Here is a 230686-nt window from a genome sequence, read left to right on the forward strand (position 1 = left end):
AAGCGCATTATCGGATACTGAAAAAAAAGAGATCATCAAACTGTTTTTACCCCAGGCAAAAAGGCTGGCATTCTACAGAGGAAGCGTTGTTACTCCCCATTCGCTTATTTTTTTTAGTGTTTTGTTAATTTTTACACACAATATATTGTGTTATAATACTCTTGCTCAGAAAAATTATGTCATATTTGGAATGCAAAATCATAATTTTTATATGCAAAAAACAAACCATATAAGAATTAAAAACTAAAATTATTCAGGATTGTCTTTTTTTAGGCAAATAATGACTCCCCATGATTATAAATTGGCTTTTCTGATTTCAAAATAAGCGAATGGGGAGTTGTTAATGAACCTTAAATCCGGTTTGTCTTTTACTCGATGATCCAGTTTTTTTGAGGGAAGAACAGGTAATCAGTATTGAAAAATGCAAAGGCTGGTCAAGTCGATGCTATAATACCAATTTTCCAAACTGATATCTCACTCATCGGTTGGCCAGCCTTCAATGAGCAGAGTAAAATAAATGTTATTTGAATACAATAGTTCAATTGCAGTATAACACCTCATTTATGAAAATAAGGAATGAGGCGGATGTGTTAATAAATAAGCTGTTGCCGTTTGTTGAAAAGTATACTGATTCACTGAATACTGAATTAACACAGTCATCCCCAGGAATGACCTTAAGCAAATCACAAAAATTCTGGCTGGGTTTCTGCATCACTGGAATCATCTTGACCAGCAGCATCAATTGGGCTGCTTTTTCACGTATCAGTGTGGGATTGTATAAAACTACAGCTCTTTCCTGGATGTTTCGCCATTCTAAAATTGCTTGGGAGCATCTGTTTCATCTCAGCCTTAAAATTATTTTCAAAGTATATTGCATTACCAAAGGTGTTATCAGTATTGATGATTCCGATAAAAAGCGCAGTAAATGCACAACAACAATTTTTGGAGTCCACAAAATAAAAGACAAATCAACGGGTGGTTTTTGCATGGGGCAAGGCTTAGTATTTTTGGTGTTGATAACACCAAAACTCAGCTTTCCAATTGGCTACGCCTTTCATATTCCTGATCCAAAAATCAGCGAATGGACCAAGGAGGATAAAAAATTAAAAAAGGCTGGCGTGCCAAAATCAGAACGCCCAAAAAAACCGGTGCGCTCAGAAGAATATCCTACCATTCCAATGATTGCCAAGGCTCTTTTAAAAATATTTGTAGAGAAACACCCGGAAATAAAAATAGAAGCGATTGTTGCAGATGCCTTATATGGGAATGCTGAGTTCATGGATGAAGCGTCTAAAATTGCAGGAAACGCCCAAGTTATCAGCCAAATAAGGTACAATCAAAATATTTTACTCAAGAGCGATAAAAAATCAGTTGAAACATATTTTAAAAATATTCAACCAATTCAAAAGACCATACATGTACGTGGAGGTAAAGAGGTTGTTGTACTCATTAAAAGTGCCAGAATACATGTGTGTGCTCATAAGAAAAAAAGATTTGTCATTGCAATAAAATACATTGGAGAAAAGGACTATCGGTATCTTGCCGCTTCGGATCTGACCTGGCGATATCCTGATATCATAGACGCATTTACACTCAGATGGTTAGTAGAGGTTTTTATTCAAGACCATAAGACGAATGAAGGCTGGGGAAATTTGACCAAACAACCTGATGAAGACGGGTCTTACAGAAGTTTGACCCTGAGTCTGTTGGTTGATCATTGTCTCCTGCTTCATCCTGACCAGGTGGCCTCGATAAATAACAAACTGCACGCAAGAACTGTTGGCAGCCTATGTGACACCGTCAAAGTTGACTGCATCTTATCCTTTGTCGAACAAATCATTCATAGTGATGACCCAGAATCCCATTTCAAGCAGATCTCGGTATTTTTAAAAGAGCATTTTGTAAAGGCAAACGATTCTCAAAAGCACATGAATCTAAATTCTTGGGGGAATTATCAATCCGCCCCATCATTAAAATACAAAGCATTCTGTTAGCATGGGGATAATAACTGCCAGCGAGGTCTCATGTCAATTTTTAAAAACTGGATCATCGAGTTTTAGGAACGGGTCTTAAATAATTTGCCCATTCTGCTATATCCGGGAGCGCGGGCGTATCGCCCGCATCTTTGCAATACTTTTGGATATGCGGGCGATACGCCCACGCTCCCAGTTTAATTTGCAACCAGCTAAAAAGCCAAAAGGCAAAACTTTAACTCTTGAGCAGAAAGTTGTAAATCGCGGTATTTCAAAAATAAGAATCAGAATAGAGCATGTTATAAGCGGCATCAAAAGGTACAGAATTATTAAAGACCAATGCCCAAAATAACTCAAAGGCTTTGCTGATCTGGTTATGGTTATTGCCTGTGGATTGAACAACTTGAGGCTGAGATTCCGCCCTTGGAAAGAAGTCTCGATCCAAGATATGTAAAATCAATATATTGTCTATTGTCAAATATCAATTAAAACGCAATAATAAAGCGCCTCAAAGTCATAGAAAAAAACAACGTTTAATCGCTCAAGATTTAAATATCAAAGTGTCGCTGTAATGTTAAACGAAAGCAAAAAATAAGAAACCCCATCGCGAAAAATAGGAGACCCCATGCTGAATAAACTGAACGATTTATCTTTACGGACAAAACTTTTCATCGGATTTGGATTATCCTGCGTTTTATTTATCATCGCCGGGATAGTGGTGAACACTTTCAACAACAAAACCATTGACGAATTGACCACTACAGAAATAGAGATACTGCCTCATATGATCAACTTCAGTGAAATCAGAAGAGATGTCGAACAGATACAGTCTTGGTTGACGGACATTTCCGCTACCCGGGCCGTTCCGGGATACGATGACGGCTTTGCTGAGGCCCGGACCTATTATGAGGATGCCGTGAAACGCCTTGATTTTGCCATTACCGAGCATGAAAAATATGGAGAAACAAAAATAGTCTCTTTTCTTGTGACCATGAAAAAAAGCCTGGATGATTATTATGAAATGGGCAAAAAAATGGCTCAGGCATATATTGACGGAGGACCTGAGGCAGGCAACCCCATGATGGAAAAATTCGACCCGTTTGCAGCCAAATTGTCTTCAATGAATGAAAAACTGGTGACCGAGCATGTGGATGATCTGGTGCAAGCATTTAAAGCCCTGAAGGAAGAAACCCGGACAACCTCAAAGATGCTCTGGTTTGCTATCTTGACGGTTGTCATCCTTTCCGTTCTCACGACCCTGATTATCGCAAACCCCATTGTATCGACTTTAGTCAAAATTGTGGGCAAGATCAAGGACATAGCATCAGGCGAAGGGGATTTGACCAGACGTCTTGACGTCATGTCAAAGGATGAATTCGGCAGGTTGGCAAAGTGGTTTAATGTGTTTATGGAAAAACTTCAGAAAATAATTTTGCAGATATCCGGCAACAGCGAAACCATCCGGGAATTTTCCAAGTTGGGGATCGTATCAAACAAGCAGATCAATAAACGGATGGATAAAATGTTGGACAGCTTTGGTATAATTTCAGCATCCTGTTTAAAGACGAACGAAAATATGAACTCTGTTGCCGCAGCAATGGAGCAGGCTTCCAGCAGTGTTGACACTGTGGCGTCGGGCGCAGAGCAAATGAGCAGTTCTGTTGATGAAATTGCAAAGAATACGGCAAAAGCAAGAGAAACCACCGACGAAACCGTAAGGCTTGCCACTGCCATCTCCAAGGAAATTGACGAACTTGGGCGTGCCGCCATAGAGATAGACCAGGTCACGACAACGATTACAGATATCTCCGCCCAAACCAATCTACTTGCCCTCAATGCAACCATTGAAGCGGCAAGGGCGGGGGAGGCCGGCAAGGGATTCGCTGTGGTGGCTTCTGAAATAAAAGGACTGGCCCAACAAACTGCAGAGGCTACATTGGAAATTCGCAAGAAGATTGAGGGAGTTCAAAAAGCAACAAATGTTACGGTGACAGGGATAAACGAAGTGGTATCGGTTATCGGAGATTCAAGTGACGTGGTAAATTCCATTGCCTCAGCAGTGGAAGAACAGTCTGCGGCAACCCGGGAAATCGCATCAAGCGCCGCTCAAACGGCTTCGAGTATCCAGGATATTAGTCATGACCCCCAGTGAAACTGGGGGCTTGATTGTTAACCGCTCAAAGCGGTCTTTTAAAAGCGCCTAAAGGCGCGGTTTAATCAAACAAGTTCATCTGTTCGCAACGTTGATCCTCTTTTTCTTGATGCCGGATATATGCTCGAACAATTTGTTCGTCGATTCCTACTGTTGATGCAAAATAACCTCTGGCCCAAAATTTTTCACCATTATAGTTCCTTTTTTTACCACAAAACTGACGTGCTATCTGAATAGCACTTTTCCCCTTGATGAACCCAACTACCTGAGCCACGGCAAATTTGGGTGGAATGGAGATCAGCATATGAACATGGTCTGTCATCAAATGTCCTTCTTCGATCTCGCATTCTTTTTGTTTTGCCAAACCATGTAGTATTGACCCCAGTTCCCGACGTAATTGCCCGTAAATAACTTTCTTCCGATATTTTGGAATCCAAACCACATGATACTTGCAATACCACTTTGAATGCTTTAAACTTTTATAATCTTTCATACAACCTTCCTTTAATAGCTTTGAGCGGCTAACTTAAGGAAGGTTGTTTATTTTCAACTCCCGGAACTGTCAAACTTTTCGAGTCCTCCACCGGAGGTGGAGGTTTACCCAATAGAATTATAATGTGGCTGAGTCCACCACCATGATCAAAACTATTACCACGGCCGTGGATAAGGAACTTAAATCCGTTGCCGAGGTCTCTTTTTATGCAGTTGAGGCAGAGATCAACGCCGAAGGAATGAATGAATTGTCAGAGTCCCTGGAGGCCCTGTCACATCAATTTCATATCGGGGACAAAAAATTCCACATCGGCGAAGTAAAACTGGCTCACCTTGCATGGAGTACAAATTTGGAAGCTGTCATCCGTGGGGTAAAGGACATGAAGCCTGAAGACGTAACGCTCCACACTGAATGTGAACTTGGGAAATGGTATTTCGGTGAAGGAAAGACCTACTCATCACTCGATGTTTACCAGGAGATGGGAATCTGGCATGAAAAAATCCATAACATAGCAAAAGAGGTCGTGACCTTGTGTGCCAATGGTGAAAAAGAAAAAGCCCTCCCCCTTTTGGAAGATTTTAAAGAGGCAAGAGTAAAATTATTCGCGACTATAGATTCTATTTATGTGGATTAAGGTGGGGGGGCAGGTGGCGATGAATCAATATCCGGTTAATTCAATATAGCCCAGTCCCTGGATTTTATCTCCTTTGAAACGAGCGGCCCCTTCCCAGTATGTAAATGAATGGGTGTGCTCCTGATTGGGGACCAGGGGCGTGGCATATAGCTCGATTCCCTTTTCAGGAAGGGTGATCAGCCACTTATGGGGATATTTTTTTTTCGTAACCTGACTTTCCCATTTGTTTAGCGGACGAATGGTGAAATCCTGTTCTTCAAGGATTTCATAACTGCCGTCCGGAAAAAAGAGACTACCGAATCCATACCCGTTTGCTTCCCCGTTCTTGTTCCGAATCCGGCAAACCATAAGATCCCGGCCGTCATCCAGATGAGCAGAAAACCAGTCCCAACCGGAAACATCTTTGCTCATGGCTGACGTACTCCATTCATGATCAAGCCATGTAAACCCTTCGATCTCAAAGGGTTGGGTTCCAATCGTGATCACTCCCCGGGTTTTGATACGGGGGATGGAATAATAATAAGAGCTATTGGAAAGATTCGGCCCTTTTCGGCTCAATCCCTGATTTCCCTGGAAAATGGGTTGAGAAAAATGACTGAAGAAGAGATCAAGCGCCACCGGACTTTCAGAAGCGGATAACCGCATGGTATCACCTGTCTGGATTACTTTCCAATCATCAACCCAGACCTTAAACGGAACGGCTTGACTTCCGGCGATACCGATGCTTTCACGATTCATCCGCTGCATGGAATAAAATTTGGCATTGCTGACATCTGTTAAACCCAGATGAGCGAAATAAAGCTGTCGGGTCCGCCATTTTGATCCTTTTTTTAACGGTTTACAGGAAAGCGCCCGCCGAAAAAAAGTGAGCTGAAAACCAAACAGCTGGTGGTTTTGGGTTCTCAAATTTCCTGTATAGTACCACCACTCGGTCTGAAACGCTTCATGGGCGCCGCTGTCTTCCGGAAGCCTTATGTTTGCCGGTTTTTGTGCAATACTGTAGCATCCTAAATCCGAACCGGATGACAGGGCCTGGGCAATGTTGATCCGCTCAGGAGATTCCGAACTGTCGCATCCGGTTAGCAAGACTGCTGCCAGTCCGCTTAAAAAGATAAGAAAAAAATGGTATGTTTTGCATCTGTTCATCTTTACTATTCCATGTGCAGCGCACGGCTGATATTGGTTTTACCGGCTTGAAAGGCCGGAATAATTCCGGCAATGACAGCAGCGCCAACAGAAAGAAGCAGGGCCTGCAATAAAATACCCATTGACAGGACCATGTCATAGCTCCACCCAAAGGATCGCTGGTTGATGATATCAATCAGAACCCAGGCAAGGAATACACCAAGGGGCAGGGCCAGTACACCGGAAACAAAACCGTTTATTCCGCATTCCATAATCATCAGTCGTCTCACCTGATCAGACTTTGCACCGCATGCCCGTAATATTCCCAACTCTTTTTTTCGTTCGATCAACAGAGCCATAACGGAATTCAGGATACCGGTAAAGGCAACAATTGCCGTCAGGATCTGAAGTGCCGTTGTTATCACAAACGTCTTGTCAAAAACGGAAAGGATACTTTGTTTAATGCTCAAGCCGGAGACCACTTTAACCATTTTGGTTTCAGGAATCATTTTTTTTATCATATGAATCGTTGGTTCGATCTCATCCGTTGAATTTAAGAAAACCTGAATGGATGTGATATCGTCAAGTCCCCAGTATTTTTTCATTACATTCCGGCTGACAACTGCCCGGCCGCCACCCATGAAAAAATCCCTGAACACACCAACGACCTTGAATCGAACAGGTCCTTGAATTGTTTCCAGCGTAACATGGTTTCCATTTTCCGGATTAAATGAATGTTTCCGGGCGAATATTTCAGAGACCAGTATCCATCCCTGTTCAAGAAAGGGTTCCATCTTATCGGGCCGCTGTGCGGTCCATGTCCATTGCTTTTCGGAAAGATCCTTAATGTATGAGAATATATGGACTTCACCGGCGACCACGGAATAAATCCGGTGAATGTTATAGGCAGACAGATCCTTTACCTGGGGCAATTTGTGTATCTGGTCCAAAAGATCGAAATCAAGCCTCCTGTCCAGCTCATCTGTGGAAGAGACATGGATATCTGCCCCTATATGCCCGTCTACCCATGTTTCAATAGATGCCCTGAAGCTTTTGGTCATGATTTCTATTCCAATAAATACTGAGACCACCACCATCAGAGAGGCAATTAATACGCTGGTGCGGCTCAAGGATCTGACAATATTCCTGGCAGCCATTTTAAACAGGACTTTTCCGTATTTTTTCACCAGACCGGAACTGGCCCAGGAAATTAGAAGAACAAGCCCAGGGGCCAGGAACGAACTGCCCAGAAAGAGAATAAAAACCCCGATAAAATCATATGCCGGCGGCAGGGCGACTACTTTAAAAATCATAACCGCACAGGATATGAGTAACAAGCCTGTAAACATGAAGACGGGAATCTTATTTTGAATAGCGCGTTCAGACGCAGACCGCTGCATCAGGGTGATGGGAATGGCACGGGATGCCTTTAAAGCAGGAAAGATTGAAGCCAGGAACGAGGCTGTGATACCCGCCAGAACGCCTTTCAAAATGGTCATCGAACTGATATGGGCCTGGCTGACAGTGAGAACAAAATACATATCGGAAACCGTGCTGCAGACAGCATTAACTGCTCCTTTGCCAAATCCGACGCCAAGAAGGGCCCCAAGAATGGATCCGATAAGGGAAAACAAGAACACCTCCAGGATCACCATTAGAAATATCTGCCGGCCACTTGCGCCAAGGGCTTTCAGGGTTCCGTTGATGTGTCGTCGTCGGGCAACGGAAAAAGAGACGGTGTTATAAATCAAAAAGATCCCCATAAACAATGCCAGCATTGAAAATGCTGTCAAGCTGGTTTCAAATGACCGGGACAACCCGCGGACCACCTGGTTCTGTTTATTTGTTTCGACCAGAAAAACCCCTTTGGGAAGAATCTGCCGGACTTTATCAATGTCATCCTTATGCAGTAAGAGATCAATTCGAGTAATATTGTCACCCAATTCCAGGAGTTCCTGAGCTGTTGCAATATCAGTTAAAATAACACCGTCGGCCGGATTTCTGCTATTTACATCTCCGGTATCAATAAATCCGGCAACAATGGCTTTGATCTCTTTATTTCCGAATCTAAGATAGATGGGACGATTTAATTTCACATTGAACTGCCGGGCATTACGACGGGAAATAAGAACACCAGGTCTGCCGGAAGACAGGTCCATGGGCCTGGAATTAGTCCCTTTTATGGTTTCAAATGACCGGAAGTAAATTTCAGAGAAGGGATCAATTCCCATCAGGGTAAAGGTTTTATTTCCCAGCTGATCTGTTTTTACATGTCTTGTTATCACGGGTGCACTGGCTTTGATACCTAATTGGGTGCGCAATTGTGTAAAAAGGTGCTGGGGAATCGTAAAATTACTTCCCACGATCTGGTGGGTACTGCGGGAAGTCAGGGCTGATGTGGAGAGTTCAAAGGATTTGGTAATGCTCGTTTTTGATATGTCTATGGCGATCACCCCTGCTACACCAATGGCTATGCCGATGGTCATGAGAGCGGTCCTTAAAGGATGGCGAAGGCTTAAACGAAAGCATATTTTGAACAAAACGCTTGTCATTATAATACATTCAACCCGGATGCCTGTGGAACCAGCAACTGATCTTTGACTGCATAAACGTGATCTGCAAACCCCATGGCTTCAGGGCTGTGGGTGACCATAATCAAGGTTTTATTATGAATTTTAACAAGATCAGTGATCATTTCAAGGACAGCAAGTCCTGTTTCGCTGTCCAGATTTCCGGTGGGTTCGTCTGCCAGGATTATATCCGGGTCATTGGCCAGTGAGCGGACAATGGCTACCCGCTGTTGTTCACCGCCTGAAAGGGTATCCGGGAAATCATTTTTTCTATCGGCAAGACCTACGGTTTCAAGCAACGCCATGACTCTGGGTAAAAATATATCTTTGGGTGTATTGTCCAGTTCAGCAACAAGGGTAATGTTTTCAAGGACGGAAAGAACCGGTATCAGGTTGAAAAATTGATAAATAAAACCGATTCGGCGACGTCTGAATAGGGTTCTTTCCGAATCGTCAAAATCGGTGATACAAAGATCTCCGACATGTATCGTGCCGCTGTCCGGCAGATCTATACCGCTGATCAGGTTGAGCAGAGAACTTTTTCCAACGCCGCTCTTACCGACTATCACGGAAATTTTCCCGGCAACCAGAGTAGCGCTCATATCTTTAAAAATAACCCGTTTTGTTTTGCTGTCATCGTATGATTTATCGATATGGGATAGTTTAAGGTTCACCCTTTGATTCCCTATATGTTTTAATGCATTACATTTGCCGATGGATCGTTGTTGACCAAGTCTGTGGATGAATGGGGTGGGGATTGACAGGTCTCACAGATATGGCTGCTTCGCTGGCCGACAATGATGCGTTTAATTTTATTCCGGCATCTTGGGCAGGGCCGGTTTGTGCGTCGGAATACATTTAATTGAAGCTGGTTGCGCCCCTGTTTGTGGTCTGCTGAAATAAAATTGGTTTTACTGCCGCCCAAAGATGTTCCATTGTTTTGGATACCTTTGCGCAACACCTTTCGAATCGCCCGGTGGAGCATTTTGATTTCATGGTCGGCCAGGGTTGATGAGATGCGCAAGGGATGAATTTTGGATGCCCACAGGGCCTCATCCACATAAATGTTGCCCAAACCGGCAATAAAGGTTTGATCCAATAAAAGCGGCTTCAGGCAGCGGTCACGAGACAGCAGCGCCTTTTGAAATTGCCTGGCAGTAAATTTGGGGGACAGGGGCTCTGGCCCCAATCTGTCAAGAATTGCGGCAGGACGCTTCGTGAGGTGCATGCGGCCGAATTTGCGGGTGTCATGAAAATGCAGACAGCGGTTGTCGCTAAGGTATAACACAACCTGTACATGTTTTGATATGGGTTCAGCATTGCTTGTCACCAGCATTCTCCCTGTCATACGCAAGTGAATCAACAAACTAAAAGGAGAGTCAAAATCGAAAATTATGTATTTTCCCCGTCGCCAGATAGAAGTGACCGCTAGCCCTTTTATGCGACGGGTAAATGATTCCGGCGTTTGATCCGATATGGTTTTGGACCAATTCACCTTTACACCGACAATATGTCTGCCGATAATTCCAGCATGACCAAGGGTGTCAACCACGGTCTGAACTTCCGGTAATTCGGGCATGCTATGATCTGCCTCCTGTAAAACCAGATAAAATTCGCAACGATGACGTCCCCCGGGACCAACCGAACACTCAAGAGGATGAACCGGATCCATTTTCCATGAATCCGCTGGATTTATCCTGGACGAGAATCCCTTTGCTTTTCAAATCAGCCAATATGTTTTTAAGCTGCATTTTTGAGCAATCATTAATATTATAAACATTTTGAACGTTATCTTTGAACAATAATACCAGGTGATCATTTTCATTCAGGTACGCCATGTGAAGATACTCTTTTGAAAGCCAAGGTTTCATACTTTCCAAAAAGTCTGTGAGCATGCATGTTTTCATTGTTCCTCCCTCACTTTTTATGGTTAGCCGCTTTTGTTTGCGTAAAATCCATCTAATTAAAGATATGGCAGGGCAGCTCTAAATCAATCTGCAACATCGACAAACTTGATTCCATTATTTTCATACTATTGTTATTTTGTATTTCTCCTCGTTTTTAAGCTCAATCTATAATATTAACAAATCCAGGTGTTTCCTCAATTTCATACAAAAAAAATCAGCAAATATTATGTAATATGATCCTGTCCCTGAGCTATGATTATTTCTCAAGAATGGAATTAACGACTTTGAGCATCTCTTTTCTCAGCCATTTGTGTGGTTCGTCCTCCTGATAGGATTGATGCCAGATCATATTCATTTTTCCCGACGCAAATTGAAAAGGCAGTGAAGAAAAGGCAAAATCAGTCATCTCAGTAAGTTCCATCAAGGATGGCAGAGTTGCAAGCATATCTGTTCCTTTTAAATAAGTTGCAATACTGGAAAAATTGGGGGCAAAAATTTCAACTCTGCGACGTTGTCCCTGGGTACTCAAATAATCATCCACCCCGCCCTTAAAATTCTGTAGAAATGAGAGCCCTATATGTCCAGAATCTAAATAATCCTTCATATCTTTTGGTGCATCCCTCACAGATGGGTCATAAAAAACTACAGTATGCATGGAGAAAAGTACTCGTTGCATTATATCTGGTACGTCGGGACTAAATCCAACAATGGCCAGATCGCATTTCTTGTCACGCAGTAGTTCAGCCGAGGGCAAATGAGGTGAGATAACTTTAAGAGTGAAACGTTTCAATTTTTTTTTAACCTGTTTATAAAAAAGGGGCAGAAGCAAACTGTTCTGAAAATCGTTAGCAGCTATAACCAGGTCTATTTCGCTTTCAGCGGGTGAAAATAAGGAAATTTGTACAAGGCCTTTGAGTTCACCAAGAATCCGCTCTACCTTTTCAGCCATCTGTTCTGCATACACTGTCGGGGATATTGTTCTTCCTGCCCGGATAAAAAGGGGGTCTCCTAAAATCTCTCGTAGTTTCTCCACCGTATGGCTAACAGCAGATTGAGTAATACCGAGTTTGTCTGCAGCACCTGTGATCGTGCCGACTTCTATTACGGTGAGAAACACACGCAGGCTTTTTCCATCCAGAGACAACCAATCAATTTTATTCATATATAATATGAAAACATATCTATTGTTTAGATGCAATAAAATTCGCATAATTGGATCAAAACGAACTGATATTTAATTTTTAAAAAAGAGGAGAATAAAAAATGATTTTAAAGGAAATATATTCAGCCTTGGCAAATATCAATGTAACAGACTGATAATTAATTGTAAAAGGAGCGTCAATTAAAATGAATAAAACAATAAATATCAACATGAATAAATGCGACGGGGATGGCATTTGTTTAACCAATTGTCCAAACCAAGTTTTTGAACTTAGAGAAATAACAACAGATGAGTATGATTCCCTTAACTTCCTGGGGAAATTCAAAACAAAGATCAAAGGACGTGTGAAATCCTTTGCGGTTAATTTCGAAAATTGTGTGGAATGCGGTCTGTGCATTGAAAAATGCCATGAACGAGCGATTCAATTCATTTAATTCTCCCCAAACAAATTATTTATGAACAAGGGCCATGACCCTAAAAGGAAAAACAATGAAAACTAAATTAAGTACACTATCAATAATAGCAGCACTCCTTATTTCAGTAAGTACGGCTTATGCACAAAAGGATGTAAACCAAAGCCCAAAAGTTTATCAAGTTGAAACAAGGTTGGGTAACTATACACGTCCTACAACATTTACCCCGACAAAAGCAGTACCTGTCAACGGGGCTATTTCTGAAAATGTTGCCGCGACTACTCAAAATATACTCAACAAAGAGGCTCCTTTTCTTAAAAAAGGGCTGGTAAAACTTATTGGTGAAGAACAATTCAGTGCATGGGAGCTTGTCAGTGACGAAGGTGGCTCAGCGCATCACCAAACTGCTCCAAATCCTTTGACCTATTATGCAGTTGGTGCTTCTTCAAGTTTATTGACGCAAGTTGAAAGATTTATACAAATTTTGGATTTAGACGTTGAAGATGTAAAAGTGGAATCAAAAATCTTTTTCAGATGGTCTGATCCGATGAGCGGTCAATGGTCTGGTTATACTGATAGCGTTATCTCTAATATTCTCATCAAAAGTAGTGAATCGCCTGAAAAAATAAAAATGTTAAAAGAAAAAGCGCTTAAAGCTTGGGCAGTTGGTGAGGGATTAGCAAAGAAAACGACAATTGATGTAGGGATTCTCATCAATGCGGATGATTGGGGTGGATTACATGCTCGTCCTGGTAAAGTAGAATCCCCAATCTCTGTCGATAATGGCCGCACGATCACCACTGTAGCACCGGATCTGAATCTGAAAACAGTAGAAGTAGAAAAAGATCTTACATTAGATATGCATAATTTCCCCAATCCATTTATATTTACTGAAATATCTTTAGCCGAATCGGCACATGATGCTTCTCGACCATACCTGCATAAAATAAGAGCGAAATCATTGACTGAAAATTACCAAACATGGGAGCTCTATGCCGATGATAGTCGGGGATATGAGGGTCTCGATAACGCACCTACATCAAGAGACTATTTTACGATAGGCACTTCGTTTTGTTTGATGAGCCAGCTTACTGCCAATAGAATGTACTTTCAAAAACAGGGTATCAATATCGATGATTTTAGAGTTGAACACCAGTTTAACTACCAACAAGATAATTTTATGACACCAACAATGACAGGCCATCTGGATTATGTGATCACAAGAGTCATCGTAAAAAGTGCAGCAGCAAAAGAGGCATTAACAAATTATGCGAAACAAGCCCTTCGCATGTGTTTTGCCGGTGAGGGCGTTCAAAATGAGACAGAGATGAAATCAAACATCTACCTGAATGGAATGATCGTCAAATAGTTTAGGCCCCCCAATTTAATTGACTAAAACAAGGATCAAGACCGGATTGGTTATATTTCTACAACGACTTTACCCACTCCCTGGCCGCCGGCAAGACGGTCATGGGCTTTCCCTACTTCATCAAGGGCAAATTTTTGTTCATCAAGCACCGGATATAAACCGCCGGCATCAACAATCTGTGCAAGTTTACGAAGAATGGCCCCATGTTCTTCACGTTTATGGTCATGGATCATGGGGATTAACATGAAAATAACGTGCAAAGAGAGCCCCTTGAAATGCGCCAACGACAGATCCAGCTCAACCATTGCCACTGTGGATGCCACCTGGCCGTTGAGCGCCGCAGCCTCAAAGGAGTTTGCCAGATTCAACCCACCGACCGAATCAAAGACAAGGTCAAAACCAGCCCCGTCTGTATGTTTATCAACATATCCGGCAACCGGTTCTGTCTTGTAATTGATGGCAGTGGCCCCAAGCTTCTCAATTAATGCCAGCTGTCTATCCCCTCCGCCAGTTGCAAAAACCTGCGCTTTAAAATGGCGTGCCAGTTGCAAGGCAATATGGCCGACCCCGCCGGAACCGCCATGGACCAGCACCTTTTGGCCCTGGGTAATACCTGCCCGTGTCAGCCCTTCATAGGCTGTAATGCCAACCAAAGGCAGGGCAGCAGCTTCCCTCATGGTCAGCTTTTCAGGTTTACGGGCAATCAGATTGGAATCGGCAACTATATATTCGGACAGCGTCCCGGGTAAATCACCTAATCCCCCGGCACAGCCATATACTTCATCACCGGCAGCATATTCAGTTACCCCTTGGCCAACAGCTTCAACAATGCCGGCAAAGTCCATACCCAAGACAGCGGGAAGCTGTGGTGAAATCGGCAGTTCTCTGCCCATCTGGCGAATCATGGTATCAACGGTATTAACACTGGTGGCCACAATTTTTACCAGCACATGGCCCGGTTTCACTTCCGGCTTGGCGATTTCAGCAGATTCAAATACGCTGGAATCCCCAAAATTCCGAATAATCATAGCTTTCATTGGTCATTATCTCCTTAAAAATTTGTAATCAATAAACATGGGCTACCATGCAAATGTTTTAAGCACCTCTTGCCTGGTTACCGGATGGGTGGCAATGGCATGGTCGATTTTTTCCAGAAAGGCTTCCCGGTGTTCCGGCAGCCGTCCCTTGGAAGAGACGATATTGTTGCCATGGTCTCCCCAGTAAAAGGTGTTGAAGTCCGTGAGGTTCTCAAGAAGATATTTTTCCTCCTCAAGGATCTGCAGCGGAGTAGCCTGAATGAATTCCCCGGCTACAATTTCTTTAGCCAATTCAGTCCCCGGCTGTACAGCCAGGGCCATAGGGGCCACCTCTTCGGGCTCCATCAGGTTGAGCAACCGGGTGGTTTCAGCAATATGCTCACAGGACCGCTCTTTTCCCCCCAGCCCGAAGATAAAGGAAAGCAGCACTTCGATTCCGGCAGCTTTCGCATGCTCCATCCCGATTAGGGCTTGTTCCGGTGTCAGCCCTTTTTTGACCCATTTAAGAATTTCAGGATGACCTGATTCCAGGCCGGAATAGGCCATGGTTAATCCAGCCTGTTTGAGTTCCGTAAGTTCCGAAACGGATTTGCGCCGAAAATCATTCAGTCCGGCGTAGAGGGAAATTTTTGAGCATTCCCCAAAAGAGGACCTGATCTTTTCAATCACTTTCAAAAGAAATACGGTTTTCAAGGCCAGTACATTCCCGTCAATAAGAAAGATTGATCCCACATAGGGAAAAAGCTGCCTCGCCTCATCAATATCATTGAAAATATCTTCAAGCGTCCTGATTCCGAATCTCTTTTCCCTGAACATATCGCAGAATGTACATTTATTATGGGTGCAGCCCAGGGTGGTTTGTATCAACAGGCTGTTGGCCTCAATCCAGGGGCGGTATATTTTCCCTTGGTAGTTCATTTTACGATCCTCTTCCTTGTTCTGTTTTGCAATCTGTCATAATTCGTTCAACACAGCCTCAATAGTCCGGATGACTGCTTCACATTTTCGGTCATTGAGCGCATCAGCATGAGGAGAGGAAAATTTTCCTGAATCATTGTCAAAATAGCGCCCAGAGGCCGATGCAAATTCATCGGACAGGGCAGCCCGGCAGAGAATTTCAGCTCCGATACTAAGATCTTTGCCGGCAACCCCGTATGCTTCTTTCACCATTTTGCTGCCCAAAAAGGAGGCAGGATTCACCGCAATGATCGCAGGATCTTTGTTCTTAAGGGCTCGACCCATATGGCATGACCACATCGTCAGGGCCAATTTACTCTGGGCATATGCTTCACCGTCAGACAGCCTTGGCGGACCTGCCAGAATCGCAGTATCCACCGGCGCCTGGGCGGCCGAGGAGAGGTTAACGATTCGGCCCGAGCGGTTGAACAAGGGCAGCATTTTTTTCGTCAACATATAGGGGGCGATGGTATTAACGGCAAATCTCACATCAAGCCCGTCTCTGGTGACAGGATTCTGAACCTTGAAAACACCGGCATTATTTATCAATACATCAAGGCTGGTATGGTTCTCAGCAACTTCAGCCCCAAGCCGTTGCACACCCTTGAGCTTCGATAGATCACATAGGTAGCTTGTCAACTTCCCGCCCGTGGACATTTCGGATAGTATTTTTTCCACATCTGCAAGTTTGGCCGGGTTGCGCCCATGGATTATGAGGTTGTGTCCCTGGACGGCCAGCATCTTTGCGGCTTCCAATCCAATACCATCGGTTGCGCCTGTGATCAGAATATTTTTTTGCATGATTCCTGCTCCCTTGTATCAATCAATTGTTCTATTCAATAATATAACCAATTAAAAATAATACAAATTAATAATTGTTATGCAATCCATAACTAAAAGCGTTTTATCATATAGTCCCGCCCACAGAAAAGGCACGACAATTAGATCCACCAAAATCTTTTGGTAATGCTGAACCGGTTGTTTCAACGAGCGGGATTATTGATAAAACGTTGTTGAACAGAGCCGGTGGTCAGGGCCGGTAACGAGTGTTTTCACTATGGGGTTTATATCGATTGCTGGCAGACTGTGCAAGGATAATTTGGTGTGATTTTGATGGTAAATGCTCAACGATTCGGTTTTGAACTGCTGCATATATTCTGCTCTACGGATATAGGCGGTACTTGTTTGTATTGTGCCGGGTTTTCGACGCACCTCATGGGTATGGCCTGAAGCCATTGCCTTTGCCACAAGTTGTTTTAGATCAAAGATTAGGGTCAAGAAGTATCCCAGGCAGCCACCTTTTTATTTGGGACAATATAGCCAATATATACCGGCAGCAACTCGTAAAGTCTTGTCAGGCGGCCTTTGCCACATTTGGGGCATGCTTTAATGTCAATGCCGGTCAGTCTGTGCATCATTTCTTCTACTGACTCATTTTCAGGATGTGCTGGCTCTTTGAACTTATCACCCGTCAATTTTCGGATCAGTTTTATGTTCACTGCTTTGTACCGGGGGGATAGAAAACCAAAGTGCCTGATTTTTTTAAACCCTCTGGGTAGCACATGAAGCAGGAACCGTCTGATGAACTCCACAGCATCAAGAGTCATCTCTTTTATGGCATCATTTTGAGCCCGGTCCTTCCAGGTGAACACAACTTTGCCGTCTTCAAAGGATTTGATACGGTAATTTGAAATGGCGACTCTATGGGTATACCTTCCTAAATATTCCAGGACTTTTTCAGGGCCGGAACAAGGGGCCTTGGCGTAACCGGACCATTTCTTTTTCCGGATAATTTTGATCAGGCGGTTGAAACCAGAACGGGTGCCGTACTTGGCCGTATTACCCGGGAACTTGAGATCCCCGTCCTGGTATAGTTGCTTGAGTCCTTTGATGTAGATGCCCTTGAACGCCTTTACTATGGAGGCTGTCTTGAATAGAAAATTCGTTTTGGATGGGGTCCATTGGGTTTTGTCTTCTGACAGCACACCGCCGGGAACAAGGCAGTGCAGATGAAAATGGTCCAGGATGGTCTGGTTCCATGTATGCAATACGGCAATAAAGCCAGCCTGCCCCTGGAGTCTCCATTGGGGATCGGTAGCAAATTGTTTAATGGTCTGATTTACCGAGGAGAACAGCAGGTCCAGCAACGGCTTCATATTACAGAGGATGATAGGATTCAGGTTGTGGGGCAGTGTGAACACCAAATGATAATAGGTGGCAGGCAATAGTTCTGACACCCGTTTATCTAACCATTTTTCCTTGGTCATGGTCTGGCATTTGGGGCAGTGCCGGTTCCTGCAGGAGTTGTAGGAGTTCTTTTGGAAATCGCAGTCAGGGCAAGCGTCTATATGGCCTCCTAAAGCAGCTGTTCGGCAGGTAATGATTTTATTCATGACCTTTATCTGTTCGTGTGAAGCTCCGAAAGTTTCCAAAAAGCGTTGCCCAGCGTGTCTGAAGATATCGGCAATGTCATGTTCGGGTCTGCTGCTTTTATTGCAGCATTCTCCGATCATTAAAGCACCACGTCAGCCGGGCTGACAACTTGGGATATGGCCTCATTGCTGATGTGAAGATACTTTGCCGTGGTTCTGATGGATTTATGACCGAGCATCTGCTGAAGTACATGTGTCCGGGTTCCCTGTTCGAGAAGGTGAGTCGCAAAGCAGTGACGAAGGGTATGTATGCCTTTGCCACGTTTTACACCGGCTTCTAACTTGGCCGTGTAATAAATTTTCTGAGCTGTCTCAACTGGCATCGGTTTTGATCTGGTTTTGCCGAAAAAGATCCATTCGTTCGGTTTAAAAAGCCGCCAGTAGTCTTCCAGAGTCTTTAGTAAGGTATCTGACAAGACTGTATACCGGTCTTTTCTGCCTTTACCTTGCTCTATCCGTATCATTTTGCGGGATCTTTCAATGTGTATCGGTTGGAGCTTTACAACTTCACTGACCCGCAATCCTGCGCTGTATGTGGCCAGAAGAAGGGCATAATGCTTGGGGTTGGTGCAGGCATTCAGTATTTGCGCCACTTCTTCCCGGCTCAGTGCCATGAAGATTTTCCTTTCCTGAGGCCGGGGCGGTATGGAAATCTTGGGCTCCCGTTTTAATACATGCCTGTAAAATCTCTTTATCCCTGAGAACTGTACATTGCAGCTACTCCAGGCCAGTTGTCGGTCTGCAATAATATAGTCGAGATAATCTTGGATCTGGGAATCGGTCAGTTGATCCGGTGCTTGCTTGTAGTGCGCGGCAAGCAATTTTACCGCATTCATATACGCCGCATTTGTTTTTGGCGAAAGCCGGTGAAGAGTCATGTGTCGATCAAATTGTTGGCGAAGTTGTGTCATCTTTTCCTCCTGAATTATGGGTGGATACTCAGGAGAATGATGGAATAAGACAGGGTAAATATAAAGGGATATTGTATAGTCGCGGCTGACTGGCCCATCAATGGGTAAGATGCCAGGTTGGCGTTTCTTTCCGCGGAGCGGTTTTGTTCAACAAGCTATTATGGCTCACATGATACCCATTGATCTGGACATAAACATGCTGCGTTGTTTTAAGGCGGTTGCCGAAACCGGAAGTTTTACCAAGGCTGGAAATAACATCGGCCTGACCCAGGCAGGCGTCAGTACAAAAATTCGCCGACTGGAAGAACGCCTGGATGCAAAGGTTTTCAACAGAACAAGTAAAAAACTGTCCCTGACCCATGAGGGGGAAATCTTGCTGACCCATGCACAGCGGATTTTATCGGCCCATGACGAAGCTGTCAGCCAGTTGACGACACCTAAAGCCTTCGGTCTCCTTCGTGTTGGACTGATTGATTATGTCTTGCCCGAACTATTGCCGGGAATCCTCAGCCAATTCAGAAAACGATATCCGAATATTTCTCTTGAAGTTCAAATGGATTTGGGGACAGGACTTATTCCTGCCTTTGAAAAAGGAGATCTGGATCTGGTGGTTGCCGGAAAGGATCTATACCAGGGAAGCTGCCGGGTGCTTATCCAGGAACCATTAGTCTGGGCAACAGGGCAAGGTGCAGAATTTGATATGCATGAAACATTGCCTCTTATAGCACTGCCTTCACCCTGTCATTTTAGAAAAATTGCCACCGAAGCTCTTGAACAAAAAAACCGAAAATGGAAAATTGGTTTCACAGTGACATCCATTTCAAGCGTTCAGACTGCGGTACAGGCAGGACTGGGGTTGTCCGTTCTACCCATAGGAGCATTAAAAGAAGGCTTAAACAAAGCGCCGTCCAAGCTGGAATTGCCTGAGCTGCCAATGTTTTCCATCGCAATTTTTGCAGATGAGCAGAAAAAAAATAACGCCAGAGATGTTTTTATCAGTTACCTGGAAGCGGAAGTCGGTAAACAAAAAAGCTGCCGGTAAAAATCCCGGCAGCAAGAGAGAGAAGAGAGATATGCCGATGTCAGGCGGCGGCGATGTCCAATGTTAAAAGATACACCAAATTTTTTTGAAGGGTTTTATAAAGAATATTGTCGGTACCGTAATGCTCGGTCACAATAGACATGGACTGTTCATAGGACAGCAGCGCTTTATCCCATTCCCCGGACATGGTGTATAAATTGCCCTGGTTATTTAAAAGCTTTGCTACCAAGCACACTTTATTCAACTCACGAGTTAAAGAGAGCGCCTTATTCATATTTTTAAATGCTATATCAAATTTTCCGGCATTTCCGGCTGCCATGGCTGTACGGTTCATAAAACCGATGTCCTTGAGCATGGATCGCAGACATTTTTTTTGTTTATGCGGCATTGATCACATCCTGTGTCCATTCATTGATTTCTGATTCTTCTGGCTCTCCGTCAATCCTAAGCGACTCGCACACCAGGGTCGCACCAAGCTTTGCCAGCCTTTCTTCAAGGGCATCCACAGCCCCGCAGAAATGTTCATAAGATGAATCTCCACACCCGAACACGGCAAATTTCTTACCTGACAAATTTAAATCGCCATTCATATTTTCATAAAAAGGTGCAAAATCTTCCTGGAATTCGATCTCATCTTCTCCCCAGGTGGAACTGCCAAGCAGGTATAAATCAAATGCCTCATTTAGAATATCCACACCAACATCAGACACATTGATTTTCTTAATAGTGTAATTAGCGTTGGATAAATCTGTTGAAATGGTATCAGCAACAGATTCAGTATTTCCGGTGGTTGATCCGTAAACAATCAGTGCGTTACTCATAAGCTCCCCCAAAATTAATAATTAAGATAATTTATTTTTAGGTACAACTAACAATAAAAGCTAACAAATTTCATGTCAAGTTTTTTTTTTAGCCGAGGGTAATTTTTATGATGTGAATTTATGCGCAACGCTTGTAACCTAAATATTACACGCACCCTTTGGCCGGATTGGCAAGACTTCGGGCATGCAGTATTGGGGTGTAAATTAAGCTACGGCTCATGATCGGAATAAAAAATTCCAAAATGTGGTTTAGAATTTTCGTTCGTATTCAAGGCGTATCAATAAGGAGCATATTAAATATATGCTCCCATTGACACAACGAAGAAGACGGATGAAAAGGCAAACCATATGGAAAGTTTGATTTTGAACTTGGGCCTAAGCTGACCGGAACAAGCGATCAGCTATGAAAATTAAATCACGCCTGCCAGTTCATGCTTTAGGGATCGCCCCATAAGCCTTTCCACGGTTCTTTCCACAGGGCTGTTCTCAAACAAAACAGAATAAACTTCAGCGCAGATGGGCAAATCAACATTCAGCTTTTTTGACATGTTATAAACGGAGCGGGTGGTTTTAACACCTTCGGCCACCATGCGCATTTCCGAGATAATATCATCCAGGCACTTGCCCTGCCCGATCTGTTTGCCGACAGTGTAATTTCTGCTGAGAAACCCTGTGCACGTCAAAAACAAATCACCGACACCGGCCAGCCCGGAAAGAGTTAGGGGATCTGCACCCAGGCGGGTGCCCAAGCGGTTCATTTCCGTCAGCCCCCGGGTGATCAGGGCGGCCCTGGGATTAAGCCCCATATTCATACCGTCACAGGCTCCTGCAGCAATGGCGATAACGTTTTTCATGGCCCCGCCGATCTGGGTGCCGACAATATCATGGTTAACGTAGACCCGGAAATTAGGTGTAGAAAATACGTTCTGGATGAATTCAGCCACCTCATTTTTCAGCGCTGCCGCTGCCACCACAGTTGGTACTCCGGCAGCCACTTCCTTGGCAAAACTTGGGCCTGACAGCACGCCGAAATTGTGGTCAGGCAGAAAATCAATAATTTCGGACAGGATATCGGTCATGATCATGTGGGTTTTATTTTCAATCCCCTTGGACGCACTGACCAGAATGGTGCCCGGGGAAACAAACGGTTTCATCTGTGTGGCCACAGCGCGCATACAATGGGAAGGCACCACCATGAGCACAAGATCTTTTCCGGACACTGCTTTTTCAATGTCATTGGTGGTTACAAGCTCCGGAGGCAGGCTGAACCCGGGCAGAAAACTTCTATTTTCCCGATAAAGGGTAATTTCCTCTTTTACCTCGGGTTCAAAAACCCAGTGATCCAAGGTAAACCCTTTATCCGCAAGTAGTTTGGCAAGTGCTGTTCCCCAGGCACCTGCCCCGACAACGCCGATTTTTGTATTCATGATATCCATAGACGGTTTTATTCCTGCCCGTCCCGGCAAAATTTTGTCCGGGCGGATCATTGATTTGTTAAAAATTAGTTAGCTTTTATATATTAATTTGCCAAGAGATTCAACGTCAGTTTATATATCCTTTCTATATTATTTCTGCGTTTTTGCATGCCACCCACCCCACCTTATCTTTGGCAAAACGAATTTTCATGTAGTTGTCTTTTTTTTCCAGCACCCGCACCTGGGTTCCGGCATGCAGGTCAAACAAAAGTGTTGCATTCTCCATGGTTCCGGAACGTACACCGGCCTGTTCAGCAAGAATAACGGCCTTTACATCCGAGTTAATTCGGTTGTATTCAAGACCGGCCGCCAGGGTTATTCCTGCAAAAATCAGAAAAATAAAAATGCCGATACCTGAAAAAATCTGTCTGCTCCTCGCCTTTTGAGCCGTTGCCCAGATAAAAAAACAAAAAGAGAGTGTAATCGAGGCACACTGAAGCCATTTCAAAGACACCAGGCCCTGCCAGAAATAGAGGATACCAGAGAGGGAAAATTTAGGTTCTTTTTTATCTTTTACAAGGCTTTGGGCATGGGCCAGATTAAATTTTAAATCCGGATCCGACGGTGCAAGTTTTATTGCCCGCTCATACCAGAGGATGGCCCGGCCTAAATCCTTAGCTTTCAAATATGCATTACCTATATTGTAGAAAAGATCCGGATTGTTCACGCGTGTGTTGGCAATGGACTCAAACTGTGCCGCAGCAGCAGCATAATCCCCTGCATTATACGCGCGAACCGCATCCACAAACACACCAGCCGTGTCTTTTACAGCGTAAACTTGGTTTGGAACGATGGTGTTGGCAGTATCCTGGGCAGCCATGCCCGTACCCCGGAATATGAAAAGAGATAGTCCCACACAGGCCACAACCATGAGCGTACGGATCAGAGATGAAACCTGATCCAGACAGCTTCGTGCTGTGTTCTCGTCCATGGGCTTTCCCCCGAAACGGGCCGCGTCCATGGTATCCATCAGTTGAGTAACTTTGTTTACGGTTTCCTGGTCCCGGCCGCTGTGGGATAGAATCTGCCGGGCCTCGTCCCGGGTCAGGCTTTCTCCCCCCTTGTCACCCCGGGCCAGGACGGCATAGGTAAGCGCTGAAGACAGACCCGGTAGAAACCCGGGATCGTCAGGTGCAGTTTTACGCGATTTTTTAAGATACCCCCATGCTTTTTCACGGTATTGCTCTTTCAGGGATTTTTCCCTGGCACCAAACCGCATGGCCGTACTTGCCGCCCCAAACCCTAAAGCTGGCAGACAGACCAGAAAAACAAACCAGAACATGGACAGGCAGGGGCGTGAATGGATACTTGCAATATCTTCTTTTAAATCCAGAATATCCCTGTTCTGCAGCTTAACCTCGGATTTTTTGATCTTGGATGAAACCAGCGTCCCTGCACCCGTATTTGCGGCAGGGGTTCCATCCACAACGGTCACAGGACCGCCCGGCTGTACGTCAAGGGTTAAAGGGGTTGTGGTAATGGTTTTATATGTTTTTGAATCCGTATCAAAAAAAACCAAAAAAAGCCCTGGAATAACGGCCTTTCCGGGTACAGAGGCGACAAGGGCCTGCTTGAACACTTTGTGTCCCTCAAATCCCTGTTCGGTGACCTGTACATCTTGGGCCGGGGTGTCTTCATACACCTTGAATTTTGTCGTATCCAGGTTCAGGGTAGGCAAAGCCGCATCTATAATATTTCCCGTTCCCTTGATAATAACGGTCAATGTGGCGGATTCGCCTGTTTTCACCGTGTTTTTGTCCAATGCACTTGATATGGAAAATTTGCCCACAAGGCCTGAAAAGGGCTGATCGCCAATATATTCCGGCAAAGGAGAGACCGTCAGATGCACAGCATTGGACACCACGCGCACGGGCTTTGCCGGTGTGGTATCAAAAAAGGAATCCCGGAAAAACGAATCGTTAAATACGGAATTAAATTGATCACGTTGTCTGGTCCGCTGCATGGGCACCTGGGCCACAAAAACAGCCGGTGAAATGGTAAACTGCCCGGGTGCGTCCGCCTGGACCAGATATTTTGTCTCATTTACCATAAAAGCCCGGCCGTTGATGGTCCGGGTGTACTTGGACCAGTCCGTCAATTGCTTAGCCGTCAGGCCTTTAAACTGGGGGGCATCAAAGGAGGCGCCCTTGATCCGTTTTGCCGCGCACAGTTTCAGGGTATACACGGCCTGCTGTCCCGGCACGATGCCGTCGCTGCTCAGGGATGCTTCGGCAAAAAAATCGCCCTTGGCATCACCGGCCTGGGCTGAGGGTTCTTTCACCAGGATTTTTATCTCCCTGGTCAATACGGATTCACCGTCCTGGACACAGGTAATGGGTGGAATCGTCAGCACGCCGGTTTTTAAAGGAATCAGCATGTACCGGTATATGACTTTATGGCTCCATGTACCATTGACATAACTTCTGCTGGACTGGGTACCGGCGGGATTGACCTGGAACCCGGTTATGGAAGATGTATCCACGTCGGCCTCACCACCGTCCACAATCACCTGCAATGACACAACATCCTGGGGTGTAATACGGGTCTGGTCCACCTGGGCCGTGGCGGTAAAGGCAAGGGCCATGCAGGGCAGACAAAAGAGCAGAACTGCAATTGCCCAGACGGCCATATGGATATGCGTTCGGTTCATAATAGTAAAACTACCAATCCTTATCATTGTCTCGTACTCCGGTTTGGGGAATCAGGGCCATGCCGGGTTTATCTTCCAGGCGGTTGAGACGGTTTTCAAGCATTTTTGACTGTGCTTGCTGCATGTTATCCTGTCCTTTTTGCCCTTTCTCAGTTTTTTCTGCCTGGGCGGCCTGGGTTTGGGAATCCTTTGCTGACTGGTCCTGAGGCTGATCCGTTTTGGCCTGGTCCGTTTGGGGCTGGGTGTTTTTTTCAGATTTATTTTGCTGATTTTTATCGCCCTGATTTTTCTGATCCTGTTTAGGGTCCTGCCCCTGGTTCTGTTCTTGGGATTGGCCTTTTTGATCCTGGTTGTTCTGCTGATTATGATCTTGGTCCTTCTGGTTTTGATCTCCCTGATCCTTGTTGGGCTTGTCTTTATTCTGGTTCTCCTGATCTTTCCGGTCTTTATTCTGCTGATCTTGCTGCTGCTGTTTTTTCTCCTCAAGCTTTTTCTTTACAACCTCAAGATTTTCTTTGGCCTGGGTATCATCGGGAAACTCCTTGAGCAGGTTCTGATAGTCCTCAATGGCCTTATCCAGTTGATTTTTACGGTAATGGGTGTTGGCAAGGTTATACAGGGCATTGTGTTTAAGTTCCCTGTCCTTTGCATTCATAGCCTGGGCAAAGTTGGATTCAGCCAGGTCATATTCACCGGCTGCATAGGCAGCAGCCCCAATATTATAATAAAGACGAGGGTCATCCGGGTTTTCAAGCTGGGCGTCAATAAAATGTTTTTTTGCCTGCTGGAATTGCTTGTTGTCCCAGGCCTGTATGCCCTGCTTAACCGGAGAAGTCCATAACCCGGCCCGGGCAAGCCCCGGTGCCATAAGCCCCATGGCAATGGCCAGACAAATTAATGAACGCCCGCCTTTAACACTGTGTTTCCAGCCAGATCCCTGGGGAAAAAAAGTTTCAGCAAGCAGCAGCAGTACGCAGGGAAGCAAGACCCACTGAAACCGTTTTTCCCAGACCTTTTTGCGGCCCTGGGTCAGTTCCTTTCGCTCCATGGTGCCCAGAATATCACCGGAATAGATCTGTTCAAGGTCCATGTCCCCGGCCACAGACCGTACATACCGGCCCTGGGTCATGGCAGTAATTTTTTTAAGCATGGTTTCGTCCACTTTTGACAAAATAATATTGCCTGTACTATCTTTTTTGAACCCTCCGCCCTTAGCCGGAATCGGGGCACCGGCCGGGTCCCCTACCCCGATGGCGAAAATACGGATTTTCTCCTTGGCAAATTTTTCCACCACATTGGTCAAGGCGGCTTCATCACCGGCGGTATCCTCACCGTCCGTGATGAGAATGATGACTTTTCCCGCAGTGGATGAAGGATCTAATCCGTTGTAACAGGCGTCCAGGGCTGCGGTCAAATCCGTGCCCCCCACAGGCAGATAATCCGGGTCCAGGGCATCAAGGAAAATCCCGAATGCGTTGTAATCAAGGGTTAATGGGCATTGCAGCACAGCAGCCCCGGAAAAGGCCACAAGCCCGGCCCGATCCGAATGCATTAACCGGGTCAGATCAATGATTTCACGCTTGGCCCGGGTCAGCCGTGTGGGGGAAACATCCTGGGCCAGCATGCTGCGGGAACAGTCCAAAGCAATCATGATATCCACCCCTTTTTGGGTGGTTTTTTCCCAGCGGTACCCGGCCAGAGGGCCTGCCAGTGCCACCACGGCAAATCCCGTGGCAAGTAAGGCCAAAACCGCTTTTACCCATTTGGGGCCATGGGAAAAGCCAGGCAGGATATGATCAAACATAGACGCTTTCGCATACCGGGCAAGGATCTTTTTGTGCCGGAAAATGCCGTACACCAGCAATCCTGCCAAAGGCACAAGTCCCCACAGAAAAAACAGAATATGTGGGTGGTCAAATTTCATATGTACATCCTTTTACTCACTTAAGGCAACTCCAGAAGCCTTGTGCTGCCAAGGCACAGGCATGAAAGGTAAAGCAGCAGTCCCGGGATCAGGAACAGGGTATAAAGCTCCTTGTAATCCACCCATTTGTCCACCTTGACCTTTGTCTTTTCCATTGAATCAATCATCTTATAAATGGATGCAAGGCTGTCGGTATCCTTGGCTTTAAAAAAGGTGCCCCCGGTCTGTTTGGCAATTGAATCCAGGGCATCCCAGTCCATATCCACCTGGCGATACACATACTGCTTGCCAAAGAGCCCGTCCACAAGGAAAGGGACCTTGCCCCTGGAGCCCACGCCAATGGTGTGAATTTTAATCTTTCTTTGGGCGGAGATCTTAGCGGCCTCCTGCCAGGACAGTTCACCAGCATTGCTCTTACCGTCGGTGAGCAGAATAATAATATTCGACTTGGCCGGTATATCTTCCAGGCGCTTTAGTGAAATGCCCAAGGCATCGCCAATGGCGGTACTGGGTCCGGCAGCCCCGATCTTCAAATGATCGAGCATGAATGCAATGGTGTTGTAGTCCCGGGTCAACGGGACCTGGGTAAAGGCATGGGTGCCAAACACCACAAGGCCGATGCGATCCCCTTCCCGCTTCATGATAAAATCGGAAACCACCCCCTTGACCGCGTCAAGACGGGTGACAATCTTGCCGTCGTGTTTAAAATCAAGGGCTTTCATGGACCCGGACAGGTCAAGGGCCAAAACAATATTCACCCCTTCGGTCTCCACATTGATCTTGCGCTCTCCGGCCTGGGGCCGGGCAAGGGCAATGATCATCAGGCTTAAGCCCAACACCTTTACCAAGGGCATGAAACGGGCCGCCAAAACAGCGAAACTGAAAGGCACCCGGGAAGTACCGGTCAAACTTGACACCCGGAGACTGTGGTCCGAAGACTTGGGAATCCATTTGAATGAAAACCGTCTGGTATTTTTGGCCGTGTGAATCAGCAGCCAGATCCAGGGCAGGATAAGCAACAGCAGAAACCAAGGGGAGGCAAATCGAAACATCAGGCACCCTCCGCATCTTCTTTAGCTGTTGCATCTGCGATCATCTGTTCAATCCGGGCTACAAGACTGCCGGCAAGGGCCAGATCCTGCTGCATGCGCCCGGCATCCAGAGTCCCCTGGGCATCCAAGGGCATGTAACGGATGGGATCACACTGGTCCTGGAACTGAATCAATTCCGTTTTAAGCCCGATATCCAAATACTTGAGATTTTTTACAGCCCTGGCCATCTCCTGGGAGGTCATCTCGGAACAACTGATTTGGAACGTGCCTGAAACATAAGCCTTTAGAATACGGCTCAGTTCAAAATAAAAAATTTTGGCATCGTGGCCAAAGCCGGCCATGCACTGTTCCAGATCCCGCACCGCTGTCTCATATGGAGTGAATAAAGGAAGGGCATGGGCCACCTGTCTCTTTTTCTTTCTTTTTTTAAGCCAATACCGGATGATCAGGGCAATCAGCGCACAAAGCACCATTGCCCCTGCACCCCAAAGAAGCCCCCGGACCAGTCCCGGATCCATGCCTGTCATCACCGGCGGCCGTATGTCATGAATATCTTCAATCATCAGCGTCTACTCTCCCGGAGCATAAAATACCGGGTCAACACGTCGGATACACTATCTGCCGTGGTGACATCCACAAGATCCACCCGGGATTTGCTAAACACCGATTCCGTCAGGGTATGGATTTTCTGCCGTTGATCCGTATACCATTGCCTTATTTTTTTGCTGCCCGCATCCATGAGCGTTTCTTCCCCGGTTTCAAAATCCTTTACCCGCACAATACCGGCAGAGGGTAGGTGAAAAGCCCCGTCATCAAACACACGCATACCCACTACCTCATGCCGCCGGTTTAAAAGCCGCAAGCTTTTTTCGTATTCCGGAGAGAGATAATCGGAAATAACAAAGGCAAAACTGCGCTTTTTACTGATTTTTGCCATGAAATCCAGGACACACGCGATATCCGTGCCCACGCCCTCGGGCGCAAAGGTAAAAATCTCCTTGATCACCCGCCAGACATGGGCAGAACCCTTTTTAGGCGGGATATACTTTTCCACCTGGTCCGTGAAAAAAATAACCCCCACCTTGTCATTATTTTTAATGGCGTTGAATGCCAGAACCGATGCCAGTTCCGCCACTTTCTCAAGTTTGCTGCCCGAATGGGTCCCGAAATTTAAAGACGCGCTCATGTCAATGAGCAGCATGACAATGGATTCACGCTCTTCCCTGAAAAGTTTGACAAATACCTTGCCCGTACGCGCCGAAACATTCCAGTCAATGGACTTGACATCATCGCCCGGGGCGTACTCGCGCACCTCTTCAAATTCAATACCCGAGCCTTTGAACACAGACCGGTACTGCCCTGCCATCAAGGTATTGACGGTTTTGCGGGACTTTATATGAATTTGCTTAATTTTTCTTATGATATGGGCAGGAATCATTGCATGATCACCTGTAACTTAATTTGTAAGAAAATATTTATAACCTATACAAATCTTTAAGTTTTTATTGTGTGTTGACCCCTGTAGAAAAACCAGGTCAGCCCGTGGCTGTTTTTATGGTACTTCTACGGAATCGAACAAATCCGCCACCACCTGCTCGGTTGAAATCTCTTCGGCCTCGGCCTCAAAGGAGAGCAAAATTCTGTGGCGCAGCACATCAGGTCCGGCAAGTTTTATGTCCTGGGGCGTAACATATGCCCTGCCTGCAAGAAAAGCAGCAACCCTTGCGGCCTTGGCCAGGAAAATGGTTGCCCTGGGCGATGCCCCGAATTCGATGTAATGGCCGGTCTGCATTTTGCTGGATTCCGGATTTCGTGTGGCAAAGATCAGGCTAACAATATACTCTTTGAGTTTTTCATCCATATACACCTGATCCACCAGACTTTTTAATTCGGCAAGATCCTCACATGAAACAACGGGCGAGATCTCTTCTACTGCGGCAAAGCTTGTTTTTTTAAGAATTTCAAGCTCCTGGGCTCGGCTGGGATATTCCACCAGCACTTTGAGCATGAAGCGGTCCACCTGGGCCTCGGGCAACGGATAGGTGCCCTCCTGCTCAATGGGGTTCTGGGTGGCCAGCACCAGAAAGGGTGCGGGCAGGGTATAGGTGGCGTCGCCGATGGTCACCTGTTTTTCCTCCATGGCTTCCAGAAGTGCAGACTGCACCTTGGAAGGGGCCCGGTTGATTTCATCGGCCAAAATAATATTGTTGAATAACGGGCCTTTCCGGGTGATAAAATCCGTGGTTTTGGGCCGGTAAATCTCGGTACCGGTCAAATCCGCAGGCAAAAGATCCGGCGTAAACTGAATGCGTTTGAAATCTGCCTGGATAGCGGCGGCCAAGGCCTTAACTGCCGAGGTTTTTGCAAGCCCCGGCACCCCTTCAATGAGGACATGCCCGCCGGTGAGAAGGCCTGTCAGCAGGCCATCAACCAGTTTTTCCTGACCCACCAGGGTTTTGCCCACCTCGCTGCGGATACGGTTCACCAGAAGGTGGGCTTTTTCAATCTGCTTTGTGATTTCTTCCATAATTTGTTAATCCTTGTGTTCTGGCCTATTCCTGACCTTTACTTTTGACTTTTATTTTGAGTAGCCCCAGAAAAGGCCCGGACCTGAATGAACAAAATTTTCTTTTTTAATATAGTGCGCACAAATGTCGTGTCAAATGACAAAAAGATTATGTTCAGGATCAAGGCAATCACATGTAAACAACATACGCATCCCCAAGGTTGACACGATTCAACCCCTTTGTGCTATTTGATGGCAACCCCTTAATTTTTGGCTATGTTCCCTTTAATTATTGAGACCGAATGCCCGACAAAGACAAAATCGCTGTAATAAGGCTTAAAATCTGCTTTGATAGCCGCTGAAATCCTAAAATAGAAAAAAGACTTGACCATTATGATAATTAAAGTTAATTAATAATCATTATCGTTAATTATTGATGAGGCCAAGTGTGAAATCCCAAAAAACAAGATTTGAAATTATTATCCAAAAATTAAGGGATAATGGTCATAAGATAACACCCCAAAGGATTGCTATTGTGAAAATTATTGCTAAAAGTATAGGCCATCCAAGTGTTGAAGATATATATGATCAAATCAAAATCGATTTCCCCACGATGAGCCTTGCAACAGTATACAGAAATTTAGTATTAATTAAATCGTTTGGTGAAGTTCTTGAACTTGGTTTCCCAGATGGGAGCAACCGGTATGATGGGAATAAGCCTTACCCCCATCCCCATGTCATTTGTCTGAAGTGTAAAAAAATTGTCGATCCGAACCTGGACAGTCTGGATAATCTGACAAAAGAAGTAACAAAAAAAACAAATTTTAAAATTTTAAATCACCGGTTAGACTTTTTTGGTATCTGCAGTAATTGTTTGTCGAAAAAAGTTTAATATATTTTTTTATTATTGGTTGATAACGATTATTAGCTAATATTTCTTATCAATACTATAAAATAAGGAGAATAACATGTCTAATGAAGCAAGCAAGTGCCCTGTGATGCACGGTGGTGCAACGTCGACCAGTATATCAAACATGGAGTGGTGGCCCAAATCACTTAATCTTGACATTCTCCATCAGCACGATTCCAAGACCGATCCCATGGGGGCTGAGTTCAACTATCTGGAAGAACTAAAGAAACTGGATGTGGCCGCACTCAAGAACGACCTGCATGCCCTGATGACTGACAGCCAAGACTGGTGGCCTGCGGATTGGGGTCATTACGGTGGTCTTATGATCCGCATGTCCTGGCATGCCGCCGGCACCTATCGCATCGCTGACGGACGAGGTGGTGCCGGCACCGGCAATCAACGCTTTGCACCGATCAACTCCTGGCCGGACAACGTGAACCTTGACAAGGCGCGCCGTCTACTCTGGCCCATAAAGAAAAAATACGGCAACAAATTAAGCTGGGCTGATTTGATTGCTTACGCCGGCACCATCGCCTACGAATCCATGGGGTTGAAAACCTTCGGGTTCGCCTTTGGGCGGGAAGATATCTGGCACCCGGAAAAGGACACCTACTGGGGATCGGAAAAGGAGTGGCTGGCCACAAGTGACAGCCCCAATAGCCGTTATTCCGGTAAACGTGACCTGGAAAATCCCCTGGCCGCAGTGATGATGGGGCTCATTTACGTCAATCCCGAAGGTGTGGACGGCAAGCCGGACCCGCTCAAGACCGCCCGAGATGTGCGCATAACTTTTGAGCGCATGGCCATGAATGACGAGGAAACCGTTGCCCTCACCGCCGGTGGTCACACCGTGGGTAAATGCCATGGTAACGGAGATGCAGGACTTCTTGGACCTGAACCCGAAGCTGCGGAGATTGAAGACCAGGGAATGGGGTGGATGAACAAAACCAAGCGTGGTATTGGCCGCGACACGGTAAGCAGCGGCATTGAAGGCGCATGGACCACAAATCCAACCCAATGGGACAATGGATATTTCCACTTGCTGCTTAACCATGAGTGGGAACTGAAGAAAAGTCCGGCCGGTGCTTGGCAGTGGGAACCTGTCGACATTAAGGAAGAAGACAAGCCCGTGGATGTCGAAGATGCTTCGATCCGGTACAATCCGATCATGACCGATGCGGACATGGCCATGAAGATGGACCCTGAATATCGGAAGATTTCCGAACGATTTTACAACGACGCTGAATATTTCTCCGAAGTGTTTGCCCGGGCGTGGTTCAAATTGACCCACCGTGACATGGGACCCAAGGCACGTTATTTGGGTCCTGATGCACCCCAGGAAGATCTGATCTGGCAAGACCCGGTTCCTGCCGGACCCACTGATTACGATATCAAGGCACTGAAAGACAAAATAGCCGCCAGCGGTCTAAGTGTCAGTGAAATGGTCTGTACCGCATGGGATAGTGCCAGAACCTTCCGGGGTTCAGATAAACGGGGCGGTGCCAACGGAGCGCGCATCCGCCTCAGCCCCCTAAAAGATTGGGAAGGAAATGAACCGAAGCGTCTGAACAAGGTACTGTCGGTTCTTGAAGGCATTGCTGCCAATAGTGGTGCAAGCCTGGCAGATGTCATCGTTCTGGCCGGGAATGTGGGTGTCGAACAGGCCGCAAAGGCTGCCGGTTTCGATGTTACAGTCCCCTTTTTGCCTGGCCGTGGTGATGCAACCGAGGAAATGACCGATGTCGAATCCTTCGAAGTGCTGGAACCCCTTCATGACGGCTACCGCAACTGGCTCAAAAAGGACTATGTCGTTAGTGCGGAAGAGATGATGTTAGACCGCACACAACTGATGCGGTTGACCGCCCATGAAATGACGGTGCTGGTGGGCGGCATGCGCGTTATCGGCACCAACCACGGCGGAGCCAAACACGGTGTATTCACCGAGAACGAAGGGGTACTGACCAATGACTTTTTCGTAAATCTAACTGACATGAATTATACATGGAAACCGGCTGGCCAAAACCTGTATGAAATCCGCGACCGGAAAACGGGGCAAGTCAAGTGGACGGCAACACGAACGGATCTGGTCTTCGGGTCCAACTCGATCCTTCGCGCATACGTCGAGGTGTATGCCCAGGATGACAATAAGGAAAAGTTTGTTAACGACTTTGTAGCATCTTGGGCAAAGGTTATGAACGCTGATCGCTTTGACCTTGAATGATTTTAATACAAAGGGAGCCGATGAATTTTAAGAATTCACTGAACGGCTAAATGATTGATCGGCAAACGAAAATGGTATTTGATTAAAACTATTAACTACTTTGTTTTTTTTTGGGGAGGGCATCCTACAACTGATTCTTCAGTAAGGTTACCCCTTAAACAAAATACCATCAATGCCGAATTTAAAAGCCAGGACCATTATTGATAGTTATGATGATTAAACTGTGTTCAGTATAAGAAAGGAGTTCAGCCCGCCTAAATCTTCTGAGCCGGAATATTTTATTGATTTTTTTGCACGAATAAGATTACTCTTTAATCAATTGAACGTCAAACAAAACATAAGGAACACGCAATGGCATCGGGGAAAGTGACGATTATGGACGGTGGCATTGGCAGGGAGCTGGAACGGCAGGGCGCACCGTTCAGGCAGCCGGAGTGGTCAGCACTGGCCATTATGGAGGCCCCTTCGGTTGTCAAGGCGGTCCATAAATCATTTATTGAAAGCGGCGCATCTGTTATAACAACCAACAGCTATGCCCTGGTCCCTTTTCATATTGGCGAAGAAAAATTTAAAAAACAGAGCAGGACGCTGGCAACTATCGCCGGAAAAACGGCTCGGGCAGCCGTCAATGAAACCCGAACCGAAACCCGGACCCGCATATGTGTTGCAGGTTCCATCCCTCCATTGTTTGGCTCCTACCGTGCCGATCTGTACCGGCCGGAGCGGGTGGTTGAAATTGCAACCCCTTTAGTAGAGGGGCTTTCTCCGTATATAGATTTATGGCTATGTGAAACCCAGAGTCTGATTGATGAACCGCTCAGGATCAAGTCCTTGACGGATCAACTGGACATGTCAAGCAAGCCGTTCTGGATCTCTTTCACCCTGGACGATTTACATTTAAATCGTGAACCAGTATTACGGTCCGGCGAATCTGTGGCTGATGCGGTCAAAGCGATGGTCAATGCCAAGGTGGATGCTATCTTATTTAACTGCTGCCAACCCGAGGTGATCAGTCAGGCCATCAAGGTAACCCAAAGTCAATTGGCACGCTTAGGCGTTGGGAATATTGAAATTGGCGCCTATGCCAATGCTTTTCCGCCGCAACCTGAAGATGCAAAGGCAAACAAAAAACTCAACGATATGCGTACTGATTTAACCCCCTCATCATATCTGAACTGGGCTCAAAAATGGGTTCAGGAAGGCGCAACACTGATCGGTGGATGCTGTGGGATCGGCCCCGAGCATATTTCGGTCTTATCCAAAAAGCTGGTTTACGCGTAAGGCGTCACCATTATTCGTAATCGCTTTTGTAACCCGGATATTGACCCGGGCCTAAATAGAATGATATAAAAGCTGTCATTTCAACCCTTAGAATATATGAAAGATATGGACAAGCAAGCAGTTAAAAGAGATTTATTTGATTTTGAAATAGGCTATCTGACCCAAAGCCCATGCGTCAATTGTGAATTCAGGGAACACCTGCCAAAATGCCACGCGGACTGCATTCTTTTGGACCAGATCCAGACCTGTCTGGCCCGGGGTATATCTTCCCAGTCCTCCCATTATGAAAGCTAACTCGGGACTACCTTTTCACGTCTCCTCCCGTTCCAAAATAAAACAATACCTGACCCTTAAACTTTATAACGACCTTAAAGAGATCCGCACCTCGTCGGGATACAGTATTGATCAGGCCATCAGGTCCGGCATTGAAAACCCCGATTCCAACATTGGCATCTATGCCGGGGATATGGAAAGCTACGACTGCTTTGCACCGGTGCTGCTACCCATCATTGAGGACTACCACCACCTTGATCCGGGTTGGTCTCATAAGCCCGGCCTGCAGGAAGCGATTTTGGCGGACCTAGACCCGGAACAGATATTCATACGTTCATCCCGGATACGGGTGGCAAGAAACCTATATCGGTTTCCTTTTTCAGGAAACATGAACACAGATCAGCGACTGGCCCTGGAAGAGACGGTAAAACAGGCATTTAAAACCCTGCCCGAAAAACTATCCGGCACTTATACCGCTTTTACGGATTTGAATAAAAAACAGTTCAATACCCTGCTAAAAAAAGGGCTGGCCTTTCCTAAAGGCGACCGGTTCATGGATGCTGCAGGCATAAACCGGGATTATCCCCTTGGACGCGGCATATTCACAAGCCGGGACAAAGTGGTCCGGGTATGGGTCAATGAGGAAGATCATATGCGCATCATAGCCCAATCTGAGGGCGGAAATATTGCTTATGTTTTCAACCGGATGATACAGATGATCAGGGCCTTGGACGACAAACTTGATTTTGCCTTTGACCGGGAAAAAGGATTCCTCACAGCCTGCCCTACCAATATCGGGACAGCCATGCGGGCAGGTGTGCACATCCATCTTGAAAAATTGGAACAAAACCCATCTTTTCTTAAAGCCATAACCAGGGAGCACCACCTGCAGCTGCGGGGCACGGGCGGGGAAAAAACCGCTGTTGAAGAAGCCGTCTTTGACATCTCCAATGCCCGCAGGTTAGGTATCAGCGCCAATACCATTTTAAAGGATCTTTACAGGGGGGTGCAGGCCATGATTGAGGCAGAAAATAGAGTCGAGTGAATCGGATAATTAATCCGGCCTAATCCCTCTCACAGAACCGTACTTACTGGCAAGAATATCAGATGGAACATTCGGGTAAAAAATTTATTTCTCCAATTGAGCCGTTGGCATTAATCGGATAACCACTACAAATTTACTGGGGGTATTTTTAAACCGTTGTTCTTGGGGATCTACCAAAAAAACAGGAGTATAATCTTTTACCAGACCAATTCAGCCAGGTATTATCCAAATTCAAGTAGACGAGAGCCTATCATGAAATTTTAAACAGATACGTGCAGACTTGATACGTGCAAACTTAATGATTGAGCGGGCTATATTTCATATGAAAGTTAAGCAACCCATTGAATTCATATAATATTTCATTGTGAATTAAATATAAGTATTGATAGGCCAGGTCAGCCCATGGCTGTTATTCAGGATCAAGTTCATAATTGTGAACCCGGTCGTTCACTAAAAGTTCACGCCCATAAACCCCAAAATTTCTATTAAAAATAAAGTAGTTATACAAGCAGACAAGCCTCATAAGTTCAAAATTTTAAACTTTTTTGAGATTTATGGAAGATAAAAAACGAGGCACCCAATTTAACGACTGGCCATTCTGCTTACAAAACAATGGGTTAGTGTTTTCTAATATACTTTGGCATACAAGGTGCATTATAAACTTTTTAAGATATTTTTTTCATCTTTTTTTCCTTTTCCGAAAAAGGCTGCCGGGGTAACCAGGCAGCCTTTTTTGGTTTTCGGTGGTTTTGGGATGCCGGTTCTTTATCCCAAAAACAGATCACTGTTGATCGGCATTATGACTCGGTACCCGACATTACGGTGGACAAACATAAGGTACTGCAGATTTTATTGAATCTAATTAATAATGCAATACATGCATGTTGTGGACAACATGCTTATAGCGAAGGGATTGGATGCGGTTCGACATTTGTACTTGAATTGCCCTGCGATACAAAATACTAAGGACTGCGGATTAAATAAGTTTCTAAATTGAGGCTTTGACTTGCTTGATTGCAGGCATTAGACGAAAACACTTTCGGGTGTTATTAAATCCTCAGTCCTAAGAGCCTTTAATACAACTATAAAGAACTTAAACGAAAGAACAATCAAATGAATCATCCAATTATAACGATGAAGCCAATTGATCTCATAGAACATCCGGAGGGGGGCAGATATCGTGAAGTTTTCAGATCTGCCCACACAGTATCTAAAGATGACGGAACTTCCAGATTCGCCTTAACCCATATTTATTTCTCGTTAAACCCCGAAGAGGTCAGCCGATTTCATAAAGTGACATCAGATGAAATCTGGAATCTTTATCAGGGAGAAGGCATCCATCTATTTCTATGGGATGAAACAGACACGCCGCCTCAATGTGTGACTTTATCAGCCAGGGAAAACCGTTTTTGCCATGTTGTCCCCGCAGGCACCTGGCAGGCAGCTGAGCCCATTTCAGAGACGGTACTGCTCGGCTGTTCAGTCGCCCCCGGTTTTGAATTTTCGGATTTTACGCTTATGGCGTACGAATCCCAAGCGGCAGAAAAACTTGTTTCATTAGCCCCGGAACTGGCCGGACATATTGGCAAAAAACTCTTCTGAATAGTATAAAAATAATAGGCAAGGTATCCACGGATTGATCCTTCCCAAAAGAATTCACTATCTGGTAGAGGAGCCGGTCACCCGACGCCACCCCATTTGGAACCCAGTGCCCTATTTAGGCGGCAGTTTCGTCTCATAGGCTTGATCAAGGGTGGTGGTATCTTTCCAGTATCCCCATTCGATCTGTGCAATAAAATACTTGCATTCAACATCTGTGCAATAAAATACTTGCACCTAAATAATCTCCTGTCTTACCCAAGGAGACATTTAAGGCGTTATCAGCAAAAGAACCGACACGGCCATGATTACAAAATACCTTTAAAATTCAATATATTAAGCTATTTAATAAAAAATATTCGGGCAAACCAAACCCATGGCATGGTTATGGCATAATCCAAATCCTGAAATCTAAATAATGATATATTCCGGACCATGGTTCCGGGAAAATAACAGTCCCTCAGGGAGAACAAATATGACCAAAGAATCGGTGTTCAGTGTCTGTGGCATGTGTACGGTACGCTGTCCCATCCAGGTGGAAGTTGAAAACGGCCAGGTTGAATTTATTTCAGGCAACCCCCATGTCCCGGCCATGAAGGGCGCAGTCTGCCCGAGGGGTGCGGCGGGAACAGCGCTTCTCAACGACAATGAGCGACCCCAGACGCCTTTGATCCGTACAGGTGAGCGCGGGGAAGGTAAATGGCGCAAAGTCGGTTGGGGCGAGGCACTGGATTTTGTGGCAAAAAAACTCAACCAGATTAAAGACGAATACGGAGCCCGGGCCATCACCTTTTCTGACAGGGGTGGGCCGTTCAGGGATATGCACCGGGCCTTTCTTAAAGGTCTTGGTACCCCCAACTACAACAACCACGACTCGTCCTGTGCCAGAAATGTCCAGCATGCAGCGCTTTCCTTGACCGGTATGGGCAGAAAAGCCGTCTCCTACGACCTAAAAAATGCAAAGCATGTCGTGCTTCAGTTCAGAAATATCTTTGAAGCCATCAATGTTCAGGAAGTCAACGACCTTATGGATGCCCTGGAAAAAGGATGTAAACTCACGGTGATCGATATCCGGGCCAACATATCCGCAGCCAAGGCCAGCCGATTTATGATGATCCGTCCCGGCACCGACTATGCGTTTAACCTGGCAGTCATTCATGAACTCATCAACAAGCAGCTCTATGATGAACGATTTGTTAGCCGCTATGTGGAAGGATTCAAGGCGCTTGAAGAATTTGTCACCCCCTATACGCCTGAATGGGCTGAAAAAGAGACCGGCATTGAAGCCACCACGCTTCGCAGCTTTGTGCAGGAACTGGCAAAGGCCTCACCATCGGTGATCTGGCATCCGGGCTGGATGACAGCAAGATACAAAGATTCCTTTTATGTCTGCCGCTCCATTTATATCATCAACGCCCTTTTGGGCAGCTATGGGGCAAAAGGCGGCCTTCCCTTTGTATCAAAGCCTGCTGATGTTGGAATAAACGGCTTGAAATCATTCATGGATCTTTATCCCTCCACTGATGAAAAACGTGCCGACGGCGTGGGCTGGAAATACACCCACTTTGAAAAAGGCCCAGGTCTTACGCATTTGACATTCAAGGCCATGGAAGAACAGGAGCCATACCCTCTTAAGGCCTACATTGCCTACCGCCATGATCCACTCATGGGATATCCGGACCCGGATCGGTTGCGGCAGATATGGGACAAGCTGGACTTACTGGTTTCAGTCACTTTTTCATGGTCAGACACGGCCTGGCATTCAGATGTTGTCTTGCCGCTTTCCACCTACCTTGAACGCGAAAGTATCATCGCCACAAAAAATGACCTGAAACCGTACTTTTTTGTCCGAAAACGGGCAGTGGCACCCAGATATGACTCCCTGGCAGACTGGGAGATCATCTCAGGCCTTGCCCGCCGCATGGACCTGCCGGACCTGGTCTTTGACCGGGTGGAAGACCTGTGGAATTTTCAACTCAAGGATACCGGCGTTACCATTGAAGATTTCAACGCCGAGGGACTGGTGAACCTGACAGATAAGGCGAGGTATAAAAACTTTGAAGATTACAAATTTGGAACCGATTCAGGTAAAATTAAAATCATTTCCAAAAATCTGGAAGAAAACGGCCAGCCCTCTTTGAGACCCTATGAACCGCCGACATTCCCAAAGGCGGGTCAATACAGGTTAACATTTGGCAGATGCGCCCTTCACACTCAAGGCCACACTGTAAACAATCCCCTTTTAGGCGAACAGATGCCGGAAAACACCTTGTGGATAAACACGGCCGAGGCTCAAAAGCTTAACATATCAGACAAAGACATTGTCACCATGAGCCAGAACGGCTATTCGGAAACCATCCGGGCCCAGGTCACTGACCATATCCACCCGGAGGCCGTCTTTTTAATCCACGGATTTGGCCACCGCATTAAGGTCGAAAGCCGGGCATTCGGCAAAGGCCTTGCCGACAACAAATTCATGGCAGGCGGCCTGGATATCTGGGATAAAGCTGGCGGTGCAGTTGCGTACCAGGAGCACTTCGTCACGGTGTCCAAGGTGTAAGGGACTCGGCACAAAATCTATGGTATTTATTTTTTCCGAGCCCCTAAGTGCAATAAAAAACTTGCAGCGCAAAGTATTTATTGCACATCGGCGACGCACTACCTGGAATACAGATACTGTCCAAATTCCAGGAGTCCGCAAAATTAAAATCACTTTTGTTAATTTAATAATTTAAGTTGTTTTGACTTTCACAAAAAATGAACTAAACATGTGTTAGTCTGGACACCGGAGGCACCATGAGCCAATACTACCTGTTTCAGGATACCCAAAAATGCATCGGCTGCCACACCTGTGAGGTGGCTTGCAAGGCCAATAAAAAATTACCCGAAGGGCCGAAACCCTGCCAGATTATCCAGGTGGGTCCCAAGACCGTTGGAGAGGTGCCAAGGACATCATTTATTTTCATGTCCTGCTTTCATTGCGAAAACCCCTGGTGCGTTTCAGCCTGCCCCACCGGCGCCATGCAGCAGCGCAGCAAAGACGGAATTGTGTTTGTGGACCAGGACCTTTGTGTGGGATGCAAAACCTGCATATCCGCCTGCCCCTGGGGGGCTCCCCAGTGGAACCAGGAGATCGGCAAGGTTGAAAAATGCGATTTCTGCATGGATCGAATCGACCAGGGGCTTGCCCCTGCCTGCGTGACCAGCTGCACCACAGGCTGCCTTAAATTCGGCAAGGTCGAAGAAATGACTCAAATCCGAAGGGAGCGCCATGCAGCGTCTGTGACTTCCTTTGAGCACACAAGCTTTTAAGGAGTCGATATGGACAAGATCTGCCCGGTTCGACAAACCATTCTTTTTTTAACCAACCTGATCGGCCCCAAAGGACTGTCCGACCCAAAAGGCCGGCGGATTTCCGAACAAATCCTTAATCTGGTCGAAGAGATAGCCGAAGGCACGGCAGGAGAGGATCATCTGTCCGCCATTGAAACCCTGGTCAAAGAGTATAATAATCCCCGCAGTCCGGAACAGACCCGGCAGGCAGGCAGGACCATTCAAGGGCTTCTGACCGATAACCGAGAAATATTTATCAACCATATTCAGACCCGGAACTGTCCGACCCACGACTGCGGAAAACTTGCACCCTCCCCCTGCCAGATGGCATGTCCCGCCGGGATTGACATCCCCACATACCTTGCGCTTATCGCCCAGGGAAAGGATGCCGAAGCTATTGAGGTGATTAGACGGGACAATCCGTTGCCATGGGTATGCGGCCTGATCTGTACCCGGCCCTGTGAAATGATGTGTGTCAGGGCCAGGATCGACAAGGCTATCTCCATTAAATTTCTAAAAGCATTTGCTGCCGAACGCGCCATGTCTGAGCGGGCCTATACCAATCCAACCCCCAAGCCGGCCAACGGCAAAAAGGTATGTGTGGTAGGCGCAGGCCCGGGCGGTCTTTCCTGCGCATATTATCTGGCGCTCATGGGCTATGGCGTCAGGATCATCGAGGCGTTGCCCGTGCCCGGCGGCATGCTCATGGTGGGTATTCCCCGGTATCGCCTGCCAGGGGAAGTCATTGACCGGGAAGTGGCCATGATTGAAGACCTGGGCGTAGAAATCCAGTATAATACGCGGTTCGGCAAAGATGTCACCAAGGAGGAACTTGACCGGGAGGGATTTGAGGCCTATTGCATTGCCATTGGTGCCCATAAGGCATGGACCTTGAGTATTGAGGGGGAAAAAGATTTTCCCAAAGTCATTGAAGCGGTCCGTTTTCTAAGGGAAGTTGCCCTGGGCGATCACCACTGTCCTGGAAAAAATGTGGTGGTGGTGGGCGGTGGCAACGTGGCCATTGATGCGGCCCGCACCAGCCTGCGCCTGGGCGCCGAGCGCGTCACCATTGCCTATAGACGGACCCGGGATCAGATGCCTGCTGATGAGGAAGAGGTGGAACAGGCTGAAGAGGAAGGCATTGAGTTCTCTTTTCTGACCATTCCCGCCGCAGTAAAGGGCGAAGGGCAAAATATTCATGCCCTTTCATGTATTAAGGCAGAACTAAAAGCAAAAAAAGGCTCCGACCGCCTGGCACCGGTTCCCATTGAAGGCGGGGAGTTTGAGATCCGGGCAGATGTCGTGATCTCCGCCATTGGTCAGTTTGTGGACAACGAAGGTATGGAAGCGTTTACCGGCATCAACTGGACCCGCCGGGGCACCATTGATGTCAATCACGCCGGAATGGAAACGGCCCAGCCAGGCGTCTTTGCCGCCGGAGACGCGGTCTCCGGCCCTGCCACAGTGATCGAAGCCATTGGCGGCGGCAAACGGGCTGCTGACGCCATTGACCGCTATCTTCACGGAATTCCCCAGCCTCGCGCCCCCAGATGGCCGGTACGCCACAAGACTGAACCCGTTATTGAGATGACAGCTCACCGGAAAATGACCATTAAACCGCCGGAAATGCCCATGCTTAACCTCTATCGGCGCAGAACCACCTTCCAGCAGGTGGAACTGGGGTATGAGGAAGCCGATGTCCGCCAGGAGGCTGCCCGGTGCCTGCGCTGTGATATCTGCCGGCGCTGCGGCAAATGCGTAGATATCTGCCGGGATAAAATGGGGATCAATGCCCTGAAGTTGGGATACCTTGATTTTGATAAAAGCGGTCCCACCGATTTCAGGGTCACGGCGGAAAACTGCATCACCTGCGGGGCATGTGCGGCCAATTGTGAAAATAATGCATTAAAAATTGATGAAAAAGATGGTCAGCGAAGGCTTTTGCTGTGCGGCACCATCCTGAACAGTCAGACTATACAGTATTGTGAATCCTGCGGTGCAAAACTTGGCTCCGTGGAATATACCCGTTTTATTGCCAGAAAAACCAGAAGCCTGACACAAGCCACGGAAACGCGGCTGCTTTGTAATAACTGCCTGCGCCAAAAAACTGCGATTTCCAACGCCGCAAACAGCGGCGCTTTACCCATCGTTTAAAATAGGAGGCAAAGATGACATTTCAACGGGGAGATAAAATAGAGGTATTCAAGGCGTCCACGGACGATGCTTGGGAGGACTACATGAATGATTTCATAGGTTGTCATGGATTTATTGTGGACCCGGACACTTCGGTGAACGACCCGGACGCTCTGGTGGAGGTAAGCCTGGAAGGCAAAGGCACCCACCGGCTTCCACAAGATTGCCTCAAACGATTGGGAGATAAAGCATGAAGGTCAACGATTTAATTAAAGGAGATACAGGTCATTTTCATACGGTGAAAGGCGATCAAACCGTCTTTCATGCCCTGCAGCAGATGTCCGCCTATGGGGTCTCTGCAATAGTAGTAATGGCAGATGAAATGCCAGTGGGCATTTTCACGGAAAGGGATCTGATCCGCTGCCAGATCCTGTTTCCTGACAAACAAATCGACCAGGTAACCATTGACAAGGTGATGACATCCAAACTGATTGTGGCAGAACCACAGGATTCAGTGGATGCAGCCATGGCCATGATGATCAAAGCACGGATTCGTCATCTGCCCGTGGTGGGCAACAAAAAAATAATTGCATTGATTGCGCTGGAAGACCTTGTCAAGGCCCATGTGGGGGCATTAACCCAGGAACTTCACTATCTGAAAGATTATATAACCGACCTCCAGGATGCGGTCCATGATTGAGATTAGTATTAACGGGCAAACAGTAGCGGCAAAGGAAGGTGACACTGTTTTGAAAACCGCACGGGCACACGGAATTCCCATTCCCTACCTATGCTTTCATCCGGCACTCAAGCCGTCTGGGGCATGCCGTCTTTGTGGTGTGGAAACCGGTCGGGCTTCAGGAAAAAAAGTGGTGATGCTCTCCTGTATTCTCAAGGTCAAACCCGGACTTGAAATCAGGACCGAATCGGATCTGGTGACTGCCCACAGGCAAAAGGCCTTTGACAGGTTGCTGTCCATGGCACCGGACTCGGTACGAATCCGGGAACTGGCTGAAAAATTTAATGTGCCGGTGGTACCAAAGCCGGATGGTTGCATCCGCTGCAGGCTTTGTGTGCGGGTCTGTAACGACATAATAGGCGCAAGGGCCATTGCCATGATCAAAACTGAAACCGGTAGCCATGTGGGGCCGGGTGACGGTACCTGCATCGGCTGCGGCACCTGTGCCAATCTCTGTCCCACCCAATTTATAACCGTCAAGGACCAGGACAATGTCAGAACCGTTTCCATTGGTGACAAAGTTTTAAGCCGCCTGCCCCTTGTACGATGTGAAGCCTGCGGCAGACAGTATGCAACTGCGCAGTTTCTGGCCCATGTGGATGATAATACAGGCGATCACATCCATGCCGCCGGAATAGGTCATCATTTTTGTCCGTCATGCACCAAAATGATGTCCCGTCGAGCACGTACGGAAAATGCGCATTTAAGAAAATAATTTAAGGTTCTGATGCACGACCTTCACGCGTCCGCACCGGCAAGATATTGACCCAGAGTTTCCGACAAGTTCGGATATTACCATGTTAAGGAGAAAATGAATGAAATTGAAGTTTAAGTGGTTTTTGTTGTTTTTGACGGCAGCAGCACTGGTGCTGCCGATGATCGCTGCGACGCCTGTTATGGCCGACCCGCTTGCCGATGCCATTGCAGCAGTGCCCCAGGGCACGGGACCGGGACAGATTGATCCGTCTGCTTCGGCAGGCATTTTCGGCATTCCGGGAGCACCGTCTCCGGGTTTGTTACTCTGTTTTTGTTGGGCTGTCTGGGTGGGCTGGATTTTCTCAACCATAGGCGCGTTTGGTGGGGTTATGGCCGGCGTGGGTCATATTTCCATTTACGGGATGGGGCCTTATGCCAAAACATTTAAAGATACCTCACCCGCCATCAACAAGATACTCACCGACAGCATCCGCGTTTCCAACCAGTGGTTGGGTGGGTTGTCCGCACTTGTCTCCACCATAAACTACGGCAGACAAAAACGTCTGGTGACCTCTCTGGGTATTTTCATGGGTATCGGTGCACTTTTTGCCACGTTTCTGGTGGTATTTACCACGGCCGGAAAGGTAAGTTTTTCACAGTACCAGGGCTGGTTCGGACTATGTGTGTTCCTGATTTTTACCTTTATGGTCTATGAAATGTCTCCCAAGGGCCAGGCCTCAAAAACAGCAGCCAAGGCCGCTGCCAAGGCATTTGAAGATACGGTCAAAAATAAGGGTTCCATTGAAGGCCAGGGGGTAAAAATCCTAAACTGGAGCATTACCAAAGCCGAAGTTTCTTTTTTCGGCCAAAAATTTTCATTCAACCCTATTTGGGCCTTTATCGGGGGATTTTGTATCTCTGCACTGGCCTCCTTCATCGGTGTAGGCGGCGGCTTCCTTTACGTGCCTTTTTTGACCAGTGTTGTGGGGCTTCCCATGTACGTTGTTGCCGGCACTTCATCTGTGGCTGTTCTCATCGGAATGTTTTTTTCCATTTTCAATTTCATGGTGCTCAAAGGGGTTGTGGTTTACTGGCCCATGATCGGCGTTGAACTTGTGGGCGTATTTGTTGGATCCATGATCGGACCCAGAACCGGAAAGTACATTCCTGAAAAGGCTTTAAAATGGCTTTTCCTGATATTGGCGTTCTACATCGGCATCCGCTATACACTGAGAGGTTTTTTCGGTATTCCAGTCCCTTAGGATACTATTAATAATGTCTGGCAGGCGGCCCCCAATGGTCGCCTGCCGGAAAACGTAAATCAAAAGGAATAAAAAATGGTCAACGGATTTGATCAGTTCTACTACGCTATTGACAACTATATTATTTTTTTTTACCGGATGACGGGCATTAGTATGGTTGATTATATGATCGGGACGTTCTGCTTTTCCCTTATTGCCGTCCTTTTGGGAGAATTGACCATTTCACTTGCTATAAAGGTCAACACCCCTTATCTTACCGGCCTCTCCCACCGAATGAAAGAAAAGGAAACGCTTTCCATTAAGGCCTATGAAACAGGAGACATGGCCGGATACAAAGCGCTGAATAAAGAGGCCACAGATGCTTGGGGACGCAAATTTTTTGCCATGCTGGCTCATTCGGCCGCCATCCTCTGGCCCGTACCCTTTGCCCTGGGCTGGATGCAGACACGATTTGCCGGTATTGATTTTCCCATTGCTTTTCCGTTCTCCATAGTTACAGATTCTGTGGGCTATACATTTTCGTTCTTCCCCATTTATATTCTGGCACGAATCGTTTTCGGAAAACTTAGGCCCCATCTACCCTATTTCGCTTCAGTTCACAGGAAGCTGACCGAAATGTCAGCCTGAATCCCAAAAATTATACTTATAAGGAAGGCGTTTCGCCAGATTCCGGAACGAATTTCCCATTGAAACCCCAATAATTGGTTTCTATAATAAAAATATTATATGAAAGTCTGTGTAAGCGACACAGATCTTTCAACTTTCGTTGGGGCTGAGCCTGGGTGTCGATAGATCAAGTCAGCCCATCGCTGTTATACAAAAACCTATTGAGGAAATAAAACCGTGAAACATCTTAATCGCAGGGTACTGATGGTTCTGGTATATCTTCTCCTGGGATTGCCCGGGAATTTGTACGCGCTGCAGTTTCATTCAAGTTCTGAAGGGATCATTACCCACCAGATCGGACACCTGTTTTTTCTTTTCTCAATGGTTGTGCTTATATTCATCATCAGTGGCAAGGGATTGACTATACACAAAGGATGGCGCCTGATACAATTTTCAGCATTTTTTTTTATCCTCTGGAACGGCTGCGCCCTTGCTGCTCATTTCCTGGACAACCAGATCTATGCGGTCAGTATAGAGCAACTCGCCAATGGGTATGCCAGAATCCAGACCCAGAACAATTCAAGCCTGCTGGGCTGGTTATATTACGGCCTTAAACTGGACCATTTGCTATGCGTTCCGGCTATGTTTCTGATGTACAAGGGGCTTTCCTGCCTGGTGGACGAACAAAAAGCCGGACAAGGACAAAATCCATGATTACCCCATATCTACCCATGGTGGTGATAGATATTATAGGCTCCTTTGCCATGGTAGTGCTCTCCCTTCTATGCTGCTACAAGGCCAAAATTTTAAGGGAAACCGACCAGGATAATGCGTTGTTTCTTTATCTTGTCTGGATCTCCACAGGATTTATGATCTTTAGCGTATCACGATCCTTTGGCCATATCCTGCGGCAATTTCTGATTTTAACGTCCCATACCGACACCTGGCAGATGATCGCGGCCTTTTCCGGCAGTATCAACACAATCTCTTTCATGTTGGTAAGCCTGATCACCCTGTTTTTCAACCAGAGCTGGAAGATCAACGAAAAGATTCTGACGTCCCGAAAAAAACTGGAAATTACTCATGGTCAGCTTTTAAGTTTAAACCAGACTCTGGAACAAAAAGTGGTTGAACGTACGGAAATGCTCACAACTTCCGAACATAAGGCCCGACGCATTTTTGAATACTCTTTGGACACCATTTTAGTAACCGATGCCCATTTCAAAATCCAGGAAATTAACAACGCCGGCATCGCCCTGACAGGATACAAAAAGGAACAGATGCTGGAACAGAACATGGGACTAATGGATTTTATCGCCCATGCCCAGGACTGGGAGCATATTTTAACACATTTAAATACCAACGAATATGTCCTCAACGAAGAGTGCGAGTTTTTAAAATCAGATAATATGGAGATCCGGGTAATGATCACCGGCGGCGTCGATTACGGCGCGTTCGGTTGTGCTAAAACCTTTCATTTTATCATCAAGGATATTAACGAAAAAAAACAGATGGAGCAGCAGATCGCCCAAGCCGACAAATTAGCGGCTATAGGTGAACTATCCGCAGGTGTGGCCCATGAAATCAATAACCCTTTGGGCATCATTCTTGGCTACACCCAGCTTATGCTCAAAGAGTCGTCCGAATTTGAAGAAGATTTGAAAATCATCGAAAAACACGTAAAAAATTGCCGGAACGTCGTCAGTAACCTGCTCTCCTTTTCAAGAAAGGGTTCCAGGGAAGTGAAAAACGTTGATATTCATAAAGAGTTACACGGTGTAGTCAATTTCCTAAAAAATCATTCTGATTTCAGAAACGTTAAAATACAGCTCAATTTGTGGGAAAATGAACGCCTCTGGGTCCAGGGCAATGCCCAGGAACTAACCCAGGTGGTTTTAAACCTGATGATCAATGCCTGCCACGCCATTAAGGATAACTCGGACGGTTTCATAGAACTCGTGACCCAAAAAGAGAAGGCCCATATGCTCATTCATGTCCGAGATAACGGCACCGGCATTTCCAAACACCATATGCCCCGGATTTTCGATCCCTTTTTCACCACCAAACCTGTGGGTCAGGGCACAGGGTTAGGCCTTTCCGTGGGATACGGCATTATCCGTCACCACCAGGGGAAGATCATGGCTGCAAACCGGAAAAGCCAGGGTGCGCAATTCACCATCCGGTTGCCCCTTTTGAACATCAACAGCAATGAGGAATAAAAGATGACACCCAATATTCTCGTGGTGGATGATGAAAAGGACATGACCCGCCTTCTCCAACGCACCCTTGAACCGGAACTGAACTGCCGGGTGACCATGGCTTTCTCCGGTGAAATGGCCCTGAACATCCTTGGACTGGCCGACACGACCTTTGATCTTGTCATCAGTGACATCCGCATGCCGGAAATGGATGGGTTTGATCTTCTGGAACAATTGAAACAACGGTATCCGGATCTCACTGTGGTCATGCTCACCGCTTACGGCAATATCGAATCTGCTGTGACAGCTATTAAAAAAGGCGCTTACGATTTCATTGCCAAGCCCTTTGAGCAGGCTGAAATCATTTTTAAGATCCGGAAAGCCCTGGAACGCAGCCGACTTATATCCGAAAACCGCCGACTCCAGAAAGCCTGTCAGACCGAATCCCTGCCCTTGATCGGGCAAAGCCCTGCCATGCATAAAGTGTTTGAAAAAATAGCCTTAATTGCTGACTCTGATGTCACAGTTCTGATCACCGGAGAATCCGGAACGGGCAAGGATCTGACAGCAAGATCCATTCATGCCCTAAGCCCCCGAAAAAATAAACCATATATCCCAATCAACTGCCCCACCATCCCCGAACATATCCTTGAAAGTGAATTATTCGGGTATAAAAAAGGCGCATTCACCAATGCATACCGGGACAAAACAGGACTTTTCCAAGAAGCCGACCACGGCACCATTTTCCTGGATGAAATCGGAGATATAGGCCCCAACATCCAGACCAAGTTGTTAAGGGTGATCCAGGAAAAGGAGGTCAAACCCTTGGGCGACACCCGGGTGGATCATGTGGATGTCAGAATTATCACTTCTACCAACCAGGATCTGCCGCAAAAAATCAAAGACAAGGAATTCAGGGAAGATTTTTTCTATCGGCTTTCGGTGATCACCATTGAATTGCCGCCGTTAAGGGATCGGGTGACGGATATCCCGCTGTTGTGCGATCATCTTCTGGTCAAAAACTGTGAAAAATTAAACAAACCGGCCAAGCATTTATCTGAAAACGTGATGGATCTTCTCATGAAGCACCCCTGGCCGGGCAATGTCAGAGAACTTGAAAATGTACTTGTCCAGGGGATTCTCTATTCGACCTCAGATACCATCGGCCTGGCCGATATCCCCATCGATAAAAATGGGCCCAATGACTTTGTTAGCATGAACTTTGGCAAGGATATTGGGCAACTGACCTATAAGGAAGCCAAGGAAAGCATCCTGACTCAATTTAACCATAACTACATCGGCGCCATGCTCTCCATGACCAAAGGCAATATCACCCAGGCAGCCAGGCGTTGCGCCATGGATCGCCAGGCCCTTCAGCAGATCATGAAACGATATGCCATTGATCCTGAAAAATTTCGAAACAAGCCGTCCTGAACTTTACAAAATCGTAATTATGCTAATATTAATTGTTAAATTAATAAATAAGGAAGTGTTTAAAAACAACATGATCCTGTGCCGAAACTGCGTATTTGGATCTTATTTTAAGCCGATATTTAACCATGAAAAAACAGCTGCACCCACAACAATATCCCTTTAAAACCGTGCCTGTCCAGGACGCCTGCGGCATGACCCTTGCCCATGACATGACTGAAATCATTCCTGCCAAATCCAAGGGACCGGCCTTCAAACGGGGACACCAGGTCCAAGCCGGGGACATTTGTCGACTCATGCGCATGGGGAAAAACAACCTCTATGTGCTGGATCTCGATGAGACCCAGGTACATGAGGATGAGGCAGTGTTTGAACTTGCATCGGCCCTGGCCGGACCGGGAGTTGAGTTTTCCGCCACACCCAGCGAAGGCAAGCTGGAGCTGTATGCGGCATATCCAGGATTGTTCCGGGTGAATGTGGACGCATTGACGGAATTCAACATGCTGGACGATGTCATGTGCGCCAGTATCCATACCAATACGGCCGTGAACAAAGGCGACAGCCTGGCAGCCACCCGGGCCATCCCCCTGGTCATTGACCGGGAAAACCTCGACCAGGCAACGGCCCTTGCTAAATCCGCCTACCCCATTTTTAGCGTTTCAGTGTTCAACCCGTTGAAAATCCGTCTGGCCATCATCGGCAATGAGGTTTATGACGGCCTGATCCAGGACCGGTTCCAGGCCATTGTGGAAGAAAAAACTGCCCAGTTTGGGGCCCATGTGCTTGAGATAAATATCCTGCCCGATGACCGGGAGCGCATCACCGCCCAAATCCAGGATTACATGAAAAAAGAGACCGATCTGATCATCACCACCGGTGGCATGTCCGTGGACCCCGATGATGTCACCCGGGAATCTATTGAGGCTGTCGGTTTTGATGAAGTCCACTACTCATCGGCAGTGCTGCCCGGCGCCATGTTTCTTTTGGGCTATACCTCTGATACCGCTATCATGGGGCTGCCGGCCTGCGGGTTGTATCACCGCACCACCATATTTGACCTGATTCTTCCCCGGGTCATGGCCGGAGAGCGTCCTGGAAAAAGGGAACTGGCAAGCCTTTGCCACGGCGGGCTGTGCCTGAACTGCCCGACCTGCCGGTTTCCCAACTGCGCTTTTGGGAAAAGCATCTGACATAGCCGGAATTTACAGGATTGATTTTTTCCAAAAGGGTTCACAAAAATATCAGTTAGGCAGCAATATTTTCGGCAGGCTGAACCTCGCCAGGTGTGGCAAAGCAAATGGTTTGTTTTCTACGATGGCATCTGCCACACGGATACCGCTTAAAACAGCGCCATGAATCCCCTCCCCCATATCCAGGGTGGAGAGTCCTGCCGCGTCTCCGATGATGAAGGCATTGTCCTGTTGATATTTTTTCGGACCATGCTGGAAATAGTAGCTGTGACCTTTGGGGCTGGATGGGTTTTCCCCTATGAATCCCTTTTTTTGAAGGGCCTTTGTAAAATGATGCCACTGTTCCATAATGTTCTGTCCCCGCTGTTTCATTCTGTGAAATTTTCCGCCAATGCCGATGTTTAACCAGTTATTCCCCTTGGGAAGATACCAGGCATACCCAGGCAGCCCATGATCAAAAAACCATAGATGGCATTGATTATGAAGAATATCATATGGATATTCCTTTTCAACGGCAACAATGAGGGACTTTGGAGGACGAGAACGCTTTTGAGTGAAAAACGTCTTGTAAACCGGGCAATGGGTACCGCCGGCACCGATGAGATACTTGCATCGATACTGGTCATCAATGATATAAAAGCCGTTCTCCCTGGTGATCTTTCTTACGCAATGGGTGTGAACCGGAACACGGGCGCGGGAGATCATCCAGGCATCAAATTCATATCGTCTGACAGCATATTGACGGGTGGGGGCAGGAATTTTTATACCAAACATATGAAAATTAATTCGGTCAAATTGACTGAAGGTGTAGGGATAATCATCACCTTGAAATTCAAGGAGCCTAAATACGTCAGGGGGCACCCATCCCGCACAAACCTTGGGACGGGGAAAAGAATATTTATCCAGCACCAGGGGCGTGATGCCCCTTTGCTTAAGTTTCCAGGCACAGGCGGCACCGGCAGGACCGCCTCCGACGATAATGATCTTCTCCTCAATCATGCCACTCCTTGGTTTTGCCGCACTATATAAGGCGGCAGCAGGGCGCTGAAGTCCCCTGTTTAGTCATCACAATCTGCCATAACTGCATGGATCGTGATCGGAATCCTCCGGCACAGCTTAATAAATAATACTCCCACATGCGATAAAACCGATCGTTGTATCTATCTTTAAGATTGGGCCACGCCTGTTTGAAATTTTCGTGCCATGCCATTAATGTTTTATCGTAGTCCTCTCCAAAGTTATGCCAGTCCTCCATGACAAATTGTTTTTCCATGGCTTTTCCCAGCTGGGCAATGGAGGGAAGCATACCATTGGGGAAAATATATTTTGCCGTCCATGAGTTACAAGCAGAACAACTGGCATTACTACCGATGGTATGAACCAGTGCAATACCGTCATCCTTCAGCAACCGGTTGGTCAATTTCATGTAAGTGCCATAATTTTTATACCCCACATGCTCCATTAAACCTATCGAGACCACCCGATCATATTCTCCGGTGGCGGTTCTGTAATCTGCCAGCCGGATGTCAACGGGAAGCCCCCGGCACAGCTCTTTCCCAAATTTAGCCTGCTCTTTGGAGACGGTGTATCCGGTCACTTCAACGCCGTAATTTGTTGCCGCATAGTGGGCAAACCCACCAAAACCGCATCCCAGTTCAAGTACTTTCATGCCGGGCTCAAGTTTTAATTTCCGGCAGACCAACTCAAGTTTCGCCTCCTGGGCTTGATCAAGGGTGGTGGCATCTTTCCAGTATCCGCAGGTATATTGCATGTGTTTGTCCAGCATGCCCTGATAAAGCTCATTACCGATATCATAATGGGTTTGACCCACCATGAACGCACGCCTGGAAGACTGTTGGTTAAGAAGCTTTGGTTTTAAGATATTCCAGGTAATCTGCCACTCTTTTTTTAATACTTCCGCAAGATTTGCGCACAACACTTTTGACATGAACTGATCCAGGGCGCGGCACTCCCACCAGTTATCCATATAGGCTTCACCAAGACCCAGAGCAGGTTCATGGATTACCCGCTGGTAAAACCGGTCATTTTTAATCTGAATGTCGTAGGGATTGTTTCCGTTAACGGTGATACCGGCAAGTTTCAATAATTTGTTGATGAATTTTTTGATATCCTGATTTCTCATATTTTTCAGTCTATTTTAAAATCTATTATTTCCATGGTACGGGCAATTCTTTTAATATACTTGATGGTCCTGTAAAAAGTCCGATTTTAGCAATTTTCCAGCTATAACATACTGAAATTATTAATACCTATTTTGGCATTTTCTACTTTTTACGCGACCATCATACTTAAGATCACATACATTTGTCCAGTCAGTTATCGAAAACATGATAACATTGTTTTTGATTCTATTTATGTTATAGTCAACATTATCTGAAATCTTCTAAACGGGGAACAGACTATTGAAAATGAGAGAATCAGCTCGTCAGGAAGCTCTGTTTAAACAAATGCGGACCCCGGAATTTTATCCCCATCCTGTTCCCGGCGTAACGGTCTGTGAAACCCATATTTCCATGGTGTTCCTGGCAGGTGACTTTGTTTATAAAATTAAAAAATCCGTGGACCTGAAGTTCCTTGATTTCACCACCCTTGAAAAACGCAGACATTTTTGCACCCGTGAGGTGGCATTAAATTGCCGGCTGACAAATAACGTCTACCTGGATGTGACAAAAATTACACAAAAAGGGGACCAGTTTTATTTAGGCGGCGACGGGACGGTTGTGGAATATGCCGTAAGGATGCAAAAACTGTCTGAGACCGATTCCATGAAACAGTTGCTTCGATCCGGAAAGATCGGTGATAAGGATATTAACCGGCTGGCAATGAAGCTGTATGAATTTTACGATTCCGATACGTCCGACAAACCGCCAAATATGGAAGCGGCCTTTGAAACAATCCGGCAAAACTGCGATGAAAACTTTAAACAGACCCAACCTTTGCTCGGGTCCTTGTTTGACGGCGATTGTTTTCAGTCGGTATGGTCCAGAACAAGTACTTTTTTAGACAGGCAAAAATCCCTGTTTTTTCGGCGCATGGAAAATAAATGGTTCCGGGACTGCCATGGAGATTTAAGAACCGGTCATATTTATTTTACAGATACCGGGATTCAGATCATTGACTGTATTGAATTCAATGACCGTTTCCGGTATATCGACGTGGGTGCGGACCTTGCCTTTCTGGCCATGGATATGGAATTTCTGGAATTTTCAGCCTTGGCTGAAAAGTTTCTTTTAGCTTATGCAGGCTATAGTCATGACCCGGAAGTATACGTACTGATAAATTTTTATAAATGCTACCGGGCCATGGTGCGTTTTAAGGTTAATTGCATCCGCCTGCAGGCGCATGATGTTTCCGGAGAGGAACGCAATAAACTTTTGGAACAGACAAAAAAATACCTTGCCCTTTCAGACCGGTATGCAGATCGCTTCTCCAGGCCCAGGATCTGGGTGACCTGCGGCATGCCGGCGTCTGGAAAAAGTACCTTGGCACAAGCCCTTTCCCTGGCGCTTAATATCCGGTCCATCAATTCGGATGTGGTCCGAAAAAAAATATTCCCAGCCCCACCAACCGACCCTGAAAACATGCCCTTTGAAAAAGGAATGTATTCCGAAACCGCGACCAGCAAGACATATGACACGCTTTTGGTTTTGGCAAAAAAAGAGGTTTTAAAAGGCAACTCCGTGACGATAGATGCCTCCTTTAGCCGGGAAAAATATCGAAAACAAGTGATTTCCCTGGCTGAAAAATTAGGTGCCGGCATCGTGTTTATCGAATGTACGGTATCGGACCCTGTTCTGCAAGAAAGGTTGATCATGAGAAATGGCCGAAACACAATATCTGATGCGCGGATTTCCCATTTTCAATCATTTAAAAATCGGTTTGAACCGATCCAGAAAATAGAGGCGGACCGTCATTTAAAAGTAAATACCGAAGCATCCATGGATGCGTGTCTTTCAAAGATTTTGCCCCGGATGCTTTAAAAAGGATGCTTCGAAAAATTAAAGCACTTAAGCAACAGGCACAGGGTCTGATGTATCAATCAATCAACCAATCAATCAAAAAGGAGGAGCCATGTTTAAGCATATTTTAGCAGCAACAGACCTTGTGGGAGTTAAGGACCCGGTGGTGACAAGCGCTGCTGTAATCGCCGAGACCCATCAAGCCAAGCTTAACATTCTCCATGTAGCGGAGTCCTCTCATGAAAACAGCCGACATCTGGTTAAGGATTTTAAAACAAACGAGGAGATCAATTTTTCGTCGGCGTATCAAGAACTTGTTCAGAAAAAACTCTTCGATTTTTATAAAGCAATATTGCCGCAGGGCATGGATTTTGATGTCACGGTTGTTTGCGGATTCCCCTGGGAAGAGATTGTTCGTCAATCCAGACATATTAACGCGGGCATGATCGTCCTCGGCCCCCATTCCGAACGTGCCGTTGAAAGGGGGACCGTCCGGGTGGCCGGGAAAATCGGGAGCACTGTGGAAGGTGTGGTAATGCGGGAAAATTGTCCGGTGACGATTATCAATCCCGCAGTTCGCTTGTCCTCGGCGGCATTCAAAAAAATTGTGGTGGGAGTGGATTTTTCCGTATCTTGTGAATGCGCCTTGTTCTTTGCCCGGAAAACTGCAGAAAAATTCGGGTCAAAAATCTTTCCCTTTCACATGATTCCTGTGCCACCGTATCCCAAGTATACCAAAAAAGATTATGAAGCAGATCGAAAAAATACTGAAAACCGCCTGGAAGAATTCTGCCAAAATTTGATTCAAGATACCGATTACGCCTATCAGATCTGGGGCGGGGCGTTGCCCCATATAGAACTCGTTAAATGTGCAGAAAAAAACAATGCAGACGTAATCATTCTGGGATCCCACACAAAGAAAAAAGGCACAAAATGGTATGCCGGCAGTGCCGTGGAACGGACCGCCTTCCGCGCCGGATGTCCGGTGATCGTCGTAACGGATCCGGAAGCCCTGGTTTCCTGGGATGAAAACGCCCCGAATGATCCGGCAATCGGTAAAGAAAAAGACCGGTCGATTCATGTATTTACCGGCAAGCGGAATGAATAAGGGAATCGGCAGTTACAGATTCCTCCTAATATACAAAACCTTAAAATAAAGGAGATCAAACATGAAACATCCGGAACGTATTCTCGTTGTATCCATGGGTACGAAACAGGCCCTTGAAGCCGTTCAGTGGGGAATGTCTTTCGCCCGTAATTACGGGGCAGAACTTTTTGTCACCCATATCGTGCACAACCCCTTTGGGCTGAAAGGCTGGAGTCTACCCATATCCTCAGCCAAGATTCTAAAGGACGAGTTCGCAAAAATACTTGAGGATGCTCATAAGGACCTTCAGGATTATATCAAGGCGGAAGATTCCGAAGGGCTGACCATCCAGGAAAGCGTCATCCAAGGGGAGCCTGTGCAGGAAATCACAGAATTCATTTCAGAAAAAAATATTGACCTGATGGTTATGACGGCCCATGAGCAGGGTTATCTTGAACATCTGATGATGGGTCATGACATTCGGGAACTGATTCAAAAAATGCCCTGTTCCATGTTCCTGGTCAAAAGAGAACTGGAGTATAAGCGCTATGAATAAGTCAATACCGCTGCCCGGCGCTTAGTGATGCCGCAGCGGTAGATCATAGTACGACTTAAGCCGGGACACCCTTTAAAATAAGGCTTCTCAGGAATCACCGGGTCAAACTATCCCGTGTTATGTTGGTAGCCGACAGAATAGACATTCATTATTGTCGTCCTGCTGGTGGCCAATGCAGTGATCGGGTTCTGGGAGGAGTTCCAGGCCGGCAATGATATTTCTGCGCTTAAGGCCCAATTGGCACTCAAGGCCTGGGTAAAGTGAGCCGGAAAATGGACTGCCCTGCCCTCTCGAAACCTGGTTCCCGGAGATATTATCCGAATCCGGATCGGGGATGTGGTCCCTGCGGATGCACGACTTAGGACCGCCGATTAAATAACTTGAACGAAATAGCTTGCCTTTTGGGCCATCTACTTCGTTGCATGAAAGGCCTAATAGGCCTGCTATTCGACCTTTCATGCGCCGTGTAGATGAACCAAAATCCGGCGTTATTTCTGCCCAACTTATTTAATCTGCGGTCCTTATAAGCGGAACCTCCCTGTCGGTTGGTGGCGATTGAGAAACTATCCGGCATGGATATGCTCTGCTATGATAAAAAATAAAAATGTGATAAAAATTTGAATGGCAACAAATAATTTTCCTACTCCATGGCATTTACAATAGCGGGTACATCCACATGCGTTTCAAAATGCCGGGCCAGCATATCATACTGCCTGTTCCTGCCCTGCAGGCCGCAGGATTCCGGGGGTTCAAGTTTGTTTAAGCCCAGAAGGCCCAGCCATTTTTTCAGAATGGGTGCAGAATCAAAAAAACCGTGCATGTAGGTACCCATGACCCGGCCTGAGTCGGCCATGGTCCCGTCAAAATCGGTGCAGGTCTGTTGGTTTCTCTCTTTTACGTTTAACAGGCCGTTGTCTGCCGCTTTGCTCGAAGCAATCCGGTCGGCAGAAGCTGTCCGGCCCATGTGGATTTCGTAACCAAGACCCGGGGTGCTGTCCCATTCAAACCGGGAGATGGTGGTGGTTTTGGGAGCTTTGAGAACCGTTTCAAGGGGGAGAAGCCCCAACCCATCGGTGTCGCCCGGGATACCTTCAAGGCCGTTGGGGTCATGGACTTTTGTGCCCAGCATCTGATAGCCGCCGCATATGCCCAGGACATGGCCGCCATTTTTAACATAAGCCTTAATTTTGGGGGTCCATCCGGTTTTGGCAAGCCAGTTCAGGTCGCTGCGGGTGCTCTTGGAACCGGCCAGGATTACGGCTTTATAGGCGGACAGGTCTCTTGGATGTTCAACAAAATTCACGCCCAATCCTTCCACCTGAAACAGGGCATCAAAATCGGTAAAATTAGAAATATGGGGGGTACGCACCACCAGTACTGTTGGGGTTTGGGCAGGATCAGTTTTAGCCACGGCGTGTTCGATCACCACGGAATCTTCATTGGGGATATGATGGTTCACCCAGGGCAATACGCCGAAAACCGGTTTGCCGGTCTTTTTTTCAATCCAGTCCACGCCCTCTTTAAACAAAGCAATATCGCCCCGGAACCGATTGATGATAAAACCTGCGATCTGGTCCTGTTCGGCCTTGTTCAAACAAGCCAGGGTCCCCACGATCTGGGCAAACACCCCGCCCCGGTCAATGTCAGCGGTGAGAATCACCGGGGCCTTGGCATAGGCGGCCATTTTCAGATTTACGATATCCCGTGCCATGAGATTGACTTCAGCGCAGGAGCCGGCTCCTTCCAGCACCACCACATCATTGGCGGCGCGAAGGCGGTCCAGGGCGCCGCAGGCCGTATCCCAGAGCTTTGCCTTTTCTCGGTGATATTCAGCAGCGGACAGATCTTTATGCACCTTTCCCAGCAGCACCACCTGGGAGCCGACCTGGGTCACGGGCTTGAGCAGCACCGGGTTCATGTCCACATGGGGAGCAATGCGGGCGGCTTCGGCCTGGACAATCTGAGCCCGGCCCATTTCAAGACCTTCCGGGGTAACCCCAGAGTTATTGGACATATTCTGTGCCTTGTAAGGTGCCACTTTATACCCACGATCGGAAAAAATCCGGCAAAGAGCTGTGGCAATCACGCTTTTTCCCACATCAGACCCTGTACCCAGGGCGGCGATACATTTTGCTTTTTTTAAATTTTCACTCATATCTCATATTTCTTGCTGTACCCCCGGGGGGTGATCATCAAATCATTATAAATAAAAGTGGAACTGTTTCCCACAATCACGATGCTCTGCATCCCCACGTCGGCCTTGTCCAAATCCTTAAGGGCACACAACACCACCGTCTGGTTGTCACGCATGGCCCCTGTAACAATACCCACCGGGGTGGTGCCGGCCCGGTATTTTAAAATAATCTCCATGGCCCGGCTGAGCTGCCAGTCACGCTTTTTGCTTTTGGGGTTGTAAATATTGATAACAAAATCAGCAGAGGCTGCTGCATCCAGGCGCTTTTCAATCATCTGCCAGGGGGTGAGCAGATCGCTGAGGCTGACGGTTGCAAAATCATGGGTCAAGGGCGCGCCTAAAAGCGCAGCACCGGCAGCAAGCGCGGGGATACCCGGCACCACCTCAACACACAGGCTGCCTTTTTCGCCGGTATTGCAGGCAATTTTTTTAAGCGCCAGCATTTCCAAAACCAGGCCTGCCATGGCGTAGATGCCGGCATCCCCCCCGGATACCAGGGCGCACGCGTAGCCGTCAAGGGCGGCATCAATGGCGGCCTGAACCCGGTCCACCTCCTTGGTCATGCCTGTGGTCAGGGTCTTCTTATCCTTGATCACATCTTTGATCAGTTCAAGATAGGTTTTGTACCCCACCACAATATCGCAGGCTTCCAACACCTGGCGTGCCCGGCCGGACATATGTTCGGCCCTTCCGGGTCCTGTGCCTAGGATGTAAAGGGTATTGCCGCCAGGGCAAGAGTGACTACTATCCGAGCGGGATTTTTCGGGATTAACAGACAAGTCCTGCCCGTTACCGGCATGGCTGCTGCTTCGCATACGCTTTTTACTCCTATATGTTTGTTCACCAGAAAAGATGGATCAACCTGTCCGGATAACTTTTATGTTCAAAAAATAACACAAACCCGGCAGCATATCACTGATCCGGACTTTGTAGCGCATGATTGTCCTTATCGTTCTTAAATGCAATCTTTTTACAGATAAAAAGGCCTGAAACCGGAGGAAAATATGGGCATTCCCCTTACCTATTGATAGACCAAGCAGGCGTTAATGCGCTGAGTAATTTCATTTTCAACCAGGGTGTAGGCGTTTGAATCAAAATCAGAATACCGTTTTTTAAACTGCAGTTCCATAATCCCTTCGGGCAAATTATCAATCCGGGGCATAAACTGACCTTCAGTTTTAGCGGCTGCCATTTTCTGCTGTATTTCGGATGCCTTTTGGGCGGAGCCTGTGGCAAGTTCCCCAAGCCGGACTCCGGCCCTGTCTGCGGCCAAATCAGCAAAGCTGAATCCGCTTCCGCCACCTGAATCAGCCACCTCTTTGGAAAGCCCGGCAAAGTTGCTCAGCTTGCTGCCTCCGGACACAGCGATTCCGGCAGAAACAAAAAAATGCTTGACCAAGTCTTCCCTGTCCCAAAGGGTGAGAGCGATACTTTCAGGCGAGATAAGATTTGCGGCTCTTTCCTCGGTCACAAGATGTTCCAGCCCACGGCCAAGGCAAAATAAAGAGATGGTTTGCAACACTGCCCTGTTTTCCTCAACCGGATTTTTTGACACGTTACTTTGCTCCAAGGCCAGTTTAAACAACGGCCGGATCACCCGGACTACGCATACTTTATTAACGTCATATTTTTTAAATGTACTGCACATTTTGGCTAACGCATTGGTGTATAGAATCAGACGATCCTGGTGTTCCGGAGCAATAAGCATTGACTTCTGACTTTCATGCAACCGGTTTAAGGCATCCGGGTTCCAGTCATAGGTAAAACTTAACTGCTGTCGATTTATTGCAACCGATTGCAGGGCATCCAGGTTCTGCAAAACCAATTTATACTCATCAGGTGCAAGCAGAGCCTGTCCCAGATAGGACAAAGCCGCAGTGATCAGGCTACCGGGCAATGTAAAAAAACCAGCACTCATGGAATGGACCCGGGGTCTGCCGTTCTCTATTTTCAGGACACATGCCGTGTTGATATATTCGCCCAAAGGGGTCTGGGGGATCTTCACTGCAGTACTTATATTTATAAAAGGATCAGACAAACGGATCTGGGGAAAAATCGCAACCTGGTCAACAAACTCGGAGGCAACGTAAGCGGCCATTAAATTTAAATCCTGTTCAAAAAGTTCCACCTGCCGGGTTTGCCTGACCGACATAGAATCGGGCTTGTAAAGGCGAACCAGCTGTTCCATGCGCTTGACCTGATCAAATGACAGTTCAGGTGGTTTGCCCACGGCAGGCGTTTTATCAATCACAGCAAATAAAAAAAGAAACGGACAGGCCACCACCGCAAGAACAAATAACAAAAAAAAACTTTTGACGATGAATTTAAACATACTTTTTTTTGCCTTGTATTTTAAGGGTTTAAACAGAAACTCGGATCCTTTATTTTTGAAGAATCCAGCAGGTATTACGCAGGTTTTCCATATTTCGAGCAGACACAATATTACCTATCCCCGTCATGGTCTAAGTCGGCAGTGAGAACGACCAAAGCCTTGGCCTATGCAGCCATTTTCAGATTTTCAATATCCCATGTTATGAAGTTGACTTCAGCACAGAAGCCTGAGCTTCTACGATGTGACGGGCATTACCGCCAGGGCAAAGGTTACTCTTTTACCGGACGTTTTCGGTATTAACAAATGCGTCCGACCCGTTGCCAGCATGGCTGCTGCTTCGCATACGCTCCTTACTCCTATATGTTTATTCACCAGGAAAGAGGGATTGGGAACTGTCTTCACCTGGTCCAATTCGTCTCTTGTATAAAATTCAATGGGCACGTTTAAGGTTCGGGCAAGCGCCAGAAGCCCGGGTTCCTCGGCTTTAAGATCCACGGACACGATTTTGGACAGGCTGTTCACGCTGAATCCATGGGTCTGAAAGACGTGCCGTAAATGATCTTCAAGTTCCTGCCGGGGCACACCTTTTCGACACCCCATGCCGGCCACCAGCATTTTAGGACGAAGCACCAACACTTTTTCCGGAAGATCACGGATCGTGCAATCCACCCATATTCCGGATTTTTCAGAAGTAAATAAAGAAGGATCTTCCATGAGCGCCGGGGGCAAGTGCGGTGACACCAGATGAAAGGGGTCATGAACCGGCAGGGGTTCCCCCTTGATAAAGGCCATGCTCACATGTTTTATGGCTGTTTTATTTTCGATATAAAGTCCCTGGTCCCGGGCAATCACATCAATGGCAGGCACCTGGTTGACATCCGTGGCGGTTGTGATCACAGGGGTTGCCCCCAGTATCGTCGAAAGCCTGACGGCCAGTTCATTGGCCCCGCCGATATGGCCTGAGACCAGACTGATCACAAAACTACCGGCCTCATCACCGCACACCACGGCAGGATCTTTTATTTTATCCTGGATTAAAGGCGCAATGGTGCGCACCACAATACCCGTGGCCATAATAAAGTAATGGGCATCATAATGATCCCAGACCGGTGCCAGGGCCTTGGCCAAAGAGGAGAATGCGGTATAGAATTCACCCGGCACAAGTTTTTTCGACGCAAACAGGTCTGTATGGGGCAACGCCTGTTTCACCTGGTTTGCCAGTGTCATCCCATGGGGTGTCAGCACCCATACCCCAAGCTTTTTTTCAGCCCAGTCAATCATGCCTTATCCCGATGTCCTGGCTCAAAGACCCGGTCGCACAGCAATAAATTTGCATCTTTTCCCTTCTTTAGAGATAATCCCACAATGATGAGTGCCAGGCGGTTGATTCCCTTTTCCGGTACCGGCAGGCGACCTTCTTAGGTCCTTTTGTACAATTCAAAATCACATTACGGCACTTCGATTAAATCAAAAATTATTTATTATTCTTACAGATTTTAGGAATAAAACTCAATATACCGTCTGCAGAGTCATAGCAAATATATAACCCCTCCGAATAAACACAATACTGTAATAACAACAATACAAATTTGCGTTATTGTATTTTTGACACAAAGCAACTGTCCTATCGATTTTAAATATTCAAAAAAAGAGGTCTGATTAAAACAGTAATTATAGTTAGTTGTCACGCATAGCCCATTGCAACTCTCTTTTTTAACACTCCGGCATCATTTTTGATTGTACACACATAACGGAACACATAACAGAACGACAAAAACAAGCAGGGAAGTATTCAGAGATTAACCACCAACTCAAGTTGAAACTAAACTTGAGTTATATTGAAACATAACTGTCACAGTTCAAAGGAGTAATCATGAAAAAAGCAACACTGGAAAAAATTTTTGAATATGCATCAATGCCTGTTCACGGTACGTTATCACGGAAACTGAGAAAGGATATCCACTGCCAGGTAAACGACGGCAAGGTATATGATGGGGCCACTTTTTTTCTTGGAGAAGAATTCGTCCGCATTACGGAAGAAGAAAAAGGGCAAATGATCAATACCTATTATGACTGGGAAAATATCGTATCTGTAAGAACCATTGCAAACAAGACACAATAACAGCTATGGGCTGACCTGGCTTATCAACACCCAGGCTCAGCCCACAACAAAAAGGAGAGCTTGTGGCCCAGGTTACATTTTACGAAAAACCCGGTTGCATAAACAACACCAAACAAAAAAAATGGCTCGCAGCTGCGGGCCATGTTGTAACCGAAAAAAACATTTTGGAAACCCAGTGGACCCGGGAAAAACTGCTTCTTTATTTTGGAAACAAACCTGTGGCGGACTGGTTTAACAGAACCGCGCCGCTGGTGAAATCCAAAACAGTGATCCCGGAATCTGTCAACCGTGAAGAGGCCCTTGACTTAATGTTAAAAAATCCCATTCTCATCAAACGGCCTCTGCTTCGTGTGGAAGATGAAAGAATGCAGGGCTTTTCCGTAGACGCGGTTCATGCCTGGATCGGACTTGATCCATCAAAAGGGAATGAAACCATTGTTGAAGAACTTCGAAAGGAAAACCTCGGCCTCTGTCCGATGCTGGCAAAAGATACCAGCTGTGATGAACAGAAAATAAGCTGATCACCCCCAAAACACCATAAACCATTCAGAGCCCGGGCAGCCAGTATGCCCGGGCTTTTGATCGATCACACCTTGTCCCGGTATCCGTGAGCAAAAGTCCGGTCGTACAGCAGAGATCTGGCGTCCGCTTCCGTTTCCAGAAAAGGTCCTACAATGATAAGAGCCAGGCGGTTGATTTCATTTTCCGCCATAATTTGGGCCAGCCGCTCCACAATGGTAACAATAATTCGCTCTTCGGGATGACTTACCCGATAGGCCACGGCCACAGGGGCTTTGGGTCCATAGGTTGCGGCCAGAACTTTTTGCACTTGTTCGGCCATGCCGGCGCTTAAATAAATGGCCATGGACGCATTATGGGCAGCAAGGCGTTCCAAAGACTCTTTTTCCGGGACCGGGGTCCGGCCTGAAATCCGAGTGAATATCAGGGTCTGGGATTGTTCCGGCACGGTGTATTCCACCTTGAGTGCAGCCGCTGCGGCAAAGGCGGCGGTGACGCCCGGAATCACCTCGTAGGGGATCTCCCGTTGATCCAGCAGCATCATCTGTTCGGCAATGGCCCCGTAAAGGGACGGATCTCCGGTGTGCAGTCGTACGACCCGAAGCCCCTTGTCCCAGCCATCGGCCATGATATCCACCATCTCGTCCAGGTGTAGACCGGCACTGGACTTTTTTTTAGCCGCGTCACCCGCCCAGGTCAGCACGGCTTCGGGCACCAGAGACCCTGCGTAGAGGATATAATCAGCCTCTTCCAGGGCTTTCATGCCCCTGACCGTTATCAGGTCTGGAGCACCCGGCCCTGCCCCGGTAAATATAATCGGATATTTTTTCATCATGTTCATCATGGTTTTCCTTTTTGTGCGGCAATGATCCACACGGGGTTCAACGCTTCCATACGCCGTCCCCAAGGCATGTTCCTGGATTTGCTGATCTGGGCCTGGGTCAGGCTCACCCCAAAGCCCTTTTCTTCCAGCACCGATACCGCCAGGTGCAGGGTCTCCATCAGTACGGTATTTATAACGATTCTGCCCAAAGGCCTCAAAACCGTTGTCACCACGTCCAGCACCTGGTCTAGATTTTTACCGGAACCACCGATAAAAACCCGGTCGGGCCTTGGCAAATCCGCCAATCCATGGGGAAGTTGTGCCAGGGAGAAAGACAGATTTTTAACTTTGAATCGCTCAACATTGGCCTTGATTTGGGCGACACGGCTCTGATTCTTTTCCACGGCATAAACAAACCCATCCGGTAAAAACAAGGTAGCTTCAATCCCCACAGACCCCGAACCTGCCCCCAGATCCCACAAAATATTGTCCGGGGCAAGTTCCAGGGCGGCCAAAGACAGAACGCGAACCGGCGCTTTGGTAATCAGGCCCTTTTCATGGACAAACCAGTTATCCGGGGTCCCCGAACGTAAGGGGCCGGAAGGGGCTGCCGGTTCACCTTTTTGAAGCACCACCACATTGGGCTGGGAAAAAACGGTTTGGGTATCTGTGTGTTCATCCATGAAAAAAATTTTTTCTTCCAGGGCGCCCAGGTTTTCCAGCACCCACATCTGCCAGGCATAATCATGAATATTCACCTGTTTTTTAACGGCCCAGGGATCGTTTTCAGGATCGGTGAGCACACACAGCAGGTCCTTGTCATCCATTGCCTTTGCCAGGGCCGACATATTGTCCCGACCGTGCAGACTCACCCAGGCCGCATCCTGCCAGGGCAATTTAAGCCGGGCAAAGGCAGCAGCCATGCTGGTGACATTGGGATGAATGATGACCTGATCCGGCCCCAGGCGCCCAATCAACGTTTTGCCGATACCGAAGAAAAGCGGATCACCCGAGGCCAGCACCACCACAAGCCCGTCAGCCATATGCGCTTCGATGAAATCCAGCACCCCTGACACAGGGCTTGAAATCTCTTTTTTTAAGGCCATCACATCCCCAAAATAGGACAGATGCCGCTTTCCCCCCACCAAAACAGCGGCCCTTTCAATGAGCGCCAGGTGGGATGCGGTAAGATCCTTGGGGCTAAGGCCCATGCCGATTACATGAACCGGTTTATTCATGGCTTTTTTCCTCTCATCGAAATCAAAGGCAATGTACCTTTCTAAATCATAAATAACGGCTCTGAACCGACACGGTACCGGGCAAAATTTTTCGGCAGAACTTTGAGTCTCTGGCTGCAACCTAAGGACCACAGATTAAATAACTTGAACGAAATAGCTTGCCTTTTGGCCCATCTACTTTGTTGCATCAAAGGTCCAATAGGCCTGCTATTCAAGCTTTAATGCACCTTGTAGATGAACCAAAATTCGGCGTTATTTCTGCCCAACTTATTTAATCTGCGGTCCTAAAAGTAAAAATCTTTTTTCATCAATAGAATGATCCGGAGAATAATCCGGATCATCATCGCCCCCAATAATTAAGATGCGTCTACGACTCCGACGTCTAATCCCAAAAAAGAGTGCTGTCGCATTACCTCATAACTGATGATGGCAACAGTGTTGGCTATATTTAAAGACCTGGAGCCGGAAGACATGGGTACCCTGACGCAGGAATTCACATTCTCCTTTAGCATTTTTTCAGGTAACCCCACGGACTCTTTTCCAAAAATAAGATAAATATTATCTGAATAACAGAACCGGTCACATGGTATTGTTGCTTTCTTTGAAAGAAATACTTTCTGTCCCTGGGGATTTCGGACAAGAAAATCAGTATAGTTTATGTATGATTTAACATTGAGTTCTTTCCAATAATCAAGTCCGGCACGCTTTAAATATTTATCCTCAATGGAGAACCCCAATGGTTCTATCAGGTGCAGGCAAGCGCCCATGGCATTGCAAGTTCTACCAATATTTCCGGTGTTCTGAGGTATTTCAGGCTCCAATAATACAATATTCAATTTAATCATTTATGAGTCCGTTTAAAAAAATGGCAATTAAGGCAGTATACAAAAAAAGCCGGCTATAATCTATTGAATGTCGCACCCCTGACCCACCACCAAGGAGTCACCCCAAAAATACCGTCCGGCTATTCTGCCAGCTTTTTAACCCCCATTGTTCGGATAAGTTCATTAATATTGGTTGTTTTCAAATTCATTCCACCTTCGGACACCGGTAGCAGAATCAATTTTTTGCCCTGGAGGGCTTCGGCAATTTTCAATTTGACCAAAGCTTCCCCCCCGGCACTGGCCATGGCGTTGTTCATTTCTTGAATACCCTTGGCTTGGGCCTCCCCTTCCGCCTTAATGGCCTGGGCAAGCAACTGCTGTTTTTCATGATAGACATCTGCCTCAATTTTGGATTTCATGAACTCTCCGTCCACATCGGCGATCATCCCGTTAACTTCACCCCGGGCCTCTTCGAGTTTACGGATGTACTCTTCCTGGGCTGCATGCTGGGCAGACTTGTTCTTTTCAACCAGCTGGTCAGCCACCTTTTTATCCTCAATGGCTTTCTGGTATTTGGGATTAAAGCGGTAATCCTTAGTCAGCACCTTTTCAATAACAATGCCCATGGGGTTGAACATCTTTTGCAGATATTCTTTTGTTTTCCTGGCCTGGTCACCCCTGCTTGCCGCAACGTAAAATTCTTCTGTTGTCAGTTCACCGAAAATGTCCCGGGGTTTGCTTCGGGCAATCGTGCGCACGATTCTTTGTCGAAGATCCATGTCGTCTTTTGCCACATTCTGCAGGATATAGGGGGCCTTTGCAGGATCAATTTTATATACAATAATGACATCAAGACTGATGTCGTTGCCGTCGATGGTTTTAAACAGCAGGTCGTCTCGGTTTCTTCTGTCATCTTTATTGGCGTCATAGGTCATTTCAAGGTTTTGAAGCTTGGTATCAAAGGTATGCCAGTCATTGATAAAGGGCATAAAAAAGTAGGTGGAACCCGGGGCATAATATTTTTCTTCTACCCCTTTTTTTCCCAAAAATGAGAACTTTATTGTTCTGACACCCACCTCTGTGCTGTCTGTTGAATGGGGAACGCAACCGGCCAGCATAACCATAACGGCCAGCAAAAGAATCAATTTCTTCATCTGTCACCTCCTTTACTGCGGACATCAAAAAGTTCCAGGGCATTATTCAAGTCAAGGGGGTTGACCCCGGAGGGGCCGTCACTGGGAAGAATGACAACATCTATTCCTTTATACACCTCGGCCATTTTCAGCCCGACCATCCGTTCAGCCCCTTTCCCCTGCAGTGCTTCATTTTTCAAACGGATTTGTTCCGCTTCCGCCAGTTTTACAAGAAGATCCGCTTCTGCCACTTTCTTTCTGTAATACAAATCTTTTTCAGCCTGTTTTCTGGTGACATAGGCTTTTCCCTTTTCAATCTCAACAGAGACACGCACCTTGCCTTCCTGTTCAATTTTGGTCAGTTTAGCGCCCTCAATGGCCGCCCTGGCCTCTGCCTGATTCTTAAAAACAAGCTGATCTTTAAGTTTTTTTTCTTCAATATTTTTCTGAATTTCATCACTGTACTGAAAATAACGAACCAGGACATGCTCGACAAAAATACCCTTATCTTTGAGTTCTTCATTTAACTCCTGTTTTGCCGCCAGGGCCTTTTCAACTCTCATGGGGCTGTTAAAAAACTCTTCGGTGGTCAGCTTTCCCATATTGTTTTTAAGGGCAGGCTCTGTCTTCGGGATAATGCCGTTGTCTTCAAACAGCCGGCCAGGACCAATGTCGGTAAACACCTTGTAGGGGTCACTGATGCGATAAATTATGGAGACATCCATATCCACAAAAAATCCGTCAGAGGTCTGGATATGGGCAGCCTTTTCTATTCTGGTATCATAGGCGGCTGACTGGGTAGAGTTGGTCAACTCCAGAACCTGCAATGCCCTTGGCAGTTTATGCATTTCCTGAATACCAAAGGGAAGCACCAGGTAAAGGCCTGTTTCATAGACCTTTTTTTGCACGCCACGGTGAAAACCGATTTTATTGACCTTTATGCCGTATTCATAGGGCCGGATATATTCCAGAAACGATCCATATGCCAGACCGACAAGTATCACCAGGACCATAAGGATCTTAATGGTGCGCGGAATTTTAAAATTGGACTTTGGCAACCTGACTTTTTTCATTAATTCCGAGGTTGGATGAATTTGCTTAGGGGGCTTTTCTTCCCAATTTTCCTGTGTCTCCATGGCATTTCCTTAATTTGAGTTATATTCATTAACGACTTTTTTTCATCCTATGAGAATCAAAGGCAATGGTTCCTTCGAAATCATAAATAACGACCCTGAACCGGCACGGTGCAGGGCAAAATTTTTCGGCAGACCGGATCATGGCTGCCCCTACTTTTTCCAGCACATCCGGGTAACCGGGCCAGAGCATTCCAAAGGCATGCCGGGCCGTGTTGGCGCTTGCAACCTCCCGGGCCAGGGTCTTGTTGCCGGTTTCGTCGCTGACCACATCCGCCAGCCAGTCCATGGTTAGATCCGCCTTCGCGGCATGGGTATGGACAAACCCCTGGGCTATTTTCAGGGCTTTGCCGAAAAATACGGCCAGGGTGGCATTGGGAATTTTATTTTCAGCAAGGCTTTCCATGGACATACCGAAAAAATCCCCAATCTGTATAAAGGCCTCTGGGTGTAAATTGTACAAATCGGTAAAAAAGATTTGGGAAAAACGTTCGGATCGCCGTCCTGTGGTCAAAACCACATGGTCGCACCCACACGCCCGGGCCACGGACATGGCCGACCGGATGGTGGCGGTGTAAGCCTCGTGGGACAACGGCTTTACAAGTCCTGTGGTGCCCAGAATGGACAAGCCCCCTTCTATGCCCAGCCGGCGGTTCAAAGTTCTTTCGGCCAGAACTTCGCCGTTCTCCACAAAAATTTCAGCGCTCACCCCGGCATGGTTGTAATACCGGGTAAGCATTTGCAAGGCGGATTCACGGATCATCTTCCGGGGACCGGGATTGATGGCAGGTTCTCCCGGCAGAACCTCAAGGCCGGGCTTGGTGACCATGCCCACGCCTTTGCCGCCGGTGATCTGCACCGTCCCGGGGTCATCTGTCAGGCCAACCACGGCACCGATCCTGGCCCGGTGGGTAATATCCGGGTCATCCCCGGCATCCTTGACGACCACGGCCCGGACAAAGCCATTGTATGGGGATACCGAATCAACTGGGATCTCAAGTCTCTGACCGTTGAGCAGGTTGATGTTTACCGATCCGGGAATCTGCTTTGTAAACAGGTACACCAGGGCCGCTTTTACCGCCGCCGCGGCCGCCGTGCCCGTGGTAAATCCCTGGCGTAAATTTTTCTTCTCTCTATCCGACAAACCAATATCCCAGTCCCACAAAAACAATACTGACTATCCGGAACCCCTGGCCCATCAATAACATGGAAAGTCCCATGCCCGGTGAAAAAATACCCATATACCGGGGCAGCTGATGCCGGATGGCCCGGATGGGAAACGCGATGATATTGCCCAAAAGCAGCGCAATCACGGTCTGTTTCACGGTGATGGTGCCGGCATCCATCAAAGCGCCTGCTGCGGCAAATCCTGCAGTGAATTCCGAGGCAAAACTTAAGACCACCACGCTTAGGGACTGGGCCGGGACAAACTTTTGCACGGCAAACCGGGTCATAAAGACCTCAACGGCATCAAAGGCACCGACTGCGGTCAGCACGTAAACCACGGTGTAGACCGGAACCACAAAGGCCATCACCCGGGAAAACCGGGCGGGAAACTTTTCTTTTAAAGACTGCATCAACGGCTTTTTCTTTTTTGAAATGTCCTGGGCTTCCCCGGCCTGAGCATCGTCACCCACAACAAGCCCCGGGTTTTGGGCCGCCACAAAAAAGCGCCCGAATAAAACGAACAAAAACGTACGAACACAGGTGGCCAGAAAAGTTAAAAGGAAATAAAGCAACCCTGCCGTACGCGTTAAGGGCACCACAATAAAAAAAGTCATGGGCAGATGCAAAAAAAAAGCCGGGAACTGATTGATGAAGTTGGTCAAAAAAAGCTGACGCCGGGTGATCTGCTTTTCCTTATAAAAATCCAGAAGCATGGCATTGGCCGACACCCCTGAAAAAAAGGCTGCGGTAAATGCCGCAGAACACCGATGTCCCAGGTTGGCAAACCGAAAGACCGGTGCGGCCAGGGCACCCAGTTTACGGGTCCAGCCCGTGTCATCAATGGCCTGCGCTGCCACAAGGCCAATGCAGACAAAGGCCAGCATCCGGGAAAGCGGCAAAAACAGGCGGCCGGGCAGCGTTGCCAAGGTAATGCCATCCACCCAGGCAAGACCCGCGGCAAGCACGGTTCCTGTGATCAACAGCCCGATTAAAAGCGCCGGGCCATTATCCTTTTTTTTCTTAGGATTCAATGAAATGCCCGCTTTTCTTGGATATGATCAGGGTCCAGTAATCGGGTTTCTTCTCCTGAAACACATTAACATTTCGGACAATCTGCTCATCTTCAAGCCCGCATTTGACGATACCCACACTGTTTTCCGCCATGCCTGCCTCATCCAGGGCCTTTGCAATGTCACCGGCATTTTTATACGCTTTAAGAAAAACCACATTGTCCGCATGGTCGCTGATTTCCCGGAACTTGTCCCCGCCCATGACACCGGATAAAAGGGTCATGGACTCCTCGCCTTCCACCAGGGGCGTGTTGATGCGAGCCGCTGCCGCCTGGTAGGAGGTGATGCCCGGAATGGAACAGATCTCAATGTGCGGGGCCAACTTCCGGATAGACTTAAGCAGATATCCGTAAGTGGAGTAGGTCATGCAATCGCCAAGGGTGATAAAGGCGGCATTTTTGCCCTGCTCCAGCACCTCGATGACGGTTCCGGCATTATCCTGCCACACGGTTTCCATGGCCTGCTTGTTCCGGGTCATGGGAAAAGGGAGTATTTGAATGGGCACAGACGCCTTTAAATGGGATTTGGCGATCTCAGCCGCCTGGCTGTGGGAATTTTTTGCAGAGGACGCGGCAAACACCATGTCCACTCGGCTTAAAATGCTAACGGCTTTCAAGGTGATGAAATCCGGATCGCCGGGGCCCACACCAATGCCGTACAAAATGCCTTGGGTCAATTTACGTCCTTTCACCAGTAATCTTATCTCCTGCAATTAGTGCCAACGCATTAATCACACTTGCCGCCACATTGGAGCCGCCTTTGCGGCCCACATTGGAGATATAAGGAATGTTGGTTTCCATCAAGGCTGCCTTGGATTCCGCCGCATTGACGAACCCCACGGGAAGCCCCACAACAAGGGCAGGCCCTGCCTCTTTGTTTTTTATCATGTCCAGCAGATGAAGCAAAGCCGTGGGCGCATTACCCACCACATAAATACCGTTTTCCATCATGTGGGCGGCCTTTTCCACCGCCACACGGGCCCGGGTCACGCCCCTTTCCTTTGCCTGGGTCGCCACCTGGGGATCCGCCATGAGGCATTCACACCTGCCGCCGAAACTTGCTAAAAGGTCTTTGCGGATACCGGTTTTGGCCATATTGGTGTCCGTGACCACGGTGCAGCCGTTCCGGATGGCTTTGATCCCGGCCGCTACAGCGCCGTTGGAGATCCTGACCATCTGCATATATTCAAAATCCGCTGTGGTATGAATCATGCGCCGCACAATGTTCCACGCATCCGGGGCAAAATTGTGGGGACCGGCCTCCGCGTCAATGATGGCAAAGCTTTTTGCTTCAATTTCATGGGGCTTCATTTACAAAAATTTTTCCTTTCTTTCTGATATTGAAAACACGCCTGCACAAAATGTTGCGGCACGTCCGGGTTGCTTTTAAAATGCAGGTGCAGGTAGCTGCCAAGGGTCCGGTTCTTTTCAAAACCCGGCACGACTCGAGTACCGCCGGTACGGTCACAGGCATCATACACACTTTTTTCCCCATGGTCATCCAGGCTGGAGTAATGGAACTCATGTCCCCGGGCGGTAACGCCTGTTGGCCCAAGAATCGTGTCTCGGTTCAACCTAATTTCCCGATATCCAAGGGCCCGCAACCGTTTGGACATACGACAGGTAAACCCAAAACATCCGACCATGTCGTGGTGTTGCCCGTCTAAATCTTCCAGGGTACGGCAAAGGGTCATGAACCCGCCGCACTCGGCATAAATGGGCATATTGTTTTTGCAGGCCAGGGAAACAGCCTGCCTGAATCCAGTATTTTGCGTAAGGGTTGCGGCGTGCAGTTCCGGGTATCCGCCGCCAAGATATAGGCCGTCTATGTTGTCCGGCAGATTGGGTTCGAAAAGTGGCGAGAAATAAATAATCTGTGCCCCGGCCTGTTCCAGCAGCTCTATATTTTCAGGATAATAGAAACAGAATGCCGCATCCCGGGCCACCGCGATACGCACAAATGCCGGTTTCTGTTCCAGGGGCGTCGGCGAATCCACAGGAACCCAAGGCAGTGACTCCAGCAGCGCATCAAGATCCATGCAATTTTCTACCAGATCGGCCAGGGCATCTTGCATCTGATCGCCAAGGCCATGGTCGTCACTGGTGACAAGGCCTAAATGCCGGGAAGGAATTTCAATGTCCGAATTCCGACCCACCCCGCCAAGACACGGCATTTTCACATTACCTTCCAAAGCCTGGGTCAGATAGTCCAGATGGATGGCACTACCCACCTTGTTGAACAACACTCCGGTGAATTTAAGGTCCGGGTCAAAATTTTCAAATCCCTGGACCAGGGCCCCGGCACTGCGGGCCATGCTCCGGGCATCCACCACCAGAAGCACGGGCAAATCCAGCCATTTGGCCAGCTGGGCTGTCGAACCGGCCTCGCTCCTGCCGTCATACCCGTCAAACAGTCCCATCACCCCTTCCACCACGGCAAGGTCGGCCTGTCCGGTGTGTTGCCTGAAAATGTCCAAATTGGTCGATTTTTTTAGCATCCAACCGTCCAGATTACGACCGGCAATACCTGTGATGGCGGTGTGGTGCCCCGGATCAATGAAATCAGGCCCCGCCTTAAAGGGAGCAACACGCACTCCACGGCGCTTGAATGCCGCCATCAACCCCAGGGTGATAGTGGTCTTACCGCACCCGGAATGAACACCGGCAACCACAAGCCCCTTCATTGGACACCGCCCTTTTCAAGCATTCCGGGATATAGCATATCCGCAATGGTGTGAATGCCTTTGAGCAGATCCATGGTGGGCCGAGATACGATCTTTTCATCCACAATAAAAATCTGATTTTCCTTTACCGCCCGGATCACATCAAAGCCGGGTTCATTTTTAATCATTTCGATTGTGGGCTGGTTCATGGCGCCTTTCTGGGCTAAAAAAACATCAATCTCATGGGCATGGGATAAAATTCGCTCCTTGCCGTAAAAGGCGATATTGGTGCCTCTCACGGACGGCGCGTCCTGGGCAAGGTTTACACCGCCCGCTGTTTCCAAAGCAAAGATGGCCATGGCACCGGGTGTAAAGGTTTTCATCCGGGAATGAATGGCTTCAAAATAGACCTGTTTTTTATCCGCAATCGCCTGGGTCACTGCCTGAATCCCAGCAATTTCATTTTTGAATGAGCAGACCATCTGCCGTGCTTGATTAACTTTACCGGTCAGGACGCCCAAGGCTATCCAATAGTCAAACATCTCATCCACACTGCCGGGTTGAAGGGAAACAACAATAATACCTGCTTTTTCCATCCCCTTTACCAGGGCGGTATAGGCCAGGTCGATCATGGGCCGGATCAACACCAGGTCCGGCCGGGCAGCCAGAAATTTTTCAAGCCCGTCATGGTAGGAAAATGTTCGTTTACCCGCCCATACGTCCATGGGACAAATCCCGATGATTTCATCATCCAGCCCCAGATTTTTTAAGTTCCGGGTATGGGCACCGTACAGGCTGATAATCCGGGTAAAGGGCGCATCCACCCGAATGCTGCGACCGGCAGTATCCCTAACAACATTGTCGGCATGACTTTGCACCGGCATAGCCCAAAACAAAAGGGCCACAAAAATAACGACTGATATATACTTTAACGGTTTCAATTTAAAAACACCACCTGTTTGCAATGGATGGCTTCATCGAAATAGACCCTGGACGACACGTCAAACACCTCTTTGATCACCGATTCGGTGAACACCTGGTCCACCGGCCCATGGGCGACGGCCCGCCCTTTTTTTAAAAAAAGCAGGGATTGGCAGAACCGGGCAGCCAGGTTTAGATCCTGCATCACACTGATCACCGTCAGGCCCTTATTTTTCACCCTGTCTGCAGCCAGGGTCATAAGCGCCAGGGTATGACGAATATCCAGGTTGGAGGTCGCCTCGTCCAGGATCAGGCAGGAGGGATTTTGGGCCAGGGCCCTGGCAAACACCACACGCTGGCGTTCTCCGCCGGACAGCGCCGTGACATGCCGACGAGAAAAATCGAGAACCCCCGTGGCAGCCATGGCCTGGTCCACAAGTTCCCGGTCTTTTTCTCCAGGCGCACTGAACCGCCCCAGATGGGGATACCGGCCCATCATCACCACCTGATCCACGCTAAAGGGAAAGTTCACCCGGAAATCCTGGGGCACCAGCGCACATTTTTTTGCCAGTTCATTGGCGTTGAAATCATCCAGACACCTGCCGTCCAGCAGAATATCACCGTTTTCCGGTTTCAGATGTCCTGCGATCAAGTCAAGCAAGGTGGTTTTCCCACTGCCGTTGGGACCGAGTATACCATGGAAGCACCCGGACTGCATTTCCAGGCTGATCCCTGAAAATATGGCCCGGGTTTCATAGGAAAAATAGACATCCTTTAATGCATATCCCATGGGCCTTAAAACTTTTGTTTTCCGAAAAACTGCCGTTTAAACACATAACAGAAAAACGGCCCCCCGATCAATGCGGTGAGCACCCCAATGGGCAATTCTGAGGTCAATACGGCACGGGTAAAGGTATCCGCGCACAGCAGCAGCACCGCCCCGGCCAGAAGAGAGACCGGCATCAGCCACTGATTGTCCGCCCCCACGATACCGCGCATCATATGGGGCACCAAAAGCCCCACAAACCCGATAATACCGGATACGGACACACACACGGCGGCCATGAGCGACGCGGCGGCCAAAAGAATTAGGCGTGATTTTTTCACGTCCACGCCAAGGGAAGCAGCAGCCCGGTCGCCCAGGGACATAAGATTCAAGTCCCTGCCAAAACACAGACACACCAAAACGCCGATGCTTACAAAGGAAAGAGAAAGCCCCACATCCATCCAGGTTTTGGCGGAAAAACTGCCCATGAGCCAGAAAATGATCACGGATACCCGTTCATCCGCCGCATATTTTAAGAAACTGATCCCGGCCGAAAGAATGGCGGCAACGATAATACCCGAAAGAATCAGGTTGTTGGATGAATACCCGCCGGCAGTGCCGCCGGACAGGTAGAGCACCACAGCCAAAGTGAGAAGCGCACCGGCAAAGGCGCACAGCCCCACACTTAACCCCTGAAAGTAACTCATGTTGAAAAAAAAGGCCACACAGGCCCCAAAGGCGGCACCGGCTGAAATGCCAAGGGTATAGGGATCAGCCAGGGGATTTCTCAAAATCCCCTGGAACACCACACCGGAAATGGAAAGCCCAGCGCCCACAATGGCGGCCGTCAAGATTCTGGGAAGGCGCACATCCCAGATAATGGCCGAAGCCAGCGCATCCACAGGGCCCCGGCCGCAAATCTTTTCCCAGATCACGGTCAACACCTGCACAAAGGGCAGGCGAACCACGCCCATTGCCGCAGACACAACAATGACCCCGCCCAGCAGCAAGCCAAGACCCATCAGCACCCGGGCGGGAGAACTTTTTATGCCTGTTACAGTCGGCATATAAAAATAGTTTCCTTTTAACTTCGATTAATTAAAGTGAGCCATTACCTTTGCTAACTGACCCACCCAAATGTCGGCAAACGCATCATATTCAGCAGTACCCTTAAGTACGGTCTGACAAGAGAATCCCGCCTTGGTAAGCTGGGACTTCCAGGAATCGTCTTCGTCGCCGGCCATATCATTTTTGGCATGGTCACCGGCGACAGACATAAAGGGCATGACCCAGACTTGTTTAACCTTTTTTGCCTTAAGCCAGGCAATGACATCCCCAAGTTCAGGATACCCTTCCACGGTGCCCATAATAATGTTGGGGTCTTTTTGCTGAAGCTGCCAGTTCATCGCAGAGTAATAAATATTTCCCGGATGGTGGGTGCCATGCCCCATGAGCACAACAGCTTCTTTTGCCTTACGCGCCTTGGGCAGCGTGGTAATGATCGCATCAACCGCTTTGCCAACCGTGTCCTGGGCACCCAGCATGGGAAAGCCTAAAATGAGCCTGTCAAAACCACCGGGCATGGCCCTGAAACCATTCACGGTCATGGTCAGCTCATGGTACTCTTCGCCTGGAATGGTGTGAAGGGACTGCACTGCCACATGGGTATATCCGTCATCCATCATTTTGGCCAGGGCCTGGGCCGGGGAAAGAAGAACCTCACCCTGTTTGGTCAGTTTATGCCGGATAATATGGGAAGTATAAGCCCACACCACATCAACGCCGGGAAACGCCTTTTTCACTTTTGCCTCAATGTTTTGAAAAGAAACCTTTGCAGACGCTTCACTGGTACCAAACGCCACCAGCAAAATGCCTTTTTTCATATCTCTTACTTCTTTGTGGGCATATGCATTTGCTGCACACAAAACCATGGTCAAAATAACTGCTGCGGAAATCAACTTTCTCATACCACTTCTCCTTATTATCCTGATGTTAAAAGAACGCAGGCAATCCATCCAGCACCTGCTCCGGGTTAAAAACAAAAACCGCCAGGAATATATTTGCCCAAACATTCCTGCCGCCATACTCCCCAAAGAAGCGATCCCGCATATAGGCCGGCCCCAAAAAACAAAACAGCCCTTCAAGCCTTTGATGACTTGAAGGGCTGCACCCAGTTTTCTTGGCCCTGTAATATTTATGTCTGCGTCAGCAGCTCCCTCCGCATAACGCACATCATCAGCTCAGGCAGGTCTTCTGGCTCCCGGATCATCCAAATACCTGCGCCTTCCCATACGCCTTGAAAAAAACGAACAGTGGCAATGTGCAGGTTTTGTCCCCGGTTACAGCGGCGGGACCGCTCCCGATTCTCACGGGATTCCCTGTTAGGCCCAAACGGGCACCTCAACACAAAATGTATGATTGCGTAATAAGATTCCCCTGTCAAGCGTACTTTGGGGAGAGGACAAGACAATCGCATGTAACTTGCCTGTGGTTTTGACCATGGGCCTTAGTTGCCCATACGAATTATAATCCTTTTTTAAAACGTTGACCCGGCTTTCTTCTTTCATAAATTTTTCCAGGTGTTCACTATACCCCGAGCAGATGATTATGGTTTGCCTTTTCATCCGTCTTCTTCGTTGTGTCAATGGGTACATATATTAATATGCTCCCATTGCCACGCCTTGAATACGAACGAAAATTCTAAATCATATTTTGGAATGTTTTATTCCGATCATGGGCTTAATTGATGTCTTTTGTTTTTCAAGTAATTCATTTACATTTTTTACTAAATCCGTCAGTAAAAGTGGCTTATCGAGAAATTTTGAAACCTTGAGGTCCTTTGCTTTCTCCTTGTTTAAATTTTCACTGTAACCGGAACAAATAATAATAGGTATGTCAGGACGAATTTCTAATATTTTTTGTGAAAGTTCAGTACCTATCATTTTGGGCATTGCCATATCAGTAATCACCAGATCGAAATCGTCTGGATTAACTTTGAATAAATTCAATGCTTCGGTACTGTCTTGGAGACCAGTTACACGATAGCCATTATTTTTAAGCGCTTGCACTCCCAATTTGACAATTGATTCTTCATCATCTACCAATAGAATATGTTCATTGCCGGCTTTCCTTGAAAGACGAATTGAATCCTTTTTTTCAATGTCAAAAGCTTGATCGGTAATCGGCAAGTAAATTTTAAAAATTGTTCCGGTTTTATGTCCGCTTTCAACACTTATCCCACCATTAAAATTTTGAACAATGCCATATACAACCGACAACCCCAGTCCGGAACCCTTTCCAACTTCTTTTGTGGTGACGTATGGTTCAAAAATTTTATCTTTTATACTTTCGGGAATACCAATGCCGTTATCTTTGACACTTAAACATAGGTATTCTCCTTTAGGCAGGTCGAATTCGTGGGGAGGATTGCGTTTTTCCAAACCAATAATTATCTCACCTTGATCTTCTGTTATTGCATGATAGGCGTTCGTACAAAGGTTTAAAAGGATTTCATGAATTTCAGAATCATCACACAAGACAGCGTCCTGATCATCATAAAGATCGCTCGTTAAATTAATATTCGCCGGAATAGTGGCTCTTAGCAATTTCAGTGTTTCTTTAATCACGGGCTGAAGGATTGTTGGCTTCAATTCCGGTTCCTTTTGCCTTGAAAAGTGGAGAATGCGTTTAACCAAATCTCCGGCACGTTTTGCACCATCCAAAATATCTGTTAAATTTTCCTGTACAGGATGATCTTTGGGTAGTTCATCCTGTGATAATTGGGTGAATCCAATAATGGGGTAAAGTATGTTATTAAAATCGTGTGCAATGCCCCCGGCCAATTGTCCGATCGATTCCATTTTTTGAGATTGCTGGTATTTTTTCTCCATTTCTTTGAGTTCTGTAATATCTGTAGCAATTTGAATCCTGACCAGTCTTCCATCTGTCCATTCTATTGCACGATCATGGTTGATATACCATTTGCCGGTTAAAGGATTTCTATCCTGCCATACACAAACATCATCCGGTCTACCATTTTCATCAACCAATTTATCATTGGTACAAAAAGAACAGGGTTGCGTTTCCCCTCTAAACACTTTCCAGCACGTTTCTCCAGTGAAATCCCTGCCAAAGCTGTTGACCATGTATTTATTCATAAATAATATTTCATATGTATCCATGTCAGCGACATAAATCGTGGCATCGATACTGTCTAAAACAGTCAAGAATCTCTCATGGGATGCTCTAAGTGCATCCTCCGCCTGTTTACGTTCGGTAATGTCCACAAGCGAACCGACGATGGCTGTAACTGAACCATTCTCAACTAATGGGGCCTCCCTAACTTCAACAATAATTTTCCTGCCGTTTTTATGCCGCATCTCAAGTTCATACGTGGGCTGTCGTTTTCCAGTTCGAATCGCTTCCTGGGTCAATTCAATTGCCTTTGCGTTCATGGGATGATCCGTAATTAAATCGGTCCAGAGGTTCCTTACTTCTTCCGGTTCATAGCCAAGGTACTGGCTGACTTGAGGACTGACGAATGTTGCTTTGTGATCTGATGTGTGTGAATAAAAAAGGTTGGTACTGTGTTCAATAATATTTTTCAACCTGGATTCGCTTATTTTCAGAGCGTTTTCGGCTTGCCTTCGTTCTTTAATTTCAAGCGTGAGTTTTTTGTTCCAATGGTAAAGTAACAATATGATTATGGTAAAGACGATGCTGAGTGTGCCGACCCATTTCAGAATAACAGTCCAGTTTATTTTTTGCTCAATCTGAACCGTGAACCATTTTTGTATGATGGCATCCACATCTTCTTTGGGAATTATGCTAATCGTTTTATCCATTATACTGACCAGTTCCGGCAACGCGTTGCCTACCAGATAACCATACGGTTCTGGAGGCATGTCGACAGGACCTAAAATTTTCAAAGAGGGATACTTGTGCAGGAGATGACCAACCATCAGCAGCCCCCCCATCAACGCATCTGCTTTTTTCGACACCACAGCGTCTATCGCTTCTTTGAATGAATTTACCGGATAGGTCTGAAGGGTGGGATACTCTTTTAATATTTTATTATAGATCTCTATCCCCTGAACGATTGCAATTGTTTTACCTTTCATCGCCGAAATTCCACTGACAACAGGCATATCGTTTCGGCCGACAACGACAAAACTAATTTTCATGCTCGATAAAGTATTCAACGTGACGTTCTCACTCCCTGAAATTTCAAAGCCGACGGACATGTCAATTGCGCCGTTCCGTAAAAGAGTGTACAGCTTTTTTGCCGGGATGGTAATAAAGTCAAATTTCAAACCGGAATAGGTACTGATCAGTTTAAGATGGTCTGGACTGATCCCTTTGAGGACACCATCTTCGTTATAGAAAAAAGGTGGAAAATCAGACGGAAACCCAACACGAATCTTTGGGTGATCTGAAATCCATGCCGTTTCAATATCGGTCAGCCGTATTTTGCCGGCATCGTTTCTGTAATATTGCTTTTCAGGATCAGATATCCAGCGTTTCTCAATCTCCGCAAGCTCACTATTGGAAATGGCGTTAAAACCATTGTCTACGATCCTAAGCAGTTGCGTATTCTGTTTCAAAACACCGGCATGAAATGTCCGGTTAAAAACCTGCGGGCTGAGCGTGAAATGTCCAGACATCCCAAAACGATTGATAATGGATGCCATGGCAGGGCCTTCTGCTAGAAAACAATCTGTTTTTTGGGATAACACAGACCGAATCATTGTTTCCCGGTTTGTAAATGGGACCACGACGGCTTCAGGATATCTTATTTTAATATATTCTTCTTGGAAGGAACCTTTTGTCACGCCGATTTTTATTCCTGACAATTTATCGCTGATGTCAATTTTAGTTGAATTGAAAGGATAAAAAAAATATGCGCCTACGCCGAAAAGGGGTTGGGAAAACGACATCCATTGTGACCGCGAATCACTGTGAAACAATCCCGAATGAATACGTGCCTGCCCGTTTTTCAGATAACTCAGCGTCTCTTTCCACTTGCCGGGAATAAAGACAATCTCTTTTCCGGTTTTCTTGGACCATAGTTTCCAGATATCGATGAAAAGCCCTGCGGGTTTACCATCAACATCCATCCGGGTCAGAGGTGCATAATCTGTATCAATAGCGATTGACAACGGCTCAGGAAAAGTCTGAAAGGTTTCAGCGAACGTATTTTCAGTCGCTTCAATTTGCAAACTCAGTATTAATAGGATTAATACAGTAAGAAATAAAATCCTGTATCGCATTTTACCGCTCCATAATTCATTCAATAGGGTTTTCGATAGGGTTTATGAAACCAAATTTAAACGATATTCTTAGACAATTTTTATCTTAAGGACCGCAGATTGGAAGCAATCCTTCATGATATGATTGAACTTTTTTCAGAAAACTATCAAACCACCAGAGATTATATCGACATTGAAACGCCAAAAATCAATTGTATTAGAGAATATCCTGACTGCCGCCTGGATGGCAAGGATGAATCTCAACTACGAAGGAACGGGTCTTAAATAACTTACTCATTTTGCTATATCCGGGAGCGCGGGCGTCCCGCCTGCAGTAAAGATGCGGGCGGCACACATAGCCTGTTCAGGCATCAGCAATCACGAAAGCTGCCGGGGTGCATCCTTGTTGAAAAAACTTTTAATTTTTGCAAAAAGCATTTTAATACCCCGCCATATTTTAGGCAGCAGCCATACAATCAAGCAAATAAAGCCAATCAGAAAAATCAAAAACAAAATGGGATTATGAAGCGCGATCAGAATGCCACCGATTACGGCCACATCTTCAAGCACCGAAGCGGCCCAGTTGGAAAAGGGTTCAGGAGACGCGTTGATCAATAGCCTGGAACCCGATTTCGTCAGATGGCTGCCCGTGGCAAGACCTCCGCCCAGAATTCCGGCAGCAAGGGCCAAAGAAGGATTGACATCACCCACAGCACCTGCGGCAATCATCACGCCGGCAGGAATCCGGATAAAGGTGTGAATGGCATCCCACCCCGTATCCACCCCGGGGGGTTTTATCTGCAAAAAATTCCACAAAATACATGAAACCGGACGCCCACAGCACCACAGGGTCGGATAATATTTCAAGATTCTGGGGCAGTACCAGATTGCCGGTGGCACCCAGAATGCCCAATATAAATACCGTGGCATACAAATTTATCCCGGCGGCCCATGCCGCCCCCATACTCAATGATATGGTTTTAATAATCTGATCAAAGGATTCCATGGTTTAAACGCCTTTCATCGGTAATCATTAATCCAAGCCCTTCTCCCTAACCTGGACAAGCCGGAACTAAAGAACGTCTACATTTAAGTCATAAGTGTATACTGGACCATGAAATATAACAATGTTGAATAACCAATCTTCGCGTTACCTCATGATACCCATTTTTGAATTGAATCGTCACTCTGTTTATTTCTCCAGGATAGTGGTAAATATTGGCGGTAACAATAACATCGAACCCTTAAAGGAGAATACAGGTAATGGCAGAGCACACAGCCCAATATGGATGGGATGCATCAATGGAAATTTCCCTTTATGATAAAATCCGGCAGGATATGAAAGCCGCCATGCTAAAAAAAGATACAGCTGTAAGGGATACCATGCGTCTTATTATGGGCGCGTTTCCTGAACTAACTGTTCCCATCACCCTTGAGAGCGGAAAAAAATCCACCCGAACAAAAACGCCGGAGGAAATCACGGATGAAGATATCCAGAACATCATCCGAAAATTTGTCAAATCTGAAAAAACCGTGCTGGAAATTAAAAAAGAGACCTCTTCTGATTATCTGTCACTTTTAGAATCTTATCTGCCCAAAATGGCGACCACAGAAGAGATTGAAGTCTGGATAAAAACCAATATAGATTTATCTACCATCAAAAGCCCCATGCAGGCCATGGGGAGTGTGATGAAACATTTTGGAAAACTTGCTGACGGCAACCAGGTCAAGGATATTCTCCAGGGAATGACCGCCAAAAAATAATGGTTCATGGATCATTCAACGTTAGATTATTACAATCAAAATGCCTTGAAAGTGGCTGAGAGATATGAATCTGCCGACGTCACACAACTGCATGACTTTCTTTCATCCAGCCTGAAACCAGGCGGCAGACTTCTGGAGCTTGGGTGCGGCTCCGGCAGGGATGCCGCCTTTATGGTCAGCCAGGGGTTCAAGGTACTTGCAACTGATGGCTCGGCATCAATGATTGAACAGGCAAAACAACATCACCCCGAACTTGCGGAGCATATGGTTCACTTAAAACTGCCGGATGGGCTGTTAAATGCGTTAGGAGTCTTTCACGGCATATACGCCGTTGCCGTTCTGATGCATCTATCCGTACAGGACATCGAAAGCACAATATCTACCGTTAATTCTCTTCTGACAGCAAAGGGGCGGTTTATATTTTCAGTCCCGGCCCGGCGGGATGATGTCATGACAAATGAGTTTGATTCTAAAGGGCGTCAATTCACAGCATTATCACCGGAGGGATGGACAGATTTATGCCTGAAATGCAACCTGCATATTGTCCGAACTATGATTTCCGAGGATGGCCTGGGACGAGACGGGGCATGGATGAACTGCCTGGCTGAAAAACCTTAAATTGATCTGGAATTGCTTCCTCTCGAACCACCGTCACCGATGGCCCGTTGCCATACCACTGCACCCTTCGCCTCCATCAGGCTGGGTCTAAAACTTGCCAAATGCATTGGAATTCTATACATTTAACTCACTTTTAAGAACATGTGCCGTACCCGGCACAGCACAAACAAAATGCAGTGAAGCGTTAACACACCCACTGATTTTAGGCGTTTTGCACCTTCATAACCTGCAGGACTATGCAGTGATCATTTCGTTGGCTTGAATAATAACATTTACCAGGAGGATAAAATGCTATTTATTACGAATCGGTTTCCAAGACAGAGCATTAGATCACGTAGAGGACGAAAGTTTGATTTTGATTTGGATAATAATGCTCCCAGTAATTCTGTCTTTTTTTGCGAAAAAACAGGTGAAGATTCCTATATAGAACTGGGGAGTATAAATTTTCTTTCTCAGCTCAAAGAAGCCCCCTATCGGCAAATTCTCATCTACATTCACGGTTTCTCAAACCTCCCCAAGAATGTCTTTAAAGCCGCAGAAGAGTTTCAAGGGTTATGCGATATAAAAAAAAAGAGAGAGATCTTGGTTGTTCCATTGATATGGCCCTGTGACAATAATTTGGGAATTGTTAAAGATTATTGGGATGATCAAAAAGCAGCTGATTCAAGCGCCTATTCGTTTTCCCGGATTTTAGAAAAATTTTTAGCTTGGCGAAGTTCGGAAAATTACAACCCTCAATCTGACCCTTGCTTCAAGAGGATTAATGTTCTGGCTCATTCAATGGGAAACAGAGTACTGAGAGAAACATTAGCCGCTTGGAATAGATACGACCTTTCTGATGGAGTACCACTAATTTTCCGCAGCACATTCCTGGTCGCTGCAGACATAGTTAATGAGTCACTTCACAAAAACGAGCGGGGTGAATTGATATGCCATTCGTCGCGAAATGTTATTGTATATCATGCGTCTGATGATTTAGCGCTCCGCGCTAGCAAGGCTTCAAATCTCAAAAATAAAATTGCATCTCGCCGTCTTGGACATACCGGTCCTGAAGATATGCAGATGACACCCGCAAATGTTTATTCCGTCGATTGTGATGACGTGAATAATGCTTATGACAAGCCAAAGGGGCATTCTTACTTCAGATCAGGAAGAAAGAGCGGACAGCCAGGATTAGTCTTTGACCACATTTTTGACACCTTGCAGTCAGGAAGAGTGTTCCCTGAAGATGAGTTTCGGCGTACGACAATAATTAAAGAAAAATAAATACCCGTCACGCTGAACTAGTGGCTTAGGGAATACAGTGTCATTTTGACATTACGACCCATATCTCGAAAACAGGTGAGGGGTTTCAAGTAAAATTGCAAGCCGAAGACAGACCAAAATTTCCACTTTTTCCAACAAGATAATTCACCGGATAAACCGGTGAATTATCTTGTTCACGGCAGTCTGGTTACGTGGAGCCTTATTAACTGCCTTCTTAGCCGGTATCGGATCTTACGAAAGCATTATACGCATTACCGGTCAAATTGTGGTAAAGCGGCTGAGCTCCAGAAAATGGATAGGGAACTGGGATCCCTACGCAAGAAAGAAATGTTTCTTTCCCTATTTCTCCTTTTAAATAACACCCAGACTCAACCCACACAAAAATTGAAAGATCTATGGAAGTTACACAGACTTTCATATAAACAGCCATAGGCTGACTTGGTCTATAAATACCGAGGCTCAACCCACAACAAAGCATGAAAGTAATTCAGTAACTTATTGGAACTTTCATATAAAAAAAACTACGGAATCCTTAGCGCAACTTTTTGTTCCGTTGGACTTCAACCCCCCTAATACAGCATTATTTTTGGTAACATGCCGTTGGAAATGGATAAACTACTCTTCAAAAATACGCCACCCGCCGCCCAGTGCCTTGTAGAGTCGAACAGCGTTCTGGCTTACCGTGCCTTCGCTTACGACGAGCTTTTCCTGGAAGCTGAGCAACGAACGCTGCGCATCAAGCACATTGTTGAAGTCGGAAAGGCCATTGCTGTATTGATCCTGGGCCAGCTCTTCCGCGGCACGTGCAGCTTCGACAGCGATCCTAAGCGAAGCGCGACGCTTTTTTTCCTTGCGGTAATCCATCAAAGTATCACGCACTTCCTGCACACCATTCAGGACCGCGGATTCATATGCATACAGGTACTGTTCCTGGACCGCTTCCTGAATTTTGATATTGTTACGGATAGAACCGGAGTAAAATATCGGCCAGCGAATTCCGGGTATAATGCTGTATTTCCCACTGTCTGACTCGAAAAGCGTAGACGATTCCAAAGACTCCAGCCCGATGGAGCCGGTCAGCGTAAATTTGGGATAAAGATCGGCCACGGCTACACCGATTCGCGCCGTCTGTGCGGCCAGCTCACGCTCGGCGCGTTGGACATCCGGGCGGCGGCGCAACAGGTCCGCCGGAATGCCCTCAAGCACCAGATCAGATTGCGGTATCCGGTCAATATTCGGAATTTGCAGACTGCCCGGCATCTCACCTGCCAATACCGAGAGGGCATTTCGGGCGCTCTCCAGCCCGGCCTCAAGGGAGGGGATTTCGGCCCGCGTGCTTTCGAGATTGTAACGCGCTTGTTGCACGGCCAGTCCATTGCCCAAGCCGATGTTAAACCTGTCGGCAAGGATCTCATAGGTATCCTGCTGAACTTCCAGGTTGGCCCGTGATACGGTCAGGCGGTGCTGGTAGGTGCGGACGCTGAGATAGGCGATGGCAGTCTCCGAGGCCACGCTGACCCGGACGTCATCCAGCCCGACCCCGATTGCTTCCCAATCCGCAACGGCTGCTTCAACGGACCGTCTGGTTCCGCCAAAAATATCGATTTCCCAGACGGCATCGAATGCGGTGCTGTAGAGGGTGGTGGAACCGGTGTCCGACAGACCGTTTGTCGAAGAATCGGAGCGATCGACACTGCCGCTTAGATCGACGGTCGGCCCATAGGCGGCCTTGGTCCGGGCCAGTTGGGCGCGGGCTTGACGGACCCGAGCCACGGCCATCTTGAGGTCATGGTTGTTGCTCAGCGCCCGTTGGACCATATCGGTCAGCACCGGATCGTCGAATTGATTCCACCATTCGGCCACATCCACCTCGAGATTCCGCGCATCGGGGATGTCCGGCAGACTGGGCCGCTGGTAGTCCGGCCCCACCGACATGCAACCGACCATCAGCATCGGCAATAACAACAGCAACATGGACAGGTGCTTCGCTGCGGAACGGTTACGGATGACGTACATCTTTTCCCGGAACGTCTGAAACAGCACAAAGAGTGCCGGGACCAGTACAATCCCAAACAAGGTGGCGGCCAGCATCCCGGAGAACACAGTGGTGCCGATGACCCGGCGGCTGGCAGAGCCGGCACCGCTTGCGAACACCATGGGCAATACACCAAGGATGAAGGTAAAGGCGGTCATCAATACCGCACGGAACCGCTGTTTTGCTCCATCGGCAGCCGCCTCAATGATCGAAAGGCCTCTTTCACGCCGGGCTTTGGAAAATTCAACGATAAGGATCGCGTTTTTACTGGCCAGGCCGACCAGCAAAATCACGCCGAGCTGGGCATAGATACTCAGCGGCAATTTGATGACCATCAGGCCTGCCAGGGCGCCAAGCACGGCTACCGCAGTTGAAAGGATTACTGGTAGCGGCGTGGTCCAACTTTCATACTGGGCCACGAGAAAAAGATAGGCAAAGATAATGGCCATTATGAAGATCAGGGTAGCCGATCCTGCGATGGTGGCTTCCTGATAGCTGAGTCCCGACCAATCAAAGGAATAGCCTTCCGGGAGTGCTGTTTCAGCAATTTTGGAGACCTTGATCATTGAATCTCCACTGCTGATCATCGGAGCCGTAAAAGCGGTGATGCCGGCCGCTGAAAATTTGTTGTAGCGTTCGATCATTCTCGGCGCCAGGGTGGTTTTCGTCGTAACCAGGCTGCCCAGGGGCACCATGGCGCCGTTGCGGTTCTTTACATGGATATTGTTGAGGGCCTCAAGATTCTTCCGGTGCGGCCAGTCAGCCTGGACAATGGCCTTGTTCACCTGTCCGTCAAAGTTGACATCATTTACATAGAGCGAGCCCAGATAGTTCTGCAGCGCGCTGAAAATACTGCTGACCTCAACCTGCATCAAAGCAGCCTTGGTGCGGTCCACATCCAGATAGAGATGAGGCGTTGAAGCGGAATAGGAACTGAAGCCGAACATGATTTCCGGCGCCATGTTAAGTTGCATCAAAAAATTATTCATGACGGACTGAAGCTGCTGGGGATCGTTGTCGGCGGTGGCCTGCAGGCGAATATCCAGGCCGCCGCTGTTGCCCAGGCCCATGATGGCGGGTGGCACAAATAGGTTGAGCTGCGCGCCCGGCTCTGTGGCCAGCCGCGCCTGCAGCTTTTGTTGGATGGCCGTAATGCTCAGCTCGGGAGATTCACGTCTGCTCCAGTGATCAAGGCCGAACATGAAGAAGGCCATGTTTTCGGAAGTACCGCCCATCATGCTGAAACCAACTACCTGAACGGTGTAGTCGATCCCCGGTTCATTCTGCAGCGGCGTCAACACATGCTCCAGCAGGGCCTCGGTGCGAGCGCGTGTGGCCCCTTCGGGCAGTTGTGCCATCCCGAAAATGACGCCTTGGTCTTCATCGGGCAGGAAAGCTGTCGAACTCATGTTGAACAGGAAATACACACCGCCGAAGACACCAAGCAAAATCATGGTGGTGAAGACCAGTTTGCGGGCAATATATGTACTGCCGGAAACATATCCGCCCCGTATGCGGTTGAGCGCGGTATTGAACCAGTGTTTTGGGCCCTGTTCTTTGGGTTTAACCACCTGAAGAAAGGTTGCGCAGAGTGCAGGACTGAGTGTGAGGGCGTTGAGCGTGGAAAAGAAGACCGCTGCTGAAATTGACACCGCGAACTGTTGGTAAATCTTGCCGGTAATTCCTGCCATAAATCCGATGGGAACAAAAATGGACAACAGTACCAGCGTGGTGGCGATAACCGCTCCGCTGACTTGCTGCATCGCTTTGATGGCCGCACTTTTTTGGTCGAGCCCTTCGCTTTCCATCAGCTCCATGACCCGTTCAACCACCACAATGGCGTCGTCCACCACCAGGCCGATAGCCAGCACCAGGCCGAAGAGCGTCAGCGTGTTGATGCTGTAGCCAAGGGCTGCAAGCACCATGAAGGTGGCGCAGAGAGAGACCGGGATGGTGATTGATGGTATCAGCGTGGCACGCCAGTTCTGCAAAAAGACATAGCAGACGACGACCACGAGCAGGAAGGTTAGCCCAAGCGTCAACACAATTTCCCGGATGCTGGTGCGGACAAATTCGGAGGCGTCGTAGGGCAGTATGGTTTCAAGGCCTTCGGGATAATCCTTTTCGAGCCGCGTCAGTTCCGTCTGCAGCACATCCATGGTGTCGAGCGCGTTGGAGCCCGGCGTACGGCTCAGACCCAGCGCCACACAGGGGGCGCCGTTGTATTTGGCGGAAAAAAGATAGCTGTCCGATCCCTTCTCTATGCGTGCGACATCCTTAAGGTAGACCACAGCGCCGTCGTCCCCAGTACGCACCACGATGTTGCCGAAGGATTCAGTATCATTCAATCGTCCTTCCGCGGTCAAGGTAAAGACAACCTGTCCGGAGCCGTCGTCCGGCGTAGAGCCGATGGACCCGATGGAGGCCTGTAGGTTCTGGTTACGGATGGCCGACGTTACTTCGTCAACGCCGATTCCCAGTGCGGAGATGCGGTCGGAATCCAGCCAGACGCGCATGCTGTATTTGGGGCCATAAACCTGTGCGCGGCTGATGCCGGGGATACGTTCAATGGTCGGCTGGATGATTTTATAGGTGTAGTCGCTCATTAACTGTTCATCAATACTGTGGTCGGGCGAGCGGACAATCACAAAACCGAGCATGTCGGCTGATTCGGTTTCAACCGTCACGCCCTGCTGCACCACTTCGGTCGGCAGCATCGGTTCGGCCTGGGACACACGGTTCTGGACCTTTACCTGCGCCATGTCCGGATCGGTACCGACGGCGAAGGTTACGGTGAGTGAGTAGCTTCCCGAATTGTCGGAGGTCGATGACATGTAAATCATGTCCTGCACGCCGTTCACGGCATCTTCAATGGGTCCGGCCACGATGTCGGCCATGACTTCGGCGCTCGCACCGGGGTAGCTTGCACGCACCACGATCTGCGGCGGTGTGACCTGGGGGTACTGGGTAATCGGCAGGGAGGTGATCGAAAGAATCCCCGCCAGCATAAGAACAATGGAAACCACACCCGCCAGACGCGGGCGCTCAATGAATACCCGTGAAATCATTTTCCGGCCTCCTGCAAAGTAACCTGGGCAGTCATACCCGGCCGGGCTTTTTGTACACCGTCAACCACGATACGGTCGCCGGCCTTCAGTCCGGAAAGCACCACAAAGTCGCCTTCAACTGATTCACCGATTTCAATGCGGGCGGTACCGACCTGTCCCTCCCCGTTAACCGTCAGCACATAGGATCCCTGCGGATCAAGCAGCCGTGCCCGTTGGGGAATACGGATGCCCATGGGGCGTTGCCGCAAACCGAGCAGAATGTTGACGTAACCGCCGGGGACCAGTCGCCCGTCGGGATTATCGAACAAGTAGCGGACCGCCATGGTGCCGGTTTCGGAATTCATAACGTTATCGTCGAACTCCTTCTTGCCGACTAGCGGAAGCTGCGTTCCGTTCGGCAGACGAATGTGGGCAACCAGGCCGTCGGCGGTGCCTGCTAACTCCCGAGCACGGAAGTCCAAATAATCGCGGTCGGTCATCGAAAAGACCACACGGATCGGACTGGTCTGTACTATGCGGGCAAGTTCGCCGGAGGCGGAAGTGACATAATTGCCCTTGGTCACTTTGGCCATGCCGATGCGGCCGCTGATCGGCGCGCGCACTTTTGCATAACCCAAGTCAATCCTGGCCAGGTTCAGGTTGGCCGCCGCCTGTTTCAGGTTGGCCACGGCCTGCAATTGGTCGCTTTCCGCAGTGTCGAGATCCGACTGTGAAACGCTGCGTTTATTCGCCTCACGCATACGTTTGAGGAATTTTTCGGCGCGGTCCAGTTCGGCTTTGGCACGGGCCAGCTCGGCCTCGCGCACTTCAACCATGGCCTGATATTGTTTCTGATCGATGGTGAAGAGCAGGTCACCCGCTTCCACAAAAGAACCTTCCGTGAAATGGACATCGTCAATGTAGCCCGCAACTTCCGAACGGACCATGACCTCCTGCACCGGCTCGACCGTTGCAATATGGTCGTCGAGCACATCCAGCGGCCGTTCCTTCAGCTCAACGGCGATCACCGCGGGTGGCGGCATTTCACCCATACCCATCATGCCCGGCGGCGGTCCGCCTGACGGAATAAACAGACTGATAAAATAGCCCACGCCGATCAGAACTATCGCGATAACCACTTTTCCGATTGCCTTTACCATTCGACCCCTCCTTATTTGAAGTTCTCCGGCTCAGTTGGAAAGACTGCTGAACAGCAGGTCAAAACTTTCCAGTATCACTTCCACAAATTTATTCCGATCATATTCGCCGTACATCGCCAAATGCATTGCACCAATCCAAGATGAAGCAAAACAAAGTGCAAGCGTCCGCGCGTCCTTTTCGTTACTCAACGCACCTTTTTCCTGCAGCCGCACAAGTTTTTTTTCAAAATCTTTCATCGGATCGACGCGCAGTTCCGCCAGTTTTTCATGCACTTGTGCCATCAGCTCGGTTGACCACTCAATCTGGAAACCGCAGAAAAACTCAAACTTCCAGACCTCCTCATCACTCACAATTGTATTGGCAAACTCGACTATTCCCTCACGCAGATCCGCCACGCTTTTCGGCTCCATATTTTCAAAACGTTTACACTGCTTTTCTTCTCCGTATGAGATCATAGCAGCCAAAAGTTCAGGTTTTGTTTTGAAATGCCAATAAACCGCGCCCTTCGTCAGCCCGATCTCGTTGGCAATATCCACGAACGTGGTTTTAGAATAGCCTTTTTCCGAACAGAGCTTCAGCGCGGCATCCAGAATCTGCTGCCGTGTCTTCTCCGCCTCTTTTTTTGTTTTTCTTGCCATAGATTTTCCTTAGTTTAGAAATGAGTCCGAAATAACTGAACCTGGGAACGCGGGCGTCCCGGATATAACAAAATGGGTAAGTTATTTAAGACCCGTTCCTTAATGGCGCGTACTATACATACCTTCCAGCAGGTATGCAATAAAAATAAGAAAATAGAACAGGAATAAATTTTTCCCATCGACCGGTACTCTCTACCGGGACCATGAAAAAATCATGGGGCTTCGTTATCCACAGCAAGTCCCTCATCCTTGGCCCGTTGGGAGACTTCCATCAGTTTCACCTGTTCTTTAAGCACCTTTTTATTGGCTTCTTCGGATTTTTCCTGCAATGCAAGCTTCTCTTTAATATGCGTTAACAGGTCCGGGTCATTGAACTGCATGTCATCGGCATCTTTGATAAAGTCCGTGGCGGATCTTGCGGCCTGCTGGGCTATTTTCTTTGCGGCATCCACCCTTTTTTCAGCATGTTTGAGCTCATCAAACAGATGCGCCAACTCACCGGCCCGGCCCTCTTCCGGGGATGAATCCAGTTCGATTTTCTGTACTGCCATGACCATGGCAACCGTTTTCAGGCCCGGCAGAAGCTGGTCTGCCGGCAAGTCTCCAAACATCAGGGCATCATCTTTTTTCAGGGACACAGGAAGAAAAACCAAATCGGTCTCTGCTGATATGTCAAAAAACACCTTTTCATTGACTCCAAGGACAATCTTGGGCTCGGCCTGGATACGAAACTCATCCAGGGTGTCGGAAAGCATCTGCATGATCTGCTCGTTATCCCGGTCCAGATAGCAGGCTAAAAGCCTGATTTTGGCGTCTTCCCAATGATCGTCTCTTGTAATCAGATAGGCAAGAAGAAGCATGAGCCGGCTGGTGTCGTCATCCTGCCACCAGACATCAATGGTTTTGTCTTTCCCGATGCTTTCATCAGATTCAGGCAAATCTTTTTGATCCCAGAGAATGATATTGCACCCGGACTGAATTGCCGGCCTTATCAACTCCCGGTAATTGTGGAACTGGACTGGGTCATCATTCTTGGCATACGGCTCATTCCAACTCAAAAGCACGGTATTCGCCTTGACCGGCCCAAGTCCAAAACTCTGGCACAGCACTGCCAGGCCGTTGGCCGCATACTCTGAAGAGAGCACAAGGGAAAATGCTGAACTTTCTTTTTCGGAAATGATCCGGGCCAGATCCTTTTCCGCCTCTGCCTTAAGTTTTACAGCACGGTATCCCCGTGCCTGGAGTATCCGTACGGCTGTTGTAATACCGCTTTTCCCCTCGACCAGAGAAGAAAAATCCAGCAACTGCTTCATCTGTTCTTCGTCATTGGACAATACAAGGAGATAGGGTCGCCAGTCCCTTGCATGCGCGTGAACCTTTTGTGCGCCCAGCAGATTGTCCCTGACCAGTTTAAGATGGTAAGATCGCCGGCTGTCCGCCCACCTTGCAGGGCCAGATACCCGTTTGAGATATTGAAAAATAGCAAACAAAATGGCCACGGCAGCAATCCCGGTCTTAAAATCAATGGCCAGCATCACGCCCAGGCAAATCAACGCGCCCACAAGGCTGATTTTTTTATTGTACCATTTAAACCGTGGCCTGAAAGACGGGGTCTCGGCAGAGGCCTCAAAATAGGTGGCATAATTGAGCAAGCCGTAGGAGATCAGGAAAAACATGGAGACCACCCCTGCAATCAGGTCCAGCTGCCCCATAAAAACAGTGAACACAGCAATACCAAAAGAGAGCAGCACAGCCCGACGGGGATTGTCGGACGGCCCATAGCCCTTGGCAAAGGGGTTAAGAATGGGAAATATTTTATCCGAGGCCAGGGACTTTAAAATTCTGGGCGCTCCAAGAAACGAGGCCATGGCCGAAGACAGGGTGGCGGCAATAACACCGGCATTGATCAGCCAGCCATACATGGAAATTTGTTGCATGGCCCCGTAGTCACCGGCCAGGGTTTGCAAAGGTGTGGAAGCGGCAAACACCACAGCCACGGAAAAATAGACCAGTATGGAGATAAAAACTGCGGCAAACGTGCCTGTGGGCAGACTTTTACCCGGGTCTTTAAGATCGCCGGACATGCTCACCCCTTGGGTAAACCCGGTCACCGCCGGAAAAAACAGGGCAAAAAGAATCCAGAAAGAAGCCGTGCCTTCCCCCGCGACCCAGTTTTCCATCAAAAGTCCGGTGTTCCACTGCCGGAGACCGCCAATGTAAAAGGATAGTAGCGCCAGAATCAAAAACACCATGACCACATACTGGAACTTGGTGGCCAGATCCGCGCCGATCCATGCAAGCATAAAAAGAAACAGCAACGCCGTACCTGCAATAAGCTGTACCGTAACATGGCCGTTCAGGCCAAGGATGGCTGTCAGGGCCTCCCCGAAACCAATGCAGTAAAAGGCAATGGATACGGACTGGGCTATAAACAACACAATGCCGATGGCCCCGCCGAACTCTATGCCAAGGGTCCTTGAAATCAGGTAATAGTCACCGCCGCCGCCAACCTTCATATTGGTGGAAACAGCAGCCAAAGAAAAACTGGTCAGAACGGAAATCAGATTGGCCACGGCAATGATAATCAACGCTTTTCCAAGTCCGGCAGCACCCACCACATACCCTAAACGCAGGAAAAGAATGATCCCGAGAATGGTCAAAACACTCGGTGTAAAAACACCGGAAAACGTACCTAACCGGCCGGTAACGACCTCATTGCTATCTGATGACATGGACTTTTCCTTAAATTAAACGAGGGTGAATAACCGAAAGCATGGCGGCCATGCGGCATGTTTTTAATCAACTATTTACCATGGCTGAGGTTGCTGGTAAATAACCGGTTTCAGAGATTTAAAAATTACTTTTTGTTCGCGGGGCAATCCCATGGGAAAAAATACGGTTACCCGCCAATATAATTGATTCTTGGCTTTTGAAAGCAGGTACAATATATGGTGGCCGGATAATTTACTGCAAGGCGTTCAATCATCACGGTGCGCCCACCTGAAACGGGTCAATTAGGACCGCGGATTAAATAAGTTGGGCAGAAATAACGCCGAATTTTGGTTCATCTACAAGGCGTATTAAAGGTCGAATAGCAGGCCTATTGGGCCTTTGATGCAACGAAGTAGATGGGCCAAAAGGCAAGCTATTTCGTTCAAGTTATTTAATCTGCGGTCCTTAGCATGCAAAAAGCATTCACGTTGACAACTCAAACGTTAGGATTTACAGGGAAATTCTGGGGGGGAGTCATTTGCCTGAAAAACGGACCTTGTTTTGGAGGTCGTCTGCTCTTTAGGAAATATTTTTAGCCCGTCAAAATCAGCCTTTTCAATATAGAGTTTCACTGTGAATTTTGTGACGCCTAAAAAATTCTCAGATTATGATTGATTTTATTTCGTTGAACCTTTCAATCTCAAAATCAGGGTTCATTTCCAGCCTGCTTCCAAAACCGAACTTGCAAAAAATACTGTTGATCCCAACATTCAGCGCAAGCTGTAAATCGGTATGATGATCGCCGACCATCCAGGTGTTTTCTTTTTTTCCGTTGAAGCCTTTTTCTCTGGCAACTCGTAACACTTCATAAAAGCCCTCTGGCTCAGGCTTTACGGTAGAAACGTCACCGCCACCCAAGGTTGTAATCAGATATTGATTCAGTCCAAAAAAGGCGGTAATTTTGCGACACATATCGCCGGGCTTGTTGGACAAAACTGCCAGAAAATATCCTTTACTCCAGAGAGCCTTTATCGTTTCTGAGACGCCATCATAAAGCCGGGTATCCACAACAAGATTCCTTACATAATATTCGGTAAATCGATTGCACGCTTCGGTTATATCTTTTTCAGGCTGGTCATGGAGTGATTTTTCCATCAACTGGGTGCGCCCGCCGCCAACATACCCTACAATTTTATCCATGGGAAATTCAGGAAGTCCGTATGAGGTGCGAACCGAATTAACAGCACGCCCAATATCAGTCCGTGTGTCTGCCAAAGTTCCGTCAAAGTCGAATATAATTAATTTGTTCACTGCAACTCCATAAACAGGTGAATGGGAAAATACAAATTTAAAAAAATCAGGATAATTGATCAACAATGATTAGGACCGCAGATTAAATAAGTTGGGCAGAAATAACGCCGAAGTTTGGTTCATCAACAAGGCGCATCAAAGGTTGAATAGCAGGCCTATTGGACCTTTGATGCAACGAAGTAGATGGGCCAAAAGGCAAGCTATTTCGTTCAAGTTATTTAATCTGCGGTCCTTAGTCACTGCCCCTCCTGATCGGCGCCTGTTTTTATTCCCTGTTCCAGGAGAGAATCTCAATGATATTGCCCTCGGGGTCCTTAAAATAGACAAAGATTAGGGTTCCGATTCCTGGCACTGGTTTTTCCGTTACCTTGCCAAGGGGGATGCCTCCCTCTTTCAGGGCCTTGTCATACACCGTTCTTACATCATCCACCTCAAAGGCGATATGGGTATATCCACGGTGATTGGCCATAGAATCGGCGGTCTCCACCATCTCGGCATATGTAAAGATCTCCAGGGTAGGCCCGTTATCGTCGAAGCCGGGCAAAAGGAGATGCGCGCCTTCAAGGCGTGCTTCGGACAGCCCCGTGCCCCGGTCAAGCCATTCACCGGAATAGCTTCGTTCCGGCTGTTTAATTCGACAGTTGAAAACAGTGCAGTAAAATGCAGCCAGGGCCTTCCAGTCCCGGGCTGCGATGTTGGTGTGAGCGTACTTCATGGTGAATTCCTTCATGATTGTAAACGTCTGGATTTAATCTGACAGGCGGTGTCAGAAAACTATATTTAATAAAAGATTATACATCAAAAGGTTAAAGTAAAAAGTTCTCTTTGAATTTTTTTGCTTTTTATTAAACAATGATGATAATTGATTCTGTGGGGCTTAATGAGGAAAACATTATCAATATTTTTCGTTTTTTCTTGAGGTTACGGTTTAAAAATCGGAAACGATCGACCGTATATTTTTGTGGTGAGACTATCGGGGTAGGAGGGCATATGACCCCAATTAATTTTTTACTTGTCGATGATGAAAAACCTTTTATTGATACCCTCGCACAGCGCCTTCGCCAAAGAGGATTTGCTGTGATCTGTGCCTTTTCCGGAATGGAAGCATTAAACCAACTTGATAACGACGACACCATTGAGGTGGTAGTTCTTGATGTAATAATGCCCGGCATGGATGGTATTGAAACCATTAAAAGACTCAAAGAAAAGCACCCAACTGTGGAAGTGATCATGCTCACAGGCCACTCTACAATTCACTATGCTGTTGAAGCAATTAAATTAGATGCTTTTGATTACCTGACAAAACCTTGCAATATAAACCAACTCATTTCAAAAGCAGAACAGGCTGTTTCCAGAAGAAATGAACGGAAAGCAAAAATCTTTGACGTCAGAATCAAACTATACATCTCAAAAGAAGAACGTGATGAACAGATAGCTCAAATATTGAAAAGATAACATGTTGTTTTTTTGATCATTATATCTTTCATCAGAAGGTAAGTCTGGGGGCTCTCATTTACCTTAAAACGGAGCCTGGCCGAAAGGTAGTCTTCACCTCAGACCCTTGACTTGATCTGCCAGATTTTCGATATAGGTCACCAATAACAAACGTAGTCAACACCACTTCAATAAGGGCTTAGGCGTCCTTAAATACCGATACATTACAAAATGATTGATGGCGTGAATTTGTGAGAGAATTTCATTCAGTCTCACACAGAATCACGACTCAATCATTTTGAGGTGATAGTTTCGCTTTTCCTCTGAATTTATAGTTTTTGCCCCTCAAATTGTGAAACTCCTCATAAACAAAAATTACCATCCATAAATGGTGATATTTTAAAGATCAATCTGCAATGAGGCAGTTGAATGTTATAAGGAGCTTCACTATGAAAAAAAGAAACATTTTTCAGAATCAAAGTCAAGAAATCCTGACCCTTTTTGAAATGGCAAAAGACAGGTCCAAGGTTATGTGCATCCCTATGGACTATGCCAAAAAAGACCATATGGCCATGTTTTGCAATGGGAATGGAAAAATTCTTCGAAAGCCCTTTTCCATAAAAAATACACCTGAAGGAGTAGAATATTTAATTGATCAAGTAACCAGATCTTGTCATCATCATGGCATTGATATTAAACACACTTTTTTCGGAGGTGAGGATTGTGGGACATATGCGAATAACTTCATTGAAGCCCTACGTTCTGAAAATTGGCTGGTGGCGGGGGTAAATGCTCTTGATGCCAAAAGACATAGGGAAAATGTCCAAGCGAGCACGGACCGGTTAGATCTATTGGGTATCAGTAAAATGCTTCTCAACTGCAGGGGAAATTGTTCTCCGGCTCAATCCGGAATCTATTGGAATTTAAGAACGCTTTGTCGAGAAAGACAGAAATTGGTGGTCACGAAAAGCGGTGTGAAAAACAGGGTTCACACGATTGTAGATCAGATTTTTCCAGGCTTTTTAAATGAATCCAAAAGTGGAATTCCTCCATTTTCACCCGCGTCATTAATATTGATGGAAGACCGATTCAGTGTGCATCAGATCCGGCGCCGAAGACCAACTGCATTAGTGAAAATTATTGCTAAACAAGGGCTGCCGAATCCAGAGGGTCGTGCCGAAAAGCTTCAACGCTATGCAGGTCAGGTCCTCAAACCCCAAAAAGATCATATTGTTACATTGCAACTGTCATTGAAACAGCAAGTCAGATTAATTCTATGCCTCCAAGAAAGCACTGACCAATTACAACGAGATATCGCGGCACATTTAGCGCAGATCCCAGGAGCATTCTTAACCACAATTCGAGGAATCGGCTTAATTTTAGCTGCCGGTGTAAGTGCTGAAATTGGAGATCCCAGCAAGCAGAGATCTTTGACAAACCTGGTGTCTTATGCCGGTATAATTCCGCAAATAAAGCAGACCGGAGGGGAACAAGGCAAAACTCAGGTTATTAGAGTTGGTAAGCGGTGTAATCGTATTTTAAAAAATTATGTCGTCCAGTGCGGCATGCATATGGGGATTCATGGCCCCGACGAATTAATTGCCGACTATAAACGAAGAGAAGCCCGAGATCAGCATGCTGATTTTGGGATGGCAAGAAGATTTCTTAGAATGGCAATGTGTCTGATGCGAACACACCAAGCTTATCTGCCAAAGCACTTAAGAAGCCAACAGTGCCTGATGAAAGAACGAGCCCGTTATTATCAAGAAGCTTGGCCGTTACTCATGGATAAATGGAGAAGGGTCAGGATGTTAGATATTGCATTCGATAAAAAAATGCCCTTAGGGCAATGGCGCAACATGATACAGGAGCTTTATGGCATAAAATTGAGTTTGTAAATAAAATATAGGTTCAGATTGTTGTCTCGGATCAGAATTTTAACGATTTTTGCGGACGGGATGGCTTCATTTATACTGTCGCATTGGATCTGGTTAACATATCTCATTGACGGCTAATAATAGAATGTCCACCATGTCCGCTCCAATATTTTCATTATGGCTCAAAGGTGCTCTGATCCTCGGAAATTATGCCGAGATATCTTGTTACACCAGTATGCCAAATTTTGGATTTATAGGGCATGGTCTTCCACCAGTAACGCTAAATTTTTAGAATTGATGACATTGGGATACAATTGATCTTATTGGTATCATTAAAAAACCGATCGTATCGGACAGGAATGGTACGTCTCAAAAAAAAATTGAAAATATTCCTTGTTTTTTCTCTGGTGCTCTATCATTACTCACCATCATAGATAGGGTTTAATGAGAAGCATCCATACAATTGTTGTAAGATTTAATAATTTGCTCAGTGAGTAACTCTATATTTTTACAGAATCAGCAAAGCTTTTTTAAAAGCAAAGCTGATTCTATTTAAAATTCGATTATCGTTTTAAATCTTAATTCTGTGATACCTTTTTTTGCCAGCTCTCAGGATAATTTCATGGTTTATAAGATGATCGGCACAGACCGGCAGATCAAAAACCGTCACATTGTCTCCATTTATATATGCCCCGCCCTGGCTTATCAGGCGCCGGGCCTCTCCAGCTGTTTTGGAAAGACCTGTTCGATGAAAGAGCTGATAAGCCGGGATTCCATCATCCAGTTCTCCCATGGAGACCTGGGTGGTGGGAAGAGTGCTTGGGGAAACAGCCGTCCCCTGTCTCGGTATGGTTGAGGATGGTAATATCTCATCAAAAATTTCGCGGTTACCAAAGGCTGCCGCTGCTGCGGCCTTTGCCTTTAAAGCCTCTTCTCTACTATGGGCCAGGCAAGTGGCTTCAAATGCGAGAACCTCCTTGGCCTGGTTTAGTCTCGCGTCTGAAAGTGAGGTGATGTGATCGATTTCAGCCATTGGCAGAAAGGTGAAAAGAGAGAGAAACCGAACCACATCCCGGTCATCAGTATTCACCCAGAATTGATAATAGTCATAAGGAGAGGTTTTTTCGGGATCGAGCCAGACAGCACCACTAGCTGTTTTCCCCATTTTACTGCCGTCGCTTTTGGTAATTAGTTTGAAAGTGATTCCAAATACGTTTTCCTGCCTGGTCTTTCGAACCAGGTCTACACCAGCCAAGATATTTCCCCACTGGTCACTGCCCCCCATCTGGAGCATGCAGTGGTGGCGGTCAAAAAGTTTGAGAAAATCATAGGCCTGGAGGAGCATATAGTTGAATTCGATAAAGCTGAGCCCCTCTTCGGATTCAATGCGCTGACGGTAGCTTTCCGCCTTAATCATCCGGTTGATGCTGAAATGCCTACCGATATCCCGCAGAAAGGGGACATAGTCAAGGGTGGCAAGCCAGTCAGCATTGTTTGCTAAAAGTGCCTTGTTGTCCTTAAAATCGATAAATTTTGACAATTGATTTTTGATACCCATAACATTTTTGTCAATGGTATCCAGGGTCATCATCTGCCTCATTTCAGTCTTGCCGCTGGGGTCTCCGATCATGCCTGTTCCCCCACCTACCAAGGCAATGGGACGGTGGCCGTTTTGTTGCATATGGGATAGGGACATGATTGGAATCAGATGACCGACATGGAGACTGTCCGCAGTCGGGTCGAAACCGATATAGCAGCTTCCCCCCTCTTTGTTCAGGTAGGATTCCAGCTCTGCTGCATGGGTTTGATTGTCAATAAATCCACGTTCTTTCAGGATGTCCAGTACATTCATTTTTCGATAATCCTATGTAATTAAAAATAAAAAAAGGGCTGCAACCCGGAAATGTGTTGCAGCCCTTTAAAATAAAAAATGCTACAGACACTTCCGGCCTGTAGCATTGAATTTTCGTTTGTTTTTAAATCAGATCAAGAAACACCACGGCAGCCAGATATGTAATACCCGTAATAATAATAGGTCTGTTTGGCAGCAATGTGGTGTTGCAAATTAATTCTCCAATTTTAAAAAATGCTGTATAACATTGCCGTTGAATAAAAATCAAGTTTTTTTAGTAAGTTGATGAGATCCTATAAAAAATTTTTCATTCCATCTTAAAATTCCGGCGAATCACATGCGATAGACTATGTCTATAATTCTGGGCTAAGAGCCTCGCCAGGAAATGCGTTGGCTTGTTTTTCCAGTGCTCAGTGGTTTGCAAAACCCAGGAGCGTGCCTTTGTATTTAAATTGCCCAGTCCAATTTTTCTGATTTTCAGGATTTTTGAAAATAGGAATTGGGTCCACAATATGTCTATCATTGGACACCCGAACCGATTTAGAATCAGCATTCAATAACATAAGCATTGTGGAGGGTATTAAAAATTTTTCATTGAGGACTATGTCATAAACAAAATACCATCAATATCGAATTTAAAAGCCACGACTATTATTAAATAGTTTTGATCATCAAGCTGTCCTCTCATGAGACCCTTAATTTAATGTACAAGCTTTATTGTTTATTATTTTTTGAAAATTAAAAGCTTACAAATTTTACAATTCCATTAAATTTTTTAACAAATAAAAACTTGATTTTTGGCTCCCAAAATATAATTTTAAACCTTTTTTTAACATGTCTGGACGGTATTAAATCTTTCCAGATACTGTAAAAAGAAACCCAGGTATCAGGCAAAGGTAATGAATTTGTACGAATCACAAGGGGAAATTTAACTATATTAAAAAATGGAAACTTTAAGCCAAACAAGAATCATTCTCAGCACTATGGAACGATTGGATTCCCGGGAGCATCTGCCTGCTGATCTTTCAGCACTTTTGGGGAAAACAGCCCTGCTTCAGGCAGAAAACACAGGCGGCCTTCAGCTTGATTTGTCAGGTATCCCTCTTTCACAAGTCCCGGTCTGTTCTCCCTTGAATTTCTCCCTGGATATGAAAAATTTTAAAGTCCTGACTGCCCGGATCATGGAGGCTATCCTTGACGAAAGAGACGTCATGCCCGCTTCTATGGTTGATGCGGTAGTTCAGTTTCAAGGGGTGGTTGAAAAAAAAGGCCTTTCTTTTGAACAAGCCTGGAACGAGATCCAGACCCGTTTTGCCGGCGGTGATTTTTCAGGGCCTGTTTTAAAAAAATGGGAAGAGCAAATCCCTGACGCACCATCTGCACTACCCTTTCTTGTCATGGCCGCTGCTGCGCCAAGCATTCAAGCAGCAGGGCGTGCCATGGCTGAGGCCAAAGGAATTGACCCTGAACAGATCCATGCCGGTGGTGCCTGTCCCGTGTGTGGCAGCCCGCCATATATGCTGGAACTTCGGGGAAAAGAAGGGCAAAGATTTGCCCACTGCTCCTTTTGCAGGTTTATCTACCGAATCAGACGGCTGGCCTGTGCCTGTTGCAACATTGACAAGGCGGATCAATTAAGCAATTTTACGGCAGAAGGCGAATCCGGATTTCAGGTGGAGACCTGCGCCGAGTGCAATACCTATATAAAAACAATTGATTTTCGGGAACTTGACCGAGAAGCTTTCGCCCCACTTAATGACCTTGAATCCTTGCCCCTGGACATGCTTGCCGCAAATTACGGCTATAAGCGCATGGCTTTTTCGGCATGGTGCATCTAACGATACAGTCCCTTTTAACCCCATGCAAAGGAGAAGTAATGGACTTAACCCGTAGAAATTTTGTGAAAATGGCCTCTGCCACAGTTGCAGGAATTACAGCGATGCCGGCATTTACCGGCCTGGGTTGCTCTGCAGTTTCAAAGTCTGCAACGCATGCCAAACAACTGAATCCCAAATGGACGAAACAGACCACATCCATCTGTGCTTTTTGCTCTGTGGGATGCGGTCTTCTGGTAAACACGGACCTTGGGACAAAGCGGGCCGTCAACGTTGAAGGGGACCCTGATCATCCCATCAACCAGGGCGCATTATGTGCCAAAGGTGCGGCCACCATCCAGATGACGGAAAACCCCAAACGGACCCTGACCTGCCTCTACCGGGAACCCTATGGAAAAGCGTTTATCCCCAAGGACTGGGATTGGTGCAAAAAACGAATTGCCCGTCTGATCAAAGATTCCCGGGATAAATCCTTTGAGGCTAAAAACGATAAAGGCCAAGAAGTCAACCGGACAATGGGAATTGCCTCCATGGGCTCTGCTGCCATTGACAACGAAGAGTGTCTGGCCATGCACAGCTTTACCCGGTCTTTGGGACTTGTCTATATTGAACACCAGGCCAGGATCTGACATAGTGCAACTGTAGCGGCTCTGGGAGAGACGTTTGGACGCGGTGCTATGACCAATCACTGGATTGATTTAAAAAACAGTGACTGTATTTTAATTATGGGCAGCAATGCTGCCGAAAATCATCCTATCTCCTTTAAATGGGCCCTGAAGGCCCAGCAGAAAGGGGCTAAAATTATCCATGTGGATCCCCGATTCACAAGAACTTCAGCCAAGGCCGATAAATATATGGCCCTACGTTCCGGAACCGATATTGCCGTTCTGGGCGGCTTGATTCGTTATATTCTTGAAAATGAGAACTATTTTCTTCCCTATGTAACCGAATATACAAATGCCTCTTTTATCCTGGGTGAGGATTATGAGTTTAAAGATGGTCTTTTCAGCGGTTTCAACGAAAAGACAAGGATCTATGACAAAGCCACATGGACATTTGAAAAAGATGAGAACGGTCTCCCCAAGCGGGATAAAACACTGAATCATCCCCGGTGTGTGTTGAATATAATGAAAGAACACTATCACCGGTACACCCTTGATAAGGTATCTGCCATATCAGGCCTGTCCAAAAAGGATCTGCTTTATTTTTATCAAACCTATGCGGCTACCGGTAAACGTGGAAAAGCAGGCACTATCATGTACGCCATGGGCTGGACCCAGCATTCTGTAGGCGTTCAGAATATTCGGGCCATGGCCATGATCCAGCTGCTTTTGGGTAACATTGGCGTTGCCGGCGGCGGTGTTAATGCGTTACGCGGTGAATGTAATGTGCAAGGTTCCACGGACTATGCCCTGCTTTTCCATATTCTGCCCGGTTATATCAAAACACCGGTGGCCGGCCTGGATACCCTGGAGGCCTATAACAATGCCTTTACGCCGAAAAACAATGACCCTGAAAGTGCCAACTGGTGGCAGAATTACCCGAAATACTCGGCCAGTTTGATCAAGGCCATGTATTCGGATGATAAGATCGAGGAAGCTTACCGGTATCTTCCCAAGTTAGACAGCCTCTCTTCGGATAAATACTCCTGGATTCCCCTGATTCATCGCATGTGGGAAGGCAAATTTTCAGGGGCGTTGATATGGGGAATGAATCCCGCCTGTTCAGGTCCTGATTCTGTGAAAACCCGTGAGGCCATCAGTAAACTTGACTGGATGGTCAATGTAAACCTTTTCCAGTGTGAAACTAGCGATTTCTGGAAAGGGCCGGGAATGAATCCTGAAGAAATCAAAACAGAGACGTTTTATATCCCCTGCGCTTCAGCCATTGAAAAGGACGGATCGGTCTCCAACTCCGGCCGATGGTGTCAGTGGCGGTATCAAGGGCCCGAGGCGCCCAAAGGGATTCTCTCGGATGGGCACTACTTCCATGAGTTGTGGGAAGAGGTTGCCAAACTTTACGAGAAGGAGGGCGGGGCATTTCCTGAGCCCATTACCCGTTTAAGCTTCAACAATATGTGTAAAAAGGACGCCCACGGTCATTACCATTTCAGTGCCGATCAGACTGCAAAGCTGGCCAACGGCTGGTTTACCCGGGATGTGACCATAAAAGGGAAATCCTTTAAAAAAGGACAGCAGGTTCCCTCTTTTGCTTATCTGATGGATGACGGCTCCACCACATCGGGTAACTGGCTCTATTGCAACTCTTACACGGATGCCGGGAATATGGCCCAGAGACGCGATCCTTCCCAGACAGAAGATCAGGCTCGCATCGGTCTTTATCCCAATTGGACCTGGTGCTGGCCGGTTAACCGAAGAATCTTATACAACCGCGCGTCTGTTGATCTTCAAGGAAAGCCCTGGAACAAGGAAAAGGCTGTTATTGCATGGGATGGAGAGACCTGGAAGGGCGATGTCCCGGACGGTGGATGGGCGCCGGGTACACGGCATCCCTTTATCATGCGCAAAAACGGTTTTGGACAGCTGTTTGGACCTGGGCGTGCGGATGGACCTTTGCCGGAACATTATGAACCCCTTGAGTGTCCTGTTCATAGCCATCCCTTCTCTTCTCAGCTCAACAATCCCGTCTCCATAGAGGTGGGCAATGAGAAAAAGGCCGCATGCGATGCAAGGTTCCCCTTTGTGGCCAGTACCTACCGGGTAACTGAACACTGGCAGACCGGCTCCATGACCCGGTGGATGTCATGGCTTGTGGAAGCGGAACCCCAGATGTTTGTGGAGATCAGCCCCCAGTTGGCCAAGCTCCGGGGTATTAAAAATGGGGATCGGGCCATGGTTGAAAGTGTTCGCGGTTCTTTATGGGCCATAGCCATGGTGACCGAGCGTATTCAGCCTTTCAACATTGACGGTAATGAAATCCACATGGTGGGCATGCCCTGGCATTATGGATGGATTGCCCCCTTGAATGGCGGTGATTCAGCCAATATTGTGACCCCTAACGTGGGTGATCCCAATACAGGTATTCCCGAGTATAAGGCCTTTATGGTTAACCTGCGCAAGTGGAAAGAGGGAGATAAATTATGAATGGTAAAAGTTTTTTCGTAGATTTAACCCTGTGCACCGCATGCCGGGGATGCCAGGTGGCCTGCAAGCAGTGGAAAGACCTGCCTGCTGAACAGACGCGCAATGTCGGCTCCCACCAAAATCCTCAGGATCTGTCTGCTCATACCCTGAAACTGGTCCGGTTTAAAGAGGTTCGGGATAAAAAAGGAGAGCTTAGATGGAATTTTTTCCCGGAACAGTGCCGGCACTGCATTGAACCGCCCTGCAAATATATGCTTAATATGTACAAGTCCAATGCTGTGACCCATGATTCTAAAACCGGTGCTGTGGTCTACAACGAATCGGTCACGTTGAGCAAGAGTGTGGATCTGGCACCGGATCAGTTATGCCCTTACAATGTCCCCCGGAAAAATGAAGAGACCGGGCAGTGGACCAAATGCGACATGTGCATTGATCGGGTTCAGCAAGGCTTGAAGCCGGCATGTGTGACGGCCTGCCCCACGGGCACCATGAATTTTGGTGACCGGGATGCCATGCTGGAAATGGCCGGAAAACGTTTAGAAGCGGTTAAAAAGACCCATCCCAACGCATTTCTGGCAGATCCGGAAGATGTACGGGTGATCTATCTTTGCCAATCAGATGCCGATGATTATGCCTCCCATGTTGTGGCACAGGCAGCGCATAAACAGGCTATTTGGGCCCAGGTCCGGCCTGCTGAGCAGACCCGGCGGCAATTTCTCACAGGACAGTTCAAATTTGGCAATAATCGTGGATAACCCAAGGATATAAGGAGATAGATGATGAAAAATAAAATATATATACTTCTGACTGCAGCCCTTATAACTTTGGGGCTCTGCCTGCATGTTCAGGCTGACGAAGGCATGCAAAAGACCTTTGAAGCACCTGAAGACGACCTGGAAATTAACTATATAAAAGGACACAGCAGCAAGAATTTGTCGGTAACCTTCAACCACTCAAGCCATGAAAGTTTTGAGTGTATTGACTGTCACCACAAGATGGAAGAGCTCAAAGGAGAAGCCTCTCCCCGAAGCTGCGCCGCCTGTCACAATAACTTCAGCCCCGATAATCTCGAGGGCGACAAAAGCTATTTTAAGGCGATGCACCAGATCAGTTTTACGCAGGCCCAAAACCGCTCATGTCTGGGGTGTCATACCGACGAGATGGGTAAGGATGACAAGGATATGACCGGATGTAACGCTTCAGCCTGTCACTCTGAAGGTATTCGCTGATCCAATTGGATCAGCGGGCGGTCTTTTTTATAATTCTTCAGACCTTTTCTTGAGCCCCGGTCCGATGCCGGGGCTCTTTTTTTCCGCCTGAAAAGCTGGAAAGAACGATAATCATAACCAGATAGAGCAATGTTTTTATGGTGATAGAAAACGAGTCAACCCAATTCGATGTTCGTCGATACAGTCAGGGGCGATTTCACAAGGAAACCTGTCATGTGTCAGTGGACATTACCCTGATTGTTGAGGTTAATGGATTTGAAATAGCTTCACTGCTGTGCACACCCTCCCACATAGAGGCTTTGGCCCGGGGATTTCTATTTTCCACCGGGGTGATCCAGCGTGCTGAAGATATTGAATCGCTTGATTTGGAGAAACATGAGCAGATAGTCCGGGTCAGGGTAAAAACCGTTTCAGGTTCTGAAGGCCAAGGAAAGCCAGTATACCCCTCCGGCGTCGGCAAAGATGTCACCCATGAAGTCCGTGAAAATCATCCGGGCCTTTTGCCCATCGCCCCCCATTCAGGCGTTGATCCTGAGGGTTTGATCAAAAATATGGAGTGGCTGCTGCAGTGCTCTGTGCTCCACCGGCAGACCGGCGGGGTTCACACTGCAGCCGTGAGCATTGCCAATGCCATGCCCGGATTCCACATTGACGACATCAGCCGTCACAACGCTGTGGACAAGGTCATAGGCACCCTGCTCATGGACAACACCCCGCCTGAGAATATGGTATTGTTAGTGTCCGGCCGAATTTCCATTGAGGTTCTCCAGAAGGCGGCAACATTTGGAATTCCTGTCCTGGCTTCACGGGGTGCTCCCACCCGCGAAACAATCCTCATGGCCCAAAAAGCAGGTATCACGGTAGTCGGTTATGCCCGGCCCGATCGGTTTACACTGTTTTCACACTCCCAGCGGATTCAAAATATGTGAGCCGGGATGTTTGATAACCAGATACTTGGGGTTTCGTTCAGACACTATTTAAAAAGAGAGAGAAAATACAGCATTGGAAAAATTTGACTGCACGGGCGTAATCCTGGCCGGCGGTTGCAATAGCAGACTTCCCGGCATAAAAAAAACATTTCACAAGATAGGATCAAAGACCATCATCGAACGAATTATCAGCGTGTTTTCAAAGCTTTTCCCCCAGGTGATTCTGGTGGTCAATGATCCCAGGGATTTTCTGGGTCTGGATGCGTTGGTTGTTACGGATATTGACCCGTCCCAGTGTGCCCTTGCAGGGCTTCACGCAGGTCTTTTTTACGCCGATTTTGATTGGAGTTATGTCACGGCCTGCGACACTCCCTTTGTCAGTGAGAAAATTATCCGGTATCTTTTGGCGCAGCGGGACTATGGCAAACAAATTATCATCCCCAAAACCAGGGGAGGCCTTGAAATGCTGTCCGCGCTCTATCATAAGTCCTGCCTTCCCCGGGTTGAAACAAACCTGGAAAAACAGGTATTTAAGATCAAAAAAATTTTAAGGCCGAAAAAAAGTATACAAATCCCGCCCCGGGTGCTGGAATACCTGGACCAGGACATGCGGTTTGCACTTAATGTTAATACGTTACAAGATCTTGAAACTGCCAGAAACTGGGTTCTAACCCAGGGTGAGCGCAAAGAAGGCAAAGACGGTGATCAAGTTCAAGAAAAAAGTCAAAACAGCACCCCCGGGGAATAAACCGGTGGAAACGGGCAATATTAATAATTAAGCACCTATTTTTGCTATCAAAATTAACTGTTTAAGAGAAAGTATCAGGGGCATGTTTCTTAAACATACCATTTCATACCTGAAAATTTATGTTTAAGCATCACAACGAGCCATTGTTTCAAGTATTTCCCTTAAATATCAAGATATTAGTATGGCCCAACCCCACACACCTCACATCCACCCACTTGAAGTGGGTAATCAGTAATGGAAGAGTTGACTCTTTGCTGAGAAATCTTTCATTCACTGAGAAGAAAATATAGAATAGAAAGTGTGGTTACCGGTTTAAGCCAGGACATCCCGCAGAATAAGGCTACCTGCTCAATGTGGGTTATCCTATAATTTTTTTGGCAATTCTTTAATAAAAGTTCTTATCTCGTCCCTGACCCGTCTATAAATAGCAAGTTTATCCTCTTCATTTTCTAAATTACGGGCTAATTCAGGTGGATTATCAAACGATTGACAAATGATATTTACCTCGGGCGGAAAACGGGGGCACTGCTGAGCGGCTGTATCGCAAACCGTTATGACCCAGTCAATATCCTCTTGGAGGAAGTCTTTAACCGTATGCGTTTCATGACCAGAAATGTCAATATTCTCCTCTTTCATAACTTTAACTGCAAGGGGATCAAGTGACCCTGTAATAATACCTGCCGAAAAAGCATTGAGTTCGTCAGGATGGAGATTATGAGCCCACCCCTCAGCCATCTGACTACGACAAGTATTCATTTCACAAACAAAAAGTATATTTTTTTTTGGCATAGTAACTTTATCCCCTATTTTTTTATATGAAAGTCTGTGTAACCTACACAGATCTTTCAACTTTCGTTGTGGGCTAAACCTTGGTGAAGAATCAGGTCAGCCCTTGGCTGTTATAAAAAACATTTATACAATAACGATAGGGGATTAACATCGCAGATAATTATTAGAAAAATATGAGATAACTCAATTTAATTGGAGATTAAATTGATTTTGGTTGAGATTACAAGCCCCTTTTCTTCATATAGCAGATTCCGGTGATAAATTTATAAATCAGACCGATTACATTTGATGATATTTTCTAATCAAAAAGTGCCTCATTTTGAGGAAAAGTCGACTCCACAATCTGTCTATTATATGTCGCCGAGAACATTGTGAATAAAGGCGTTGACTACTTCTGCCATTTCTCACCTTTCTAAAATCATTGGCAGTCCGCTTTTATACCGTGCTTAGTTAACTATGTTATGTGGCAAATTAAAGAAAAAAGACCTTGCAAATCTTTTCAAACAATGATAGTGAGATTTATCCATATTTTGTTTCAAATAGTTATACTGATCTGTTTATTCTTACTTTTCATTTTCAGATGTTATCCCGTTAATATAGTTGAATACAAAAGATAAACGGAAACCACAAAGCAACTTGTTATGTACTATAAGTTTGTATGGTTTGTATTGTATTTTTTGGAAGGGTATTCGCCCGACCTTTTTATAAATCGACGATAATGAAAGGAGAACTAAATGGAGACCAGTACTTCAATCTTCGTTTACGGTGTACCTATCGAAAAAGCACATGATAAGTCACTTGGGCCGATTCTGGAAATGAGCGATGACTATCCTTTTTGTGGGATAATCTATTGCGGTTATAAAGCAGGTGATAGTGAAATTCGATTGGCAACCGACCGTTTGTTGTATTTCAAAAAATCGGACGTAATAAGTGAAGGGACTGTTGAAGGATACACGAGTGAGGGCAAGAAAGTACGAAGCTATGAACTCAGTATAAATGCAGAGGTTTATGAGAAGCAGTTCAAGCAAATTAGCTTGGGTCAAGAAGTTTCTAAATCTTTTATATTCGCTTCGGCCGTTGCTTCGCCTCCTGGTGGAGGCATTGATCTTTCACAAATTGATAAAATGTCCCGTGATGAGTTGCAAAAGTTAGTTGACGAACTCATTCAGACAAAAGCTATTGGGCATATCCCCACCTGGGAATCTATAGCTGGAAGATGCGATACATGGAGACAATCTTATAGAGAAACTCGGTATGACCCATGGTCTAGAAGTGATGCTGCCGGGGCTGATTGCGATTAGAGAAACTAAGTTGTAAAAATTTCACTGAAGAGTGATGCTATAGTGATGTTTAATTATGTCACTATAGCTTATCAATTTTTCATTAAATATTTTATTTTAAATTATAGTACTCCAACTTTGGTTTTTTCAGGTATGCATTTTGCTTGGTTTAATAATAGCTTCGTATGCAGAATTTTGTTCTGAAGCATACCAAAGTTGAAGTACAATATTCAGGCAAAATGCTGCATAACAATATATGTACCAAGAAAGACCTAAGTTGGATGACTATATGACGATATTAATAATTAGTGATATTTCCGACCTCCAAGTCTATTGGGTAACCCATTTTTTAAATAAATGGGGTATAAATCATCAAATATTTAGCCCAGCAGAATATCCACTTAAAATAACTCAGAGTACACACCTTTCCTCTATTAGTCCTGATTGTGATCAATGGGTATTAGAAAATGGTAACATTATTGACCCAAGTAAAATAAAGTCTGTTTGGTACCGAAAACCAGCCCTGCCTCAGCTTCCAAACGATTTGAAAGATTATGAAAGGGAGTATGCCCTTAATGAATGTCGACAATCACTTTATGGTTTGTATAATAGTCTTGATCATGCTTTCTGGATAAGTTCAATTCATAATTTACGAATATCAAGTAATAAGCCTCTCCAATTAAGGATGGCAATATCCCTCGGTTTTTTGATTCCAGAGACTTTAATTACAAACGAACCTAAACAAGCAATAGAATTTGCAGAACGTTTTAATGGAAATATTATATATAAGACACTTTCTGATGGTATTCTTTATACACGTGAAGGGCCTTGGGAAGAGCCACGAGTACATGGTGAAATCTATGCCACCTTTTTAAGTGGGATAGATCCTAAGGTATTTGGTGCGGTGAGAAATACGCCTTGTTTGTTTCAGGAGTATATAAAAAAGGATTACGAATTAAGAGTAACAGTAGTCCATGATAAAGTCTTCGCTGTTGAAATTCATTCGCAAGATTGCTCAAGGGCTAAGATAGATTGGCGCAAAGCAAATATTCAGGACGTCCCCCATAAACTACATAAACTTCCACGCAATATAAGAGAAAAATGTCTGGCATTAGTTAAAGGGCTTGGTCTAGAGTTCGGTGCTATTGATTTAATACGTCGCCATGATGGTGAATATGTATTTTTGGAAATTAACCCAAATGGTCAATACGGATGGCTTGAAGATACGATTGGGACTCAAATTAGTGAATATATTGCTAAGGTATTGGCGGGAAAAACTGAAAAATATGTATAATCGGGACAAAACTACCATAATTAAGGAGCCCTCCCACACCACCCGGCGGCATATGAATCAGGTATCAAGGCGGTTCGGCTGGCATTAATAGAATCGATTGCAGGTTATCCAACCGATTTTATTGGGTTTTTGCAGATCCAACGGCTACTATGCTGACTACAAAAAGCCGTGTTCCTGATTTTTCCGTTAGAGTGTGGACTATGTCTATCATTGGACACCCGAGCCGATTTAGAATTTAGCATTCAATAACATAAGCATTGTGGAGGGTATTTAAAAATTTTCACTGAGGACTATGTCATCAACAAAATACCATCAATGCCGAATTTAAAAACCCAGCCTATTATTAGTCGATAAATACTTAGGCTCATGATTTTAGACCCACCACAATAGATAGGGGGTAAAACCTTACTGTTTAAAAAAAAGATTCTATTTTAGAATCCGTATGATCCATTTGAAATTGACATTAAACTACAGACAAAATACAGGAGATTGCCCTGTTTTTGTTAGTTTCATGGTTTGACACGGTATAAACCCAGTGCTACTGTAATTTTTAACTGCATAGTCAATGGAAGGCTGGGGGAGCCAAAGGCATTCGGCTGAGAAAAAACAGATAACCCCTGTTTTGACCCTTGGAACCTGATCCGGATCATACCGGCGAAGGAAAGCTTTTTTTCCTTCCCCCCATCCCCCTGCGGCGTTGCCTAACAGGTGTTTGAACGTAAAGTCACCCATCTGCGGCGTTGCAAAAAAATCTGTAATTCTCACAACCATGAGGTTGTTCCGGTTACAAATTTTTCTGCACCTTGCAGCTGGGAAACTTTCCGCCCAAACACGGGTGTCTGTTTAGACACTTATTGAAAACAAAACTATACATAGCCTATGCTTGAGGTCCTGGGTCTGGCCAAGTCATTTGGTTTGCAGACCATTTTTGAAAATTTTGACCTGAACCTTCCCCATGGGCGGTTTACAGTACTGGTTGGCCCGTCCGGGTGCGGGAAGTCCACCCTTTTTGACTGCTTGACCGGTATAGTCTGTCCTGACCAGGGCCGGATTGTGTGGCAGGGCAACGCCATTGCCCATCTTGGCAGCCTTGCCGCCTATATGCAGCAAAAAGACATGCTGCTGCCTTGGCTGACGCTGGAAGAAAACAGTCTTTTGCCGGTGCAGGCAAGGCCCCGCACGCTAAGAGATATGAAACAGGCAAAACAAACACTTGCCCGGATCTTCGAAAGAATTGGGCTTACAGGATTTGGGGCTCATTATCCCTACCAGGTATCAGGCGGTATGCGCCAGCGATGCGCCCTGGCCCGCACCCTGATGTTTGACCGGGATCTGGTCTTGTTGGACGAACCCCTGTCCGCCCTGGACGCCATTACCCGCCGGGAACTGCAAAATCTGCTGCTCATGCTGCAAAAGGAATTCGGCAAGACCGTTCTCATGATCACCCATGACATTGAAGAGGCCCTGGTCCTGGCAGATGAAATCATACTTGTAGGCCCTACCCCCATGACCATCCTCGAACGATTCCAGCCCAAGGCATCCAAACCAAGGGAGTTCACCCAGCCCGAATTCATGGAGACCAAGGCCCGGATTCTCTCCCGGTTGTTGACCGAAAAGGAGAAAATCCAGGGATGAAATGGTCAGATACGCTTTTTCCGGCCGCCCTCACCCTGGGCATACTGGTTTTATGGGAGGTCCTTGTACAAATCATGCACACCCCGGCTTTTATTCTGCCCCCACCATCGGCCATCGGCCTTTGTGCGGTGATAAAAGCGCCCCTGATCTGGCCCCACGCCTTGGCCACGGCCCTGGAAATCGTACTGGGCATTACGTTGGCCTTGGGAACATCCATTCCTTTGGCCATATTCATGTTTGCCCGGCCCGGCATTGAAAAAGGCCTTTCCCCGTTTCTGGTGGCATCCCAGGCCGTGCCGGTCTTTGCCCTGGCCCCGCTGCTTGTGATCTGGCTGGGATACGGCATATGGTCCAAGGTTTTCATGGCCTGGGTGATCATTTTTTTCCCCATTACCGTAAGCCTGTTATCCGGCCTTAAAAGCTGCGACCCTGATTTCCGCAAACTGTTTACCCTTATGGGGGCAGGATTCTGGATGAAGCTGCGCCTGCTGTACTGGCCCTGGGCGTTACCTCAGTTTTTCGCAGGGCTTAAGGTGGGCGTTACCGTGGCTACCATCGGCGCGGTCATCGGCGAATGGGTGGGGGCCCAGAAAGGGCTTGGCTATCTGATGATCCAGTCCAATGCCCGACTGAATACGGATCTGGTATTTGCCTGCATTCTCTGGCTTTCGGGCATGGGGATTGGGCTGTGGGCATTGGTCAGTTTTGCTGAAAAACGAATGGTAACATGGAAAAATAATTAATTCATAAAAAGAGAGGATAAACAATGAAACGACATGTTGTTCTGACACTAATGACCTTTTTCATGCTTTGCAGCACCGCCTCGGCGCAAAAACTTGTGCTCATGCTGGACTGGTTTCCAAACGTGGACCATTTACCTGTTTATGTTGCCCAAAAATCCGGTTATTTTGCAGCCCAGGGCCTGGAAGTTGAAATTATCGTCCCGTCAGAGACCTCGGATGCGCTGAAACTTGCCGCAGCAGGCAAGGTGGATCTGGCCGTGTCCTACCAGCCCCAGACCATTATGGCGGCAGATGCAGGGCTCAAGGTTAAAGCCGTGGCTCCCCTTGTGGTCAAACCCTTGACAACACTGATGTTTTTGGATGAGTCCATAAAAAACCCTGCGGATCTGTCCGGCAAAAAAATCGGTTACACCGTGCCCGGACTAATGGACATGCTGCTCAAAGGCTTTGCCGACATCAACGGGATTACGGACTACACCCCGGTGAATGTGGGATTCACCATCCTGCCCGCTCTGGCATCAAAACAGGTCGCCGCCGTTATGGGACCCTTTAAAACCTACGAAACCGTAACCATGCAGCAGCAAGGAGTTACCGCCCGTTTTTTTGAACTGGAAAAATACGGCATTCCGGAGTACGAAGAGCTGATTTTCGCGGCAGGTGACGCCACCCTGGAAACGAAAAAAGCTGCGGTTCACGGATTTGTCATAGCTGTTCACAAGGCCCTGGCCGACATTAAAAAGGATCCAGACAAAGCCCTGTCCCTCTACTTTGAGGCCCTGCCCGACGTGGATAAAGAGATAGAAACAAAAGCCTTTGCCCTGACCGCAGAATATTTTGCAGCCCCGGGCCAGGTCAGCAACCCTGAAAAATGGCAGACATTTATAGATTTTGCCCTGAAATACGGACTGATTAAGAACACAATCAGACCCCAGGATCTAATTTACAGCCAAAACAACGATTAGTGCCCACCCATAAATAGCCTTTTTGACCAATTGAGAGCGGAGCTTTTCTTCGAACCCGCCTTGCACTTGAACAAAAAGTCTTATTTCTGGACGGAAACCAAATTTAAAAATCCCATTTAAAGAATGAGTCCAAAATAACTTAACCTGGGAGCGCAGGCGCCTCGCCTGCATCGTTACAATACTGGCACACATGCAGGCGAGACGCCCGCGCTCCCAGATATAGCAAAATAGACAAGTTATTTAAGACCCGTTCCTAAAGGTAATTTTATGAAAACATACTATCGCGCATTAACCATCGCAGGTTCTGACAGCGGCGGCGGAGCCGGTGTCCAGGCAGATTTGAAAACCTTCAGTGCCTTAGGGGTGTTCGGCATGTCCGCCATCACGGCACTCACGGCCCAGAACACCCACAGTGTCACAGGTATTTTTCCTGTCCCCCCGGCATTCATCGGGGAACAAATTGATGCCGTGATGTCGGATATCGGCGCCAATGCCGTCAAAATCGGCATGCTGCACTCACCGGAAGTCATTGAAATGGTGGCCGAAAAACTCAAACAGTGGCAATGCCCCAATGTGGTGCTGGACCCGGTGATGATCTCCAAGTCCGGAGACAATCTGCTCCAGGACGATGCCGTGGACGCATTGACAAAACTCTTGCTGCCCCTGGCCACGGTAATAACCCCAAATCTGCCCGAGGCCTCGGTGCTTTTAGGCAGAATCATCGATACCCCAGATAAAATGAGCGAAGCGGCCGCAGCCTTAGCAGATCTTGGCGCACCCAATGTCCTGGTCAAAGGCGGGCATCTGACTTCTGGACCAGGCATTGACCTGCTTTATGAAACCGCCTCCGGGCAGACAACCCGCTATACGGCAGACCGGGTGGACACAAAAAACAGCCACGGTACGGGGTGCACCCTGTCATCGGCCATTGCCGCAGGCCTTGCCCGGGGACTTGATCTGAAAACTGCCGTTGTCGAGGCCAAAAACTATATCACCGAGGCATTAAAGGCCGGGGCAGATATCGAAACCGGCTCGGGGCATGGACCGGTCCACCATTTTCATGCGTTGTGGAAAAAGAGATAGAATTTATTTAAAAAGCTGCGGGTAACACCTGATTTAACTACCGGGGATGAGGGTTCGGATCTGCATTTCACATTCCCGGCAGTTAAAAACCACTTGAAATCGGTGTTTGCCATGGGTCAGAAACAACGGCCCGGCAGAAGGCTGCGGAGGTTTGCCTCTGTTTTCCCCTGCCTTTCCGGAGCACCACCCAAGGCTGCGGCGGATACAGTGTTTTGTGGTCATGACCGGGGTGCCCGGTCCTGGCGGGACACATTCAAAGGCGGGATCAATGGATTTCACCCCTCTTTTCTTGTAAAATTGAACAGATAGATGGTTGGCTGCATTGGCCCTAAAATCCAGGTCGGCACGGTAAAAATGAACCGGCGTCGGCCTGGGCCCGGCAGTCAGGCGCGCATAGGCCGTTAACCGGTTCTTTTCCAGGCAGTCCACCAGGTCCCGCCGCAAACGATTCAGATCGGCGGCAGGCAGAAACACCGGTTTTGAAAGGATTTCAAGGCAATTCAATTCAAAACAGGTATTGCCCAATTTGCCCAACTGCTTTTGAATGGCTGTCCGGGCCGTGTCCGGGTTGCGGGCCGGGTCCCCCGTAACACAAAGCAGGACCCGGGCCTGGATATTGTCCTCATCCACGCAGGACAGCTCAAACCCTTGGGAGTGTTCACAAAACGTCATATCCAGGGATATCTTTCTTTGGGCGGTCATGCCTGCCATAAGACGTGCAAACTTCAAGTCATGGTTCCTGAATACCATGGTTCCCTTAGGCAAATCATTTTTTTTAATATGTATTTTTCCAGACGGAAATACACTTTGGTTTCCATCCACCCGGTTCACATAAAACCCTTTAAGCTTGCCCGGTGCTTTGGGAAAACAGATTCCATCCCCGGCCAACAGATCATGGGGCCGATCCAGTACCAAGGCCTGGTTTTTAATTTGTTTCACTTGTCCTATGGGCTCGCCCACTGATTTTGGTGTATCAAAGGCGTCAATTGAGCCAGATGACCCGGAAAGAAAATAATCGGTAAATCCCCGGTTAAAGGTTTTGCAGGGTTCCGGCGTGAAAAAAAACGTTACCCGGCCCGAGGAGGCTTTGGTATATGAAGCACCGGTCTTTATCAGGGCATCAAGCTTCTGGCGGTAAAATCCAGTGATATTTTTCACATAATCCAAACTTTTAAGCCGTCCTTCGATCTTAAAAGAGGTGACTCCGGCCCGGACCAGATCCCCCAAAAACTCAGCGCGGTTCATGTCCTTTAAAGAGAGCAGATGCCTGTTTTCACAAAGAACCGTTCCCTCTTTATCCTCAAGGTTCCAGGCAAGCCGGCAGGGCTGGCCGCAGGCGCCCCGGTTGGCGCTTCTGCCGCCAATGGCCGCACTCATGTAACATTGCCCGGAATAGCACACGCACAATGCCCCGTGGACAAAGGCCTCAAGATCCACACGCGTGGCGGTTCGAATCTGTTTAATCGCAGACAAAGACAATTCCCGGGCAAGAATCACACGGGAAAATCCTGACTGTTCAAGAAATCTGACCTTTTCCGGGGTCCGGTTATCGGTCTGGGTGCTGGCAAATAAGGGGATGGGGGGCAGATCCATCTCTAAAAGCCCCATATCCTGAATGATTAAGGCGTCCACCCCGGCCTGGTAAAGCTGTTCAATCAAACGCCTTGCCGGCTCAAGTTCATGGTCGAAAAGCAGGGTGTTAAAGGCCACATACACCCGGGCGAAATAACGATGGGCATAATTGCACAACGCCTCAATATCCGCCACACTGTTGCCTGCGGCAGCCCTTGCGCCGAACCGCTCGGGGCCGATATACACGGCATCGGCACCGTGATCAACAGCGGCCTTGCCAAATTCCATATTTTTCGCCGGTGCCAAAAGTTCCAGGTCGGGCATGATCTCTCCTTATTGTATTTTTCCAACTGGTTCAAGAACCATTTAATACCCATTGTTGTCAATCTTTTCTTCCTAAAACTCGCTGATCAAGTTTTTGTTAATTTGCGCAACTTCGGCGTTAAAAAAAAATTTTAATACTCAAAATATGTCGTATATTCAACCGGTTAAAAATCGTTTCCACCTTGAATTTGAACAAATTCCCTAAAAGCTTGATGATCGAGTAAAAATGCGCCAAAACATAAAAAATTGCACCCCATTCAATAAAAAGAATTGACTCCGCTTGTAAAAAAACAGCACAATCAATTATAAAAAGGAACGAAAGGAAAAAATAATCATGTCGCAGACAGTCTTAATCGTAGACGATGATGCAAAGCTCATTGATCTTTTAACCGAGTATTTTGGAGAAAACGAATTTCGTACCCATGCCGTCATGCTGGGCGCCGACGCCCTTGATGCCATACGGGATGACCAGCCGGATATTGTTATTCTGGATATCATGCTGCCGGATACCGATGGTCTGGAGGTACTCAAGCAAATCCGGGCCAAACATGCAATACCGGTCATCATGCTCACAGCCAAAGGCGATGATACAGACAGGATTGTAGGTCTGGAACTGGGTGCGGACGATTATCTACCCAAACCCTTTAACCCCAGGGAACTTCTTGCCAGAATCCGAGCAATTCTCCGACGTCAGGACAGGACCGTAAACGAGTCCGATACCGTAATTATCCGGGCCGGGGATCTGGAATTGAACCGATCCACACGGACCCTGTTGGCGAAGGGCAAAAACGTGCCCTTATCCACCACAGAATTCAATGTTCTGGAAGTGCTGATGAAACACCCCAACACAGTGCTCAGTCGGGAGCAGATCACAAACATGGCCCAGGGCCGAAGTTTTATGGCTGATGACCGCAGTGTGGATATTCATGTTTCCAAACTAAGGGGAAAAATAGAAAAACATCCCTCTTCTCCGGTGCGAATCAAAACAATATGGGGCACGGGGTACATGTTTATCAATCCTGATTCATAACCAAGGTGCTCGGACCATGACAATCAAGCGCCTTTACCTGAAAATTCTTTTCGCCTTTCTGGGCATTCTTCTTATCACCATCCTGCTGACCATGGGTCTGTTCATGGTGACTGCCGGGCGTTGCTATAAATCCTACCTGGATCATGAAACCCTTGCCAAGCTAAAAATATTCAAGGTCATGGTACAAAAAGAAGTGGAGCGGCATAAAGACCTTCCGCCGGAAAAAAACCCGGATCTTGTCCAACTTTTAGACACCTGCACGGCATTGTTCGACGTCAAACTCTGGCTCACCGAACCCAAAAACCATATTATATTTCAAAGTTTTAAGGGGCCGGTGAATTTTCTGCCCGACAGGGCCCACCGACAGGTCCATCACGACAGCGGAATTACGCTTTATCATTATATAATTAAGTGGAACAAGTACCATGCTGTCATACCCATCAGCTACCGAAACCAAGGATTGCGCCTGCATCTTTTTGTGGACACCGGGAAGACCAATCGCCATGAAGGATTGTTTTTAATGGGGGTTATTGTCATCGGGATTACCGCCACCTTGATGCTGCTCCCTGCGATTTCATACATCACCCGCCGGATAAACCGACTTAATCAGTCTGCCCTTGAATTTGCCGGGGGGAATCTGTCTGTGCGAACGGATATCAAAGGCCATGATGAAATTGCCAAACTTGGGGATACATTCAATCGGATGGCAGATCGATTGGAACGGCTGGTCCGCAATTCCAAGGAACTGACGGCCAATGTGTCCCATGAATTGCGATCGCCCCTTACACGCTTGAGAGTTTCCAAGGAACTGATCTTAGATAAACTGGAGCAAAAGGGCGCTTCGGATGATGCGATCATACGATTATTGAACAACATGGAATCAGACATCGGGGATCTTGACACTCTGATAGAAGAAGCGCTGGCTCTTTCCAAAATTGATTACCAGGAATCGGCCCTGGAACCTGAGACCTTCAGATTTTCCGATTTTATCAAATCCATGGTGAACGCATACCATCCGCTGTTAAGCCGGAACGATCTGATTCTTGACCTTAACATCCGGGACTTTGGCAAGGCCCGCCAAGATAAAGCACTGGTAAAATCGGTCTTTTCCAATCTCATGGACAATGCCATAAAATATTCACCACCCGGCAATACCATCCGTGTGTCTGCCGAAACAGTCTCTCCCAAGGGCCTTGCATTCTCAATTACAAATACCTGCGTACCGATGAGTCAACAGGATCTTGATCGCCTGTTCAATCCGTTTTTCCGTATTCCCGGGCAAAAAGCATCGGGGACAGGGCTTGGACTGGCTATTGCAAAAAAACAGATGCTGCGCTGCAAAGGCACCATCCGAGCAGAACACACTGGCCGGGAAATTTGCCTGACCGTTTGTTTGCCCTAATATAATTTTAGGAACGGATCTTAAGGACCGCAGATTAAATAACTTACCTACTTTGATATATCCGGCAGCGCGGGCGAGACGCCCGCGCTCCTGAATTATTTCGGACTCATTCCTTAAAGAATGATATTTAAAATTCGCCGCAAAGGTTCGGCCGCGCCCCAGAGCAACTGATCACCCACAGAAAATGCGGTGAGAAAATTTTCACCGATATTCATTTTCCGGATTCTGCCCACAGGTACGTTCAGGGTACCTGTCACTGCGGCGGGCGTCAGGTCCCTGATGGAATCTTCCTTATTGTTGGGTATGACCCGGACCCAGTCATTATTGGCCGCCAGGGCGGCATTAATCTCGTCTAAAGGGACATCCTTTTTTAACTTGATGGTAAAGGCCTGGGAATGGCAACGCATGGACCCGATGCGGATGCACTGGCCGTCAATGGGGATGGGGTTATCTGAGCGCCCCAAAATTTTGTTGGTTTCCACAAACCCTTTCCACTCCTCCCGGGTCTGGCCGTTGTCCATGGCCCGATCAATCCACGGGATAAGGCTGGCACCCAGGGGAACGCCCCAGTTTTCAACAGGATATGCATCGGACCGCAAGGTGTCGGTAACCGTCCTATCAAGATCAAGAATCGCTGAGGCAGGATCATCCAGGATCGGGGCCGCCTTGTCACCAATGGTTCTCATCTGTGACACAAGCTCTCTCATATTTTTGGCACCGGCACCGGAAGCGGCCTGGTAGGTCATGGAGGTCAGCCATTCCACCCAGTCATTCTCAAAAAGCCCGCCCAGGGCCATCAGCATCAATGATACCGTGCAGTTGCCGCCGATAAAATTTTTAATTCCCTTGGATATCGCCGTTTCAATGACCGGCATATTGACCGGATCCAGAACAATAATGCTTTGCTCATCCATCCTTAAGGTGGATGCCGCATCAATCCAGTACCCGTCCCAGCCCCGCTCGGTCAATTTAGGACGCACGGCTTCGGTGTAAGAACCACCCTGGCAGGTCACCAATATGTCCATGTCCATCAATCTGTCAATATCAAAAGCGTCAATGAGTTCAGAAGTACCCTGCCCCACATCAGGGGCAGTCTGTCCGGCCTGGGACGTGGTGAAAAAAAATGGTGTGAATTTTTGAAAATCATTCTGTGCAGACATTCTTTCCATGAGAACAGAACCCACCATGCCCCGCCAGCCAACTATTCCGACTTTTTTCATCTCCTCTATCCTTTCTGCTACAAGTATGTAATTTAAAATTTAAGCCTTATTGCATAGCTGCTTTTTTAAAAAAAAGCCAGGGGGCAGATAAAAAAATCAGCGCGATCGTCATATCGTTTGCCTGCCGTTTTGAAAAATTAAGCGGCAGGAAGAAACAAAACCGCCCGCACCCCGAAATCCGGATTATTTTTTACGTCAATGGACCCGCCGTGGAACAGAACGATTTCCCGGACAAAGTTAAGACCTAAATACGTACTTTTCTTGCGCGTGTCCAGGCGCTGGATGAATAAAAAACCGATCAAAAATTTTATCCCGTACAAATTCCGGGATACCCGGCCCTTGATCCCTAATTTCAACCACCACGGTTTCCCCCGAACGCTTAAGCGTAACACCTATTTCTCCGCCCCTTGGACTGAACTGCAGGTTGGATTCGGTCCTCATATTGGATAGGAACCTTTTCTTTTGCGCCGGCGGCACATTGTCTATCGAGTCAGAGGGAGCCTATATCGGCTCCCGTCTGCCCACAAAACCGTGCGTATGGGTCCGTACGCGGCTATTCTTGCAACTTTTATCCATCAATGAACACTAAACCAATGGTTCCACCTATCGGTTGACCTTATAACTTGCCCAAATCGGTTTATAAACCACCGATTCGGATAGGCGGGGTGTAAGGCTTCTGACCTGGATAGGACCCAACGTCCTCTATCCCCTGGAATGCAAGCAAGTTACATGCAATTACCTGCTCGATACAGGCCTACTCATACACCGTATGGCGCCGAGGGTCAAAGGCTTCCCTGATGCCCTCACCGATAAAGGTGACGGTCATCAGCGTCACCACAAGGGCTGAAACCACGGCAGCGGAAATCCACCAGGCTTCCATGTTTTGCCAACCCTGGGATAAAAGCTCTCCCCAAGACGGCGTAGGTGCAGGCAGACCGAACCCGAGGTAATCCAGGGAGGTTAAGGCCACAATGCCGCCGGAAATGGCAAAGGGCGCATAGGTAACGATCACGGAAATGGTGTTGGGGATAATGTGCCTGAAAATAATCCGGAAATGTGAAGCGCCCAGGGACCGGACCGCAAGAATATATTCGCGCTCCTTTTCCCGGTAGGTCATGGTGCGCATCACCCAGGTAATGGAAATCCAGCCGAAAAAAGCCATTATCAGAATCAGGATCATGAAACTTGGCACCACAATGGAGGAAACGATAATAATTACATACAAAAACGGGATATTGCTCCAGATCTCAATGATCCGCTGGAAAAACAGATCAAATTTCCCGCCGAAATAGCCCATGGCACAGCCCAGGGATATACCCACCGTATAATTAAAAAACAGCAGGCCCAGGGAAAAAAGAATGGCCGTACGAAACCCGTACACAAGGCGGGCCAGCACATCCCGACCCACGTTGTCCGTGCCCAAAAAATGCCGAAGGGAAAATGACGGCGGAAACGGCGGGTATTCATTAAAGCGCAGGTCATTTTCATAGGGATTATACGGCACCGGCGGCATAATCACAAAGCCTGTCCTCCCGTCCCTGTCCAATTTCTGTTTTAATTCCCGGTAATTGGTCTCATAGGAATAACCCAAGCCAAAGGTTTTTCCCGGTATCATATCCTGGTAGGTGGGAAAATAAAACTCTCCCCGGTAACAGACCACAAGGGCCCTGGAATTAATGAACACTTCTGCAAAAAAGGATATAAACATCAGAATCAGAATGATCACAAGGGACCAAAAGCCTCTTTTGACACTGCAAAATCGTCTGAGTTGTTCCTTTGTCACCGGATTTAGTACCGCCATGCAAAAGCTCCTTTTATTTGAACCTTACCCGGGGATCAACGATCGCTACACACACATCAGACAAAATATTTCCCACCATGAACAGCAGGGATGAAATCACCAGAATCCCCATCACCACAGGGTAATCCCGGTCAAGGATGGACTCATACCCTAAAAGGCCCATACCGTCGATATTAAACACCTTTTCAATGAGAAATGATCCCATCAAAAGAATGGAAACATTGTTACCAAAGCTGGTGGCAATGGGGATCAGACTGTTACGAAGGGCATGGCGAAAAACAGCCTGTTTGAAGCTTAAACCCTTGGCAATGGCCGTGCGCACATAATCTGCAGACAGGTTATCCATAAGCGTGTTTTTCATCAAAAGGGTCATCACGGTAAAAGAGCCGATCACATAGGATAAAAGCGGCAATACAGTGTGCCGGGCTACATCCCTTATTTTTTCCCAAACTGCCATATCTGTAAAATAATCGGATGCGAGCCCGCCTAGGGGAAACAGATCCATGCGGGAGGCAAAAATCACCAGCATGATAACACCGGCCACCCAGCCCGGAATGGCGTAGCCTGCGAAAATAACCCCAGAGGTTATATTATCAAACCCGCTGTTGTGGTGCACAGCCTTAGCTACGCCCAAGGGAATACAGACGCCATAAATGACAATCATACTCAATACGCCGAAATAAAGGGAGATGGGGATGCGTTCTTTAATCATGTCCCACACCGGATCCTGGTAACGGGTTGACCGGCCCAGATCGCCTTTAAGTACCTTGAAAAGCCAGAGTCCATAGCTTTGGAGCACAGGCTTATCAAATCCGTAATAGGCTTCAAGTTTTTTAATCTGGTCGTCGGACAAAGGCTGGCCCTGGCCTGCCTGGATTCTGGAATGACCGCCCTGCTCGCCCATCTGCATAGCCCTGGTTTCAGCAATGATGCGCTCAATGGGGCCACCCGGGACAAAGCGGGTGATGGTGAACACCATGATGGTGATGCCGATGAAGGTGGGGATCACTAAAAGGAGCCGTCTGATAAAATACGCTGTCACAGGATAAAAACGCCCTCCCCTATTGAAACGTCTGTGGTGTATGGCGAAAATGTTATAGCCTGGGGCACAGGATTCTAAACCCTATCCCCCAGGCGTTATGTAATGCGTTTGCAGCTTATTTAGATACCGTATCAAAAACAGATTCCAGAGCCTTGTCCAGAAATTCAGGCTTGGTACCACCGGCCTGGGCCATGTCCGGCCGGCCACCACCGCCGCCGCCCACGATACCGGCAGCTGTTTTGACAATATTGCCGGCTTTAAAGGTTTTGGTCAGATCATCGGTGACCATGGAAATAAGCAATGCCTTGCCGTTGGATTCGGCACCCAACAGAAGCACGCCCGAACCCAACTTGGTCTTAAATTTGTCTGCCAGATCCCGAAGCTGGGAAGGATTTTCAATTTCCACCCGTTTGGCCAGCACCTTGACCCCGTTGATCTGCCTGATATCATCATCAATGTTTTCAACCGATTTGGATGCGATCTTAGCTTTAAGTGCGGCCAACTCCTTTTCCGCAGCCTTTTTCTCGGCGGCAAAACTTTCCAGCCGGTCCACTACATCGTCCTTTGCACTTTTCAAAACCCCAGCCACCTTTTCAATGGCTAACTGATCTGCATGGACTGCTTCAAGGGCTGCAAGGCCTGTCACCGCTTCAATACGGCGCACACCCGAGGCAATACCGCCCTCGGACAGGATGCGGAACAACCCAATGTCGCCGGTGGCACGGGTATGGGTGCCGCCGCACAGTTCCTGGGAAAAATCGCCCTGGGAAACCACCCGGACCACATCCCCGTATTTTTCCTCAAACAGCGCCGTCGCACCGGACCGGACAGCTTCATCCATGTCCATCTCCTTTGTGGTAACCGCATGGTTCTCAATGATACGGGTATTGACTTCGATCTCAATGGCCGCAAGCTCTTCGGGCGTGGCAGCACTGAAATGGGTGAAGTCAAACCGCAGTCTGTCCGGCGTAACCAGGGACCCTGACTGTTTGACATGATCGCCTAACACCTTGCGAAGGGCTGCATGCAGGATATGGGTAGCTGAATGGTTTGCCGCCGTGGCCCGACGAAGTCCTGCATCCACCTTGAGGGTAAATGTATCGCCTTTTTTGCAGGCACCCTTGACGACCTTACCCTTGTGGATGAAAAGCCCGGAAGGATCCTTGACCGTGTCTGTGATCTCAATTGCACAAGAATCATTTTCAAAAAGCCCTTTGTCCCCGGCCTGGCCCCCGGACTCCGCATAAAACACGGTTTGGGAAGTAACCACTTCAATTTCGTCACCGGCATTGGCTATATCAACTTCAGCATCATCTTTAACCACGATGAGCAGATCGCTTTGCATTTCAATGGCATCATAACCTTTGAATACGGTTTTCACACCTGCAGAAGTCAAAGGTTTATACGCATCTCCCACACCGGCAAACTTCTTTTTGGACTTGGACCGAGCTTTCTGTTCAGCCATGGCCGCATCAAACCCATCCAGATCCAGGGTAATATCCATCTCCTTGACATGGTCCTGGATAATGTCCACTGGAAATCCAAAGGTATCGTAAAGCTTGAAAATCACCTCTCCGGGAATGATTTTCTCGTGCCGTTTTTCAAGATCCTCAACCGTTGCCTCCAAAAGTTTCATGCCGGTTTCAAGGGTTTCTAAGAACTTTTCCTCTTCGTTTTTCACCACGTTGAGGATAAAAGCGGCAGACTCTTTGAGTTCCGGATAAGCGTCATCCATAATGGAAAATACGGTTTGAACGGTTTTGTGTAGAAAAGATTGGGTCAACCCGATGCTGCGACCGTACCGGATGGCCCGGCGCATGATCCTACGAAGCACATAACCGCGCCCCTCGTTAGAAGGCATCACCCCGTCACAGATCAAAAAAGCAGAGGCTCTTGAGTGATCGGCAATGACCTTCATGGCCACTTCCACTTCTTTGGATTCCCCCCGTTTTTTGCCGGCCAGTTCCCCGACCCGGTCCATGATAGGCACAAAAAGGTCGGTATCAAAATTGGTGGGTACATCCTGGAGTACGGAAATAATGCGCTCAAGGCCCATACCCGTGTCAATACTGGGTTTGGGCAGCGGCGTCATGGTGCCGTCTTCACTTCTTTCAAACTGCATGAATACCAGATTCCACAACTCCAGCCACCGGTCGCAGTCACAGCCCACCGCACAGTTGGGATCATCACATCCAAATTCTTTACCACGGTCAATGTGGATCTCGGAACAGGGACCGCAGGGACCGGTGTCACCCATGGCCCAAAAATTGTCCTCATCGCCTAATCGGGAGATGCGTTCAGAGGGCAGACCAATTTGCTTATTCCAGATATCAAAGGCCTGATCGTCATCTTTATAAACAGATACATAGAGTTTTTCGGCATCAAACCCATACCCGTTGGTGAGCAGGTCCCAGGCAAAGTCAATGGCCTTTTCCTTGAAATACTCGCCAAAGGAGAAATTGCCCAGCATCTCAAAAAAAGTGTGGTGGCGCGCCGTGTATCCCACATTTTCAAGATCGTTATGTTTGCCCCCGGCCCGCACGCATTTCTGTGAGGTAACAGCGGTGGAGTAGTCACGTTTTTCATCACCTGTAAAAACACGCTTAAACTGCACCATACCGGCATTGACAAACAGCAGGGTGGGATCATCCTGGGGTACCAGGGACGACGAGCGCACATGGCGGTGGTTATGTTTTTTAAAATATTCGAGGAAAATTTTCCTGGCTTCATTACCTGTCATAGTATTATTAGCTCCTGCTCAACTGTACCGGTTAGTTTAGTGTTTGAACGAAAAGTTGCCCACCTGCGGCGTTGCATAAAACTTTGCAATCCTCACAACCATGAGGTTGCTCCGGTTGCAAATTTTTATGCGCCTTGCATCTGGGCAACTTTTCGCCCAAACACGGGTTTCCATTCAGGCACTATATTAGGTTTCCGGTTTACTGTCCTTTCCGGTGGCGGCTGCAGTTTTGGTTGCTTCCGGTCCGGCAATTCCAAGTTCGGTTCTCACTTTAAGTTCAATGGCATCAAAAATATCGGGATTATCAATTAAAAAGGCCTTTACGTTTTCCCTGCCCTGGCCGATGCGTTCCCCGTCAAACGAATACCAGGACCCGCTCTTGTTCACAATATCCAGCTCAACCCCCATGTCCAGAAGGTCGCCGGTCCTGGAAATACCCTCCCCGTACATCAGGTCAAATTCAACATTTTTAAACGGAGGGGCCAGCTTATTTTTCACCACCTTGACCTTGGTCCGGGATCCGAGTATATCTTCGCCGCTTTTAATGGCTGCCGCCTTTCTAATCTCAAGACGCATGGACGCGTAAAATTTCAAGGCATTACCGCCGGTGGTGGTTTCCGGGTTGCCGTAGACCACGCCGATCTTCATACGTATCTGGTTGATAAAAATCAGGGTGGTGGCGGTTTTTCCTATTGTTCCGGTCAGTTTACGAAGGGCCTGGGACATTAATCTGGCTTGCAGCCCCATGTGGGAATCGCCCATCTCGCCTTCGATTTCCGATCTGGGCACAAGAGCGGCCACCGAATCCACAATCATGATGTCAACACCGCCGCTTCGCACCAGCATATCGGCAATTTCAAGGGCCTGTTCACCGTTATCAGGCTGGGAAACCAGAAGTTCGTCACAATCCACACCCAGCCGCTTGGCATAAGCCACATCCAAGGCGTGCTCGGCATCGATAAATGCGGCAATACCGCCTTTTTTCTGGGCCTCGGCCACGGCATGAAGTGCAAGGGTTGTCTTGCCTGAAGATTCAGGACCGTAAATTTCAATAACCCTGCCCCTGGGGTATCCGCCCACGCCCAGAGCCTTATCCAGGGCAAGGGAACCGGACCGGATCACGGGCACGGCTACAATTTCCCGGCCGCCCAGCTTCATAATCGAGCCTTTGCCAAACTGGCGCTCAATCTGATTCATGGCGGTCTGCACAGCTTTTTCCTTTTCCTTATTCTTTTCCATCGCGTTTTCCTCCTAAATCGTGGCTGAAAGGTAGATTGCCTTAAGCAGGAAAGCAGCCAGCAGCCCTGCCATTATATCATCCAGTACAATACCGGCCCCGCCGGAAAAAGTTTTCTCAAACCAGCGAATCGGAAAAGGCTTTAATATATCAAAACACCTGAAAGCAATAAAGCCCGCTGCCAGTGTAAGCACGGTCACCGGCACCAGGGTCATGGTCACACAAAACCCTGCCATTTCATCAATGACTATAGCCCCCGGATCTTTACCGCCAATCAGAATTTCAGCCTCCTGGGAAATCCAAACGGCACAAAGTATCACGCCCACCAGAAACAGGGCGGCAGCACCGGGCGTACCCGCCGTTGCCAGCCACACCATGAGCCCAATCAACGGCAGCCCGGCAAGGGTGCCAAAGGTCCCGGGTGCAAAAGGTATTCGGCCCAGGCCAAAACCCGTGGCTATAATAAGAATGGTTTTTTGCCCCATCAACCGACTCCTTTCACGGTCTTTTATAACCGGTTTGTTTGTCTGTCATGGGGATTTGATTCAACCAGAATCCGATCATAGACCTGATAAAAAGGCAATTCTTTTTCCAGGGCAATGCGTTTGCAGTCATCGTATTCCGGCATAATCCGGATCTGACCGTTTGGATCGGTGATTTTTTTGGCATTTACCCGACCAAGGCTTGTCTCTACGTCCACAGATTCACGTTTTAAAATCATCCGGTCGCACAGGTGGTATCGAACACCAATGCTTGTGGTCTCGGATAACAGAACCGTGGAAAGCGCCTGGAGCATCTCCCTGCGGCAAATCACCTCAATGCGGGTGGCAGGGCGGTTTTTTTTCATGAATGCCGGTGTAAAACTGACATCAAGCGCGCCTTGGTCCATGAGGCGGTCCATCACAAAGCCAAGGCCCTCCGGGCTCATGTCATCCACATTGGTATACAGCACATAAACCTGGTCCGACAGGATATTTTCCCCGCAATTTTTTGCAACAACAGGGGAACCCAGCACCAGACGCAGCAGATTAGGAACAGATGCACCGGTGTCACGTTTGCCGGCCCCGTAGCCCACTTTTTCAATCTTCATATCCGGCATGGCACCGAACTGCGGAGCCAGCGTTGCCACAATGGATGCCCCTGTGGGCGTGACAATCTCGGTTTTGGCGTCAGATCCCGTCACTTCAAGGCCTTTAAGGATGGCCACAGTGGCCGGAACCGGCACAGGAATGGTGCCATGGGCGCACTTAATGGTCCCTGATCCCAGGGGAACCGGCGTTGCCGCCACCTGGTCAACCCCCAGGTAATCCAGGGCCAGAAAGCTGCCGATAATGTCTACCAGGCTGTCAATGCCTCCTATCTCATGGAAGTGGACGGTTTCAATGTCCTTTCCGTGGATACGGGCTTCGGCCTGGGCAATGTGTTTAAAAGCGGTCAGGGCTTTGGCCCGGACCTCATCCGGCAGATCCGCAGATTCGATCATCTCCCGGATGTTGGTATAATGGCGATGGGTGACATGGTCGGTCACATCCACATAAAGGTTAACAGCCCGCAAATGGCTCCTGAACACAACTTCCGTACGCAGATCAAACCCGTCCAGAACGGCTGACAGTTTTCCTTTAAGCCAGTCCACAGGCACACCAAGATCCACCAGTGCTCCTAAAAACATATCCCCTGCAATGCCTGCCATCATATCGAGATAAAGAATCATTTCGCCGCCTTTCCTGTTGCATGGATTTGAAGAATTTCAAGGGTCAGTTTAGCACAATCGACCATATCTTTAAGTGCAATGGATTCCTTAAGGGTATGCACATCCGTCATACCTGTGCCGATAACACCTGCGGCAATGCCTTTGCCGAAAAAGACATTGGCATCAGCCGCGCCGCCGCTTGTTTTACAGGCCATGTCCCGGCCCAGGTTCGCTGCTGCTTTTTGGGCAAGCTTGATCATCACATGATCTTCGGGGATGTTGGTATTGGGAAAGTCATTTTTCACAATCATTTCCACCCGGGGAAGCGTGTCTCCACCGGCCTGGAGTTCGGCCATGGTATTTTCAAAGGTGGAGACAATGGAGTGTGTGACCTTATCCAGTTTTGCCGGATCATGGGACCGGGCCTCGCCGTGAATTTCCACATATTCGGGCACAATATTGGTGGCAGCACCGCCGGAAATAAGTCCCAAATTGCAGGTGGTTTCCTCGTCGAGACGCCCTAATTCAAGTTTGGCAACAGCACAGGAAGCCGCATAAATGGCAGAAACCCCGTTCTCTGGAGAACCGCCGGCATGGGCCGCACGGCCGTAAATTTTTGCACTGATCTTATTGGCCGCAGGTGCCCGATTCACAATCCCCTCGGTGTCCACAGCGTCCAGAATGTATCCGAATTTTGATTTAAGCAGAGAGCAGTCAAGGTTCTTAGCGCCTAAAAGCCCCTGCTCCTCACATACAGTCATGACCACCTCAACAGGGGGACACGGCAGGTTATTATCTTTAATCACCTGCATCACCTCAAGGATGACGGCAAGGGCGGACTTATCGTCGGAACCCAGGATAGTGGTGCCGTCACTTCTAAACACCCCGTCCTCAAAGATGACCTTAACCCCTTTACCCGGCACCACCGTATCCATATGCCCGGAAAGCATCACAGAATCAACATCCGTATTGCCCTTAAATGTGGCCACAAGGTTGCCGCAGTCACCGTTAAACTTGACGCCGGCGTCATCAAACACCACGGTTGCCCCAAGGTCAGTCAGTTCCTTTTCAAGAACCTTTGCGATCAGGGCCTCGCTACCGGATTCGGAATCAATCCGGGCAAGGGCTGCAAACCGCTGCCCCAGGCGTTCTTCATCAATCATATTCTATCCTTTACACATTAAAGCCCACCAGGACCATTTAAACAAGTGGGATAATATACTAGAATTTATCGAGGAATGCCAGTTGTCCATAAACTTGAACCCATCTGATTTATCGTCAGGCACAAAATATTATACATACAATGATAGGCAACGCTGCGTTTTTGACCACCCTACCCTCATATCGGCAAAACCATGGAAAAGCATCTTTTGACCATTCGTCTCCGCACCCCGGGCCGGCTTACAGGCAAGCCTGAACCTCACCGACCACCTCCGCCACCATTTTTTCAAGAACCGGATAAGGTTTTGCACCCACAAGCCTTTGACCTTTCATCAAAAAAGTGGGGGCAGCCACAAGTTCAAGCTCCCGGGCCTTTTCCCAGTCCCGGTCCACAGCATCGGCATAGGATCTTGAATCAATGATTTTTTTTGCCTGCGCCCCATCCAGACCAGCCGACGCTACTAAATCCAGAAGCACCGTTTTGTCCGCTAAATTACTGTCATCCACAAAATAGGCTTTGAACGCCGCATCATGAAACTGGTGGGCCCGACCGCACGCCTGGGCCCAAAGGCCAATTTCCTGGGCCAGACGGGAATTATAAATCATCTTCCCCTCCCCAAAGGGCAGGCCAAAGCTTTGTGCCGTGGCTTTAAGATTTGCGGTCACCTGTTCCGGGGTCACCAGCAGACCTTTTTCCTCTAACAATCGGGCTATGGGCAATCCTTGTTCTGGCACATCCGGCTGCAGCGGATAGGCCCGCCACTTTATTTCGATATTGTATGTCTTCCTTAATTTATCAATACTCCCGGTACTGAAGTAGCACCAGGGTCAGATATAGTCGCTAAAAATCTCCAGCCGGGGCCGATAAAAATCGGTATTATCCTCACTTGACTGCATTATTTATTCCTTTGGTTTTCCAAACATCCCCATACAAGCTAATTGAATTATATTTGATCTTATGCCTTATCCGGTTTAAATCTTCAATGCTCAAAAAATCTACTAAGATAAAAATTCATCAACACAACTGCTGCGTCCCCAATAAAAAATTAAGCGAGTTCAATACGCTTTACAAACAAAACGAGCGGTTTGCCCGGATGGGAAAACCGCTCGAATTCAATTTATAGATATTGTTCTTAAATCAACTTAGACATATAGCGCCTTTGCCAGGGCTTTTTGGGCCCGGGGTTCCCCATGGACCAGCTTGATTTTCCCGGGCGGTTCCGGCATGGACTTTACCCAGTTGACCAGCCCGGCCTGGTCTGCATGGGCCAAGTACCCGGACAGCACATGGACACCGGCGGCCACCTTTGTTTTCCCCTCAAGGATGCGGCGGCCCAAGGTACCTTTCGCCTGGTAGCCGACAAAAAAGATGTCGTTTTCAGGCACCTGAAGCCCCTTTTCCAGATGATCCAGAATTCGCCCCCCTGTACACATACCGGAACCGGCAATAATAACAGCAGGCCCATTTATATCCAAAAGTGCCCGATGATCCCGGTATCTTTCCACCGCGTACAGATTTTTAAAATCAATGGGGTGATCGCCCCGGGCCTTCAGGTCTTTTGCGGCCTGGTCCCAGAAATCTTCCAGACCGGCATATATTTTTGTTATCTCAAGCCCAAGGGGCGAATCCACAAACACCGGGACTTTTGTTCTGATACGGTCGAGCTCATAGAGCAGTTCCTGGGTTCTGCCCAGGGCAAAGGCCGGAATATAGACAATACCGTTATCCGCAAGGGCCTTGTCCAACAAGCCTGACAGGGTCTGAACCCGTTCCTTTCGGCCAGCATGCAGTCGGTCACCATAGGTGGATTCCAGAATAAGCAGGTCGCAGACGTCCGGTAAACCCGGGTCCGGTAAAATCGGCGTGTCTTTGCAGCCGAGATCTCCGGAAAAAGTCACCCTATAATCCCTGGACGACGGGCAGGGAAACCAAAACTGAATAAAACAGGACCCCAGGATATGCCCGGCATTGCCCAGCTTGAACCGACTGCCCCGGCCCAGGGAAAAAACCTCGTTCAGTTCAAAACCCCAGGACAGATCGTCAATGCGCTTTTCCAGATTCCGAATCTCCTGGTCCGGCCGTTCGGAAAACGACAGGGCGTCCCGAAGCATTGGAATCAGCAGAGCTTTGGTCGCATGGGTGCAGATGATCTCACCCTTGAACCCCGCCTCGATTAAGTCCGGCACCCGTCCGATATGATCTATGTGGGCGTGGGTAAGAAATAAAAAATCTATTTTCTCAGGATGAACCGGAAATTGGTCAAAATCCGGCTCCGGATCATGGCCGTATGCAGTGCCACAGTCCACCAGAATGTTGATGTCAGCACCCGTTTGCTGCCGTAACCTTACCAGATGGCAGGACCCGGTGACACAATATTCAGCGCCGAGATGAATGATGTCCACTGGACTCATACGGGAATACCTTTCCGTAACAGTTCAGACTTTTTTTCAAGGTTAATATTCAAGACTTCTGACAACATATTTATAAACGCCTTATTTTTATCTAAGCGCTATTTTCAAATGGGACCGATGTCAAATAATAAATTCAGGAATTAGACGGCTTATGCTGAGCGGACTTATGATGAAACGGCTGAAATGCAGACACAATAACACAAAAGACAAAGGCATTGGCCGGAATATGCAAATTAAAATCCACAATACTGTGAACCAGTATGGCCACCACAGACACCATAGCAGCCAAGGCAAAACCGCTGGTCTGCCGGCTGCGACTCCCCCTATTTTTCAAACCCGCCTTAAAAAAAACAATCAACATCCAGATCATCACCGCAATCACCCACACCCCCATATCGGCTGTAAAATGAAGATAATCATTGTGGGTATGTTTAAATATGATGCCTAAACCTGGTGGCTGATATTCCGGAAATGCCGCCGCATAGGTCCCTGGCCCTGTTCCCAAAAAAGCATGGTCTTTTATCATCTCCACAGTGCCTTTCCATGCGGTCACCCGGGATTCTGCACTGGCAGCTTCATCTTTTTGCGCAAAGGTCATCACCCGGGAAACAATGGGAGAACTTGCCAGAATAACGGCTGAAACAACCAGGGTAATACCCGTCAACACCAGAATCAGTTTTTTACTGTGAAACTGTCTCTGGCTTAAAAGCATCGTCACCATAAACGCAATGGAACACGCCATGGCAGCCCAGCCCCCCCGGGACAAGGTCAACGCCTGCACCGCCACCAACACCAGGGCCAGATAAATGATCACCATCAGCCATGCCACACTGCGACTGCGCGTCAACAGTAATACCAGCAAAAAAGGCAATGCCATTTCAATAAAACCGGCCAGATGATTATGGTTGCCATAGGTGGCAGACACAAATTCAGGGCTGTACCGCAGTTCATCATACTGCCAGAAGGTAAAAGGATTCACCCCAAACCGTTTGAACAAACCAAATACAGATAAAAATAACGCTGTACCGATAATGGTGTAAACCAACATCCGCTTCTGCGTTCTCGTGCGCACCACGGAACGTCCTACCAGATAAACCCCGACATAGGTCAGCAACAGCGAAAATCCCTGCCAGGCAAGCCACCTGTGGGGAGAAACCAAAACAGAGACACCCGCCATAACAACCAAAACCACTAGCGGTATGTTCAAAGGTGTTTTAGCAATCAACACATTGTCATAATGCAGACTTTCGATAACCAATAAAATAAAAGACAAAAGGACTCCAAGCTGAATCACAGACACAGCCCAAGGATGGACACTCCCCCGGGCCAATGGCGTAAAGGCAACCAGAATGCATATTATGATAAGTCCAGTTTTACTGTAAATCGTTGATTTTATCATTATCGCCCCGCTCCGGTCAAAACACTGCCCACTGTTTTCATAATCAACATACAATCCAGGCGAAGCGACCATTTATCAATATATAATAAATCCAATTTCATCCACTCATCAAATGTTAAGTCATTTCGCTTTGGTGCAATCTGCCAGAGACAGGTCAACCCCGGCTTCATGGAAAGCCGCCTGCGCTGCCAAACCTCATATTGACACACCTCACTGGGCAAAGGCGGCCGCGGCCCCACCAGACTCATATCACCCATCAAAACATTAATGAACTGGGGCAGTTCATCCAAACTGGTCTTTCTTAAAAAAGTACCCACATAGGGAATAATCCGAGGATCTTTTTTAATCTTGAAGGCAGGCCCGTCCGCTTCATTTAACGACTTCAATGCCTCCAATTTTTTATCCGCATCCAAAACCATGCTCCGAAACTTGAGTACCTTAAACCGCCGACCATTTTGTCCCAGCCGCTCCTGGCTGTAAAATACCGGACCAGGCGATGTCAGGTAAATCGCCAAACTGATGATTGCAAACACCGGTGAAAGGACAATTAAAAAAAACAGGGCCAACCCATAGTCCATAAATGACTTCATCAACAGTAGCCCTTCATTGATAGGCGTACTTTGCAAAGTCAGCGTGGGTATACCGCTAAAATCAACCACATGGATCTGCGCCACAGCCGGAGTATATTTCAGATAGTGAATTTGCCAGTCCGGAATAAAACGCACCCGCACCCCCATGGACTCAGCCAACACCAGATATTTATCCGGGTTTTCAATAAGCCTTAAGGGCATGGCAAATATCAACTCATCCACCACATTGTTTTCAAGATACGCTTTAAGATCCGTTATGGTTCCAACCACTTTGTGCCCATTGACAACCGAAGAACCAACGATTTCAGGATTTATATCAAAGCAGCCAAGAATTCGATACCCCCCCTCCCGACTCACATCAATGGATTTAATCACATCTACAGCCCGGTCCCGGCTTCCCACAATCAGTACATTTCGCGTATTATACCCTTGTGCCCGAAGTTGCTGCAGCATCATCACAACACACCACTTGAACAATGTCAGACCGAAAATATTAAGCACAAAAAAGATACCCATCAAAATCCGGCTCATATCCTTGACGCTCATTGCGAACAACACGACATTAAGAATGAGAATACCGAAGAAACACGCCTTGACAATATGAATAAAAAACCATGAAAAGGGTTTTTCACGAAATGATTGATATACCCCTGATGAGATTCAAATAATGTAACGGTATTATGGATTTAAGATTCTAACAAAAATGTCAAATTTGTTTTTGATTTAAACTTGTTGTAGCGAAACACCAATAAAAGCAGAGTTACAAAATAATGTAACGGCGTAAGAAAAATTCAATAATGATCTGTGGTTTGGCGTTTTTCAAAAATGAATCAAACAGAAATCGGCGTCAAAACATATGAGGATAAAATACAGGCAGGCCAACCTCGGATTATACCAAGGATGGCCTGTTAATGCAGATAAGTTGTGGTAAGGATTATTGAGGAGGGAGATCTGATATAAATTCCAGGGCAAGATTAATATCAACAAATTGGTGGTTTAACTCCTTTGCCCTGTCCCGGCAGTCTGTACAGATTTCTTTAAATTTGCGCATATCGCCCTTAACGGACATATAAATCTGTTCAACGGCTTCCTGCTGGATATCTTTGTATTTTTCAATGAAGTCCTCGACCTCTATGGGATACAAAATCAGGGTTTTCAACCGGCTGAGTATATCAGGATGGTTCCGGCTCAAATAAGTTCTCACATTCGGAAGTCCTGCAAATACGATGGGAACCCCGGCATCAATAATCCGTTTAAGATATGGCCAAACCCGGGTGTCCAAGTCATTGGCCTCATCTATAATGATAAAACAATTGGAGAGATTACAGATCATTTTCAGGTACTGGGGAGTTCGGCGGTAGGTGGCGGTGGCCTCATAATTTAATTCCTTAAGTATCGCGGCCAGGGTTTCATGTATGTTGAACAGAGACTCAACCCATACAGCATGGAGCTTTTTGGGATGCAGCAATTTTAAAAACCGAGTTTTTCCTGCACCAAAATCACCCTCCATGAGCACGCTTTGGCCTCTGTAGATCCGGTTATAAGTGGCAGCCAAGTATGAGACCCTTCGTTTATCACTGATAAAATCCTCTTTCATGTTATGTCTCCATGGGATGCATAAATGGCTACATGGTTCGTATTTAACGATTTTTGGCAATCAAGCATAAATGCATTGAACAGGGCCTGATTTTTACGGTCATCCGGCTGGTTTATCTTTTTTGTGTAATCCGCGTACCTTGATTGATTATGATCAAGCACTTGTTCCGCCCGGGCCAGGGTGAGGCCCTTATGAAAAACGTCGACTAAAACAGGCCGGTCAACGGCCATATTGTGCTTTTCTAAAAGAGCGATAATGGTGTCAAGTTCATCAGGCGGCACAGGCGAAGGTTCTGGTGCCGGCGGTCTGTCAAACGGCTTTTTTGCAATGGCTTCGCCCAACAGTATACCGTCTTCACCCTGCTCAAAAATAAAAAGCTTGTCCTTGTATTTGGATATTTTCACCGGTGTGCTTTTATGTTTGCTGAACTTATCTGCACCACGGGTCACATAATAATCGCGCTTGTCATGGCGGATGGTCCTGGTTTTGGATACGGTGGCTTTGATTTTCCTGTAGCCGTATTTCATATATTCCTGAACCTGGTCCGGGGTAAAATTCAGGGTATCTGCCTGGTTTGATAAAAAATCATCAAATTTCTGTGCCGGCACCCAGGCACTGACCACCCCGTCTTCGGTAAAATAATGTTGTGTATGATTATGTTCGTTACGATATTCGCTGAGCATAGTGCTGCTCCTTAGTTCCTGAAGGCTTATATCAAGAAGGGTTACAGTAATTTTTTCCTTTCTTCCCCGCTTGAAGTCATATTCGGTAACGGTTTTCACAATCCTGTCCTCAAAGGCTTTGATAATACGTATTTCAAAATTGTGCAGGCTCCGGTGTGAAGATTCTAGATGTGCCTTATCTTTGGGTGAATACGCCTTTGAAAAATCCGGTGCCAAATAGAAGCCTTGCGGTGTAGAATGCTTCAGGTTAATGGCATTGATGGGGCGTTTTAGATTTAAAAATCCTTTTGCCTGGTCAGGTCTGATACCAATTTTTTGCAAAGGCAAAGGGGTACTCAACAAAAAACGGGTAAAAAGATCCACAGAGTTCAGGCTGCTTTCGGTAAAATAAAAGTCCAGAATAAACATTTTCCTGGAAGCGGTATCAAATATTTCAATTACCTGTGGTTTTTGCCAGTTACCGTGTTCATCTCTGATCCTTAAATATTGAAATTTACAGCCGTCAACCTGGATCAAAGCAAATACCGGCACCGACTTGAAGGCATGCATTACCGGGACCTGATCCTGCTTATCCTCTTTTTCCAGGTAAAATTTGAGATTTTCCCTTTTGACACATCGCCGAAGTGCCGGAAGACTGATGGTTCTGCCCAGCTCTTGTTCAAGCCAGTGATGATAATTTTTAATGGTTCTGGCTTTCCGGGTGATAAAAATGAATCCCTGGGATGAGGGGTCGCATGACGCCTTGACCATCTCAATAAACCGTCTTTTGGTTTGCTCATCTATTGCTCTGGGCCGTCCGCTGCACTTACGGCCTTCCATAATTCCTTTTTCAACCAGTAAAAGGGGCGCCGGGATAATTCCGGTTTTCTTGTACTGGTCCTTGTAATATTTTTTGGACCGTCTCTTGGTAGATCCGGTTTTATTCATGATTTTTTTGTGCAGCAGTAAATGAAAGCGGTCATCAATAGTCAGGTCATCCATTATCTGCCCCCTTTGATACAATCTTTTCGTATATGACCCGATGCCACAACAATGCTGCCTGGCGGGAGGTCTTCTGCCAATGATCATGCTGAGCCACACGGACCTGTTCAAGCATTGCCTTTACAACAGCCATGTATTCATGGGTAATTCGATCTGTCAGATCCGGTTTACTTACCGGAGCCGTTTTCTGGTCCTCAATAAATTTTTTGATATTTCGTGCGGTCAGTTCCATGCCACTGTTTATAATCGCCCTCCAGATACGGCGTTGTTCTATGGAATCCATTTGAGTAAGGGGGCGGATCTGGGATTCGTTGGCCGGCAGTTTGTCTCCAATTGGAGACAGGTTGTAAATTACTTCATAGGCTCGAATCAGCCGGTAAGCATGGGCTTTGCCCATATCCCACCGTGCCCTGGTATATGCCTCAAATGACTCAAACAGAGCCTGCTTGTACAAACGATTCTCACGAATTTCTTTCAAGGCTTGGCCGATTTTGTAAAAACATTCTTGATTTCGACCAATCAGGGTTTCAAGCTCAAGCAGCCGTTCCATACTCACTGCCCTCCCGGCATAGGCCTGCCGACCATAGCGGCAAGGGCCGTCAATTTTGCGGCCTGAACCTGGGGTACAGTATTTATTTGTTTCAAAAACAAGACACTATCCCTAAATCCATAGCCCTTGATTTTCATGACAAGGTCAATGGTATTAAAATTTTTTTCGCATCTGAAGCACCTGGCCAGGTTCGTGGCTGGATTTACAGCGGTTTGAAATTCATTGCACAAAGGGCATAGAAAACGAAAATAACCATCTCTAATCTTGGATAGAATCTGTAAATGGTCCCTGATCAACACATCTACAGGGATATTGTTTCTCAGTTCAAATAATTGCCGGGATGAAAATCTGTTTTTCACAAGACACCTCCTTATTTTTAAAATTTCAGGTGCTTTTTTATATCACCGGTTAGAGTCGCCTGTCAGTTGCCTCTTAAACTGAGATAGAGATTATTCTGTTGATATCTACTTGTATTATCAGTTGGTTATCCTCATGATGTCTCTTAGAATCAAAACTCGATTAGTCTGTTAATATCCCTTTATATTACAATGAGTTATTCCAATCATGTATCTTAAAATCTATACTCGATTAGTCGTTTATGCCAGAGGGTCTTTTATGGGAATCCCTGTATTTTTTCATTGTTATGGCTGATAACCTGGGTAACCAGATATTGAATGATAATTGCCGGCTTGATCCCGTATTCTGCTATAATGACTTCCATTGGCAAAACAGGTTTTGTCTGTTTTTGATATGAAAGCGAAGGAAGGTTCCCAGATGTTTGTTGCTCCTCAGCTTCTTCAAGTTTTTTTGCCAGATAATTGTTTTTGCAAACAGCTTTGTTTTTCCTGTTCCACTTTTCACATTGCCTTCGATGAAGCTCTTTTTGGCAAGCCGAACGACATGTTTTCTGCCGCCCTTTTTGTCTTACATCAGGGGTGAACCATTTCCGGCAAATAGAGCAAGGTCGTCTTCCACGTGAATTCTTTGCCATTATTTCTTCTCCAAAATTTGAATCAGGGAGATTATATGTACCAAATTTTGAAAGAAGCAGCGGCGAGGTCTATCGGCGGGATAGGCGGGGTATGATTTTTTATTTGATTGGCGGGATATAGCGGCGGGATATCTGCCCGTTACATTATTTCGTCATGAAACTGCGGGGTACGCGTTACACTTTTTGAATCTTACCATACCCCAACCCAGCTAAAGCACGTGGACCAGATCATAACAATCAGCACCAGAACAAGATAATAGTTAGGACCTGTGGAAAGCGAAGAATAGTCGATAGGAAGGATATGTTTCTTTATGAAATAGGCCGCGATAAAACAGCCTGCGGTGATACTCAGATCAATCAGCCGATGAAAACGAAGGAGAAGTCTGTTTTTTTCCCTTAACATGATGCGAACCTTTTATAGAAAAATTCCAAAAAATTGTTATGGGATAAGTCCAAAAAAACTTAACCCACCTTTTTATATCCATGCTGTGTTATATTTAATTTCAATGAGTTACGATATTATAAATATTATCTTCTGGCACTACACTTATTGATTATCCTCATAAACAAGTGAAAATAGGAACTTTTTAATTACACCATTAACATAAAAAATTCCATCCTTTTTAAATAATACGATACGCATTGCGAATGATGCAGTCCCATACAGAATATAACCGTTTGATTTCATGGATTTAATATTTTTTCGTTCTTAAAAATGGGTTAGCCTGGGAGCGCGGGCGTCTCACCTGCATCTTTACAATATTTGCGGACATGCAGGCGAGACCGCCCGCGCTCCCAGATATAACAAAGAGGACAAGTTATTTAAAATTTGTTCCTAAATGATTTTCATATTTTGTAGTGGGTTAGACCTGAATGCAGATAGACGATATCAGCCCATGACTGTATTTATATGAATAGACTCGAAAATTTGAAAGTAAAAGGGCGTTTGCGACAAAAACCGCAAGAACAAAGCGAAAAATTCTTGAATCAGGGATTAAACGTAGTTGGACGAAATCCAGTTGCGATAGGTGTTGTCCATGATATTTCGCCACCATTTTTCATTTGACAGGAACCAGGTGAGTGTCTTCTCTATACCGCTCGGAAAGGTTTCCCGGGGAGAAAAACCAATAGCAGCACTAATTTTAGCCGGATTAATAGCATATCGTCGATCGTGCCCGGCCCTGTCTTTAACAAAGGTAATCAGGCTTTGTGACGACTGTCCTTTTGCGGCGGGAGAATCGGGAAAGCGTTTTTTTAACCCGGCATCACCCTTAAACTGCTGATCCAATAAATCGCAGACATGCCGGATAATATCAATATTTTTCCACTCATTGTTGCCGCCGATATTATAAGTTTCTCCGGGCGTTCCTTTGTGAAGGATCAAATCCACCCCAAAGTTGTGATCATCCACATAGAGCCAATCGCGGATCTGGCATCCGTCACCGTAAATGGGCAACGGCTTATTATCCAGGATATTGACAATAATCAACGGAATCAATTTCTCCGGGAACTGAAACGGGCCATAATTATTTGAGCAGTTGCTGATGGTGGTTTTAAGCCCATAGGTTTCATGATACGCCCGGATCAGGTGATCAGACGATGCCTTGCTTGCGGCATATGGGGAGTTTGGCAGATAGGCGTTGGTTTCTACGAACGGCGGTTCGTCAGGCGTCAAAGTGCCATACACTTCATCCGTGGAGATATGGTGAAAACGGTGATTTTCGACATTACCGTCAATCCACATCTTTTTAGCCGCCTTAAGCAGGGTATGGGTTCCCACAATATTCGTATTGATAAAAGCGTCCGGCCCCAAAATGGACCTGTCCACATGGGATTCGGCAGCAAAGTGAACAATGGTCTGGATTTGATGATCTATTAATAATTTTTCAACTAATTCCTGGTCCAGGATATCACCATGAACAAAGGTGCAGTTGTCTTGCTTTTCCGCATCTTCGAGGCTGTGCCGGTTCCCGGCATAGGTCAACGCATCCAGAATAATAATTTTATCTTCAGGATGATTTTTCAGCCAGTAATAAATAAAGTTTGTCCCGATAAATCCGGCCCCTCCGGTAACCAGCATGGCACCCATTATATCAACTCCTTCAACATTTTTTTGAGTTGAGCCCGCCAGTGAACCGGCGTCATTTCTAAATTCTGCCATATTGACCTCTTATCAAGCACACTAAACGCAGGCCGCTTTGCCGGCGTGGGGTATTGGACACAAGGGATGGGAGAGATGGGGATCTGTTTGTCCAACAGCTTTAATTCCAAACCAATCTCCTGTATGGCCACGGCAAAATCATACCATGAGGCAACGCCGGCATCGGTCCAATGATGGACACCGGATAGATCTTGATCAATGGCACGCCACACACAAAGCGCTAAGCCCTTGGCCCAGGTCGGGGTGCCGATCTGATCATCCACCACACTGATATGATCCCGGTCACGCATTAATTTCAGCATAGTTTTAACAAAATTATTTCCATGGGAAGAATAAAGCCATGCGGTGCGAATAACCACACAATCCTGCTGTAAAATTTGTTTTACTGCATTTTCGCCTGCAAGCTTGGTTTTGCCGTATACGGATAGAGGATTTGCCGGACTGTCAGGCGCAAAGGGAATGGACGAAACCCCGTCAAAGATAAAATCCGTTGAAATATGTACCACTTTCTTATGGGTATTACGGGCAGTCTCGGCAATCTGTGCTACAGCCAGATGATTAAGCTGATCTGCCTGTTTTTCTTCTTTTTCAGCCTTGTCAACAGCGGTATAAGCGGCAGCATTGATAATCCACCGGGCATCTGATTTTTCAATGCAGTCTTCAAGGCCTTTAACATTACTGAAATCCACATCCAGAGAACCAAAGGATTCCAACTGAATGTGGGAAGGACAGGTCCGCTGTAATTCCCATCCCAATTGCCCGCCGGAACCGAATAATAAAATTTTCATGCAAACACCTCCGCATCCTGAAACCTTACACCTTGTTCATCTTTTTGGGATAACACAGGTGTCTGTTTTTCTATTCCAGGCCATTGGATCCCAATGGTCTGATCAGACCAGAGGATACTGCGTTCAAATTTTGGCGCATAATAATCCGTACATTTATAGATAAACTGGGCTGTGTCGCTAAGCACATAAAACCCATGGGCAAATCCCGGCGGCACCCACAGCATCCTATTATTCTCTTCTGTCAGGATCTCACCCACCCACTGACCAAAATAAGGAGAAGATTTGCGAATATCCACGGCTACATCAAACACTTGCCCTTGAATCACACGAACCAATTTGCCCTGGGGATGCTCTATCTGATAGTGAAGCCCCCTTAAAATACCTTTTCGGGACATGCTGTGGTTATCCTGGACAAACCGGACAGATCGCACCTTTTCATTAAATTCATCTTCTCGAAATGTTTCCATGAAAAAGCCACGATGATCACCGAACACGTTAGGCTCCATCAATACAACATCGGGTATTGCAAGCTCAGTATATTTCATTTTCCGCACCCTGTTTACAAAGATCCATCAGATATTTACCATAACCGTTTTTTAAAAGCGGTTGTGCAATCTGCATAAGCTTTTCTTTGTCAATCCACCCCATTCTAAAAGCAATCTCTTCAAGGCAGGCGATTTTCAGGCCCTGCCGATCTTCCACAACCTTAATAAATGTCCCGGCATTAAGCAATGATTCATGGGTGCCGGTATCCAGCCAGGCCGTGCCCCTGGCAAACAATTCCACATTTAACTGCCCCCTGGACAAATAGACATTATTGACATCTGTAATTTCCAACTCCCCCCTTTGGGAGGGTTTGATGGTCTTGGCAATTTCAATGACCTCATTGTCGTAAAAATAGAGACCGGTGACGGCATAATTGGATTTAGGATATTCCGGCTTTTCTTCCAGACTGTTCACAACGCAGTTTTTATCAAATGCCACCACGCCGTAACGCGCAGGATCTTTAACATAATAACCGAAGACCGTCGCGCCTTTATCTTTTTTACCAATAGTTTGAAGGCGTCGGGACAAACCGTCTGCGTAAAAAATATTGTCGCCAAGAATAAGCGTAACCGGGTCCTGGCCAACAAATTGCTCGCCAATAATAAATGCCTGGGCCAAGCCGTCTGGACTTGGCTGAACCGCATACTCAAGATTTATCCCCCACTGACTTCCGTCTCCCAGAAGATGCCTAAAGCTATCAAGATCCGAAGGAGTCGTAATGATAAGAATCTGTGTGATCCCCGACAACATCAATGTAGACAAGGGATAATAAATCATGGGCTTATCATACACCGGCATTAACTGTTTACTGACTGAATAGGTCAACGGATAAAGCCGTGTTCCAGATCCTCCGGCCAAAATAATTCCTTTACGCAATGAGCTTTTACTCCTCAAATTTTTTGCACAGGTTAAATTCAGTAAAAAGTCGCTATCCATAGGGGGCTTGGTTCCAGCAGTTTATTTTCAATTAAAAAAATAAACGTATGGGTCTGTCCCGCCTGTTCCAGAAAGGTGCTTGTTTCTTGTTCTTTTTTTCTGGCAAAAGGAAATCCTTTTATCAAAGTCAGGATGCTTGCCAACGGGCCGTTTATCAAGGTATTCAAACGTTTCTTTGCTTTTCAGTGCATCATGGACGGTTTTTACGTTTTTTTCATGTTCTTTTTCGGCCTTTCGGATTACCGCAGAGAGTGGAGCTCCGGTCCCCCTGCTGATTTCATACATTACATGGAAAAGATCTGGGGAATGATGACCGTTCAATCCTTTGGTCACATGATAAATCAGTCCTTTGCCCTCATCGCTGGTACTCTGGATAACCTCGACGGGAAGCAGTCTTTCACCCGCCCGGCGGCATCAAAAACCTCTGGCTCCACCCGTTCGAGAATATCGCACCTGGCACACGCGAGAATTAATTGGATTTCCGAGCTACTCATTTCTCACGGCAAAGCTGGCATAAAAAAAAATACATGAATCTGGGATTATGCTTCATATATCTTTTCCAAAGGCGTTTGGGATCACTTACCAGCCTAAATACCCATTCCAACCCGGATTTCTGCATCCACCGAGGCGCATGCTTTTTCTGTCCACTAAAAAAATCAAATGCCGCTCCTACCCCGATCATTACACAAGTTAAAGAATTTTTATGGGCAACCATCCAGTTTTCCTGCTTAGGGCATCCAATGCCGACAAACAAAATTCTTGCTTCCGATGTATTTATTTCCTTAATATAATTTTGATCTTCATCCTTTGTCAGTTCTCGAAACGGAGGAGCAGCAAAAAATGAAATTTTAAGATCTGGAAAATTCTTTTTTAAAAAATTTTTAAAATCTGTAAGACTTTTGAGTGTACCGCCATAAAGGCCGATAGGAATACCGTTTATTTCAGCCATATTACAAACATGTAGAAGCAGATCGGAACCTCTTACCTGCAGAGCATTTTTATTACCAAGAAGCTTTTGAGCCCAGACGAGTGGCTTACCGTCAGGGACGACAAGATCAGCGTCGTTTACTTTCTTACAAAAATATGGATCATCATATGTCTCCATACACATATGAATATTGGATACACATATATACTTTCCAACTTTTAATTTAGACCAAAGCAAAATGTGATTTATAGTTTCAGAATATGAAGTTACATCAACGCTCATTTTTAGAATGTCACACTTTTTATTCATCATACTTGGCTTTCATTTACTTAATCCCTTGAAACGAGAAATCAATTTTTTATATATCATTATCAAATGTTCATAGTTTTCTTCTTCACCGAAATGTTTTTCAGCATACTTCCTTGACGCATCCCCCATCTGCTTCAATAGTTCTGGATTCTCCTCACACCACTGAAGTTTATTTTTCAAATCAAGCTCATCACCACTCTCAAATAACAATCCTGTTTTATTTTCAATGATCATATCAGGCAAACCGCCAATACGAGATGCTATAACTGGTGTAAAACAAAAATTAGCTTCTAATAATGTGATTGGAAACACCTCATGCCATTCAGAAGGAATAATAAGAGCTTTTGCTGCTGCAATCATATTGTTTTTTTTTGTACCACTGACAAAACCAACAAACTCAATGGATATGTCTGCTTCGTATTGTGAACGTAATTTTTCAGACAAGGGACCAGTTCCAGCGATTTTTAAAACAGATTCTGTCTCAAGTGCTTTAAATGCCTTAAACAAGGTCTCTATACCTTTTTCCCCTGAGAGTCTTCCTATAAAAAGGTAATAGTCACCCTTAGGTCTTTTTCCCATTAGGTTTACTATCGAGATTGGAAGAAAATTCCCCCTGATGTATAGACTATCAGGGTTAAAGATCTGACTGTGAACGGAATATCCAAAATGATTTAGAACTTGTAGTCCGCCACATCCTTTGTTGATCACCTGAGAAAATCGAACTAATCGAGCTGTTAACCAATACATAAAGGTTAAGATCCAGCTACTCTTATAACAATTATATTTCCTCCTTTTGATTACCAGGCGATTTCCAGGTGGTCTTACATCATCCTTATAAAGGAGGGCGTTAGCTGTAAGGTACCGGTAATTATGAATTGTCTGAAGGTAGGGAATATTTAGCTTATTAAAAAGAAAAAAAACAGAAGGGGACACAAGCGGCCAAATATTATGAATATGTACAATGTCAATCTTCTTTCCTGCAATATTTTTTTTTATTTTTTTAAGGATCTTTTCATTATACACAATTCTAGGAAGCAACAGCAATTTATCTGTAAATCTGTATTCTTTTATTTCTTTGCTATGAATAAAAAACGTGTACACTAAATGCCCTCTATCTTCGAGCATTTTTTTTTCATTTTCCACTACGGCATCCTCGCCTCCACGCACCTGGTAATAGTTGTGTATGATGAGAATGTTCATTCAATTAACCTTTGTATTCTTGTTTGAGTCCATTCGATATTCAAGCTTAGAGCCATGGGAACAATAAAATTTACATGCCACTTGTTGGTAATTTATTTTCAAAAACAAACTTTCCAAATTTTTTAGTCCAAATCTTGACTCAGATTCCTTGCGGATTTGTACTCCTGCAAATCGTCACATGAATTTAGGATATCCAAGAGCGCATTCCCATTTTCCCGGTCGACTGGATAACTTTTTTAATAACAATTAAATATTAAGGAATCAAGCAGTTACGTCAAGGTTAGGCATTGTCTGTTTTTAACGAAGGCCTTTCACTGTGCGCTCACCAGATAAAAATCTCAACATAAATTGCCCGAGACACTTGATTTTCCTTGGTTCTGTGCACCAAGAAAATGGGGTTAGAAGGCTGCTTTTACGGTATAACAAACTGTTTTTATATGTCTTATTTAGCAATTGCTATATTTCAACGTTTACGGATAATATGCCTACGCTAACCGGAAAAATGGGAATGCGCCCATATCCAATACCTATTTCTTAGAATTCAGGTAATAATGACTCATCGACTCCGTAACGCCACATCCCTCTTTTCGGATCGACAGCACCTATATACGAAATTGATTGACCCATGACAGGGATACCACCGAATTTCAGCATGTTCGTGGTGGGACTAAAGTTCATTTTTTCAGGATTTATAACAACCGAAACAAACTGAGACTGGAAATTGTTCCGCCATCTTAACTCTTTCTTCCGCTCAAAAAAATCGAGACGTTCCTCAAGGATCGCCAAATTATTGATTAACATAATTTCGGCATCCCGCTTAGATTTCCCACTTTTATTCCAACTCGCATACTTAATCGAATCACACTTGTAAAATGTATTATTATAAAACCATATGTCCCTGCCTGCTTTACAGCCATCCTCAGTGTCATTATAGCGAATAGCCTCATTCGCGTCGATTACAATATTGTTGTACACTTGGTACCCTGAAGAGGAGTTATCAATGTAATAACCAACGGATGGTCCTGTCCAGTTACCCTTCGCCGGTCCCCGAGCCCCCTTCCCGATGTTATAGCGCCAAATAGAGTTTGCTTTTCGCTTCAGTCCTGTTTGATGGTTAACATAAAAGAAACCCTGATCCGTTATCAATTGGCAAACATTTTCAATATAGTTATATTCCCAAATGTTATCTTTCGCATACTGGCCTACCCAAGCAGCATTACCTCCTTCAATTCCTGCACCGCCAAGATTGCGTAGAGTGCAGTGACGAACTAAATTCCCATTACCCCAGGAAAAAAGCCCGGCAGATCGCTTAGCCATCCAATTGATATCCTCAAAGAGACAATTTTCGACAAGAGCATTATTCCCACGAATAGTCATCCCACACCACCAACTTTTACTAAATCGACAGTTCTTCGAGACGAATCTATCACCCTTAACAAACACACCAGCCGTCCCATTTCCCGGCTCTCCCCAACAAGAAGCCAAGCTCTGCCCTCTCTTGTTTATAGAATCGACATTTGGGACATGGCGAAAAGGTGAAATATATTCGAACAGGCACTTCACGAAAGAAACGTCATCCCCCTCCACTAGTGCTGTTGCACCCTTGAAACGGATATTCTCAAGGCGAACCCTGTTGCCTGCTATTACTGCTCCATACAACCGGGTGCGTAATTCGTAATTACCGTTTTTACCACGTGGAGGAATTAGGATCACCTCCTTACCATCTGAATACCACTCACCTGGCACATCAAGAACCGCTTTTGCTCCGATGATATACCCGAGACCATTACCTCTACCGTATTTACCTAAAAAACCAGAAGATGCTTTTTCTGCATTGACACATATACTTCCCTGCTTATCTATGCCTTTAATAGGAAGCGTGATGGAGTACCAGCTAGAAAGATTAGTATTTTGATCTGTCTTGAAACCACCATGGATGCCTACGTAATATCCATCCGATAATTCTGGAAAATTCTGTTGTATGTCATGTATGCGGATAGTGCCATTCGCGCCGATAAAACTTTCTTTCCAATCCTCATTCGAAGTCATAGGAAATGTTTTATCCGGAAATCGTGCTGGCAGAAGATACTGCCCACCCATAAAAACATCATACACCGTAGTATTAATGGATTTCTTCAGGCAGGTGCGGCCATTTTCAACGCAGGGCAGCATATAGCCTGCTTCATCACTGCCGGTAATAACAACGCGGCCTTGCCCGATTAGTGTAACATTACTTTGATGTATATCTAAAAGCGTTTTATCATATAGTCCCGCCCACAGAAAAGGCACGACAATTAGATCCACCAAAATCTTTTGGTAATGCTGAACCGGTTGTTTCAACGAGCGGGATTATTGATAAAACGTTGTTGAACAGAGCCGGTGGTCAGGGCCGGTAACGAGTGTTTTCACTATGGGGTTTATATCGATTGCTGGCAGACTGTGCAAGGATAATTTGGTGTGATTTTGATGGTAAATGCTCAACGATTCGGTTTTGAACTGCTGCATATATTCTGCTCTACGGATATAGGCGGTACTTGTTTGTATTGTGCCGGGTTTTCGACGCACCTCATGGGTATGGCCTGAAGCCATTGCCTTTGCCACAAGTTGTTTTAGATCAAAGATTAGGGTCAAGAAGTATCCCAGGCAGCCACCTTTTTATTTGGGACAATATAGCCAATATATACCGGCAGCAACTCGTAAAGTCTTGTCAGGCGGCCTTTGCCACATTTGGGGCATGCTTTAATGTCAATGCCGGTCAGTCTGTGCATCATTTCTTCTACTGACTCATTTTCAGGATGTGCTGGCTCTTTGAACTTATCACCCGTCAATTTTCGGATCAGTTTTATGTTCACTGCTTTGTACCGGGGGGATAGAAAACCAAAGTGCCTGATTTTTTTAAACCCTCTGGGTAGCACATGAAGCAGGAACCGTCTGATGAACTCCACAGCATCAAGAGTCATCTCTTTTATGGCATCATTTTGAGCCCGGTCCTTCCAGGTGAACACAACTTTGCCGTCTTCAAAGGATTTGATACGGTAATTTGAAATGGCGACTCTATGGGTATACCTTCCTAAATATTCCAGGACTTTTTCAGGGCCGGAACAAGGGGCCTTGGCGTAACCGGACCATTTCTTTTTCCGGATAATTTTGATCAGGCGGTTGAAACCAGAACGGGTGCCGTACTTGGCCGTATTACCCGGGAACTTGAGATCCCCGTCCTGGTATAGTTGCTTGAGTCCTTTGATGTAGATGCCCTTGAACGCCTTTACTATGGAGGCTGTCTTGAATAGAAAATTCGTTTTGGATGGGGTCCATTGGGTTTTGTCTTCTGACAGCACACCGCCGGGAACAAGGCAGTGCAGATGAAAATGGTCCAGGATGGTCTGGTTCCATGTATGCAATACGGCAATAAAGCCAGCCTGCCCCTGGAGTCTCCATTGGGGATCGGTAGCAAATTGTTTAATGGTCTGATTTACCGAGGAGAACAGCAGGTCCAGCAACGGCTTCATATTACAGAGGATGATAGGATTCAGGTTGTGGGGCAGTGTGAACACCAAATGATAATAGGTGGCAGGCAATAGTTCTGACACCCGTTTATCTAACCATTTTTCCTTGGTCATGGTCTGGCATTTGGGGCAGTGCCGGTTCCTGCAGGAGTTGTAGGAGTTCTTTTGGAAATCGCAGTCAGGGCAAGCGTCTATATGGCCTCCTAAAGCAGCTGTTCGGCAGGTAATGATTTTATTCATGACCTTTATCTGTTCGTGTGAAGCTCCGAAAGTTTCCAAAAAGCGTTGCCCAGCGTGTCTGAAGATATCGGCAATGTCATGTTCGGGTCTGCTGCTTTTATTGCAGCATTCTCCGATCATTAAAGCACCACGTCAGCCGGGCTGACAACTTGGGATATGGCCTCATTGCTGATGTGAAGATACTTTGCCGTGGTTCTGATGGATTTATGACCGAGCATCTGCTGAAGTACATGTGTCCGGGTTCCCTGTTCGAGAAGGTGAGTCGCAAAGCAGTGACGAAGGGTATGTATGCCTTTGCCACGTTTTACACCGGCTTCTAACTTGGCCGTGTAATAAATTTTCTGAGCTGTCTCAACTGGCATCGGTTTTGATCTGGTTTTGCCGAAAAAGATCCATTCGTTCGGTTTAAAAAGCCGCCAGTAGTCTTCCAGAGTCTTTAGTAAGGTATCTGACAAGACTGTATACCGGTCTTTTCTGCCTTTACCTTGCTCTATCCGTATCATTTTGCGGGATCTTTCAATGTGTATCGGTTGGAGCTTTACAACTTCACTGACCCGCAATCCTGCGCTGTATGTGGCCAGAAGAAGGGCATAATGCTTGGGGTTGGTGCAGGCATTCAGTATTTGCGCCACTTCTTCCCGGCTCAGTGCCATGAAGATTTTCCTTTCCTGAGGCCGGGGCGGTATGGAAATCTTGGGCTCCCGTTTTAATACATGCCTGTAAAATCTCTTTATCCCTGAGAACTGTACATTGCAGCTACTCCAGGCCAGTTGTCGGTCTGCAATAATATAGTCGAGATAATCTTGGATCTGGGAATCGGTCAGTTGATCCGGTGCTTGCTTGTAGTGCGCGGCAAGCAATTTTACCGCATTCATATACGCCGCATTTGTTTTTGGCGAAAGCCGGTGAAGAGTCATGTGTCGATCAAATTGTTGGCGAAGTTGTGTCATCTTTTCCTCCTGAATTATGGGTGGATACTCAGGAGAATGATGGAATAAGACAGGGTAAATATAAAGGGATATTGTATAGTCGCGGCTGACTGGCCCATCAATGGGTAAGATGCCAGGTTGGCGTTTCTTTCCGCGGAGCGGTTTTGTTCAACTATCTGCTCGCGATAGATTCCTGAGCTAATAATACAAACATCACCATCTTTCATATTAATCAATGCCGATGCAATAGTTCTATATAGTTTATCAGGCCCAACAGCAAAAATTTCAGATGCATATGCTGAAAGAGTCGTGAGACTTAGGCTCATAAGAAACAATGAAATAGCCAATTTCTTTAACAAAAAATTCATGAACACACTATTAATCCACAAGTTCAGTTCTTTTGAGCATTAATTCGCTGTATATATTATTTGCTTTTTCAAGAAGGGTACTGTGCTGGTTAATCAGGCGATATTTAACCTTGTTTTTGAGAATGTCTCTACTTTTATTAGGGTATGCGACATGGGTGCTTCTAACATTATCAGACCCCGAGTCCTTCTTTTCCATTTCTATGACGATATTTTTTATTTCATCAACATCCCCCTTATTATCAAATCCAATTAAAGTCAAACCACATTTTTTACTGAAGCAATTAACGACTCCTTTAATATTATTGACAATATCATTAAAATCAAACAATAGTAGATTGTCACGATTTTTAAGGATAAAAGAATTAAATTTTATATAAAAATTAACCGCAAAGCGTTCGCTAACCCCCTCCCTGACAATAAATGAAGATATTGCTTCTATGGGCTCTCTAAAAACAATAAGTATTGGCACCCCTGTAAAAAGAGCATGTTTTACATGCCCGATTTCATGACGGTGCCTAGCAATACTCAAATTATTCTCGCTAAAATAATAAAAAGCCGCTACGCAAAAAGTATTCCCGCAGCGAGGATATCCTTCAATGATCAGGTTTGTTCCTTTATTTAAAAAAAGTTCTTTGTGTTTTGAAAGAGGTTTTATTAAATATTTAAAAAATAAAAAATTACTGGAAACTATTGTCTTCAATTGCCAATGGATCGATTTCAAATTAAACATTTTCATTTGCCTCAGTTTGTTAAGGATCTCAGAAAAATTCAACCACTATGGGGTGGAAGCCCATAGAATGCTATGGAGGCCGAAAGTCTCCCTCTCAGCTAAAACTGACTGAAAGGGGCAAGCTAAAGTTTGGGTGTTATGATTGAAAATCATTCAATCACAAAATTATCATCCTGATGATACGGATAATTTTCATGATGCTTCAAGTATACCTGGATCATGTCATCTATGTTCGAAGTTCTTTTAATATTTTCCGCTGGGTTACGGAACTTTGAAAAATAGTTCAAAGCCTTGAAGGTTCTGACAAAGCACGGCAGCTTTTATTCATCGCACGTCTTGTTTTCTAATTTCGCTTGATAAAATGCCAATAGATATAAAATAGATATTCCCATATAGGGATAAAGCCCATTTAAAATAGATGTGAATAAAACAAATGACAAAGCAAAAAAAGAGAAGTTAAGTCTTGTAATAAACCGGATAATTCCTACCACATAAAAAATAAAGCCAAGAAAGCCAAAGGCATAGAGGGCCTGCAACCAGTCGTTATGCATCCAGATTGACAACCCAAAAGAATTTTTATTTAGAATTCTTATAATTTCAGGAGAGAGCCCCCAGATCCACGATCCAGATATACGATTTTTCTCAAAAAAATATTCAGTAATTTGAGACCAAAAAATTGATCGTCCAGAAGTCAACTCCACCCAAGCAGGAGAGCTAAAATCAACATCAAACTCAATTAAGCTAAATGTCAACACCATTCTTTGAAGGAAAAAGATATCATCATAGTGAACCCACACAAAAAAAAAAATTCCAAAAGAACCCATTGACATAATGAGTATTAGCAACCCGCGAAAAGCAACCCGTTTCTTAAAATTAGAAGGTTCATCAACAAACCTTAAAATATAAATTATTAGATAAATTATACCCAATAGTGTGACCAAAAAAGCGGTCCTAGAGCCAACTAATAGGCCACAAAACATGATCATCAAAGCAAAAAAAGGTGCACCATTCGCCACCAAAATCATTCCTAAAAGAGCAGTAAAGTACCCAAAACCATGAGGCCAAATAAACCCCAAAATCATATTTTTATGTGCGTTGATGTTTGTGACAAAATAATATTCTCCCCACATAGCTGTAAAAAAATAACATAAAACGAATACAATTGAAGCGATTTTTAACTGTTTCAACGTCACGGGGTGTGAACTATTTTCCATCATTTTTTGGGGATTAATCAAAAAAAGTCCCAGAATAAACGAATAGAAAGAAAATGTTTCACCAGGATTCATTAATCCACCATGAAGATAGTAATAAAATAGAATAGTACTCAAGTATGAAATACCGATCAAAATCGGAATCAATTTTCCCCCAAAGTATTTCACAATAAGAAACGATAAAGGGATATAAAAGTACATACTTGGTAACGTAAAATGAAATGCCTGGTACAATAAAAAAGACAAAAACCTTTCCAGCAACAAAAGAAAAGACAAAATAAAAAAAATGTAGTCGGACCTAAAAACTCTTTTGGCCATCGGTCTTTCCTAACCTACGTCTGTGAAACAAAATAGAACCTACAGAAAAAAATTTAATTAATAAGAACCTGAAAACTCCGAAAATATATCTAAAGGCGTATTTATTCCGTAATTTAAATAGTTTAGTTTTCGCCAAGGGGCTAAGGCCTGTATTATAGACTATTTTACGATATAACATTGCGTTCATAACCACAATATCACTTTCCCTTTTAGACCACCCCGTAATCTTTGCTCGTAACTTCAAACGCTTTTCTACAATATCATTATGTCCTATATTTCTAACTATTTGCCCTGAAATTTCTTTGGTTGCATAAAGTTTTCTTTCGTTCTTTATCATTTTATTCCAAAGGTGATTATCCTCAAAACCATCAGAATTAGGATATCCTCCCATATCGCGAATTGTTTTTAATTTTGAAATTAAAAACGGATGAGGAAAATTTTTATTTTTCAAGATTGCTTGATTGATGTTTATAGGGAGAAACAATGGCCAAATAGTAAACGGTTGAAAGCGTTCATTGGTTATGAGTACTCTGCCAAAAAAAAGATCAATTGATTTGTTTTTCCGTGAATACTTATACATCGTTTTTAACCAATGCCTGTTGGCAACATCACCGGCATCAATTCTTGCTATATATTGACCAATAGCAGCATCAATTCCATTATTCAAAGCGTTTGAAATCCCAGAATTTTTAATTGAAGAAATTTTAATACGCTTATCCTGAAAAGCATAATTCTCCAACTCTCGAAGGGTTCCATCAATTGAGCCGTCATTCACGATTATATATTCGAAAGAGCCAAAACTTTGCTCGATCACTGAAGAGATTGTATTTGCAAGATTGCCCTCTTCATTGAAAACTGGCATTATTACTGAAAAATATGGCATCGATAAAACATCTCTAATAATTTGTAAGGCCAAATATTGTCAAACATCGAAAATAGTTATCGCTAAAAATAAACTCATTTGTAACACACCCTGACACAAGGTCAAGTTCCAGTATTCTGGGGGAAAAATTAGAAACGCTTCCATTTTTTACCGCAATCTGCTTTGCCATAGAACTAACGCTTTTACGTATTTTGGTAAAGCCGATATATGCCTTGTTTTTTTCTATCATTATTCCGCGCCCCCACCCAATCTGTGTTCTTCCGGTCAACTGTCGCAAATTCCAAGTTTTCATTTCTCGATTAGGTTTCACCAGAATAACAGTACCTTGAATCGTGGTAAAATAAACGCCATCATCCGTCACGATCCCATCGTGAGGTGCTCCATAAAGATTAAAATCCCATTTCTCACCGGTTTCTGGACAAATCGCATCTTTCTGTATAAAGCGTGTCACCCACCAACTATTTTCAAACCAAAAACAATGATTTGGATGAACAAAATGCGGTTTTGTAGAAGGTATTAACCGATAATCAATATCCGATGAAAAAATTTTAGATGAACCAGAAAGTGCTCCCACATCAAGAGTTCTAATCAGATTAAAATTATCATCTAAAAAGTGGATTAAATCTAATCCAGTATTAGCAACCGCGAATTCATACCCATTAAATGCTATACCATGAAGGTCATTATATCGATCAAAAGAGTGCTTTTGTTCAAATTCACCTGTATTTAAATCAAGCCGCAAAATCTGAGAAAAAGTAGTTACATAAATGCTGTTATCTACCACACAGGCTCCGGTTAAGCGAAGTCTATTTGGAGGCGCCAAACCTGTCGGATCCTTGTATATTATTTTTTCCGTGCATTGTAAGTTCTCATTATTCAATGAACAAAAACGAATCTCTCCTCTTATATCCCGATACTCTCTAGAGAACAACCGTCCACCGCCAATGCTACCAGAAATAAAAAATTGCATAACTCTCTCTTATATTTTAGAAACCACCCAAATATTTCAAAAAAACCATTCTCGCCCAATACAAAAAGGGTTCCTTAATCACCGTTATAAAAACACCTTATGTTGAATAAAACTACCGACCTCTCCCCATGAAAGGCAAAGTCCAAATTCCTAGTTTCCTCCAGGTTAGAAAAAAGGCTCCGAGATTTAACACGGCCATGGCAAATGATGTTGCTATCGTCGCGCCTAAAGCTCCAAGTAGTGGAATAAAAATTACGTTCAGTAGAATGGAAAGACTGCCAACGACTAACGTATTGTTGCGCATAAGTCGCTCATTTCCAGTCATGATCAACAGATATCCAACAGACCCGGTAGCAACATTCACAAACTGCCCAATAGATAAAATAATCAGAAAAACCCCGCCACCAGAAAAAGACTCCCCAAAAATACTCATTACAAAATTTGGAAAAATAACAAAAACAAGTAGAATAGGTGTTGCAAAAGCCGTCATCATTTTAGTCGACTTGCGTGCTATAACTGCCAAACCATCCATATCGCCAAGACAATACAAAGCGGAAAACTTTGGTGCCACAATACTGTTCACAGAAACTAAAATAAAATTAGTTAACATAGCCGTTCGAGATGCCACCCCAAACACACCAACCTCAGCTTTGGTACCCCAGATCCCTAAAAGAAGAATTGACGACCACTGCATCACCAAATACATTAATTGAATCCAAAGCAAAGGAGTACAACTATTCAGAATCTTTTTCCAAGAGTATGCAACAACACTTTCCTTGAATCCAGATACAGCTCTTCGCCAAAAAAAAAATCCACAAAGCAGTACAATAAAAGCTCCAATAGTGTAGATACTGGCAACACTTTCTACCCCTGAGTCATCACATAGTAAAAATAAGCCTGCGCAAGTTAATACCGGAAAAATTAAACCTTGGACTAACTGTGAATCTCGAATTTTCTTTACTCCTTTTAACGCCTCAGCAATCAACCAATATAAAGCAAGTGGCACCACAGCCAAAGCCATCAATCGTAAAGGCATCTCAAGTTCTGACTTGTGAAAAAGCTGCTGAGCCAGAATTGGTGCAAGAATAAAAAGCAACACTGAAATGAGAGTTGATACCGCAACGGAAATTAGCATTCCTTTTTGAAATACACCTTTCACACTCCCCCACTCGTTTTTAGCTGCATGCGCTGCGACAAATCGCAAGAATGTGTTTTCAAGTCCAAAACGGCCGATAGTAGCTGAAATAGTGACAATAGTAAGAGACAAAAAATAAATCCCCGCCCCTTCAGCTCCCACTATTCGTGCGAGCAAAACGTTGAAAGCAAAGGCAAACCCAGCAGAGAGAACCTTAATAATAAATGTGATTCCAGCCCCACGGACTACCTCAACCATATGCTCATCAAGATTATTATAAAATACAGTTTTTAGGGATGAGATCATAAAATAGGATTTGGGATCGGACCAGAACAACCTGTTAAATTATTAATAAAAGCTATCATTTAAACATCGTTTTTTAGCTTTAAAACAACCTTTTTACCCTCGAAAAAACCAATTTAAGAAAGGCTCTGTTCCCTTTAGATGTGAAAAACCAATCAAAGGTAGATGGATAAAGGATTTTCGAGGTTGATCATAGCTTCGGCCGCTTTGTGCCAATCTTTTAATTTATTTCAAAATAACGCTGTGATTACAAATAGTTGACCATACCCTATATCTGGCCACCATATATGTGACCCATCTTATGATCAAGCCCGGATTTGGGCTTGATCATAACATCGGCCATGAGGCTTAACTTACCAGTTTCACATTACTTTTCTGCCTTGCAGGCGAAGGCATTTTTTCAACAAGCCATTCGAACATGTTGATCGGCTTGCTTTCAAAAAATAGGCTTAGTCATAAAATGCGCTACCTATGTGGAGACCAGATATGGGGCACCACTAACCATCTGTAATCACAACGTTATTTTACAATCAATTAAAAGATTAGCACAACGTGGCTGAATTTATGATCACCCCCGATCTTTTTGTCAGGCTTTGATTGTACCATTCATAGGTGTCGGAAATGCCTTGGTGAAGCGGGATAGATGCATTCCAGCCCAAAGCATTGATTTGGGAAACATCCAAAAGTTTTTGAGGAGTGCCGTCGGGCTTGGATGCGTCAAATTCTAGAATGCCCTCATACCCCGTTACTGCCTGGATAAGCAGGGCCAGGTCTTTGATGGTGATATCCTTGCCGGCGCCGATGTTAAAAAGGAGCTTGCTTTTGTAAGTGCTTTCCCCGAGATCTTTATTCATTATAAAGCAGCAGCCTTTCGCCAGGTCATCCACGTGGAGAAATTCTCTTTTCGGAGAGCCTGTGCCCCAGATGGTCACTGAGGGCGTATTGGCGAGTTTGGCTTCATGAAATTTACGGATCAAGGCTGGCAGAACATGGGCGGTTTCTATATCAAAGTTGTCATTGGCGCCATATAGATTGGTCGGCATTACTGGAATAAATTTTGTTCCGTATTGACGATTATATGCCCAGCACATCTCTATACCGGCTATTTTGGCTACAGCGTATGGTGAATTTGTCGGCTCTAAAGGTCCCGTCATGAGATATTCTTCCTTCATGGGCTGGGGGCAATGTTTTGGGTAGATGCAGGACGAGGCCAAAAAAAGAAGTTTTTTTACATTATTCAGGTATGACTGGTGGATGACATTATTCATGATAATCAGGTTCTGGTGAATAAAATCGGCAGGATATCTGTTATTGGCCAGGATACCGCCCACTTTAGCTGCAGCTTGAAATACGTAATTCGGTTTATGTTTTTCAAACCAGGCAGCCACTGCCGTGGTATCCATCAGATCCAATTCTTTGCGGCCAGGCGTTAAAATATTGGTGTATCCTTGCTGATCAAGAAGCCTTTTTAACGCAGAACCCACCAGACCGGCTGCGCCGGCTATGAATATTTTATCTATTTTTTGCATTTGTAAAAATCTCCAGGCGTTTATTCATTATGATCATAAGTGTTAAACCCGTGAGTCTGGCAAAGATGATCCTTTTTAGCCCCTTCAAGGTCTTTTTGAACCATTTCAGAGACCATCTGTTCAAAGGAGATTTCGGGTTTCCACTTTAATTCTTCCATTGCTTTTGATGGATCTCCCAGCAGGGTTTCCACCTCTGTGGGGCGGAAATATTGGGGATCTACGGCAACAATTGTTTTTCCTGTTTTTGTATCTTGACCTGTTTCATTAATGCCGGTTCCCTGCCAGGAAATATTCAGATCCAGTTCTTTTGCTGCTGCATTGACAAAGTCCCGAACCGCATATTGTTTGCCTGTGGCTATCACAAAATCATCCGGGGCATCCTGCTGAAGCATGAGCCATTGCATGCGCACGTAATCTTTGGCATGGCCCCAGTCCCTTTTTGCATCCAGATTTCCAAGATAGAGGCAGTCCTGGAGCCCCAAGGAGATGCGGGCCAGGGCACGGGTAATCTTTCGGGTGACAAAGGTTTCGCCACGCAGGGGGGATTCATGGTTGAACAGAATGCCGTTGCAGGCATAGAAGCCGTAAGCTTCCCTGTAGTTTACTGTGACCCAGTAGGCATAGAGCTTAGCTGCTGCATAAGGGCTTCTGGGATAGAATGGAGTTTTTTCGGTCTGGGGTACTTCCTGGACTTTTCCGAAAAGCTCTGATGTGGAGGCCTGATAAAATCTGGACTTATTTTCAAGGCCTAAAAGGCGAATGCCTTCAAGCAGCCTCAGGGTGCCTAATGCATCCGTATCAGCCGTATATTCCGGGGATTCAAAGGAGACTGCCACATGGCTTTGCGCCGCCAGATTGTATACTTCATCCGGCTGAACCTGCTGTAGGATGCGGATTAAATTAGTAGAGTCGGTAAGGTCTCCATAATGAAGAAACAGATTACGATTCTCTTCATGGGGGTCCTGGTAAAGATGGTCAATGCGGTCAGTATTAAACAAAGATGCTCTTCTTTTAATACCGTGGACCTCATATCCTTTAGCAAGTAAGAACTCCGCCAGATAGGCGCCGTCCTGGCCGGTTATACCGGTTATTAGTGCTTTTTTCATAATTTATACACAGGGCCTGGCCCCGCTAACCTTTTGTTATTATAATTAATTTGTATTATAAAAATCCCGGTTTATCTCTTAAACCCCATTCTTTGAGGTCAAAAACAGCATTGTAAAGCATTTAGCCCGTATCCAGTGTTAAATCGAAGGTGATGAATTTTATACCAAAGTCGCTAAAAATATGCCGGCAGACCAATCAAGGGGGTTGAGGGTTGGGGTCGGACCAGACTAACCTATTGAATTATTAATGAAAGCCAATATTTTAATACCGTTTTTTAGCCTTAAAACGCCATTTTTACCCTCGAAAAGGGCAGTCTAAAGATTGGTATCCCAAGCGGGAACTTCGGGACGATAGTCAATTGCTGTCAATCGTTAGTTAGTGCAATTAGTTCTAATTTCTTAATTTTCGTGTTTTTTGGCAAGAAAATGAAAAAATCTTTTTGGTTTTGGCTTGTCCAGGTTTGATTTGTCTGATGTTACGAGAATTAAACGATCGTCATTCGACTAACAATAAGGATACTTCTTTCTTCAAATTCGGTAAATGTCTTACAATCGTTCCCCAAATGCTTACATCATCAATTTTATAATATCCGTGCATGACTCTGTTCCGCATATTAATGATCTGCCTTTTGGACGACATGTTTATCTTCTCATCCAGTTTATGTATCATAATTATTGTTAAATCTTGAAACGCCATCTTCTGCACTATATTAAAAAAAAAGGACCCGCCATGGGCTTATGCTTTCTGGTGGGGTGATTGCCCATTCGATGCAGCGCCTGGATAAAATCCGTAAATTGGTTGGTGGCCTCTTTGGTTCCGGGATTTTGGCTTATTTCGATCTTTTGGATGTTGCTGAAATCGACCGAACCGGAGAACGCGACGAGTTCCCGTTTTGCCTGTTCTGAAAGTTTCATGAAAACTCATTCCTAAGCTGAACCAACAGGTTCTGTTTATTGAAAAGGTCAAAATAGTCTTTAAGAAGTTCCCAGTCAACATTTTGTTGCTTCATCTTTTTGTACTTCAGAAGCAGACGCATATCCTGAAAATCGGCAGCGTGGCGCGACGGCTCATTGGCAATCGCTTGGACTTTGAGGCCGATAATATCTTCAGGAGAAAGTACTTTTACCGAATATTGGTCAAAAACCGTAAAACTTTGTACCCGGGTAAGCATCTCTCTGGAAAGGTGCCTGAACGCATGAATGATATCGATATGACCCAACGTTTTAATGCTGGAGGAATATTGTGAAATGTTTTCGGTTTTATAAATGCATGAATACATGGCAGAAGATAGAACCTTCTCAGCTTTTTCAAGATCATCGACCAGGATCAAGAAGTCAATATCTATGGTTGAACGGAGAATGCCCATGACACCAAGTGCAAATCCTCCAATAAGACCATATTGGATGCCTTCTTCTTCAAAAGGTTGAATGACCTGCTTAAAGACCAGTTCAAAATTCATAATTTCATAAAACGTTGAGATGCCTATGGGTCATTCTCTTATTTGCCGTTTACTCACCACAGCGCCTTTTTTACCCTCGAAAAAACCAGTTTACGGAACTATAATTATGCTGTGTTGTGTTTAAGAGACCAGTAATTGGTATCGCCAATTCCCATTTTAAAGGGAATGGACGCCTGCCATTTTAGTTCTTTTGTTCGAAAAACGTCCAGCAGTTTACGCGGGGTACCGCCGGGTTTGGTTTTATCAAAAAAAAGGTTCTCTTAAATCCGGTGCCCTTTTTGATGGTCAGATTCTGGTAAATAATTCTAAATACCTTGAGAATTCCATCTTCCGAGTTATCAAGGTTTTGCGGTAGTGAAAGTATGTACTTTGAGTCGCAACGAAGAAAAGGAATAAAAAGGTCAGAAAAACGGGGGGATTTATTTTTTTCCACATCCTTACCCTAAGTTTCGAGCTTATTTTTCAGGGTTCAAGAACTTGAAGTTTTTCCTTTAAGACGGGCAAATCTTTCTTGATGGTATTCCACAGCACATCATTATCAACGCCGAAATATTCATGGATAAGAATATTTACATTCCTTCCATCTGATACCAGGGAATATCTGCATACAAATCCTGAATTCCCTGAGGTACATTCGCAGCAGCTTCTCCTATTATTTCAAGATTTCTAACAACAGCATCAATTGTCTTCTAATCCTTCATCCAGCCATCGTAATTTAAATCCTTCACATAATGGAATATTCGCTCCAATGATTCGATGATGTCCTCAATTCGAAATTTCCAACTTCTATGCGACATGCACCGCATCCCTTAAAATATCATCTCGAAGTTGTTTTTTTAAGGCATTTTCTGTTACAAGATCGACCGGACGTCCAACAATAACTTCCAGATATTGTTTTAAATCAATGAATCCAAAAAGGCCTGGTGTGGTTTTAAATCTGATTAATATATCAATGTCACTGTCAGATTTTGCTGTGCCTTTTGATATAGAACCGAAAATTGACATTGACTCAACAGAAAATTTTTCTTTTATAATATCTTTATGAGCTTCAATTATTTTGATTAGATTACGGTCAATTTGGGGCATGATGTCTCCTCATGTAATTCTGGCTGACAGGATCTGACCCTTCTAACCATACAACACTTGCGGACATACGGGCGGGACGTCTGCGCTCCCGGATATAACAAAATGGACAAATTATTTAAGACCTGTTCTTTAATAGCCTAGTAACCTACCCTTACCATGCATTAATCATTTGTTTCCAGTAAATGCAATGGGATATCAACTATTTCATTGTTGGCTATCTTTTGAACTATGTTAAGTTCAAGATTAATCAATTTAGAAATATCCTCTTCTGACATGTTATTTTTTTTCATATTCTGGATGACTTTAAAATAGGATTCATATGTTCCTTTTTGCATACCTTTTTGCATGCCTTCCTGAATGCCTTTTTGCATACCTTTTTGTATGCCTTCCTGAATGCCTTCCTGAATGCCTTTTTCTCTTATATATTGGGCTAACATGGCGGTCTCCTCATTTTGAATGATGGTTTCATAAAGCTGTTGTTGTTCCTGGTCGCTTATCTCTGAATACACATCAATAAAATCCACATATTTGTCAAAAAGTCCTCTGGTGGTCAGTTGAAACAAGCCCTTATATGCCTGGCGGATGACCTCAATTCGATCTGCCTTTGCGTAATTCATTTTGGGCAAGAGAATTTTAACCACCGGATTCTCTAAATTGTAATAGTCCCGTGCGTTTAAGTCAAACAGCTTATGAAACACATATTCAAAATGAAGAAACAACCGGTCATTAATTTGTGTGTGAAGGTCGGTCTGTATGGATTTACGCCATTTTTTCCTGTCAGTGAACAATACTGCCGGAACGACAAGTACATCTGGGTAGGTTTCCATCATATCTGTGGTATAACGGAGCAACTTGTATATTGAAAATTTGGACTTGTCTTCTTGGAACTCCACCAGCCATAACATCAACTGCTGATTTTCAAAATGGGACAGTATCGGAAGATCAAGGGCCAGCCCCGCATCGGAGAGGTGATGTTTTTTGGGCTCTTGACGCGTAAAATCAATGGAAACAATTTTTCCCCAGTTTTGTTCCGCACAGGGGAACAGCCATTGAAGCGTTTCTCTGGGAAAGTCTTGAAATAAATTTTTAAAATTATGGTCGTGGTTTATCATCGGTTAATTGTACCAACCTAGGCTTTCAACAATTTTTCTAAAGCATAACAAGTATGAAAGTTCATTTTAAACGCTGTCTCAATTTTTGGTACGATGCGTTATCAGGAGATAGAACCAAGGCTTTTGTAACATAGGTCTTGGCCTCCTCAAATCGGGCAACACGTTCATAACATTGGGCAATGCGGTAAAGAAAATCCGGATTGTCTGGTTTCAGGTCAAAGGCGCGCTTCCAATCCAGGGCAGCCGTTTCATATTTTTGCTGGGCCCAACGCGTCCAAGCGCGGTTGCTAAACAACCATGGGTTTCCTTTTTGTGATTTTTCAAGCGCTTTGGTTGCTGTTTCTTCGGCCTCGGAGTATTTTCTCTGCCGTCTCAAGGCTTCAGAAAAAAGATAAAAATAGGAGCTGTTATCTTTATCAAGAACAGTGGCTTTCTGGGCCATAAGTTCCATTTGGTCCAAGTCCTGTTCCTGCTGTGCTATTTTTGCCAAAAGGTAATAGGCTTCGGCATTTTTATTCTTTGCGGTGAGGCGAAGCAAACGGGCTTCAGCCAGCGGGTAGTTCTTTAGATTCATCCAGGCCCGGGCAATGGCAAGGTCTATTTCAGGGGAATTTGATAATTTTTGCTCGATGCCGGTAGCAAAACGTATAAATTCCGGTAATTGTTCTTCGCATTTGAAAAAATAGTAGACGCTATTCAGTGCGGATACAAAATCGGTCGTGGTTTGTAACCCTTTCAAAAACCAAGAGTCACTCTCATCGATGTTGCCGGCAAGGTACTGCAATCTCCCCATATGGATATAATTGCGCCAGTTGTTGGTAAATGATCGAATATCTAAGCTCGCATGGTATTCAAAAGCCGCCTGATCATACGACCCGCTCTGGCTATAAATATCAGCCAGGGCCTGGTGGGCTTCCCGAGGGGAAATATCTTTTTCCAGGGCACTGTTCAAACCGGCCTCTGCCTGGCTCGTTAGGGTTTCGGACCAGAAATATTCCTTTTTAAGTTTTCCATAAACAGAAGGGAAGGTTTCAGTCATACGCCGGACCACACTGCCTAATTTTTCCTCATCTCCTCTAAAGGCCAGAAACATGGCATAGGAGTACAAAATGATAATACCATTGGGGCGAAGCTGGATGGCTTTCCGGTAAAGGGTGTCCGGATCGTAGGGGGGAAGCTTTTCGGGATAAAGGGTTGTGTAAATCATTTCAAGAGAGGTTTCGGTCTGGGCCTGACTAAAGGCAACTTCATAGGTGACCGGATCAATGCGTTCTGCCTGCTCAAGGTGGGCCCTGGCAGACAGGTAGGTATCAAATGCCTTGGGTAGATCGACCTCTTCGGCAGTCAAATATGCTTGTCCTATTTGGTTTAAGGTCTTACCGGCTGCAAGGTTGATGCGATATAGGTCCCAGGCGGCATAATATTGGCATAGCCAATCCGGAATAATGCTCTCAGATTTATAAAATGATGCCAGGGCCTGATCCCAGGCATTGTCCAAGGTATAGTCAATGCCCTGCTGATAAATGTATCTGGAATAAAGAAGTAGGCCTTGGGCTGTCAGCATGACAAACAGAACAATTACCAGAAGGATTTTAGCTAATTTTGCCAGGCTAATTATCATAATAGGAAGCGTAGTACTTTTTATAGTACTTGTTAATATCCTTTTTTTTTCATTTTGACCCGGTTCAGGACCGTGCCGATGAGGGCGGGGAAGAGCTACTTGATGAGGTTTGATTCTTTGGAAGTAAACGGATTTATAATCGTAAGCTTGTTTTCAAGAACAAACCGATCCTGCATGTCTTCTGTTATCAGGAACTCTGCATCACAATCAAGAGCGCTCGCAATAACGATACTGTCCCAGTAGAAAAAATTATGTTTTTCACGTATCTGTGATGCCTGAATCAATACATCTTCATATAATTCATAGACTATGTTCCTTTTATATAGGGATTTTATTAGTCTCTGAATGTCTTTTTCGGGAAATATCCCCTTTTTTATTAAATTCACACACATTTCATTAATGATCTGTGTGCTTATAACGATTTCTGGTAGCTTGAGAACAGATTTCGCAATTACTGTTTTTTTCCGGATCCTGAGTTTTTATAAATGCATAAAGCCAGATATTTGTATCTACAAAGCAGATTGAACCTTTTTTTACAATATCATCTATCATAAATTTCATTTCTCGCAAAAGGCACAAAATCTTCGACTTTTATGGGATCCTCCAATAATTTATCAATCATATCCTCATGATTCCTGGTGGTTTCACTCATAACAAGTACCTTGACAGTATTACCGACTCTATTTCTATACTTTTCAGGAACCATTATTATACCGTCCCTTATTTTTGCCTTAAATTCTATAACTTCCATCTTTCTGGTACCTTTGATATTCTATTTTATCATTTTTTTCTGATTCCCTAAGTTATTTAACGATGCGTCCTGCATCTCCTTGCTCATCAAGTATTTCTTACTATTGAAGATATCATAGGAGCATTATTTTGCATAGGGAACGATGACAGCAACAACAATGCTTAGGAATGGGAGCGAAATAATTTAACCTGGGAGCGCGGGCGTCTCGCCCGCATTGTTACTGCAGGCGGGACGCCTGCGCTCCCGGATATAACAAAATGGGTAAGTTATTTAAAACCCATTCCTTAAAATATGAAGAAATTTTCAAAGCTGATTAAAATTTATTTTTCTTAATCTCAACTACCGGTGAAGTCAACCTCCAATAAGCCTTATATACCCTGTACCGTTCACCTCGAAATCGAAACTGCTATCGAAATCGGGGAAATAAAGCTCGGTATGGTGGGCAACGCTGCGCTTTTGTCCACCCTACAGTCAGCATGACAAACAGAACAATTACCAGAAGGATTTTAGCTAATTTTGCCAGGCTAATTGCCATAATAAGAAGTGTAGTACTTTTTATAGTACTTGTAATATCCTTCTTGTTTCATATTGACCCGATTCAAGATCGTACCGATGATGGGCAGATTATTGCTTTCAAACCGTTTCAGGACCTCCTGGATGATTTTCCGGTTCGCGTGACGGGATTTGATAACCAGGATTGCACCGTCTGTGTGCGGGGCCACCAGCAGGGCATCTGTGGCCGGCATGACCGGCGGTGTGTCGATGACTATGAAATCATACTGATTTTTCAGGTAATCCATCAGAAACCCCGTACGTTTGGAGCCCAGCAGTTCTGCCGGATTTGGCGGGACCCTGCCGGCCGGCAAGATAAAAAGATTCTCCGTATAGGTTGGCTGAATCATCTCTTCTATGGCGTTTCTAAGGAAATCGCCCATCTCCTCACCCACATTGAACTCCGCATAGAGTTTCTCAAGATCAATTCCGTGGCTCAATAATTTTTTAACTTCAGCCGCAGATAAAGATGAAGGGGTAGTTCTATAAGAAGGTATGCCCCTGCATTGTTTAGCGTAAGCAGATCTCCATTGTCAAAGACCTCGATCAGGTCATGATTCACACGAATTTCTGCCCCAGGCAGAACTTCAAGCGGCAGGCCAGCGGCTGACAGATCATGGGAAAACCGCCTGCATGCTTCAAGGATATCTGCTTTAGTGCAATTATAAACACCGTCATAGCAGTGAGGGGTAGCAAACAGGGTATGGACCCCTTGTTTTAAGGCCTGTTTTGCAAAACCAAGGGAGTGGGAAAGACGTTTGCTGCCGTCATCCATGCCGTAGAGAATGTGAGAATGCGTATCAAACATTTTTTCGTTCGCTATGTAAATGACACAGTTGGACTCCAATGAAAACGATTAGAACACAAAATTTGCTTGAAATCAATCAAGGAACCCCTCAATTTTTAAACTCATTTTAATTGACCTATATATATTTGGTTTCAAATATCTACCATGTCTCGTTTGCCGGTTCGGTATGATAACCCCTTTTAAGCAATTGATTAGAAACACACACGAACAATATAGCTCCGCCCTGTCGCTTACATGATAGTAGCGGTAACTTTTTAGGGGTTACACTTATGTTCAGCTTTTACTTGGCCTGTTGGGCCTTTGATGCAACGAAGTAGATCGTCCAAAAGGCAAGCTATTTCGTTCAAGTTATTTAATCTGTGGGCCTTGTTACCTTGTTTCTAAATCACAACAAACATAAACATGTTTGGCAATACATTGCCCTAATTCTATTGGGTAAACCTCCACCTCCGGTGGAGGACTCGAAAAGTTTGACAGTTCCGGGAGTTGAAAATAAACAACCTTCCTTAAGTTAGCCGCTCAAAGCTATTAAAGGAAGGTTGTATGAAAGATTATAAAAGTTTAAAGCATTCAAAGTGGTATTGCAAGTATCATGTGGTTTGGATTCCAAAATATCGGAAGAAAGTTATTTACGGGCAATTACGTCGGGAACTGGGGTCAATACTACATGGTTTGGCAAAACAAAAAGAATGCGAGATCGAAGAAGGACATTTGATGACAGACCATGTTCATATGCTGATCTCCATTCCACCCAAATTTGCCGTGGCTCAGGTAGTTGGGTTCATCAAGGGGAAAAGTGCTATTCAGATAGCACGTCAGTTTTGTGGTAAAAAAAGGAACTATAATGGTGAAAAATTTTGGGCCAGAGGTTATTTTGCATCAACAGTAGGAATCGACGAACAAATTGTTCGAGCATATATCCGGCATCAAGAAAAAGAGGATCAACGTTGCGAACAGATGAACTTGTTTGATTAAACCGCGCCTTTAGGCGCTTTTAAAAGACCGCTTTGAGCGGTTAACAATCAAGCCCCCAGTTTCACTGGGGGTCATGACTTGAACGGAACTTGTTCCTCCTGTCTGCCTTGAAACAAATTTCTTTATGTATAATAATTTATAATATAAATAGATAGTTGCATTTTCCGTTATGAGTTGAACCTGGGTATTGATAGACCAAGTCAGCCCATGGCTGTTTTTATATGAAAGAACCGAACTAACCGGTTAGTTTCTTTCATGATTTGTTGTGCCCTAACCTCGGTAAAAGACCAAGTTTGCCATGGCCGTTTTATATAAAACGGCTGAAAATTCTATAAAATTTTCACATAGTATGTGCAGGCAGATCGTGCGCCATCAGGGAATATACAATATTTTCAACATATTAACAATTTCAATGCCCTCATATAGGCACACCATAGTTACGAAACCTTTAGCAAGGTTACCAGTTTTGCACCCCGCTTTTAAATAATCAATTTCCCAGGAAGGCAATTTTCGTAATTTTAGAGTCATTTTCAGTAACCTGACAAGAAATCTGTCCAATATCCAAGTCATAACATCACTCAAACACATTCCACCTGATATCACCAAAATAAAAAAATCAGGGGCTAAAATGGGAAATTCTATACGTCTGAATCACTTTTTATGGTTTATTATGGGGTGAACCTGAATATCGATAGATCAGCCCATAACTATAATTGTTTATTTCAATATTATTGATACAACTCCCCATTCGCTTATTTTGAAATCAGAAAAGCCAATTTATAATCATGGGGAGTCATTATTTGCCTAAAAAAAGACAATCCTGAATAATTTTAGTTTTTAATTCTTATATGGTTTGTTTTTTGCATATAAAAATTATGATTTTGCATTCCAAATATGACATAATTTTTCTGAGCAAGAGTATTATAACACAATATATTGTGTGTAAAAATTAACAAAACACTAAAAAAAATAAGCGAATGGGGAGATACAAGTCAACGATAAAAAAAATTAAATTTGACACAAATAGTTCTCATATTTCAGAACTAAAAGAAATGTCTAAAATAACAGGACTATGTTCGATCACGACAGAATCTGTTAAGTAACGTCATCCACCGAACGTTTAACCAGGTATTCAGTTTCGCAAAAAACAATGCAGGCCCTGTGCAGATCGTCTTCCTCCCGGCTGGTATAGGACCAGCCAAGCCTGTCACACAACTGCCGGGTCAGCTGCAGGCCGAGTCCGAACCCCAGATCCCTGACTGTGTCGTCTTCCCCGGGGATATCATTGATAATCTGAACACAAGTTTCGGTCTGGATAATCCGGACCTGACCGCACCAAGTATGCTGAAATGCATTACGAATAAGATTGCCCGTTACAATGCGGGCAGGCACCTGGGCCAGGGTCATCACGGCAGGCACTGTATCCAGAAGAACTTCCACATCCTTGTCTCGAAGCAGATAACCAGCCTCTTCAGCCAATTCCAGAACAAGGTGCTCCAAGTTTATATCCGCAACCGGCAGCTGGACCTGTTCATTCTGCCCCAGCCACAAAAGGGTCTGGGTCAGGTGCTTCATGGTCAGGCCGGCCCGGTCTATGCGGTCAATGATCTTATTTTTCTGCCGGGTCTGGTGCGCAATTTGTTTCGGATCTGTGTCGGTGGTATCCAGTGCAACTTCATTCAATCTCTTAAGCAGTTCAACATTATTTCTTATCACACTGATGGGCGTGCGAAGTTCATGGCTGGCGTGGCGCAAAAATTTGTGTTCCCTGTCCAGGCTTTCCTGGACAGATGACAAGCTTTCCTGAATCAGCCGGGCCAACTCATTGAGTTCAGGATAAATGAAATCAGGGACATGCGCTTTAAGCCGATCCGCATCCAGTCCATGGGCCCACTGACCCAGGGATTTTACCGGACGCTCCACCAGTTTCAAAAGTATCCAGACCAACACGGCAATACCGGACGCGGTCAACAAACTGATGCCAAGCAGCATGCGCAGATTCTCTTTACCCTTATTCCCGATGAGCGGGGAGGTCTTGTGAGCAGGAGGCCGATGTACGACATAATATGTCTCATTTCCCAGCTGAAGAGACATGGCAAAAACGACATGCCTGGGCTTGCCGAGCCAGTTACCATCCTTGTAAACCGAAAGCTTGCCCGGTGTATGGGGACAATCTATAAATTCTTTTATATTTTCCGGCATCTGCTGCCACTGTTTTGCAATCATGAAACCACTGAAACGTGTCAGGCTCCCCCGCTCATATTCGGGTGTGGCTTTAATATAACTTTCCAAAACATGGACCATGTGTCCGGCAACAATGTTATCCATGCCTTTAAAAAAAAATTTCACACTTAGCACCGAGTAACCAATGATCAGAACCACGGCCATGATTAAAAAAGACAGAACTACAAACCATTTAAGGCTGATGGGGTTTTTCATTTCTGCTCCCCTTCTTTTATGGAAAATCCCCGCCCGGGAATGGTATGAATCAGGGGCTGCGCAAAGGACTCATCCACGGCCTTTCGCAAATGGTGCATATGCACTTTAAGACTGTTGCTGTCCGGGGGATTATCCCCCCACACGGCATCAGTAAGCTTTTGTTTGGATACGGTTTCAGGTGCAGCGCGCAACAGGGTCTCCAGAATCTGCCAGGCGATGGGCGACAATTTGATATTCCGCCCTGCCCGGATAACCATATATTCTTTAAGGTTCATTTCAAGATCTGCACAGCGTAAAAGCTGAACCTGTCCGGACCTGCGCCGGGACAGTGCATGGATTCTCACCACCAGCTCCCGAAGCTCAAAGGGTTTAACCAGATAATCGTCTGTACCTGCCTCAAAACCTGCCACCTTGTCATCCAGACGGTCCAGAGCCGTGAGCATGAGCACCGGGGTGTCATTGCCGCTTGAGCGCAGCCCTTGACAAAGGGTTAGGCCGTCAAGCCAGGGCAGATTAAGATCCAGCAGCACCACATCATAGGAATTGTCCGCCAGAAGCTTCTGGCCTGCCACCCCGTTGCCGGCGTAGTCGCAGGAGATAGACTCAATGGCCAGATAATCAATCACAGTTTCAGCCAGATCCAAATCATCTTCCACTAAAAGTACGTTCAGCACATCTCTTTCCTTTCAGCAAACGGATTTATCCACCACAGAAACCAGGTTAAACACCGACCGATATCATACTGAACCACCAGAAGCACTGGTATCAGAATCAAAGTGATCACCGTCGCAAACATAATACCATAGGCCAGGGATACAGCCGCAGGAATCAAAAACTGGGCCTGGTGAGACGTTTCATACAACAGAGGCAAAAGCCCTGCCACCGTAGTCAAAGAGGTCAAAAGAACCGCTCTCAAACGGCTTTTGCCGGCCCAGCGCACTGTTTCAAGCAACGAGGTGTCGCTGTGTCGCCGAAGATCATTAAAGGTGGAGACCAAAAGCAGACTGTCATTGACCACCACACCGGACAGGGCAATGATACCATTAAGGGATAAAATTCCCAGGGAGAGATCGTTTATCCAGTGCCCCAAAACCGCTCCCACAATACCGAAAGGGATAGCCGTCATGATTAAAAAGGGCTGCATATAGGACTTTAACGGGATGGCCAGCAAAAAATAGATAATAAACAGAGCCAGAATAAACATATCCACCATGGAGGTTTGGGTCTCAGCCTGTTCCTGGGCCTCACCGGAAAAATCAATGTCCAGGCTGGGGTATTGCTGTTTGAGCTTGGGCACCAGTTGCTTTTGAAGCTGTGTCACAAGTTCCGTGGAGGACATGATATCCTTGTCCACGTCTGCGGAGACGTACACTGCCCGCTTGCCGTCAATGCGCGTGATGGTGTCCCGGGTGTATCCATAAGTGATGTTGGCCACACTGGGTAACGGCACCACCGTGCCGTCGGAAGTTCTGACATTGGCATTGAGGACATCGCTGACACTTTTTCTGGCCCCTTCGGGATAGCGCACCTTCACCTCCACCTCATCGACGGAGCGCTGGAAACGCTGGACCACCTGACCGGAAAAGGCCTGGAGCACCTGTTCTGCCAGCATGTCCGTGGTAAAGCCTAAAGCACGCCCCTGTGGGGTCAATTCCATGAAAAGCTGTGGCTGCCCAGGCTCCAGGTTGTCTTCGATGCCGCTCACCGCAACAATGGAGGACAACCGGCTCTTCACGGCTTCTCCAGCCAAGGTGAGCACGGTATCATCACTTGAGCGCAGTTCAATGCGAAGGGCATCCACCATATGCGGGGTATTTTGCACACTTAAGGTTTTGGCCCCTTCGGGCGTCCCGGACAACTCCCGCCATTTGCGGGTAAAGGTGTCAATATCATAGGGCGCATCCTTGGTCAACTGCAGCTTCACAGACCCGGATTGGTCTGCTTCGGACAACACCTGCAGATATGCAATGTCGCTGTTTTCGTCATCGTTGGTATGTCTAAGTTCCCGGTCAGCGTCATGGGCCCGTGACTCCAGAAGGCTTAAGGCCGCATGGGTCTGGCCGTAACTTGCATCATTTTTCATGGTCAGTTCCGCACGCACCGTATCCCCTGGAATATCCGGGAAAAAGCTCATACGCACCATCCCTGTCAGGGGCATGGAAATAACAAATACAAAAATGCCGGCAAACACCACTAACACGGCATAACGGTGGTGAAGGGCGACCTTGATAAGAGGCCCGTAAATACGATCGTTTAGCAGATTCAAACTCTGGTCGGTGATTTTCTGCACCCACATCCAGCTACGTTGTATTCCATTTTTTCCAGGGGTCCGGCGCGTGTTGATATGGGCCAGATGGGAAGGCAGAATCAGTTTGGATTCAATCACTGACAGCACCAGACAGATGGTAACGACGATGGCAAACTGGGAGTAGAGTTCCCCCATGTGGCCGCTGACCTGGGAGATGGCGTAAAAGGCCGCCACTGTGGTCAGCACACCGAACAGGGTGGGAACGGCTACGGCCTGGGTGCCCCGGATGGTGTTTTCAATGGTGTCACCTGCTTTGGCACGCAGGGTGTAAATGCTTTCGCCGATGACCACGGCATCATCCACGACGATGCCCAAAGCCATGATAAATCCGAAGGTGGTAAATTCGTTTAAGGAAAGCCCTGCAAAACTATCACCCATGAAATAGAGGGTGCCAAAAAAAATAAAAGGCAGGCCCATGGACACCCAGAACGCCACGGTGAGATTGAGAAAAAGGGCCAGAAGAATAAAAACAATTAAAAAGCCGGTCAGGGCGTTCTGGGCTAAAAGTTCCAGGCGTTCAATGATCGTGGTGGATCGGTCATACCAGGAGATCAGCTTCACATTACCCGGCAGGCTGCCGCTGTTTTTAAATTCTTCCACCACCTTTTTGGCCCCGACTACGGTTCTGGAGATATCATCCTGGCCCGTGGTAATCACCTGCAAAGCAATGCTGGTGTGGCTGTTAAAACGGGAAAGAACCGGTGTTTCATCATCAAAGGTGTCGTCAATTTTGGCGACATCGCCCAAACGAATCCGACTGCCGTCCCCAAGGGTGACCAGGGGGATGGCGGCGAACTCCTCTTTCAGGTAGGCCTGTTCCGAAGCTTTAAGCTGGAGATACAAAGCTTTATCCCGCAGCACCGCCGTGCGCGAACTTCCCGATTCATTATTGATGGCATCTTCCACATCGGACAGGGACAACCCATAGGACTGGAGTTGGGCTTCGTCAATCTCAACACTGATCATGGGATCAAGATCGCCGGAGATCGCCACCCGGTTCACATTGATATTGGCTAAAAGATCGTCTTTGAGTTTTTCGGCCAGGGTCTGCAGGGTATGGCGGCCCACCTCCCCGTAAAGCTGTAGCCACAGGGCATGCTCCTCTCGTTCCGCCTTTTCAATGACCGGCTTGTCTGCATCGGTGGGGAAATTGGATATGGCATCCACCTTTGACTTGACATCGCGCAGCAGCGTGTCCAGGTCATAATCATCCTTCATCTCTATGGTCACGGTGGTACCGGTGGTAGTCGAAGAACTGGTGATGGTTTTAATTCCCAGCACATCTTCGAGTTCTTCTTCTATTTTAATGGCAAGCCCTTCCTCGGACTGCTGGGCAGAACCGGAGTCATAGGTAACAGACACGGTCAGGCTATTGGGAGAAAGACTGGGAAACGCCTCTTTCCTCAATTTTCCCATCTGCATCAGCCCCAGGGAAATAATAAGAATCAACAGCAGGTTGGCTGCCACCGAATTCTGGGCAAACCAGGGGATGATCCCCCGCATTTTATTACTCATGGGTATTCTCCTCCACCGGGGTGACTGTCATGTCGTCCAGGTAATGATTTAACGGATGAATCAACACCTTTTGGGCTGAACCTGCAATATCTTTGGGTGGCACCACATAAATGGACTCCCCATGACTGAACACAGGTTCCGTGGTAAAAGAGGCCAGGGTGTTGTCCGCTTTCACATACCATATTTCACCTTTCTGGCTGAAAGCGGAACCCGGAAGTTCCCACAGACCGGACATGGGCGGGCCTTGGATATTTACGATGACAAAGGCGCCGAAAAGAAGCGGAGTGTCAGAATCTAAGGGGTGGTCCAGTGCCACAATCACGTTTTGCTGGCGAGAAGTTTCATCCACCTGTCTGGATGTTCGTAGAATGTAACCGGTCCATTGCCGACCGGTCTGGGCATGGGCAAGGCTCACCGGCCATTTGCTCGTATTCAGGGTGGCCATATCCGGCAGGCCGGACCATTGAGTGGCTGACAAGGACACGGTAATTTCAGCCCGGTCTGTGCTGTAAAGGGTGGCGATTGTGGAACCGGCCTGAACATAGCTTCCCGGAGCCACGCTGCGCTCCACCACCAGGACGTCAAAAGGCACTGTAATCCGGGTGTAGGACAGATCTGCTTTGGCTGTTTCCACGGCAGCCTTGGCTGCGGTCACGGCCGCTTTGGCAGCCGCCACCTGGGGCTCATGGAATACCAGTTTTGAAGCAGGTTCCCCGGTAAGTCCAGAAGATATCCACTCCGCCTTTGCCTGCAGCGCCTCCCGCTCTTCTTCCAGCAGGGAGAGTTTGGCATCAGACAAATCTTTCTGGGCCTGGGCAAGGGCATCTTTATACTCAGTCATATCCAGCCGGCCAATCACTTCGCCCTTTTTAACCCGTTTTCCGGTTTCAAATGAATTGGAAAGAATTGTAACCTGACCTGCCACCCGGGCAGTAAGCGTCAGTTCAAAATGAGGGGATACACTGCCGTACCCTGTAATATGTGCATTGTAGCTGCCCACGGATACCGATGTTACGGAAACTTCAGGATGCCGAACAACATCGCCTTTTTCAGGGCCCGGCAGGCCGGCCTGGGCCTTAATGGCTCCCTGGATATAAAAAACAAGACCCACAAGAAGACCAAGAGCAAACAAAAAAACCACGATCTGGGAAATACGTCTAATCATTATTTTGCTCCAATGCCCAGTGCCAGACCGAGGGTTATACGGTTGGCCAGGCGTTCATATTTAAGGGTGTTCAGCTGAATGGTAAGATCAAAGGTCTGGGTCTGGACCGTGAGCAGATCCAGCATATCCGAAAGGCCCTGGCGGTAACTTTTCTGGTATTGAACAAGAGTGTCTGCAGCCGCGGCAAGGGCGATTTCAATGTGGGTCTGCTGTTTGCCCAAGGACCGTTCAAGACCCATGGCGTCTTCGATTTCCTGAACCGCGGTATACAGGGTTTCCCGGTAGGTCTCAAAGGCCTGGGCTGTTTCCAGGTCGGCAATCCGGGCCTGGGCTTTAAGCTGCCCGCCCTGGAACAAAGGCGCTGTAAGCTGGCCCAAAAGCGACCAGACAGAACTTGTAAACAGCGCTGATCCAGGAGTTGAAGCGATATCCTCAAGGGATGCTTCAAGACTGATGCTGGGCAGAAGGTCTTTATATGCCACATCCGCGTTTAAACCGGCGGATTCAATGGCCAGAAAGGCCGCTTTCAGGTCCGGCCTGCGCTGCAGGGTCTGTTGGGGAAGGTCTGCCAGGGGAACAATCACATGGGTGTATTCTTCGGCCATGGAGATGTCGGCACCCGGATTGCCCAAAAGGGTGGCAAGAGCCCGCTGCTGCTGGGCCAGGGTCTCTTTGTATTCTTCCAGGGTAGCCCTGGCCGAAGCCACGGCACTTCGGGCACTGTCCAAGTCCTCCAGGGTGCCCAACCCGCTGCGATATCGCTGTCTGGTGTAGTTTTCCGTTTTTTCGAGCACATCAATCCGCTCCTGTTCAATGGCGATATTTTTCTTTGCCGATGTAAGCTTAAGCCATCCGGTCATAATTTCTGCGGCCAGGGTATCCCGGGCAGACTGGTAGAGCATCTGCTGTTCTGCGACATCCTTTGATGCGGCTTTTGAACTGTCAGCAACCTTGCGCCATAAATCCAGCTCCCAGCTCACCGTCGCGGTCCCTGTGTACACGCCCTCCTGGTCCTCTTCATTGAGGGCCGAAAACCCTGCTGACATCTCCGGCAATCGTGCGCCTTGGGTCTGACGATATTCAGCCTGACGAATTTTTAAGGTTAAAAGGGTCTGGGCAAGACCGGGGTTGGCAGCAAGGCCCTTTTCCACCAAGCTGTCAAGTTCATCGGATTGAATCAGATCTCCTATGATGGTGATGCTCTGTGCGCCGTCAAGATCACTCCATTGCGCAATTTTCGCCTGTTCCTGCGCAACTTTGGACCCATAATCCGGGTTTGAACCGGCAACACAGGCCGAAAGGGTTAACAGGCAGAGCAACAGCACAAATGGCTTGCATGCTGGTTTAAGCTTCATGTTATTATTCTCCATGTCATTTTTTTCACCACGAATTTCCAAGACAAATCATGATGGTATGAAAGGATATAGCAGACAGAAGGTTAAGACGGGGTTAAAGAAAAAAAATTAAGATGCTTTCAGATTAAAACCACGAAGTTCGCGAAGAACACGACGTTTAGAAATCAAATATCTTCGTGAACTTCGTGATAATTTTTTAAGTTTATGAAATTGAGCTGGGCTGATTAAATTTTTCGTAACTGACCTGATCATATAAAAGCGTGTTCTCACCATGACCATCCATGTCATTTGCAGGATGGCCGATGCCGATAATCGCCTGCACTTGGATATGTTTTGGCAGATCAAGAATATTTGAAATATAATCCGAGGCCGGGGTGCCGTCGTCACGGCTTCGCTGGCGCATCTGTGCCCAGCAGGAGCCAAGACCCAAATCCGCAGCAGCCAGATGAATAATAATGGCGGCAATGGAGGCATCCTCAATCCAGACATCGGATTTGGATGTATCGGCGCACACGACGATGGCCAAAGGCGCATTTTTTAAAAAAGCGGCGCCATGGGATTTGGCCTGGGACAACTCTGCGATGCGGCTCTTATCTTTAACCACCACAAACTGCCATGGATTAATGCCCCTGGAACTTGGAGACCGAAGCGCCGCTTCAATCAGAATATCGCACTGTTCATCACTTACGGGTTTATCCTCAAATTGCCGGATGCTTCTTCTTTTACGCAATAATTCAATAAACATGTTTACCTCTCTATAACATCATTGCGGATGGTAATCACTTCGGCCTTCCGCAGGATGGTGCCGTCCCGGGTATTGAGATAGCCTTTTTTAACGATTTTAAATAAGGTGCCGTCTTCCTGACCGGGATCCGCCCGGGTCTCAAGCACCTTGCATTGCTCCATGACCGCTTTTCCGTCCTCAAAGGCTATGGGGGAGATCCCTACGGAGTTAAAATACCTGGAAAGCTTTTTGTGGATGGAACGAATATTTTTCCCAAGCATTCTTGCCGGTTTATCCAGACTCTCTTTTTTGGATTCAAGATTATCTTCAATCAATTCAAAGGCATCCATGATATCAAGAAGGCCCGTAAAAAACTCATTTTCCCGTTTTTGACGATCCCCGGCCTGGGCAGCAAGGTCCAGTTTCAAGCCGGCGATTTGCTGCTGAAAATCAATGAGTTTTTTTTTCAGCTGTTCTTTTTCACTGCCCATGATGGCCGTCAAATATTGATAGGCAGGGAGCATCAAAACCATCACCGCCTTCAGTCTTGTCGTAAGAGGTTAAAATGTCATCCAGTTCCAGACCCAGCCGTTTTTTGGCGTCCTCAAAATCAAAATAATGGATAAACGCCTGGCAGGCTCTGGAAACCGGGTCAAGCAGCTTTTTCTGGGCCTGGGCAATGGTCCTGGCGTCATGACGCCTTTGCCGCATCGCCAAAGCAGCCGCCTGAATGATCTCTTTGTTTGAGGCATCTTTGTCAATGCCCAGCACAACATAAGGATTCATTTGTGTTCAATCTCCCAGCAGTTGAATTTTCATTTCAAGGGTGTCAATGATGGGATAGCCCGGATCTACGGCCTTGCAAGAATTGAGCAGATCATTCAATTCGGCTATGAGGTAATGTTTTTCCAGTCCGCTCTCTTCGATCTGTTCCATCATCTGTTCGATAAACTCAAAAAACTTGTCCCGTACTTCAGGAAAAGGAGATTTTGTGGCCAGCGCGGCAGCCTTGCCCATCTTTCTTTTATTCATGGCATTGTAAAGGGCATCCATTTCCAGAGCAATGGCGATCTGCTCCTTGAGATGGATAACATATTCGTTGCCGGGATCTATCCCAAGGGCTTTTTCCAGGGCAACATGGCACTGTTTATTGGTGATTTTCCCCCTATTGAACTTGTCAACGGCTACCTGGCCCATAAAAAAGGAATATGCTTCAGATATCGGCCCGGACGGTCGCAACTTATATAAAAGACCCAATACCGCTTCATATTCAAGCAGGTACCGGCCTTCATATTGCATCATTTCCTGTGAAAAGCGTTTTTCAACACCAGGCACGGTCTCAAATAGACTGACCGTTGAGTCAAAGTAGTCAAGAAAATTTTTTTCACCATTTTCCAGGACAAACTTTCCATATTCAAAACGGATAAGGCCCAGGGCATACTTTATAAATTCATCAGTCGAATCTGCGGCATCCATTGTTTCAAGGAGATCAAAAGCCTTCTTGGTGTTGCCGGTTTTCAATGCATAAAAACTTTCCCCCACCCGGGAGTAACAGGCGCCTGTCGAAAGAAAATGTTCCTCATCCTTGAAATACCCCCTGTTCTTTCGAATCAGTGCCAGAACGGCGTCAGAAAGGCCATAGCGTTCTGAAAAACAGGGGGTGCAAATCCATGGCACAGAAAGGCTGTCATGCCGGTCCCCGGAGATGGCCAAAAGATCGACCATCAGTGATTTGTCAATATCAAAATGCGTTGCGACTGCGTCTTTTAAATTTTCTGGCCCGGTCATGGTCTTGATTCTATTTTCAGCCATACGGATTAAGCGTTGCCGGACCTTGTCCTGTTTTTCCGGGTCATCCCCCACAGCCGTTGCCAGATCGATGGAATAAACAGCTGTCAGCCAATGATCCGCCATAGGTCCGGTATAGTCGACCTGTGTTTCAGCCAGATGGTAGTATGTAACGGCCTCTAAAACAGTTATAGCGGGATCTTTCTTAAAAACAATTGTATCCAAAAGTTTTGCAACAGCACCATAATCGCCGGTTTCCCACAGGGACGAGGCCAGGAACAACCTGCTGTAATCGGAAAGGACCTCAAGTCCTTTGACTACTCTGTCATTGCCCTGGACAGCCTTGCCGCCCAAAAGCCTGCCCGCATCTGCCTGTATTTGGTTGATATCACCCCCGGCGTTCATGGCAGCGTTAAGCTGTTCAAAGGCAAGTTCCAGCACCTGGCGCTGCTGGGAAATAAAACCCGCATCATCGGAATCAATCATCTCCCACTGGTCCAGGGCGCTTATATATTCGCCCTGCTTTGCCAGGGCATAACCGAAATGATAGTGTGCCGTATCATTCAGACTGCTCAAGGACTTGAACAGTTTAACTGCCTGGTCAAACATGTTTCCCTTTACAAGGCAGACTGCACTGTCGAACAAATAGGTTTCATTTCCGTGAATTTGGGCAAGTTCCGTATAAAAATCGGAGGCAGCCAGATAATCCTTATTCCTGATCGCGATTTCGGCCTTGGCAACCACATCACAACCCAAAAGGCGTTGTTCTAGTTCGCGGATCTTATCCCCAAGCCACGTCTCGTCTAACAGGCTTTCCGCTTCCCTGAAACAGGAGACAGCACCGGATAAATCGTTTTGATTTTCTGCTTTCTGCCCTTTTTTTACCCATTCTTTACCTTTAAGGCCCTGGGTCTTTTTAAGACATATCGCAAGTTTTGCTTCTATTTCCGGGCTATTCTTTTTCTGTCTTGCTTTTTTGAATTCTTTTTCCGCCAACAGATAATTTTCTGTTTCAAACAGTTTTTCCGCCCGGTTAAGAATAGCATCAATTGAGTTTCGTTTTTTAGCCATGGTTACTCCAAGTATATCCCGATGGTCATCCCCGGTTTAAAAGGGAGGTCTTTAACAAGGCAGTCAGTTCCATGTGAACAGTATTGCCTGATGACGGACCGGCGGGTATCCCCGGGCCTGATTTTATATTTCCAATATCGTTTTCCATGTCCGGTCCCGGTGATGTCCTCGTAAATATTCAAAACAGTTTTTTTGTCACAAAGGTAACGCAGGGTATCCCTGCTGCTGATATTATATATGTCAAGACCTGGATTGTGTTCCAGCAAAACCGGATAAAAGACACCTGAACCGTAAAGGGCCCGGGATATTCCCCAAAGGGTGTCTGTATCCTTTGCCTGGTATTGTCTGAAACAGACCGGGGGTGACGGTGGTGGAGACATCTCAGGCGAAACCGGCCCGGTTTTCGGACGACCGGCTGTTTGGGACTCACTGCTGCTTACGGTCTCCTGCTGTTTTTTAATGGTCTCAAGTGTCCCTGCCGATGTCTGCCGCAATTCCCGGACGGATTGGCCGGTTTCCCGGATCACGACGCGATCTTTCGCCACCATTACCGCCATCCTGGTCATGCTTGCCTGCATTTGCTCCACCCTCCCGGCCATAATACTGAACCGGTTAGCGGCATAACCGAAAACCAGCACCAGAAAAATTAGAAGCAAGCCTGCCAGGCACATAATAACCGGAATCCGATATTTTTTTTCACCAGAATTTTGGGTAATATTTTGTCCGGGCTGCTCCGGCAACACCACGGTCTCATTGGCCGACGCATCGGAAAGCGTCTCCAGAAGCCTGAAACAAACCAAATCCGCATCACATTGGGGGCAGGTGTCACTGCCTTCCGGGATATTGGTAAACCGGCATACCGGACAGGTAACCGTAACAGCCATTTACCTGACAACACCTTTTTGAACGATACCAACTGTGCTGTCGTATTTACTGATGACGTCCAAGGCTTCGGGCATAATTTTATCTATGGTCTTGCTCACCATTTCGATGTTTGTGTTGCCCACCGCTTTCATGAGGGTTGCTATTGCATTATAAAAAGACGCAGCCTTCTTGGGATCATGGATGTCACACAATTCACCGGCCTTGCTTATATCCATCAACATGTTAATTAAGGGGAAGGTTTCAAGGAATTGATCCAGATCATCAAAGGCATCAACGTTCTGTTCATAGGTGCCTGTCCGGTTCATGGCTTGCAGGACCTCGATTTTTTTTACCAGCGCTGAACGTTCTTTATCGGTCAAAACCCAGGGAAAATCCTCAAGTACACTTTCGGCATAAAAAATCATCGAATAGCAGAGTATGTTCTCTTCAAACAGCTGTTTTGCCTTGTCGATTTTCATCTTTGCCAGGGTGTAAACCGTCTCGATGACCTCTCCGGTGGTTTCATGGAGAACCTTGTGGAGATCCTTTACGATATCCGCACTTCTGAGGGTCAGCTCCTCCACGGCATAGTTATCGGATTCGTCTGCATTGGCCTGATCGATCATGGTTTCAAGTTCCATAAATAGCTTTTCGTCTGCCTTGCCCCTGGACAACGTTTTACTTAAGCTGACATCCGGAAGCTGTGTTAAAACGCCTGAAACCGCGACAATATTATTTTCATCTATTTTCAGATTCACCGAAATACTGAAAGGCGTATCAGATTCCTTTTGATCCGAATTGGACCGGTACTCCTGGATGGCGTCCGCATCAATACTCAGCCAGAAATCACCAATAGATTCCTCTGCATCATTGACGATATTAAAAAATTTCATATGAATCAATTGCTGATAGGCATCCACAAGCCTGAACACTTCCTCCTGTTCACAGGGCAGAGGGGTATTTTTTTCCACAAACAGGTAGCGCTCCCCATTGTCAAGGGTAACATAGTAGTCATGGGCTGCAGCATGGACAATGTTGAATACGCCCTGGTCTATGGTATGCTTTTCAAGATCGAATCCACAATGGCTGCAAAGAACGTCCGACTGTCCGACAATGCCGCCGCATCCCATACACTCGTAATTATCGGCAAGCCGGTGGCTTAAAATGGCGGCACCCTCGGCAACAGCCAGCATGGGCCGGTCATGGAGCATTACTTTTTCCTTGCCGAACATATCTTCCATTGCCTTGACAATGCATGGAATTTTTGAACTGCCGCCCACCAGCAGCACATTGTCTATAAGATCTGGCGAAAAATAAATATCATCAAGCAGTTTTTGGACCAGGGTCTGGGTGTTTTGCACCGCAGGCCGGATCAATTCTTCGAAGGCCTCCCGGGTCACAGTGACATCCACATCCAAAAGGTCACCGTCGGCATCCTTCAGCAGACCCAGAAGTTCAATATAGGCTTCCGGCCCATCGCTGAGCTTAATTTTTGCCTGTTCAACAGCGGCTTTGAGTTCTCCCAGGAAACGGTTTCTTACGCCGGAATCCTGCTCAGCAATCATTCCGGCAATATCATCAATTTCATATTCACGGGCGGTTTCCTGTAAAACATATTCTTCCAGTTTCCGGTCAATATCCTCTCCGCCGAGCCACATATTGCCGCCTTTGCCCTGCTCTATAAATTGCCCGCCACTGATTGTAAGAACAGACAGGTCAAAGGTGCCGCCGCCAAAATCAAATACCAGGATGGTCTTGGCATCATCCTCATTCACCTGATCCACCCCAAAGGAGATAGCCGCCGCAGTAGGTTCGGAAAGCAGCCTTTGAACTTTAATACCGGCCAGGGCCGCCGCGGTTCTTGTAGCATGCTTCTGTTTATCATTAAAATAGGCAGGCACGGTGATCACGGCATATTCCACCTTATCTCCAAGGTTTTTTTCCGCATCTTTTCGAATTTTTTCAAGAATCTTGGATGAAATTTCTTCAGGGGAATATTCCCTATCACTGATACGGATCACCAGGCTGTTATCAGTGCCCTTGGACTGGCCGGCAATAATGAAGGCGTGTCTTGGATCATTTATCAGCTTTTGAACTTCCGGATTGGTGATACTTCTGCCCATTAACCGTTTCACTGCGGTTATGGTGCCGGCAGGCTCCTGTTTGATCCATTCCAGGGCATGCTTTCCCACAACAAATTTGGGCCGGTTCAGCAGGCCTCTAATTTTATTGTTTTTTATGCATACACAGGATGGGGTTATGGTGTCTCCCTCACTGTTGGGTATTATTTCAACATGCACCTTTTTGATACCGGATGCCGAGTTGGTGGTTCCTAAATCAATTCCAATGGATTTTGACATAACATCTTCTGTTTTTGGGGTTAAAAGTAGGTGCTGACTATTAACAAAACAGGATAAAATTTTCAATATAGAAGCAAAAAATTTCTTTCATTATGTACTGCAAGGGTTATTATATATCATATATCCTGATCAATAGCCCATATTCGGTAAGGCCTGAAGCCGACTATCTCCGAGTTAAAATCTTTTTTATGAAAGGTTGAATATGACGTATGACGTAATTATCGTGGGTGGCGGACCCGCAGGGCTCTTTGCGGCCTATCATCTGGTGGAACATACCAGCCTCAAGGTATTGCTCATTGAACGGGGAAAACAGCCCCAGGAACGCAAATGCCCCATCAGCAAACTTCAAAAATGTGCCCAGTGCAGTCCGTGCAATATTCTGTCCGGCATTGGCGGAGCCGGCCTGTACTCGGACGGAAAACTTAATTTCATTCCAAGGCTTGGCAAAACCGATCTCACCCAGTTCATGCCCATGCCCCAGGCCCAGGCCCTGATTGATGAAACCGAAGAGATTTTTACCCGCTTTAAGATGGATGCCAAGGTATTTCCCACCAACATGGAAGAGGCCGCCCTCATCCGCAAGGAAGCCAAGCGGTTCGGCATTGATCTTCTGCTTATCCGGCAAAAGCATCTGGGCAGTGACAACCTGCCGGGCTACATCACGGACATAGCCGACTATATCCAGTCCAAAGGACTTGAGATACGAACCTGTGAGAATGTAATAGATATTATTGAAAAAGATGGGGTTGTCCAAGGGGTGGTATCTGACAAGGGCTCCTATCATGCCCATAATGTAATTCTGGCACCGGGCCGCATCGGGGCCAACTGGGTATCATCTTTGGCCCTTAAACATGGCATTGAATTAAACCAGCGGGGTATAGAGGTCGGTGTCCGGGTGGAGGTGCACAACGATATCATGGATGATCTGTGCAATGTGATCTATGACCCCACCTTTTTCATCCGCACCCACACCTATGATGACCTGACCCGGACATTCTGCACCAACCAGGGTGGTTTTGTGGCGTTGGAAAATTACCAGGATTTTGTCTGCGTCAATGGGCATGCCTATTCAAATAAAAAATCGAGCAATACCAATTTTGCCTTTCTGTCAAAGGTGGTGCTCACGGAACCGGTCACGGACAACCAGGCTTACGGGGAATCCATCGGGCGTCTGGCCAGCATCATCGGCGGAGGCAAACCCATTCTCCAGCGCTTCGGAGATCTGAAACGGGGCCGACGATCCACCTGGAACCGGATCAACAAAAGCTACATTGAACCGACGATGACCAATGTGGTATGCGGGGACATTGCCATGGCGTTGCCCGAGCGAATCCTGTCCAATCTGATCGAAGGGCTGGAGACCTTAAACCTGGTGGTACCCGGGGTGTCCAACGATGAAACCCTGCTCTATGCACCGGAGATCAAATTTTTTGCCACTCAAATTAAAACCACACCACACCTGGAGACCAAAATCAAGGGTATGTACGTGGCAGGAGATGGCCCGGGGGTGGCCGGCAATATCGTATCAGCAGCGGCCACCGGCCTGATTCCGGCAAAAAAAATTATTGCGTCACAACAGGGGTAGGATAATAAATTGCGCAGGCATCATCGGATTCCCAGGCCATAACTCTGGACACCACAACTTTTTCATCCAGATTTTTGTCCAGGTATGCCTGGACCTTGCCTGCAATATAGACGGCAATCAGTTCGGACGTGGGCTGGTTGTCTTCAAAGGCAGGCAGTTCGTTTAGAAACTGGTGGTCCAGTTCCTCGTCCACAACAGCCCGGACCGCCCGTTTGATATCCCCGAAATCGGCCAGCACCCCGGCGTCGTTCAATTGATCGCCCTTGACATATACTTCCACCTGCCAGTTGTGGCCGTGCAGGTTTTCACATTTTCGCCCCACCATGGCAAGCTGGTGCGCCCCGGCAAACCGGGTTTTAACCTTTAATTCAAACATAGCCCCCCATCCGAATTTGTTGTCTATCACAGGTTTTTAAATAAATTTTTCAGCTTGTTTGATATTTTATTTGCATCGAGCTTGTCAAACTTTTCAAGCAGATCCTTTTGTTTCTGGTTCAGTTTGGTAGGCGTTTTAACGATCACTTTAATAATCTGATCTCCTCTTCGGCCGGTTCTCAAAGAGGCGATACCCTCTCCTTTGAACTGGAAAGAGTCTCCATACTGCGTCCCGGCAGGGATTGTTAATTTCTTTTCTCCCACCAGCGTGGGTACGGTAATCTCAGCACCAAGGGCGGCCTGGATAAAAGAAATATCAATGGCGCAAATAATATCGGTTCGCTCCCGCTGAAAAAACTTGTGGGGTTTGACATTAATGACCACGTACAGATCACCTGAAGGACCGTTGGGTGTGCTGGAGGCCTCGCCCTCTCCGGTAAGGCGCAGCTTTGAGCCTACATCCACACCGGCAGGAATTTTGACCTGGACCTTGCGGTTGATTTCCATACGGCCGCCGCCCCGGCATTTGGGGCAGGGATTGGGAATAATTGTCCCCCTGCCCTTGCAATAGGGACAGGTTGTTTTGACTTTAAAAAAACCCTGGTTCTGGATATACTGCCCCGTGCCCCGGCAGTGGGAGCAGGTTTCCGAAGAGGAACCGGGTGCGGCACCGGACCCGTTACACGCGTCACAGGTTTCCATCTTTGGTATGGAGATGGTTTTTTCCGTACCAAAGGCAGCCTCCATAAAATCTATGGTCATGTCATAGCGTAAATCTGATCCTCGCCTGACCCGGTTACCGCCACGCCCGCCGCCAAAACCGAAGAAATCTTCAAAAATATCTCCGAAACTTGAAAAGATGTCCTCAAATCCGCTGGGACCAGAATGGCCAGCGCCTTCAAGGCCTTGGTGGCCGAATTGATCATAAATCTGGCGTTTGCTGTCGTCGGACAGAACTTCATAGGCTTCAGACGCTTCTTTGAATTTGTTTTCAGCCTCTTTATTATCCGGATTCTTGTCCGGATGAAATTTGATGGCCAGTTTTCTGTAAGATTTTTTCAGTGTTGTTTTATCTGCATCCCGTTGGACCCCAAGGATTTCATAGTAATCTCGTTTTTCACTCATATTAATGCCCGATAGTGCTTTAATTCATTTATATTTGTGTTTAATCCGGTTGTATGATAGCTTCCAAACCTACTTTGACTAAATAAATAATTTAAAATAACTCAGATTCCAAAGTTGTCAACGATGAAGCAAGAACTGGATTTTGTCAAAGAAATGTTTGACAAAATTGCACCCAAATATGATTTTTTAAACCGACTGCTCAGCATGCGACAGGATGTGTACTGGCGCAAGGAGATGGTCAAGGCTGCAAAACTGGAATCCGGTGCCGCAGTTTTAGATGCGGCCTGCGGAACCTGTGATGTAGGCCTTGAAGTCAGCCGAGTACTCAAGGGGCGGACACATATTACCGGACTGGATTTTTCCTTTGGCATGCTGGCCCTTGGCAAAAAAAAGCTGAACTGCCCGGCAGGCCAAGCCATTGCCCTTGTAAACGGTGATGCGTTGAACCTGCCCGTAAAAAATCAGCAGTTTGACGCCGGATTCATGGCTTTTGGCATCCGCAATATCATGAACCGCATCGGGGCCATGAAAGAATTTTACCGCACACTGAAACCGGGCGGCAGAATCATCATCCTGGAACTGACCACACCCCAAAAAGGACTGATGCGCCGGCTTTATCTTTTGTACTTTCAAAAAATATTGCCGTTAATCGGCTCTTTTTTTTCAAAACACGGCAATGCATACGCGTATCTGCCTGAATCCGTACTAAGATTTCCTGATCCTGTATCCTTTGCAAGCCAGATGAAGGCGGCAGGATTCAAGGAGATCCGGTACAAGGAGATGACACTGGGTATCGTAACCCTCTTTGTAGGCATAAAGCTGTAACCCGCTATTATTACAGTCTGTCTTGACAATAAGCCCGACATACTTTATAAACGGTCTTCAAAAAATATTTAGATAGAAAATTTTAAAGATGAAAAAATTTCTTATAAACACCATTGAAGGCCGGGTTCTTGTAATCGGTTTTTTGCTGACTGCCCTGTTTCTTCTTTTTGTTACCATCGGTATCGTCCGGGGTGAACCCAATGCAAAGGTCGCTTTTTTCGTGTTCCTAACCCACTGTGTAGGCAGCCGGGCCGGCGGCATTGGTCTATGCATCCTTAACGGATTTGACCCTCTTACCACCATTGCCTTAAATTTTTATTTAGAATGCCTGATTGTCTGCTATACCTATGCTGTCTTTGTCCTGAGCACCAGCGGTATATTCAAAGCGGCCTGGATCAAAAAAGCCATGGGCAAACTCAAAGAAAAGGCTGAGGAGAAAAAAGAAAAAATAGAACGTTGGGGCTGGCTCGGCATATTTGCCTTTGTGATGGCGCCCCTGCCTGTTACAGGCCCTGTGGTGGGCACCATCATCGGTTATATGATAAGGATGCGTCTGTTCAGCAATTTCAGTGCGGCAGGATTGGGCACCCTGACTGCCATCGTGGCCTGGTGCTATGGGTTTGATTTTCTTGAGCACCGGTTTGCAATGCTCCAGTATGTTTTTGGCGCCATCTGTGTAATCATCATCATCCCTTATCTGAAGCCATTAAAAAAATTCATTGATTTCCTGCGCCATGAAAGTGATGAATAAAACGCAGGCTATCCAAGATCTTATTGACTAACGGCCATAGCCGACCTGGTCTATCAACACCCAGGCTCAACCCCAAAAAAACATGAAAGTAATTCAGTAACTTATTGGAAATTTCATATAAAAAACCTTATCCGAGAACAGCGGATAACCACTATGCTGGATACCGGGCGGATTTCAGATCTCTACAAATTTGACAATCTTCGTGAACTGATACATAATTTGTGTATCTTCTAAACCAATTAAGTCGGCAATACTATGAACACAGCCTTCACCCAAGTCAAAAATGCATTGGGCAAACCCTATGACGATCTTCATTTTCTATTAACTTGCTTTAAAGAAGTGTTGGAGGAAAATAATCAGCAAAAGCTGGTTGCTTTGCTTCCGTGGCTGAATTCTACAGTTCCGTCAGATTCGGACCTAACGAGCAATGAATACATCCATATGATGTCGATGTGTTTTCAGCTGTTAAATCTGGTGGAGGTGAATGGGGCTGTTCAAAGCCGTCGCCATAAAGAAGATGAGGACATGGCCCAGGTGAACGGACTGTGGGCGAATCAATTCCAATATTTAAAGTCTAAGGGTATCACCGAGTCCCAAATTCTAAAGGTATTGCCGAATGTTCTGGTCGAACCGGTTTTAACTGCACATCCGACAGAAGCCAAACGCACTGTGGTGTTACAGGAATACCGAGAGTTATACCTGTTGCTGGTTAAACGTGAAAACCAAATGTACACCCGAATTGAACAAGCGGATATTCGGCAGGAGATCAAACAGATCTTGCATCGTCTATGGCATGTCGGAGAAATCTATATTGAAAAGCCGCGATTGGCGTCGGAACTGGACAATATTCTGTACTATCTGACCCATATTTTTCCCAGCGTGGTTATGATTTTGGATAAACGGTTGCGTCACGCCTGGAAAGAATCCGGATTTGATCCGACGGTGCTTAATGACTCAGATTTACTTCCGGTGCTGTCCTTTGGAAACTGGGTTGGCGGAGACCGTGACGGGCACCCGCTGGTAACGCCGGAAATCACCCAAAAGACGATCGAAAAACTGCGTATTCATGCCTTTTATATCATTAAAAATGAATTGAAAAAGTTGGCGCAAAATCTGAGTATTTACCACAATATTTCGGACGTGAGCCAGAATTTTGCTGCGCGGATTAAAGAACTTCGAAAAAAGGTTGGCGTAAATGCCGAAATTACGCTTAAAGAACATGCCGAGGAGATCTTTAAAGCTTATGTATTGATTTTGATTCAAAGAATCCCGATTGATCTGAGCCGGGAGTTCAATCTTGAATTAGAAGATAAGCAGAATAGTTACAAAAGTTCCATTGATTTGATTGCTGACTTAAACTTGCTTCACGATGAGTTGAAAAAATGTGGCATCGGCCAGGTCGCCCATGTTGAGGTTGGGCGGATGAAACGACTGTTGAAAATCTTTGGTTTCCATTTAGCAAAGTTGGATATTCGCCAAAACAGTGATTATCATGAAAAGGCTTTAAAACAATTGGTTACCGCATCGCTCGGGGCAAAAGCCGCCGCGCGGATTGAAAAGTCGCAGAAGACCAGGCGCACTTTTTTGGATCAGGAACTGAAAATTAACCGTCCGTTTTTGGTGCACCATAAAAGCATCGATAGGGAAGGACAAAATGTAATTGGGGCCTTGCAAGTCGTTAGTGATCATGTTCAACGTTACAGCCCCAATGCTTTCGGAAAGCTTATCGTGAGTATGACCCGAAATACGGAAGATCTGCTCACAGTTTACCTGTTCATGCGCGAAGTTGGTTTAATTATGAAACAAGACGATCGATTGGGGGCGGTTCTCCCTGTTGTGCCGCTTTTTGAAACGATTGAAGACTTAAAGCGTAGCCCAGGCATTATGGACGATTACCTGGGCCATCCGATCGTAAAAAACAGTTTGCAGATGCAATCCTGGACAAATCCCAATGCCGAATTGATCCAGGACGTAATGGTCGGTTATTCCGATAGTAACAAGGACGGCGGCATCCTGGCCAGCTCCTGGCTTTTGCATCAGGCACAGAAAGAATTGACAAAAACAGGCGAAAAACACGGTGTAAAAATCCGTTTTTTCCACGGTACCGGGGGCAGTATCAGTCGTGGCGCGGGACCCAGTCATTGGTTCATCAAAACATTACCGCACGGATCAATCAATGGTAAGTTTCGTGTTACAGAACAAGGCGAGACGATTGAACGAAAATATGCCAACCTGGTGAATGCTGCATATAACCTGGAGCTGATGGTTTCAAGTGTTACGGCACAAACCGTGTTACACGAAAATACAAAAGGAACGCGCGAGGAAATTGAAAGCTTATTCAATCAGTTAGGTGATCGAGGACTTCATTATTACCGACAGCTTATTTCCGATCCTGATTTTATCACCTTTTTTTCCCAGGCAACACCCATTGATGTTATTGAATCGAGTAAAATCGGTTCTCGCCCGACACGTCGTACCGCTAAGCGCAGCATGGAAGACCTTCGGGCAATTCCCTGGGTGTTCAGTTGGTCTCAATCACGTTTCAATATTACCAGCTGGTACGGTGTTGGTTCTACTTTGGATGAGTTGAAAAATGAAAATCCGGAAGCGTACAAAAGTTTGCTTCATTTTGTTGAATACAATCCTTTTGTCCGTTATGTGATGACAAATCTGGATAGCAGCCTGGCATCGACTGATGTACGGATTATGGAGAAGTATGCTTCGTTGGTTGAAGAGGTGACGATTCGCGACCGAATCATGGAAATGATTAAACATGAGCTAGACTTAACACGTAAGATGGTGGCTGATGTGTTAAAACGACCAATTAACGAACGACGCATTAATCACTATTACTCAACCATACTCAGAGCCGAGGCGCTCAATAATCTGCACGATGCCCAAGTTGAATTGTTACAAAAATGGCGCAAAGCGAAAAAAACAGAATCAAGTGAAGAAAACCATTATCTATTTGCCCTGTTGCAGTGTGTTAATGCAATAGCCAACGCCCTCGGCGCAACAGGGTGATCCGGAAAATAGATTTCAAATATTAAGCAATGATATCAATCATTTTACCTTTACCTGTGATCGTTGCAAGATCGGGGGTCTGTTGAACTGCAGGGATTTGGGTATTAAGAGTCCGGCTTGCGGTCTTGGAAGTTTGTCCAAGGAGATTAAGCATGAGATTGGGCATCTCTATCGCTTTTTTCATAGCGTCGGTCGATGCGCCGATATTGGTTCCGTTAATATTCATAATATACCTTTCATGCGGTTGTTTATAACCTGTCTCCAAAATATAATTGTAAAAAAGACACCGGCGAATGTCCAGATTAACTTTATTTTCAAATTTTAATTCATCATGTCCCATATTTTTCTTGAATAAGTCGGCCAGGTAAGGATATTCTCCAATTATTGTAATTTCCTTTTTTAGGCTAACATTCCCATAAAATAGGTGGATAACAAGACAATAAGATTTACTGATACCGGCGTAAAAAAATGATTAAATATAATGATATTGTTAAAGCCAAAGAACTGTTGAATCTGCCTGAGCGGGCATCAATGGAAGAAATTAAATCAAATTACAGAAAACTGATCATGCAGTGGCATCCGGACAAATGCCCCGGCAATAATGAAACATGCAATGAAATGACAAAAAACCTGATCGCTGCTTATAAGACAATTTGTCTTTACTGCAATCAATATAAATATTCTTTTACAAAAAAAGAGGTTGAACAATATCGATCGCCTGAAGACTGGTGGTTTGATAGATTTGGGAATGACCCGTTATGGGGAAATACCAAAAAATCTTAAAATAAGGCTTGGGATCAGATTAAAATCAAATAATACATATGCTTAAAATCCATTAAACCAGCAAGGATAACAGCAGAATGCCGTGTGCTTTCCAACAGATAACTCACTACAGCTTACATCTGGCTTTTCCAGGACTGATTGCCTGGGTATTTTTTAAAGAAAATTGGAAAAAGGCATGGATAATAATGCTTGCTACGATGCTTGTAGATTTAGACCATTTAGTCGCTGACCCGATATTCGATCCGACAAGATGTAGTATAGGGTTCCATCCTCTACATTCTTACTATGCAATTTCTGTTTATTTTCTGCTCTTTTTCCTTTCCAGGGCAAGAACGATCAAAATAGTGGCGGTTGGGTTACTTTTTCACATGTTCACGGATTATCAAGATTGTCTTTGGATGGGGTAAACGACCTGTTCTTTATCGAAATATCCTCAATGTTGAAATTTAAAGCCCCCAGACTAATTCTATCCCCAACACAAAACTGCGGCCATTTGATTTTTTCCTTAAGAACCTGTATTTTCACCTGACCTTTAATTTTGGACAATTTTAAATAAAACTAATTTGATTTGCAAGGACATCAAATGAAATATCTCTGGTGGACGACTCAGGTATTATGCCTTTTAATATCCCTTTTTTTCTTTGTTTTCGGTGTTGACCTCATCCGGGGAGCCTATGGCTTAGATGATCCTTTCAGCTTTATCATGACCTTTTTTGCCGCAAGTTTTATTATTCTGATCAGCCTGACCTTAACCCTGGTGTTCGTGATTAAAATGATCCGGGTATACCGCTGCCTCAAACCATCCAAGGCCCAGGAGGAAAGATCCTGATGACAGTTTTAGTGTCCGTAAAAGAACTTTGCAAAGCATATGGTGATGATACCTTATTCACGGATTTAAGCGTCGATATAAAACCCGGGGAAAAGATGGGTCTGATCGGGATGAACGGGTCCGGCAAATCCACCCTTTTAAAAATTATCTGTGGTTTGAGCATCCCGGACGAAGGAGAGGTTAGTATCCAGCCCGGCCAAGGCATAGTCTATCTTGCCCAGGAAGATGAATTTGACCCAGACCTTTCCATTGAGCAGGTTTTGTTTAACAGTCTGTCATCCCTGGATCTGCAGGAAAAAGAACGCCACCGCAGGGTAAACCGGGCCTTGGGCCTAAGTGGATTTACCAATGCAGCCATAAAGACAAAAGAGCTGTCAGGCGGCTGGCGCAAGCGACTTGCCATTACCCGGGCTTTTTGCCAGGAACCGGACCTGCTTTTGCTGGATGAGCCCACCAACCATCTGGATATTGCCGGCATTTTATGGCTTGAACAGATACTTTTGACAGCCCGGTTTTCTTTTGTGGCCGTCTCCCATGACCGGGCATTTCTTGAAAACGTATGTTCCCACACCATGGAAATTGCCCGGTACTACCAGGGCGGGGTTTTCAAAATCCAGGGTAATTATCCCAAATTTGAACAGGAGCGCGACAAATACCTGGAGGCCCAGGAGAAAAAACAATCCTCCCTGGCATCAAAAATGCGCAGGGAAGACCAATGGCTGCGCCAGGGAGCCAAGGCCAGAACCACCAAGGCCAAATACAGGATAGACCAGGCAGAGGAACTGCGCAAAGAACTGTCCGAAGTTAAGGCCCGAAACCGGCAGACCGCCCGGATGGACATTGATTTTTCCGGCACAGGACGCCAGACCAGAAAACTGCTAAGGGTGCATAACCTGACCAAAGGGTTTAAAGACAAAACGCTGTTTTCCAACATTACCTTTGAACTGGGGCCGGGTTTCTGTCTGGGCATCGTCGGAGATAACGGATCCGGCAAATCCACTTTTTTATCCCTGATCGAACAAAGCATGGAACCGGACCAGGGATCTGTAAAATGGGCGGAAAACCTTAAAACATGCGTCTACCACCAGGAACGCACCCAGCTGGACCCGAAAATGACCCTGCGGGATGCGTTAAATCCGGCCGGCGGAGATTCCGTAAATTACAAAGGCCGGTCCATTCATGTGGTCTCCTGGGCCAAACGATTTCTTTTCATGCCTGACCAGCTGGACATGCCGGTGGGCCGGCTTTCCGGCGGGGAAAAGGCAAGAATCGTTCTGGCTGAAATAATGCTCCAGCCCTGTGATCTGCTGCTCTTGGACGAACCCACCAATGACCTTGACATCCTCTCCCTTGAGGTATTGGAAACCTCCATCAAAGAATTTGAAGGTGCAGTGATCATTGTCTCCCATGACCGGTATCTCATGGACCGGGTCTGCCACCGCATGCTCTATCTGGATAACACTGAAACGCCTCAGTTTTACAGAGATTTCGGCCAGATTCTCAAGGCACGGACTGCCCGGGAAAAATCCCAGCAGCCAATGGGTGAAAAAATCAAAAAAGAGGCGACCAAACCGGCCCCATCCAAAAAACGGTTATTTTCCTTTAAAGACAAATACGAATTGGAACAGATAGAAGAAAAAATTATGGATGCCGAACAACGTGTTAAAGACTTTTCCGAACAGGTCCAGCACCCTGACGTCATCCAGAACTCTGCCCTTTTAGCAGACACCTGTAAAAAACTTGAGCAGGCCCAGTCTCTGGTCCAAAAGCTTTATTCACGCTGGGAAGAACTGGAAGAAAAAAAAGCGGCGGCGGATCAAAGTTAGAGAATCCCCTTATGCTGTAAATACATCACCACCTTTACGAGCAGTGGAATGACAAGAAAAAGCGTGAATATTCTCACCAAATGAAAAAATGCCACGAACGAACCATTATGATTTTCGGATTGGGCTAAAATGGCCATGCCCGTCATGCCCCCTGGAGAAAAGCCGAACAGGGCCGTACCAAAATCCACCAGCCCAAGCTTGTTGGCAAGAAACGCCATGCACACAGCCACCGTCAAAAGAATAATGGTGCTCAAAATTGCCATGGGCATTATCTTGACCCCCAAAGTCAAAAGGGACCGGTCAACAGTGACCCCAAGGGTGATGCCCAAAATAATTTGTATGCCTGTACCCACAGATGACGGCAGCACAATCCCCTTGGGTAAAAACAGAACCGTCATCCCAGAGAACAGCATGGATCCGACAACGGCACCACCAGGCACATTAAAGCGTTGTGCCAAAAGGCCCCCAATCGTCCCCACCACAATTACCAGCAAGTATCTTTCCATAATCTGTCATCCCGCCCAAATCTTATTTGATATTTTTCCATACCTATATCATGCGTGACGCTAAATCAAGTAACGGATTGTAACTGAAAAAAAGTTGCTTTAGCCTATATCTCGACGCCGTATTTTTTAACCAAAGAATAGAAATGGGATTTGGACAGACCAGACAGGTTGAGGATGCGTTTTACATCCCCGTTGGTGGCGGCAATGATCTGCTCCAGGTAGTGCCGCTCCATTTTCTGTTTCCATGCTTTGAAACCGGGAATGTTGCCCTGAAAAGAGACGACAGGGTTGGTAAGATTGTCTTCAGGCACTTGGGACAACTGTCCCTTTTCAATAGATGCCCGGGCCACCTGGATTCTGACCTCACCCGGCAGGTGCATGGTGTAAAGGATGGCTTCGCTGCCTGAGGCCACAAATGCGGTTTCAACTACATTACAAAGTTCCCTGACATTACCAGGCCAGGGGTAGGCGTTCAAGGTATCAAAAAAGCCCTGCTCTATTTTTTTGGGCGGCAGGTTGTTTACCTCGCAAAGTTGACTGACTTTAAACCGGGTGAGCGTCTCAATGTCCCGGCCCCGTCGGCGTAAAGGCGGCAGGGGCAGATGGATGGTGCGAAGACGGTAGAGCAGATCCCTGCGAAAAGTACCGTTTTCAACCATGACGTCCAGGTCCCGGTTGGTAGCGGCCATGAGGCGAAAGTCGCTGGTGGTCTCTTTGGCATCCCCCAAAGGACGAAACCGTTTCTCCTGGAGGATGCGCAAAAAGGATTTCTGGGCGGACAGGGGCATCTCCCCCACCTCATCCAGGAACAAGGTTCCCTGGTCCGCCAGTTTCACAAGACCGTCCCGGCGCTCCACCGCTCCAGTGAATGCCCCCTTCCGGTGGCCGAACAGGGTACTTTCCATAAGGGTTTCAGTTAAAAAAGCGCAGTCCACCACAATAAAGCCTTTGTCTTTTCTCAGGCTGTTGGCATGGATGGTCTGGGCAAAAAGCTCCTTGCCGGTTCCGGTTTCTCCTGTGATGAGCACGGGCGCGCTGGACCCAGCCCCCTGGGCCATGATCTCAAAACATTTGCGCATGGGGGCCGACCGACCGACAATACGATCCAGATCCAGGCTCACGGCCTGGTGCCGGCGCTGCTTTTCCTGCCGGTATTTCAATGCCCGGGTGAGACTGGCCCGGGTCTCCTTGATGGAGGTGGGTTTGACAATATAGTCCCAGACCCCTTCAGTAATGGCAGTCTCGGCCCCGGCCGGATCACCCAGACCGGTGATGATAAATATTTCGGGGCTGGATTTGGATGCCTCCTTGATCCGGGACAACCCCTCAAGCCCGTTGCCATCGGGAAGGCCCACGTCCAGCAACAGGATATCTACGGCCTGTTCTCCAAGAATCCGGATGCCCTGTTCCAAGGTGCCTGCGGCCAGAAAATCATGTTCCATGCGAAGCACCAGGCTTTTCATGGTGCCACAGAAATCATTGTCGTCATCTATAATTAAAATCAATGCCATGGATGCCTCAATTGGATCTTGCCGGGGCGCAAAGTACATCGTTGATGCCCCGGGATAAGATTGCCTTGTCATAGGGTTTTACAATGAAATTCTTGATATTGGACGACTCCTGTCGGCTGAACTCCACATTTCGTCCCGACACCATGATCACGGGCAGGCCGGGCAATATCCGGACCAGTTGCCGGGCCAGTTCCAGGCCGGAAAATTTTGGCATGTCATAGTCGGTGATAACCAGGTCAAAGCCTGACGGATTTTGTCGAATCAGTTCCAGAGCCTGGCTTGCGCTATCTGCGGCAGTGACCAGGTAGCCCAACTTTTCAATGATCCGGGGCACGCTTTGCCGCTGTTCCGGATCATCCTCCACAAAAAGAATCGTGCCCTGCCCCAGGCAAATGTTGTTTTCAACCAGCCGATCCTCATCTTCCACCTGGTCTATACGGGGTAAAAGTACCGTAAAGCGGGTCAGGTCATAGGCCTTGCTAGTCAGTGAAATGGCCCCGTTATGGCCCTGGACAATACCGTGAACCATAGAAAGCCCCAGGCCTGATCCGAAGTTTTTACCCTTGGTGGAGAAAAAAGGATCAAACACCTTATCCAGGATTTCAGGATCAATGCCGGGACCGTTGTCCGAGACGGTCAGTTCAACATAATGACCCGGAGGCAGGTTAAAGTGATCATCGTTGCCCGGTTCGGGATCTATTAAAATACGTTCATCCAATTTTACTTCGATGCGGCCGCTTTTCCCTCCCAAAGCCTGAAAAGCGTTGGTACACAGGTTCATCACTACCTGATGAATCTGGATGGCATCCCCCCGACACATGAACTTGCCCTGGGCCATGGTTTTGACCACTTCGATGTTGCCGGGAAGCGATATCTCCACCAAGGCCATGGCGTCTTTAACCACCCGGGCCAAATCGAGTTTTCTGAACCGGACATGGCCGGGTCGGCTGAAGGTAAGGATCTGTTTTACCAGCTCCGCACCCCGTTTGCCAGCCGAAAGCACCCGCTCGAGATCCTTGTGGGTCAAGGAATCTTCAGGTACATCGTCCATGGCAAGTTCGGCCGAGTTAATGATGGAGGTCAGGATGTTATTAAAATCATGGGCGATGCCCCCGGAAAGAATGCCCAAGGCCTCCATCTTCTGGGCCTGGCCCAGCTGTTTTTCCAAATTGATCTTTTTGGTGATATCCTCGGCCGTACTCAGCACGCCGGCCACCCGGTTTTTATTATCAAGCAACGGGACTTTGTTGATCTCCAGCCACACCTGTTCCTGGTCGTTGCGCTGGATTTTCAGCAGTCGGGCATGGAACGGGGCGGCGGTTTCAAGCACTTCACGCCCCAGTTGCCTGGACTCTTCGGCGGTGTAGGCCAGGTCCGGCACCGATGAAATATCTCGGTTGATGATGTCGGCTTTGTCCCGAATTCTGAAAAACTTGAGAAATGAGAGGTTCACATCCACCAGGTTAAGGTTCACATCCTGCCAGAAAACCAGATGGGGAATATTGTCCAGGATCAACTGAAGCTGCATCTTGGATTTTTCCATGGCCTGGTTGGCCCTTTTTTTCTGGGTTATGCTGACGGCCAGAAGAACCACCATGCAGGCCAGCACCAAGAGGCCTGAGATAATAAGCCAAAAAATCCCCCGGTTAAGCCGGTAGAAATCATAGGGTTCATTGATGATTCTACTGCCAACCGGCAGCAAAGACATATCCGCCCCCAGGCGTTTGAGTACGTTATGATCAAAAGTATAGGCGTGGCCTTCGGCAGTTTTCACCGGAATCAGGGCCGGATCTTCTCCGTCCAGGATACGCAGGGCCAGCCGGGCAGCGGCCTTTCCCTGGGCCAGGCCCGAGGCCAGCTTGCCTCCCACAATGCCGGTCCCCATGAGAAACTCCCAAGAAGAGTACACGGGCCGATTTGTGGCCCGGCAGATCATGGCGGCAATCTCCTGGATGCTGTAAAGGTTGCCGTCCACCTCTTCGGAGCCTCCAGGCACAATATAAAGCAACGTATCCAAAGACAGGTCCGCCAGGTAGTCCGGCGTACCGGTTTTAAGTGCCTGGAGCTGAAATCCGGTCCTGAAGGTAAAGGAGAAGTCAATTTTCTCCTCTTCAATGGTCTGGCGGATTTCACTGATAATGGCCCGGGAGGTCACGCTGTTGCTGCCGACGATCACCATCTTCCGGGCAGTGGGATGCAGACGGCGGATGATATCCATATTCTCCTTAAAGGCCACGGTTTCTGCAATCCCGGTGATGGCGGACTGTCCCTCTATCATGGAAGGGGTGTAGTTATTGATGCCACAAAACACAATAGGCACCCCGGCAAACAAATCTGGTCGGTACTTCAAGGCAAAGTCCAGGGCATTGTTGTCCGAAGTGATGATAATATCAAACCGCTCCCGGGCAAACTTGGCCTTAAGATAGTTGAACAATATCGTTTGCATCTGTTCGTTTTCATACCGCTTGGCATCCAGATACTCCATCTGAAAATTCAGGCTCTGGCTCTCCACGGGGAGCACCGAACGGATGCCTTCAAGGATATTATCGGACCAGGGATACCCGTTGTTGTAGGAGTTCAGGTAAAGAATCCGCTGGCTTCTGCGTCCGGCAGATTCCTGTGATTCGGCACAACAGACAGCGGTACACGCCAGCAGCCACATGGTGACAATATATATGTAACATCTTGTCATAAAAGGGTAATCCCGATTTAAAACTTAGGTTAATGCAGAATTTTTATGATACCTGAAAACATAGGTCTTTGGCAATGACCGGTTCATGCGGACATCAACCATAACAACCATAATGGATCCTTTTATTATATATTTAAGGTAGTTACAACCCATTAAGAGACCCTAAAACGCGACATGAGTCTTAATCTTTTGAAATTCCTTTACTTCCAGCAGTGGACGAAATTAAAACCAAGCTCAATTAAAATAGTAGTCACCTGAAGATATTCATTTCCGACTATCCCCTCAAAGCTATTTATCCAATCGATATAAGGTTGTTTCGTTATAATTGTAATTGCTGTTCTGTTTATGGTTCTCCATATTTCATCAAGAATTCTGGTCCCATATTTTTCTTATTCGTCTATAAATTCACTTTATTTGATCAAACAAATCGACAGCAGTTTCTTCAATCAGACTTTTCAATTCAAGATTCAGAATCCAATTTTCAGGGATGACATCAATCCCATAGAGCGCCCCTAAGAGATTACCAGTGATGGACCCTGTTGAATCACTATCTCCAGAATGATTGACTGCCAACAAAAGTCCCTTTTTGAAATTATCTCCAGCAACCAGTGAGCAATAAATACCTATACCAAGTGCTTCCTCAGCAATCCACCCTTCCCCAATTCCCGCTATGATATCAGGTCCTGGGATTGCTTTATCCGCCAGCTCAAGTGCTGTATCAATTGATCTTAACGTCTCTTCATTATTCGTGTTGCATTTCAAAATCGAAATTGAATCATCAATCGCAGTGGTAAGCGTTTCCCCTGAAATTAACCTGGAAAGGATCGAAGCAAAGGCTCCTGATGCCAAATATCCGGTTGGATGGCCATGTGTCAAAGCAGCGCATTCACAACCTATTCGAAATGCTTTTTCTGCATCATCATACATAAGCCCCACCGGGGCCATACGCATAACCCCACCGCACCCCTTACTGTCATTTATAGGATTGTCAATTGTGCCCAATTTACCGGATTGCAGAGCAGACAGGCAGCTGTTTCCTGGTGCTCTCAGTGAAAAGAGCTCTTTATGTCCTGTTAATACCCCGTCAATAATGGAGCAGGTGCCATAAGCCTTTATGAGATGTTCTTGACGACCTGTTTCTTGGGTATATAACCATCTTAAAAGCGCATGATATACTGCCGAAATAATACCTGCATCTCCCTGATATCCCTGCCTGACCTTGGATAAAATCAAGCCTTCGGCAGTAAATAATGTCATTTGAGTATCATCCGTAATGCTACCTATCCGACCGTATGCTTCGGAATAATTGGTCAATCCCTCATTCCCAAATGAAGACTTGATCTGATCAAGAGACATAAATTCGATTGGTGCGCCTAAAGCATCCCCAACAGCGCCGCCGATCAGGCAGCCTTTAAAATATTCAAGCGATTTCATGTTTTAATTTTTCTCTCGATAACTCATTATTTACTTTGGTAAGTGGCAATATTGTTCCTAATGCAACACACTGAAAACATATAAAATTTTATTTTAACTACTGTGATTGTAACCCGATGTCAAGGAGGAGGAATAGAATCCAAGACTATCCCTTCCAGTCCTCATCTACTCTCAAATTTAAAAAGAGAATGAATTCTGCAGGGGAAATAATGGTATCAACGCTAAAATATTTTTAATAGTAACTCAGATACCACATATTGTGCTCCGTCAATCCCAGGGATTAATAAATCTCAATCCGTCAATTTCATAAAAACATTGATATTTCGAGTCGCCAGAATCAGGTCTGCCGTTTTTGAAATTGATGCGATCTGTGCATCTTCTATACTGACTGGTCTGCCAATTCTTGTTCTTTTGGATACTATAGCTGCATATTCAACAGCGGCCTGATCATCAAACGGTAGGCATCTGCCCTTAAAATCTTCATCAAACATCTGTTGAGCCAATTCAAATAACATGGTTTTCTTTTTCCCATCATGCAGCAGAGAGATACCGAGAAAAATTTCAGCAACAGTTATTGAACTGATCCACATATCCCACTCGGATTGTTTATCCAGCCAGGATACGACCTGTTTATTCGGCGTGGGTTTCATCAATTCCGACAACACATTCGTGTCAAGCAAAATCATTTTTCCACATCCAATTGAGAATCTGCAGACAGGCGTGGTCCAGAGCGATGGATTTCAGGTAAAACGACACCGCCGGCTTTAGCGAAACGGCTGGCGATTCGGGACCCTATTCCTTCTGAACAGCGCTTTTGCAACAAAAACCTTTTAAGAATTTACCTGGCCTCTTCTTCCATGGATCTTTCATTCATGGCGGCAACCATACGCAATTTTGCTTTAATTGAATCGTCCACATTTCTGATCGTCAAGCTTCCCATTATACCTCCTTTGTGTATTTGTTTTTTTTTGATGCGATGCGAATTTCGACATAATATGATTTCAATGTAGGCAACGCAATCACAATTGTAATATGCGGACCCGGTAAAAATTTTGAAAATATAGGTGGACAGGCGCCCTGATTCAGACATTGTCTGATTTTTAAGACTGACCTATTTAGATAGTCCGTTTTTCCGGACTTTTGAAAGGTTTGTCAAGTCTAAAAAAACGTACAAAAATTTAAATATCATATATTTTCAAGGTGTTGCGAAGGTCGGCACCATTTTTGTATTATATACACCAGGCATGCGGCAAGTGGGAATAGTTCCATCGAATCGTCGCAGATACATTGAATGACCCGGATTGACGCATAAAACTGAACAACACCGTTCATCCAGCTTCTCGGGTCCCATATTTTGGATGAAAAGGAGGAGTGGTTTGTCACTTAGCTTATCAGCATTTATTGCGTTTATTCCCATTGCCCTGGTATTAATCTTTATGGTGGGTTTAAGATGGCCCGCCACCCGGGCGATGCCCCTGGCATGGCTGGTCTGTGTCCTGATTGGGGCCACCCTTTGGAAAATGCCGGCAGGTCTTGTGGCCGCCTCCACCCTGAGCGGATTCGGCAGCGCCGTCAATGTGCTGATCATCGTGTTCGGTGCTGTTCTCATCCTATACACCCTAAGGGAGAGCGGGGCCATGGAGACCATCTCCCACGGTTTTACAACCATCTCCCCGGACCGCCGGGTCCAGACCATCATCATTGCCTTCCTGTTCGGTGCCTTTATTGAAGGATCTGCCGGTTTCGGGACGCCTTCGGCCATTGCCGCACCGTTGCTGCTGGGGTTAGGGTTTCCAGCCCTGGCAGCAGTGTGTGTCTGCCTCATACTCAACTCCATTCCCGTCACCTTCGGGGCCGTGGGCACCCCCATCTGGTTTGGGCTTAAAAATCTCAAGCCGGTTGTGGACGCAGCTGTCAGCCAGGGAGCGCCCGTGGCCTCATTTGAAGCCTTCATGCATCAGGTAGGTGTCTATGCCGCCCTGGTTCATGCCGTGGCCGCCATCCTGTTGCCCCTGTTTGTGGTCTGCTTTCTCACCCGGTTTTTCGGCAAAAATAAGTCCTGGGCCGAGGGCTTAGGTGTCTGGAAGTTTGCCGTATTTGCAGGGGTATGCTATGCAGTTCCCTATCTGTTCACAGCTATTCTTTTTGGTGCGGAGTTTCCCTCTTTGCTGGGCGGACTCATCGGTTTAGGGCTGGTGATCACCGGTGCCAGAAAAAAACTTTTTCTACCCAGAGATACCTGGGATTTTGCCGACCGGGCCCATTGGGAAAAAGAGTGGCTGGGAGATATTGAGCCGGGTTCCAACAATCTGACCCCTAAAATGAGCCAGTTGGCCGCCTGGACGCCCTATATTCTCATTGCCCTGCTGCTGGTACTCACACGACTCTCCTTTCTGCCCTTTAAGGGATGGGTGACATCCTTTGTGATCTCCTTTCCCAAAATTCTGGGTTGGGAAACCGTTAATTTTGCCATGAAACCGTTTTACCTGCCCGGCGTGGTGCCTTTTATGTTAGTGGCGATACTGACCATATTCATACACCGGATCCCCGGACCCAAGGTGGCCCTGGCCTGGAGGGATGCCGTTATGAAGATGAAGAGCCCCACCATTGCACTGCTTTTTGCCGTGGCCATGGTGGAGATTCTGAAACAATCGGGCCACGGTATGGCCGGGTATTCCTCCATGCCCCTGACCATGGCCGAATTTGTGGCAGGACTCTGCGGGTCTTTATGGCCCATGGCCGCCTCCTATGTAGGGGCTTTGGGCGCTTTTATCACCGGCTCCTGCACGGTTTCCAACCTGCTATTTGCCGACTTCCAGTACGGCGTGGCCGCGACCACCGGCGACAGCCATACTATTATTGTGGCTCTGCAGTCCGTGGGGGCTGCCATGGGCAATATGATCTGCGTGCACAACGTGGTGGCGGCATCTGCCACTGTGGGCCTGACCGGCATGGAAGGCACCATTCTGCGCCGCACCATCATCCCCTGTCTGCTTTACGGATTTGTCGCCGGCGTCATGGGAATGCTTTTTATTTACATCCTGTTTCCAGGAACTTTCTAGGAGAAGACCTATGAGCTTATCTTCATCTTTAATCAGCGAACTTCAACAAATATGCGGGGAAAACGGGGTGATGACCTCGGAGGTTGACCGCCAGAATTATTCATACGATGCCGCAGTTCTTGAACCCACCATACCCGCCGCCGTGGTCAGGCCTAACAGCAAAGAGTCCATTGGTAAAGTGATTTCATTGTGCAACGACAGCGGCACCCCGGTTACGGTCCGGGGAGCGGGCACCAACCTGTCCGGGGGCACCATCCCGAACAAAAACGGCATTGTGCTGCTTACCAACCGGATGAACCGTATCATTGAACTCAACGAAACCGACATGTACGTCCGGGTAGAGCCTGGCGTGGTCACAGCCGATCTGGCGGCCCAGGTGGCGGCCAAGGGGCTATTTTATCCCCCGGATCCCGGCAGCCAGGCCGTCTCCACCATTGGCGGCAATGTGGCGGAAAATGCCGGCGGTCTGAGAGGATTTAAATACGGGGTGACCAAAGACTATGTCATGGCTGTGGAATTTTTTGATGCCCTGGGCCGCAAGGTTACCTCGGGGTCCAAAACCGTAAAATGCGTCACCGGATACAACCTGGCAGGATTGATGACGGCGTCCGAAGGCACCCTGGGCGTGTTCAGCGAGATTACCCTGAAGCTGATTCCGCCGCCGGCTGCCTCCAAGGCCATGATGGCGGTGTACGACAGTGTGGAGACCGCCACCCAGACCGTGGCCGCCATCATTGCGGACAGGATCGTCCCCTGCACCCTGGAGTTCATGGATAATTTCACCATTAATGCTGTGGAGGATTTTGCAAACGTAGGCCTGCCCCGGGACGCCAAAGCACTGCTGCTTATTGAAGTGGACGGACATCCCGCCCAGGTGGCCGAAGACGGCGAAAGGATAGAGCAGATTTGCAAAAAACTTGGCGCCCGTGCCATCCAGGTGGCCCGGAATGATGCTGAAAAGGATAAGGTGTGGGAGGCCAGACGTGCAGCCCTGTCCGCCCTTGCCCGGCTCAAGCCCACCCTGGTCCTGGAGGACGCCACCGTGCCCAGAAGCCAGATTCCTGCCATGGTCAGCGCCATTGAGAAACTGGCTCTAAAGTATGATATTCCCATCGGCACCTTTGGCCATGCAGGCGACGGCAATCTGCACCCTACCCTTTTGACCGACCGACGAGATGTCGCCCATTGGGAACGGGTGGAAAACTGTGTGGCCGACCTGTTTGACGCGGCCCTTTCCTTAGGTGGAACATTGTCTGGGGAACACGGCATTGGTATTGCTAAGGCCGGATTCATGAAAAACGAGGTGGGGCAATCCTCCATTGACTTCTGCCGGACCATGAAGGCCGCCATTGACCCGAACAACATCCTCAACCCGGGAAAAATCATAGGACAATAAAATGTCAGAGCTAAACAAACTTTCAAAAAGCCTCAAAGAGATTGAAAACCAGCTCACGGACTGCATGAAGTGCGGGATGTGCCAGGCGGTCTGCCCGGTGTTTAAACAGACCGGGAATGAGGGCGATGTGGCCCGGGGCAAGATATTTCTTCTGGAGCGCCTGGCCGAAGAGATGCTCACCGACGCCAAGGGGGCCAAAACCCGGATTGAAAAATGTCTGATGTGCGGCACCTGTGCCGCCAACTGCCCCTCGGGGGTAAAAATCCTGGAAATCTTCCTGAAAGCCCGGGCAGCGCTGACCGAGTATATCGGGCTCTCCCCGGTGAAAAGACTAATTTTCAGGGGTATGCTCAAACATCCGGAGCGTATGGATGCCCTGGTGGATACGGCAGCCAGGTTCCAGAATCTTGGCACATCCAAGGCCGACCCCAACCAGGGTACCCGGTGTTCCAAACTGCTGTCCGGGGTGATCGGTAACAGGCATTTTCTGCCCTTGGCCAAAACGCCGTTCCATAAGACCTACCCCTCGCTGAACATCCCGGCCGGGCATTCAGGGCTGAAGGTGGCATTTTTCCCGGGCTGTGTCACTGACAAGATGAACCCTGAAATCGGTAAGGCAGTGCTCAAGGTGTTCAAACATCACGGGGTGGGCGTATTTATGCCCAAGGGTCAGGCCTGCTGCGGAATTCCCGCCCTGGCATCCGGTGAACGGAATACCTTTGACACCCTGCTGGCCCACAATGCCGCCCTGTTTGCTGAAGAATCGTTTGATTACCTGATTACGCCATGCGCCACCTGCACGGCCACAATTAAGGAGATCTGGCCCATGATGTCGGAAAAAGACTCCATTGAAAAATTCAGGGCCGGACAGTGGGCCCCAAAAACCATGGACATCAGCCAGTTTCTGGTGGATGTTCTGCAGGTGGCACCGGCACAGAAGTCATACGCTGGTTCCCATTCCATTGAATTCGCCGGGGACACCGTGACCTACCACGATCCCTGCCATCTGGCCAAATCGTTGAAAATCAAAAGCCAGCCCCGGGATCTGATCCGGGCCAATGCCGCTTGCACCTTTGTGGAGATGGCTGAAGCAGATACCTGCTGCGGCAACGGCGGCAGTTTTAACCTGCAGAACTATGATTTATCCAAACAAATCGGTATGGAAAAACGGCAGAATATCCTGGCCAGCGGGGCAGGCACCGTTGCCACCGCCTGCCCTGCGTGCATGATGCAGATCCGGGATGTTCTTTCCCAGAACCATGACGGGGTAAAGGTCAAACATGTAATTGAGATCTATGCCGACACCATTAAGGATTAGGACCGCAGATTAAATAAATTGGGCAGAAATAACGCCGAATATTGATTCATCTACAAGGCGCATTAAAGGTTGAATAGCGGGCCTATTGGGCCTTTGATGCAACGAAGTAGATGGGCCAAAAGGCAAGCTATTTCGTTTAAGTTATTTAAGCTGCAGTCCTTAATGCATCGGCACCGATGAATGGGCACCGTTAGCCAGGTATCTTCGGCAAAGCCTAAGGTACCTGGCTAACTACAGGTGTTTTATGCCATCTATAATCTGAATAAATCTTCAGGCTTAAGCCCCCTGCCAGGGGCGTGTCAGGCTGAATGGCCCCCAGCACATCATGATTCCAATAGTAAATAAGAGCAGGACTTAAATTTGCCCCCATCTGCCAGGGGCACGAAGCACAATCCGCACGAATGGTTTTGACCACTCGTTTACAAAATGCCTCCAGGGTTTCATCTTCCCGGGTGGCCAATGCCCCGGGTTTGCCGCAGACTATGCTGTCTCCGTCCAACACCCGGGTGGTCGGGGCCATGCCATTAATTTTAATCACATCGCCGGAATGCAACCCATCCTGCTTTACTAAAAACCGGTTTCCAAATTTAAGCACTTTCACGCTGGTGCCAAAAATGCCGGAAATGCCGGACAGGTCATTGTGGGTCTGGACAACATAATGAATTGTCTTTGGCAGCCCTTTTATTTTTGTGCTGCCGGAGTCCGGATTCGGATCAGGATTTTTCGCCCAATCCGGATACGTTCTGACCATTTTAGCCGTCAACGCAGGTTTCCCTATTTTTGTCAGCAGGATATACCCGTTGCTGACGGCATACGGATAAATTGATGTTGCATGTTGAAGGTCCGGATTCAATTGATATAGGCTTGGGCTCTTCTTTTTTAGAGATTTAACCGACGTTCCGGCCTGAAGGATTTTGGACTCAAACCCGGGGACCGGAAGCATGACCAATCTATTTTGCTTAAGATAACGGTATATCAATGCTGCAGCCAGGCACTGGGGGATATACTCCCTGGAAAAGGGTCCCAAAATGCTGCTTTTAAAAATCGGACCGAATGTCCTTCCCGGATCGTCACCACAGTTCAATAACACATCCGTGACCAGTTGGGTGCCGTGGTGGTAACTGGCTATACTTAATACCGTGCTGGCAAATACCCTGCGATTGTTCCGCAGGTATTTGGCACATGCCACAGCTGATTTTTTATAATTCGTTCTCTCATCCAGTCCATTGTCCATGATCTCCAAGCCATAATGAATGGCGGTGCCGTCAAGAAACTGAAACATCCCCAATGCTCCGGCATCGGACCGTGCATCGGTATTAAAACCGCTTTCCACAAACGGCAGAGCAAAGGCAACTTCTTCGGCAATGCCATATTTCTTAAATGTTTTTTTTATGTAATGCAGGTATTTTTCGCTTCGCCGGATGATCTTGTTTGATTTATCCACATGCTGAACCGTGTAATATTTGATAAAATAGCTGACGTGTCGGACCAGTACATCATCTACGGTAAATGCGGTTTCCTCCCAGTCAGCCATCAGTTCCGTCAACTGATTTTCAACCGTGTTAAGATCAAACGCAACAGGTTTAAAATTCAAATTTACACGATTTTCCGACAAAGCCGGATTAGTCTGGGACATGGCGAAAAAAATCAGTATCAAAAAAATAATGCCGATTTTCTTGTTTATATTTATAGAAAAGAGCGTGGATGATTTCATAAAAACCTTTCGATATATTTTGGTCCACAAGCGATTATTACTTCACATGCCATTGCCATTAAAAGACTTTCTTTTTTATATTGACAATAATCCCTAATGCCGCCTGAATGGTCAAGGAGAATTGATCAGCCTTTTTCAAAATGCAGTTTACCGTGTACGAGACCCGGCATCTGTGTTAAGTTGACATCTTCTTAACCCTGAAAGGAAAGCAACAAGCCGTAAACAAATATAGGTGTTTATAATGACAAACCATACACCCATTTTCTTCACGCCCATTGGTTTTGTGAAAACCAATGCAACCAAATTGCCCCGGCACTGGTCCGTATCACAGGAAAAAGGTATATTAGAGATTCTTCCTGAGTTTGCTTCTGCCCTGCGTGATATTGAAATCGGACAAAAAATTATGGTGTTTTTCCATTTTCACAAAAGTCCGGCATTTAATTCAGAATATCTGTTCCAAACCCCGCCCCATCGGTTGTCTTCCAGGGGAGTGTTCAGCATTTGCTCGCCCATCCGTCCCAATGCCATTGGCATGAGTATTGTTGAGGTGACCAATAAAGACGAAGGACACATTGCGGTCAAACATATCGACATGATTGATGGAACACCGATTTTAGATATCAAGCCCCTGGTCACGGGACGTCAGGATTGTCCAAGCGCAGAATAAAACACGGCTGTCACCCGGATACAATCGGAGAACAGCCGTTCAATCCGTATTATAACATATTGTCTAAAAGGCCGTTCTTACGGTTTATGTTTCATGGGAGCTTCCTTTTTCCGGTTCTCGTTGTCTTTTCTCCCTTGGTCTGCAGAGTGCTTTTGCTGCCCCTGTTTTTTTGAAACCTTACTCCTTGGATCTTGTTTATGTGGTTTGTTTTTGTCGGGTGTATTATTTTTCCCGGTTGGACGGTCAGCATTTGACGTCCGATTTAAAAGCAGATTCAGGGTATGGGAGTCTAACGTCCCGGTAGCCTTTAATCCCCGGCTTTTTTGAAATTTTTTTATAGCCTTGCGGGTTTTATTTCCCATCATCCCATCAGCGGGTCCGGGCGCATATCCCAATGCGCTAAGTTTTTTCTGGACCTTGTGGGTGTCCTGTTTGTAGCCTTTAGCAAACACTCCTGATGCGGACATCCAGCAAATTAGCAAACAGAACAGAATCGTTAAAATATTCTTCATTGTAGCACTCCTTTTTTTCATTAAATTTGAACTGCCGAAGAAATATATGATAACGCTTATTTCATATCAAGAACGAAAATAAATCTCTGTTCGGCCAATAGATAGTCATTAGTTCAAGTTGCCTTTATTTTGGCATTTTCAATTGCTTGGGTATCACCATCCGTAACCGGTACCGCACCCCATCTTTGCCTTTAAAATTTTGAGTCAATCTGCTAAGGAGCACTACCAGACAGTTGAAGCCATCAAATCGTTCCCGGACACCGGCAGGGAGCGGAAGAGCAATCAGATATGAAGGAGTGTCTATGTCAAACCCCGCCAAATTTCGTTTTTCCGTTGACCGCGGCGGTACCTTTACGGATATCTATGCCGAGGTGCCCGGAGAACCCGGATTCCGGATCATCAAGCTGTTGTCCGAGGATCCCCGGAACTATCCTGACGCGCCCCGTGAGGGAATCCGGCGCATCCTGGAAGAAGTTACCGGAAAACCCGTGCCCAAAGCGCAGTTCGACGCCGGCCAAATTGAGTGGATTCGCATGGGAACCACCGTAGCCACCAACGCCCTATTGGAACGTAAAGGCGCGCCCAGCGCCCTGGTGGTGACCCGGGGATTCGGTGATATTCTTCAAATCGGAAACCAGAACCGGCCAAAAATTTTTGATCTGGAGATCAAAAAGCCTGAACTTTTGTACCAAAAAGTTATTGAGGCGGACGAACGTTTAAGAATTTTACGGGAGGATGAGAACACCACGGCAGTGGACGGCAAAATAGTAAAGGGAATTACCGGTGACCGTCTGGCAGTAATCCGTCCCCTGGATATAGCGGCCATAAAATCGGATCTTAAGGCTGTATATGACCTGGGTCTCCGCAGCCTGGCCGTCGTGCTCATGCACGCCTATGCCTGGCCGGATCATGAACGGGCCATCGGCCGCCTGGCCCTGGAGATAGGATTTACCCAGGTTTCTCTGTCCTCCCAGGTCATGCCCCGGGTGAAACTGGTGGCCAGGGGAGATACCACGATGGTGGACGCCTACCTCAATCCGCATATTCGCACCTACCTTGACAGCTTTAAACGCGGGTTTAAGGACGAACTTGCCCAGACCGGCCTTCTTTTCATGCAGTCCGACGGCGGACTGGCCGGTGCCGACGGGTTCACCGGCAGCCGCGCCATCCTGTCCGGACCTGCCGGGGGGGTGGTGGGATATGCCATGACCACCTTTGATGCTGAAAGAAAACAACCGGTCATCGGATTCGACATGGGGGGCACGTCCACTGATGTCTCCCGGTTCGGCGGGGAATACGAACTGGTCTTTGAAACGGAGATCGCCGGTGTACGCATCCAGGCTCCCCAGCTCCACATCAAGACCGTGGCCGCCGGCGGGGGAAGCCGCCTCTTCTTTGACAACGGCATGTTTATCGTAGGACCCGAATCTGCCGGGGCCCACCCTGGGCCGGTCTGCTACCGAAAAGACGGATACCTGACGGTTACGGATGCAAATCTGGTGCTCGGGCACATTCAACCGAGGTACTTTCCCCATATTTTCGGGCCCAGCGAGGATCAGCCCCTGGACGTGGAAGCGGCCCGTAAGGCTATGGCCGACCTGACAGAAGAAATCAATGCGTATTGCGCCGCTGCCGGGTTACCGTCCATGACAATGGAGGAAGCCGCCCTGGGCTTCATCCGGGTGGCCAACGAGGTGATGGTCAGGCCCATCCGGGAAATTTCAGTGATGCGGGGGTTCGATATCAAGGCGCATGTGCTGGCCACCTTCGGGGGGGCCGGCCCCCAGCATGCCTGCGCCGTTGCCCGGGTCCTGGGAATCTCTCAAATTTTTATCCATCGATTTTCCGGCATTATGTCCGCCTACGGCATGGGCATGGCCGATGTGGTCACGGAACGGCAGCAGCCTTCCTCCGCTGTCTTATGCCCACAAGCGCTGAAAGACATTGAAACTATTTTTGAGCGGCTGGAAGAAAAGGCCTCCCGGGAACTGCAGGATCAGGGATTCTCCCCAAAGGCCGTTGATACCACCCGGTTTCTTAACCTGCGGTACCACGGGACAGATACGGCCATTATGATCTGTCGGCCTGAAGACAATGATTATGCTGGAGCTTTCAGGGGCGTCTACCGCAGAGAGTTCGGATTCGATCTTTTTGGAAGGCAAATCCTCATCGACGATATCCGGATACGGGCCCGGGGCAAAGCTGCGGGTCTGCGTCGAATCAACGCTCCAAAGGCCAGGGAAAAACCGCCGGTGCTGGATACGGCCCAGTGCTATTTTGAAGACGGCCGTCACAAGACCCTTATCTATGATCTGGAAAAACTTGCCGCCGGCCATTGTATTGCCGGCCCTGCCATTCTGATTCACCAAACCTCCACCATTCTCATCGAACCCGACTGTACCGCAGCCATTACCCAAAACGGCGATGTGGAGATCAAGGTGGGCGCGGGCACGCACACGCCAATCGGCACAAAACTCGACCCGGTCCAACTCTCCATTTTCAGCAATCTTTTCATGTCCATTGCCGAACAGATGGGTCGGATGCTGCAAAAGACCGCCATATCCACCAATATCAAGGAACGCCTTGATTTTTCCTGCGCCCTGTTCGGACCCCATGGCGAGTTGGTGGCCAACGCGCCCCATTTGCCGGTCCATCTGGGAAGTATGAGTGACGCGGTAAGGGCGCAGATCCAACGCCGGGGAAGCGATCTTACGCCTGGGGATGTGCTGGTCTCCAACCACCCGGCGGCAGGGGGCAGCCATCTGCCCGACATTACGGTCATCACCCCCGTGTTCAAGGACGACCAAGTGATTTTCTGGGTGGCGGCCCGAGGACACCACACCGACATCGGCGGCATCACCCCCGGCTCCATGCCCCCCAACTCCCGTAGCCTTGAAGAGGAAGGGGCCTGCATTACCTCGTTTAAGCTGGTGGAAAACGGCCTTTTTCAAGAGGAAGGCATTTCAGAACTGCTGCGAGCGCCGGGCAAACTGACCCCGGCACCGGGGCGCCCTGCCATCTCAGGCACCCGTCTTCTGGCTGACAACATCTCCGACCTCAAGGCCCAGATAGCCGCCAATCAGAAAGGAATCGAACTGGTGCTGGAGATGGTGGATCACTACGGCTTCGACGTGGTCCAGGCATATATGAAGTACGTCCAGGATGCGGCTGAAGAGGCGGTGCGCCAGCGACTCAAAACGCTTTCCACCTCCAAAGGGATGGCCGAACGAGACACAATCCGCGCCAAGGACTATCTGGATGACGGCAGCCCCATTGTCCTGGCCCTCACCATCGACAGAAAAGACGGCAGCGCTCTATTTGATTTTCAAGGCACCGGATCTCAAATCTGGGGAAACTGTAATGCCCCCAAGGCCGTCACCAAATCAGCCATCCTTTACTGCCTGCGGTGCCTGATTGAAAAAGACCTGCCCTTAAATCACGGCTGCCTTATTCCCATCACTGTCAAGATCCCCAAGGGATCATTGCTTGATCCCTCTTCCGAGGCGGCGGTGGTGGGCGGCAACGTGCTGACCTCCCAGCGCATTACCGACGTGGTCCTCAAGGCGTTTGGTGTGGTCGCCGCCTCCCAGGGCTGCATGAACAACTTTACCTTTGGCAACGATCGGTTCGGCTACTATGAGACCATCGCCGGCGGGGCCGGGGCCGGCCCGACCTGGCATGGCCAAACCGGGGTCCAAACCCACATGACCAACACCCGTATCACTGATCCGGAAATCATGGAGCGGCGATATCCCGTACTTCTCAGGGAATTTTCCATCCGCCGGGGGTCCGGCGGCCGGGGACGATTCAACGGTGGGGACGGTTTGGTGCGTGAGGTGGAATTTTTAGAGCCTCTTAATGTGGCCATCCTTTCCGAACGTCGGGTCTTTGCGCCCTACGGGCTGGAAGGCGGTGAATCGGGAAAAAAGGGGGTCAATCTTTTCATCAGAAAAGACGGCGCTTCAATCTCTATGGGCGCTAAAAACGAAATCCTGGCTCAACCCGGTGAGCGTTTCCGTATCATGAGCCCCGGCGGGGGTGGATTTGGCACGCCAACAACGGATGAAAAAACAAATTAAAAGCAATTATTGCCGGAGTCATAAATGCAGAACCGGGACAAAAACCTGGAACAGGCCCTTGCGCTATCTATACCCGTTTTTTTTGCATTTAGTGAACATCTGAAGCACCAGGGATTTATGATCGGGGGGAAACTCTCCCTATATTGGGCCGATTAAAGTGGAAACCGACACCATAAGAAAAACGGCAGGGATTGGCTTATACTGGCCGATCCCTGCCGAAAAATGATCAACGGTTTTCAACGACGCTCACATCCTGGTTTACGGAGTCTTATTTCTTCTTCAGTGCATTTTTTGTTGTCTTTACGGTTTTTGTCGTCTTTACGGTTTTTATTCTGGGGAGGACCCATCTTGCGCTGATTGCGATCATTTCGTTCCTGCTTCACTTTTTTGCGATCATGTTGACGTGGCTCCTCGGCCCGCTTTCCTGGATATTTTTTTAGTTGGTTCTTTTCATTATGCCGTGAGTCTTTACGGAGAGAATCGTTTTTCTGTCGGTATTTGTCACTCCGACGGGGATCTTTTTGGGGCTGATATTTTGGTTTCTTTGACTGAGGCTTATCGTGCCTATCATATTTATGATCGCGGTGATCATTATGAAAATGGCGCCCCTTCCACCTGGTGTCACGTGGCCAGTGAGTACGAGGTAACGCGATCCATCTTCCGCCTTTGGCTCTGCTATAGTACCAACGTTGATTGCTATAGAAATAGTAATAACCGTGGTAGTTGTAGTACGGCCGTTGGTACAAATTTACAGTGTAAGGCAAGGCTGGCACGACCATCACATTGGAACGGTAACCGGGATCAGAATAGTAACCGTCAGCCGGAACCACACACCCCGAAAAAAGGAATGTGCTGCTGACAAGCATAAATAGAGCGAGTATTGTTGATCTATTCATACATCTCCTTAGTTTGTAGTTTACAAATAGAAATTCCATTGTATACCGAACAGAGTATAGCAAAAAATGAAAAGATGATCAAGAATCTGAAGAAAGTAGCCTGGCCCAAGGAAGGCCAGGCTATAAAACACAATGAATGGGCTTTAAGCTGTCATTCCCCGGTTTCCAAGACAAAAATTTTTTTATCCTTAGGGCTGTCAATGACAATTGAAGACTGGATGTTCTGGATGCCCTGTATCCGGGTCAATTTTTGGTTCATAAATTCTGCATAGGCCTTGATGTCCTTTGCAATGACCTTGAGAATAAAATCATGGGCACCGGCAATCTGGTAGCACTCCACAACCTCATCAAGTTCCGAAAATTTTTCCTTGATTAAAGGCACCGAAGACAGTTTGCTCAAGCTCAATGTAATGCTGACAATGACCATGATGGAAAAACCGACCTTTTCCGGATCCACCACCGCCGTAAAATGGGAGATAATCCCAGCAGTTTCAAGGCGCTTCACCCGTTCGAAAGTAGCAGGCGCTGAAATCCCCACCATCCGGGACAGCTTGGCATTGGTTATTTTCCCGTTTTCCTGGAGAATGTTCAGTATTTTTTTATCAATCCGGTCCAAATTTCGTTTTTCCAATGCCTCAAAAATTCAGGACTGCAGGTAGTCTGAAAGAACGTCTTCCAACTTGTCTAAAGCACCAACATAAAAGTGATCGACATCGGAAAGAACCTCTATCCGGGGAGAAATTTTCCATTTAGACAAAAGATCCTGCACCAGGAAAACAGGTGCCAAATCATCATTTTCACCAGTAATAATCAGTCCTGTATTGGGCAACGGTTCCACTTGGTCAAAACTCAACAACGCTGCCGGCGGCGAGACCATAATATGATCGCAGATATCAACACCGGCACTGACGACATGGGCATTGACCCATGAACCAAAGGAGTATCCGGCAAGAAAAAGCTGATCATACCCTTGGTCGGATAAAAAATCTAAACCGCTTCTGACATCATCCTGCTCGCCCCGGCCATCGTCAAATTTTCCGGCACTGCCCCCGGTACCTCTGAAATTAAAACGCAGGGTAGCAATCCCGGCGGATTGAAAGCAGGCAGCCATCCGGCAGATCACAGGCACATCCATGTTCCCACCATAAAGAGGGTGGGGATGTGTGAGCACAACAGCTTTCCCTGTCTCCTGCCGGTTTAAATACCCCTCAAGACAGATATTGCCGACACCGGTTATGGTAATGAATTCTTCAATCATTTTTTATTTTTCAGCGCGGCCCTGATAAATGCCTTAAAAAGAGGATGGGGAACCATGGGTTTGGACTTGAATTCCGGATGAAACTGGCAGCCCAGAAACCACGGGTGATTTTTAAGTTCCACAATTTCCACCAGGTCATGGTCCGGGGATGTCCCTGAAATAATAAGTCCTGATTCAACCAGTTTATCCTTGTATTCATTATTGAACTCAAAACGGTGGCGATGCCGTTCGGAAATATTTTCAGTCTTGTAAGCATTCATGGCAAAGGTGTTTTCAACCAGAAGACAGGGATAGGCACCTAACCGCATGGTGCCGCCTTTATTCGAGGATTCATCCCGTTTCTCCACCTTGCCGGTCTGCTCATCCACCCACTCTTTCATCAGGTAGATCACCGGATAGGGCGTGTCGATATCAAATTCCTCGCTGTTGGCATCTTCCAGGCCGGCAAGATTGCGTGCAATCTCAACTACGGCCATCTGCATACCCAGGCAGATACCGAAAAAGGGCACCTTGTTTTCACGGGCAAACCCGGCAGCAAGAATCTTTCCTTCAATCCCCCGGGTCCCGAACCCGCCCGGGACTAGAACACCATCGACCTTGGACAGCACGTCAACTACATTCTTTTTTGTCAGGGTGGAGGAATCCACAAATTGCAAATTTACCTTGGTGTCATTGGAGATACCGCCATGGGTCAATGCCTCGTTCAGACTTTTATAGCTCTCTGTTAAGTCTACATATTTACCCACAATGGCGATGGTGACATTATGCCTTGGATTTTTCAGGCGCTCCACCATTTCCCGCCAACCGTCAATACGCGGGGCCCGGGCCCATATGTTCAATTTTTTAAGAATCATGTCCCCGAGGCCTTCTTCGTTATAGACAATGGGCACATCATAGATGCAATCCACATCCTTAGCGGTGAAGACGGCTTCAGGTCCGACATTGCAGAACAGAGCAATCTTGTTTTTAATATCCTGGGTCAAAAGGCTCTCCGTACGACACAAAAGAATATCCGGCTGGATACCGATGCTTCTAAGTTCCTTGACACTATGCTGGGTGGGTTTGGTTTTTACCTCACAGGCGGTTTTAATATAGGGTACCAGGGTCAAGTGGATGTAAATCACGTTATTGGCGCCGGCATCGGCTTTGAACTGGCGGATGGCCTCAAGAAAGGGAAGGGATTCAATATCCCCGATGGTGCCGCCGATTTCAACAATCACCACATCGGTGTTATGGGAAACCAGGGAAATGGCCCGTTTAATTTCGTCAGTAATATGGGGGATCACTTGAACAGTCCCGCCAAGGTATTCGCCCCGGCGTTCCTTGGTGATCACCTGGTGATAGATCTTTCCTGTGGTAAAATTGTTGTTCTTACCAAGTTTGGCATTGGTGAACCGTTCATAATGCCCCAGATCAAGATCGGTTTCCGCACCGTCATCAGTGACAAACACTTCACCGTGCTGGAAGGGGTTCATGGTTCCAGGGTCAACATTTATGTAGGGGTCCAGTTTCTGAATGGTCACGCTCAGACCCCGGCTTTCCAAAAGCATACCGATGGCCGCCGACGCCAACCCCTTGCCCAATGATGATAACACTCCGCCTGTTACAAAAATATATTTAGTTACCTCAGCCATCCAGTCCTCACTTCCGCGCTTTTTTTTAATCATAACTTTTAAAAAAAGGTGAGGATTTATAAGGATAAACACCTCACATTTTCCTCACCTGATAAATAAAAAAATATTATTACCATGAACATGTCTGGTTTATTTCAATCCCAGAACGAAAAAACCGTATTTAGACGCAGATGAGTGACTTTGCATCCAAACACAACACTATTTTAAAACAAACAGATCCTCCGGAAAGACTGCACAATCAGCCAGTTCCTCTTCTATGCGCATCAGTTGATTGTATTTTGCAACACGATCACTTCTAGACATGGATCCGGTTTTTATCTGTCCGGAATTCACGCCCACAGCAAGGTCGGCAATAAAGCTGTCTTCGGTTTCACCGGACCTGTGGGACACCACGGTGGTATACCCCGAATCCTTAGCCATCTGGATGGTGTCAAGGGTTTCGGTCACGGTGCCGATCTGGTTAAGCTTAATCAGAATGGAATTGCCCACCCCCCTGGCGATGCCTTGTTTAAAAATATCTGGATTTGTCACAAAGATATCATCACCCACAATCTGAACACGGTTACCCAGGCGCTGGGTCATAATTTCCCAGTTATCCCAGTCCTCTTCTGCCAGACCGTCTTCAATGGAAACCAAAGGATATTTATCAATCAGACTTTCATAGTAATCAATGAGTTCAGCAGGGGATAATTCTCTATTTTCAGAAGCGAATACATACTTGCCGTTTTTGTAAAACTCGCTGGCTGCGGCATCCAGGCCGATGCCGATATCCTTGCCTGGACGATAGCCGGCCGCTTCAATGGCGGCAATAATATTTTCAATGGCCTCTTCATTGGACGCAAGATCCGGAGCGAATCCACCTTCGTCACCAACGCCCGTGGCAAGCCCCTTGCCTTTAAGTATCTTTTTCAGGTTATGAAAAGTTTCGGCGCCCATGCGGACAGCTTCGGACACATTGGCTGCCCCGAAGGGAAGAATCATAAATTCCTGGATATCCAGGTTGTTGGCAGCATGGGCACCGCCGTTGATTATATTCATCATGGGAACAGGCATGACCCGCGCATTGATGCCACCGATATGGCGGTACAATGGAATCCCATTGGCTGCAGCTGCGGCCCTTGCGGCGGCCATGGAAACGCCCAGAATAGCGTTGGCACCCAGCCGTGATTTGTTTTCAGTTCCGTCAATATCAATCATGGTCCGGTCCAGTCCGGCCTGGTCCATGGCATCATAGCCGATGATCTCCGGAGCTATGACTTCATTGACATTGGCCACCGCATTGAGCACACCTTTACCCATGAAACGGTTTTCGGCCTTGTCACGAAGCTCAAGCGCCTCCCTTGTACCGGTTGACGCACCAGAAGGCACAGCAGCCCGCCCCTGTGCGCCGCAGGCTAAAGTCACATCCACTTCAACCGTAGGATTCCCCCTGGAATCGATAATTTCCCTTGCCCTGACATCAATCAGTTCCGTCATTTTTTTTACCTTTTTTTTATATATGAATAATTATTTAACGTTTGCACCGAATTGTCTGAATTAAGACTCAGTCTCTTAATATCAATTTGCCAGGGTACATTCAAGGTCTTATCCCACTTTTAATTTGGCAAGCTTGTGCCAACTTTTTAATACATTTTATCCGGTTCATTAAAAGAGAATAAAAGCATATACAGCACATGAAGTAAGGCTGCAATACCTTGACAAAAAAAGGGCAGTCCTATATTAAGATTTGTTGATACAGTTATGGGCATATCTTACATTTTTCATGACAAGAAGGCCCTGCATCAGATTATGAAAGAACGCCATGCAGTGATCAGTTCTTTTATTTTAAAATATTACGATTTTTTATTATGTCGGACGTGTCCCGACAGGACATAAATATAAACAACCTCAAGGAGTAAAGATGAACATCTTATTTTTCGGCCCCAACGGCAGCGGCAAAGGCACCCAGGGAAAAATCCTGAAAGACAAATACAATATGGCCCATGTTGAATCCGGTGCAATTTTCCGCGACAACATCAAGGGCGGCACTGAACTTGGCAAAAAAGCCAAAGAATATATTGACAAGGGCGACCTGGTGCCTGATGAAATCACGATTCCCATGATGATCGACCGTATCAAACAGGATGACTGTAAAAACGGCTGGCTGCTGGACGGTTTTCCAAGAAATAAAGTTCAGTCTGAAAAACTGCATGCCGCACTGAACGAACAGGGCATCAAACTTGACTATGTTATCGAAATGCTGCTGGATCGTGAAATTGCCAAAAACAGAATTATGGGCAGACGGTTGTGCGAGAATGACAACAACCACCCCAACAATATTTTCATTGATGCCATTAAGCCCGACGGAGACAAATGCCGGGTATGCGGTGGTGCACTGAGCTCCCGTGCAGATGATCAGGACGAGAACGCCATCGACAAACGCCACTCCATTTATTATGACACGGAGACAGGCACCCTGGCCTCTTCTTATTACTTCAGAGATCTGCCTGATGCAGATTTCAAATATATCACGCTGAACGGCGAACAGGCACTGCCCGATGTAACGGCAGAACTGATTTCCAAACTGTAAAAAGATAGCTTACCCGGACGCATAAATGCGTCCGGGTTTTTTTAATTCAAAAAATTTAACAAATATCAAATCCCTCCATTCATATCATGGCTATAAAAAGCCATTTAAGAATTGCTGCACCAACCATTTTTTTCTTGCCTTAACGCATTAAATTTGTTAGAAAGCTCGTTTATAAATATTTTCGTATGAAAGTTAGCATACGTTTTTGAATTACTTTCATGTTTTGTTGTGGGTTGTATCTCGATGCCAATAGACCAAGTCAACCCAAGACTCTTTATATGAAAATCAAAACAATTATTGAATTGCTTTCATATTGCGTTATGGATTAGACTTGGTATTGATAGACAGGATCTGTCCATGGCTGCTATATTTAAATTTATTTTGAAAGGGGCGATGCTGCTTGAAAGAAATTACTGTCACAGTTATTGACAATGACGTTGAAAAAGCGTTACGCATTCTGAAGAAAAAAATTCAGAATGACGGACTGTTTAAACGTCTCAAGGTTAAGAAACATTTTGAAAAACCTTGTCAGTACAGAAGACGTAAGATGAGAGAGGCAATGAGAAGACAACGAATTGCCGCCTCAAGATCTCGCAGAAGACGTAGCTAAGTATTAAAAAGACCCCGGCATATCAAATTGGCAGATATGCCGGGTTTTTTTATGGACATTTTTCATGACCCCCCCCGCCTATAAACTGTGCCTGGAAAAAATTTACAAACTAGGCCGGTTTGGTATCAAGCTTGAGCTGGATACCATTTCAAATATTCTTTCACAACTCAAGACCCCTCAGAATAATTACAACATGGTTCATGTGGCCGGAACCAACGGCAAGGGATCCACGGCGACCTGTATTGCGGCAATCCTCAGCGCTGCCGGGTTTAAAACGGGTATCTACACAAGCCCTCACCTGGTCCGATTCAATGAACGCATCTGCGTGAACGGGCAACAGATCAGTGATGCAGATGTGGTCAGTGCATACGAGGCGGTGAACGCTGCCGACAATGGATCGCGCCGGGCCACCTTTTTTGAAATTGTCACGGCCATGGCCTTTTATCATTTTGCCAAAGAGACGGTGGAATGGGCGGTCATTGAAACCGGCATGGGGGGCAGATTTGACGCCACCAACGTTATTACGCCAAATGTCAGTGTTATCACCAACCTTTCCATTGAGCACAGCGATTACCTTGGACATACCATCAGGGATCTGGCCCGGGAAAAAGGCGGTATCATAAAACCAGGAGTGCCTGCAGTTACGGCCGTATCCCAGCCATCGGGAATGGACAAGCTGACTAAGATCTCCAACGATAAAGGATCAGCCCTTTACCTGTTCAAAAATGACTTTTTTATCCGCAAAATCCCTGACCAGCCAGCATATAATTACAAGGGACTTTATCAAAAGTTTAAAGGTCTGACCAAACCTTTACCCGGAGAACACCAGCGGGAGAACCTCGCTTTGGCCCTGGCGGCCGTTGAGCTTATTTTTGAACAAAACAAAGAAACAGATCCACGATATGAACTGACCCAGGAATTAATTCATAAAGGGCTTGCCCGGGTCCATTGGCCTGGCCGCCTTGAAAAAGTCATGGATCACCCCCTGGTTATCCTGGACGGGGCCCACAATCTCAGGGCATCTGTTCTGCTGGGCAAATACCTCAAGCAGACTTTAGGGAATAAAAGACTGACACTTGTCATCGGCATCCTGGATGATAAACCCTATGAAGCCATGCTGGCCCAACTTTTGCCCAGGGCCCAGCGGGTTATTGTAACCAAAGCCAAAATCGACCGCAGCATTGAGTCTGCAGTATTGGCCGCAGCAGTCAAAAAAATATTCAAAGGGGACTTGCAGGTTATCGAAGATGTACAAGATGCGGTATCTTACGCAATTTTGACGAGTTGTAAGAACGACGCCATCTGTATTGCAGGTTCCCTTTATGTGGCCGGCGAGGCTAAGGAAAAATTTGATAGCCTCAAATAACCTACCCATTTAAAAGTGGCGACCATTGTAGGACAAATGTTTTAAAATTTTAATTGGGCATCTTAATTTCTTACTCATTCATAGCGGCTTAGTGATGGAGAGTCCTATCTCGATTCGCATATATTCCAGACGGTTCCGCCCTTGTTTTCTGCTAATACTTCTGTTAATACTGTATACATCAATAGAATTCACGTATGGGAGTTGCATCCCATAGTTCATAGTATGGGTATTTCCATTTCCTAACACCCAACAGCTCGCCCGAAGGGCGATAATTTAACGGCCATGCCGGGCGCATCAAACGGATCAAGTAATCTACGGTCCTAAATTCACGCACGGCGCCGGTCAGCACCACGATTATGCCATCAAATATTGAAATAAGGAGGTGATGCGTTAAAAATTTTATGGTTAAAAATGTATAAATACGCCAACTATTTAAGAAGGAGGATCATGACATGAAAAAGAAAAATATGTTCATTAAATGCTTCAATATCTGGATTATGTTGCTCGTTGGAATAAGCGCGACAGCAGTTTATGCACAGCAAGCTAAAGTCGTTTCCAGCTATGGGCCGATAAACCAAACAGAAACCTTCGAGCAAATCAAAGCGGCACGCATGGCAGTGAAAAGCGAGCGTGCCGAACGCCAAAAAAAATTATTAAACGCACGATATGACCTTTCAAAAAAGACAACGGATGAGGTCACAATGTCGGGAGGAAAGCCCATCCCAGTCGGACCGACAGCGAACCTTCACGGAACAACCTGGGAAAAGCTTGATAAAATGACTCCCGAACAAATAAAAAAACAAGGGTTATTCCCTTACAAGCCGTTACCTTTTGCTGACCATGCTGAAGGAGGTATGCTTTTCCCGGAGATGATCACAAAATCTTTGCCCAGGCTGGTTCGTTTTGACTTGGATTTCGACCTGCCCGAACATATTCTTCCAGACCCTGTCCCAGCAATTTATCTGACCACCCGTCCCGACCTTGGCGATGTGGCAAAGGGACGACTGATTACCATCGAAAATTATTATGAAATCTTTAACGGTATTTTGAACCCCAAACAGCTTGAGGGTCTCAGGCTCCTGGTTACCCAATTCCCCCAACAACAATTTAACGCGACCGAAGACCGCCGAACCGACCGGCCTGACGGCATGTTGGGCGTAACCTGTTTCGATTGTCATGCCAATGGCCATACTAACGGCGCCAACCATCTAGTTGGTGACATTCGACCCCAGGAATTTAGGCACCGCATTGAAACCCCTACCTTGAGAGGAATGAATATCCAGAGACTTTTCGGTTCCCAGCGTGCGCTTAAAACCGTAGAAGATTTCACCGAATTTGAACAGCGCGCCGCTTACTTTGACGGAGACATCTGCATGGCTGTTAAAAAAGGGGTTAATGTTCTTGAAAGAGGCTCCCAGGTACACGCCATGGCAGAATTTCTTGCAATTCTCGATTTTCCTCCAGCCTCTAAGCTCAACATTTACGGAGAGCTGGACCAGACCAAGGCGAACGATAGCGAACTGCGCGGTGAGACGCTTTTCAACGATAAGGCTAGATGCGCCGTATGCCACCCAGCCCCATACTACACTGATAATAATATGCATAACCTCAAAGCAGAGCGTTTTTACAAACAAGAACTGGCAAATGATATGATGATGGCCCACGATGGCCCCATTAAGACGTTCCCCTTGAGAGGCATCAAAGACTCCCCCCCATATATGCACGACGGAAGATGTTTCACCCTTGAGGATACAGTGGAATATTTTAATCTTATTCAGCAACTTCACTTGAAGGCTCAGGAAAAAGAGGATCTGGTTGCTTTCTTGCGCGCTTTATAGGAATATTTAGGTGGGTCAAATGAGGGGCAGAGGAGTGCCCCTCATTTTTTGTGCGAGGTGCACATATCCAAAAAACGTATTAATACGAAGGTCTGCAAAAATGGATTTACGGCCTGAAGTCCCAAATTGTAAAAAAACCGGGGTTAAAAATTTGGAGCATCGTTCAATCGGCATCATGTGTCCAAAATGAAATCGGGATCAAAAAAATTATCCAGTATTGACATTCAGCGGCAATTGAGGCATAAGAATGCAACCATGATGGATCACGACTTAAATGAACTGGGAAATGAAAGCAATGCCGCAAGTGTCATTGAAAAAATTCAGGCCCATCCCAGATTAAAAAGTGTAGTCATCCTTCAAAAAAATGATTTGGCATCCTAAGCGTGTCAAAAAGTTTATGCGCCCGTAGTGCAGTGGATAGCACGTCAGCCTCCGAAGCTGAAGATCGCTGGTTCGATTCCAGCCGGGCGTACCATCTATAACAACCAACCATGAAACCATTCCATAGAACAGGCTTACGCATCGGACTGATCTCCTACCGGTCCAACCCCCATTGCGGGGGACAGGGTGTTTATATCCGTCATTTAAGCCATGCGTTGTCTGATCTTGGTCACCGGGTGGAAGTTATTGCCGGCCCCCCAAACCCTTTAGTCAATGCCGGTGTCAACCTTACCATGCTCGACACCCTGGATTTATATAACCCGGAAAATTTATTCCGAACGCCCCGTATTGAGGAACTCAAAGACCCGGTCAACCTCATTGAATGGCTTGACATCTGCGCCATGGGATATCCCGAACCCATGACATTCGGCATGCGGGTGAAGCGATATATGAAGGGCAGGACAAAAAGCTATGACATTATCCATGACAACCAAAGCCTTTCCTACGGTATGTTGGCCCTTGCCCGGGACCTGCCCATAACCGCCACGATCCATCATCCCATGACCGTGGACCGCCGCCTGGCGGTCAAAGCCACCAGGTCTTTTTATAAAAAACTTAAAACCCTTCGCTGGTACTCCTTTATCGGCATGCAAAAACGTGTTGCCCGAAGAATACCGTCCATAATCACGGTATCCGACAGCTCCAAAACAGATATTGCCAAAGAATTTAAAATCCCCGCATCAAGATTCAAAACCATTCCCAACGGCATTGATCTGGATAATTTTTTCCCCCTGGATCATGTAAAAAAGGACTCCGGCCGCCTGATCGTCACCAACAGTGCGGATATGCCCCTAAAAGGCTTATACCACCTGCTTTACGCAATTAAAGGGGTGTTAAAGCACAGGAATGTCTCCTTAACGGTCATTGGCACACCCAAAAAGAACGGTGGCATCGAAAATCTGGTTAAAAAGCTTGATCTTGTCCGCCATATAGACTTTACCGGCCGCATTGACCACCAGCGGTTTGTCCGGGAATATGCAAAATCCCAGATTGCGGTGGTACCCTCCATGTACGAAGGATTTGGTTTACCGGTTGGGGAGGCCATGGCCTGCCGGGTACCGGTAATTTCCACAACCGGCGGAGCCTTGCCCGAAGTGGCAGGAGATGCGGCAAAACTTGTCCCCCCCGGGGATGCCAAAGCGCTTGAAAAGGCCATCATTGAACTACTTGATGATGAAAAGCAGCGTGAAGATCTGGCCTGCCGGGGCTATGAACGGGTAACAAGAGAATTTACCTGGGAAAAATGCGCCATACGCACGGCCCAAGTCTACCGGGAGGTGATAAATGATTACCGTGGACTTTAAACGTCTGGGCATTGCCCCCGGCAATCGGGTTCTGGACATCGGATGCGGCGAGGGCCGCCACACCATCAGGGCCTGTCGGGAATCCGGTGCCATCTGCATTGGTGCGGACTTTAAATTTGACAACCTGCTCACCACCAAAGGCAAACTTGAATTTCACGAGGGGTTAAATGACCTATCCTGCAGGAACTGGGGGTTGTCCGCCATGGATATCATGGCGCTTCCCTTTGAGGATAACAGTTTTGATGTGGTGATCTGCTCGGAGGTTTTGGAGCATATCCCGGATGACGAAAAAGCTGTTTCAGAACTGATTCGAATCGTCAAACCGGGCAAAACACTGGCCGTAAGTGTTCCCCGGGCCTGGCCCGAATGGATCTGCTGGCAGCTGTCGGATGAATATCACAACGCCAATATGGGTCATGTGAGAATCTACGGCAAACAAGAAATTATTGAAAGAATCAGGGGCAAAGGCCCAAAGTACCTGGGTTGTCATTATGCCCACAGCATCCACAGCCCCTATTGGTGGCTCAAATGCCTTGTGGGGGTGACCCGCACGGATTCGCTCGCCGTAAATCTCTACCACAGACTCTTATTATGGGACCTCATGAAAAAGCCGGCACTGACCAGCACTATTGACCACCTGCTTAACCCGGTACTTGGGAAAAGCCTGGTTCTGTATTTCAAAAAACCGATTTGAACAGGGCTTAGAGCCTGTTTAAAATTGCTACATTGTGGTCGCTTGGCATTTTTTGTTTCTTGATTTTCATTGCTGTACAGTGAATTTTTACCATTTTTATTAAATTTAAACTCACAGCGTACTACGCTGTGGTATTTTTTAAACAGACTCTTAAAAGAACCAGGTCAGGGTACCTATCAAAATATCAATGCCATCGTTAGGCTCTTTTAAAGCGGCGTTAGAATAATGCATGTAGCGAAAACTGATATCCATATTTTTGATTCTGATACCAGCCCCAACCCTGTCTTCAAACAGAAAATTTGAAGAGAGATCTCTGTTATCGATAATATAATTGTCCAGATAAGCAGCACCAATCCCCGCCTCTATATATGGATACCAGGTCGCATTTCCTACATTAAATACATACTGGAAGACCGGAGACAATGCGACTGCGTTCACATCATCACCCCCGTTTTTCCAGCGGTTATAGGAAAGTTCAAAATAACCGCACACATAACCGGTTTTGCTCTCAATCCATTTTACATGCCACTGTTTTAAAATTCCTGCACGATAAATATCAATATTATCAGCACTTTGACCATACCCCAAGGAAACGCCCCATCCGCTAAGCCCGGAAAGGTCCTGAGCTGCGGCACAGGTACTTGTACAAATAAAACAAATCAATAAAAACAGAAATTTTTTCATATTTTCCCTTTTTTGCGAAACCTATTCTGCTACCGGAAAAAGCTTTGCCAACAGCATTGGATATAAAGATAATTGCGGTACTCAATACACTATTCTCAGACAAAAATAAATATTTGCCATAAATTTTTTCTCAACTAAAAATCATGAGGAACAATGATGTCCCTCAAACGGAACAAAAGCCCTAAACACAGCAACTTTCATTCGGAAATCAAAGCAGGTTTACCCTTGACATAAAATTGGCGGGAGTTTATATCCTTCTAACAATTGCGCAAAATAACCCGTTGACATTTTATAAATATTATAAATTAAAGATTACTATACATTGAAAAAAACTATAGAAAAAAACCGGGATCAACTGCTGGACAGTTGGTTTCATGCCACCATCAATACCTATCCTGCAGAATCTGCAAGGATTTTGGGCAAAAAATCCGATCGTTTTGATAATCCTATAGGAGGCATAACCAGGGAAACCCTTGAAGAAGTTTTAAACCTTATTACAGAAAACTTCAGCAGGGAAAGTCTTGAAAAAGCCCTGGATCCGGTTATTCGGATTCGTGCTGTTCAGGCATTCGACCCTGCAAATGCCGTAAGTTTTGTGTTTGCATTGAAGGAAATCGGAGAAAGCGTCATTGAAAAGGCAGATATGATAAAATTTTATCGCCTGGTGGACGAAATTGCCCTGGCTGCTTTCAACCGGTACATGAAATGTAGAGAGGATGTTTTCCTTTTAAAGGCCACGGAGAGCAAACGACGCATCCATCGGGCCTTTGAAAGGGCAGGTTTAGTAGCGGAGCTGTCAGAGGAAGACCTCTTAGGCTCCAAACAATCTTAACATGTATGGCGCGATATTATCGGGTCATACATAAAATAATGAGGTGGTTATAACATGAATCAAAGGTACTTGATCCCCCTTACTGCTGTCTTTCTGCTCTTCCTGTTGGCGTACACAGGGGTTGAGGGACTTGGGCTTCAGGTGGTCTTTGGTGTACTGATTCCGTACTTGGCAATTGCCGCATTCCTGATTGGCTTTGTGATCAAAGTCAAGGGATGGGCAGCCTCTGCCGTGCCGTTTAGGATTCCTACAACCTGCGGCCAGCAGAAATCTTTGCCATGGATTAAACAGAACACCATTGACAACCCGAACACATCAGCCGGCGTTTTTGTAAGAATGCTCCTGGAAATTTTTACTTTCAGGTCATTGTTCAGAAATACAAAGGCGGCGTTTAACCGAAATGCTTCCAACAAACTCACTTATTCCTGGGA

The 230686-nt window shown here is 46.6% G+C and carries 205 protein-coding genes, 1 tRNA gene, 1 pseudogene and 2 riboswitches (2 of these 209 cut by a window edge); of the genes and pseudogenes, 77 read left to right on the forward strand and 130 right to left on the reverse strand.

Annotated elements, in window-relative coordinates:
- From EYB58_RS19720 to EYB58_RS19735, 4 genes are all read left to right on the forward strand, one after another.
- Nucleotides 1-247 carry the 3' portion of an aldo/keto reductase gene (locus tag EYB58_RS19720; RefSeq protein ID WP_131072126.1) on the forward strand. 764 nt of this gene lie to the left of the window's left edge, so 247 of the gene's 1011 nt are visible here — the last part of the coding sequence; its start codon lies beyond the left edge, outside the window; it ends in the stop codon at nt 245-247.
- 316 nt (nt 248-563) lie between these two features.
- The gene (locus tag EYB58_RS19725) at nt 564-1994 is read left to right on the forward strand and encodes a transposase (protein ID WP_242637448.1); all 1431 of its coding nucleotides are present in this window, start codon (nt 564-566) and stop codon (nt 1992-1994) included.
- A 148-nt stretch (nt 1995-2142) separates the two neighbouring features.
- Nucleotides 2143-2325: a transposase family protein gene (locus EYB58_RS24900; RefSeq protein ID WP_111960833.1), complete on the forward strand. Its 183-nt coding sequence runs from the start codon at nt 2143-2145 to the stop codon at nt 2323-2325.
- Nucleotides 2326-2598: 273 nt separating this feature from the next.
- Nucleotides 2599-4125 (forward strand): methyl-accepting chemotaxis protein, encoded by a 1527-nt coding sequence (locus EYB58_RS19735; protein WP_111960831.1) that lies wholly within the window; start codon nt 2599-2601, stop codon nt 4123-4125.
- A gap of 61 nt (nt 4126-4186) precedes the next feature.
- Here the strand turns inward: EYB58_RS19735 and tnpA (EYB58_RS19740) are convergent, their stop codons facing one another.
- On the reverse strand, nt 4187-4618 hold the full coding sequence (tnpA, locus tag EYB58_RS19740) for an IS200/IS605 family transposase (protein WP_131071982.1): 432 nt from the start codon (nt 4616-4618) through the stop codon (nt 4187-4189).
- A gap of 142 nt (nt 4619-4760) precedes the next feature.
- On the opposite strand from tnpA (EYB58_RS19740), the gene EYB58_RS19745 reads away from it, so the two are divergent.
- Nucleotides 4761-5252, forward strand: a complete 492-nt coding sequence (locus EYB58_RS19745) for a CZB domain-containing protein (protein ID WP_131072127.1) — start codon at nt 4761-4763, stop codon at nt 5250-5252.
- Between the two features lie 24 nt (nt 5253-5276).
- Here EYB58_RS19745 and EYB58_RS19750 read toward each other — a convergent pair whose 3' ends face one another.
- The 6 genes from EYB58_RS19750 to EYB58_RS19775 all read right to left on the reverse strand — a co-directional run bounded on the left by EYB58_RS19750 (nt 5277) and on the right by EYB58_RS19775 (nt 12016).
- Entirely contained in the window at nt 5277-6398 is a 1122-nt protein-coding gene (locus tag EYB58_RS19750; protein WP_111960482.1) for a lipocalin-like domain-containing protein, read from the reverse strand.
- Between the two features lie 5 nt (nt 6399-6403).
- The gene (locus EYB58_RS19755; protein ID WP_242637449.1) at nt 6404-8863 is read right to left on the reverse strand and encodes an FtsX-like permease family protein; all 2460 of its coding nucleotides are present in this window, start codon (nt 8861-8863) and stop codon (nt 6404-6406) included.
- Nucleotides 8864-8928: 65 nt separating this feature from the next.
- The gene (locus EYB58_RS19760) at nt 8929-9621 is read right to left on the reverse strand and encodes an ABC transporter ATP-binding protein (RefSeq protein WP_111960486.1); all 693 of its coding nucleotides are present in this window, start codon (nt 9619-9621) and stop codon (nt 8929-8931) included.
- A gap of 20 nt (nt 9622-9641) precedes the next feature.
- Complete coding sequence (gene mutM, locus EYB58_RS19765) at nt 9642-10526, reverse strand: DNA-formamidopyrimidine glycosylase (protein WP_111960488.1); 885 nt, start codon at nt 10524-10526, stop codon at nt 9642-9644.
- Between the two features lie 70 nt (nt 10527-10596).
- Nucleotides 10597-10854: a hypothetical protein gene (locus EYB58_RS19770; protein ID WP_111960490.1), complete on the reverse strand. Its 258-nt coding sequence runs from the start codon at nt 10852-10854 to the stop codon at nt 10597-10599.
- 256 nt (nt 10855-11110) lie between these two features.
- Nucleotides 11111-12016 carry a LysR family transcriptional regulator gene (locus tag EYB58_RS19775; protein ID WP_163354649.1) on the reverse strand — a complete coding sequence of 302 codons (906 nt, stop codon included), beginning with the start codon at nt 12014-12016 and terminating at the stop codon, nt 11111-11113.
- Between the two features lie 185 nt (nt 12017-12201).
- Here EYB58_RS19775 and EYB58_RS19780 point away from each other — a divergent pair, with 185 nt between their 5' ends.
- Nucleotides 12202-12450: a 4Fe-4S dicluster domain-containing protein gene (locus EYB58_RS19780; RefSeq protein WP_111960494.1), complete on the forward strand. Its 249-nt coding sequence runs from the start codon at nt 12202-12204 to the stop codon at nt 12448-12450.
- A gap of 55 nt (nt 12451-12505) precedes the next feature.
- The gene (locus tag EYB58_RS19785) at nt 12506-13798 is read left to right on the forward strand and encodes an OsmC family protein (protein WP_163354651.1); all 1293 of its coding nucleotides are present in this window, start codon (nt 12506-12508) and stop codon (nt 13796-13798) included.
- Nucleotides 13799-13848: 50 nt separating this feature from the next.
- On the opposite strand, the gene EYB58_RS19790 is transcribed toward EYB58_RS19785, so the two are convergent.
- The 5 genes from EYB58_RS19790 to EYB58_RS19810 all read right to left on the reverse strand — a co-directional run bounded on the left by EYB58_RS19790 (nt 13849) and on the right by EYB58_RS19810 (nt 19135).
- Nucleotides 13849-14835 (reverse strand): zinc-dependent alcohol dehydrogenase family protein, encoded by a 987-nt coding sequence (locus EYB58_RS19790; RefSeq protein WP_111960498.1) that lies wholly within the window; start codon nt 14833-14835, stop codon nt 13849-13851.
- A gap of 42 nt (nt 14836-14877) precedes the next feature.
- Nucleotides 14878-15753 (reverse strand): radical SAM protein, encoded by an 876-nt coding sequence (locus EYB58_RS19795; protein WP_111960500.1) that lies wholly within the window; start codon nt 15751-15753, stop codon nt 14878-14880.
- A 36-nt stretch (nt 15754-15789) separates the two neighbouring features.
- Nucleotides 15790-16593, reverse strand: coding sequence for an SDR family NAD(P)-dependent oxidoreductase (locus tag EYB58_RS19800; RefSeq protein WP_111960502.1), 804 nt, complete (start codon nt 16591-16593; stop codon nt 15790-15792).
- 473 nt (nt 16594-17066) lie between these two features.
- Nucleotides 17067-18305 (reverse strand): IS91 family transposase, encoded by a 1239-nt coding sequence (locus tag EYB58_RS19805; protein ID WP_131072012.1) that lies wholly within the window; start codon nt 18303-18305, stop codon nt 17067-17069.
- Nucleotides 18305-19135, reverse strand: coding sequence for a tyrosine-type recombinase/integrase (locus EYB58_RS19810; RefSeq protein WP_111960837.1), 831 nt, complete (start codon nt 19133-19135; stop codon nt 18305-18307). The genes EYB58_RS19805 and EYB58_RS19810 overlap by 1 nt, the downstream gene beginning before the upstream one ends.
- 160 nt (nt 19136-19295) lie before the next feature.
- On the opposite strand from EYB58_RS19810, the gene EYB58_RS19815 reads away from it, so the two are divergent.
- Nucleotides 19296-20177 (forward strand): LysR family transcriptional regulator, encoded by an 882-nt coding sequence (locus tag EYB58_RS19815; RefSeq protein WP_163354344.1) that lies wholly within the window; start codon nt 19296-19298, stop codon nt 20175-20177.
- Between the two features lie 40 nt (nt 20178-20217).
- Here the strand turns inward: EYB58_RS19815 and EYB58_RS19820 are convergent, their stop codons facing one another.
- The 9 genes from EYB58_RS19820 to EYB58_RS19860 form a co-directional block, all read right to left on the reverse strand.
- Nucleotides 20218-20565, reverse strand: a complete 348-nt coding sequence (locus EYB58_RS19820; protein ID WP_111955104.1) for a tetratricopeptide repeat protein — start codon at nt 20563-20565, stop codon at nt 20218-20220.
- Nucleotides 20555-20998, reverse strand: a complete 444-nt coding sequence (locus EYB58_RS19825) for a flavodoxin (RefSeq protein WP_111955102.1) — start codon at nt 20996-20998, stop codon at nt 20555-20557. Before EYB58_RS19825 ends, EYB58_RS19820 begins: the two co-directional genes overlap by 11 nt.
- A gap of 410 nt (nt 20999-21408) precedes the next feature.
- The gene (locus EYB58_RS19830; RefSeq protein WP_111955100.1) at nt 21409-22434 is read right to left on the reverse strand and encodes an NAD(P)H-dependent glycerol-3-phosphate dehydrogenase; all 1026 of its coding nucleotides are present in this window, start codon (nt 22432-22434) and stop codon (nt 21409-21411) included.
- Nucleotides 22435-22558: 124 nt separating this feature from the next.
- Nucleotides 22559-25123 (reverse strand): BatD family protein, encoded by a 2565-nt coding sequence (locus tag EYB58_RS19835; protein ID WP_242637450.1) that lies wholly within the window; start codon nt 25121-25123, stop codon nt 22559-22561.
- 10 nt (nt 25124-25133) lie between these two features.
- Nucleotides 25134-27047: a vWA domain-containing protein gene (locus EYB58_RS19840; protein WP_111955096.1), complete on the reverse strand. Its 1914-nt coding sequence runs from the start codon at nt 27045-27047 to the stop codon at nt 25134-25136.
- 20 nt (nt 27048-27067) lie between these two features.
- Entirely contained in the window at nt 27068-28099 is a 1032-nt protein-coding gene (locus EYB58_RS19845; RefSeq protein ID WP_111955094.1) for a VWA domain-containing protein, read from the reverse strand.
- Complete coding sequence (locus EYB58_RS19850) at nt 28099-28662, reverse strand: hypothetical protein (protein ID WP_111955092.1); 564 nt, start codon at nt 28660-28662, stop codon at nt 28099-28101. Before EYB58_RS19850 ends, EYB58_RS19845 begins: the two co-directional genes overlap by 1 nt.
- Nucleotides 28662-29537 carry a DUF58 domain-containing protein gene (locus EYB58_RS19855; RefSeq protein WP_111955090.1) on the reverse strand — a complete coding sequence of 292 codons (876 nt, stop codon included), beginning with the start codon at nt 29535-29537 and terminating at the stop codon, nt 28662-28664. Before EYB58_RS19855 ends, EYB58_RS19850 begins: the two co-directional genes overlap by 1 nt.
- Before the next feature lie 114 nt (nt 29538-29651).
- Nucleotides 29652-30626 (reverse strand): AAA family ATPase, encoded by a 975-nt coding sequence (locus tag EYB58_RS19860; RefSeq protein WP_111955088.1) that lies wholly within the window; start codon nt 30624-30626, stop codon nt 29652-29654.
- Nucleotides 30627-31053: 427 nt separating this feature from the next.
- On the opposite strand from EYB58_RS19860, the gene EYB58_RS19865 reads away from it, so the two are divergent.
- The 6 genes from EYB58_RS19865 to EYB58_RS19890 all read left to right on the forward strand — a co-directional run bounded on the left by EYB58_RS19865 (nt 31054) and on the right by EYB58_RS19890 (nt 37937).
- Complete coding sequence (locus tag EYB58_RS19865; protein WP_111955086.1) at nt 31054-31497, forward strand: Fur family transcriptional regulator; 444 nt, start codon at nt 31054-31056, stop codon at nt 31495-31497.
- 76 nt (nt 31498-31573) lie between these two features.
- On the forward strand, nt 31574-33736 hold the full coding sequence (katG, locus tag EYB58_RS19870) for a catalase/peroxidase HPI (protein ID WP_111955084.1): 2163 nt from the start codon (nt 31574-31576) through the stop codon (nt 33734-33736).
- A 351-nt stretch (nt 33737-34087) separates the two neighbouring features.
- The gene (locus EYB58_RS19875; RefSeq protein WP_111955082.1) at nt 34088-35017 is read left to right on the forward strand and encodes a homocysteine S-methyltransferase family protein; all 930 of its coding nucleotides are present in this window, start codon (nt 34088-34090) and stop codon (nt 35015-35017) included.
- 105 nt (nt 35018-35122) lie between these two features.
- The gene (locus EYB58_RS19880) at nt 35123-35311 is read left to right on the forward strand and encodes a hypothetical protein (RefSeq protein ID WP_111955122.1); all 189 of its coding nucleotides are present in this window, start codon (nt 35123-35125) and stop codon (nt 35309-35311) included.
- On the forward strand, nt 35301-36335 hold the full coding sequence (locus EYB58_RS19885) for a phosphagen kinase (RefSeq protein ID WP_111955080.1): 1035 nt from the start codon (nt 35301-35303) through the stop codon (nt 36333-36335). The genes EYB58_RS19880 and EYB58_RS19885 overlap by 11 nt, the downstream gene beginning before the upstream one ends.
- A gap of 1113 nt (nt 36336-37448) precedes the next feature.
- Nucleotides 37449-37937: a cupin domain-containing protein gene (locus EYB58_RS19890; protein WP_242637451.1), complete on the forward strand. Its 489-nt coding sequence runs from the start codon at nt 37449-37451 to the stop codon at nt 37935-37937.
- Between the two features lie 111 nt (nt 37938-38048).
- On the opposite strand, the gene EYB58_RS24530 is transcribed toward EYB58_RS19890, so the two are convergent.
- Nucleotides 38049-38171: a hypothetical protein gene (locus tag EYB58_RS24530; protein ID WP_278186265.1), complete on the reverse strand. Its 123-nt coding sequence runs from the start codon at nt 38169-38171 to the stop codon at nt 38049-38051.
- A gap of 238 nt (nt 38172-38409) precedes the next feature.
- On the opposite strand from EYB58_RS24530, the gene EYB58_RS19895 reads away from it, so the two are divergent.
- The 12 genes from EYB58_RS19895 to EYB58_RS19950 all read left to right on the forward strand — a co-directional run bounded on the left by EYB58_RS19895 (nt 38410) and on the right by EYB58_RS19950 (nt 51522).
- Entirely contained in the window at nt 38410-40494 is a 2085-nt protein-coding gene (locus EYB58_RS19895; RefSeq protein ID WP_111955076.1) for a molybdopterin-dependent oxidoreductase, read from the forward strand.
- Nucleotides 40495-40730: 236 nt separating this feature from the next.
- Nucleotides 40731-41246, forward strand: coding sequence for a 4Fe-4S dicluster domain-containing protein (locus EYB58_RS19900; RefSeq protein WP_111955074.1), 516 nt, complete (start codon nt 40731-40733; stop codon nt 41244-41246).
- Between the two features lie 9 nt (nt 41247-41255).
- The gene (locus EYB58_RS19905; RefSeq protein WP_111955072.1) at nt 41256-43421 is read left to right on the forward strand and encodes an FAD-dependent oxidoreductase; all 2166 of its coding nucleotides are present in this window, start codon (nt 41256-41258) and stop codon (nt 43419-43421) included.
- A gap of 14 nt (nt 43422-43435) precedes the next feature.
- On the forward strand, nt 43436-43654 hold the full coding sequence (locus EYB58_RS19910; RefSeq protein ID WP_111955070.1) for a hypothetical protein: 219 nt from the start codon (nt 43436-43438) through the stop codon (nt 43652-43654).
- Nucleotides 43651-44100: a CBS domain-containing protein gene (locus EYB58_RS19915; RefSeq protein WP_111955068.1), complete on the forward strand. Its 450-nt coding sequence runs from the start codon at nt 43651-43653 to the stop codon at nt 44098-44100. The genes EYB58_RS19910 and EYB58_RS19915 overlap by 4 nt, the downstream gene beginning before the upstream one ends.
- On the forward strand, nt 44093-44854 hold the full coding sequence (locus tag EYB58_RS19920; RefSeq protein WP_111955066.1) for a 2Fe-2S iron-sulfur cluster-binding protein: 762 nt from the start codon (nt 44093-44095) through the stop codon (nt 44852-44854). The genes EYB58_RS19915 and EYB58_RS19920 overlap by 8 nt, the downstream gene beginning before the upstream one ends.
- A 100-nt stretch (nt 44855-44954) precedes the next feature.
- A complete protein-coding gene (locus EYB58_RS19925) occupies nt 44955-46097 on the forward strand; it encodes a sulfite exporter TauE/SafE family protein (RefSeq protein ID WP_111955064.1) in 1143 nt (380 codons plus the stop codon).
- 75 nt (nt 46098-46172) lie between these two features.
- Nucleotides 46173-46724, forward strand: coding sequence for a hypothetical protein (locus EYB58_RS19930; protein ID WP_111955062.1), 552 nt, complete (start codon nt 46173-46175; stop codon nt 46722-46724).
- A gap of 216 nt (nt 46725-46940) precedes the next feature.
- Entirely contained in the window at nt 46941-47417 is a 477-nt protein-coding gene (locus EYB58_RS19935; protein WP_111955060.1) for a hypothetical protein, read from the forward strand.
- Nucleotides 47414-48922, forward strand: a complete 1509-nt coding sequence (locus EYB58_RS19940) for a PAS domain-containing sensor histidine kinase (RefSeq protein ID WP_111955058.1) — start codon at nt 47414-47416, stop codon at nt 48920-48922. Before EYB58_RS19935 ends, EYB58_RS19940 begins: the two co-directional genes overlap by 4 nt.
- Before the next feature lie 3 nt (nt 48923-48925).
- Nucleotides 48926-50335, forward strand: a complete 1410-nt coding sequence (locus EYB58_RS19945; protein ID WP_111955056.1) for a sigma-54-dependent transcriptional regulator — start codon at nt 48926-48928, stop codon at nt 50333-50335.
- Between the two features lie 125 nt (nt 50336-50460).
- Nucleotides 50461-51522 (forward strand): molybdopterin-binding protein, encoded by a 1062-nt coding sequence (locus tag EYB58_RS19950; protein ID WP_111955054.1) that lies wholly within the window; start codon nt 50461-50463, stop codon nt 51520-51522.
- Between the two features lie 51 nt (nt 51523-51573).
- Here the strand turns inward: EYB58_RS19950 and EYB58_RS19955 are convergent, their stop codons facing one another.
- Together EYB58_RS19955 and cfa are read right to left on the reverse strand one after the other, a co-directional pair.
- A complete protein-coding gene (locus tag EYB58_RS19955; protein ID WP_111955052.1) occupies nt 51574-52521 on the reverse strand; it encodes an NAD(P)/FAD-dependent oxidoreductase in 948 nt (315 codons plus the stop codon).
- 22 nt (nt 52522-52543) lie between these two features.
- Nucleotides 52544-53665, reverse strand: a complete 1122-nt coding sequence (cfa, locus tag EYB58_RS19960; protein ID WP_111955050.1) for a cyclopropane fatty acyl phospholipid synthase — start codon at nt 53663-53665, stop codon at nt 52544-52546.
- A gap of 286 nt (nt 53666-53951) precedes the next feature.
- On the opposite strand from cfa, the gene EYB58_RS19965 reads away from it, so the two are divergent.
- The 4 genes and pseudogenes from EYB58_RS19965 to EYB58_RS24905 all read left to right on the forward strand — a co-directional run.
- Nucleotides 53952-55523, forward strand: a complete 1572-nt coding sequence (locus EYB58_RS19965) for a bifunctional aminoglycoside phosphotransferase/ATP-binding protein (RefSeq protein WP_111955048.1) — start codon at nt 53952-53954, stop codon at nt 55521-55523.
- Between the two features lie 91 nt (nt 55524-55614).
- On the forward strand, nt 55615-56610 hold the full coding sequence (locus tag EYB58_RS19970) for a universal stress protein (RefSeq protein WP_111955046.1): 996 nt from the start codon (nt 55615-55617) through the stop codon (nt 56608-56610).
- A 61-nt stretch (nt 56611-56671) separates the two neighbouring features.
- Nucleotides 56672-57145 carry a universal stress protein gene (locus EYB58_RS19975; RefSeq protein ID WP_111955044.1) on the forward strand — a complete coding sequence of 158 codons (474 nt, stop codon included), beginning with the start codon at nt 56672-56674 and terminating at the stop codon, nt 57143-57145.
- A 279-nt stretch (nt 57146-57424) separates the two neighbouring features.
- A pseudogene (locus EYB58_RS24905) lies at nt 57425-57520 on the forward strand (P-type ATPase actuator domain-containing protein); the annotation flags it as partial.
- A gap of 265 nt (nt 57521-57785) precedes the next feature.
- Here EYB58_RS24905 and EYB58_RS19985 read toward each other — a convergent pair.
- The 5 genes from EYB58_RS19985 to EYB58_RS20005 all read right to left on the reverse strand — a co-directional run bounded on the left by EYB58_RS19985 (nt 57786) and on the right by EYB58_RS20005 (nt 62952).
- On the reverse strand, nt 57786-59300 hold the full coding sequence (locus EYB58_RS19985) for a cobyric acid synthase (protein WP_111955042.1): 1515 nt from the start codon (nt 59298-59300) through the stop codon (nt 57786-57788).
- On the reverse strand, nt 59297-60016 hold the full coding sequence (gene cobJ / locus EYB58_RS19990) for a precorrin-3B C(17)-methyltransferase (protein WP_170299760.1): 720 nt from the start codon (nt 60014-60016) through the stop codon (nt 59297-59299). The genes EYB58_RS19985 and cobJ overlap by 4 nt, the downstream gene beginning before the upstream one ends.
- Before the next feature lie 26 nt (nt 60017-60042).
- Nucleotides 60043-60183: a cobalamin biosynthesis protein gene (locus EYB58_RS19995; RefSeq protein WP_341273374.1), complete on the reverse strand. Its 141-nt coding sequence runs from the start codon at nt 60181-60183 to the stop codon at nt 60043-60045.
- Between the two features lie 177 nt (nt 60184-60360).
- The gene (locus EYB58_RS20000) at nt 60361-61671 is read right to left on the reverse strand and encodes a YfiM family lipoprotein (RefSeq protein ID WP_111955118.1); all 1311 of its coding nucleotides are present in this window, start codon (nt 61669-61671) and stop codon (nt 60361-60363) included.
- A gap of 234 nt (nt 61672-61905) precedes the next feature.
- Nucleotides 61906-62952: a cobalt-precorrin 5A hydrolase gene (locus EYB58_RS20005; RefSeq protein ID WP_111955038.1), complete on the reverse strand. Its 1047-nt coding sequence runs from the start codon at nt 62950-62952 to the stop codon at nt 61906-61908.
- Nucleotides 62953-63544: 592 nt separating this feature from the next.
- Here EYB58_RS20005 and EYB58_RS20010 point away from each other — a divergent pair.
- Together EYB58_RS20010 and EYB58_RS20015 are read left to right on the forward strand one after the other, a co-directional pair.
- Nucleotides 63545-63793, forward strand: coding sequence for a hypothetical protein (locus EYB58_RS20010; protein ID WP_111955036.1), 249 nt, complete (start codon nt 63545-63547; stop codon nt 63791-63793).
- Nucleotides 63794-63855: 62 nt separating this feature from the next.
- Entirely contained in the window at nt 63856-64314 is a 459-nt protein-coding gene (locus EYB58_RS20015; RefSeq protein ID WP_111955035.1) for an ArsC/Spx/MgsR family protein, read from the forward strand.
- A gap of 65 nt (nt 64315-64379) precedes the next feature.
- On the opposite strand, the gene cobM is transcribed toward EYB58_RS20015, so the two are convergent.
- From cobM to EYB58_RS20090, 15 genes are all read right to left on the reverse strand, one after another.
- On the reverse strand, nt 64380-65144 hold the full coding sequence (cobM, locus tag EYB58_RS20020; RefSeq protein WP_111955116.1) for a precorrin-4 C(11)-methyltransferase: 765 nt from the start codon (nt 65142-65144) through the stop codon (nt 64380-64382).
- A gap of 8 nt (nt 65145-65152) precedes the next feature.
- Nucleotides 65153-66373, reverse strand: a complete 1221-nt coding sequence (gene cbiE / locus EYB58_RS20025) for a precorrin-6y C5,15-methyltransferase (decarboxylating) subunit CbiE (protein ID WP_111955034.1) — start codon at nt 66371-66373, stop codon at nt 65153-65155.
- Nucleotides 66374-66729: 356 nt separating this feature from the next.
- Nucleotides 66730-67218 carry a tRNA (cytidine(34)-2'-O)-methyltransferase gene (locus EYB58_RS20030; RefSeq protein WP_111955032.1) on the reverse strand — a complete coding sequence of 163 codons (489 nt, stop codon included), beginning with the start codon at nt 67216-67218 and terminating at the stop codon, nt 66730-66732.
- Between the two features lie 119 nt (nt 67219-67337).
- Nucleotides 67338-68351 (reverse strand): SPFH domain-containing protein, encoded by a 1014-nt coding sequence (locus EYB58_RS20035; RefSeq protein ID WP_111955030.1) that lies wholly within the window; start codon nt 68349-68351, stop codon nt 67338-67340.
- Complete coding sequence (locus tag EYB58_RS20040) at nt 68348-69466, reverse strand: SPFH domain-containing protein (RefSeq protein WP_111955028.1); 1119 nt, start codon at nt 69464-69466, stop codon at nt 68348-68350. The genes EYB58_RS20035 and EYB58_RS20040 overlap by 4 nt, the downstream gene beginning before the upstream one ends.
- A 28-nt stretch (nt 69467-69494) precedes the next feature.
- Complete coding sequence (gene cbiD, locus EYB58_RS20045; protein WP_111955114.1) at nt 69495-70607, reverse strand: cobalt-precorrin-5B (C(1))-methyltransferase CbiD; 1113 nt, start codon at nt 70605-70607, stop codon at nt 69495-69497.
- Complete coding sequence (locus tag EYB58_RS20050; protein WP_111955026.1) at nt 70597-71661, reverse strand: nucleoside recognition protein; 1065 nt, start codon at nt 71659-71661, stop codon at nt 70597-70599. The genes cbiD and EYB58_RS20050 overlap by 11 nt, the downstream gene beginning before the upstream one ends.
- A complete protein-coding gene (cobI, locus tag EYB58_RS20055; protein WP_341273375.1) occupies nt 71651-72391 on the reverse strand; it encodes a precorrin-2 C(20)-methyltransferase in 741 nt (246 codons plus the stop codon). The genes EYB58_RS20050 and cobI overlap by 11 nt, the downstream gene beginning before the upstream one ends.
- On the reverse strand, nt 72378-73010 hold the full coding sequence (locus EYB58_RS20060) for a precorrin-8X methylmutase (RefSeq protein ID WP_111955022.1): 633 nt from the start codon (nt 73008-73010) through the stop codon (nt 72378-72380). Before EYB58_RS20060 ends, cobI begins: the two co-directional genes overlap by 14 nt.
- Entirely contained in the window at nt 73007-74383 is a 1377-nt protein-coding gene (locus EYB58_RS20065) for a cobyrinic acid a,c-diamide synthase CobB (RefSeq protein WP_111955020.1), read from the reverse strand. The genes EYB58_RS20060 and EYB58_RS20065 overlap by 4 nt, the downstream gene beginning before the upstream one ends.
- The gene (locus EYB58_RS20070) at nt 74380-75303 is read right to left on the reverse strand and encodes an ABC transporter substrate-binding protein (RefSeq protein ID WP_242637452.1); all 924 of its coding nucleotides are present in this window, start codon (nt 75301-75303) and stop codon (nt 74380-74382) included. The genes EYB58_RS20065 and EYB58_RS20070 overlap by 4 nt, the downstream gene beginning before the upstream one ends.
- Nucleotides 75300-76073 (reverse strand): ABC transporter ATP-binding protein, encoded by a 774-nt coding sequence (locus EYB58_RS20075; protein WP_111955018.1) that lies wholly within the window; start codon nt 76071-76073, stop codon nt 75300-75302. Before EYB58_RS20075 ends, EYB58_RS20070 begins: the two co-directional genes overlap by 4 nt.
- A 5-nt stretch (nt 76074-76078) precedes the next feature.
- On the reverse strand, nt 76079-77116 hold the full coding sequence (locus EYB58_RS20080) for a FecCD family ABC transporter permease (RefSeq protein WP_111955016.1): 1038 nt from the start codon (nt 77114-77116) through the stop codon (nt 76079-76081).
- A gap of 27 nt (nt 77117-77143) precedes the next feature.
- A complete protein-coding gene (locus EYB58_RS20085) occupies nt 77144-78016 on the reverse strand; it encodes a sirohydrochlorin cobaltochelatase (RefSeq protein WP_111955110.1) in 873 nt (290 codons plus the stop codon).
- Nucleotides 78017-78275: 259 nt separating this feature from the next.
- A riboswitch (cobalamin riboswitch) is annotated at nt 78276-78467 on the reverse strand.
- A 287-nt stretch (nt 78468-78754) separates the two neighbouring features.
- A complete protein-coding gene (locus EYB58_RS20090) occupies nt 78755-82318 on the reverse strand; it encodes a transporter substrate-binding domain-containing protein (RefSeq protein WP_111955014.1) in 3564 nt (1187 codons plus the stop codon).
- Nucleotides 82319-82438: 120 nt separating this feature from the next.
- Here EYB58_RS20090 and EYB58_RS23375 point away from each other — a divergent pair, with 120 nt between their 5' ends.
- Nucleotides 82439-82582 carry a hypothetical protein gene (locus EYB58_RS23375; RefSeq protein WP_165477788.1) on the forward strand — a complete coding sequence of 48 codons (144 nt, stop codon included), beginning with the start codon at nt 82439-82441 and terminating at the stop codon, nt 82580-82582.
- A 93-nt stretch (nt 82583-82675) separates the two neighbouring features.
- Here the strand turns inward: EYB58_RS23375 and EYB58_RS20095 are convergent, their stop codons facing one another.
- Together EYB58_RS20095 and EYB58_RS24535 are read right to left on the reverse strand one after the other, a co-directional pair.
- Nucleotides 82676-83101, reverse strand: coding sequence for a DUF4126 domain-containing protein (locus EYB58_RS20095; protein ID WP_278186267.1), 426 nt, complete (start codon nt 83099-83101; stop codon nt 82676-82678).
- The gene (locus EYB58_RS24535) at nt 83001-83303 is read right to left on the reverse strand and encodes a DUF4126 domain-containing protein (RefSeq protein ID WP_278186269.1); all 303 of its coding nucleotides are present in this window, start codon (nt 83301-83303) and stop codon (nt 83001-83003) included. The genes EYB58_RS20095 and EYB58_RS24535 overlap by 101 nt, the downstream gene beginning before the upstream one ends.
- A 257-nt stretch (nt 83304-83560) precedes the next feature.
- Between EYB58_RS24535 and EYB58_RS20100 the strand changes: the two genes are divergently transcribed.
- The 3 genes from EYB58_RS20100 to EYB58_RS20110 all read left to right on the forward strand — a co-directional run bounded on the left by EYB58_RS20100 (nt 83561) and on the right by EYB58_RS20110 (nt 85945).
- On the forward strand, nt 83561-84061 hold the full coding sequence (locus tag EYB58_RS20100; RefSeq protein WP_111955012.1) for a GatB/YqeY domain-containing protein: 501 nt from the start codon (nt 83561-83563) through the stop codon (nt 84059-84061).
- A gap of 6 nt (nt 84062-84067) precedes the next feature.
- Nucleotides 84068-84679, forward strand: a complete 612-nt coding sequence (locus EYB58_RS20105) for a class I SAM-dependent methyltransferase (RefSeq protein WP_111955010.1) — start codon at nt 84068-84070, stop codon at nt 84677-84679.
- Nucleotides 84680-84967: 288 nt separating this feature from the next.
- Nucleotides 84968-85945 carry an alpha/beta hydrolase gene (locus EYB58_RS20110; protein ID WP_111955008.1) on the forward strand — a complete coding sequence of 326 codons (978 nt, stop codon included), beginning with the start codon at nt 84968-84970 and terminating at the stop codon, nt 85943-85945.
- A 615-nt stretch (nt 85946-86560) separates the two neighbouring features.
- On the opposite strand, the gene EYB58_RS20115 is transcribed toward EYB58_RS20110, so the two are convergent.
- The 6 genes from EYB58_RS20115 to EYB58_RS20140 all read right to left on the reverse strand — a co-directional run bounded on the left by EYB58_RS20115 (nt 86561) and on the right by EYB58_RS20140 (nt 97564).
- Nucleotides 86561-91048 carry an efflux RND transporter permease subunit gene (locus EYB58_RS20115; protein ID WP_111955006.1) on the reverse strand — a complete coding sequence of 1496 codons (4488 nt, stop codon included), beginning with the start codon at nt 91046-91048 and terminating at the stop codon, nt 86561-86563.
- Nucleotides 91045-92187, reverse strand: coding sequence for an efflux RND transporter periplasmic adaptor subunit (locus tag EYB58_RS20120; RefSeq protein WP_111955004.1), 1143 nt, complete (start codon nt 92185-92187; stop codon nt 91045-91047). The genes EYB58_RS20115 and EYB58_RS20120 overlap by 4 nt, the downstream gene beginning before the upstream one ends.
- 30 nt (nt 92188-92217) lie before the next feature.
- Nucleotides 92218-92826 (reverse strand): TetR family transcriptional regulator, encoded by a 609-nt coding sequence (locus EYB58_RS20125; RefSeq protein WP_111955002.1) that lies wholly within the window; start codon nt 92824-92826, stop codon nt 92218-92220.
- A 212-nt stretch (nt 92827-93038) separates the two neighbouring features.
- Nucleotides 93039-95558 carry an amino acid permease gene (locus EYB58_RS20130; RefSeq protein ID WP_111955000.1) on the reverse strand — a complete coding sequence of 840 codons (2520 nt, stop codon included), beginning with the start codon at nt 95556-95558 and terminating at the stop codon, nt 93039-93041.
- A 640-nt stretch (nt 95559-96198) separates the two neighbouring features.
- Entirely contained in the window at nt 96199-96849 is a 651-nt protein-coding gene (locus tag EYB58_RS20135) for an HAD family hydrolase (protein ID WP_163354342.1), read from the reverse strand.
- Nucleotides 96850-97114: 265 nt separating this feature from the next.
- A complete protein-coding gene (locus tag EYB58_RS20140; RefSeq protein ID WP_207309091.1) occupies nt 97115-97564 on the reverse strand; it encodes a VOC family protein in 450 nt (149 codons plus the stop codon).
- A gap of 275 nt (nt 97565-97839) precedes the next feature.
- On the opposite strand from EYB58_RS20140, the gene EYB58_RS20145 reads away from it, so the two are divergent.
- Nucleotides 97840-98304: a response regulator gene (locus EYB58_RS20145; protein ID WP_111954994.1), complete on the forward strand. Its 465-nt coding sequence runs from the start codon at nt 97840-97842 to the stop codon at nt 98302-98304.
- 428 nt (nt 98305-98732) lie between these two features.
- Nucleotides 98733-100181 (forward strand): IS110 family transposase, encoded by a 1449-nt coding sequence (locus EYB58_RS20150; protein WP_163354340.1) that lies wholly within the window; start codon nt 98733-98735, stop codon nt 100179-100181.
- 550 nt (nt 100182-100731) lie between these two features.
- Here EYB58_RS20150 and tyrS read toward each other — a convergent pair.
- Nucleotides 100732-102012 (reverse strand): tyrosine--tRNA ligase, encoded by a 1281-nt coding sequence (gene tyrS, locus EYB58_RS20155; protein ID WP_111954990.1) that lies wholly within the window; start codon nt 102010-102012, stop codon nt 100732-100734.
- Nucleotides 102013-102995: 983 nt separating this feature from the next.
- On the opposite strand from tyrS, the gene EYB58_RS20160 reads away from it, so the two are divergent.
- The 6 genes from EYB58_RS20160 to mobA all read left to right on the forward strand — a co-directional run bounded on the left by EYB58_RS20160 (nt 102996) and on the right by mobA (nt 109857).
- A complete protein-coding gene (locus EYB58_RS20160; protein WP_163354338.1) occupies nt 102996-103850 on the forward strand; it encodes a formate dehydrogenase accessory protein FdhE in 855 nt (284 codons plus the stop codon).
- Between the two features lie 38 nt (nt 103851-103888).
- Nucleotides 103889-106951, forward strand: a complete 3063-nt coding sequence (gene fdnG / locus EYB58_RS20165) for a formate dehydrogenase-N subunit alpha (protein ID WP_111954984.1) — start codon at nt 103889-103891, stop codon at nt 106949-106951.
- Nucleotides 106948-107706: a 4Fe-4S dicluster domain-containing protein gene (locus EYB58_RS20170; protein WP_111954982.1), complete on the forward strand. Its 759-nt coding sequence runs from the start codon at nt 106948-106950 to the stop codon at nt 107704-107706. Before fdnG ends, EYB58_RS20170 begins: the two co-directional genes overlap by 4 nt.
- Before the next feature lie 21 nt (nt 107707-107727).
- The gene (locus EYB58_RS20175; RefSeq protein WP_207309092.1) at nt 107728-108180 is read left to right on the forward strand and encodes a cytochrome c3 family protein; all 453 of its coding nucleotides are present in this window, start codon (nt 107728-107730) and stop codon (nt 108178-108180) included.
- Between the two features lie 137 nt (nt 108181-108317).
- Nucleotides 108318-109109, forward strand: a complete 792-nt coding sequence (fdhD, locus tag EYB58_RS20180) for a formate dehydrogenase accessory sulfurtransferase FdhD (RefSeq protein ID WP_111954980.1) — start codon at nt 108318-108320, stop codon at nt 109107-109109.
- Between the two features lie 73 nt (nt 109110-109182).
- Nucleotides 109183-109857, forward strand: coding sequence for a molybdenum cofactor guanylyltransferase (gene mobA, locus EYB58_RS20185; RefSeq protein ID WP_111954978.1), 675 nt, complete (start codon nt 109183-109185; stop codon nt 109855-109857).
- A gap of 363 nt (nt 109858-110220) precedes the next feature.
- Here mobA and EYB58_RS20190 read toward each other — a convergent pair whose 3' ends face one another.
- Nucleotides 110221-110646: an arsenate reductase ArsC gene (locus tag EYB58_RS20190; RefSeq protein ID WP_111954976.1), complete on the reverse strand. Its 426-nt coding sequence runs from the start codon at nt 110644-110646 to the stop codon at nt 110221-110223.
- A gap of 734 nt (nt 110647-111380) precedes the next feature.
- Here EYB58_RS20190 and EYB58_RS20195 point away from each other — a divergent pair.
- The 6 genes from EYB58_RS20195 to thiD all read left to right on the forward strand — a co-directional run bounded on the left by EYB58_RS20195 (nt 111381) and on the right by thiD (nt 117643).
- Nucleotides 111381-111947, forward strand: a complete 567-nt coding sequence (locus EYB58_RS20195; RefSeq protein ID WP_111954974.1) for a hypothetical protein — start codon at nt 111381-111383, stop codon at nt 111945-111947.
- Between the two features lie 268 nt (nt 111948-112215).
- A complete protein-coding gene (locus tag EYB58_RS20200) occupies nt 112216-113220 on the forward strand; it encodes an MvdC/MvdD family ATP grasp protein (RefSeq protein ID WP_163354336.1) in 1005 nt (334 codons plus the stop codon).
- A gap of 565 nt (nt 113221-113785) precedes the next feature.
- A riboswitch (TPP riboswitch) is annotated at nt 113786-113900 on the forward strand.
- 199 nt (nt 113901-114099) lie between these two features.
- Nucleotides 114100-114855 carry an ABC transporter ATP-binding protein gene (locus EYB58_RS20205; protein WP_111954970.1) on the forward strand — a complete coding sequence of 252 codons (756 nt, stop codon included), beginning with the start codon at nt 114100-114102 and terminating at the stop codon, nt 114853-114855.
- Complete coding sequence (locus EYB58_RS20210) at nt 114852-115598, forward strand: ABC transporter permease (protein WP_111954968.1); 747 nt, start codon at nt 114852-114854, stop codon at nt 115596-115598. The genes EYB58_RS20205 and EYB58_RS20210 overlap by 4 nt, the downstream gene beginning before the upstream one ends.
- Nucleotides 115599-115621: 23 nt before the next feature.
- Nucleotides 115622-116560 (forward strand): ABC transporter substrate-binding protein, encoded by a 939-nt coding sequence (locus EYB58_RS20215; protein ID WP_111954966.1) that lies wholly within the window; start codon nt 115622-115624, stop codon nt 116558-116560.
- A gap of 267 nt (nt 116561-116827) precedes the next feature.
- Complete coding sequence (gene thiD / locus EYB58_RS20220) at nt 116828-117643, forward strand: bifunctional hydroxymethylpyrimidine kinase/phosphomethylpyrimidine kinase (RefSeq protein ID WP_111954964.1); 816 nt, start codon at nt 116828-116830, stop codon at nt 117641-117643.
- A 33-nt stretch (nt 117644-117676) separates the two neighbouring features.
- On the opposite strand, the gene EYB58_RS20225 is transcribed toward thiD, so the two are convergent.
- Nucleotides 117677-119539 (reverse strand): peptidase U32 family protein, encoded by a 1863-nt coding sequence (locus tag EYB58_RS20225; protein ID WP_111954962.1) that lies wholly within the window; start codon nt 119537-119539, stop codon nt 117677-117679.
- 334 nt (nt 119540-119873) lie between these two features.
- Between EYB58_RS20225 and EYB58_RS20230 the strand changes: the two genes are divergently transcribed.
- The gene (locus EYB58_RS20230; RefSeq protein WP_111954960.1) at nt 119874-120569 is read left to right on the forward strand and encodes a response regulator; all 696 of its coding nucleotides are present in this window, start codon (nt 119874-119876) and stop codon (nt 120567-120569) included.
- Between the two features lie 16 nt (nt 120570-120585).
- Nucleotides 120586-121971 (forward strand): HAMP domain-containing sensor histidine kinase, encoded by a 1386-nt coding sequence (locus EYB58_RS20235; protein ID WP_111954958.1) that lies wholly within the window; start codon nt 120586-120588, stop codon nt 121969-121971.
- A 113-nt stretch (nt 121972-122084) separates the two neighbouring features.
- On the opposite strand, the gene asd is transcribed toward EYB58_RS20235, so the two are convergent.
- The 23 genes from asd to rfbA form a co-directional block, all read right to left on the reverse strand.
- Nucleotides 122085-123191 carry an aspartate-semialdehyde dehydrogenase gene (gene asd / locus EYB58_RS20240; RefSeq protein ID WP_111954956.1) on the reverse strand — a complete coding sequence of 369 codons (1107 nt, stop codon included), beginning with the start codon at nt 123189-123191 and terminating at the stop codon, nt 122085-122087.
- 237 nt (nt 123192-123428) lie between these two features.
- Entirely contained in the window at nt 123429-123632 is a 204-nt protein-coding gene (locus tag EYB58_RS24910) for an ATP-binding protein (protein WP_111954954.1), read from the reverse strand.
- Nucleotides 123633-123945: 313 nt separating this feature from the next.
- Entirely contained in the window at nt 123946-124992 is a 1047-nt protein-coding gene (locus tag EYB58_RS20250) for an ABC transporter permease (protein ID WP_111954952.1), read from the reverse strand.
- A 13-nt stretch (nt 124993-125005) separates the two neighbouring features.
- On the reverse strand, nt 125006-126034 hold the full coding sequence (locus tag EYB58_RS20255) for an ABC transporter permease subunit (RefSeq protein ID WP_111954950.1): 1029 nt from the start codon (nt 126032-126034) through the stop codon (nt 125006-125008).
- Nucleotides 126035-126149: 115 nt separating this feature from the next.
- A complete protein-coding gene (gene alaS, locus EYB58_RS20260) occupies nt 126150-128774 on the reverse strand; it encodes an alanine--tRNA ligase (RefSeq protein WP_111954948.1) in 2625 nt (874 codons plus the stop codon).
- 186 nt (nt 128775-128960) lie between these two features.
- Nucleotides 128961-130013 (reverse strand): recombinase RecA, encoded by a 1053-nt coding sequence (gene recA / locus EYB58_RS20265; protein WP_111954946.1) that lies wholly within the window; start codon nt 130011-130013, stop codon nt 128961-128963.
- 12 nt (nt 130014-130025) lie between these two features.
- On the reverse strand, nt 130026-130496 hold the full coding sequence (locus EYB58_RS20270) for a phosphatidylglycerophosphatase A family protein (RefSeq protein WP_111954944.1): 471 nt from the start codon (nt 130494-130496) through the stop codon (nt 130026-130028).
- 23 nt (nt 130497-130519) lie between these two features.
- A complete protein-coding gene (gene larC, locus EYB58_RS20275; protein WP_111954942.1) occupies nt 130520-131722 on the reverse strand; it encodes a nickel pincer cofactor biosynthesis protein LarC in 1203 nt (400 codons plus the stop codon).
- On the reverse strand, nt 131719-132864 hold the full coding sequence (locus tag EYB58_RS20280) for a M20/M25/M40 family metallo-hydrolase (RefSeq protein WP_111954940.1): 1146 nt from the start codon (nt 132862-132864) through the stop codon (nt 131719-131721). Before EYB58_RS20280 ends, larC begins: the two co-directional genes overlap by 4 nt.
- A 238-nt stretch (nt 132865-133102) precedes the next feature.
- Nucleotides 133103-133759, reverse strand: a complete 657-nt coding sequence (locus EYB58_RS20285) for a DsbA family oxidoreductase (protein WP_242637454.1) — start codon at nt 133757-133759, stop codon at nt 133103-133105.
- 246 nt (nt 133760-134005) lie between these two features.
- A complete protein-coding gene (locus EYB58_RS20290; protein ID WP_111954936.1) occupies nt 134006-135274 on the reverse strand; it encodes an MBL fold metallo-hydrolase in 1269 nt (422 codons plus the stop codon).
- A gap of 133 nt (nt 135275-135407) precedes the next feature.
- Nucleotides 135408-136673 (reverse strand): O-antigen ligase family protein, encoded by a 1266-nt coding sequence (locus tag EYB58_RS20295; protein WP_163354334.1) that lies wholly within the window; start codon nt 136671-136673, stop codon nt 135408-135410.
- Complete coding sequence (locus EYB58_RS20300; protein ID WP_111954932.1) at nt 136673-137923, reverse strand: sugar transferase; 1251 nt, start codon at nt 137921-137923, stop codon at nt 136673-136675. The genes EYB58_RS20295 and EYB58_RS20300 overlap by 1 nt, the downstream gene beginning before the upstream one ends.
- Nucleotides 137924-138197: 274 nt before the next feature.
- Nucleotides 138198-138860: an AAA family ATPase gene (locus tag EYB58_RS20305; RefSeq protein WP_131071983.1), complete on the reverse strand. Its 663-nt coding sequence runs from the start codon at nt 138858-138860 to the stop codon at nt 138198-138200.
- Nucleotides 138857-140524 (reverse strand): integrase, encoded by a 1668-nt coding sequence (locus EYB58_RS20310; protein ID WP_111953193.1) that lies wholly within the window; start codon nt 140522-140524, stop codon nt 138857-138859. The genes EYB58_RS20305 and EYB58_RS20310 overlap by 4 nt, the downstream gene beginning before the upstream one ends.
- Nucleotides 140517-141074 carry a DNA methylase gene (locus EYB58_RS20315; protein ID WP_111953191.1) on the reverse strand — a complete coding sequence of 186 codons (558 nt, stop codon included), beginning with the start codon at nt 141072-141074 and terminating at the stop codon, nt 140517-140519. Before EYB58_RS20315 ends, EYB58_RS20310 begins: the two co-directional genes overlap by 8 nt.
- A gap of 2 nt (nt 141075-141076) precedes the next feature.
- Entirely contained in the window at nt 141077-141433 is a 357-nt protein-coding gene (locus EYB58_RS20320) for a CHC2 zinc finger domain-containing protein (protein ID WP_111953189.1), read from the reverse strand.
- Between the two features lie 254 nt (nt 141434-141687).
- Nucleotides 141688-142065, reverse strand: a complete 378-nt coding sequence (locus EYB58_RS20325; protein WP_111953187.1) for a hypothetical protein — start codon at nt 142063-142065, stop codon at nt 141688-141690.
- A 190-nt stretch (nt 142066-142255) separates the two neighbouring features.
- Nucleotides 142256-142468, reverse strand: coding sequence for a hypothetical protein (locus EYB58_RS20330; RefSeq protein ID WP_111960652.1), 213 nt, complete (start codon nt 142466-142468; stop codon nt 142256-142258).
- Between the two features lie 591 nt (nt 142469-143059).
- Complete coding sequence (gene rfbB / locus EYB58_RS20335) at nt 143060-144154, reverse strand: dTDP-glucose 4,6-dehydratase (RefSeq protein ID WP_111960650.1); 1095 nt, start codon at nt 144152-144154, stop codon at nt 143060-143062.
- Entirely contained in the window at nt 144154-145014 is an 861-nt protein-coding gene (gene rfbD, locus EYB58_RS20340; protein ID WP_111960648.1) for a dTDP-4-dehydrorhamnose reductase, read from the reverse strand. The genes rfbB and rfbD overlap by 1 nt, the downstream gene beginning before the upstream one ends.
- On the reverse strand, nt 145011-145559 hold the full coding sequence (gene rfbC, locus EYB58_RS20345) for a dTDP-4-dehydrorhamnose 3,5-epimerase (RefSeq protein ID WP_111960646.1): 549 nt from the start codon (nt 145557-145559) through the stop codon (nt 145011-145013). Before rfbC ends, rfbD begins: the two co-directional genes overlap by 4 nt.
- Entirely contained in the window at nt 145546-146436 is an 891-nt protein-coding gene (gene rfbA, locus EYB58_RS20350; RefSeq protein WP_242637455.1) for a glucose-1-phosphate thymidylyltransferase RfbA, read from the reverse strand. Before rfbA ends, rfbC begins: the two co-directional genes overlap by 14 nt.
- Before the next feature lie 192 nt (nt 146437-146628).
- On the opposite strand from rfbA, the gene EYB58_RS23380 reads away from it, so the two are divergent.
- Nucleotides 146629-147027, forward strand: a complete 399-nt coding sequence (locus EYB58_RS23380; RefSeq protein ID WP_163354664.1) for a hypothetical protein — start codon at nt 146629-146631, stop codon at nt 147025-147027.
- Here the strand turns inward: EYB58_RS23380 and EYB58_RS20355 are convergent.
- The 24 genes from EYB58_RS20355 to EYB58_RS20460 all read right to left on the reverse strand — a co-directional run bounded on the left by EYB58_RS20355 (nt 146987) and on the right by EYB58_RS20460 (nt 169551).
- Nucleotides 146987-147736 (reverse strand): WecB/TagA/CpsF family glycosyltransferase, encoded by a 750-nt coding sequence (locus EYB58_RS20355; protein WP_111960640.1) that lies wholly within the window; start codon nt 147734-147736, stop codon nt 146987-146989. The two genes, EYB58_RS23380 and EYB58_RS20355, sit on opposite strands and share 41 nt — an antisense overlap.
- A gap of 9 nt (nt 147737-147745) precedes the next feature.
- On the reverse strand, nt 147746-148876 hold the full coding sequence (locus tag EYB58_RS20360; protein WP_163354662.1) for a glycosyltransferase family 4 protein: 1131 nt from the start codon (nt 148874-148876) through the stop codon (nt 147746-147748).
- Between the two features lie 591 nt (nt 148877-149467).
- On the reverse strand, nt 149468-151273 hold the full coding sequence (locus EYB58_RS20365; protein ID WP_111960636.1) for a right-handed parallel beta-helix repeat-containing protein: 1806 nt from the start codon (nt 151271-151273) through the stop codon (nt 149468-149470).
- Nucleotides 151274-151560: 287 nt separating this feature from the next.
- Nucleotides 151561-152799 carry an IS91 family transposase gene (locus EYB58_RS20370; RefSeq protein ID WP_131072012.1) on the reverse strand — a complete coding sequence of 413 codons (1239 nt, stop codon included), beginning with the start codon at nt 152797-152799 and terminating at the stop codon, nt 151561-151563.
- Nucleotides 152799-153629, reverse strand: coding sequence for a tyrosine-type recombinase/integrase (locus EYB58_RS20375; protein WP_111960837.1), 831 nt, complete (start codon nt 153627-153629; stop codon nt 152799-152801). The genes EYB58_RS20370 and EYB58_RS20375 overlap by 1 nt, the downstream gene beginning before the upstream one ends.
- Before the next feature lie 357 nt (nt 153630-153986).
- Nucleotides 153987-154706, reverse strand: coding sequence for a hypothetical protein (locus EYB58_RS20380; protein ID WP_111960182.1), 720 nt, complete (start codon nt 154704-154706; stop codon nt 153987-153989).
- A 320-nt stretch (nt 154707-155026) separates the two neighbouring features.
- Nucleotides 155027-155992: a hypothetical protein gene (locus EYB58_RS20385; protein ID WP_131072128.1), complete on the reverse strand. Its 966-nt coding sequence runs from the start codon at nt 155990-155992 to the stop codon at nt 155027-155029.
- A 223-nt stretch (nt 155993-156215) separates the two neighbouring features.
- Entirely contained in the window at nt 156216-157118 is a 903-nt protein-coding gene (locus EYB58_RS20390; RefSeq protein WP_111960178.1) for a glycosyltransferase family 2 protein, read from the reverse strand.
- Nucleotides 157119-157131: 13 nt separating this feature from the next.
- A complete protein-coding gene (locus EYB58_RS20395) occupies nt 157132-158088 on the reverse strand; it encodes a hypothetical protein (RefSeq protein ID WP_111960176.1) in 957 nt (318 codons plus the stop codon).
- A 112-nt stretch (nt 158089-158200) separates the two neighbouring features.
- Nucleotides 158201-159481: a flippase gene (locus tag EYB58_RS20400; protein WP_163354625.1), complete on the reverse strand. Its 1281-nt coding sequence runs from the start codon at nt 159479-159481 to the stop codon at nt 158201-158203.
- Nucleotides 159482-160068: 587 nt separating this feature from the next.
- Nucleotides 160069-161055: a GDP-L-fucose synthase family protein gene (locus tag EYB58_RS20405; RefSeq protein ID WP_111960172.1), complete on the reverse strand. Its 987-nt coding sequence runs from the start codon at nt 161053-161055 to the stop codon at nt 160069-160071.
- 20 nt (nt 161056-161075) lie between these two features.
- Nucleotides 161076-162161 (reverse strand): GDP-mannose 4,6-dehydratase, encoded by a 1086-nt coding sequence (gmd, locus tag EYB58_RS20410; RefSeq protein WP_111960170.1) that lies wholly within the window; start codon nt 162159-162161, stop codon nt 161076-161078.
- A 496-nt stretch (nt 162162-162657) separates the two neighbouring features.
- Entirely contained in the window at nt 162658-162858 is a 201-nt protein-coding gene (locus EYB58_RS24915; protein WP_111960186.1) for a HepT-like ribonuclease domain-containing protein, read from the reverse strand.
- Nucleotides 162859-162866: 8 nt separating this feature from the next.
- Nucleotides 162867-163076 (reverse strand): hypothetical protein, encoded by a 210-nt coding sequence (locus EYB58_RS20420; protein WP_111960168.1) that lies wholly within the window; start codon nt 163074-163076, stop codon nt 162867-162869.
- The gene (locus EYB58_RS20425; RefSeq protein ID WP_111960166.1) at nt 163073-163621 is read right to left on the reverse strand and encodes a nucleotidyl transferase AbiEii/AbiGii toxin family protein; all 549 of its coding nucleotides are present in this window, start codon (nt 163619-163621) and stop codon (nt 163073-163075) included. The genes EYB58_RS20420 and EYB58_RS20425 overlap by 4 nt, the downstream gene beginning before the upstream one ends.
- Before the next feature lie 462 nt (nt 163622-164083).
- Nucleotides 164084-164152 carry a hypothetical protein gene (locus tag EYB58_RS24615; protein WP_249037241.1) on the reverse strand — a complete coding sequence of 23 codons (69 nt, stop codon included), beginning with the start codon at nt 164150-164152 and terminating at the stop codon, nt 164084-164086.
- Between the two features lie 38 nt (nt 164153-164190).
- Nucleotides 164191-164304, reverse strand: coding sequence for a HepT-like ribonuclease domain-containing protein (locus EYB58_RS24620; RefSeq protein ID WP_341273399.1), 114 nt, complete (start codon nt 164302-164304; stop codon nt 164191-164193).
- Between the two features lie 103 nt (nt 164305-164407).
- A complete protein-coding gene (locus EYB58_RS20435) occupies nt 164408-164707 on the reverse strand; it encodes a nucleotidyltransferase family protein (protein ID WP_111960162.1) in 300 nt (99 codons plus the stop codon).
- A gap of 161 nt (nt 164708-164868) precedes the next feature.
- Complete coding sequence (locus EYB58_RS20440; protein WP_111960160.1) at nt 164869-165819, reverse strand: RpnC/YadD family protein; 951 nt, start codon at nt 165817-165819, stop codon at nt 164869-164871.
- A gap of 61 nt (nt 165820-165880) precedes the next feature.
- A complete protein-coding gene (locus EYB58_RS20445) occupies nt 165881-167440 on the reverse strand; it encodes a tetratricopeptide repeat protein (protein ID WP_111960158.1) in 1560 nt (519 codons plus the stop codon).
- A 95-nt stretch (nt 167441-167535) separates the two neighbouring features.
- Nucleotides 167536-167826: a PIN domain-containing protein gene (locus EYB58_RS23645; protein WP_170134433.1), complete on the reverse strand. Its 291-nt coding sequence runs from the start codon at nt 167824-167826 to the stop codon at nt 167536-167538.
- 155 nt (nt 167827-167981) lie between these two features.
- Nucleotides 167982-168191, reverse strand: a complete 210-nt coding sequence (locus EYB58_RS20450; RefSeq protein WP_111960156.1) for a hypothetical protein — start codon at nt 168189-168191, stop codon at nt 167982-167984.
- A gap of 524 nt (nt 168192-168715) precedes the next feature.
- On the reverse strand, nt 168716-169183 hold the full coding sequence (locus tag EYB58_RS20455; protein WP_242637456.1) for a CpsD/CapB family tyrosine-protein kinase: 468 nt from the start codon (nt 169181-169183) through the stop codon (nt 168716-168718).
- Nucleotides 169180-169551 carry a CpsB/CapC family capsule biosynthesis tyrosine phosphatase gene (locus tag EYB58_RS20460; RefSeq protein ID WP_111960154.1) on the reverse strand — a complete coding sequence of 124 codons (372 nt, stop codon included), beginning with the start codon at nt 169549-169551 and terminating at the stop codon, nt 169180-169182. The genes EYB58_RS20455 and EYB58_RS20460 overlap by 4 nt, the downstream gene beginning before the upstream one ends.
- A gap of 543 nt (nt 169552-170094) precedes the next feature.
- On the opposite strand from EYB58_RS20460, the gene tnpA (EYB58_RS20465) reads away from it, so the two are divergent.
- The gene (tnpA, locus tag EYB58_RS20465; protein ID WP_131071982.1) at nt 170095-170526 is read left to right on the forward strand and encodes an IS200/IS605 family transposase; all 432 of its coding nucleotides are present in this window, start codon (nt 170095-170097) and stop codon (nt 170524-170526) included.
- Between the two features lie 1095 nt (nt 170527-171621).
- Here the strand turns inward: tnpA (EYB58_RS20465) and EYB58_RS23390 are convergent.
- The 11 genes from EYB58_RS23390 to EYB58_RS20520 form a co-directional block, all read right to left on the reverse strand.
- Nucleotides 171622-172965: a sensor histidine kinase gene (locus tag EYB58_RS23390; RefSeq protein ID WP_111956175.1), complete on the reverse strand. Its 1344-nt coding sequence runs from the start codon at nt 172963-172965 to the stop codon at nt 171622-171624.
- Nucleotides 172962-173639, reverse strand: coding sequence for a response regulator transcription factor (locus EYB58_RS20475; protein WP_111956173.1), 678 nt, complete (start codon nt 173637-173639; stop codon nt 172962-172964). The genes EYB58_RS23390 and EYB58_RS20475 overlap by 4 nt, the downstream gene beginning before the upstream one ends.
- Nucleotides 173633-176788, reverse strand: a complete 3156-nt coding sequence (locus EYB58_RS20480; RefSeq protein ID WP_111956171.1) for an efflux RND transporter permease subunit — start codon at nt 176786-176788, stop codon at nt 173633-173635. Before EYB58_RS20480 ends, EYB58_RS20475 begins: the two co-directional genes overlap by 7 nt.
- Nucleotides 176781-177953 carry an efflux RND transporter periplasmic adaptor subunit gene (locus tag EYB58_RS20485; RefSeq protein WP_111956169.1) on the reverse strand — a complete coding sequence of 391 codons (1173 nt, stop codon included), beginning with the start codon at nt 177951-177953 and terminating at the stop codon, nt 176781-176783. The genes EYB58_RS20480 and EYB58_RS20485 overlap by 8 nt, the downstream gene beginning before the upstream one ends.
- The gene (locus EYB58_RS20490) at nt 177953-179308 is read right to left on the reverse strand and encodes a TolC family protein (RefSeq protein WP_111956167.1); all 1356 of its coding nucleotides are present in this window, start codon (nt 179306-179308) and stop codon (nt 177953-177955) included. The genes EYB58_RS20485 and EYB58_RS20490 overlap by 1 nt, the downstream gene beginning before the upstream one ends.
- A 202-nt stretch (nt 179309-179510) precedes the next feature.
- Nucleotides 179511-180053, reverse strand: a complete 543-nt coding sequence (locus EYB58_RS20495; RefSeq protein WP_111956165.1) for a nitroreductase family protein — start codon at nt 180051-180053, stop codon at nt 179511-179513.
- A gap of 2 nt (nt 180054-180055) precedes the next feature.
- Nucleotides 180056-180556: a nucleotide exchange factor GrpE gene (gene grpE / locus EYB58_RS20500; protein ID WP_163354405.1), complete on the reverse strand. Its 501-nt coding sequence runs from the start codon at nt 180554-180556 to the stop codon at nt 180056-180058.
- Nucleotides 180513-180818: a hypothetical protein gene (locus tag EYB58_RS20505; protein ID WP_111956161.1), complete on the reverse strand. Its 306-nt coding sequence runs from the start codon at nt 180816-180818 to the stop codon at nt 180513-180515. Before EYB58_RS20505 ends, grpE begins: the two co-directional genes overlap by 44 nt.
- Before the next feature lie 6 nt (nt 180819-180824).
- Entirely contained in the window at nt 180825-182891 is a 2067-nt protein-coding gene (locus tag EYB58_RS20510; RefSeq protein WP_111956159.1) for a hypothetical protein, read from the reverse strand.
- 2 nt (nt 182892-182893) lie between these two features.
- The gene (locus EYB58_RS20515; protein ID WP_111956157.1) at nt 182894-183775 is read right to left on the reverse strand and encodes a LysM peptidoglycan-binding domain-containing protein; all 882 of its coding nucleotides are present in this window, start codon (nt 183773-183775) and stop codon (nt 182894-182896) included.
- A complete protein-coding gene (locus tag EYB58_RS20520; protein WP_111956155.1) occupies nt 183776-186115 on the reverse strand; it encodes an Hsp70 family protein in 2340 nt (779 codons plus the stop codon). It lies immediately after the preceding gene.
- Between the two features lie 202 nt (nt 186116-186317).
- Here EYB58_RS20520 and EYB58_RS20525 point away from each other — a divergent pair, with 202 nt between their 5' ends.
- The gene (locus EYB58_RS20525) at nt 186318-187700 is read left to right on the forward strand and encodes an NAD(P)/FAD-dependent oxidoreductase (RefSeq protein ID WP_111956153.1); all 1383 of its coding nucleotides are present in this window, start codon (nt 186318-186320) and stop codon (nt 187698-187700) included.
- Here the strand turns inward: EYB58_RS20525 and queD are convergent.
- Both queD and dnaJ read right to left on the reverse strand, forming a co-directional pair.
- Nucleotides 187678-188076: a 6-carboxytetrahydropterin synthase QueD gene (gene queD, locus EYB58_RS20530; RefSeq protein ID WP_111956151.1), complete on the reverse strand. Its 399-nt coding sequence runs from the start codon at nt 188074-188076 to the stop codon at nt 187678-187680. The genes EYB58_RS20525 and queD overlap by 23 nt on opposite strands.
- 26 nt (nt 188077-188102) lie before the next feature.
- Nucleotides 188103-189200, reverse strand: a complete 1098-nt coding sequence (gene dnaJ / locus EYB58_RS20535) for a molecular chaperone DnaJ (RefSeq protein WP_111956149.1) — start codon at nt 189198-189200, stop codon at nt 188103-188105.
- A gap of 123 nt (nt 189201-189323) precedes the next feature.
- Here dnaJ and ubiE point away from each other — a divergent pair, with 123 nt between their 5' ends.
- The 3 genes from ubiE to EYB58_RS20550 all read left to right on the forward strand — a co-directional run bounded on the left by ubiE (nt 189324) and on the right by EYB58_RS20550 (nt 193800).
- Nucleotides 189324-190025: a bifunctional demethylmenaquinone methyltransferase/2-methoxy-6-polyprenyl-1,4-benzoquinol methylase UbiE gene (gene ubiE / locus EYB58_RS20540; protein WP_111956147.1), complete on the forward strand. Its 702-nt coding sequence runs from the start codon at nt 189324-189326 to the stop codon at nt 190023-190025.
- Nucleotides 190026-190113: 88 nt separating this feature from the next.
- Nucleotides 190114-190776: a small multi-drug export protein gene (locus EYB58_RS20545; RefSeq protein WP_111956145.1), complete on the forward strand. Its 663-nt coding sequence runs from the start codon at nt 190114-190116 to the stop codon at nt 190774-190776.
- Between the two features lie 255 nt (nt 190777-191031).
- Nucleotides 191032-193800, forward strand: a complete 2769-nt coding sequence (locus tag EYB58_RS20550; protein ID WP_111956143.1) for a phosphoenolpyruvate carboxylase — start codon at nt 191032-191034, stop codon at nt 193798-193800.
- Between the two features lie 22 nt (nt 193801-193822).
- On the opposite strand, the gene EYB58_RS20555 is transcribed toward EYB58_RS20550, so the two are convergent.
- Nucleotides 193823-194026, reverse strand: coding sequence for a hypothetical protein (locus tag EYB58_RS20555; protein ID WP_111956185.1), 204 nt, complete (start codon nt 194024-194026; stop codon nt 193823-193825).
- A gap of 242 nt (nt 194027-194268) precedes the next feature.
- On the opposite strand from EYB58_RS20555, the gene EYB58_RS20560 reads away from it, so the two are divergent.
- The 4 genes from EYB58_RS20560 (at nt 194269) to abc-f (ending at nt 197238) form a co-directional block, all read left to right on the forward strand.
- The gene (locus EYB58_RS20560; RefSeq protein WP_111956141.1) at nt 194269-194583 is read left to right on the forward strand and encodes a J domain-containing protein; all 315 of its coding nucleotides are present in this window, start codon (nt 194269-194271) and stop codon (nt 194581-194583) included.
- A gap of 77 nt (nt 194584-194660) precedes the next feature.
- On the forward strand, nt 194661-194990 hold the full coding sequence (locus EYB58_RS24280; RefSeq protein ID WP_111956139.1) for a DUF6122 family protein: 330 nt from the start codon (nt 194661-194663) through the stop codon (nt 194988-194990).
- 176 nt (nt 194991-195166) lie between these two features.
- Entirely contained in the window at nt 195167-195412 is a 246-nt protein-coding gene (locus EYB58_RS20570) for a hypothetical protein (protein ID WP_111956137.1), read from the forward strand.
- The gene (gene abc-f / locus EYB58_RS20575; protein ID WP_111956135.1) at nt 195412-197238 is read left to right on the forward strand and encodes a ribosomal protection-like ABC-F family protein; all 1827 of its coding nucleotides are present in this window, start codon (nt 195412-195414) and stop codon (nt 197236-197238) included. Before EYB58_RS20570 ends, abc-f begins: the two co-directional genes overlap by 1 nt.
- Here abc-f and EYB58_RS20580 read toward each other — a convergent pair.
- The 6 genes from EYB58_RS20580 to EYB58_RS24920 form a co-directional block, all read right to left on the reverse strand.
- Nucleotides 197235-197744: an AbrB family transcriptional regulator gene (locus EYB58_RS20580; RefSeq protein WP_111956133.1), complete on the reverse strand. Its 510-nt coding sequence runs from the start codon at nt 197742-197744 to the stop codon at nt 197235-197237. The genes abc-f and EYB58_RS20580 overlap by 4 nt on opposite strands.
- Before the next feature lie 104 nt (nt 197745-197848).
- Complete coding sequence (locus EYB58_RS20585; protein WP_111956183.1) at nt 197849-199255, reverse strand: sigma-54-dependent transcriptional regulator; 1407 nt, start codon at nt 199253-199255, stop codon at nt 197849-197851.
- A 7-nt stretch (nt 199256-199262) separates the two neighbouring features.
- A complete protein-coding gene (locus EYB58_RS20590) occupies nt 199263-201947 on the reverse strand; it encodes a hybrid sensor histidine kinase/response regulator (RefSeq protein WP_111956131.1) in 2685 nt (894 codons plus the stop codon).
- Nucleotides 201948-202352: 405 nt separating this feature from the next.
- The gene (locus tag EYB58_RS20595; RefSeq protein ID WP_111956129.1) at nt 202353-203381 is read right to left on the reverse strand and encodes an ADP-ribosylglycohydrolase family protein; all 1029 of its coding nucleotides are present in this window, start codon (nt 203379-203381) and stop codon (nt 202353-202355) included.
- 290 nt (nt 203382-203671) lie between these two features.
- Nucleotides 203672-204067, reverse strand: a complete 396-nt coding sequence (locus tag EYB58_RS20600) for a type II toxin-antitoxin system VapC family toxin (protein WP_242637457.1) — start codon at nt 204065-204067, stop codon at nt 203672-203674.
- A gap of 152 nt (nt 204068-204219) precedes the next feature.
- A complete protein-coding gene (locus tag EYB58_RS24920) occupies nt 204220-204321 on the reverse strand; it encodes a FitA-like ribbon-helix-helix domain-containing protein (RefSeq protein ID WP_423201847.1) in 102 nt (33 codons plus the stop codon).
- A 436-nt stretch (nt 204322-204757) separates the two neighbouring features.
- Here EYB58_RS24920 and EYB58_RS20610 point away from each other — a divergent pair, with 436 nt between their 5' ends.
- Genes EYB58_RS20610 through EYB58_RS20620 form a run of 3 tightly spaced genes read left to right on the forward strand, consistent with a single transcriptional unit; the run spans nt 204758 to nt 209157 of the window.
- Nucleotides 204758-206443, forward strand: coding sequence for an L-lactate permease (locus tag EYB58_RS20610; protein ID WP_111956127.1), 1686 nt, complete (start codon nt 204758-204760; stop codon nt 206441-206443).
- A gap of 10 nt (nt 206444-206453) precedes the next feature.
- Nucleotides 206454-207839, forward strand: a complete 1386-nt coding sequence (locus EYB58_RS20615; RefSeq protein ID WP_111956125.1) for an FAD-linked oxidase C-terminal domain-containing protein — start codon at nt 206454-206456, stop codon at nt 207837-207839.
- A gap of 1 nt (nt 207840) precedes the next feature.
- Entirely contained in the window at nt 207841-209157 is a 1317-nt protein-coding gene (locus EYB58_RS20620) for a (Fe-S)-binding protein (RefSeq protein WP_111956123.1), read from the forward strand.
- Nucleotides 209158-209371: 214 nt separating this feature from the next.
- Here the strand turns inward: EYB58_RS20620 and EYB58_RS20625 are convergent, their stop codons facing one another.
- Nucleotides 209372-210871: a transglycosylase SLT domain-containing protein gene (locus tag EYB58_RS20625; protein WP_111956121.1), complete on the reverse strand. Its 1500-nt coding sequence runs from the start codon at nt 210869-210871 to the stop codon at nt 209372-209374.
- A gap of 241 nt (nt 210872-211112) precedes the next feature.
- Between EYB58_RS20625 and tsaA the strand changes: the two genes are divergently transcribed.
- Nucleotides 211113-211538, forward strand: coding sequence for a tRNA (N6-threonylcarbamoyladenosine(37)-N6)-methyltransferase TrmO (gene tsaA, locus EYB58_RS20630; protein ID WP_111956119.1), 426 nt, complete (start codon nt 211113-211115; stop codon nt 211536-211538).
- A gap of 77 nt (nt 211539-211615) precedes the next feature.
- Here tsaA and EYB58_RS20635 read toward each other — a convergent pair whose 3' ends face one another.
- A complete protein-coding gene (locus EYB58_RS20635; RefSeq protein WP_163354403.1) occupies nt 211616-212050 on the reverse strand; it encodes a peptidoglycan-binding domain-containing protein in 435 nt (144 codons plus the stop codon).
- A gap of 302 nt (nt 212051-212352) precedes the next feature.
- Here EYB58_RS20635 and EYB58_RS20640 point away from each other — a divergent pair, with 302 nt between their 5' ends.
- On the forward strand, nt 212353-216129 hold the full coding sequence (locus EYB58_RS20640; RefSeq protein ID WP_111956115.1) for a hydantoinase B/oxoprolinase family protein: 3777 nt from the start codon (nt 212353-212355) through the stop codon (nt 216127-216129).
- Between the two features lie 236 nt (nt 216130-216365).
- Here the strand turns inward: EYB58_RS20640 and EYB58_RS20645 are convergent, their stop codons facing one another.
- The 5 genes from EYB58_RS20645 to eno form a co-directional block, all read right to left on the reverse strand.
- On the reverse strand, nt 216366-217025 hold the full coding sequence (locus tag EYB58_RS20645) for a hypothetical protein (RefSeq protein ID WP_111956113.1): 660 nt from the start codon (nt 217023-217025) through the stop codon (nt 216366-216368).
- 151 nt (nt 217026-217176) lie between these two features.
- Nucleotides 217177-217641, reverse strand: a complete 465-nt coding sequence (locus EYB58_RS20650) for an Lrp/AsnC family transcriptional regulator (protein ID WP_111956111.1) — start codon at nt 217639-217641, stop codon at nt 217177-217179.
- 27 nt (nt 217642-217668) lie between these two features.
- A complete protein-coding gene (locus tag EYB58_RS20655; RefSeq protein WP_111956109.1) occupies nt 217669-218283 on the reverse strand; it encodes an alpha/beta hydrolase in 615 nt (204 codons plus the stop codon).
- The gene (locus tag EYB58_RS20660; RefSeq protein WP_111956181.1) at nt 218280-219917 is read right to left on the reverse strand and encodes a CTP synthase; all 1638 of its coding nucleotides are present in this window, start codon (nt 219915-219917) and stop codon (nt 218280-218282) included. The genes EYB58_RS20655 and EYB58_RS20660 overlap by 4 nt, the downstream gene beginning before the upstream one ends.
- A 198-nt stretch (nt 219918-220115) precedes the next feature.
- On the reverse strand, nt 220116-221393 hold the full coding sequence (gene eno / locus EYB58_RS20665; protein ID WP_111956107.1) for a phosphopyruvate hydratase: 1278 nt from the start codon (nt 221391-221393) through the stop codon (nt 220116-220118).
- Nucleotides 221394-221817: 424 nt separating this feature from the next.
- Between eno and EYB58_RS20670 the strand changes: the two genes are divergently transcribed.
- From EYB58_RS20670 to EYB58_RS20705, 8 genes are all read left to right on the forward strand, one after another.
- On the forward strand, nt 221818-222486 hold the full coding sequence (locus EYB58_RS20670; protein ID WP_111956105.1) for an adenylate kinase: 669 nt from the start codon (nt 221818-221820) through the stop codon (nt 222484-222486).
- 400 nt (nt 222487-222886) lie between these two features.
- Nucleotides 222887-223096: a 30S ribosomal protein S21 gene (gene rpsU / locus EYB58_RS20675; RefSeq protein ID WP_085931433.1), complete on the forward strand. Its 210-nt coding sequence runs from the start codon at nt 222887-222889 to the stop codon at nt 223094-223096.
- A 64-nt stretch (nt 223097-223160) separates the two neighbouring features.
- Nucleotides 223161-224462, forward strand: coding sequence for a bifunctional folylpolyglutamate synthase/dihydrofolate synthase (locus tag EYB58_RS20680; RefSeq protein WP_111956103.1), 1302 nt, complete (start codon nt 223161-223163; stop codon nt 224460-224462).
- A 452-nt stretch (nt 224463-224914) separates the two neighbouring features.
- Nucleotides 224915-226300: a cytochrome B6 gene (locus EYB58_RS20685; RefSeq protein WP_207309094.1), complete on the forward strand. Its 1386-nt coding sequence runs from the start codon at nt 224915-224917 to the stop codon at nt 226298-226300.
- A 186-nt stretch (nt 226301-226486) separates the two neighbouring features.
- Nucleotides 226487-226681, forward strand: coding sequence for a hypothetical protein (locus tag EYB58_RS20690; RefSeq protein ID WP_111956101.1), 195 nt, complete (start codon nt 226487-226489; stop codon nt 226679-226681).
- Between the two features lie 18 nt (nt 226682-226699).
- Nucleotides 226700-226775, forward strand: a tRNA-Arg gene (locus EYB58_RS20695).
- Between the two features lie 16 nt (nt 226776-226791).
- Nucleotides 226792-228045, forward strand: coding sequence for a glycosyltransferase family 4 protein (locus EYB58_RS20700; protein WP_111956099.1), 1254 nt, complete (start codon nt 226792-226794; stop codon nt 228043-228045).
- Entirely contained in the window at nt 228026-228739 is a 714-nt protein-coding gene (locus EYB58_RS20705) for a class I SAM-dependent methyltransferase (protein WP_111956097.1), read from the forward strand. Before EYB58_RS20700 ends, EYB58_RS20705 begins: the two co-directional genes overlap by 20 nt.
- 150 nt (nt 228740-228889) lie before the next feature.
- Here the strand turns inward: EYB58_RS20705 and EYB58_RS20710 are convergent, their stop codons facing one another.
- Nucleotides 228890-229327, reverse strand: coding sequence for an acyloxyacyl hydrolase (locus EYB58_RS20710; protein WP_242637458.1), 438 nt, complete (start codon nt 229325-229327; stop codon nt 228890-228892).
- Nucleotides 229328-229745: 418 nt separating this feature from the next.
- Here EYB58_RS20710 and EYB58_RS20715 point away from each other — a divergent pair, with 418 nt between their 5' ends.
- Together EYB58_RS20715 and dsrM are read left to right on the forward strand one after the other, a co-directional pair.
- Nucleotides 229746-230255: an RsbRD N-terminal domain-containing protein gene (locus tag EYB58_RS20715; RefSeq protein ID WP_111956093.1), complete on the forward strand. Its 510-nt coding sequence runs from the start codon at nt 229746-229748 to the stop codon at nt 230253-230255.
- 54 nt (nt 230256-230309) lie between these two features.
- Nucleotides 230310-230686: the 5' portion of a sulfate reduction electron transfer complex DsrMKJOP subunit DsrM gene (gene dsrM, locus EYB58_RS20720; protein ID WP_111956091.1), read on the forward strand. Its footprint extends 631 nt past the window's final position; the window shows 377 of its 1008 coding nt (coding positions 1-377); it begins with the start codon at nt 230310-230312; its stop codon lies off the right edge, out of view.

This window comes from Desulfobacter hydrogenophilus (assembly GCF_004319545.1).
Classification (GTDB): Bacteria; Desulfobacterota; Desulfobacteria; order Desulfobacterales; family Desulfobacteraceae; genus Desulfobacter; species Desulfobacter hydrogenophilus.

Bases quoted from the DNA above. Each gene is read 5' to 3' on its own strand.
- EYB58_RS19970 (WP_111955046.1), top strand. From the start codon at position 55,615: ATGTTTAAGCATATTTTAGCAGCAACAGACCTTGTGGGAGTTAAGGAC.
- EYB58_RS19840 (WP_111955096.1), bottom strand. From the start codon at position 27,047: ATGAAATTTGACCACCCACATATTCTGTTTTTTCTGTGGGGACTTGTG.
- dnaJ (WP_111956149.1), bottom strand. From the start codon at position 189,200: ATGAGTGAAAAACGAGATTACTATGAAATCCTTGGGGTCCAACGGGAT.
- EYB58_RS19825 (WP_111955102.1), bottom strand. From the start codon at position 20,998: ATGAGTAACGCACTGATTGTTTACGGATCAACCACCGGAAATACTGAA.
- recA (WP_111954946.1), bottom strand. From the start codon at position 130,013: ATGGAAAAGAATAAGGAAAAGGAAAAAGCTGTGCAGACCGCCATGAAT.
- EYB58_RS19785 (WP_163354651.1), top strand. From the start codon at position 12,506: ATGAAAACTAAATTAAGTACACTATCAATAATAGCAGCACTCCTTATT.
- EYB58_RS19965 (WP_111955048.1), top strand. From the start codon at position 53,952: ATGAGAGAATCAGCTCGTCAGGAAGCTCTGTTTAAACAAATGCGGACC.
- EYB58_RS20230 (WP_111954960.1), top strand. From the start codon at position 119,874: ATGTCGCAGACAGTCTTAATCGTAGACGATGATGCAAAGCTCATTGAT.
- EYB58_RS20390 (WP_111960178.1), bottom strand. From the start codon at position 157,118: ATGCCATATTTTTCAGTAATAATGCCAGTTTTCAATGAAGAGGGCAAT.
- EYB58_RS20480 (WP_111956171.1), bottom strand. From the start codon at position 176,788: ATGAGTAATAAAATGCGGGGGATCATCCCCTGGTTTGCCCAGAATTCG.
- EYB58_RS20545 (WP_111956145.1), top strand. From the start codon at position 190,114: ATGAAAAAATTTCTTATAAACACCATTGAAGGCCGGGTTCTTGTAATC.
- EYB58_RS19945 (WP_111955056.1), top strand. From the start codon at position 48,926: ATGACACCCAATATTCTCGTGGTGGATGATGAAAAGGACATGACCCGC.
- EYB58_RS19735 (WP_111960831.1), top strand. From the start codon at position 2,599: ATGCTGAATAAACTGAACGATTTATCTTTACGGACAAAACTTTTCATC.
- EYB58_RS19955 (WP_111955052.1), bottom strand. From the start codon at position 52,521: ATGATTGAGGAGAAGATCATTATCGTCGGAGGCGGTCCTGCCGGTGCC.
- EYB58_RS19930 (WP_111955062.1), top strand. From the start codon at position 46,173: ATGGTCAACGGATTTGATCAGTTCTACTACGCTATTGACAACTATATT.
- EYB58_RS19975 (WP_111955044.1), top strand. From the start codon at position 56,672: ATGAAACATCCGGAACGTATTCTCGTTGTATCCATGGGTACGAAACAG.
- EYB58_RS20645 (WP_111956113.1), bottom strand. From the start codon at position 217,025: ATGAATAGATCAACAATACTCGCTCTATTTATGCTTGTCAGCAGCACA.
- EYB58_RS20305 (WP_131071983.1), bottom strand. From the start codon at position 138,860: ATGAAAGAGGATTTTATCAGTGATAAACGAAGGGTCTCATACTTGGCT.
- EYB58_RS20680 (WP_111956103.1), top strand. From the start codon at position 223,161: ATGACCCCCCCCGCCTATAAACTGTGCCTGGAAAAAATTTACAAACTA.
- EYB58_RS19780 (WP_111960494.1), top strand. From the start codon at position 12,202: ATGAATAAAACAATAAATATCAACATGAATAAATGCGACGGGGATGGC.
- EYB58_RS20290 (WP_111954936.1), bottom strand. From the start codon at position 135,274: ATGAGTCCAGTGGACATCATTCATCTCGGCGCTGAATATTGTGTCACC.
- EYB58_RS20445 (WP_111960158.1), bottom strand. From the start codon at position 167,440: ATGATAATTAGCCTGGCAAAATTAGCTAAAATCCTTCTGGTAATTGTT.
- rfbD (WP_111960648.1), bottom strand. From the start codon at position 145,014: ATGAAAATTTTATTATTCGGTTCCGGCGGGCAATTGGGATGGGAATTA.
- EYB58_RS20225 (WP_111954962.1), bottom strand. From the start codon at position 119,539: ATGCCCGACCTGGAACTTTTGGCACCGGCGAAAAATATGGAATTTGGC.
- EYB58_RS20490 (WP_111956167.1), bottom strand. From the start codon at position 179,308: ATGAAGCTTAAACCAGCATGCAAGCCATTTGTGCTGTTGCTCTGCCTG.
- EYB58_RS20450 (WP_111960156.1), bottom strand. From the start codon at position 168,191: ATGGAAGTTATAGAATTTAAGGCAAAAATAAGGGACGGTATAATAATG.
- EYB58_RS20460 (WP_111960154.1), bottom strand. From the start codon at position 169,551: ATGTTTGATACGCATTCTCACATTCTCTACGGCATGGATGACGGCAGC.
- EYB58_RS24535 (WP_278186269.1), bottom strand. From the start codon at position 83,303: ATGGAATCCTTTGATCAGATTATTAAAACCATATCATTGAGTATGGGG.
- EYB58_RS20110 (WP_111955008.1), top strand. From the start codon at position 84,968: ATGCTATTTATTACGAATCGGTTTCCAAGACAGAGCATTAGATCACGT.
- EYB58_RS19810 (WP_111960837.1), bottom strand. From the start codon at position 19,135: ATGACACAACTTCGCCAACAATTTGATCGACACATGACTCTTCACCGG.
- EYB58_RS19850 (WP_111955092.1), bottom strand. From the start codon at position 28,662: ATGATTGAAGATATTCATGACATACGGCCGCCGGTGATGACAGGCATG.
- EYB58_RS20660 (WP_111956181.1), bottom strand. From the start codon at position 219,917: ATGGCTGAGGTAACTAAATATATTTTTGTAACAGGCGGAGTGTTATCA.
- EYB58_RS20355 (WP_111960640.1), bottom strand. From the start codon at position 147,736: ATGATGAATAAAAAGTGTGACATTCTAAAAATGAGCGTTGATGTAACT.
- EYB58_RS20510 (WP_111956159.1), bottom strand. From the start codon at position 182,891: ATGGCTAAAAAACGAAACTCAATTGATGCTATTCTTAACCGGGCGGAA.
- EYB58_RS20590 (WP_111956131.1), bottom strand. From the start codon at position 201,947: ATGACAAGATGTTACATATATATTGTCACCATGTGGCTGCTGGCGTGT.
- EYB58_RS20440 (WP_111960160.1), bottom strand. From the start codon at position 165,819: ATGATAAACCACGACCATAATTTTAAAAATTTATTTCAAGACTTTCCC.
- EYB58_RS20705 (WP_111956097.1), top strand. From the start codon at position 228,026: ATGATTACCGTGGACTTTAAACGTCTGGGCATTGCCCCCGGCAATCGG.
- EYB58_RS20010 (WP_111955036.1), top strand. From the start codon at position 63,545: ATGAAAAAAGCAACACTGGAAAAAATTTTTGAATATGCATCAATGCCT.
- EYB58_RS23380 (WP_163354664.1), top strand. From the start codon at position 146,629: ATGCTTGCCAACGGGCCGTTTATCAAGGTATTCAAACGTTTCTTTGCT.
- EYB58_RS20570 (WP_111956137.1), top strand. From the start codon at position 195,167: ATGAAATATCTCTGGTGGACGACTCAGGTATTATGCCTTTTAATATCC.
- rfbB (WP_111960650.1), bottom strand. From the start codon at position 144,154: ATGGGTGCCATGCTGGTTACCGGAGGGGCCGGATTTATCGGGACAAAC.
- EYB58_RS20210 (WP_111954968.1), top strand. From the start codon at position 114,852: ATGAAATGGTCAGATACGCTTTTTCCGGCCGCCCTCACCCTGGGCATA.
- EYB58_RS20270 (WP_111954944.1), bottom strand. From the start codon at position 130,496: ATGGGGCAAAAAACCATTCTTATTATAGCCACGGGTTTTGGCCTGGGC.
- katG (WP_111955084.1), top strand. From the start codon at position 31,574: ATGTCTAATGAAGCAAGCAAGTGCCCTGTGATGCACGGTGGTGCAACG.
- EYB58_RS20655 (WP_111956109.1), bottom strand. From the start codon at position 218,283: ATGATTGAAGAATTCATTACCATAACCGGTGTCGGCAATATCTGTCTT.
- EYB58_RS19875 (WP_111955082.1), top strand. From the start codon at position 34,088: ATGGCATCGGGGAAAGTGACGATTATGGACGGTGGCATTGGCAGGGAG.
- EYB58_RS20310 (WP_111953193.1), bottom strand. From the start codon at position 140,524: ATGGATGACCTGACTATTGATGACCGCTTTCATTTACTGCTGCACAAA.
- EYB58_RS20620 (WP_111956123.1), top strand. From the start codon at position 207,841: ATGTCAGAGCTAAACAAACTTTCAAAAAGCCTCAAAGAGATTGAAAAC.
- EYB58_RS19790 (WP_111960498.1), bottom strand. From the start codon at position 14,835: ATGAAAGCTATGATTATTCGGAATTTTGGGGATTCCAGCGTATTTGAA.
- EYB58_RS20190 (WP_111954976.1), bottom strand. From the start codon at position 110,646: ATGCCAAAAAAAAATATACTTTTTGTTTGTGAAATGAATACTTGTCGT.
- EYB58_RS19755 (WP_242637449.1), bottom strand. From the start codon at position 8,863: ATGACCATCGGCATAGCCATTGGTGTAGCAGGGGTGATCGCCATAGAC.
- EYB58_RS20520 (WP_111956155.1), bottom strand. From the start codon at position 186,115: ATGTCAAAATCCATTGGAATTGATTTAGGAACCACCAACTCGGCATCC.
- EYB58_RS20370 (WP_131072012.1), bottom strand. From the start codon at position 152,799: ATGATCGGAGAATGCTGCAATAAAAGCAGCAGACCCGAACATGACATT.
- EYB58_RS20585 (WP_111956183.1), bottom strand. From the start codon at position 199,255: ATGGCATTGATTTTAATTATAGATGACGACAATGATTTCTGTGGCACC.
- EYB58_RS20670 (WP_111956105.1), top strand. From the start codon at position 221,818: ATGAACATCTTATTTTTCGGCCCCAACGGCAGCGGCAAAGGCACCCAG.
- EYB58_RS20405 (WP_111960172.1), bottom strand. From the start codon at position 161,055: ATGCAAAAAATAGATAAAATATTCATAGCCGGCGCAGCCGGTCTGGTG.
- EYB58_RS20125 (WP_111955002.1), bottom strand. From the start codon at position 92,826: ATGGCAAGAAAAACAAAAAAAGAGGCGGAGAAGACACGGCAGCAGATT.
- EYB58_RS20065 (WP_111955020.1), bottom strand. From the start codon at position 74,383: ATGAAGGGGCTTGTGGTTGCCGGTGTTCATTCCGGGTGCGGTAAGACC.
- EYB58_RS19855 (WP_111955090.1), bottom strand. From the start codon at position 29,537: ATGATTCCTGCCCATATCATAAGAAAAATTAAGCAAATTCATATAAAG.
- EYB58_RS20075 (WP_111955018.1), bottom strand. From the start codon at position 76,073: ATGGGATATGCATTAAAGGATGTCTATTTTTCCTATGAAACCCGGGCC.
- EYB58_RS19800 (WP_111960502.1), bottom strand. From the start codon at position 16,593: ATGCAAAAAAATATTCTGATCACAGGCGCAACCGATGGTATTGGATTG.
- EYB58_RS19860 (WP_111955088.1), bottom strand. From the start codon at position 30,626: ATGGAAGAAATCACAAAGCAGATTGAAAAAGCCCACCTTCTGGTGAAC.
- EYB58_RS20150 (WP_163354340.1), top strand. From the start codon at position 98,733: ATGAAAAAAAGAAACATTTTTCAGAATCAAAGTCAAGAAATCCTGACC.
- tsaA (WP_111956119.1), top strand. From the start codon at position 211,113: ATGACAAACCATACACCCATTTTCTTCACGCCCATTGGTTTTGTGAAA.
- EYB58_RS20295 (WP_163354334.1), bottom strand. From the start codon at position 136,673: ATGATAAAATCAACGATTTACAGTAAAACTGGACTTATCATAATATGC.
- EYB58_RS20120 (WP_111955004.1), bottom strand. From the start codon at position 92,187: ATGGTAAAGGCAATCGGAAAAGTGGTTATCGCGATAGTTCTGATCGGC.
- asd (WP_111954956.1), bottom strand. From the start codon at position 123,191: ATGAAAAAAGTCGGAATAGTTGGCTGGCGGGGCATGGTGGGTTCTGTT.
- EYB58_RS20525 (WP_111956153.1), top strand. From the start codon at position 186,318: ATGACGTATGACGTAATTATCGTGGGTGGCGGACCCGCAGGGCTCTTT.
- EYB58_RS20625 (WP_111956121.1), bottom strand. From the start codon at position 210,871: ATGAAATCATCCACGCTCTTTTCTATAAATATAAACAAGAAAATCGGC.
- EYB58_RS19900 (WP_111955074.1), top strand. From the start codon at position 40,731: ATGAGCCAATACTACCTGTTTCAGGATACCCAAAAATGCATCGGCTGC.
- EYB58_RS20130 (WP_111955000.1), bottom strand. From the start codon at position 95,558: ATGTCATCAGATAGCAATGAGGTCGTTACCGGCCGGTTAGGTACGTTT.
- EYB58_RS20085 (WP_111955110.1), bottom strand. From the start codon at position 78,016: ATGAGAAAGTTGATTTCCGCAGCAGTTATTTTGACCATGGTTTTGTGT.
- EYB58_RS19885 (WP_111955080.1), top strand. From the start codon at position 35,301: ATGAAAGCTAACTCGGGACTACCTTTTCACGTCTCCTCCCGTTCCAAA.
- EYB58_RS20495 (WP_111956165.1), bottom strand. From the start codon at position 180,053: ATGTTTATTGAATTATTGCGTAAAAGAAGAAGCATCCGGCAATTTGAG.
- queD (WP_111956151.1), bottom strand. From the start codon at position 188,076: ATGTTTGAATTAAAGGTTAAAACCCGGTTTGCCGGGGCGCACCAGCTT.
- EYB58_RS19920 (WP_111955066.1), top strand. From the start codon at position 44,093: ATGATTGAGATTAGTATTAACGGGCAAACAGTAGCGGCAAAGGAAGGT.
- EYB58_RS20685 (WP_207309094.1), top strand. From the start codon at position 224,915: ATGAAAAAGAAAAATATGTTCATTAAATGCTTCAATATCTGGATTATG.
- EYB58_RS20035 (WP_111955030.1), bottom strand. From the start codon at position 68,351: ATGAAGAAATTGATTCTTTTGCTGGCCGTTATGGTTATGCTGGCCGGT.
- EYB58_RS19770 (WP_111960490.1), bottom strand. From the start codon at position 10,854: ATGAAAACATGCATGCTCACAGACTTTTTGGAAAGTATGAAACCTTGG.
- eno (WP_111956107.1), bottom strand. From the start codon at position 221,393: ATGACGGAACTGATTGATGTCAGGGCAAGGGAAATTATCGATTCCAGG.
- grpE (WP_163354405.1), bottom strand. From the start codon at position 180,556: ATGCTCCCTGCCTATCAATATTTGACGGCCATCATGGGCAGTGAAAAA.
- cobM (WP_111955116.1), bottom strand. From the start codon at position 65,144: ATGAAAAAATATCCGATTATATTTACCGGGGCAGGGCCGGGTGCTCCA.
- tyrS (WP_111954990.1), bottom strand. From the start codon at position 102,012: ATGAATGTACTGGACATCCTGAAAGAACGTGGATTTATTGACAATCAA.
- EYB58_RS19905 (WP_111955072.1), top strand. From the start codon at position 41,256: ATGGACAAGATCTGCCCGGTTCGACAAACCATTCTTTTTTTAACCAAC.
- EYB58_RS20060 (WP_111955022.1), bottom strand. From the start codon at position 73,010: ATGAAGCCCCATGAAATTGAAGCAAAAAGCTTTGCCATCATTGACGCG.
- EYB58_RS19820 (WP_111955104.1), bottom strand. From the start codon at position 20,565: ATGCCGCATAAACAAAAAAAATGTCTGCGATCCATGCTCAAGGACATC.
- cfa (WP_111955050.1), bottom strand. From the start codon at position 53,665: ATGAGAAATCAGGATATCAAAAAATTCATCAACAAATTATTGAAACTT.
- EYB58_RS19775 (WP_163354649.1), bottom strand. From the start codon at position 12,016: ATGAATAAAATTGATTGGTTGTCTCTGGATGGAAAAAGCCTGCGTGTG.
- EYB58_RS24910 (WP_111954954.1), bottom strand. From the start codon at position 123,632: ATGAGGACCGAATCCAACCTGCAGTTCAGTCCAAGGGGCGGAGAAATA.
- larC (WP_111954942.1), bottom strand. From the start codon at position 131,722: ATGATTCTTTATCTCGATATGATGGCAGGCATTGCAGGGGATATGTTT.
- mutM (WP_111960488.1), bottom strand. From the start codon at position 10,526: ATGCCCGAATTACCGGAAGTTCAGACCGTGGTTGACACCCTTGGTCAT.
- EYB58_RS19835 (WP_242637450.1), bottom strand. From the start codon at position 25,123: ATGAACCGAACGCATATCCATATGGCCGTCTGGGCAATTGCAGTTCTG.
- cobJ (WP_170299760.1), bottom strand. From the start codon at position 60,016: ATGTCCGGCCGGGCACGCCAGGTGTTGGAAGCCTGCGATATTGTGGTG.
- EYB58_RS20505 (WP_111956161.1), bottom strand. From the start codon at position 180,818: ATGAATCCTTATGTTGTGCTGGGCATTGACAAAGATGCCTCAAACAAA.
- EYB58_RS20600 (WP_242637457.1), bottom strand. From the start codon at position 204,067: ATGATTTTGCTTGACACGAATGTGTTGTCGGAATTGATGAAACCCACG.
- EYB58_RS19750 (WP_111960482.1), bottom strand. From the start codon at position 6,398: ATGAACAGATGCAAAACATACCATTTTTTTCTTATCTTTTTAAGCGGA.
- EYB58_RS20235 (WP_111954958.1), top strand. From the start codon at position 120,586: ATGACAATCAAGCGCCTTTACCTGAAAATTCTTTTCGCCTTTCTGGGC.
- EYB58_RS20395 (WP_111960176.1), bottom strand. From the start codon at position 158,088: ATGCAATTTTTTATTTCTGGTAGCATTGGCGGTGGACGGTTGTTCTCT.
- EYB58_RS20595 (WP_111956129.1), bottom strand. From the start codon at position 203,381: ATGAAATCGCTTGAATATTTTAAAGGCTGCCTGATCGGCGGCGCTGTT.
- EYB58_RS20175 (WP_207309092.1), top strand. From the start codon at position 107,728: ATGATGAAAAATAAAATATATATACTTCTGACTGCAGCCCTTATAACT.
- EYB58_RS20030 (WP_111955032.1), bottom strand. From the start codon at position 67,218: ATGATTAAATTGAATATTGTATTATTGGAGCCTGAAATACCTCAGAAC.
- EYB58_RS20580 (WP_111956133.1), bottom strand. From the start codon at position 197,744: ATGGAAAGATACTTGCTGGTAATTGTGGTGGGGACGATTGGGGGCCTT.
- cbiE (WP_111955034.1), bottom strand. From the start codon at position 66,373: ATGAATAAACCGGTTCATGTAATCGGCATGGGCCTTAGCCCCAAGGAT.
- EYB58_RS20425 (WP_111960166.1), bottom strand. From the start codon at position 163,621: ATGAATTTTGAACTGGTCTTTAAGCAGGTCATTCAACCTTTTGAAGAA.
- EYB58_RS20145 (WP_111954994.1), top strand. From the start codon at position 97,840: ATGACCCCAATTAATTTTTTACTTGTCGATGATGAAAAACCTTTTATT.
- EYB58_RS20550 (WP_111956143.1), top strand. From the start codon at position 191,032: ATGAACACAGCCTTCACCCAAGTCAAAAATGCATTGGGCAAACCCTAT.
- thiD (WP_111954964.1), top strand. From the start codon at position 116,828: ATGAAAACATACTATCGCGCATTAACCATCGCAGGTTCTGACAGCGGC.
- abc-f (WP_111956135.1), top strand. From the start codon at position 195,412: ATGACAGTTTTAGTGTCCGTAAAAGAACTTTGCAAAGCATATGGTGAT.
- EYB58_RS19950 (WP_111955054.1), top strand. From the start codon at position 50,461: ATGAAAAAACAGCTGCACCCACAACAATATCCCTTTAAAACCGTGCCT.
- EYB58_RS20635 (WP_163354403.1), bottom strand. From the start codon at position 212,050: ATGAAGAATATTTTAACGATTCTGTTCTGTTTGCTAATTTGCTGGATG.
- EYB58_RS19880 (WP_111955122.1), top strand. From the start codon at position 35,123: ATGGACAAGCAAGCAGTTAAAAGAGATTTATTTGATTTTGAAATAGGC.
- EYB58_RS19925 (WP_111955064.1), top strand. From the start codon at position 44,955: ATGAAATTGAAGTTTAAGTGGTTTTTGTTGTTTTTGACGGCAGCAGCA.
- EYB58_RS20325 (WP_111953187.1), bottom strand. From the start codon at position 142,065: ATGGCAAAGAATTCACGTGGAAGACGACCTTGCTCTATTTGCCGGAAA.
- EYB58_RS20485 (WP_111956169.1), bottom strand. From the start codon at position 177,953: ATGATTAGACGTATTTCCCAGATCGTGGTTTTTTTGTTTGCTCTTGGT.
- EYB58_RS20400 (WP_163354625.1), bottom strand. From the start codon at position 159,481: ATGGTTGAGGTAGTCCGTGGGGCTGGAATCACATTTATTATTAAGGTT.
- ubiE (WP_111956147.1), top strand. From the start codon at position 189,324: ATGAAGCAAGAACTGGATTTTGTCAAAGAAATGTTTGACAAAATTGCA.
- EYB58_RS24280 (WP_111956139.1), top strand. From the start codon at position 194,661: ATGCCGTGTGCTTTCCAACAGATAACTCACTACAGCTTACATCTGGCT.
- EYB58_RS20615 (WP_111956125.1), top strand. From the start codon at position 206,454: ATGAGCTTATCTTCATCTTTAATCAGCGAACTTCAACAAATATGCGGG.
- EYB58_RS20040 (WP_111955028.1), bottom strand. From the start codon at position 69,466: ATGGAGACACAGGAAAATTGGGAAGAAAAGCCCCCTAAGCAAATTCAT.
- EYB58_RS20375 (WP_111960837.1), bottom strand. From the start codon at position 153,629: ATGACACAACTTCGCCAACAATTTGATCGACACATGACTCTTCACCGG.
- EYB58_RS20515 (WP_111956157.1), bottom strand. From the start codon at position 183,775: ATGGCTGTTACGGTTACCTGTCCGGTATGCCGGTTTACCAATATCCCG.
- EYB58_RS24915 (WP_111960186.1), bottom strand. From the start codon at position 162,858: ATGGCGTTTCAAGATTTAACAATAATTATGATACATAAACTGGATGAG.
- EYB58_RS20140 (WP_207309091.1), bottom strand. From the start codon at position 97,564: ATGAAGTACGCTCACACCAACATCGCAGCCCGGGACTGGAAGGCCCTG.
- EYB58_RS20385 (WP_131072128.1), bottom strand. From the start codon at position 155,992: ATGAATCCTGGTGAAACATTTTCTTTCTATTCGTTTATTCTGGGACTT.
- EYB58_RS20690 (WP_111956101.1), top strand. From the start codon at position 226,487: ATGAAATCGGGATCAAAAAAATTATCCAGTATTGACATTCAGCGGCAA.
- EYB58_RS20700 (WP_111956099.1), top strand. From the start codon at position 226,792: ATGAAACCATTCCATAGAACAGGCTTACGCATCGGACTGATCTCCTAC.
- EYB58_RS20115 (WP_111955006.1), bottom strand. From the start codon at position 91,048: ATGATTTCACGGGTATTCATTGAGCGCCCGCGTCTGGCGGGTGTGGTT.
- EYB58_RS20315 (WP_111953191.1), bottom strand. From the start codon at position 141,074: ATGGAACGGCTGCTTGAGCTTGAAACCCTGATTGGTCGAAATCAAGAA.
- rfbC (WP_111960646.1), bottom strand. From the start codon at position 145,559: ATGAAATATACTGAGCTTGCAATACCCGATGTTGTATTGATGGAGCCT.
- EYB58_RS19940 (WP_111955058.1), top strand. From the start codon at position 47,414: ATGATTACCCCATATCTACCCATGGTGGTGATAGATATTATAGGCTCC.
- gmd (WP_111960170.1), bottom strand. From the start codon at position 162,161: ATGAAAAAAGCACTAATAACCGGTATAACCGGCCAGGACGGCGCCTAT.
- EYB58_RS20105 (WP_111955010.1), top strand. From the start codon at position 84,068: ATGGATCATTCAACGTTAGATTATTACAATCAAAATGCCTTGAAAGTG.
- tnpA (WP_131071982.1), bottom strand. From the start codon at position 4,618: ATGAAAGATTATAAAAGTTTAAAGCATTCAAAGTGGTATTGCAAGTAT.
- EYB58_RS20640 (WP_111956115.1), top strand. From the start codon at position 212,353: ATGTCAAACCCCGCCAAATTTCGTTTTTCCGTTGACCGCGGCGGTACC.
- tnpA (WP_131071982.1), top strand. From the start codon at position 170,095: ATGAAAGATTATAAAAGTTTAAAGCATTCAAAGTGGTATTGCAAGTAT.
- EYB58_RS20170 (WP_111954982.1), top strand. From the start codon at position 106,948: ATGAATGGTAAAAGTTTTTTCGTAGATTTAACCCTGTGCACCGCATGC.
- EYB58_RS20100 (WP_111955012.1), top strand. From the start codon at position 83,561: ATGGCAGAGCACACAGCCCAATATGGATGGGATGCATCAATGGAAATT.
- EYB58_RS20080 (WP_111955016.1), bottom strand. From the start codon at position 77,116: ATGCCGACTGTAACAGGCATAAAAAGTTCTCCCGCCCGGGTGCTGATG.
- EYB58_RS20200 (WP_163354336.1), top strand. From the start codon at position 112,216: ATGACGATATTAATAATTAGTGATATTTCCGACCTCCAAGTCTATTGG.
- EYB58_RS19745 (WP_131072127.1), top strand. From the start codon at position 4,761: ATGATCAAAACTATTACCACGGCCGTGGATAAGGAACTTAAATCCGTT.
- EYB58_RS19830 (WP_111955100.1), bottom strand. From the start codon at position 22,434: ATGGATATCATGAATACAAAAATCGGCGTTGTCGGGGCAGGTGCCTGG.
- EYB58_RS20205 (WP_111954970.1), top strand. From the start codon at position 114,100: ATGCTTGAGGTCCTGGGTCTGGCCAAGTCATTTGGTTTGCAGACCATT.
- EYB58_RS20380 (WP_111960182.1), bottom strand. From the start codon at position 154,706: ATGTTTAATTTGAAATCGATCCATTGGCAATTGAAGACAATAGTTTCC.
- EYB58_RS19795 (WP_111960500.1), bottom strand. From the start codon at position 15,753: ATGAACTACCAAGGGAAAATATACCGCCCCTGGATTGAGGCCAACAGC.
- EYB58_RS19725 (WP_242637448.1), top strand. From the start codon at position 564: ATGAAAATAAGGAATGAGGCGGATGTGTTAATAAATAAGCTGTTGCCG.
- EYB58_RS20330 (WP_111960652.1), bottom strand. From the start codon at position 142,468: ATGTTAAGGGAAAAAAACAGACTTCTCCTTCGTTTTCATCGGCTGATT.
- EYB58_RS20435 (WP_111960162.1), bottom strand. From the start codon at position 164,707: ATGCCCCAAATTGACCGTAATCTAATCAAAATAATTGAAGCTCATAAA.
- EYB58_RS19805 (WP_131072012.1), bottom strand. From the start codon at position 18,305: ATGATCGGAGAATGCTGCAATAAAAGCAGCAGACCCGAACATGACATT.
- EYB58_RS20215 (WP_111954966.1), top strand. From the start codon at position 115,622: ATGAAACGACATGTTGTTCTGACACTAATGACCTTTTTCATGCTTTGC.
- EYB58_RS20280 (WP_111954940.1), bottom strand. From the start codon at position 132,864: ATGATTGATGAAGAACGCCTGGGGCAGCGGTTTGCAGCCCTTGCCCGG.
- EYB58_RS19895 (WP_111955076.1), top strand. From the start codon at position 38,410: ATGACCAAAGAATCGGTGTTCAGTGTCTGTGGCATGTGTACGGTACGC.
- EYB58_RS24920 (WP_423201847.1), bottom strand. From the start codon at position 204,321: ATGGGAAGCTTGACGATCAGAAATGTGGACGATTCAATTAAAGCAAAA.
- EYB58_RS19815 (WP_163354344.1), top strand. From the start codon at position 19,296: ATGGCTCACATGATACCCATTGATCTGGACATAAACATGCTGCGTTGT.
- EYB58_RS23375 (WP_165477788.1), top strand. From the start codon at position 82,439: ATGATTGAACTTTTTTCAGAAAACTATCAAACCACCAGAGATTATATC.
- EYB58_RS20160 (WP_163354338.1), top strand. From the start codon at position 102,996: ATGGAACGATTGGATTCCCGGGAGCATCTGCCTGCTGATCTTTCAGCA.
- fdhD (WP_111954980.1), top strand. From the start codon at position 108,318: ATGGTGATAGAAAACGAGTCAACCCAATTCGATGTTCGTCGATACAGT.
- EYB58_RS20090 (WP_111955014.1), bottom strand. From the start codon at position 82,318: ATGCGATACAGGATTTTATTTCTTACTGTATTAATCCTATTAATACTG.
- EYB58_RS24900 (WP_111960833.1), top strand. From the start codon at position 2,143: ATGCGGGCGATACGCCCACGCTCCCAGTTTAATTTGCAACCAGCTAAA.
- EYB58_RS19890 (WP_242637451.1), top strand. From the start codon at position 37,449: ATGAATCATCCAATTATAACGATGAAGCCAATTGATCTCATAGAACAT.
- EYB58_RS20005 (WP_111955038.1), bottom strand. From the start codon at position 62,952: ATGATTGACTGGGCTGAAAAAAAGCTTGGGGTATGGGTGCTGACACCC.
- EYB58_RS20195 (WP_111954974.1), top strand. From the start codon at position 111,381: ATGGAGACCAGTACTTCAATCTTCGTTTACGGTGTACCTATCGAAAAA.
- alaS (WP_111954948.1), bottom strand. From the start codon at position 128,774: ATGACAGGTAATGAAGCCAGGAAAATTTTCCTCGAATATTTTAAAAAA.
- EYB58_RS20420 (WP_111960168.1), bottom strand. From the start codon at position 163,076: ATGAAACTTTCAGAACAGGCAAAACGGGAACTCGTCGCGTTCTCCGGT.
- EYB58_RS19845 (WP_111955094.1), bottom strand. From the start codon at position 28,099: ATGTTTCGATTTGCCTCCCCTTGGTTTCTGCTGTTGCTTATCCTGCCC.
- EYB58_RS19915 (WP_111955068.1), top strand. From the start codon at position 43,651: ATGAAGGTCAACGATTTAATTAAAGGAGATACAGGTCATTTTCATACG.
- EYB58_RS19985 (WP_111955042.1), bottom strand. From the start codon at position 59,300: ATGAGTGAAAATTTAAAAAAAGCAAAATGTATCGCCGCCCTGGGTACA.
- EYB58_RS19910 (WP_111955070.1), top strand. From the start codon at position 43,436: ATGACATTTCAACGGGGAGATAAAATAGAGGTATTCAAGGCGTCCACG.
- EYB58_RS20555 (WP_111956185.1), bottom strand. From the start codon at position 194,026: ATGAATATTAACGGAACCAATATCGGCGCATCGACCGACGCTATGAAA.
- EYB58_RS20250 (WP_111954952.1), bottom strand. From the start codon at position 124,992: ATGGCGGTACTAAATCCGGTGACAAAGGAACAACTCAGACGATTTTGC.
- EYB58_RS23390 (WP_111956175.1), bottom strand. From the start codon at position 172,965: ATGAAAAACCCCATCAGCCTTAAATGGTTTGTAGTTCTGTCTTTTTTA.
- EYB58_RS20000 (WP_111955118.1), bottom strand. From the start codon at position 61,671: ATGTTTAAATTCATCGTCAAAAGTTTTTTTTTGTTATTTGTTCTTGCG.
- EYB58_RS20560 (WP_111956141.1), top strand. From the start codon at position 194,269: ATGATTAAATATAATGATATTGTTAAAGCCAAAGAACTGTTGAATCTG.